Annotated in this window: 205 protein-coding genes and 4 pseudogenes (2 of these 209 cut by a window edge); 94 read left to right on the top strand and 115 right to left on the bottom strand. The window is 37.5% G+C overall.

All coding sequences use genetic code 11. The annotated features are described in order from the left end of the window. The 3 genes in view from ABLC00_RS09600 to ABLC00_RS09590 are tightly spaced (each overlapping or abutting the next) and all read left to right on the top strand, a layout consistent with a single transcriptional unit that may run on beyond the window. Positions 1 to 494 carry the 3' portion of an iron ABC transporter permease gene (locus ABLC00_RS09600; RefSeq protein WP_006581568.1) on the top strand. Its footprint begins 517 nt before the window's first position, so the window shows 494 of its 1,011 coding nt (coding positions 518–1,011); the start codon falls outside the window, past its left edge; it ends in the stop codon at positions 492 to 494. Next, positions 491 to 1,255 (top strand): ABC transporter ATP-binding protein, encoded by a 765-nt coding sequence (locus ABLC00_RS09595; protein ID WP_004887141.1) that lies wholly within the window; start codon positions 491 to 493, stop codon positions 1,253 to 1,255. Before ABLC00_RS09600 ends, ABLC00_RS09595 begins: the two co-directional genes overlap by 4 nt. Next, complete coding sequence (locus ABLC00_RS09590; protein ID WP_004887143.1) at positions 1,252 to 1,743, top strand: GNAT family N-acetyltransferase; 492 nt, start codon at positions 1,252 to 1,254, stop codon at positions 1,741 to 1,743. Before ABLC00_RS09595 ends, ABLC00_RS09590 begins: the two co-directional genes overlap by 4 nt. On the opposite strand, the gene ABLC00_RS09585 is transcribed toward ABLC00_RS09590, so the two are convergent. Beyond that, a complete protein-coding gene (locus ABLC00_RS09585; protein ID WP_004887146.1) occupies positions 1,738 to 2,526 on the bottom strand; it encodes a helix-turn-helix domain-containing protein in 789 nt (262 codons plus the stop codon). The two genes, ABLC00_RS09590 and ABLC00_RS09585, sit on opposite strands and share 6 nt — an antisense overlap. A 98-nt stretch (positions 2,527 to 2,624) precedes the next feature. Between ABLC00_RS09585 and ABLC00_RS09580 the strand changes: the two genes are divergently transcribed. The 16 genes and pseudogenes from ABLC00_RS09580 (at position 2,625) to ABLC00_RS09505 (ending at position 21,917) form a co-directional block, all read left to right on the top strand. Further along, positions 2,625 to 3,434 carry a sulfite exporter TauE/SafE family protein gene (locus tag ABLC00_RS09580; RefSeq protein ID WP_004887148.1) on the top strand — a complete coding sequence of 270 codons (810 nt, stop codon included), beginning with the start codon at positions 2,625 to 2,627 and terminating at the stop codon, positions 3,432 to 3,434. 181 nt (positions 3,435 to 3,615) lie between these two features. Next, positions 3,616 to 4,500: a phosphoribosyltransferase family protein gene (locus ABLC00_RS09575; RefSeq protein WP_006581565.1), complete on the top strand. Its 885-nt coding sequence runs from the start codon at positions 3,616 to 3,618 to the stop codon at positions 4,498 to 4,500. A gap of 11 nt (positions 4,501 to 4,511) precedes the next feature. Beyond that, positions 4,512 to 6,005, top strand: coding sequence for a nicotinate phosphoribosyltransferase (locus ABLC00_RS09570; RefSeq protein ID WP_004887151.1), 1,494 nt, complete (start codon positions 4,512 to 4,514; stop codon positions 6,003 to 6,005). Between the two features lie 60 nt (positions 6,006 to 6,065). Then, positions 6,066 to 6,833, top strand: coding sequence for an NUDIX hydrolase (locus ABLC00_RS09565; protein ID WP_004887153.1), 768 nt, complete (start codon positions 6,066 to 6,068; stop codon positions 6,831 to 6,833). A gap of 72 nt (positions 6,834 to 6,905) precedes the next feature. Then, the gene (locus ABLC00_RS09560; RefSeq protein ID WP_348941150.1) at positions 6,906 to 8,300 is read left to right on the top strand and encodes a methylenetetrahydrofolate reductase C-terminal domain-containing protein; all 1,395 of its coding nucleotides are present in this window, start codon (positions 6,906 to 6,908) and stop codon (positions 8,298 to 8,300) included. Between the two features lie 191 nt (positions 8,301 to 8,491). After that, positions 8,492 to 8,869: a hypothetical protein gene (locus ABLC00_RS09555; RefSeq protein WP_033846578.1), complete on the top strand. Its 378-nt coding sequence runs from the start codon at positions 8,492 to 8,494 to the stop codon at positions 8,867 to 8,869. 600 nt (positions 8,870 to 9,469) lie between these two features. Then, complete coding sequence (locus ABLC00_RS09550) at positions 9,470 to 11,092, top strand: hypothetical protein (protein ID WP_348941152.1); 1,623 nt, start codon at positions 9,470 to 9,472, stop codon at positions 11,090 to 11,092. 266 nt (positions 11,093 to 11,358) lie between these two features. After that, positions 11,359 to 11,700: pseudogene (locus ABLC00_RS09545) on the top strand (amidase family protein); the annotation flags it as partial. 681 nt (positions 11,701 to 12,381) lie between these two features. Continuing rightward, complete coding sequence (locus ABLC00_RS09540) at positions 12,382 to 13,443, top strand: HlyD family secretion protein (protein ID WP_004887160.1); 1,062 nt, start codon at positions 12,382 to 12,384, stop codon at positions 13,441 to 13,443. A gap of 25 nt (positions 13,444 to 13,468) precedes the next feature. After that, positions 13,469 to 15,016 (top strand): DHA2 family efflux MFS transporter permease subunit, encoded by a 1,548-nt coding sequence (locus ABLC00_RS09535; protein WP_004887163.1) that lies wholly within the window; start codon positions 13,469 to 13,471, stop codon positions 15,014 to 15,016. Positions 15,017 to 15,204: 188 nt separating this feature from the next. Further along, positions 15,205 to 15,993, top strand: a complete 789-nt coding sequence (locus ABLC00_RS09530) for a hypothetical protein (RefSeq protein WP_170318192.1) — start codon at positions 15,205 to 15,207, stop codon at positions 15,991 to 15,993. Further along, on the top strand, positions 15,990 to 17,576 hold the full coding sequence (locus ABLC00_RS09525; protein ID WP_004887165.1) for a GH3 auxin-responsive promoter family protein: 1,587 nt from the start codon (positions 15,990 to 15,992) through the stop codon (positions 17,574 to 17,576). Before ABLC00_RS09530 ends, ABLC00_RS09525 begins: the two co-directional genes overlap by 4 nt. Beyond that, entirely contained in the window at positions 17,573 to 18,901 is a 1,329-nt protein-coding gene (locus ABLC00_RS09520; protein ID WP_033854629.1) for a TolC family protein, read from the top strand. The genes ABLC00_RS09525 and ABLC00_RS09520 overlap by 4 nt, the downstream gene beginning before the upstream one ends. Beyond that, a complete protein-coding gene (locus tag ABLC00_RS09515; protein WP_004887169.1) occupies positions 18,894 to 20,057 on the top strand; it encodes a hypothetical protein in 1,164 nt (387 codons plus the stop codon). The genes ABLC00_RS09520 and ABLC00_RS09515 overlap by 8 nt, the downstream gene beginning before the upstream one ends. Before the next feature lie 232 nt (positions 20,058 to 20,289). Then, the gene (gene surE, locus ABLC00_RS09510) at positions 20,290 to 21,261 is read left to right on the top strand and encodes a 5'/3'-nucleotidase SurE (protein WP_079377104.1); all 972 of its coding nucleotides are present in this window, start codon (positions 20,290 to 20,292) and stop codon (positions 21,259 to 21,261) included. A gap of 11 nt (positions 21,262 to 21,272) precedes the next feature. Further along, complete coding sequence (locus ABLC00_RS09505) at positions 21,273 to 21,917, top strand: hypothetical protein (protein ID WP_004887171.1); 645 nt, start codon at positions 21,273 to 21,275, stop codon at positions 21,915 to 21,917. A gap of 35 nt (positions 21,918 to 21,952) precedes the next feature. On the opposite strand, the gene ABLC00_RS09500 is transcribed toward ABLC00_RS09505, so the two are convergent. Then, positions 21,953 to 22,393 carry an HD domain-containing protein gene (locus ABLC00_RS09500; RefSeq protein ID WP_004887174.1) on the bottom strand — a complete coding sequence of 147 codons (441 nt, stop codon included), beginning with the start codon at positions 22,391 to 22,393 and terminating at the stop codon, positions 21,953 to 21,955. Positions 22,394 to 22,688: 295 nt separating this feature from the next. Here ABLC00_RS09500 and ABLC00_RS09495 point away from each other — a divergent pair, with 295 nt between their 5' ends. The 3 genes from ABLC00_RS09495 to ABLC00_RS09485 all read left to right on the top strand — a co-directional run bounded on the left by ABLC00_RS09495 (position 22,689) and on the right by ABLC00_RS09485 (position 25,601). Beyond that, on the top strand, positions 22,689 to 24,020 hold the full coding sequence (locus tag ABLC00_RS09495) for a type II toxin-antitoxin system HipA family toxin (protein ID WP_004887176.1): 1,332 nt from the start codon (positions 22,689 to 22,691) through the stop codon (positions 24,018 to 24,020). Beyond that, on the top strand, positions 24,017 to 24,325 hold the full coding sequence (locus tag ABLC00_RS09490) for a helix-turn-helix domain-containing protein (RefSeq protein WP_004887177.1): 309 nt from the start codon (positions 24,017 to 24,019) through the stop codon (positions 24,323 to 24,325). The genes ABLC00_RS09495 and ABLC00_RS09490 overlap by 4 nt, the downstream gene beginning before the upstream one ends. Positions 24,326 to 25,052: 727 nt before the next feature. Continuing rightward, positions 25,053 to 25,601, top strand: a complete 549-nt coding sequence (locus ABLC00_RS09485; protein ID WP_004887179.1) for a TetR/AcrR family transcriptional regulator — start codon at positions 25,053 to 25,055, stop codon at positions 25,599 to 25,601. A 69-nt stretch (positions 25,602 to 25,670) separates the two neighbouring features. On the opposite strand, the pseudogene ABLC00_RS09480 reads toward ABLC00_RS09485, so the two are convergent. Further along, a pseudogene (locus ABLC00_RS09480) lies at positions 25,671 to 27,610 on the bottom strand (AAA family ATPase). Between the two features lie 186 nt (positions 27,611 to 27,796). On the opposite strand from ABLC00_RS09480, the gene ABLC00_RS09475 reads away from it, so the two are divergent. Beyond that, positions 27,797 to 28,315, top strand: a complete 519-nt coding sequence (locus ABLC00_RS09475) for a GNAT family N-acetyltransferase (protein ID WP_004887184.1) — start codon at positions 27,797 to 27,799, stop codon at positions 28,313 to 28,315. 179 nt (positions 28,316 to 28,494) lie between these two features. Here the strand turns inward: ABLC00_RS09475 and ABLC00_RS09470 are convergent, their stop codons facing one another. The 3 genes from ABLC00_RS09470 to ABLC00_RS09460 all read right to left on the bottom strand — a co-directional run bounded on the left by ABLC00_RS09470 (position 28,495) and on the right by ABLC00_RS09460 (position 31,326). Beyond that, positions 28,495 to 29,535 (bottom strand): NAD(P)-dependent alcohol dehydrogenase, encoded by a 1,041-nt coding sequence (locus ABLC00_RS09470; RefSeq protein ID WP_033846580.1) that lies wholly within the window; start codon positions 29,533 to 29,535, stop codon positions 28,495 to 28,497. 22 nt (positions 29,536 to 29,557) lie between these two features. Beyond that, the gene (locus ABLC00_RS09465) at positions 29,558 to 30,316 is read right to left on the bottom strand and encodes an SDR family oxidoreductase (protein ID WP_033854627.1); all 759 of its coding nucleotides are present in this window, start codon (positions 30,314 to 30,316) and stop codon (positions 29,558 to 29,560) included. Positions 30,317 to 30,402: 86 nt separating this feature from the next. Continuing rightward, complete coding sequence (locus tag ABLC00_RS09460) at positions 30,403 to 31,326, bottom strand: alpha/beta hydrolase (RefSeq protein WP_004887191.1); 924 nt, start codon at positions 31,324 to 31,326, stop codon at positions 30,403 to 30,405. 109 nt (positions 31,327 to 31,435) lie between these two features. Between ABLC00_RS09460 and ABLC00_RS09455 the strand changes: the two genes are divergently transcribed. Continuing rightward, complete coding sequence (locus ABLC00_RS09455; RefSeq protein WP_016654076.1) at positions 31,436 to 32,335, top strand: LysR family transcriptional regulator; 900 nt, start codon at positions 31,436 to 31,438, stop codon at positions 32,333 to 32,335. Between the two features lie 50 nt (positions 32,336 to 32,385). Here the strand turns inward: ABLC00_RS09455 and ABLC00_RS09450 are convergent, their stop codons facing one another. The 3 genes from ABLC00_RS09450 to ABLC00_RS09440 form a co-directional block, all read right to left on the bottom strand. Continuing rightward, a complete protein-coding gene (locus ABLC00_RS09450; protein ID WP_032041252.1) occupies positions 32,386 to 33,465 on the bottom strand; it encodes an HlyD family secretion protein in 1,080 nt (359 codons plus the stop codon). 13 nt (positions 33,466 to 33,478) lie between these two features. Then, complete coding sequence (locus ABLC00_RS09445; RefSeq protein ID WP_033854624.1) at positions 33,479 to 35,113, bottom strand: MFS transporter; 1,635 nt, start codon at positions 35,111 to 35,113, stop codon at positions 33,479 to 33,481. 141 nt (positions 35,114 to 35,254) lie between these two features. After that, positions 35,255 to 35,899: a TetR/AcrR family transcriptional regulator gene (locus ABLC00_RS09440; RefSeq protein WP_004708743.1), complete on the bottom strand. Its 645-nt coding sequence runs from the start codon at positions 35,897 to 35,899 to the stop codon at positions 35,255 to 35,257. Positions 35,900 to 36,102: 203 nt separating this feature from the next. On the opposite strand from ABLC00_RS09440, the gene ABLC00_RS09435 reads away from it, so the two are divergent. Further along, positions 36,103 to 36,513 (top strand): hypothetical protein, encoded by a 411-nt coding sequence (locus ABLC00_RS09435; RefSeq protein WP_033846587.1) that lies wholly within the window; start codon positions 36,103 to 36,105, stop codon positions 36,511 to 36,513. A 40-nt stretch (positions 36,514 to 36,553) separates the two neighbouring features. Here ABLC00_RS09435 and ABLC00_RS09430 read toward each other — a convergent pair whose 3' ends face one another. From ABLC00_RS09430 to adeR, 3 genes are all read right to left on the bottom strand, one after another. Next, positions 36,554 to 37,762: an IS256-like element ISAba26 family transposase gene (locus tag ABLC00_RS09430; RefSeq protein ID WP_004832869.1), complete on the bottom strand. Its 1,209-nt coding sequence runs from the start codon at positions 37,760 to 37,762 to the stop codon at positions 36,554 to 36,556. Positions 37,763 to 37,856: 94 nt separating this feature from the next. Next, the gene (gene adeS, locus ABLC00_RS09425) at positions 37,857 to 38,924 is read right to left on the bottom strand and encodes a two-component sensor histidine kinase AdeS (protein WP_033847062.1); all 1,068 of its coding nucleotides are present in this window, start codon (positions 38,922 to 38,924) and stop codon (positions 37,857 to 37,859) included. Between the two features lie 30 nt (positions 38,925 to 38,954). Then, complete coding sequence (gene adeR / locus ABLC00_RS09420) at positions 38,955 to 39,698, bottom strand: efflux system response regulator transcription factor AdeR (protein ID WP_016805173.1); 744 nt, start codon at positions 39,696 to 39,698, stop codon at positions 38,955 to 38,957. A 145-nt stretch (positions 39,699 to 39,843) separates the two neighbouring features. Between adeR and adeA the strand changes: the two genes are divergently transcribed. The 9 genes from adeA to ABLC00_RS09375 all read left to right on the top strand — a co-directional run bounded on the left by adeA (position 39,844) and on the right by ABLC00_RS09375 (position 53,950). Next, positions 39,844 to 41,034, top strand: a complete 1,191-nt coding sequence (gene adeA, locus ABLC00_RS09415) for a multidrug efflux RND transporter periplasmic adaptor subunit AdeA (protein WP_032010426.1) — start codon at positions 39,844 to 39,846, stop codon at positions 41,032 to 41,034. Then, a complete protein-coding gene (gene adeB / locus ABLC00_RS09410) occupies positions 41,031 to 44,141 on the top strand; it encodes a multidrug efflux RND transporter permease subunit AdeB (RefSeq protein WP_033847063.1) in 3,111 nt (1,036 codons plus the stop codon). Before adeA ends, adeB begins: the two co-directional genes overlap by 4 nt. Before the next feature lie 79 nt (positions 44,142 to 44,220). Then, positions 44,221 to 45,618 carry a multidrug efflux RND transporter AdeABC outer membrane channel subunit AdeC gene (adeC, locus tag ABLC00_RS09405; protein WP_004887206.1) on the top strand — a complete coding sequence of 466 codons (1,398 nt, stop codon included), beginning with the start codon at positions 44,221 to 44,223 and terminating at the stop codon, positions 45,616 to 45,618. A gap of 1,508 nt (positions 45,619 to 47,126) precedes the next feature. Beyond that, the gene (locus tag ABLC00_RS09400; RefSeq protein ID WP_004887207.1) at positions 47,127 to 47,417 is read left to right on the top strand and encodes a hypothetical protein; all 291 of its coding nucleotides are present in this window, start codon (positions 47,127 to 47,129) and stop codon (positions 47,415 to 47,417) included. 486 nt (positions 47,418 to 47,903) lie between these two features. Further along, the gene (locus ABLC00_RS09395) at positions 47,904 to 48,437 is read left to right on the top strand and encodes a fimbrial protein (RefSeq protein WP_004708758.1); all 534 of its coding nucleotides are present in this window, start codon (positions 47,904 to 47,906) and stop codon (positions 48,435 to 48,437) included. 86 nt (positions 48,438 to 48,523) lie between these two features. Beyond that, complete coding sequence (locus ABLC00_RS09390; protein ID WP_000774082.1) at positions 48,524 to 49,258, top strand: molecular chaperone; 735 nt, start codon at positions 48,524 to 48,526, stop codon at positions 49,256 to 49,258. Positions 49,259 to 49,318: 60 nt separating this feature from the next. Continuing rightward, on the top strand, positions 49,319 to 51,877 hold the full coding sequence (locus ABLC00_RS09385; RefSeq protein ID WP_348941268.1) for a fimbria/pilus outer membrane usher protein: 2,559 nt from the start codon (positions 49,319 to 49,321) through the stop codon (positions 51,875 to 51,877). Beyond that, a complete protein-coding gene (locus ABLC00_RS09380) occupies positions 51,874 to 52,884 on the top strand; it encodes a fimbrial protein (RefSeq protein WP_002049906.1) in 1,011 nt (336 codons plus the stop codon). The genes ABLC00_RS09385 and ABLC00_RS09380 overlap by 4 nt, the downstream gene beginning before the upstream one ends. A 109-nt stretch (positions 52,885 to 52,993) precedes the next feature. Next, positions 52,994 to 53,950 (top strand): DUF4882 domain-containing protein, encoded by a 957-nt coding sequence (locus ABLC00_RS09375; RefSeq protein ID WP_004887213.1) that lies wholly within the window; start codon positions 52,994 to 52,996, stop codon positions 53,948 to 53,950. A 55-nt stretch (positions 53,951 to 54,005) separates the two neighbouring features. On the opposite strand, the gene ABLC00_RS09370 is transcribed toward ABLC00_RS09375, so the two are convergent. Next, positions 54,006 to 55,115 (bottom strand): S-(hydroxymethyl)glutathione dehydrogenase/class III alcohol dehydrogenase, encoded by a 1,110-nt coding sequence (locus ABLC00_RS09370; RefSeq protein ID WP_004887215.1) that lies wholly within the window; start codon positions 55,113 to 55,115, stop codon positions 54,006 to 54,008. A 228-nt stretch (positions 55,116 to 55,343) separates the two neighbouring features. After that, on the bottom strand, positions 55,344 to 57,215 hold the full coding sequence (locus tag ABLC00_RS09365; protein ID WP_004887218.1) for a hypothetical protein: 1,872 nt from the start codon (positions 57,213 to 57,215) through the stop codon (positions 55,344 to 55,346). 183 nt (positions 57,216 to 57,398) lie between these two features. On the opposite strand from ABLC00_RS09365, the gene ABLC00_RS09360 reads away from it, so the two are divergent. Next, positions 57,399 to 58,562, top strand: coding sequence for a catalase family protein (locus ABLC00_RS09360; RefSeq protein ID WP_004887221.1), 1,164 nt, complete (start codon positions 57,399 to 57,401; stop codon positions 58,560 to 58,562). A gap of 99 nt (positions 58,563 to 58,661) precedes the next feature. Here ABLC00_RS09360 and ABLC00_RS09355 read toward each other — a convergent pair whose 3' ends face one another. Together ABLC00_RS09355 and ABLC00_RS09350 are read right to left on the bottom strand one after the other, a co-directional pair. Then, positions 58,662 to 59,021 carry a hypothetical protein gene (locus ABLC00_RS09355; RefSeq protein WP_004887222.1) on the bottom strand — a complete coding sequence of 120 codons (360 nt, stop codon included), beginning with the start codon at positions 59,019 to 59,021 and terminating at the stop codon, positions 58,662 to 58,664. A 728-nt stretch (positions 59,022 to 59,749) separates the two neighbouring features. Next, on the bottom strand, positions 59,750 to 60,217 hold the full coding sequence (locus ABLC00_RS09350; protein WP_006580909.1) for a hypothetical protein: 468 nt from the start codon (positions 60,215 to 60,217) through the stop codon (positions 59,750 to 59,752). Between the two features lie 436 nt (positions 60,218 to 60,653). Here ABLC00_RS09350 and ABLC00_RS09345 point away from each other — a divergent pair, with 436 nt between their 5' ends. Further along, positions 60,654 to 62,213, top strand: a complete 1,560-nt coding sequence (locus ABLC00_RS09345; RefSeq protein ID WP_002084057.1) for a phospholipase D family protein — start codon at positions 60,654 to 60,656, stop codon at positions 62,211 to 62,213. A 9-nt stretch (positions 62,214 to 62,222) separates the two neighbouring features. On the opposite strand, the gene ABLC00_RS09340 is transcribed toward ABLC00_RS09345, so the two are convergent. The 10 genes from ABLC00_RS09340 to ppk1 form a co-directional block, all read right to left on the bottom strand. Continuing rightward, positions 62,223 to 62,810, bottom strand: a complete 588-nt coding sequence (locus ABLC00_RS09340) for a uracil-DNA glycosylase family protein (RefSeq protein WP_000582748.1) — start codon at positions 62,808 to 62,810, stop codon at positions 62,223 to 62,225. 163 nt (positions 62,811 to 62,973) lie between these two features. Next, complete coding sequence (locus ABLC00_RS09335; protein ID WP_000044007.1) at positions 62,974 to 63,210, bottom strand: hypothetical protein; 237 nt, start codon at positions 63,208 to 63,210, stop codon at positions 62,974 to 62,976. A gap of 253 nt (positions 63,211 to 63,463) precedes the next feature. Then, on the bottom strand, positions 63,464 to 63,640 hold the full coding sequence (locus tag ABLC00_RS09330; RefSeq protein ID WP_000920232.1) for a hypothetical protein: 177 nt from the start codon (positions 63,638 to 63,640) through the stop codon (positions 63,464 to 63,466). A 579-nt stretch (positions 63,641 to 64,219) separates the two neighbouring features. Continuing rightward, a complete protein-coding gene (locus tag ABLC00_RS09325) occupies positions 64,220 to 65,272 on the bottom strand; it encodes a dipeptidase (RefSeq protein ID WP_004887232.1) in 1,053 nt (350 codons plus the stop codon). Between the two features lie 16 nt (positions 65,273 to 65,288). Next, on the bottom strand, positions 65,289 to 66,443 hold the full coding sequence (pqqE, locus tag ABLC00_RS09320) for a pyrroloquinoline quinone biosynthesis protein PqqE (protein ID WP_004887235.1): 1,155 nt from the start codon (positions 66,441 to 66,443) through the stop codon (positions 65,289 to 65,291). Continuing rightward, complete coding sequence (gene pqqD, locus ABLC00_RS09315; RefSeq protein WP_004887236.1) at positions 66,440 to 66,724, bottom strand: pyrroloquinoline quinone biosynthesis peptide chaperone PqqD; 285 nt, start codon at positions 66,722 to 66,724, stop codon at positions 66,440 to 66,442. The genes pqqE and pqqD overlap by 4 nt, the downstream gene beginning before the upstream one ends. Beyond that, positions 66,721 to 67,479: a pyrroloquinoline-quinone synthase PqqC gene (gene pqqC, locus ABLC00_RS09310; RefSeq protein WP_000195110.1), complete on the bottom strand. Its 759-nt coding sequence runs from the start codon at positions 67,477 to 67,479 to the stop codon at positions 66,721 to 66,723. Before pqqC ends, pqqD begins: the two co-directional genes overlap by 4 nt. 8 nt (positions 67,480 to 67,487) lie before the next feature. Next, on the bottom strand, positions 67,488 to 68,399 hold the full coding sequence (pqqB, locus tag ABLC00_RS09305) for a pyrroloquinoline quinone biosynthesis protein PqqB (protein WP_004887239.1): 912 nt from the start codon (positions 68,397 to 68,399) through the stop codon (positions 67,488 to 67,490). 75 nt (positions 68,400 to 68,474) lie between these two features. Continuing rightward, positions 68,475 to 68,549, bottom strand: a complete 75-nt coding sequence (pqqA, locus tag ABLC00_RS09300; RefSeq protein ID WP_001982218.1) for a pyrroloquinoline quinone precursor peptide PqqA — start codon at positions 68,547 to 68,549, stop codon at positions 68,475 to 68,477. A 223-nt stretch (positions 68,550 to 68,772) separates the two neighbouring features. Continuing rightward, complete coding sequence (gene ppk1, locus ABLC00_RS09295; protein WP_004887241.1) at positions 68,773 to 70,848, bottom strand: polyphosphate kinase 1; 2,076 nt, start codon at positions 70,846 to 70,848, stop codon at positions 68,773 to 68,775. Between the two features lie 307 nt (positions 70,849 to 71,155). Here ppk1 and ABLC00_RS09290 point away from each other — a divergent pair, with 307 nt between their 5' ends. Next, entirely contained in the window at positions 71,156 to 72,937 is a 1,782-nt protein-coding gene (locus ABLC00_RS09290) for a bifunctional UDP-sugar hydrolase/5'-nucleotidase (RefSeq protein ID WP_033847065.1), read from the top strand. Between the two features lie 72 nt (positions 72,938 to 73,009). On the opposite strand, the gene ABLC00_RS09285 is transcribed toward ABLC00_RS09290, so the two are convergent. Together ABLC00_RS09285 and ABLC00_RS09280 are read right to left on the bottom strand one after the other, a co-directional pair. Beyond that, positions 73,010 to 73,411 carry a transcriptional repressor gene (locus ABLC00_RS09285; protein ID WP_032048208.1) on the bottom strand — a complete coding sequence of 134 codons (402 nt, stop codon included), beginning with the start codon at positions 73,409 to 73,411 and terminating at the stop codon, positions 73,010 to 73,012. Between the two features lie 136 nt (positions 73,412 to 73,547). Beyond that, entirely contained in the window at positions 73,548 to 75,509 is a 1,962-nt protein-coding gene (locus ABLC00_RS09280; RefSeq protein ID WP_033847066.1) for a TonB-dependent siderophore receptor, read from the bottom strand. Between the two features lie 217 nt (positions 75,510 to 75,726). Between ABLC00_RS09280 and ABLC00_RS09275 the strand changes: the two genes are divergently transcribed. Further along, positions 75,727 to 78,861 carry a multidrug efflux RND transporter permease subunit gene (locus ABLC00_RS09275; protein ID WP_348941222.1) on the top strand — a complete coding sequence of 1,045 codons (3,135 nt, stop codon included), beginning with the start codon at positions 75,727 to 75,729 and terminating at the stop codon, positions 78,859 to 78,861. A 45-nt stretch (positions 78,862 to 78,906) separates the two neighbouring features. Here the strand turns inward: ABLC00_RS09275 and ABLC00_RS09270 are convergent, their stop codons facing one another. From ABLC00_RS09270 to ABLC00_RS09250, 5 genes and pseudogenes are all read right to left on the bottom strand, one after another. After that, a complete protein-coding gene (locus tag ABLC00_RS09270; protein WP_227501432.1) occupies positions 78,907 to 79,176 on the bottom strand; it encodes a phosphopantetheine-binding protein in 270 nt (89 codons plus the stop codon). After that, positions 79,159 to 79,776 (bottom strand): annotated as a pseudogene (locus tag ABLC00_RS09265) (isochorismatase family protein); the annotation flags it as partial. The pseudogene ABLC00_RS09265 and the gene ABLC00_RS09270, both read right to left, overlap by 18 nt. 20 nt (positions 79,777 to 79,796) lie before the next feature. Then, positions 79,797 to 81,461, bottom strand: coding sequence for a (2,3-dihydroxybenzoyl)adenylate synthase (locus tag ABLC00_RS09260; RefSeq protein WP_033846275.1), 1,665 nt, complete (start codon positions 81,459 to 81,461; stop codon positions 79,797 to 79,799). Positions 81,462 to 81,472: 11 nt separating this feature from the next. Beyond that, positions 81,473 to 82,696: an isochorismate synthase MenF gene (locus tag ABLC00_RS09255; protein WP_032010386.1), complete on the bottom strand. Its 1,224-nt coding sequence runs from the start codon at positions 82,694 to 82,696 to the stop codon at positions 81,473 to 81,475. A gap of 44 nt (positions 82,697 to 82,740) precedes the next feature. Continuing rightward, positions 82,741 to 83,511, bottom strand: a complete 771-nt coding sequence (locus ABLC00_RS09250) for an SDR family oxidoreductase (protein ID WP_032010384.1) — start codon at positions 83,509 to 83,511, stop codon at positions 82,741 to 82,743. Positions 83,512 to 83,776: 265 nt separating this feature from the next. Between ABLC00_RS09250 and fes the strand changes: the two genes are divergently transcribed. The 4 genes from fes to entS are packed head-to-tail and all read left to right on the top strand — an operon-like array spanning position 83,777 to position 93,632. Then, positions 83,777 to 84,976 (top strand): enterochelin esterase, encoded by a 1,200-nt coding sequence (gene fes / locus ABLC00_RS09245; protein WP_033846276.1) that lies wholly within the window; start codon positions 83,777 to 83,779, stop codon positions 84,974 to 84,976. A gap of 29 nt (positions 84,977 to 85,005) precedes the next feature. Further along, complete coding sequence (locus ABLC00_RS09240; RefSeq protein WP_016805231.1) at positions 85,006 to 85,221, top strand: MbtH family protein; 216 nt, start codon at positions 85,006 to 85,008, stop codon at positions 85,219 to 85,221. A 12-nt stretch (positions 85,222 to 85,233) separates the two neighbouring features. After that, positions 85,234 to 92,385, top strand: a complete 7,152-nt coding sequence (locus tag ABLC00_RS09235; RefSeq protein ID WP_033854544.1) for a non-ribosomal peptide synthetase — start codon at positions 85,234 to 85,236, stop codon at positions 92,383 to 92,385. Then, complete coding sequence (entS, locus tag ABLC00_RS09230) at positions 92,382 to 93,632, top strand: enterobactin transporter EntS (protein ID WP_004887256.1); 1,251 nt, start codon at positions 92,382 to 92,384, stop codon at positions 93,630 to 93,632. The genes ABLC00_RS09235 and entS overlap by 4 nt, the downstream gene beginning before the upstream one ends. A gap of 42 nt (positions 93,633 to 93,674) precedes the next feature. On the opposite strand, the gene ABLC00_RS09225 is transcribed toward entS, so the two are convergent. After that, on the bottom strand, positions 93,675 to 94,406 hold the full coding sequence (locus ABLC00_RS09225) for a 4'-phosphopantetheinyl transferase (RefSeq protein WP_004887259.1): 732 nt from the start codon (positions 94,404 to 94,406) through the stop codon (positions 93,675 to 93,677). Positions 94,407 to 94,819: 413 nt separating this feature from the next. Between ABLC00_RS09225 and ABLC00_RS09220 the strand changes: the two genes are divergently transcribed. Together ABLC00_RS09220 and ABLC00_RS09215 are read left to right on the top strand one after the other, a co-directional pair. Then, positions 94,820 to 95,110, top strand: coding sequence for a hypothetical protein (locus ABLC00_RS09220; RefSeq protein WP_004887261.1), 291 nt, complete (start codon positions 94,820 to 94,822; stop codon positions 95,108 to 95,110). A 2-nt stretch (positions 95,111 to 95,112) separates the two neighbouring features. Beyond that, complete coding sequence (locus ABLC00_RS09215) at positions 95,113 to 96,717, top strand: PepSY domain-containing protein (protein ID WP_033846278.1); 1,605 nt, start codon at positions 95,113 to 95,115, stop codon at positions 96,715 to 96,717. A 43-nt stretch (positions 96,718 to 96,760) separates the two neighbouring features. Here the strand turns inward: ABLC00_RS09215 and ABLC00_RS09210 are convergent, their stop codons facing one another. From ABLC00_RS09210 to ABLC00_RS09195, 4 genes are all read right to left on the bottom strand, one after another. Beyond that, on the bottom strand, positions 96,761 to 97,381 hold the full coding sequence (locus ABLC00_RS09210) for an ATP-binding cassette domain-containing protein (protein ID WP_033846279.1): 621 nt from the start codon (positions 97,379 to 97,381) through the stop codon (positions 96,761 to 96,763). Between the two features lie 4 nt (positions 97,382 to 97,385). Beyond that, positions 97,386 to 98,078, bottom strand: coding sequence for a molybdate ABC transporter permease subunit (modB, locus tag ABLC00_RS09205; protein WP_033846280.1), 693 nt, complete (start codon positions 98,076 to 98,078; stop codon positions 97,386 to 97,388). Next, on the bottom strand, positions 98,075 to 98,860 hold the full coding sequence (gene modA, locus ABLC00_RS09200) for a molybdate ABC transporter substrate-binding protein (protein WP_033846281.1): 786 nt from the start codon (positions 98,858 to 98,860) through the stop codon (positions 98,075 to 98,077). Before modA ends, modB begins: the two co-directional genes overlap by 4 nt. Positions 98,861 to 99,051: 191 nt before the next feature. Continuing rightward, positions 99,052 to 99,402 (bottom strand): winged helix-turn-helix domain-containing protein, encoded by a 351-nt coding sequence (locus ABLC00_RS09195; RefSeq protein ID WP_033846283.1) that lies wholly within the window; start codon positions 99,400 to 99,402, stop codon positions 99,052 to 99,054. A 222-nt stretch (positions 99,403 to 99,624) separates the two neighbouring features. Here ABLC00_RS09195 and antA point away from each other — a divergent pair, with 222 nt between their 5' ends. The 4 genes from antA (at position 99,625) to ABLC00_RS09175 (ending at position 104,083) form a co-directional block, all read left to right on the top strand. Further along, complete coding sequence (gene antA, locus ABLC00_RS09190) at positions 99,625 to 101,040, top strand: anthranilate 1,2-dioxygenase large subunit (RefSeq protein ID WP_004887269.1); 1,416 nt, start codon at positions 99,625 to 99,627, stop codon at positions 101,038 to 101,040. Positions 101,041 to 101,042: 2 nt separating this feature from the next. Then, positions 101,043 to 101,534: an anthranilate 1,2-dioxygenase small subunit gene (gene antB, locus ABLC00_RS09185; protein ID WP_000076813.1), complete on the top strand. Its 492-nt coding sequence runs from the start codon at positions 101,043 to 101,045 to the stop codon at positions 101,532 to 101,534. A 5-nt stretch (positions 101,535 to 101,539) separates the two neighbouring features. Beyond that, entirely contained in the window at positions 101,540 to 102,574 is a 1,035-nt protein-coding gene (antC, locus tag ABLC00_RS09180; protein ID WP_079377033.1) for an anthranilate 1,2-dioxygenase electron transfer component AntC, read from the top strand. Between the two features lie 450 nt (positions 102,575 to 103,024). Further along, positions 103,025 to 104,083 carry an AraC family transcriptional regulator gene (locus ABLC00_RS09175; protein ID WP_004887271.1) on the top strand — a complete coding sequence of 353 codons (1,059 nt, stop codon included), beginning with the start codon at positions 103,025 to 103,027 and terminating at the stop codon, positions 104,081 to 104,083. A gap of 56 nt (positions 104,084 to 104,139) precedes the next feature. Here ABLC00_RS09175 and ABLC00_RS09170 read toward each other — a convergent pair whose 3' ends face one another. Genes ABLC00_RS09170 through ABLC00_RS09150 form a run of 5 tightly spaced genes read right to left on the bottom strand, consistent with a single transcriptional unit; the run spans position 104,140 to position 109,030 of the window. Then, positions 104,140 to 105,087: a transporter gene (locus ABLC00_RS09170; RefSeq protein WP_004887272.1), complete on the bottom strand. Its 948-nt coding sequence runs from the start codon at positions 105,085 to 105,087 to the stop codon at positions 104,140 to 104,142. Positions 105,088 to 105,140: 53 nt separating this feature from the next. Next, positions 105,141 to 105,671, bottom strand: coding sequence for a flavin reductase family protein (locus ABLC00_RS09165; RefSeq protein ID WP_000379652.1), 531 nt, complete (start codon positions 105,669 to 105,671; stop codon positions 105,141 to 105,143). A gap of 28 nt (positions 105,672 to 105,699) precedes the next feature. Continuing rightward, on the bottom strand, positions 105,700 to 106,938 hold the full coding sequence (locus ABLC00_RS09160) for a styrene monooxygenase/indole monooxygenase family protein (protein ID WP_033846284.1): 1,239 nt from the start codon (positions 106,936 to 106,938) through the stop codon (positions 105,700 to 105,702). A 43-nt stretch (positions 106,939 to 106,981) separates the two neighbouring features. Then, the gene (locus tag ABLC00_RS09155) at positions 106,982 to 107,767 is read right to left on the bottom strand and encodes an SDR family oxidoreductase (RefSeq protein WP_004887274.1); all 786 of its coding nucleotides are present in this window, start codon (positions 107,765 to 107,767) and stop codon (positions 106,982 to 106,984) included. Between the two features lie 12 nt (positions 107,768 to 107,779). After that, positions 107,780 to 109,030: a dienelactone hydrolase family protein gene (locus tag ABLC00_RS09150; protein WP_004887275.1), complete on the bottom strand. Its 1,251-nt coding sequence runs from the start codon at positions 109,028 to 109,030 to the stop codon at positions 107,780 to 107,782. A gap of 330 nt (positions 109,031 to 109,360) precedes the next feature. Here ABLC00_RS09150 and ABLC00_RS09145 point away from each other — a divergent pair, with 330 nt between their 5' ends. Next, positions 109,361 to 110,704 carry an MFS transporter gene (locus ABLC00_RS09145; RefSeq protein WP_004887277.1) on the top strand — a complete coding sequence of 448 codons (1,344 nt, stop codon included), beginning with the start codon at positions 109,361 to 109,363 and terminating at the stop codon, positions 110,702 to 110,704. Positions 110,705 to 110,774: 70 nt separating this feature from the next. Here the strand turns inward: ABLC00_RS09145 and ABLC00_RS09140 are convergent, their stop codons facing one another. The 3 genes from ABLC00_RS09140 to ABLC00_RS09130 form a co-directional block, all read right to left on the bottom strand. Beyond that, complete coding sequence (locus ABLC00_RS09140; protein ID WP_004887279.1) at positions 110,775 to 111,761, bottom strand: AraC family transcriptional regulator; 987 nt, start codon at positions 111,759 to 111,761, stop codon at positions 110,775 to 110,777. 325 nt (positions 111,762 to 112,086) lie between these two features. Continuing rightward, positions 112,087 to 112,872: a 3-hydroxybutyrate dehydrogenase gene (locus tag ABLC00_RS09135; protein WP_004887282.1), complete on the bottom strand. Its 786-nt coding sequence runs from the start codon at positions 112,870 to 112,872 to the stop codon at positions 112,087 to 112,089. A 33-nt stretch (positions 112,873 to 112,905) separates the two neighbouring features. Then, a complete protein-coding gene (locus tag ABLC00_RS09130; protein WP_004887284.1) occupies positions 112,906 to 114,327 on the bottom strand; it encodes a GntP family permease in 1,422 nt (473 codons plus the stop codon). Between the two features lie 669 nt (positions 114,328 to 114,996). Here ABLC00_RS09130 and bla point away from each other — a divergent pair. Further along, positions 114,997 to 115,851, top strand: a complete 855-nt coding sequence (gene bla, locus ABLC00_RS09125; protein WP_006580921.1) for a putative subclass B3 metallo-beta-lactamase — start codon at positions 114,997 to 114,999, stop codon at positions 115,849 to 115,851. A gap of 136 nt (positions 115,852 to 115,987) precedes the next feature. Here the strand turns inward: bla and ABLC00_RS09120 are convergent, their stop codons facing one another. Beyond that, positions 115,988 to 116,431 carry a BLUF domain-containing protein gene (locus tag ABLC00_RS09120; RefSeq protein ID WP_004708845.1) on the bottom strand — a complete coding sequence of 148 codons (444 nt, stop codon included), beginning with the start codon at positions 116,429 to 116,431 and terminating at the stop codon, positions 115,988 to 115,990. A 230-nt stretch (positions 116,432 to 116,661) separates the two neighbouring features. Between ABLC00_RS09120 and ABLC00_RS09115 the strand changes: the two genes are divergently transcribed. Continuing rightward, positions 116,662 to 116,925, top strand: coding sequence for a hypothetical protein (locus ABLC00_RS09115; protein ID WP_006580922.1), 264 nt, complete (start codon positions 116,662 to 116,664; stop codon positions 116,923 to 116,925). 372 nt (positions 116,926 to 117,297) lie between these two features. On the opposite strand, the gene ABLC00_RS09110 is transcribed toward ABLC00_RS09115, so the two are convergent. Beyond that, positions 117,298 to 117,714, bottom strand: a complete 417-nt coding sequence (locus ABLC00_RS09110; protein ID WP_002050243.1) for a hypothetical protein — start codon at positions 117,712 to 117,714, stop codon at positions 117,298 to 117,300. Positions 117,715 to 117,811: 97 nt separating this feature from the next. Then, positions 117,812 to 118,640 (bottom strand): annotated as a pseudogene (locus tag ABLC00_RS09105) (RsiV family protein). Positions 118,641 to 118,823: 183 nt separating this feature from the next. On the opposite strand from ABLC00_RS09105, the gene ABLC00_RS09100 reads away from it, so the two are divergent. The 6 genes from ABLC00_RS09100 to ABLC00_RS09075 all read left to right on the top strand — a co-directional run bounded on the left by ABLC00_RS09100 (position 118,824) and on the right by ABLC00_RS09075 (position 124,597). Continuing rightward, positions 118,824 to 119,213, top strand: coding sequence for a hypothetical protein (locus ABLC00_RS09100; protein ID WP_004887292.1), 390 nt, complete (start codon positions 118,824 to 118,826; stop codon positions 119,211 to 119,213). Positions 119,214 to 119,360: 147 nt separating this feature from the next. Then, on the top strand, positions 119,361 to 120,242 hold the full coding sequence (locus ABLC00_RS09095) for a LysR family transcriptional regulator (protein ID WP_004887293.1): 882 nt from the start codon (positions 119,361 to 119,363) through the stop codon (positions 120,240 to 120,242). 244 nt (positions 120,243 to 120,486) lie between these two features. After that, the gene (locus ABLC00_RS09090) at positions 120,487 to 121,191 is read left to right on the top strand and encodes a CoA transferase subunit A (RefSeq protein WP_004887294.1); all 705 of its coding nucleotides are present in this window, start codon (positions 120,487 to 120,489) and stop codon (positions 121,189 to 121,191) included. Position 121,192: 1 nt separating this feature from the next. Continuing rightward, positions 121,193 to 121,834 carry a 3-oxoacid CoA-transferase subunit B gene (locus ABLC00_RS09085; protein ID WP_004887295.1) on the top strand — a complete coding sequence of 214 codons (642 nt, stop codon included), beginning with the start codon at positions 121,193 to 121,195 and terminating at the stop codon, positions 121,832 to 121,834. A gap of 115 nt (positions 121,835 to 121,949) precedes the next feature. Next, on the top strand, positions 121,950 to 123,359 hold the full coding sequence (locus ABLC00_RS09080) for a short-chain fatty acid transporter (protein ID WP_006580924.1): 1,410 nt from the start codon (positions 121,950 to 121,952) through the stop codon (positions 123,357 to 123,359). A 65-nt stretch (positions 123,360 to 123,424) separates the two neighbouring features. Further along, positions 123,425 to 124,597, top strand: coding sequence for a thiolase family protein (locus ABLC00_RS09075; protein ID WP_004887297.1), 1,173 nt, complete (start codon positions 123,425 to 123,427; stop codon positions 124,595 to 124,597). 60 nt (positions 124,598 to 124,657) lie between these two features. Here the strand turns inward: ABLC00_RS09075 and ABLC00_RS09070 are convergent, their stop codons facing one another. From ABLC00_RS09070 to ABLC00_RS09055, 4 genes are all read right to left on the bottom strand, one after another. Further along, on the bottom strand, positions 124,658 to 125,554 hold the full coding sequence (locus ABLC00_RS09070; protein ID WP_004887299.1) for a LysR family transcriptional regulator: 897 nt from the start codon (positions 125,552 to 125,554) through the stop codon (positions 124,658 to 124,660). 237 nt (positions 125,555 to 125,791) lie between these two features. After that, positions 125,792 to 126,688, bottom strand: coding sequence for a LysR substrate-binding domain-containing protein (locus ABLC00_RS09065; protein WP_002050172.1), 897 nt, complete (start codon positions 126,686 to 126,688; stop codon positions 125,792 to 125,794). A gap of 773 nt (positions 126,689 to 127,461) precedes the next feature. Then, a complete protein-coding gene (locus ABLC00_RS09060) occupies positions 127,462 to 127,683 on the bottom strand; it encodes a hypothetical protein (protein WP_000668585.1) in 222 nt (73 codons plus the stop codon). Between the two features lie 90 nt (positions 127,684 to 127,773). After that, positions 127,774 to 127,959 carry a hypothetical protein gene (locus ABLC00_RS09055; protein WP_004708863.1) on the bottom strand — a complete coding sequence of 62 codons (186 nt, stop codon included), beginning with the start codon at positions 127,957 to 127,959 and terminating at the stop codon, positions 127,774 to 127,776. A gap of 413 nt (positions 127,960 to 128,372) precedes the next feature. On the opposite strand from ABLC00_RS09055, the gene ABLC00_RS09050 reads away from it, so the two are divergent. Then, on the top strand, positions 128,373 to 129,791 hold the full coding sequence (locus ABLC00_RS09050; RefSeq protein WP_004887303.1) for an aspartate ammonia-lyase: 1,419 nt from the start codon (positions 128,373 to 128,375) through the stop codon (positions 129,789 to 129,791). A gap of 55 nt (positions 129,792 to 129,846) precedes the next feature. Here ABLC00_RS09050 and ABLC00_RS09045 read toward each other — a convergent pair whose 3' ends face one another. Continuing rightward, positions 129,847 to 132,051 (bottom strand): TonB-dependent siderophore receptor, encoded by a 2,205-nt coding sequence (locus ABLC00_RS09045; RefSeq protein ID WP_023188353.1) that lies wholly within the window; start codon positions 132,049 to 132,051, stop codon positions 129,847 to 129,849. A gap of 518 nt (positions 132,052 to 132,569) precedes the next feature. Here ABLC00_RS09045 and ABLC00_RS09040 point away from each other — a divergent pair. Next, positions 132,570 to 133,856, top strand: coding sequence for an MFS transporter (locus ABLC00_RS09040; protein ID WP_000222732.1), 1,287 nt, complete (start codon positions 132,570 to 132,572; stop codon positions 133,854 to 133,856). A 39-nt stretch (positions 133,857 to 133,895) separates the two neighbouring features. Here the strand turns inward: ABLC00_RS09040 and ABLC00_RS09035 are convergent, their stop codons facing one another. From ABLC00_RS09035 to ABLC00_RS09000, 8 genes are read right to left on the bottom strand one after another with little or no spacing between them, the layout of a single operon-like run. Continuing rightward, the gene (locus ABLC00_RS09035; RefSeq protein WP_001167101.1) at positions 133,896 to 134,177 is read right to left on the bottom strand and encodes a gamma-butyrobetaine hydroxylase-like domain-containing protein; all 282 of its coding nucleotides are present in this window, start codon (positions 134,175 to 134,177) and stop codon (positions 133,896 to 133,898) included. Further along, positions 134,161 to 135,159: a HEAT repeat domain-containing protein gene (locus ABLC00_RS09030; protein ID WP_006581651.1), complete on the bottom strand. Its 999-nt coding sequence runs from the start codon at positions 135,157 to 135,159 to the stop codon at positions 134,161 to 134,163. Before ABLC00_RS09030 ends, ABLC00_RS09035 begins: the two co-directional genes overlap by 17 nt. Then, positions 135,156 to 135,995, bottom strand: coding sequence for an ABC transporter ATP-binding protein (locus ABLC00_RS09025; RefSeq protein ID WP_004887310.1), 840 nt, complete (start codon positions 135,993 to 135,995; stop codon positions 135,156 to 135,158). The genes ABLC00_RS09030 and ABLC00_RS09025 overlap by 4 nt, the downstream gene beginning before the upstream one ends. 1 nt (position 135,996) lies before the next feature. Continuing rightward, positions 135,997 to 136,851, bottom strand: coding sequence for an ABC transporter permease (locus tag ABLC00_RS09020; RefSeq protein WP_033846287.1), 855 nt, complete (start codon positions 136,849 to 136,851; stop codon positions 135,997 to 135,999). Between the two features lie 34 nt (positions 136,852 to 136,885). Next, entirely contained in the window at positions 136,886 to 138,316 is a 1,431-nt protein-coding gene (locus ABLC00_RS09015) for an ABC transporter substrate-binding protein (protein ID WP_033846288.1), read from the bottom strand. A gap of 19 nt (positions 138,317 to 138,335) precedes the next feature. Continuing rightward, positions 138,336 to 138,581 (bottom strand): ferredoxin family protein, encoded by a 246-nt coding sequence (locus ABLC00_RS09010; protein WP_004887313.1) that lies wholly within the window; start codon positions 138,579 to 138,581, stop codon positions 138,336 to 138,338. A gap of 20 nt (positions 138,582 to 138,601) precedes the next feature. Beyond that, positions 138,602 to 140,335: a fumarate reductase/succinate dehydrogenase flavoprotein subunit gene (locus ABLC00_RS09005; RefSeq protein ID WP_004887314.1), complete on the bottom strand. Its 1,734-nt coding sequence runs from the start codon at positions 140,333 to 140,335 to the stop codon at positions 138,602 to 138,604. Positions 140,336 to 140,363: 28 nt separating this feature from the next. Further along, a complete protein-coding gene (locus tag ABLC00_RS09000; RefSeq protein WP_004887315.1) occupies positions 140,364 to 141,107 on the bottom strand; it encodes a GntR family transcriptional regulator in 744 nt (247 codons plus the stop codon). A gap of 241 nt (positions 141,108 to 141,348) precedes the next feature. Between ABLC00_RS09000 and chrA the strand changes: the two genes are divergently transcribed. Then, the gene (gene chrA, locus ABLC00_RS08995) at positions 141,349 to 142,698 is read left to right on the top strand and encodes a chromate efflux transporter (protein ID WP_004887316.1); all 1,350 of its coding nucleotides are present in this window, start codon (positions 141,349 to 141,351) and stop codon (positions 142,696 to 142,698) included. Positions 142,699 to 142,716: 18 nt separating this feature from the next. On the opposite strand, the gene ABLC00_RS08990 is transcribed toward chrA, so the two are convergent. Further along, positions 142,717 to 143,571, bottom strand: a complete 855-nt coding sequence (locus tag ABLC00_RS08990; protein ID WP_002050074.1) for a helix-turn-helix domain-containing protein — start codon at positions 143,569 to 143,571, stop codon at positions 142,717 to 142,719. A gap of 166 nt (positions 143,572 to 143,737) precedes the next feature. Here ABLC00_RS08990 and ABLC00_RS08985 point away from each other — a divergent pair, with 166 nt between their 5' ends. Beyond that, positions 143,738 to 144,655: a DMT family transporter gene (locus ABLC00_RS08985; protein WP_004887318.1), complete on the top strand. Its 918-nt coding sequence runs from the start codon at positions 143,738 to 143,740 to the stop codon at positions 144,653 to 144,655. 31 nt (positions 144,656 to 144,686) lie between these two features. Here ABLC00_RS08985 and ABLC00_RS08980 read toward each other — a convergent pair whose 3' ends face one another. The 4 genes from ABLC00_RS08980 to ABLC00_RS08965 form a co-directional block, all read right to left on the bottom strand. Beyond that, positions 144,687 to 145,691, bottom strand: a complete 1,005-nt coding sequence (locus ABLC00_RS08980) for a homoserine dehydrogenase (protein ID WP_033846290.1) — start codon at positions 145,689 to 145,691, stop codon at positions 144,687 to 144,689. A gap of 110 nt (positions 145,692 to 145,801) precedes the next feature. Continuing rightward, the gene (locus ABLC00_RS08975; RefSeq protein WP_004708887.1) at positions 145,802 to 146,593 is read right to left on the bottom strand and encodes a sulfite exporter TauE/SafE family protein; all 792 of its coding nucleotides are present in this window, start codon (positions 146,591 to 146,593) and stop codon (positions 145,802 to 145,804) included. Between the two features lie 251 nt (positions 146,594 to 146,844). Continuing rightward, complete coding sequence (locus ABLC00_RS08970; RefSeq protein WP_033854173.1) at positions 146,845 to 148,500, bottom strand: bifunctional protein tyrosine phosphatase family protein/NAD(P)/FAD-dependent oxidoreductase; 1,656 nt, start codon at positions 148,498 to 148,500, stop codon at positions 146,845 to 146,847. A gap of 12 nt (positions 148,501 to 148,512) precedes the next feature. Beyond that, positions 148,513 to 149,208 carry an MBL fold metallo-hydrolase gene (locus ABLC00_RS08965; RefSeq protein WP_016805533.1) on the bottom strand — a complete coding sequence of 232 codons (696 nt, stop codon included), beginning with the start codon at positions 149,206 to 149,208 and terminating at the stop codon, positions 148,513 to 148,515. A 191-nt stretch (positions 149,209 to 149,399) separates the two neighbouring features. Here ABLC00_RS08965 and ABLC00_RS08960 point away from each other — a divergent pair, with 191 nt between their 5' ends. Next, positions 149,400 to 150,671 carry a sigma-54-dependent Fis family transcriptional regulator gene (locus ABLC00_RS08960; protein ID WP_033854175.1) on the top strand — a complete coding sequence of 424 codons (1,272 nt, stop codon included), beginning with the start codon at positions 149,400 to 149,402 and terminating at the stop codon, positions 150,669 to 150,671. 69 nt (positions 150,672 to 150,740) lie between these two features. Continuing rightward, a complete protein-coding gene (locus tag ABLC00_RS08955) occupies positions 150,741 to 151,652 on the top strand; it encodes a bestrophin family protein (protein ID WP_348941061.1) in 912 nt (303 codons plus the stop codon). A 47-nt stretch (positions 151,653 to 151,699) separates the two neighbouring features. Here ABLC00_RS08955 and ABLC00_RS08950 read toward each other — a convergent pair whose 3' ends face one another. The 6 genes from ABLC00_RS08950 to ABLC00_RS08925 are packed head-to-tail and all read right to left on the bottom strand — an operon-like array spanning position 151,700 to position 158,546. Continuing rightward, positions 151,700 to 152,758, bottom strand: coding sequence for a 2,3-butanediol dehydrogenase (locus ABLC00_RS08950; protein ID WP_033846294.1), 1,059 nt, complete (start codon positions 152,756 to 152,758; stop codon positions 151,700 to 151,702). A 29-nt stretch (positions 152,759 to 152,787) separates the two neighbouring features. Beyond that, positions 152,788 to 153,573 carry an acetoin reductase gene (locus ABLC00_RS08945; RefSeq protein WP_033846295.1) on the bottom strand — a complete coding sequence of 262 codons (786 nt, stop codon included), beginning with the start codon at positions 153,571 to 153,573 and terminating at the stop codon, positions 152,788 to 152,790. A 26-nt stretch (positions 153,574 to 153,599) separates the two neighbouring features. Next, entirely contained in the window at positions 153,600 to 155,003 is a 1,404-nt protein-coding gene (gene lpdA / locus ABLC00_RS08940) for a dihydrolipoyl dehydrogenase (protein WP_033846296.1), read from the bottom strand. Positions 155,004 to 155,013: 10 nt separating this feature from the next. Then, the gene (locus ABLC00_RS08935; RefSeq protein WP_044422260.1) at positions 155,014 to 156,549 is read right to left on the bottom strand and encodes a 2-oxo acid dehydrogenase subunit E2; all 1,536 of its coding nucleotides are present in this window, start codon (positions 156,547 to 156,549) and stop codon (positions 155,014 to 155,016) included. 1 nt (position 156,550) lies between these two features. Beyond that, a complete protein-coding gene (locus ABLC00_RS08930; RefSeq protein ID WP_001133053.1) occupies positions 156,551 to 157,570 on the bottom strand; it encodes an alpha-ketoacid dehydrogenase subunit beta in 1,020 nt (339 codons plus the stop codon). Positions 157,571 to 157,583: 13 nt separating this feature from the next. Further along, positions 157,584 to 158,546 carry a thiamine pyrophosphate-dependent dehydrogenase E1 component subunit alpha gene (locus tag ABLC00_RS08925; protein WP_001177517.1) on the bottom strand — a complete coding sequence of 321 codons (963 nt, stop codon included), beginning with the start codon at positions 158,544 to 158,546 and terminating at the stop codon, positions 157,584 to 157,586. Positions 158,547 to 158,909: 363 nt separating this feature from the next. On the opposite strand from ABLC00_RS08925, the gene lipA reads away from it, so the two are divergent. Both lipA and ABLC00_RS08915 read left to right on the top strand, forming a co-directional pair. Beyond that, positions 158,910 to 159,896 carry a lipoyl synthase gene (gene lipA, locus ABLC00_RS08920; RefSeq protein ID WP_033854177.1) on the top strand — a complete coding sequence of 329 codons (987 nt, stop codon included), beginning with the start codon at positions 158,910 to 158,912 and terminating at the stop codon, positions 159,894 to 159,896. A gap of 157 nt (positions 159,897 to 160,053) precedes the next feature. Then, positions 160,054 to 161,193: a helix-turn-helix domain-containing protein gene (locus ABLC00_RS08915; protein ID WP_033846299.1), complete on the top strand. Its 1,140-nt coding sequence runs from the start codon at positions 160,054 to 160,056 to the stop codon at positions 161,191 to 161,193. 47 nt (positions 161,194 to 161,240) lie between these two features. Here ABLC00_RS08915 and ABLC00_RS08910 read toward each other — a convergent pair whose 3' ends face one another. Then, a complete protein-coding gene (locus ABLC00_RS08910) occupies positions 161,241 to 161,993 on the bottom strand; it encodes a TenA family transcriptional regulator (RefSeq protein ID WP_033846300.1) in 753 nt (250 codons plus the stop codon). Between the two features lie 320 nt (positions 161,994 to 162,313). Between ABLC00_RS08910 and ABLC00_RS08905 the strand changes: the two genes are divergently transcribed. After that, positions 162,314 to 163,543 (top strand): GGDEF domain-containing protein, encoded by a 1,230-nt coding sequence (locus ABLC00_RS08905; protein WP_002050016.1) that lies wholly within the window; start codon positions 162,314 to 162,316, stop codon positions 163,541 to 163,543. A 100-nt stretch (positions 163,544 to 163,643) separates the two neighbouring features. Here ABLC00_RS08905 and aroC read toward each other — a convergent pair whose 3' ends face one another. The 7 genes from aroC to ABLC00_RS08870 form a co-directional block, all read right to left on the bottom strand. Further along, positions 163,644 to 164,735 (bottom strand): chorismate synthase, encoded by a 1,092-nt coding sequence (aroC, locus tag ABLC00_RS08900; RefSeq protein ID WP_033846301.1) that lies wholly within the window; start codon positions 164,733 to 164,735, stop codon positions 163,644 to 163,646. Between the two features lie 12 nt (positions 164,736 to 164,747). Then, positions 164,748 to 165,752 carry a 50S ribosomal protein L3 N(5)-glutamine methyltransferase gene (gene prmB / locus ABLC00_RS08895; protein ID WP_002049811.1) on the bottom strand — a complete coding sequence of 335 codons (1,005 nt, stop codon included), beginning with the start codon at positions 165,750 to 165,752 and terminating at the stop codon, positions 164,748 to 164,750. A 235-nt stretch (positions 165,753 to 165,987) separates the two neighbouring features. Beyond that, positions 165,988 to 167,193: a tryptophan synthase subunit beta gene (trpB, locus tag ABLC00_RS08890; protein WP_033846302.1), complete on the bottom strand. Its 1,206-nt coding sequence runs from the start codon at positions 167,191 to 167,193 to the stop codon at positions 165,988 to 165,990. A gap of 34 nt (positions 167,194 to 167,227) precedes the next feature. Continuing rightward, positions 167,228 to 168,415 (bottom strand): VWA domain-containing protein, encoded by a 1,188-nt coding sequence (locus tag ABLC00_RS08885; protein ID WP_000498059.1) that lies wholly within the window; start codon positions 168,413 to 168,415, stop codon positions 167,228 to 167,230. A 15-nt stretch (positions 168,416 to 168,430) separates the two neighbouring features. Next, entirely contained in the window at positions 168,431 to 169,282 is an 852-nt protein-coding gene (locus tag ABLC00_RS08880; protein ID WP_002049937.1) for a MoxR family ATPase, read from the bottom strand. 29 nt (positions 169,283 to 169,311) lie between these two features. Continuing rightward, positions 169,312 to 169,698, bottom strand: coding sequence for a hypothetical protein (locus tag ABLC00_RS08875; RefSeq protein WP_002050047.1), 387 nt, complete (start codon positions 169,696 to 169,698; stop codon positions 169,312 to 169,314). Further along, positions 169,691 to 169,951, bottom strand: a complete 261-nt coding sequence (locus tag ABLC00_RS08870; RefSeq protein WP_151277154.1) for a YcgL domain-containing protein — start codon at positions 169,949 to 169,951, stop codon at positions 169,691 to 169,693. The genes ABLC00_RS08875 and ABLC00_RS08870 overlap by 8 nt, the downstream gene beginning before the upstream one ends. Before the next feature lie 486 nt (positions 169,952 to 170,437). Here ABLC00_RS08870 and ABLC00_RS08865 point away from each other — a divergent pair, with 486 nt between their 5' ends. Next, positions 170,438 to 170,602 carry a hypothetical protein gene (locus ABLC00_RS08865; RefSeq protein WP_000086293.1) on the top strand — a complete coding sequence of 55 codons (165 nt, stop codon included), beginning with the start codon at positions 170,438 to 170,440 and terminating at the stop codon, positions 170,600 to 170,602. Between the two features lie 73 nt (positions 170,603 to 170,675). Here ABLC00_RS08865 and ABLC00_RS08860 read toward each other — a convergent pair whose 3' ends face one another. The 7 genes from ABLC00_RS08860 to ABLC00_RS08830 form a co-directional block, all read right to left on the bottom strand. Further along, the gene (locus ABLC00_RS08860; RefSeq protein WP_033846303.1) at positions 170,676 to 171,017 is read right to left on the bottom strand and encodes a hypothetical protein; all 342 of its coding nucleotides are present in this window, start codon (positions 171,015 to 171,017) and stop codon (positions 170,676 to 170,678) included. A gap of 129 nt (positions 171,018 to 171,146) precedes the next feature. Continuing rightward, a complete protein-coding gene (locus tag ABLC00_RS08855) occupies positions 171,147 to 171,413 on the bottom strand; it encodes a hypothetical protein (protein WP_004708919.1) in 267 nt (88 codons plus the stop codon). A 497-nt stretch (positions 171,414 to 171,910) separates the two neighbouring features. Continuing rightward, positions 171,911 to 173,035 (bottom strand): HRDC domain-containing protein, encoded by a 1,125-nt coding sequence (locus ABLC00_RS08850; protein ID WP_002049871.1) that lies wholly within the window; start codon positions 173,033 to 173,035, stop codon positions 171,911 to 171,913. Between the two features lie 307 nt (positions 173,036 to 173,342). Next, positions 173,343 to 173,939 carry a recombination mediator RecR gene (gene recR, locus ABLC00_RS08845; RefSeq protein ID WP_000490551.1) on the bottom strand — a complete coding sequence of 199 codons (597 nt, stop codon included), beginning with the start codon at positions 173,937 to 173,939 and terminating at the stop codon, positions 173,343 to 173,345. A 9-nt stretch (positions 173,940 to 173,948) separates the two neighbouring features. Beyond that, positions 173,949 to 174,278 carry a YbaB/EbfC family nucleoid-associated protein gene (locus tag ABLC00_RS08840; RefSeq protein WP_001024697.1) on the bottom strand — a complete coding sequence of 110 codons (330 nt, stop codon included), beginning with the start codon at positions 174,276 to 174,278 and terminating at the stop codon, positions 173,949 to 173,951. A 256-nt stretch (positions 174,279 to 174,534) separates the two neighbouring features. After that, positions 174,535 to 174,771, bottom strand: a complete 237-nt coding sequence (locus ABLC00_RS08835) for a hypothetical protein (RefSeq protein WP_033846304.1) — start codon at positions 174,769 to 174,771, stop codon at positions 174,535 to 174,537. 178 nt (positions 174,772 to 174,949) lie between these two features. After that, complete coding sequence (locus tag ABLC00_RS08830) at positions 174,950 to 176,137, bottom strand: O-succinylhomoserine sulfhydrylase (protein ID WP_004887364.1); 1,188 nt, start codon at positions 176,135 to 176,137, stop codon at positions 174,950 to 174,952. Between the two features lie 134 nt (positions 176,138 to 176,271). Here ABLC00_RS08830 and ABLC00_RS08825 point away from each other — a divergent pair, with 134 nt between their 5' ends. Next, positions 176,272 to 177,357, top strand: a complete 1,086-nt coding sequence (locus tag ABLC00_RS08825; RefSeq protein ID WP_033846305.1) for an alpha/beta fold hydrolase — start codon at positions 176,272 to 176,274, stop codon at positions 177,355 to 177,357. 121 nt (positions 177,358 to 177,478) lie between these two features. Here ABLC00_RS08825 and ABLC00_RS08820 read toward each other — a convergent pair whose 3' ends face one another. From ABLC00_RS08820 to ABLC00_RS08800, 5 genes are all read right to left on the bottom strand, one after another. Next, on the bottom strand, positions 177,479 to 178,246 hold the full coding sequence (locus ABLC00_RS08820; protein ID WP_004708924.1) for a class I SAM-dependent methyltransferase: 768 nt from the start codon (positions 178,244 to 178,246) through the stop codon (positions 177,479 to 177,481). A gap of 241 nt (positions 178,247 to 178,487) precedes the next feature. Beyond that, positions 178,488 to 178,862, bottom strand: a complete 375-nt coding sequence (locus ABLC00_RS08815) for a TonB C-terminal domain-containing protein (protein ID WP_016805590.1) — start codon at positions 178,860 to 178,862, stop codon at positions 178,488 to 178,490. 176 nt (positions 178,863 to 179,038) lie between these two features. Then, a complete protein-coding gene (locus tag ABLC00_RS08810) occupies positions 179,039 to 179,263 on the bottom strand; it encodes a hypothetical protein (protein ID WP_017392812.1) in 225 nt (74 codons plus the stop codon). A gap of 501 nt (positions 179,264 to 179,764) precedes the next feature. Beyond that, positions 179,765 to 179,965, bottom strand: a complete 201-nt coding sequence (locus tag ABLC00_RS08805) for a hypothetical protein (RefSeq protein ID WP_002049802.1) — start codon at positions 179,963 to 179,965, stop codon at positions 179,765 to 179,767. 128 nt (positions 179,966 to 180,093) lie between these two features. Next, positions 180,094 to 180,519 carry a GFA family protein gene (locus tag ABLC00_RS08800; RefSeq protein ID WP_004708928.1) on the bottom strand — a complete coding sequence of 142 codons (426 nt, stop codon included), beginning with the start codon at positions 180,517 to 180,519 and terminating at the stop codon, positions 180,094 to 180,096. A gap of 264 nt (positions 180,520 to 180,783) precedes the next feature. On the opposite strand from ABLC00_RS08800, the gene ABLC00_RS08795 reads away from it, so the two are divergent. From ABLC00_RS08795 to ABLC00_RS08785, 3 genes are all read left to right on the top strand, one after another. Continuing rightward, positions 180,784 to 181,053: a YARHG domain-containing protein gene (locus tag ABLC00_RS08795; protein WP_002049864.1), complete on the top strand. Its 270-nt coding sequence runs from the start codon at positions 180,784 to 180,786 to the stop codon at positions 181,051 to 181,053. Between the two features lie 18 nt (positions 181,054 to 181,071). Next, a complete protein-coding gene (locus ABLC00_RS08790; protein WP_033846306.1) occupies positions 181,072 to 181,485 on the top strand; it encodes an HIT family protein in 414 nt (137 codons plus the stop codon). 253 nt (positions 181,486 to 181,738) lie between these two features. After that, positions 181,739 to 182,800 (top strand): porin, encoded by a 1,062-nt coding sequence (locus tag ABLC00_RS08785; protein WP_002050241.1) that lies wholly within the window; start codon positions 181,739 to 181,741, stop codon positions 182,798 to 182,800. Between the two features lie 105 nt (positions 182,801 to 182,905). Here ABLC00_RS08785 and ABLC00_RS08780 read toward each other — a convergent pair whose 3' ends face one another. Beyond that, positions 182,906 to 183,496, bottom strand: coding sequence for a YidB family protein (locus ABLC00_RS08780; RefSeq protein WP_004708930.1), 591 nt, complete (start codon positions 183,494 to 183,496; stop codon positions 182,906 to 182,908). Positions 183,497 to 183,595: 99 nt separating this feature from the next. Next, positions 183,596 to 184,057, bottom strand: coding sequence for a DUF6231 family protein (locus ABLC00_RS08775; RefSeq protein ID WP_002049924.1), 462 nt, complete (start codon positions 184,055 to 184,057; stop codon positions 183,596 to 183,598). 39 nt (positions 184,058 to 184,096) lie between these two features. On the opposite strand from ABLC00_RS08775, the gene ABLC00_RS08770 reads away from it, so the two are divergent. After that, positions 184,097 to 184,966, top strand: coding sequence for a DUF2797 domain-containing protein (locus ABLC00_RS08770; protein WP_002049907.1), 870 nt, complete (start codon positions 184,097 to 184,099; stop codon positions 184,964 to 184,966). Between the two features lie 46 nt (positions 184,967 to 185,012). Here the strand turns inward: ABLC00_RS08770 and ABLC00_RS08765 are convergent, their stop codons facing one another. Genes ABLC00_RS08765 through ABLC00_RS08750 form a run of 4 tightly spaced genes read right to left on the bottom strand, consistent with a single transcriptional unit; the run spans position 185,013 to position 190,046 of the window. Then, positions 185,013 to 186,131 (bottom strand): ABC transporter permease, encoded by a 1,119-nt coding sequence (locus ABLC00_RS08765; protein WP_044422166.1) that lies wholly within the window; start codon positions 186,129 to 186,131, stop codon positions 185,013 to 185,015. A 4-nt stretch (positions 186,132 to 186,135) separates the two neighbouring features. Next, positions 186,136 to 187,260 (bottom strand): ABC transporter permease, encoded by a 1,125-nt coding sequence (locus tag ABLC00_RS08760; protein ID WP_004708941.1) that lies wholly within the window; start codon positions 187,258 to 187,260, stop codon positions 186,136 to 186,138. A 10-nt stretch (positions 187,261 to 187,270) separates the two neighbouring features. Next, positions 187,271 to 189,034 carry an ATP-binding cassette domain-containing protein gene (locus ABLC00_RS08755; protein WP_033846309.1) on the bottom strand — a complete coding sequence of 588 codons (1,764 nt, stop codon included), beginning with the start codon at positions 189,032 to 189,034 and terminating at the stop codon, positions 187,271 to 187,273. Further along, complete coding sequence (locus ABLC00_RS08750) at positions 189,027 to 190,046, bottom strand: HlyD family efflux transporter periplasmic adaptor subunit (protein ID WP_033846310.1); 1,020 nt, start codon at positions 190,044 to 190,046, stop codon at positions 189,027 to 189,029. Before ABLC00_RS08750 ends, ABLC00_RS08755 begins: the two co-directional genes overlap by 8 nt. Before the next feature lie 116 nt (positions 190,047 to 190,162). On the opposite strand from ABLC00_RS08750, the gene ABLC00_RS08745 reads away from it, so the two are divergent. Beyond that, the gene (locus ABLC00_RS08745; protein WP_016805000.1) at positions 190,163 to 190,804 is read left to right on the top strand and encodes a CerR family C-terminal domain-containing protein; all 642 of its coding nucleotides are present in this window, start codon (positions 190,163 to 190,165) and stop codon (positions 190,802 to 190,804) included. 3 nt (positions 190,805 to 190,807) lie between these two features. Here the strand turns inward: ABLC00_RS08745 and lpxB are convergent, their stop codons facing one another. Next, complete coding sequence (gene lpxB, locus ABLC00_RS08740; RefSeq protein ID WP_033846311.1) at positions 190,808 to 191,983, bottom strand: lipid-A-disaccharide synthase; 1,176 nt, start codon at positions 191,981 to 191,983, stop codon at positions 190,808 to 190,810. A gap of 220 nt (positions 191,984 to 192,203) precedes the next feature. On the opposite strand from lpxB, the gene ABLC00_RS08735 reads away from it, so the two are divergent. The 8 genes from ABLC00_RS08735 to ABLC00_RS08700 all read left to right on the top strand — a co-directional run bounded on the left by ABLC00_RS08735 (position 192,204) and on the right by ABLC00_RS08700 (position 201,585). Continuing rightward, a complete protein-coding gene (locus ABLC00_RS08735; protein WP_033846312.1) occupies positions 192,204 to 194,339 on the top strand; it encodes a TonB-dependent siderophore receptor in 2,136 nt (711 codons plus the stop codon). 60 nt (positions 194,340 to 194,399) lie between these two features. Beyond that, entirely contained in the window at positions 194,400 to 194,699 is a 300-nt protein-coding gene (locus ABLC00_RS08730; protein WP_033846313.1) for a hypothetical protein, read from the top strand. Next, positions 194,692 to 196,248 (top strand): PepSY domain-containing protein, encoded by a 1,557-nt coding sequence (locus ABLC00_RS08725; RefSeq protein WP_033846314.1) that lies wholly within the window; start codon positions 194,692 to 194,694, stop codon positions 196,246 to 196,248. Before ABLC00_RS08730 ends, ABLC00_RS08725 begins: the two co-directional genes overlap by 8 nt. Then, positions 196,245 to 196,541, top strand: coding sequence for a hypothetical protein (locus ABLC00_RS08720; protein ID WP_004709004.1), 297 nt, complete (start codon positions 196,245 to 196,247; stop codon positions 196,539 to 196,541). The genes ABLC00_RS08725 and ABLC00_RS08720 overlap by 4 nt, the downstream gene beginning before the upstream one ends. A 138-nt stretch (positions 196,542 to 196,679) precedes the next feature. Beyond that, positions 196,680 to 197,564, top strand: coding sequence for a sulfite exporter TauE/SafE family protein (locus ABLC00_RS08715; RefSeq protein WP_002049910.1), 885 nt, complete (start codon positions 196,680 to 196,682; stop codon positions 197,562 to 197,564). Between the two features lie 96 nt (positions 197,565 to 197,660). Beyond that, on the top strand, positions 197,661 to 198,770 hold the full coding sequence (locus ABLC00_RS08710) for a 3-deoxy-7-phosphoheptulonate synthase (RefSeq protein WP_016805781.1): 1,110 nt from the start codon (positions 197,661 to 197,663) through the stop codon (positions 198,768 to 198,770). Between the two features lie 136 nt (positions 198,771 to 198,906). After that, complete coding sequence (locus ABLC00_RS08705; protein ID WP_032047546.1) at positions 198,907 to 199,398, top strand: hypothetical protein; 492 nt, start codon at positions 198,907 to 198,909, stop codon at positions 199,396 to 199,398. A 66-nt stretch (positions 199,399 to 199,464) separates the two neighbouring features. Further along, positions 199,465 to 201,585: a TonB-dependent receptor gene (locus ABLC00_RS08700; protein WP_033846315.1), complete on the top strand. Its 2,121-nt coding sequence runs from the start codon at positions 199,465 to 199,467 to the stop codon at positions 201,583 to 201,585. Positions 201,586 to 201,632: 47 nt separating this feature from the next. Here ABLC00_RS08700 and ABLC00_RS08695 read toward each other — a convergent pair whose 3' ends face one another. The 8 genes from ABLC00_RS08695 to ybaK all read right to left on the bottom strand — a co-directional run bounded on the left by ABLC00_RS08695 (position 201,633) and on the right by ybaK (position 210,102). Next, entirely contained in the window at positions 201,633 to 202,373 is a 741-nt protein-coding gene (locus tag ABLC00_RS08695) for an adenosylcobinamide-GDP ribazoletransferase (protein ID WP_033846316.1), read from the bottom strand. A 108-nt stretch (positions 202,374 to 202,481) separates the two neighbouring features. Then, positions 202,482 to 204,050, bottom strand: coding sequence for a histidine-type phosphatase (locus tag ABLC00_RS08690; RefSeq protein WP_033846317.1), 1,569 nt, complete (start codon positions 204,048 to 204,050; stop codon positions 202,482 to 202,484). Positions 204,051 to 204,176: 126 nt separating this feature from the next. Further along, positions 204,177 to 204,776 carry a histidine phosphatase family protein gene (locus tag ABLC00_RS08685; RefSeq protein WP_033854178.1) on the bottom strand — a complete coding sequence of 200 codons (600 nt, stop codon included), beginning with the start codon at positions 204,774 to 204,776 and terminating at the stop codon, positions 204,177 to 204,179. Then, positions 204,769 to 205,824 carry a nicotinate-nucleotide--dimethylbenzimidazole phosphoribosyltransferase gene (gene cobT / locus ABLC00_RS08680; RefSeq protein WP_033846319.1) on the bottom strand — a complete coding sequence of 352 codons (1,056 nt, stop codon included), beginning with the start codon at positions 205,822 to 205,824 and terminating at the stop codon, positions 204,769 to 204,771. The genes ABLC00_RS08685 and cobT overlap by 8 nt, the downstream gene beginning before the upstream one ends. Before the next feature lie 2 nt (positions 205,825 to 205,826). Further along, positions 205,827 to 206,345 (bottom strand): bifunctional adenosylcobinamide kinase/adenosylcobinamide-phosphate guanylyltransferase, encoded by a 519-nt coding sequence (gene cobU, locus ABLC00_RS08675; RefSeq protein WP_033846320.1) that lies wholly within the window; start codon positions 206,343 to 206,345, stop codon positions 205,827 to 205,829. Further along, a complete protein-coding gene (locus tag ABLC00_RS08670; protein ID WP_033846321.1) occupies positions 206,333 to 206,959 on the bottom strand; it encodes a 2'-5' RNA ligase family protein in 627 nt (208 codons plus the stop codon). Before ABLC00_RS08670 ends, cobU begins: the two co-directional genes overlap by 13 nt. Before the next feature lie 113 nt (positions 206,960 to 207,072). Further along, positions 207,073 to 209,211 (bottom strand): bifunctional mannitol-1-phosphate dehydrogenase/phosphatase, encoded by a 2,139-nt coding sequence (gene mtlD / locus ABLC00_RS08665; RefSeq protein WP_033854187.1) that lies wholly within the window; start codon positions 209,209 to 209,211, stop codon positions 207,073 to 207,075. Positions 209,212 to 209,637: 426 nt separating this feature from the next. Further along, positions 209,638 to 210,102 carry a Cys-tRNA(Pro) deacylase gene (gene ybaK / locus ABLC00_RS08660; protein WP_017392831.1) on the bottom strand — a complete coding sequence of 155 codons (465 nt, stop codon included), beginning with the start codon at positions 210,100 to 210,102 and terminating at the stop codon, positions 209,638 to 209,640. A 190-nt stretch (positions 210,103 to 210,292) separates the two neighbouring features. Here ybaK and ABLC00_RS08655 point away from each other — a divergent pair, with 190 nt between their 5' ends. The 4 genes from ABLC00_RS08655 to ABLC00_RS08640 all read left to right on the top strand — a co-directional run bounded on the left by ABLC00_RS08655 (position 210,293) and on the right by ABLC00_RS08640 (position 214,945). Beyond that, positions 210,293 to 210,595, top strand: coding sequence for a hypothetical protein (locus ABLC00_RS08655; RefSeq protein WP_000120631.1), 303 nt, complete (start codon positions 210,293 to 210,295; stop codon positions 210,593 to 210,595). Positions 210,596 to 210,832: 237 nt separating this feature from the next. Beyond that, positions 210,833 to 212,206, top strand: coding sequence for an AarF/ABC1/UbiB kinase family protein (locus tag ABLC00_RS08650; protein WP_033846323.1), 1,374 nt, complete (start codon positions 210,833 to 210,835; stop codon positions 212,204 to 212,206). A 228-nt stretch (positions 212,207 to 212,434) separates the two neighbouring features. Further along, positions 212,435 to 213,718: an acyl-CoA dehydrogenase family protein gene (locus tag ABLC00_RS08645; RefSeq protein WP_170318158.1), complete on the top strand. Its 1,284-nt coding sequence runs from the start codon at positions 212,435 to 212,437 to the stop codon at positions 213,716 to 213,718. Between the two features lie 21 nt (positions 213,719 to 213,739). After that, positions 213,740 to 214,945, top strand: coding sequence for an acyl-CoA dehydrogenase family protein (locus tag ABLC00_RS08640; RefSeq protein WP_033846325.1), 1,206 nt, complete (start codon positions 213,740 to 213,742; stop codon positions 214,943 to 214,945). A gap of 115 nt (positions 214,946 to 215,060) precedes the next feature. Here ABLC00_RS08640 and ABLC00_RS08635 read toward each other — a convergent pair whose 3' ends face one another. Next, on the bottom strand, positions 215,061 to 216,284 hold the full coding sequence (locus tag ABLC00_RS08635) for an alkane 1-monooxygenase (protein WP_033854181.1): 1,224 nt from the start codon (positions 216,282 to 216,284) through the stop codon (positions 215,061 to 215,063). Positions 216,285 to 216,455: 171 nt separating this feature from the next. Here ABLC00_RS08635 and ABLC00_RS08630 point away from each other — a divergent pair, with 171 nt between their 5' ends. After that, on the top strand, positions 216,456 to 217,418 hold the full coding sequence (locus tag ABLC00_RS08630) for an AraC family transcriptional regulator (protein WP_080775593.1): 963 nt from the start codon (positions 216,456 to 216,458) through the stop codon (positions 217,416 to 217,418). 39 nt (positions 217,419 to 217,457) lie between these two features. Here the strand turns inward: ABLC00_RS08630 and ABLC00_RS08625 are convergent, their stop codons facing one another. The 3 genes from ABLC00_RS08625 to ABLC00_RS08615 form a co-directional block, all read right to left on the bottom strand. Next, complete coding sequence (locus ABLC00_RS08625) at positions 217,458 to 219,323, bottom strand: SurA N-terminal domain-containing protein (RefSeq protein WP_004887420.1); 1,866 nt, start codon at positions 219,321 to 219,323, stop codon at positions 217,458 to 217,460. 131 nt (positions 219,324 to 219,454) lie between these two features. After that, positions 219,455 to 219,727 carry an HU family DNA-binding protein gene (locus ABLC00_RS08620; protein ID WP_001043034.1) on the bottom strand — a complete coding sequence of 91 codons (273 nt, stop codon included), beginning with the start codon at positions 219,725 to 219,727 and terminating at the stop codon, positions 219,455 to 219,457. 169 nt (positions 219,728 to 219,896) lie between these two features. Further along, entirely contained in the window at positions 219,897 to 220,352 is a 456-nt protein-coding gene (locus ABLC00_RS08615; RefSeq protein WP_002049921.1) for a phasin family protein, read from the bottom strand. Between the two features lie 210 nt (positions 220,353 to 220,562). Between ABLC00_RS08615 and ABLC00_RS08610 the strand changes: the two genes are divergently transcribed. From ABLC00_RS08610 to fdx, 8 genes are all read left to right on the top strand, one after another. Next, positions 220,563 to 221,210, top strand: coding sequence for a hypothetical protein (locus tag ABLC00_RS08610; RefSeq protein ID WP_002050024.1), 648 nt, complete (start codon positions 220,563 to 220,565; stop codon positions 221,208 to 221,210). A gap of 110 nt (positions 221,211 to 221,320) precedes the next feature. Continuing rightward, the gene (locus ABLC00_RS08605) at positions 221,321 to 221,794 is read left to right on the top strand and encodes an Rrf2 family transcriptional regulator (RefSeq protein WP_002050146.1); all 474 of its coding nucleotides are present in this window, start codon (positions 221,321 to 221,323) and stop codon (positions 221,792 to 221,794) included. A 1-nt stretch (position 221,795) separates the two neighbouring features. Beyond that, positions 221,796 to 223,013, top strand: coding sequence for an IscS subfamily cysteine desulfurase (locus ABLC00_RS08600; protein ID WP_002050229.1), 1,218 nt, complete (start codon positions 221,796 to 221,798; stop codon positions 223,011 to 223,013). A gap of 66 nt (positions 223,014 to 223,079) precedes the next feature. Beyond that, on the top strand, positions 223,080 to 223,466 hold the full coding sequence (gene iscU / locus ABLC00_RS08595; RefSeq protein ID WP_002049835.1) for a Fe-S cluster assembly scaffold IscU: 387 nt from the start codon (positions 223,080 to 223,082) through the stop codon (positions 223,464 to 223,466). A gap of 30 nt (positions 223,467 to 223,496) precedes the next feature. After that, a complete protein-coding gene (gene iscA, locus ABLC00_RS08590; RefSeq protein WP_002050042.1) occupies positions 223,497 to 223,817 on the top strand; it encodes an iron-sulfur cluster assembly protein IscA in 321 nt (106 codons plus the stop codon). A gap of 85 nt (positions 223,818 to 223,902) precedes the next feature. Next, positions 223,903 to 224,421, top strand: a complete 519-nt coding sequence (gene hscB / locus ABLC00_RS08585) for a Fe-S protein assembly co-chaperone HscB (protein WP_004709049.1) — start codon at positions 223,903 to 223,905, stop codon at positions 224,419 to 224,421. 38 nt (positions 224,422 to 224,459) lie between these two features. Further along, positions 224,460 to 226,319: a Fe-S protein assembly chaperone HscA gene (gene hscA, locus ABLC00_RS08580; RefSeq protein ID WP_002050161.1), complete on the top strand. Its 1,860-nt coding sequence runs from the start codon at positions 224,460 to 224,462 to the stop codon at positions 226,317 to 226,319. A gap of 18 nt (positions 226,320 to 226,337) precedes the next feature. Continuing rightward, a complete protein-coding gene (gene fdx / locus ABLC00_RS08575) occupies positions 226,338 to 226,676 on the top strand; it encodes an ISC system 2Fe-2S type ferredoxin (protein WP_002049779.1) in 339 nt (112 codons plus the stop codon). Between the two features lie 50 nt (positions 226,677 to 226,726). Here fdx and ABLC00_RS08570 read toward each other — a convergent pair whose 3' ends face one another. From ABLC00_RS08570 to mfd, 3 genes are all read right to left on the bottom strand, one after another. Continuing rightward, positions 226,727 to 228,196 (bottom strand): adenylate/guanylate cyclase domain-containing protein, encoded by a 1,470-nt coding sequence (locus ABLC00_RS08570; protein ID WP_002050106.1) that lies wholly within the window; start codon positions 228,194 to 228,196, stop codon positions 226,727 to 226,729. 52 nt (positions 228,197 to 228,248) lie between these two features. Continuing rightward, entirely contained in the window at positions 228,249 to 228,683 is a 435-nt protein-coding gene (locus ABLC00_RS08565) for an HIT domain-containing protein (RefSeq protein WP_000492048.1), read from the bottom strand. 201 nt (positions 228,684 to 228,884) lie between these two features. Next, positions 228,885 to 230,686, bottom strand: the 3' portion of a protein-coding gene (gene mfd, locus ABLC00_RS08560; RefSeq protein ID WP_033846329.1) for a transcription-repair coupling factor. It continues 1,660 nt past the right edge of the window; the window shows 1,802 of its 3,462 coding nt (coding positions 1,661–3,462); its start codon lies beyond the right edge, outside the window — the gene reads right to left on this strand; its stop codon occupies positions 228,885 to 228,887.

The following is a 230,686-nucleotide window of genomic DNA, read 5'->3' as shown; positions in this document are numbered from 1 at the left end:
TAAGTGATCCATTTAAACTACAAGCGATTGTGCAATGGACGATGGGCAACTTACATCAGGCGTCTTGGCAAAAAGTTCAATACGCCGTGCTACCAATCTGTATTGGCCTTGCCGGATTATTTGCGATGCGTTGGCGTTTAAACTTAATGGCACTCGGTGCTGAAGAAGCGCAGGCGGTTGGTGTTAATCCAAGATGGGAACAGCTTCTTTTAATTGTACTAGTAACTGTATGTACATCAACGTCTGTGGCTGCTGCTGGCATTATTAGTTTATATGGGCTATTTATGCCGCATATTGTGAGAATGTTGGTTGGACCAGATCACCGCTACAGTATTCCTGCCAATATGGTGCTGGGCGGCAGTTTTCTACTGTTGATTGATAACTTTTCTCGGGTTTTACTGACGTTTGAAATACCAATTGGTATTTTTACCATGTTACTTGGTGCGCCATTTTTCTTATTATTAATGAAAACACAGAGGACTCATTGGGCATGATTCAAATTGATCAGTTAAATTATGCCTATGGGCACAAACAGGTTCTTAAAAATATTCATCTGGAGTTTCCCGAAAATCAGTTTTCAGTGATTTTAGGGCGTAATGGCTGTGGTAAATCGACACTTTTTAAATTGATGGCGGGTCTAGAACCCGTAAAAGATGGCTTGATTCGTTACTCTGGAAAACCATTATCGGACTTTAAAGGAAAAGATCGGGCTGCGTTACTTGGCTTTTTACCGCAGTTTCATAAAACCGTATTTCCATTTTTGGTTAAAGATGTGGTGATTACAGGGCGTGCTGCTTTTAGCAGATATAGACCTTCAAAATCAGACTGGGAACGTGTAAACCAAGCTTTGCTTGATTTAGATATTGAGCATTTACGTGACCGTCCTTATACCGAGTTATCGGGTGGTGAACGGCAATTGGTTATGATTGCCCGTATTTTAGTGCAAGCTCCAAAAGTTATTTTGCTCGATGAGCCAACCAATCATCTCGATGTTTATTACCAGTCTTATTTAATGAAAAAGTTGCGTCAGTTGTCGCGGCAAAATTTTACGGTGATTGCAATTATGCATGATCCCAATTTGGCCTTTTTATTTGCAGATCATCTATTTTTTATGCGCCAACATGAGGTGGTTAAGCCTGAGTCAAAAACTCGAATCACCGATCCGAAGTTTTTAAAAAGTGTCTACGATGTTGAGTTTCATGAAGCCATGATTCAAGACAAAACCATTGTGATTCCTGATCATTCTTGGCTATGAATATGTTGAATTATCAGGTGGTTGGCAAAACAGATTATGAGCCTGCGGTGGAGTTTGCACTTTATACAAGACAGTTGTTATTCCCAGAAATCTATCATGGGCAAATTCCTAAAGATTTACAGAATTTTGAGCAGTCCTATGTTAAAGACCCATTGGGCTGCTTTATTACGGTAAAAGACCAAAACCGTATTATTGGTACCATTGCATATCGGGCGTATGACCATCGTTTTGATTTAAATTTACCGTCCAATACGGTAGAAGTCGTTAAGTTGTTTGTATTGCCTGAATACCGCCGTAAGGGCATCGCGACTCAGCTATGCAACATGTTGTTTAGTCATGCAAAAAACAGAGCAATTACAACTTTGTATTTGCATACCCATCCATTTTTACCTGCGGCTGAAGAGTTTTGGCGGCTCCAAGGCTTTGAGGTTATTCAACGCGAATGGATCGATACCTATGACACTATACACATGAGTAAATCTTTATAGCGATTTATTATGTGCATGAAATCTTTTTTGAAAATGGGTAGGCGGATAACCCATAATTTTACTGAACATTGCGGTAAAAGCTGCCGAATGTTCATAGCCTAAACTAAAAGCAATTTCTGTAATTGAGATATTCTCTTTTAAGGCATTTAAAGCATAAATAATGCAGACTCGATTACGCCAAGCTTGAAAGGACAAGCCAGTTTCAGACTTAAACCAACGATGAAAAGTTCGTTCACTTTTATTGTGGTCATGTGCCCAATCTTTAGGGCTGCTATGAATATCGGGTTGCTCCATAAACTCAGCACACTGTTTAGATAATAATGTGTTGTGAGGCAATGGAATAAATAGAGGTAGGGCTGGTGCAGCTTCTAACTCATATAACAATAAATCGATAAGAGCACCGTCACGGCCTGAGTGCGAGTAATCAATAGATAATTGATTTGCTTGAATGAGCAGTTGATGTAACAAAGGCGAGACTTGTATAACCTCGCAATAGTTTGCTTGTCTTGGGGCATTACTCACTTCTATATACAAACTATAAGTACTGACTTTAGATAACCATACCTGATGTGGTTTGCCTGCCGGTATCCATACACCGCTGTACGGTAACACGAGCCATTGTCCATCTTCAGTTTCAACTTTCATGAGGCCTTCGGGTGCATATAAGAACTGTGCACGGCGATGGCTATGCGTATCTAACAAGGTATCAGCAGGATAGTCCGATCCTAACGCTAGAACCGCTTGCTGTAGATGGTCTACATCGTTAACTGAAATATTACGCATATATTTTTGTCTGAAATAAATAAAAATATGGCTTTTATACGTTAGTTTGCCATAAAGCTATTTTATATCATGCCTCTATAAACGTGAGGAAGATAACGATGCTATATGAGCTATTTTTATTTGGATTGCTTTCAGGCGTTACCACTTGGTTATTTGGTTTTGGTGGCGGATTTGTTGCTGTGCCTTTGCTTTATGCAGTCATTATTCAAAAGTGGAGCAGTGAAAGTAGTGTCGGCATACATGCCATGCAAATCGCCGTTGCTACGTCCGCTTTTGTCATGCTGTGTTCGGCAAGTTTTGCAACCTTTCGACACTATCGGTCTGGACACATAGATTGGCAAAAGATCAATTTTTTATGGGGTGGTATCGCATTTGGGGGAATTGTGGGTGCAGTAATGGCCTCATTGTTTAATGGAAATTGGCTTCGCTGGATATTTATGGGTTATGTATTCATAACCATTCTAGATTGTTATTACCGACCAGGCTTTATGGTTGCATCAAAACAAAAGCAAGACCATGGTCAAAACAGTGAACTGATTAAAGGCGGAATAATTGGTTGGGTTGCGGCACTTTTAGGTGTGGGTGGCAGCGTAATGACAGTTCCGTTGTTGCGGCGGCGGGGTAGTTCTATGGCAGAGGCCGCGGCTATTGCAAATATTCTCACACTGCCTCTGTCTTTAACTGCAACGTTTACTTACTGTGTATTGTCAATTTGGCAATCTACATGGGCACCTAGTGGATTTATCGGACTAATCTGGTTTGAAGCTGCTTTATTCTTGGTTGCTGGAACATGGATCGGACTATATTTTTCAGAAAAATTTATTTCAAAACTACCTGATTTATGGCGGGCAAAGTTATATCCGCTACTTTTAATAATAGTTCTACTCGTCATGCTTTTCGTAAATTAATTTTTTATTTCAAATGTTTGAAGAATAAATTTTCTTAAATAACAAATCTCTAAATGCTCTAAAACTGCAAATTTTATGTTTTAAAGGGCTTTGAAAAAAGTTTGAAAAATAGACTTGAAATATATAGTGGCTTTATGCCACTATATATTCATCGAAGGTCATCAGACAAAAAGAGGATGATATGGCTATCCAGCTTTTAGATGCGGCAAGAAATGAAATTCCAGTGAAATTTACGCAGTTTTCTGGTGGCGAGCGTCATGTTCAAATTGATGAGACAACCTTAGGTTCACTATCTGGCAAGGTATTGGTCCGCGCGCAAATGACCTCAAGTCACGATGTGATGGACTATTTACTACTTGAAAATATATTGCTGACTCAAGGTTTAACCATTGACCTAGAAGTTCCGTATTTTCCATATGCACGTCAGGACCGTATTTGTGCAGTAGGCCAAGCGTTCTCGCTTGATGTGATGACTAAGTTACTCAACATTAATGCAGATAAAAAAGCAGGCAAACAAGGCAAAGTGACTGTTTGGGACTGCCATAGTGAAGTCACTACAGCCTTACTTGCTGCCAATACGTCTTTTAGTGAAGTTGTAAATGTGAGTTCAGTCGACATCATCGAAAAGAGTGAAGCGCTAAGTACATTATTAAAAGATGAAAAAACAGTACTGATTTGCCCAGACAAAGGCGCAAAAGCACGTACACAAATGGTTGCAGATGCTTTTAATTCTGAGCGCAAACAACCAATCAATATTGTTCAGTGCGATAAAAAACGTGATCCAGTGACTGGCAAAATTTTGGGTACACATGTACATACAACTGATTTATCAGGCCTAACAGCGGTCATTACCGATGACATTTGCGACGGCGGTGCAACCTTTATTGGTATTGCCAAAGAACTGCGTCGTCTCAATTGCCATAAGGTCGTTCTATACGTGACCCACGGTATTTTCAGTAAAGGAATAGAGGTTTTTGATGGATTGCTTGACCAACTGTTTACCTCAGACAGCTTTCCTCAACAACCATCAGACAAAATTTCAGTAATTGCTTTTGCAGCAAAATAAAGAGAATAAAGATGACTATTAAACTTAATCCATTAAACGCTATCGATTTTTATAAAGCTGATCACAGACGTCAGTATCCGGCAGGTACAGAGTACGTTTACGCAAACTTTACGCCACGGTCATCTCGACTCGCAAAAATGTTGCCTGACTTTGACGATAAAGTTGTGTTCTTTGGGCTTCAAGGTTTTATTAAACACTTTTTAATGGATACATGGAATGAAGGCTTTTTCAAACAACCTAAAGACAAAGTCGTGGCTGCTTATAAACGCCGTATGGATAGTTCACTAGGTGAAGGTGCTGTACCAGTCGATCACATTGAAGCATTACATGACTTGGGCTATTTACCTTTACGGATTAAAGCTTTGCCGGAAGGTAGCCGCGTCAATATGCGTGTACCTGTGCTTACCGTCATTAATACAGACCCGCGTTTCTTTTGGCTAACCAACTATATTGAAACTGTATTAAGTGCTGAACTTTGGAAAAGCTGCACTACAGCAACGATTGCCTACGAGTACAAACGTTTATTAACGCAATATGCCGTAAAAACTGGCGCACCACTCGATTTTGTACCTGTGCAAGGACACGATTTTAGTAGCCGTGGCATGAGTGGAGTTTATGATGCGGCACAATCGGGTGTGGGGCACTTAACCAGTTTTATTGGAACAGACTCGGTTGCTTCAATTGACTACGCAGAAGAATATTACAATGCCACAGGTGTGATTGGGGTTTCTGTACCAGCGACCGAACACAGTGTGATGTGTATGGGTACAGAAAACAGTGAGCTAGACACATTTAAACGTTTAATTTGCGAGCTTTATCCGTCGGGTGTTGTCAGTATTGTGTCTGATACTTGGGACTTTTGGCGAGTCATTACAGAATTTACGGTGGCTTTAAAATCTGAAATTCTGGCGCGACAACCCAATGCTTTAGGTTTGGCTAAATTGGTTTTCCGTCCAGACTCTGGTGACCCAGTTAAAATTATTTGTGGTGATCCAGACGCGGAAAGTGGCAGCCCAGCTTATAAAGGCGCAGTTGAATGTTTATGGGAAGTGTTTGGCGGTACAACAACTGATCAAGGCTATAAAGTACTCAATGAACGTGTTGGTTTAATTTATGGTGACTCAATTACCCTAGACCGTGCACAGCGTATTTTAGAAGGGCTTGAAGCCAAAGGTTTCGCTTCAAACAACTTGGTGTTTGGTATAGGCAGTTTTACCTATAACTACTTAACTCGCGATACCTTTGGGTTTGCTGTGAAAGCAACTTGGGGACAAGTGAATGGTGTAGGCCGAGAACTATTTAAAGACCCAATTACTGACTCAGGTGTAAAAAAATCTGCGAAAGGTCTGTTACGCATTGAAGAAAGTGAAAATGGTTTTACCTTGTTTGATGAGCAAACAGCCGAACAAGAACAAGGTGGAGCACTAAAAACTGTCTTTGAAAATGGTAAACTTCAATATGAGTGTACTTTGGATCAAATACGTGAGCGTTTATCCATCGCATAACTGAGTTTAGATGAGCCGTTGCATGTGTATCGGCTCATCATTTTCATTGAGAGACTGAACGTGACTATTCAAACTGAACAAGAATTCCTTGCCAGTTATGATCGCCGAGATTATGACGCACCTTTACTCACTGTAGATATGGCTATTTTCTCGGTATTTAATGGTCAGTTACGGGTATTACTCATTAAGCGGCCCAACTTTCCAGCTAAAGACCAATGGGCTTTACCGGGTGGTTTTGCCGATTTAAAGCACGATCAAGATTTGATGGCCACCGCATATCGTAAGCTGGTCGAAAAAACAGGGATTGCTTCACCTTACTTGGAACAAGTTGCCTCTGTGGGCAATGCCAAACGTGACCCGCGTGGTTGGGCAGTGACGATTTTGTATTTTGCTTTAATTGATTTTAATGCTTATCAACATCAAGCCTTAGCTGAGTACAGCGAATGGGTGCCTGTAGCAAAAGCACAAGATTTAGCATTGGCGTTTGATCATAATGAATTGCTCAGATTAGCTTTAGAGCGTTTAACCAATAAAACCCGCTATACCGCTTTGCCAGCGAGTCTCATGCCCGAGTTATTTACACTGACCGAGCTACAGACTATTTATGAAATTATTCTTGGGCAATCCTTAGATAAAAAAGCATTTAGACGCCGTATGATAGAAGCAGGCGCAGTTGAAGAAACCAACCACAGTAAAATTGTAGGCAAACGACCAGCTCAGCTTTACCGCTATGCACTTGATTCTTTCGATTTTATATTTCCTCGCTCACTCGAATTACCTCGAAATAAAGAGGGTGAAGATAAGCAAAACAATGAGCTTTCTGACTAGAGCATCTTGATGCGCTTTGATTTATAATGCCGCGCTTATGATTGATGTCATGTTTTGATAAGCGCTTTGCCTATGTCACACGTTTCTCCCTGCTTCCAGCAAAACCAGTTTTTTGTGTTGGTGGAGTACCTCACTTCACTACATGAAATTTATCCTGTAAGACTTGAGTTTGCAGGATATCCGGCTGCAATAACATTGGCTGATCGCGTACATTCAGATCATGATATTGCGCCGCTTGAAGCCAGCAAAAGCTACCCTGACTCAATAGAGAAAGTTTTACACTTTTCAGGTAAGGCCCGAGACATACAAGACTTTGAACAATTTTTAGAACAAGCTCAAGCAGCCAATATTCAAAACTTGTTATTGCTTACAGGCGATAAACTTAAAGAACACCATAATGGTCGAGATGGACAGCCTCGTAGTCGTTACTTAGAGTCAGTAAACGCCGTAATGGCTGCCAAGCAACATGGCGGGTTTCGTATTGGGGTGGCTTTTAACCCATTTAAATATGTTGAAGCTGAGCGTGATGCACAGTATTTAAAACTACATAAGAAAATTAAAGCAGGCGCTGACTTTATCATTACCCAATTGGGCTATGACATTGAAGCCTTAAAGAAAGCCAAATCATTTTTAACCAAGAACAATTATTCACAGCAAATACTGGCTTGTGTCATGCCACTGACTTTAGGTCGTGCCAACTTCATGGTAAAGCATAAAGTTGCAGGTATTGTAATTACTCCACACATGCTAAAAGTCTTGGCAGATGAAAAACAGGCAGGGCATACAGACCGAGTTTATTTGCGCTGCGCTTTACAAATTTTAATATGTAAACATTTAGGGTTTGCAGGAATCCACTTATCTGCGTGCCATAAGCCAGAAGAACAAATGTTGCTTGAAAGCTACATTGAGCAATACAGACATCTGGAGCTTAACGTTTTAGAAGAGCTTTGGAATTCACTTTGGCAAGTCACTACAGGTAAAGAGTTTTCGCCTGAAATTGCTCGTTTTTCACGTCAGCCAACATCTAAACAATTAATTAAATATCGTCAGCTACATGTTATGCATGAAGCAATATTTGGATCAAAAATTGCCAAAGGATTTGGACGTTTTATTTTCAAAGCATTTTTTTGGGAAAACGCTTTGATCGCTAAACTCTTACTTAAAACAGAAGTGCTGAGTAAACATAGCCTAGTGGGCTGTGAAAGCTGTGGTCAGTGCCGTTTAAGTGACACCTTATATATTTGCCCTGAAACATGTCCAAAAGGTTTAGCCAACGGGCCTTGTGGCGGTACAACTTTAGACCGCTGCGAATTTGGTGACCGTGAATGTATTCATTCCGTTAAAGCAAGACTTGCTAAAGCTGTTAAGCAAACCGAAGTGCTAAAAGAAAAACTGATTCCAACGGTACCACTTGAAACGAGAGGAACCAGTTCTTGGAAAAATTGGTATTTAGGGGCTGAGGCTTAAGTTTTGTATTAACCCTTAAGGACGGCGATAATTCAAATTTTTAATTTTTTTGAATAAACTTAATAAATATGAGAGCTGATTTATAATTTTCATAGAAATTTTTTAAAAGCTAATACTGTAGGTGGCGGATAGATTAATTCCGGAATAAAAGCCCCTTTAAATATAGATTATATACTCACAATTCTCAGATTATGGTTGATATTCAACAAATCATCCCTTTACCGGAAGCAAAGGATTATCAGATTAAGGCACAGAAAAAATCAGAAGAAAGACGAGAAGCCAAGCTTACGAATGCAAGGGATTACTCAAGCTTCATCTTCAATGGTAAAACTCTGAATAAACGTTACCTGGCTCTGGAAATTATTAAATGCCGGTTTGATGAAATCGATAATAAGAATATCGAAGATCTTAGAGCAGAGTTTAATGAATATCCGAATCTGGATAGATTGCTGGTTAAAATTAACCAACTGGATGAACAAAGATATGACCGCTATTTTATTGAGAAGGAACATCATTTACAGATGAGTAATGGAGATATATATTGTTTCCAACCAATGGGGAAAAGGTAATATTTATCAGTTAATAGAAATTGCAGCCAACTTTAACTATGAAATTATTAACACTTCAAAGGATCAGTTGAAACGTTAAGTTGAATATAGTGATTATTTGATAGAGCAATTGGAAGATACTACTATTCTAGTTTATAAAAATGGCGAGAAAGTAACAGTTTACGGGGCTTTGCTGGAATTGGCATCTTCTAAGGGCATAAGCCATTTAAATAGTAAGGGTGGCAAAAACAATACAAGACAGCTTGGGAACGACATAATCAATTCTTAAATCTAATGAATTTTAACCAATTAAAAACGTGATAAATTGTATACAAAACTTGATCCTGTATAGAGTAATATTATTTTTGCATTATAGTAGTTGAAGTCTAAGCGATTTACAGGTATTAAAGCTCATCAATAATAGATGGGCTTTTTATTTTTAATTAATTTTATGAGGTTAATTTGTATATGCGACAATTAATGTCGCTTGTGCTGTAAGTTGCATTGCTTTTGAATTATTTAAAACATATATTAATAATAAGTAAATAATCAATTTATCAAAATAAAACATATATTTGTATTGGTTTTTTGCGCTCTAAAATTTTATATGTGGATAAGGTTATGAGTACAGTTACAACAGTAGAAAGTATTGCAGAACTAACGGCTATTCAAAGTCCAGAAGAAGGACAGACCGTATATGTGAAGTCTTATTATCAAGGATTAAACAAAGGTGGTGGTAAGTTTATTTATGCATCTGGAAAAAAAGCCATAAATGATTATGGATTAACAATTAATGGCTGGGTACGGGAGTTTGATTGTGTACCTAATGTCTTTATGTTTGGGGCAATTGGAGATAACACTAATAATGATACAGATGCATTCCAAAAAGCTGTAGATGCAGTTACTGATCTATATGTACCTAGAGGTGTGTTCCTATGCAATGTGAATCTTAAAAAATCATTCAATATCACTGGTTCTGGGAAAGAGTCTATATTAAAACCTTACGACATTAATAAGCCTATTTTAACTAACATCAATATATCTTCTTTAAGTTGGTCTAACGATTCTGTATCTAATCTAGCTTTAAAATCATCGAATTTCACAGGAGTTGGTTTCAGTTATGGTGTGCTACCTGCAGTTAATGATTATTATGGTGTTGGCCGAGTGGTTATGAATAACGTGTGGTTTAGTGGTTTTATGCACGGTATTCGAAAAGTAAATGGAAACATCGGTAATAAATACTACAATTGTAATTTTGAAAACTGCAAATACGGTGTTTATGCATCAAGTAACCAAGTAGCTATCCCTAACTCACTTGCAATCATGCATTCGGGTTGTGATATGTACTATAGCTGTAATTTTAGTGAGAATGCTATTGCGGGTGCAGCTTATTATGATAAAACCCATGGAACGGGACAGTGGTTATTTAATCACTGTACATTTCAATTCAATAAAGGCTTTGGGTTATTTATGGACTTTGATATCCCAAGTACTTTATTTTCTCCGATTATTATAATGAATTCTTGGTTTGAAGAAAACGGAGGAAACCAAGTAGTTATTGATCGTGTTAATGGTACATCGCAATCTATGAATTCTGAAGCTAGATATATTTCAGGAACGATTGATGTAGTGGTAGTAGGTAGCGAAGATTCTAAAACTCGTCTTGGTATAGGAGTGGATAAACCTAAAAGTACTCTACATATTCATGATAAGAGTCTGCCGATGTTACAACTCACATCTGATTCTACTGGTTCAGAAGATAGAAATAATGGTGGATTGATCTATGTCACTGAATCAGACCTAATGATACAAAACAAAGAAAATGGACGGTTATATCTTGTTAATTCAGCTGGTATGTTGGAACTAGACTTATCAGGTAATTTTCTTTCAAGAAAAGGTAAGATTGGTTATGGTGGAGGAGCAGGATCTTATATTCTGCAGTATAGTTTCAAAGACAGGTCGGTAACTTGTAACTTTCCATCCGGTTGCGTTCGCATGGCCGCAAGTGCGTTGGGAGCTAATTCTTCTGTTGCATTCGTGTTGGAAAACAATTTCATTTATCAGGATGATGTGGTGATTGTAAATGTGAGAAGTATGCCGAGTGGTAATTCTGATTTATATTCAGTTAGAGCTTCAAATATAAAAACGGGCTCATGTCATATTATTCTAAAAAATGAATCAAATACTATTCTCTCTGAATATGTAGAAGTAAATTTTTGTATAGTCTCATGTGGTAATAGCTAGCCTAGCTAAGCAGATTAACATTAGTTTATATTGTGAACCCTCCTTATGGTGGGTTCTTTAACTTCTCAATTAGGGGGCTTTAGATTTAATTTCACCTGAAGTTTTAAGGTGCAAGATTTTTTTTAATTTTTAGTAAAACTGCTAGTGAGATAAAATATTTTATTTCTGTTTATTTTGACAAAATTTAAAACTAAAATTATTTTTTGTTATTAACGTAAACCCTAAACATGGCTAGAGCTGTTATTGATGATCAAGAATTATTTACTTTCTATGAAAAAGCCATCAGTGAAGCTCGTCCACAATTGATTGAACTCTACCAAAACACATTTAAAGCGCATAACTTACATGCTTTATTATTTCCGACATCACCGATTGTTGCACCACTAGCAAACGAAGACGTCTATTCAATTGAAACTTTCCAGACACTCATGCGAAATACAGACCCCGGCAGTAATATTGGAATACCGGGCCTGAGTTTACCTATTGGAAAGGGCGCGAAATCAAAACTGCCAATCGGATTTGAAATAGATGGCTTAGCTCATCAAGATAGTGAATTGCTTGCGATTGGAATAACTTTAGAAGAAATTTTTAAGGTTTTAAATCAATAGACAAAACCGCTTAAATCACTATTTTTAAAGCTTTGTTTGTCTTTTAATAATAGGTCTAAATTTATTTTAAGACTGTTTTTTATCCAAAAAATTATAAGCCATTTTACTTGTTATAATGGCTTATTTATTAAGCAATCATTGCTTGTTAGATTTAATATTTTGTCAGTTTGTTGTTGTTAATTTTATAAAATATAATATTTATAAATCATATATATTCTATTTTTATAAGTATAACAATTTTTATTGTTAACTCATTTTTAAATTACATATTATTTTAATTAATAATACTTAAATATTACATAATAAAATTTATTCTTAATATTTCTGCAATATATTGCTTTTATTAAAGGAGTTTTATTGAAGCTTAAATAAAAATTAAATTGTTTATTAACAATAGCTTGTATTGAATTTTTAGATGGATTAATTACGAGAAATCTACACTAGTTCGAATTACATAATTTTTAAACATAGTTTATATAATATGCTTTATTGACATAAATAGAAAAAATATATGGCAAAGAAGTCAATGATATTTAATTAACTTCAGAACCATAATTTGCACCAAATTTTACGCTGTCACGATTCATTGAATAAAACCAAGTGAAAAGTTACGTAAAAAAGAAACCAATAATTTTATTGGCTTAAATAAAAAATCGAATATTACAAATAAGCGGAATGAATATGGATAACGTAGCTCAGCTAGAAACTGATACTAATTTCCAAAGTCGAAAGAAAATAACTTGGGGTGTTTTTAGTGTCCTGCTGTTATTTTTAGTTGCCGGTATCGTATATTATTTTTTGGTATACCGATTCTATCAATCTACTGATAATGCTTATGTGCAAGCCGATGTGACTTGGGTCATGCCAAAAATTTCAGGCGAAGTGATGGAGTTATTAATTAACGATAATCAGGTGGTAAAAAAAGGGGAAACTTTAGCGGTATTAGACCATCGTGACTATCAAGCTCGTTATGACCAAGCCCGTTCTGTGGTCAGCTTAAAAGAAGCCGCACTGGGCGTACAACAACAAAATGAAAAGTCTGCCAAGTCTTCAATTACCGAAGCAAATAGTGGTGTAGTGGCAGCACAAGCCGACCTATCTCGTTTGAAAAAAGAGTTCGAGCGTTATCAAGACTTATTAAAAGATGGCGTGATTACCCGACAAAATTTTGAAGGGATCCAGTCTCAATATTTAACAGCTCAAGCACAGCTCAGCAAAGCACAAGCCGCCGTAAATGCAGCAGAAGCTCAGTTGGGGAGCTTACAAGCGAGCCGAGCGCAGCTTTTAGCAGATATTCAAAGTGCCAATGCAAATTTAAACTTGTATCAGGTTGATTTAGCTTCTTCAAAAGTGATCAGTCCTGTTTCGGGTAAGATCGGTAGCCTTGCAATTCAAAAAGGTTCACGCGTTTCTCCACAAACCCGCTTAATGGCGATCATTCCTGAAAATAGTTTGTATGTACAAGCGAACTTCAAAGAAACCCAAATTGAAAAAATGCATATCGGTCAAAAAGTGAAGTTAAAACTTGATGCCTATCCGAGCCTCACCTATACCGGAAAAATTGAGAGCTTTTCACCAGCTTCAGGCGCAACTTTTTCACTCATGCCACCAGACAATGCAACGGGTAACTTTAACAAGGTTGTACAGCGTATTCCTGTACGTATTGCCATAGATTCAAGCCCACATATTGATTTGATTAAACCTGGAATGTCGGTGAGTGCCACCGTTGACCTAAGAACTTAATAAAAAAATTTTAGGTAATAAAAAAATGAATAAGCATGTTGAAGCCGAGTGGAGGTTTCCTGCAAAAACTGCATGGGCAATTTTTGCTGCCATGATTTTTGGCAACTTCATGGCGATTCTTGATATTCAGATTGTGGCGAGTTCTCTAAACGAAGTTCAAGCTGGTATGAGTGCAAGTCGTTATGAAGTCACTTGGGTACAAACGGTTTATTTAATTGCCGAAATTATTGCAATTCCAATGTCGAGTATTGTCTCGCGAGTGCTTTCAACACGGGTGTATTACACCATGTGTGCAATTGGGTTTACGGTGAGTTCTTTACTTTGTGCTTTGTCATGGAACTTGGAAAGTTTACTGGTGTTCCGTGGCATTCAAGGCTTTATGGGTGGCGGCATGATTCCGACTTCCATGACGGCGTTGTATTTACTCTTTCCAGAAGCAAAACGCTCATTGCCTTTGGTCATGTTTGGCATGATCAGTACTTTAGGTCCAGCGATTGGTCCAACCATTGGCGGTTGGCTCACCAATAACTTCTCATGGCACTGGATGTTCCTGATCAATATTATTCCAGGCATTATCATTGCTACGGTCATTTACTCAGGCCCAAATATTGACCGTGCCAATTATTCACTCATCAAAAGCATGGACTGGCTCAGTCTGGTCGGTATGGCAATGTTTTTGGGTGGGCTTGAATATTTCCTCGATGAAGGCGCACGACATGACTGGCTTGCAGACACGGGCGTTCGTATTGCTTTTATGATCTGCGTTGTAGGCGGCATGATTTTCTTCTCTAGAAGTTTTACCCAGCCTAAGCCTTTGCTCGATTTATCGGTATTTAAAAATAAAAACTTTACTTTGAGTGCTATTACAACGTTTGTGATTGGCATGGCGCTGTATGGCTTGGGTTACATGATTCCTGTGTTTCTTGGGCAAGTCCGTGAAATGAATAGTAGCCAGATTGGTCACATCATGATGGTGACAGGCATTGTCATGTTCTGCTTTGCACCGTTTCTTGCGTGGCTTATTCCTAACTTCGATACCCGCAAAACCGTATTTGTTGGAATGGTTCTGGCTGGTTTTGGTGTATGGCTCAATTCGCACCTCAGCATTCATAGCGATTATGACTTCATGTTTTGGCCGCAAATTTACCGTGGTATTGGTCTTATGATTTGCCTGATTGTGGTGTCACATTTGGCTATGAGCACCTTGCCACTCAGTAAAGTAGCCGATGCCAGCGGTATTTATAACCTCATGCGCAATATTGGCGGCGCGGTTGGACTGGCACTTATCAACTCATCCTTAGACTGGCTAACAGCCATGCACGTCACCCAGATTAATCAGGCGATGACACCGCAAAACTGGATATTTACAGAACGACTCGACCAACTCACGGCGCAATATCAGGAAGTCGGCGCAAATGCTCAGCAAATCGCGCTAAGTGTGATTTACCGTGACATTCACTTTCAAGCATTAACTTCGAGTTTCAACGATTTATTACGCATGCTCGCAATCATCATGTTTGTGACCGCCTTTTTAACCATCTTTATGGATAGGGGGAAGAAAATGAATATGTAAGGTTTTAGCAGTAGAGGGCAGCTTTTAAAGAATGAAAAACAATAGGGCATATCAAAACGTATCCCTTCATAGAAAAAGAACATTTATACGAGTTTCTAATATCGCCGTATAAGCGATTGGAACTCACAGATCTGAATGTGGGAGATTAAAGTATTATGATTAATACAACATATAAACTGATTTCAAAATTGAACCTGAAAAATGCAACTTATGGGCAATATTTTGAAAAAGAGCAAATTGATACTGATCGACTAAAAGTGATGTATTCCATTTACGAACAGTATTATGAAAATACCAGATTTTCTATTTTTGTAGATGATTTTGAAAATAAAAGCGGTGCGATTTTAATTTTTGACTCTGAAACAGACGAAATAGTCGGTTTCTCGACGGTTGTTGTGCAGCACTTTTATTTAAACGGTAAAGACTACACCGTACTCTTTAGCGGTGATACGGTTATTTTGAAGAAGTTCTGGGGCACGCGTAGTTTACAAAGCACTATGCTTAAACTCATGATTAAGCTCCGAATCAAATATCCTTTTAACGAACTTTATTGGCTCCTTATTTCTAAAGGCTATAAGACCTATCTCTTACTAGCCAATAATTACTATGTGTATTACCCAAACATTAAAGATGAAAACCAACATCTTTCGGAAGTGGTTGAGCACTACTGTGAAAAATTCTTTGGTGAATATTATGACCGTGAAGCAGGCTTGCTTAACTTTGGTGATGACTATCAGCCACTAAAAGGCGAAGTCGCACCGATTACTGCCGAAATGAGAGAAAAGAACCCAAATATTCATTTCTTTGAACAGAAAAATCCAACTTGGAAAGCCGGTACAGAACTGCCGTGTATTGGTCGTCTTGGCTGGAAAGATATTGCCCGTTTCCCCGTAAAGCTGATGACTAAGCCGACCAGTAAAGGAAAGTTTGAAGCCCGTGTAACTCATAAAACAAAACGTAGAGAGGCTATCCAATGAAATCTAATGAATGGCTGACTCTCGGCTCGCATCTTATTTTAAAAAAATGGTGTGATGCATCTGACCGTAATTTCCAAAAGCAGTTTAATGCCCTAGAGACCACACAACGTCAAATTTTGCATTCGATATTACAGACCTCGACCTTTGCCAAAGATAAGAAGGTTCAAAATTATGAGCAGTTTGTAAAAGCATTTCCTGCCACTCGCTATAGCGCTTGGCGAGAAGACATTCAGCGTTACCGTGAACACAAGCTTTCACTCTCAAGCAGTAAATTGGTTCGTTTTCAGCCGACCAGTGGTTCGAGTGAGCAAATCAAGTTTATTCCATACACCAAGCTGTTTTTAGATGAACTTGACCATGCGATTGCACCGTGGATGGCAAGTTTATACCGTAAATGCCCACAGCTGAGTTCGGGTACACACTACTGGTCGGTGTCATGGTTGCCAGAAAGTCAGCGTGAAGTTTTAAAAGATAAAAATCTAAATGATGACAGTGCATTACTCGGTGTGGGTAAACGTATATTGTCCAAGTTTACCCAAGCGGTTCCAAGTAACGTTGCCTTTGCAGCCAATGCAGACGATGCACTGTTTGCCACCATTTGCTATTTGGTCGCAAACCGCAACTTAGCCATGATTTCGGTGTGGAGTCCGACTTTTGCGCTGCAATTACTTGAGCGTTTGGAGTCACTGCAAAAAGAAGTCATTGAAGTTTTGCAAAGTGGTAAATGGGGCAATCGTCAGGATTCATTAAAAGAAGTGACCGCACCGCATAGCCCTGAAAGTGCTCAAGCCTTAATTGCAAGTTCAAACGGCGCACAGATCGATTTTAAAAAGCTCTGGCCAAAGTTAAGTCTGGTTTCGAGTTGGGATACCGCAGGTTCAAAAGCTTGGGCCGAAAAATTAAAAGAGAAATTGCCCAGTGTTCAGTTTGAAGGCAAAGGATTATGGGCGACGGAAGGTGTAGTCACCATTCCCTATAACGACCAATACCCACTCGCATACCAAAGCCACTTCTATGAATTTGAATATTTAGAAGGTGAGAAACAAGGCCAAATTGTTCCTTCATGGCAACTTAAACAAGGTGATGTGGTCAGCCCACTGATTACTTCGGGGAATGGCTTACTGCGTTACTGTCTGGATGACTGTTTACGAGTTACTGGCTTTATAGAGCAAATCCCGTGTTTTGAGTTCCAAGGCCGCCGTTTTGGTGTAGATCTGGTCGGTGAAAAGTTAGCACCTGAAACCGCTCAACAGTTGTTGTCTCAGTTAAACGAAACCGAGTCAAAAGCGATTTCCTTACTGGCGATTGATACGGAGCAACAGGTTAAACCATTTTATTGCGTGCTTTTTGAAGGTGAAATTCATCACAGCATTAACAATGAATATATCGACAGTATTTTGCGTCAAAACTTCCATTATGAACTTGCGCGAAACTTGGGACAGCTTGATGAGCCGCAAATTCGCCAAGCCAATAATGGTTGGAATGCTTATAAAAAACTGGTCATGTTTGATGGCATTATCGAAGGCAATATCAAGCCTGAGCCACTTAAGAAAGTCACCCTCAATAGTTTGGAACAACTATGAAAGGGATGAAGCACTTTAATACTCGTTTTTTAACACTTCGACACGCCTTGTATTTAGGCGTGTTGGTTGTGTCCAATACACATGCCATGACTTTAGACGAGGCGTTGTCTGCCAGTTTAAGACATGAAAGCCAGCTTGAAGTCAGCCGTTTAAGTGTAAACCAGTCTACCGCTATGCTTGAGCAGGCCAAACAGCGTGATGGGCTCAAAGTCAATTTAGTCGGGCAACTTGACTATGAAAGAATAGATACACCGCCAAAAGTCATGTTTCCAACTGAAGGAAACCGTAAAGGACGAAGTTTGCAGTTACAGGCAGATTATCCGATTTATACCTCTGGGCGGCATCGCTTGGGTGTAGATATTGCCGAAAGTCAGCTTTCTGCCCAACACCAAGGCTTGTCAGATCAACGGTCGGAAACCATTTTAAATACCGTGATGGTCTATACCGACGTATTAAAAAAGAAAGCCATTTTAGAACTTAGACAAAAGACCATGGCGAACCTGCAACGGTCTTTATATGAGTCAAAGCGCCGTTTTGATGTTGGTATGATTACCCGTGCAGACTTGGCTCAGGTTTTGGCGCAAGTCGCCCAAGGCCAAGCCGATATTACACAGGCGCAGTCTAACCTGACTGTAAGTGAAGCACAGTTTTACCAAGTGACAGGTACAACACCAGACAACCTTGTTGCAATAAAACAATTACCAGCTATACCGAATGGACTAGATGAGATTTTGGCGCAAACCAAGAACCATCCCGCTTTAATGCGCGCGAAATATGAAATGCAAGCCGCAGAGAAACAATATGCCTTAACTAAACGGGAGCTTTGGCCAACGGTTATGCTGACCAGCCGTGCCGGAAAGCAAGATGAAGCGAGTTATATTGGTTCTGAAAGTAATAACTATATGGTTGGGGTGCAGCTTAATGTACCGCTCTATGACGATGGTTTAAATCGGGCCAATGTTAAAAAAGCACAGGCCGATATCGATTTGGCTCAGCAGAAAATACGAAGTCTTGAACTGGACTTAAATAAGCGTACCCGTACCACCTATGCGCAGCTTCAAACCATCCGACAAAATAAAGACGCACTGGCAAACGCTATAGAGGCAGCGTCTATTGCTTTCGTCTACACACGTAAAGAGTTTGATGTCGGCACCAAAACCACTTTTGATTTGCTCAACACCGAGCAGAAACTACTCGATGCCCAAACCCAAAAAACCGTAAATGACCAAGACGAAGTAGTGTTTGTCTATCAGCTACTCGACCAAATGGGACGTTTAAACAGTTTGGTTCCTATGCATACCGCACAACAGGTGAATAATGAATAAAACAAATACACCACTTGCGAATAACACTCTCATTACCCGTGAAGCGACTTCGGCAGATGACGAGGCTTTGCGAGAGTTAATTGCGGTGCCCATGACCACCAAAGGTATACAAATTAGCTTTCAGCGTGAACCGAGTTATTTTAAGGCGTCCGACATTGTCTATCGGCATAAACTGCATGTAGTAATTGAAGATACCGAAAGCCAAAAGAAAGTGGCTTGTTATAGCAATGGCTATCGTCCTTGTTATGTCGACCGAAATATACAAAACTTACGCTACGCGGGCGATTTACGGGTAGATCATAGCTATCGGGGTAAATCACTGGTGAAGGTATTAGGTAAGCATGTGAAAGATACCATGCACGCACCTAACTTTAGCCAGATGATTATTTTTGATGATAACCATGCCGCACGCGCCGCTATACAAACGGGCAAAACGGGAATGCCCGATTATTATGATGAAGGGCTTATAGAGACACTCAGCCTGACGAGCACTGGCGCAAAAAGAAAAGTCACGGCTTTTTTAAAGCAGACTGCTAAACAGAGTCATCTTCAAGAGATCCGTAGCTGTGTTGCCGAAGCTCAGCATGTACCAGCTATGAACCAGTTTATTCGCGACATGGCAGAACACTATAACTTTATTCCGGCCTATAACTTTGAAGAGCTTGCCCAAGGTCATCAGTATTTTTCAGGGATGAAACTTTCGGACTTTTCACTTTACTTTAAGGGTGAAAAACTGGTGGGTATGTTTGGCTTGTGGGATCAGCATAGTATTAAGCAAACTAAAATTTTAAATTACAGCTCGGCCATAGCTGTGCTTAGACCCGTTTATAACTTATTGACGCCAATAACTAAGGGCATGCGTTTGCCTAAACTTGGCGACTCTATTCAATACCACGTACTGCATACGCTTATGTGCCATCCCGAAGATTTGGCTTTGCATCATAAAATGCTCGAAGATGCCTATAACAAGTCAAAACAGCAGGGTGTTGGCGTGGTGAGTTTTACGCTTTCCCATAAAGACCCGCGTTATCAGTTAAACCAGTTTTATAAAGGTGAGCGTTTAACGGGTATGCATGGCTTTATTAGTTTTGAAGGCGACCCACGACCAAATTTTGATAAAAACCTAATTCCATACTTAGAAGTTGGGCGTATTTAATTTAAAGCCTGAGGTGATACTTTTAATGAAGCCCACGAAAGTGGGTTTTGTCATTCTTAACATGAACAATGAGGCTGATAATTAGTTGATAAAAAGAAATATAGCAATAACTTATAATATAATTATTTAATTTTTAATGGAAAAATATTTGGATTTTTACGAGTGCTTAGTCACTAAACCTACATATAGCCCAACTACTATACAAATCAAAATTTAAGAACATGGTAGTTAAGTGATGAAAAAAAGTTTATTGGGCGGCCTTATTCTGTCTTTGTGTACGACTCAAGCTTTTGCATTAAATATTTTATTGGTTAATGATGACGGTCTAACCAGCAATATCAAAGCACTCTATGATGAATTAAAAGCAAATGGTCATAACGTGCTTGTGTCTGTACCATGTTCACCACAAAGTGGTCGTGGTGGTGCAATTGTCATGTACAGTTCAACAACGATTAACGCAGATAATGATAAGCAAATTACGGCTGAAAACGGTTGTCACAATGGTGCAGCACCGATTGGCGCACCTGCGGCTGGAACCTTTACCAAAGCGGGCTATACCAATGGCGACTGGAATTACACGCATGGTACGCCAGTCATGGCAACCGTTTATGGACTAGACGTGGTTGCACCAAAGCATTGGGGTAAAGCACCAGACTTAGTTTTATCTGGCCCAAATGAAGGCCAAAATGTCGGAAAAGTCGTTGTACACTCTGGCACGATTGGCAATGTACAGTTTTCAGCAGGTCGTGGCATTCCATCTATCGCATTAAGTGCCGATACCAACACGGTAGATGACAAAACTTTAAATAACCCTAACTCTGCGATTGTGGCAAAGCAAACCGTAGTGTTATTAAAAGAATTACAAGCTAAGGCAGGCAAGGGCCAGTTGTTGCCAAAAGGCATTACCCTCAATGTGAATTTCCCTAAAAATTTAACAACCAGTACGCCGTTTGCATTTTCAAAAATTGGGACGTATGACTTATATAAATTAAAGTTCCAAGTGACCAAAGATAGTAAAGGCAACAACCAATTTGGTTTAGGAATAGACGCGGCACCATCGGCACCAACTGCCGCTCAAATGTCGGATGAAAGTGCTGTAATGCAAAGCAAAATTGCTGTGACTGCCATGCAAGTTGCTTATGACCAACGACCAGCAGGTCAAGAATGGCTTAAAATCCGTTTAAAAAGCTTATTTAATAAGTAAGGAGAAAGACCATGAAACGTTGTTTATTGGTTTTACTCCTTGGGTTTGGATTGGCGGCTTGTAATGACAATGATCATGATGACCAAGTCTCGACTGAAAAACCTGCCTTAGCACCAAGCTTAGATGTCGGTACTTATATTATTAGTACCGAAACTGATGAAGAGTTACCTATGGCGGGTAAATACTATTCTGGCGCAGATGGAACTAAATTATTGGTTTTAGATGATGATGAAAACCGTGCCAAGATTGTGATGAGCTACGATGCCAAAAATAAGACTTGGAAGAGCAACCAGTCTAATCAAGCGATGACAGTTGAATTGGCACATTATGAAAAAATTGCTGATCAAAAACTTTTGCTTAATCAATTGGTCGGCACCTACGATTTATCGTTTCCAGATGGAACAACGGTAAATGCCGAGGTGAATGCACAAGGCAAAATTGTCTCGAAAGATCCAAATTGTGTGTTTACGGGTGTGATCACTGAAAGTGCATTAGCCAATACGGCAAACTATCAACTTACCGATAACAAGTGTGATGCGCTAAAAAATAACTCGAAAGGTTATGTTGTGGTAGATGAAGATTTAGAGCCTATGAGTTTTAGACTTGTATCTGACACGGTTGCATCAAAAGACATTTGGGCATTTGCACAATCTTAAAAATAAAAAAGACAACGGATTCATTTCGTTGTCTTTTATTCCAACCTATCTTGCGCCGTTGAAACAGTTAACATGGTTTGAAGGTAATAGTCGACACGTGACTGATTATTTTCTTTATGTGAATTATGCGCATTAAAAGCTGCATCATGAAGTTTTACGACTCGAGCGATCGGGTTCAAACCACAACGAATTAAATATTCTTCGCGTGTTTCATCTTCACGTTTAGTTAATGCATCTACTGCATCACGGACTTCTTTTCCAAATAAGCTTTCGATTTTTTCTAGGGTAAGAGGCGTGTCTTCAACACTATCGTGGAGAAGAGCGGTAATAATATAGACTTCTGAAAATTGATGCTCGATTAATGAATTGACCACACCTTTAATATGGTAATCAAAGTAATCATGAGGACCATACTTTTGACCTCGATGCGATTCTTTTGATAATTTCTCTGCCAATTCAACTTTATTTTGAGTCATTTTTTGCTCTTATTACTTTAAGTATATGACACGGCCTAATGGGCGAGATGGGTAGTTTAAGTCATAATTTTATACTGAATAAGCTACTTTGTTGTGAATACTCTCGTTTGTTTGGTGAATCTCCACAATGTAATATTCAACATATGAAAACGGATAAATAAATTATTGCTATCTATAAATATGAGATGCGCAAAAATTTGCTCACTTTTATCTAAAATAAATCAAATTGAGCAAATATATTCACAAAAACTTATTTTTATAGTATTTTTGAGAAAATAATTGCTCATTTACACGAATGAAAAAATTAACAATACAGGCTTTACTAAATAAAAACTGGATAGATATAGCAGAACTAAAACTGCTGAAACCTAAGTTGGGTTCGGCTAGCGCCAGTGAACTAGAATATGAATTGGATTATGCAATTCAATATTTAGACAGACGAGATGAGCACGCCTGTAGTTTATCACTTCCTGTACAAATTCTTATCAAACACGAATCGGACACATGGTTTGGCTTTTTAGATGATATTGTTCCATCTGGCGCTGCACGCCGTTATTGGGTGAATTATCTAGATTTACAACGCTTAACCTATGCGGAACAAGAAAGTATTCTATTAGAAAAAGGTGGGATGGCACCTGTTGGTAATTTACGAATTAAAGAAGCATTGCCTCCACTAAACCCAGAGTCAACCTTGCACTTACGTTATTTTAGTAAGGAAGATGTGGCTGAGCGTAATATTGATTTTCTGGAATATGCTCAACAAATGGGAGCAATTAGTGGTGGTGCAACTGGTGCAGGCGGTGAAGCTCCCAAGTTGCTTATTCGTGTTTCACCAGAACAAAAAGTCTGGATTGACACCTACCAAGAAAAATTTGATCAGCCAGATCAGCATTATTTAGTTAAATTTCCGCGAAATAAACGTAGCGAGATTGATTGCGATATTCTCAGAGCTGAATATTATTACTATCAAATACTCAATGAGTTAGGTTTCAATACGATAGAGACGACTCAAATGCAGCTCATTGAAGGTACAAAATATCCGTCATTGTGGCTTCCAAGATTCGATACAGAATGGTGTGATCAATATTGGCACCGCTATGGTCTAGAGTCTGTGTATTCGGTACTAAATAAGTCTTCTGGCAGTCATCTTAATCATTTTGAAGTGATTGAAGATCTATGTAGATTACTCACAAGTATTGATTCAGATTTTGATGTACCACAATTTATTTGTGAGTGGTTACAACGAGATTTACTCAATATCATTTTTGGTAACTCAGATAACCATGGGCGTAATACATCATTTCTAAAAAAATCTGGAAAAATTTATCTTTCGCCTATTTATGACTTTGCACCTATGAAAGCCGATCCGGAAGTTGTGACCAGGTCGACGACTTGGGGAAGTCCGTACGAGGAAGGTGGTGAATACCGTTGGGCGCAAATTACACAAAAACTTGCTCCTTGGTGCGATCCCGATTTATCTCTAGCAACATTAAGGACTTTGGCGAATAACCTGCTTGGCTTAAAGCAACGATTAGTTGATAAAGGTGTACCAAAACAAATTATTGAAATGCCAGCGCTGTCATTTGATTACATAGAAGCTAAATTGAAAAGATGGGAACTGCTATGAATGTAAAAAATCAAACCAAAGACCGTCAGCAGATTCTTATAGATTTATATAAACAATATTTGTTGAGTGAGATTACTTTGGGGCAATTGCTATCGTATTTACGCAAAAATGTGTTGGGTTTGTCGCAAGAACAATATGCTAATTTGGTGGGTATAAGCCGTCGGACTTTAACGGACATTGAGCAGGATAAAGGTAAACTCACTCAGTCTGTGTTAGATAAAGTGTTTAAACCACTTGGTTTAAAAGCAGGGCTTGTACCTACGCATGAACATATTGTTAGCAAAATTATAAAGCCAAACGAGTAAGAAACTATTTAAATGTTCACAAGGGAACGCTTGTGAACACTAAAATGATAATTTTTGAACCAATCTAATATATAAATTTTTTCAACTTTAAAATTTAACTTAATGATATAAAAGCAGATTGTAAATATTACTTAAGAATATCCTTAATTATGTAATTAAATGAAAAATAATAATTATTTAAATATTTTCTAGCCAATTTCACATTGACACTTCAAATATTGGAGATTACCATTTGCGGGCTGGCCTACATCGCCAGACGGTTTTAGCAGACCGTTCACTCCGCATCAGAATTTATTCCTTCTGAGGGATAGTTCTATGTGTACCTCTCGTCTCTTTCCCGTAGCGGTAGGACGGGAGAGGGACACCTACGGGTGTGCTAGTTGAGTGACTAGTCTGCTAACCCTCTTTCGTTCTGCCACCATAAATCTTATGCTTTGGCAGAACTCCATATATAAGGAGTTAGCTTTGCGCATCCATCATTTCTTGGCACCCATTGCCAAAAGCTATAACAACACAGCTTAAAACATTTAACACAGCTTGGTCGCCGTAAGGCTTTTTCAGGCTTTAACTCGTTATTACTTAAAACTTTCATCAACAACTAAAACTTGAGATGTGCTAGGCACAGTCTTTACGGCTTTGCTACGCCTTTTTTTCACCTTTAGAAAAGTGGAAGGCTTTTATATCTCATTTATATACAACAAAAAATTTAATTTATAACGGTAAAAATATGCCAAATTTAGTTCTCCCAACACGTGCATTAAAAGTCGTCAATAAATCAATTGAGCTGTTCCATTACAACGGGTTTCATATCGTGGGTGTCGACAGACTTGTGAAAGAGTCAGAAATACCAAAAATGACGTTTTATAACTACTTTCAATCTAAAGAACGCTTTATTGAAATCTGCCTGATGGTGCAAAAAGAACGACTTCAAGAAAAAGTAGTCACTATGCTCGAATACGACCACGACACAAGCGCAGCCGATAAACTCAAAAAGCTCTATAACTTACACGCAGACATAGACGGGCTGTATTACCTATTATTTAAAGCCATTTTTGAAACGAAAAATAACTACCCAAACGCCTATACAACCGCCGTGAGATATAGAACATGGCTCACCAACGAAATATATAGCCAGCTTAGAGCACTTAACCCCGATGCTTCTTTTACCGATGCCAAACTATTTTTATATATGATCGAAGGCGCTGTCATTCAGCGTTTAAGCTCAGATGAAGTTGATGAAAGGGGGTTGGAGGTGTTTTTGAGGGGGATGGGGTGAGGGTATTATTATAGCTATTTTATAATACCCTTTTAAAAATGTAAGTTTAGGTGCTTTTCTGAGAAGAAATTAAGTATTGCAGGCTTCAATATGTTTAAAGATCTTTTCGCAAAGTTCTTTTGCAGGTTCGGTAAGCACCCAATCTTCGTAAGTCATTAAAATTTTGCATATTTCACAAAAACTGACTTTGTCATCAATTGTACCAGAAGCATCTGAAAATAAGCGAGGTGGATTTGATTGAAGTAATAAGTTCTTATCTTTGATAATAATCTCATCAATAATTTTTCCGATACCTTCACTACTTATAAAATTAGTAGAAGAATTCAATTGATCGATATCAAAATTAGAAGTATCTTTAGTAAATCCTCTATGATTTAGATTGATAATGGTTTCATCGTTTAATGTGATTTGATCCTTTGTTTTATTTATTCCTTGAAACTTTATCAAACATGCCTTATGAATTATCGATGAATCCAATGTATTTTCTATTTCTTTACAAGGTAGAATATATACATTCTCTGGTTTTAATTCAGATTCCCATTCTTGTAATCTTTTTGCTTTTCCTTCATTATCCCCGTCCGCTAATAATAATATATTTTTAGAAATAGCTTTGGCAGTCAGGCCTTTGCTATTTTCAAGAAATTTTAGTGCCTCTTCTTTTGATGGATAATCATCAATAAAACTCCAATGTGTTATGTTTCCACCAGCATATTCAATAAAAGTATAATGGAAGTTAGGCATAAAGCTTTTGTATTTTTTATACTTTTCAGGTTTTGAAAATTCGATTTCCTTTAAATATTTATCCATTAATTTAGATAAATACATTCTGTCAGTAACGCCTTCAACCCAAATTGTACAATTAGCTAGATAAACAGATGAGGGGCGAACTCCTAAAGATGTTAATAATTCATGGTCTTTGTCACAATTATAAATTTTGAAAGAAAACGTCTTATCATCATCTAATACTTTGATAATTTTTTGAATTGTGACTTGATCTGATTCATCTACCATATCTAACAAGTGGTTAGAATGTGTGGTAAAAAAATAGTAATGCTGTGTTTCATTTAAGTAGAAATTCATTAACTGACGCACCATTCCTGCGTGCATGTGTAGTTCAGGTTCTTCTATAAAAAAAGCATGAGTCTTATCTTTTTTAATAAAAGCCTCATAGGTCATAATGATAGCTTGTTGTAAACCATCTCCTAATTTATAAATTGGAAATTGTTCTTCATCACCAATTTTAATATGGACTACGTCATTTTCATTTCCATTCTCATCTTTACCAAACATCGGAATTAATGTAACTACATCATTATCAAAAAAATATTGACTCAATTTTTCTTCATATTTTTTGATAAGTTCACGTTGTTCAGGTTTACCAAGTAAGTGAATTTTTAATTCATAGTATAAACATTCACCGGTAATTATATTTTCAGCATTAAACCTAGACTTATCTTGAAAGTAATCCTTTTGGGCACGTTCCAGATAAGGTTGTTTATTATTTATATCTGTTACAGGTCGCATACCTCTTAAAGTAGGGATATAAAATTTATCTTGAAAAAGATCATTTATCTTTTCTATATCATCTTGACTAAAATTAATATCTTGATAATTGGCTTCCGAGCGATAATTCGTTGGTAATCTGGAAAACATTTGATCTATTTTTGAAATATAATATATAAGTTGGTTGAAATTACCTATTTTAGAGTTTGTGAAAAAAGCATCATAATATCCTTTCATTTCTATTAATTTTTCACGATGTTGAGAAAAATCGTTAATTAACATAAAATTTTCAATCTTTTGATATTTTTTAAAATTTCAATATGTCTAAAAAAATTGCTAGGATAATCGGAAATAAATAAATTTCTAAGAAAACGGCTTTTTCCAGAATTATTTTTACCGATAAAAAAATTTAGACGCTTTATTTCAATAATTTCGCCATAGTCTTCCACATTGTCAGAAGAATATTGATCTAAATCATGCCCCCAATAGTATAATTTTTTGTTCATTTGAAAACTCTGAAATTTATAGGCTAAGTTAATTAATCATATAAATTTAGTATATAAAACTATGAAAATATTAACAATGATGAGAAAATTGCTTAATTGAAAGTTGTCTTTTCTACACATGCTAAATCTAATTAAGGATTGCGAACCATCCTAATAAATTTTTTTCAAATAACTTTGAGAAGAAATATGAAAAATATTGAAATTTTAGAAATAAATGAAATTGGCGATTATGAAGAAGGCTTATCGCTACTGTTAGAAGATTCTATTAATAGCGGAGCTTCAATCGGTTTCTTAGCTCCCGTAGAAAAGGACGATGTTTTAAATTATTGGGGTGAGGTCAACCATAAATTAGCACAAGGTAGTAGCCGTCTATGGATTGCCATTCAACAAGGAAAAATCGTAGGTAGTGTCCAATTATCCTTAGTAAGTAAAAAGAACGGCGTTCATAGAGCCGAAGTTGAAAAACTCATGGTGCTCACATCTACAAGAAAACAAGGGATAGCAACATTACTAATGAATGAACTAGAAAATTTTGCACGAGAAAAGGGCTTGCGATTACTTGTTTTAGATACACGTGAAGGCGATGTGTCCGAACTTTTATATAGCAAAATTGGATTTGTTCGTGTAGGTGTAATTCCAAGTTTCGCATTAAGCTCAAACGGGAACTATGACGGCACAGCCATTTATTATAAGCAGCTTGTTTAGTTGCTATAAGTATCTATAGAGCAACTCATTGATCACTTAATTTTTATATTCAAAGTCTTTTCAAATAAATATTCAGTTAAAAATTTCTAGCTGAGAGGGGTATTATCTTCAATCTTTTGCGCTGATTTTAGAAAGGAAACAACTCTCAACTAGAAAATTTAGTCAGAAACTATCTGAGTTTATAAAGTGCTCATATCAATGACAAAACGATACCGCACGTCAGAACGTTCTAGGCGCTCAAATGCCTCATTAATTTGATCCATACGAATCATTTCACAGTCAGGTAAAATATTTTGACGGGCGCAGAAATTCAACATTTCCTGAGTTTCAGCGATACCGCCAATCATAGAGCCTGCAATTCGACGGCGGCCCATAATCATTGGAACGGTAAACGGCTCTTCAAGTAACCCTAATTGCCCAACCACTACAAAAGTTCCATCAATATCTAATAATGGAATATAAGGGTTAATATCATGTTTTACCGGCACTGTATCCAAAATCACATCAAAGCCATTCAATGCTTGTTGCATGGCAGCCTCATCTGAAGTATCTAACAAATGATGGGCACCCAATTGCAAAGCATCCGCTTCTTTATTTTTTGAACGGCTAAGTACCGTGACATCTGCACCTAGGCCTACAGCAAGTTTTACTGCCATATGACCCAAACCACCAAGCCCGATAATACCTACACGAGTACCGGGGCCAACATTCCAAGTACGTAGAGGAGAATAGGTAGTAATGCCTGCACATAGTAAAGGTGCTGCACGCGAAATATCTAAACGGTCCGGAATGCTTAAAACAAAATGCTCCTTCACGACAATATGTTTGGCGTATCCACCATAGGTATTTTCACCTGTGACACGATCCTGACCATTATAGGTTTCGGTCAGGATTTCACGGCACATGTGCTCTTCACCTTTTTGACATTGATCGCACGCCATACAACTATCAATAAAAGTTCCCACGGCGACATGATCACCAATTTTGAACTTGGTCACATCTCGACCAATGGCAATTACTTTGCCAACAATTTCATGACCGGGAACCAACGGGTAGACCGCGCGTCCCCAGTCGTTTTTTGCCATATGTAAATCTGAGTGGCAGACGCCTGAATATAAAATCTCGATTGTCACGTCATCGCCATTTGAGTTGCGACGTTCAAATGTAAAAGGTACAAGGGACGTACCTTGCTCTACAGCCGCATAGCCATAAGTTTTCATCTTTAAATCTCAACTTTTGAATTTATGAGCCAAGAACTACTCGAGGGTAAATAAGATCTTTGAGATCGAAGCCATTTTGCTCATTGACAATGCCAACCACTTTGTCGCTTTGATACAGTTGATAGGCATAATCCGCTAATTGTTCGGCGCTAATAAATGCTTCTGGACTAAACAGGTGGTCGCCATCTATGCCTCCATTAACAGAAGCTTGGCCTACAAATTCGGTTGCCGTTGCACCCGGTGCCAAGACTTTAACTCGCATTTTTTTGCCTTGAGATTGCATAGCTAAAGCTAGACCTTCGGTAAACGAGGCAACATAAAACTTGGTGGCGCAATAGGTGACTGCAATATCAAATTGGGCGTATCCACCAATGGAAGCGGTATTGATTAAGGTTGAATCTTTGTCTGCATAATCTTTTACATACAGCAAAGATAAATCCGTCAAAGCCTTAATATTCAGGTTAATCATATCGTTGGCTTTCTCAAGGTTAACATCCCATGGGAAACCATAATCGCCAAAGCCTGCATTATTAATAAGAACATCAATCTGGAAAGAATTTAGCTTTTCATAAAGTTGTTTGGCGCTACCGTCTTTACTTAAGTCGGCAGTTTCAACATAAACTTTAATGGCAGGATATTTTGATTCAATGTCTTGTTTGATTTGCTCAAGTACCTCAACGCGGCGGGCAACAATAATTAAATTAAAACCTTCAGCCGCAAATTTATAGCTCAGCGCTTTACCGATACCCGAGCTGGCACCAGTGATAAGAACAGTTTTCATATATATTCAGCTTATAAAGAGAGGGTGAAACACGAGGTGAAGGGAGTGGAAAGTTTCCCTGCTTGAGAAACTTTCCAATTTATGAATTAAAGATGTTTTTGAAAAAATGGAATAATTTTTTCTAAGGCTTGAGCAACAGGTTCAGGTTGATCATATAAGTCATAATGACTTGCATCTTTAACCACAAAGAGGTTTTTATCTTTAGAAGCCGCTTTGCTATATAGCTCATAACCGTCACGATATGAACCGAAGCCTCCCGGAACTCCACCAATCACAATTTGTAAGGGTTGGGTGAGTAGGTGATCTGCCAAATGAAACGCATCAAAGCCAACAGCAGCCGCTAAGCCTGAAAAGCGAAGTTTATTTGGTGAACCTTCTGCCTGACCGCGCGGGGTTTTGTAGTAATCTACAGCTTCTTTAATATCAATATCATGAATGCCAGCTTGCTCACGCTCTTGTTGTGAGTTTGGAATGTACTGGGTAATAAATGGTTCGGCACCACGAGCTTCCGCAGTACGCTGTGCTGCAATGGCTTCTAAAGTTTTAATCGCAGCTTCAGGTGTTTGGTCGCCTTCACGCATTAAACGACCATAGTTTGCTGCAACCACAGTTGCGACTGCTTTAAAACGGCGTTCAGTCATAGCAGCATTAACAGCATAACCACCGCCACCACATACGCCTAATACACCAATACGGTTTTCATCGACATAAGCCAGCGTTGTTAAATAGTCGGCTGCACAGCGGAAATCTTCTACACGTGTTGCAGGGTCTTCAAGGAAACGTGGTTCGCCACCGCTAGCACCTTGATACGATGCATCAAATGCTAAAGTAATAAACCCAGCTTCAGTAAGTTTTTCACCATAGATTGCGCCGGCAGTTTGTTCTTTACAGCTACTAATTGGGTGGGCGCATACAATCGCTGCATATTTTTTGTTTTCATCAAAATCTTTTGGAAAACGTATAGTTGCAGAAACATCAATATCTTTATTTTTAAAAGTTACAGTTTTCATCATTTTTCTCCAAGAGAAGAACTATCTTGATGAAACCAATATACCCCTAGTGATTCATTATGATAATCCACTATAATGAGATAGCACTTATATTGAATACTTATAAATAATGAAAGAAAATTTGAATGATTTGCATACATTTATTGTGGTTGCACAGGAGCGAAGCTTCACTCGTGCGGCTGCAAAACTTAGAACTTCACAATCAGCGATTAGCCAAACACTCCGTAATTTAGAGGATCGAATTGGTATAAAGCTATTATCAAGAACCACCAGAAGTGTCGCACCGACAGAAGCAGGTGAATATCTGCTTAGCTTGATTCAACCTGCCATCGAAGAAATAGAACATGGCATGAATCAGCTTAGTGCTTTAAAAAATGATCCGGCAGGAACATTACGTATTAGTGCCGATGAATATGGCATCCAGACTGTTTTATGGCCCGCCGTTGAAAAAGTCATACAACAATTTCCAAAAATCTCAGTCGAAATTACCTCTGATTATGGTCTGGTCGATATTGTAGATGGTCGTTTTGATGCAGGGCTTCGAAGAGGCGGTTTGGTTTCTAAAGATATGATCGCTTTACAAATTAGTGATCCTATACAAATGCTGACAGTGGCGACCAAAGAATATTTAGAACGTTACGGCCATCCTAAGCAACCAAAAGATTTAGTTGAACATCAATGTATCAATTTAAGGTTACCCACACATGGTGAACTTTATCGTTGGCAATTTACCAAAGGAAATAAAACGCAGAGTGTTAACGTTAACGCTAAAATTGTTTTTACAACCTTATCTCCCGTGCTTCAAGCAGTAAGAAGTGGAGTAGGAATCGCTTATCTACCTATTGATATGGTTCAGCCTTATATTGAAAGTGGTGAACTGGAAGAAACATTAAAAGATTGGCGACATAGCTATGAACCGTATCACCTGTATTATCCGCATAGACGGGAGCAAGCGCCTTTATTAAATATCTTAATCAATGCATTAAAAGAAAATTTTAATAAGGCATAGCGCTTAATCAGATTGATCTTCTTAAGCGCACTCATTGGAAATAATCAGTGTTAATTCACTACTGTGGTAATCACGGACATTCCCGGACTTAAGCGATTTAAATCTTTTTGATTTGGATCAATCGCAATTCGCACCGCAATACGCTGTACCACCTTGGTAAAGTTTCCTGTCGCATTATCCGGTTTAATGACACTAAATTCAGAGCCGGCAGCAGGTGAAATTTCTTCTACATGACCTGTGAATTTTTGATGGCCTAACGCATCGACCGTAAAAGTAGCTTTTTGACCAATACGCATATTTTTCATTTGGGTTTCTTTAAAATTGGCAATCACCCAAGTCTTTTGGGGAATTAAAAAAAGCAATTGAGAACCCACTGATACATATTGTCCAACACGTGGATTGACTTCACCCAACTGTCCATCCATAGGTGCATAAATCACACTATAATTTTTAGTTGTTTTTGCCTGATCCAGTTGAGCTTGGGCATTATTAACCTCGGCCTGTAAACCGACTTTAGCCACTTGCGCCGTTTTTAAAGCCTCTTTTGCAACCGACAAATTTGCTAAAGCTTGTTTAAGAAGTGCCAAATTATTTCTTTCATTGGCAAAAGCTTTATCTTGTTCGGATTGTGAAGCAGCACCAGAGCTTCCTAATTGCGAATAACGTTTTGACTCAGCTACAGAAAGATCATATTCAGCTTGAATCTGATCTACTTTTGCTTGTGCTGAGGCAATATCGGCCTGACGCTGTGCAATAGTCTGTTGTTGATTGGCCAAATTATTTTTTGCTTGTTCAACCATTGATTGTGCCTGAACTACTTTTTGATCATAGGTTTGGGCATCAATAATCAGGAGCGGTTGACCTTTTTTGACATGATCAAAATCTTTCACTAAAACACGTTTTACATAACCATTGATTTGTGAAGATAAAATCGTGGTTTGACCTTTAATATAGCTGTTATCGGTTTGTTCACTGTTTAGAGCAAATGGCGGTAAGTGCCAAGCCCTGAAAATAAACAGTACTCCGACCAATAGTACAATTGCCATAATAATAAGGGTCGATTTCTTCGGTTTAATTAATTTGGAACTAAACTGAGCTGAAGAACCCAGTGTTTGTGCTTGTTCAGCCATTTTAATTACTCACTCATGCTTGTTTGCGTGCGCTATAACGCGTCCATAACAATGAAGTCACGCCAAAGATAAATACGAGGGTTGCCAGTAGCGCATTGATTTTGATCACGTCATTAAATGCGAGAACTTGAGCTTCACGGGTAACAACTTGATTTAAAGATTTTTGTGCATAATTCTGCTGAAAATTGGGATCGGTACTGTTTTGTCGAGCCTGACTGCTATATAGCTGAAGTCGAGACTCTACCGTAGCATTGGTTGTATCTAGATTTGTGTAGATCGCATTTTGATGTAGACGAGTTTGATGTTGTTGATAGGTTGAAAAGAAAGACGTACCGATTAACCCACCTAAGTTTTGAGTAACTCCCAATAACACCGCAAAAGTCACCACACTCCATTGGCTGTGTTGTAGTACACGGAAGTAGCCAATCAATACGAGTGGTCCCATAAAAATGCCGCCTGCACAGCCAATCAAAAACTGCGAAAGGTAGAGATTATGAGGTCGAATATCATGCGTAAGACCAAGATCTAAACCGCAACCGATCAGAATAAGCAGTTCTGCAACCAGTAATTGCTGCATTAATAAGTGTTGTTTAAACGTTAAGATACTTGCAACGCTTCCAACGAGAACACCCAGCCCAATCATGCCGTAGAGTCCTACTAATTGTTCGGGTAATAAGCCCATCGCTTGTAAAAAATGTCCGACCGCATAGTTTTGTTCTGACATGAGAATGCGAATTGAAAAGGCTCCGATCATAAACGTAAGCGTCGATTTCATGACAAGCCATTGGGTCACGATGAGCGGATGTTGGCGATGATGTTCAATCACAAGACCAATGATTAAGAGGACAAAGCCCAAAGCAAGGGCATAAGCAATCCAAGTGTTGTTAAACCACCAAACAATAGGGCCTTGAACAAGTACTGCACTGAATAAGGCTATGGCAGGAAAGATAAAAAGAAGTGGAAAAATATCGGCTTTTTCTAATACGGCAGCTCGGATACTACGCGGTAATTTGAGGCTAACCACCATTGCTAAACAGCATAGATAAAGACCAAGTTCAAAATAGGCTAAATCTGTCCATCCTTCACCATGAGTAATACCGGGTGAAATCATCCATGCCAAAGGTAAACCAAACTGTTGTAAACCTAAAATGACATAAATACCTTTCAGTGCTGACGGTTTTTTAAAGGACTGGATAACATAATGTGCGCTCATCGAAGTCAGAGGAGCTGCGACAATACCTGCGAAAAATCGAACCGCTAAAGCCATTTCATAGCTATTTACAAGTAAATGTAAACCAATACAGATACAGCATAGAACCAAACTGATTTCAGCAAACAAACGAAGTCCGAACTGTTGCCTAATTTTAATGACATATAAATTTGCAGCAGTATTTCCAATAACGAAAGCTGCGGGAAGCCAAGCTGCTTCACTTGGGGTAAGACTAAATTCACCTTGGAAGAGCAAAGCATTGGAAATAATTAAACCATTTCCTAGACTTGCCGAGAGTGCGATAAATACACCAATAAATAAGTAAGCCACTCTCAGGTGATTCGGATGCTCAATTGAGGCAGGTGAGCCAATCAATGCCGGACGTTCTGTTTCCGTCCAGTTAGGCATAGGCTCTAAATATTTTGGCGTTCTTTGCATAACTGAAGCCTCTGCTTCACAAATTTAAGGCGTAAAAATCTACCGATGCATTTAAAATGCAATCGTTTAGATAAGTGAGAACGTAAAAAAGAACGAGAGCTGGGTACGCTTCGTTCTTAAGAAATGAGCATATTTCTATGCTTATTCGAGCTTATGAAAATTTGTATGAAATAGCGCATATAAATTTGTACGGAAAAGATTATTGATATTGATTGTCTCAATATTTTGTAGCATGCCGTTATATAAGACACCCATCCATGTGGGTGCAATGAGTAATAGTGAAAACTCTTTTGTATTTACAGGTGCAATTTCTTTACGATCTATAGCAATTTGGATTAATTTTTCAAATTCAACCAAATATGGGGAAAGGATGCGTCGAAAGTAAATTTCCTTAATATTTGGAAAATTTTCACCTTCTTTTAAGACCAATCGTGAAATGCCATCTCGGCCAGATTTTTCAACAGTACCCACAATTTTATCTAGATGTTCTAGCAAAAAAGAATAAACAGTTTGATTTTCCTGTAAATCTGTAGCCCGAATTAAACGAAGATCTTGTTGTAGGATGTCTTCAATCACACCTTCAAATAGTTCTTCTTTGGTTTTGAAATAAGAATAAATCGTACCATTGGCAATGTTTGCTTTCTTCGCAATATCGCTAACTTTGGCTTTAGCAAAACCTACCTCTGCAAAATGGATACGGGCAGCTTGAAGAATAGCTTCTTTGGTGGCTTGTGTTTTTTCGAGGCTAGGGCTGCGTTTACGTTTTACAAGCTGAGGCTCAGTCATAGTTAATAAAAGTGATTATTTATTCATTTTTATTGTATTTAAAAATGAATATTAAGTCAATTTTATAAATTTATAGCGCTTAATGGTGTTTGGCTTATGCAAACCGAAGTTTTTCGAACAGCCACAGAACACAAAACCTCTTACTTAATAAAGAAAAAAATGTATAACATTAAATGTTAAAAGACTTATTACACATCGCATCTATGAAGAAAAATACAAAACTTGATCAAGATAAGTTGTTTATTAAATTACTATTTAAGTCCTCGTCGGAAGTAACCGAAGATGAGGTTGAGTACTACCGAAAATATCCCGATCAAATTGATCAAGTCACAGCGCCTATAAACATCCATAAAGTATTTTTGTGGACGGGTGCTTTCTTAGGGATTGTTGTGGTTGCTATAGCGAAATTCCTCAAATTTTCTGGCACATTAGATTTTTTGTCTGAAGGCGTGCTCGAGTTTGTGATAGATATTATTTATGAAACCGGCATTGCCTTAATTGGGGCAGCAGTCACCGCTTATGTGTTAGGTGTACTCTTAAATAAACAACAGGAAAACGCCACAAAGTGGCGAGAAGAAATTCGTAGAAAAATAAATGAGAGTGAAGAGTTGTAACGCTAAGAGCCTGTAAATTATTTTGTGTAAGTTCCATTTTTTATAAATGATCTTTTAATCGATCATCGAACTGAATCGTAAACCAATTCATTGCTAAACGCCAATTTTGAATTGGCATCGTCCATTTCTTCGCAGCATTTGATGTTGCTAAGTAAATGACCTTCTTTACTGAGTCATCAGATGAAAAGATTTTCCTTTTCTTCGTTGAATGGCGTATTACGCTATTCAACGACTCAATCGCATTTGTTGTATAAATTGCATGACGTATTTCGGCTGGATAGCTAAAGATCGTTCGGATATTTTCCCAATTGGCCCGCCAGGATTCTCCAATTTTGGGATACTGGTGATTCCATTGATCACAGAAGATGTCTAGGGATTTTAAAGCATTTTCCTCTGTACTTGCCTGATAAATCGCTTTCAGACCCGACGTAACAGCTTTGTAGTCTTTCCAGCTTACAAATCTCAGGCTATTGCGTACAACATGCACGATACACAGTTGAATATCAGTATGAGGGTAAACAGAGGTTATCGCGTCAGGGAAGCCTTTTAATCCATCTACACAGGCAACAAGAATGTCCTGTACTCCTCGATTTTTTAGCTCTGTCATGACTGACAGCCAGAATTTGGCACCTTCTGTCTGAGCAATCCACATACCCAGTAATTCTTTTTGCCCATCCATATTGATGCCTAAAGCAAGGTATACGGACTTGTTAATCACATTGGAGTGCTGACGGACTTTGACAACAATACAGTCAAGATAGACAACAGGATAAAGGCTATCTAAGGCTCTATTTTGCCACTCAGTCACTTGCTCAATCACAGCATCGGTAACTTTGCTGATGAGAGATGCTGACACATCGGCATCGTACATTTCTTTGAAGAAGGCTACAATTTCCCTATTAGTCATTCCTTTTGCATACAGTGAGAGGATTTGGTCATCCATACTGGTGATGCGTGTTTGGTGCTTTTTTATAATTTGTGGCTCAAATGAACCTTCTCGATCACGGGGAATATCTAAAGCCAGTTGTCCATCTTGAGTTGTAATGGTTTTAGAACTAAACCCATTACGGCTATTTGAGCCTTTCTTGGGCTGATGCTTTTCATAACCGAGATGGTCTGAAAGTTCAGTATTGAGTGCAGTTTCAATCATGAATTTTTTAAAGACTGCTGTCATTTGGTTTAAGTCTTCTGGTGTTTTTAGACCTTTAGCCAATTCGGCAGCCATACTTTTGATTGTTGCTTCATCCATGTGAAGTACCTTTTGTAATTATCCTCTGAAGGATAAATGAAAATTAAGTACTTACACAAAATTTAGAACAGTCCCAACGCTAAGGTTTTTCTCGCTAACCCATAGAAATTTTTATGGTAAAAATACTTTTTGGACCCTGACTACTGTATTCAATAGTACCTTTCATTGCCACAATAATTGCGTGTACAACAGCAAGTCCTAAGCCTGTACCACCAAACTCTTTATTTCTTGATTCTTCTAATCTAAAGAAAGGTTTAAACAAATCATTTCGGAACTCGGTTGCAATTCCGGGGCCTTCATCTTCAATTTTCAATGTCCAGTTTTGTGAATCAACTACTGAGGAAATTTTAAGTTTACCTGCATTTGAATAACGAATAGCATTGTCAATTAAAGCAATTAAAACTTGCTCTATACGACGGCGGTCACTAAAAACAGGAGTCGTTGTCAGATCTAGTTCTGGCACTAGCTTCGCTTGTTGCAAGCGATCTTCAAATGCATTGAGAACCTTTTCAAGTACCGACTTAAAGTCAAACAATTCATAATTTAACCTGAGTTGCTGGTTTTCGACCAAACTTAAAGTCCGTAGGTCTTCGACTAAGTGTGATAATCCTTCAACTTGGTTTAAAAGGCTTTTAAAAAGAACTTCATCAGGTTTAAAAACACCATCAATAATTCCCTGTAATCGACCTTGTAAAATGGTTATGGGAGTTCTTAGCTCATGGGCTATGGCAGCATTCCAAACTTGTGCATTTTTAACAGAAACTTCTAGCTTTTGAGCCATATTATTAAAGTTATATAAAAGTTCTGACATTTCAGCAGAATGAACTCGATTATCATAAGCTCTAGCAGAGAGATCGCCTTGACTAATTTTTTTGGCTGCTTCTGCTAAGAAATTAATCGGTATAATGAAACGCTTCGCAAGATGCATACCGATCACTAAGGAAATCATACTGCCACAGAAGATTACGGTACATAACCAGATCCAATCTACAAGGTGGAAGCTTGTCCAGTCTTCTTGAATTGAGCTTAAAGTAATCCAGCCTTTTTCAAGCGCATAATTATAAACCAGATACCCCATTAAAATAGAAAATAGGGTAACACTTAAGTTAACGATACTTAGTGCGATAAAAAGCTGTTTGCTAATTCCTAACTTATATTTCATGAATATTCCCTAGCTATATTTTTATATTATTTAGACATCATCTTTCACAGCTAGTGGATTATCTAGTCTATATCCCACACCACGTACATTAATGAACATTTGAAGGATTCCTTGTTCTTCTAATTTTTTTCTAAGTTTACTGACATGGCTATCTACGGTTCGTTCTAGTGCATCGCTATCATTCATACAATGATTCATGAGTTCACCACGTGTAAAGACTTTATGTGGCTGATCAATCATAAATGAAATAATTTTATATTCGGTCAGCGTTAAATTAAGCAAGATTTTCTTATTCTCAGAGTGTATATAAACACTATGAGTGTCAGTATCAATTTCAATATTTTTATAGATCTTGTTTTTATTCGTTGCCTTGTTTGCAAATTGAGTTCTTCTTAATACGGCCTGAACTCTAGCGACCACTTCATTTGGGTTAAATGGCTTAACCACAAAGTCATCTGCACCTATGCGTAGTGCCATTACCTTATCAATATCTTGATCGAGCGCCGTTAGCATAATCACGGGAGTTTGAGCTTTTTGGCGTATTTTATTTAATACTTCCCAGCCGTTTAGCTCGGGTAATTTAATATCAAGTAAAATTAAATCGATAGGTTGGCTAGCGTGCAATTCAATGGCCTGTTTTCCATTCATGGCACGAATCACGCTCATTCCTTCACGTCTTAAATAATTTTCAATAATGTCGCCAATATCGTAGTCGTCTTCTACCACAAGAATAACTTTATCTTGGCAATCAAAAGAAAAAGAATGATCGAACATAGAAAATCTATCTATTAAAGCACTTCAATCCATCATACGCTAAATTATCCGTGTTTCTCCACACTTCCTCCACACTTTAGCGATTATCCCTACACACTCATCAAAAATAATACGACCATCAAAAAACTCCCTAGGTTCGGACAGTATGCAAAAGCATCTTTTACTTCCTTTATTTTTATCTATTGGGCTTATATTACAGGGGTGTGATTCAAAAGAAGCAACTCAACCTGAGCCACCGCCGGCTAAAGTTAGTGTGTTAAGTATTCAACCGCAATCGGTAAACTTTAGTGAAAATCTTCCTGCACGGGTACATGCGTTCCGTACGGCTGAGATCCGTCCACAAGTGGGAGGTATCATTGAAAAGGTTTTATTTAAACAGGGTAGTGAAGTTAGAGCAGGGCAAGCTTTATATAAAATTAATTCAGAAACTTTTGAGGCAGATGTAAATAGTAATCGGGCTTCGCTAAATAAGGCTGAAGCAGAGGTTGCGAGGCTCAAAGTTCAGCTAGAACGTTATGAGCAGCTGTTACCAAGTAATGCAATTAGTAAGCAAGAAGTAAGTAATGCCCAAGCTCAATATCGCCAAGCTTTAGCTGATGTCGCACAAATGAAAGCAGCACTGACTCGACAAAACTTGAACCTGCAATATGCAACAGTTCGAGCGCCTATTTCCGGCCGGATTGGACAATCTTTTGTTACTGAAGGTGCATTGGTTGGTCAAGGTGATACCAATACAATGGCAACCATCCAGCAAATTGATAAAGTCTATGTTGATGTAAAACAATCAATTAGTGAATATGAGCGTTTGCAAGCAGCTTTGCAAAGCGGTGAGCTATCAGCAAATAGTGACAAAACCGTTCGTATTACTAACAGTCATGGACAGCCTTATAACGTAACAGCAAAGATATTATTTGAAGATATTAATGTTGATCCTGAAACGGGCGATGTTACGTTCCGTATAGAGGTAAATAATACTGAACGAAAATTACTTCCTGGCATGTATGTGCGTGTCAATATTGATCGTGCTTCTATTCCTCAAGCGTTATTGGTTCCGGCACAAGCGATCCAACGTAATATTAATGGTGAGCCGCAGGTATATGTCATCAATGCCAAAGGCACAGCGGAAATTCGTCCTATCGAAATTGGACAACAATATGAGCAATATTACATCGCCAACAAAGGCTTGAAAATTGGCGATAAAGTTGTTGTTGAAGGCATTGAACGCATTAAGCCAAATCAGAAATTGGCAATGGCTGCATGGAAAGCCCCAGCCGTTGTAAATGACGCTCCAAGTATAGAAAAGAAAGCTTCTACAACTGAAGGAGCTCAATCATGATGTCACAATTTTTTATTCGTCGTCCTGTTTTTGCATGGGTTATCGCGATCTTTATTATTATATTTGGATTGCTAAGTATTCCTAAATTACCAATTGCGCGCTTTCCAAGTGTAGCTCCGCCACAAGTAAATATTAGTGCGGTTTATCCGGGTGCTACAGCTAAAACCATTAACGATAGTGTCGTCACCTTAATTGAGCGTGAATTATCGGGTGTAAAAAATCTACTCTACTATAGTGCGACGACAGATACCTCCGGTACAGCAGAGATTACTGCTACGTTTAAACCGGGCACAGATGTCGAGATGGCTCAGGTCGACGTTCAAAATAAAATCAAGGCTGTAGAAGCTCGTTTACCGCAGATTGTGCGTCAGCAAGGTTTACAGGTGGAAGCTTCATCGTCCGGATTTTTAATGCTGGTCGGGATTAACTCTCCAAATAATCAATATTCAGAAGTTGATTTAAGTGATTACCTTGTTCGTAATGTTGTAGAAGAGCTAAAACGTGTCGAAGGTGTAGGGAAGGTTCAATCTTTTGGTGCCGAGAAAGCTATGCGTATTTGGGTCGACCCAAATAAGTTAGTTTCTTACGGTTTATCAATTAGTGATGTGAATAATGCAATTCGAGAAAACAACGTCGAAATTGCACCCGGTCGACTTGGTGATTTACCCGCTGAGAAAGGGCAACTCATTACTATTCCACTGTCTGCACAAGGGCAATTGTCTAGTGTCGAGCAATTTAAAAATATCAGTTTAAAAAGTAAAACTAACGGTAGCGTTATCAAGTTATCTGATGTTGCAAATGTTGAAATCGGTTCCCAAGCCTACAACTTTGCCATTTTGGAAAATGGTAAACCTGCGACTGCGGCAGCAATTCAGTTAAGCCCCGGTGCGAATGCCGTGAAAACTGCCGAAGGTGTTCGAGCAAAAATTGAAGAGTTAAAGTTAAATTTACCGGAAGGCATGGAGTTTAGTATTCCTTACGACACCGCGCCGTTTGTTAAAATTTCAATTGAGAAAGTAATTCATACATTACTTGAAGCCATGGTTCTGGTTTTCATTGTGATGTATCTATTTTTGCACAATGTCCGCTATACGCTTATTCCAGCAATTGTGGCACCTATTGCCTTACTCGGTACTTTTACCGTAATGCTACTTGCCGGTTTTTCAATTAACGTACTCACCATGTTCGGTATGGTGCTTGCCATCGGGATTATCGTCGACGATGCGATTGTTGTGGTTGAAAACGTAGAAAGGATTATGGCGACTGAGGGATTAAATCCTAAAGAAGCAACATCTAAAGCAATGAAAGAGATTACCAGCCCAATTATTGGTATTACGCTGGTATTGGCAGCAGTATTTTTACCAATGGCATTTGCGAGTGGTTCTGTAGGGGTAATCTATAAACAGTTTACCTTGACCATGTCGGTGTCTATTTTATTCTCAGCGCTATTGGCACTCATTTTAACACCGGCACTTTGCGCTACGATTTTAAAACCAATTGATGGGCATCATCAGAAGAAAGGCTTCTTTGCATGGTTTGACCGCAGCTTCGATAAAGTGACTAAAAAGTATGAATTGATGCTGCTTAAAATCATCAAGCATACTATGCCAATGATGGTGATCTTTTTAGTGATTACCGGTATTACCTTTGCCGGAATGAAATATTGGCCAACTGCATTTATGCCAGAGGAAGATCAGGGCTGGTTCATGACTTCATTTCAATTACCTTCAGATGCAACTACGGAGCGTACCCGAAATGTAGTCAATCAATTTGAACATAATTTGAAAGATAACCCCGATGTAAAAAGTAATACCACTATTTTAGGTTGGGGCTTTAGTGGTGCAGGACAAAACGTAGCGGTGGCTTTTACTACCCTTAAAGACTTCAAGGAACGAACTGGTACGGCATCCGAAATGACAAACGCCGTGAATACCTCAATGGCGAATAGCACAGAAGGTGAAACCATGGCTGTATTGCCACCTGCTATTGATGAGTTAGGTACTTTTTCTGGTTTCAGTTTACGTTTACAAGACCGTGCTAACTTAGGTATGCCAGCTTTATTGGCTGCTCAAGATGAACTTATGGCAATGGCAGCCAAGAATAAAAAGTTCTATATGGTTTGGAATGAGGGGTTGCCACAAGGTGACAATATTTCTTTAAAAATTGACCGTGAAAAGCTGAGTGCACTTGGTGTTAAGTTTTCTGATGTTTCAGACATCATTTCTACATCAATGGGTTCAATGTATATCAATGACTTTCCTAATCAAGGACGCATGCAACAAGTCATTGTACAAGTTGAGGCCAAATCACGTATGCAATTGAAAGATATATTGAATCTGAAAGTCATGGGTTCAAGCGGTCAATTAGTATCTTTATCTGAAGTTGTGACGCCACAATGGAATAAAGCACCGCAACAATATAACCGTTACAACGGACGTCCATCTTTGAGTATTGCCGGTATTCCGAACTTCGATACTTCATCGGGTGAGGCAATGCGTGAAATGGAACAATTGATTGCGAAATTACCGAAAGGTATTGGTTATGAATGGACGGGTATTTCTTTACAGGAAAAACAGTCTGAATCTCAAATGGCCTTTTTACTTGGTTTATCCATGTTAGTTGTTTTCCTTGTATTGGCTGCACTCTATGAGAGCTGGGCAATTCCACTTTCTGTGATGCTGGTTGTGCCACTCGGTATTTTCGGCGCAATTATTGCCATTATGTCTAGAGGCTTAATGAATGATGTGTTCTTCAAAATTGGACTCATTACCATTATTGGTTTATCGGCAAAAAATGCAATTTTGATTGTTGAATTTGCAAAAATGCTGAAAGAAGAAGGCATGAGTTTGATTGAAGCCACTGTTGCAGCAGCTAAACTTCGATTACGTCCAATTTTGATGACTTCTCTTGCGTTTACCTGTGGTGTAATTCCTTTGGTGATTGCTTCTGGTGCAAGTTCGGAAACTCAACATGCTTTGGGTACAGGAGTTTTTGGCGGCATGATTTCAGCAACCATTCTGGCTATTTTCTTTGTTCCCGTATTCTTTATCTTCATTCTGGGTGCAGTAGAAAAGCTATTTTCCTCTAAGAAAAAAATCTCTTCCTAAATTCAATGCATCAGAGGGAATACTAAATTTCCTCTGATCTACACAGCTACTCAACTCATTTTGTTATTTGGAGAATACTATGTCGAAATCGGCAACTGTATCTCGTGGACTCGTTATTTCTACACTCTCAATTGCACTCGTTGCATGTGTCAATATGCAAGCTCCACAACCTGCAATTACATCTCATATTCCACACAACTTTTCTCAAAATACTTCTGGAAAAACGATTGCTGAACAAAGTTATAAAGAGTTTATTTCTAATCCGAAATTAGCACAGGTTATTGAAATAACTTTAAATAACAACCGTGATTTACGTACTGCCACATTCAATATTGAACGTGTACAGCAAGAATACCAAATCACAAAAAATAGCCAGTTACCCACCATTGGTGTAATGGGAGGTGCAGCAAGACAAGTTGATCCGTCTATTAATCCTAATAACCCAGCTTCTACATTTCAGGTTGGTTTAGGAATGACCGCATATGAACTAGACTTTTGGGGACGTGTGCAAAATTTAAAAGATGCGGCATTAAATAATTATCTAGCAACACAAAGTGCTAAAGAAGCAGTTCAAATTAGTTTAATCAGCAATGTCACGCAAGCTTGGTTAAACTATGCTTTTGCTCAAGCTAATTTAAATCTTGCAGAGCAGACTCTAAAAACACAACTCGATTCTTATCATCTTAATAAAAAGCGTTTTGAAGTTGGTATTGATAGTGAAGTTCCGTTAAAACAGGCACAAATTTCGGTTGAAACAGCACGAAATGATGTGGCCACGTATAAGACTCAGATTCAACAGGCAAAAAATTTACTGGATTTGCTAGCAGGTCATCCTGTTCCGCAAAATTTACTTCCTGATCATACAATTCAAAATATTACCTTTGAGAAAACCTTTGCAGCCGGTTTACCAAGTGATTTATTAAATCATCGTCCAGATCTTAAAGCTGCCGAATATGAGTTACGTGCTGCCGGAGCGAATATTGGTGCTGCCAAGGCACGCATGTTCCCGACCATCAGCCTGACAGGTTCGACGGGTTATGCATCGTCTGAACTGAAAGATTTATTTAAAACAGGCAATTTTGCATGGTCGATTGGACCTAGTGTTGATCTACCAATTTTTGATTGGGGAACACGAAAAGCTAATATTAAAATTGCAGAAACTGACCAGAAAATTGCATTGGCTAAATATGAAAAAGCTATTCAATCGGCATTCCGTGAAGTCAATGATGCTTTGGCTACGCATGCACATATCGGAGAAAGGTTAGATGCACAACGTCGCTTAGTCTCTGCGACTGATGCAACCTATAAACTCTCCATGGCACGTTATAGAGCAGGCGTTGATAGCTATTTTACGGTTTTAGATGCGCAGCGTTCTGCCTATGCAGCACAACAAGGCTTACTTGCGCTTGAACAGATGAAATTCAATAACCAAATCGAAATATATAAAGCTTTAGGAGGAGGAATATCTAAAAGCTAACTAGTTGTGGTCTAAAAAATAAGCTGATATAGAGATTCCTGATCAGCTTATTTTTACTTTAGATGATTAAATTTTGCTATGACATCATATATTCAGCGCTTAAGTTCATATGAACTATTAGGTTAAATTTAAGCAATAGCTGTACACACGTACTATATCAGTTTTTCCAGGCGTGTAAAGAGATTTTTAAAAATTTATTATTAAATTTCAATGTAGTACAAAGATTTAGTATTTTAAGCTTTAGCGTGGGCAGGCTAAGAATTTTGAGACTAAAAGGTGATTTAGAAAAAGAAATTTGTATAGCAGCCAGTAGCCATAATACGGCTCGTAAATTTAGAATTTAGTAAGGTAGCTCGGCTCACTAGGGTAAATATAAAAGTGTAATTACATTTTGTAGAAAGCTGCCAGAACTATTTTGGCTAAGATTAGAAATAGGGTTAGCCAGTTTAAGTCTTTAAGAGTGGCACGGCTTGGTAAGTTGCTTGAGCAACAGATACCAAGCTAAAAATTTACTGTAGTAAAGAATAAACGGCGTAGCAGTAATGTAGAGTAGCCAGAGTCATATATATGGTAGGTTTTCAGATATTCTATTTAACATAATATACATTATACGAACTGTTGTGTAATTTACACCTAGGTCTTTGATCCTCCTTATTTTTATACACTGGTGCTGTGCTTTGCTTAGCCAACAATGAAATTTTTGGCTAAAGTCTGATAAAAATATTATGTCTTATCTTTCACGCTCCATTTTAGCTATTGCACTACATCCTAGAAAGCATGGCATTTTTATAAATTATTTCTTTACTTTTTTAAGCTTCATTGTGCATTAACGCCAAAACTGTGATTTAACTAAAAATTCAAAATTTGAATTAAATTACAGATATGAAACTTAATTGTTAATTGAATAACCAAATTTAGGCAGCTTTCTTCTCTACAACTGTAAAATAATTTTCTTATATCTAAATGCTACTTATTTAAAATTAAATTACCTAGATTTCAGCAAAGTTACAACTTGCCTCATACAATGAGAGTTTATTTAATTGTGCTAAACAACTCTACTTACTGTTTAAAATGTATTCAATATTGTTCTTATTAACTTAAAGCTTTTATATTTTAATTTATATAAATCACCACAAATTAGAGTTAAAGATCTAATTACATAATTGTTTTTTAGTAAAATATATTATTTTATTAAATAATATAAATTTTTAAATCATCGAGTTTTTTAATTTTTTTAAAAAAATAAGAATATTTTAAATTAAAGCATTCATTATCAGTAATTTAATTTTATACAAACTAAGATTCATTATTTGTTTAAAATGTGATTTTATTATCATTTTTAGCAAAATAGCTATAAAGCAATAACTATTTATATAAATAAAATAATTAGTGAGATATGCGTCACATGTTATTTATTATTTTTTTATTAAAATGAATTTTCATATTGTTTTTAAATAAAAATTATTGTATCTCTTATATTAACTATTTAATAAATAGGTATATATAAAATGAAAAATAATATATTTAAAATTGTAGTTTTGGCGGTACTTTCCACTTCCCCACTATTTTGTTATGCGAATAACACAATAATGATTAAAGGAAATATTGTTGAAGATACTTGTTCTACAGTAAATATTGAAAAAGAATGCGCTCAAATCAATTCTTTGAATACAACTATTGATACTCAATATTTAAACAAAGATAATGTATTCAACTTAGCGCGACATACTGAAAAAATGGATACGAGTATTGAAACTATAAGTGCTAATAAAAAAGTAGTGCTTGTTAACTATCATTGAAATGAACGAGCTTTCAACATCAACTCAGTCTTAACTCTTTACGGTTACTTGAGTATGAATGGCCTTATAAGAGTGAATTTTTGACTTTATAGTGCAATACTTAGCTAGAGTTAACAATTCGCTCTTATTTGCTTAATAAATGATAAATTTTTCACGTTTTTTCATGCATAAAGATAAATTGTTCTATATAATTACTTCATTAAATTTTTCTTAAAATAATTTTCTTTAATTGTATTTTTCTTTTGCAATTATTCTTAATAGAACTTCTATCAAATATTTCATATTTAAAAACAAAATCTTAACTCAAAAAGAGCATTTGTCATGTTTACTCTAAATTCATGGTATTTTTTCTTATTCTTTAAAAAATATGTGATCTAGTTTGCATTTTGTTTAAAAAATGTTAGTATCGCCGCATTACTTTTCAAGATGTCAACCTCTGGAAAAGTAACAGATTAAACTTTTATCCAGACTTTTTGAGAAAACACTATGAAAAAACTTGCTTTGATCGCTGCTCTTTCAGTTGTAGGGATTGCGAACGCTCAAGCTGCTGATGGTACAATTACAATTAATGGTTTAGTTACAGACAAAACTTGTGACATCGTTACACCTGCTGGTAAAGATTTCACAGTTACTCTTCCAACTGTTTCTAAACAAACTTTAGCAGCTGCTGGTAACGTTGCTGGTCGTACTCCTTTCCAGATCAAATTAGCTAACTGTTCAGAAGGTAAAGTTGCGACTTACTTCGAACCAGGTGCAACGGTTGACTTCAATACTGGTCGTTTACTTAACCAAGACGCTACTGGTGCTAAAAACGTTAACGTTCAACTTTTAGGTAGCAACAACCAAGTAATTCCAGTTCTTGCTGCTGGTGCAAATGGCGCTCAAGCAAACTCTCAATGGGTTGACGTTGCAGCAGCTGGTAGTGCAGACCTTAACTACTATGCTGAATACTATGCAACTGGCGCTTCTACTGCTGGTAAAGTCAACACTTCTGTTCAATACACAATTATCTATCAATAATTGATGGATGATAGGGTTTCTATATCCGTATAGAAGCCCTATTTTGTGTAACGCTTTCCCGAACTTCCTTGGCTGAGAATCCTGAAATGAAATTGAACAGTTATAATTTTTTGTTAGGTTTGGCATTTGCTTCAGCGGTAGCCGCACCTGCCTCTCATGCAGAAATTGTAATTCATGGCACTCGTGTAATTTATCCATCAGATGCCCGAGAAGTTACGCTACAAGTTAGCAATAACGGTTCAAAACCAGCACTTGTCCAAGCTTGGATTGATGAAGGCGACCCAAAAAGTACTCCGGATCAATCAAAAGTTCCTTTTATGATTGCTCCTCCAATTTCTCGTGTTGAAGCAACAAAAAGTCAGACTTTTCGTATTACTGCTCTACCCACTGCTTCTCAGTTAAATCAGAAGCAAGAAACTGTCTTATGGTTAAATGTTTTGGATATTCCTCCAAGACCTACCTCAAAGGGCTCAGATGCGACACCTGATAATTTTCTGCAATTAGCAATTCGTTCACGTATTAAATTCTTCTATCGTCCAGCTTCGATTAAAGATGATGCGAACTTAGCGGCAGATAAGCTTCAATGGGTTAAATCTGGTCAAAACTTAACGGTAAAAAATCCAACACCTTTTCATATCACCATGACTTCTGTTTATCAGAAAGTCGGCGATAAAAAAGTAGATTTATTACCTGAAGGGCTAATGGTTAAGCCTTTTTCTGATGCATCCATTCAGCTTAAGAATGGCAATCTTCAGGATATGAGTTTTATTAATGTGAATGACTACGGTGGCCGAGTCGAACACTCAATAAAACTTCAATAATCAGATTTATATTTTTTAATAAATTTTAAGCACCTATTATGTGAGTAGGCGGACTTAGCTATGCCAAAAAAACGGCAAGAATCTTATAAATTATTAAAACGCCATATTTGTTATTACTTGGCTTCCGGTGTTGTTACCATGACAATGCCTGTATTCGTGCACGCTGAAGAAACAGCTGCGAGTGCTCCTGTCGAAGCTGAGTTTGATTCTGCTTTCTTAATTGGCGATGCAAAAAAAGTTGATATTTCTCGCTTTAAATATGGCAACCCTGTTTTACCTGGCGAATATAACGTTGACGTATATGTAAATGGTCAATGGTTTGGTAAACGTCGTATGGTGTTTAAGGCGGTAGACCCAACACAAAATGCGGTCACTTGCTTTACAGGAATGAATCTTCTTGAATACGGCGTAAAACAAGAGGTTTTGTCTAAGCATGCTCCCCTTCAAAAAGAAAATAATAGTTGCTACAAAATAGAAGAATGGGTTGAAAATGCATTTTACGAGTTTGATAACTCTCGTTTACGTGTCGATATTTCAATCCCTCAAGTCGCATTACAAAAAAATGCGCAAGGTTATGTCGATCCGAGCGTATGGGATCGCGGTATTAATGCAGGCTTTTTATCTTATAACGGTAGTGCTTATAAAACGTTCACTCAATCGAATGATAGAAGTGAAACCTCAAATGCGTTTATGGGTATCACAGCCGGACTAAATTTAGGTGGTTGGCAGCTACGTCACAATGGTCAGTGGCAATGGCAAGATACACCTGCTGAAAATCAATCTAAGTCAAGTTACGAAGAAACAAGTACTTATTTACAGCGAGCATTCCCGAAATATCGTGGTGTTTTAACACTTGGTGATAGTTTTACAAACGGCGAAGTATTTGACTCTTATGGCTATCGTGGTATTGATTTCTCAAGTGACGATCGAATGCTGCCGAATAGTATGCTTGGTTATGCCCCACGTATTCGTGGTAATGCTAAAACTAATGCAAAAATTGAAGTACGTCAGCAAGGCCAACTTATCTATCAAACAACGGTAGCACCGGGTAACTTCGAAATTAATGACCTGTACCCTACTGGATTTGGTGGCGAGATTGAAGTTACCGTTATTGAGGCGAATGGGGAAATACAAAAATTTTCTGTGCCTTATGCATCTGTTGTTCAGATGTTACGTCCGGGTGTAAACCGTTACTCACTCACTGTAGGTCAATTCCGTGATCGTGATATTGATCTTAATCCTTGGGTGGTTCAGGGTAAATATCAACAAGGTATTAATAACTATTTAACGGGTTATACCGGAATTCAGGCTTCTGAAAATTATACAGCTTTATTGCTGGGTGCTGCTTTTGCAACACCTATTGGTGCTGTTGCATTTGACGTTACGCATTCTGAGGCGGACTTTGAAAAACAAGCTTCGCAGTCTGGTCAAAGTTTCCGTTTAAGCTACAGTAAATTAATTTCACCAACCAATACGAACTTAACACTTGCAGCTTATCGTTATTCAACAGAAAACTTCTATAAATTGCGTGATGCCCTTCTTATTCGTGATTTAGAAGAAAAAGGTATCAATACTTACGCTGCGGGTCGCCAACGTAGTGAATTCCAGATTACCTTGAACCAAGGACTCCCTGAGGGTTGGGGTAACTTCTATATGGTAGGTTCATGGGTCGATTATTGGAACCGTAGTGAAACAACTAAACAGTATCAGATTGGTTATAGCAATAATTACCATGGCTTAACTTATGGTTTGTCTGCGATCAATCGTAAAGTTGAATACGGCGCAAGTAACCAATCACGTGATACTGAATACTTAATGACATTGTCTTTCCCAATGAACTTCAAGAAGAACTCAGTTAATGTCAACATTACTGCATCTGAAGATAGTCGTACAGTGGGTGCAAGTGGAATGGTGGGTGATCGCTTTAGTTATGGTGCTTCTATGTCGCATCAGGAATATGCAAACCCAACATTTAACGTAAATGGTCGTTATCGTACTAACTATACAACTGTTGGCGGTTCTTATAGTGTGGCTGATTCTTATCAACAAGCTATGGTGAGCTTAAGCGGTAGTATCGTTGCTCACTCAAAAGGTGTGTTATTTGGACCTGAACAAGGTCAAACAATGGTACTTGTACATGCACCTGATGCAGCTGGCGCAAAAGTAAGTAATACCGTTGGTCTAAGCATTAATAAAGCAGGTTATGCCGTAGTTCCATATGTTACTCCATACCGTCTTAATGACATTACCCTTGACCCTCAAGAAATGTCTAGCAAAGTAGAACTTGAAGAAACAAGTCAACGTATTGCACCGTTTGCTGGTGCAATTGCTAAAGTAGATTTTGCGACTAAGACAGGTTATGCAGTTTATATTAATAGTAAGACTGCAGATGGCAACAGCTTACCTTTTGCAGCACAAGTCTTTAATCAAAAAGACGAAGCTGTAGGTATTGTTGCACAAGGTAGTATGATTTACTTACGTACCCCACTTGCTCAAGATCGTCTGTATGTAAAATGGGGAGACGAAAGCAATGAGCGTTGTTCGGTTGAGTACAATGTTGGTAATCAGTTGCAAAACAAGCAACAAAGCGTGGTAATGACGGAGGCTGTCTGCAAATGAAAAGAATATTATTAACGGGTGCTCTATTTACCGCGGGCTTAGGTGTGTATGGTGAAGCTAATGCTGCATGCTATATAGTCAATTATGAAGCAAATGATGTTCTTATGGCGGTGGGACGTGTTGTCGTACGTCCTAGTGATCAAGTAGGTGCGATTTTAAGAAAAGCGACTTTTCCTATTACCCGGACTAGAACACAAGCAAATAATTGTGATAGCCGCGATGTTGCCGTTGCGGAATTAACACAGGCTTATCCGTTAAGCTCCTTAGGCAATAGCATCTATACAACCAATATTCCTGGTATTGGTATTCGCCTATACCGTGAAGCAGATAATAATACCAATTTTTCTGGTTATTACCCTTATCAACGTGGTGGAATCTCAGGTAATCGTTACTTAGCAGATGGCTATTTTGTTGTGGAAATAATTAAAATTGCCTCACAAACAGGTTCTGGGACTTTAGTTCCTGGTAGATATAGTAGTTATTATATCCGTGGTTTTCCAGATAAGCCTTTCTTAACAAGTACTGTTAATGCCAATGCGATTACCATTGCATCTTCTTCATGTGAAATTCAAGGTAATATCAATAAAGTTGTACAACTACCAACAGTTACTAAAGCTGGCTTTAAAGGTGTTGGTTCAACTCAAGGTGAACAAACTTTTGATATGAACATCCTATGTAATGGTGGTATTAACCCTACTGGCTATGAAGAGAAAAATCTTATTAGTTTGACCTATGACTTTACTCAAGATGGTACAAACAATCAGGTTTTAGCGAATACAGCTGCAGCTTCTGAAAAAGCAAACGGTGTAGGCGTTCAGTTACTTTGGAATTATCAAAATAAAAATCAGGTTATCAAAAAAGGTGACAAGCTGGCTTTAGGTACATTGTCTTCTAACCAGACACTTCAATATAACGTACCGATGACTGCCCGCTACTATCAAACAGCAACGAATGTTACACCGGGTAAAGTTCGTGCTATGGCAACTGTAACTATTGAATATGATTAATCATATTCAATAGTTTTTAAATTTAACAATATCAAATATTTAAGAATTAATAATAACTTTTTCTTTATCCATACTTTCTAAGAATTTACTTAACTTTATAGGAACATCTATGAAAAAAATAGGCATAGTTGCTGTTAGTGCAATTACCTTATGCTGGGCCATGTATGAGGTATCATCTGATAATACCAATACAGCATTACGTAATGAATCTAACCAAAAAGTCGCATCTAAAAGAATTTCATCAACTACAAAGAATGAAAAATTGGCATCTCAACCCCTTTTGACTCAAATGAATTCCCCTAATTCTTCTACCCCAATCTGCCAATATCATTTTGATGCAACTCAAGAAGATTATGACCTATGGAATAATGAACATCCTGATTATTTTCCTATGAAAATATTTCCAATAATAAGTGGGCAAAAATTTAGCCTTAAAGTAGATCCTATACTAGAAAATGAATATGGCAATATAGATTATATAGCGAGAAGTAAAGCAGGTCTCAACTCGACTAATGATATTGGCGATTTCTCTATACCTAATAAGGGCATTATTGCCTTTGAAATGGAACTAAAAATTCCAACTGTAGCCGTTGGTAACTCTTCTTATATCTCTAATATTGATTTTACTGGCGTAACAAATAATGGATATACCGTTAGATCAAACTACGGGTTTCATACAGGGACTTATGACCCAGATTTTGGCGAGAATCCTCCAACTTTAAATTACTCTTTAGCATATCGAGTTAGTGATAATAGCGGACCTGATCATCCTTACTTCAAAAGTCAAAATATGACAAATAATATGAATGGATACCAACGCTTGGGTATATATATTAATCAGAACACGAAGCAAGTAGGCTTTATTTTAAATGGAGTTGATCAGGGGTATCAATCTAATTTGCCAGCTCCGCTTGCGAATATACGTTTTTCTATTATGAATGGTATAGCAATATATTCTGAACAATTATTTGGACAAGAGTTATCTAGTGAACTTATAACTGATCGAGATGATCTTCAATTTATTTACCCACCAGATACAACTGATATTTGTGGTAATACCATTTAAAATATAAAACTATGAAGCGTAAAAAAGGGCTAAATCATAGCCCTTTTTATTTCCTTTAAAAATGAATGACAGTACGAATTGATTTACCTTCATGCATTAAATCAAAAGCAGTATTAATGTCTTGTAAAGGCATGGTATGAGTAACAAAAGGTTCAAGTTGAATATCACCTTTCATAGCATCTTCGACCATTTTAGGAAGTTGTGAGCGCCCTTTCACACCACCAAATGCTGTACCCAACCATTTACGGCCAGTAACTAACTGGAACGGACGAGTTGAAATTTCTTGGCCTGCACCCGCTACACCAATAATGACAGATTGTCCCCAACCACGATGTGCACACTCTAGAGCTGAGCGCATAACATTGACGTTTCCAATACATTCAAATGAATGATCTACGCCCCAGCCTGTCATTTCTACAATGACTTGCTGAATAGGTTGGTCATAATCTTTAGGATTTAAGAAATCTGTAGCGCCAAACTGTTTTGCCAGCTCAAATTTATCTGGATTTGTATCTACGACAATAATGCGCCCTGCTTTTGCTTGACGTGCTCCTTGTACAACGGCTAAACCGATACCACCTAAGCCAAATACAGCAACAGAGTCGCCCTCTTGTACTTTCGCTGTGTTATGCACGGCACCAATACCTGTAGTTACCCCACAACCTAATAAACATACTTGCTCGTGATTCGCCTCAGGATTAATCTTAGCTAAAGATACTTCGGCTACTACCGTATATTCACTAAAGGTTGAACAGCCCATGTAGTGGTAAATTGGTTCGCCCTTATATGAAAAACGTGTAGTACCATCTGGCATAACGCCTTTACCTTGAGTTGCACGTACAGCAACACAAAGATTGGTTTTTCCAGATTTACAAAATAAGCATTCTTTACATTCTGCCGTATAAAGCGGAATAACATGATCACCCGGCTGAACGCTTGTTACCCCCTCACCAACTTCAATTACTACCCCCGCGCCTTCATGACCTAAGATTGCCGGGAAAACACCTTCCGGATCATCGCCAGATAAGGTAAATGCATCGGTGTGACATACTCCAGTATGGGTAATCTTGATTAAAACCTCTCCCGCTTTGGGTGGTGCAACATCAATTTCAACAATTTCTAAAGGTTTTCCTGGAGCAAAGGCGACAGCTGCACGAGATTTCATCTTTGGGTTTCCTTTATATCATTCGGTATTTATAGTCGAGCAAAATAGATAATGTAATGCTAATACAAGAGCTTAATTTTGCTTAAATCAAAATTGGCTTTCATAGCAATCCATTACAGCATAGCCAGTCACATACGTCTAAGCAAGCCTACATTTAAAAAACGAGAAAACCCCTTACTTGAAGAGGTTTCTTATCAAATCATTATCTTGTAACCAGCTTATTTTTACTTATAGGTAAATATCCGGTGGGTATGGCGTGTTATCACTAATAGGTGTATAGAGCGTATTTTCAACAAAGAAGCCATTTGGAGCTTGAGTAGTATCGATTGTAATCGAGTCAAACATAACTTGTGGATATGCCCAGATAAATTGCTTCATAAGCCCTAGAGATACATTATTTTGCATATCTCCAAAAATACGTTGCCAGATAGGTGTTCGATATGGTTTGTTTTTGTCGAATCCATAGATATAAGCAATAGATGCATCTGGTACAAACCCTGATAAATAAGCAACTTTACTGGCAGGATAGCCTAAATCTTGAGTTGGTATTTGTGAAACAGCTTGATGGGCTAAATCTAATTTCGCTTCTAAAAGCCAATCATAGGCTTCAGTCATAATGTAATCAAAATGAGGGTATGAATAATGCTCACTTGGATAATTAATATAAGTTGCTAGGGTTTGTATTGGTGAGCGAATAGATGGGAAAAAGATTAATGGGCACACTTGGGCATTTGCATATTTTGTTTTAATTGCTGTTCTAATATCTTGGCAGGTCTGCCCTAACTTATTTCTTAACCATGTTTTAAATTCATCATACGGCGTTCCTGTTTTATTCATCGCCTCATAAATTGTTCCTAAGTCTGGTGCATATAAACCTGTATCTGCATTAAAAGCTAACTTGGTTGGATAGTCATAGACACATGGTAAGTTCGTATCTGTGTTATACCACCACCAAGGCTCACCAATTTGCATGTTGACATCACACCCACCCGTCACCATGGTATCTGCAAACTCAATAAAAACTTTATGTAAATATGCCAAAGCATTTTGATCACTTAAACTGAAGAAATAACTTGGTGGCTGGTAGCCTGTTTTACCCAAATTACTATTCCAGTCTCGCTGTGCCCAAAATTCATTTGCGCCTAGCGAGTACATTTCAAAACTTACCCCAAAAACGGGTTGCATATTTGCATTATGCAGAGCTTGGGCATATTTCTCATGCCATTTACGGGTACATGGGTTAATAACATCCTGTCCTGTAACGAGTGTGTCAGGAATCTGGAATCTATTAATATCACTTCTCCAGATTATTTCAGGATAATGTGACATACCACAGTAATGATTAATGAAACCGTGATAACCCAAAGCAGCCATGTTATCTACTATACGCTGCGGGTTCAGGTCGTAATGATCGTCATAGCTGGTACATAAGCCATAGTTATGCTGTGGTACAACCACTCGGCTTAGATTTAGTTTTGCATTTGCACCTGTCACGACTGAATTAGTAATGCGAATATAACCATCTTCAGCCTGACTTAAGGGCAATGATGAGTGTGGGTTATAACTACTTGTAAAAGCCGAAAATGTAATTTGCTGAATATTGGTAACTGGAAAACTGTCTGTAGCTGAAAAACCTGCTTTGACCGTATCCCAGTTGATATGAATATGGGCAGACCTTGAAGATGGAGTATTTGCATAGTTGAACAAGACGATATATGCAATTTTATCTACTCCATTGTCGTTATAATAAACCGTTAAAGTTGGAGTTAGCGACTCATTATTTAGAACTGGCATAGATGGTGATAGTTCAATATCAAAGTCCCATACCACACCTGAATAGCTATATTTAGTTTCATAAGCTAAAAATTTATGGTCTTTAGAGTCGTAAGAGTCCCAACTAATACCAGCCAAGTCTGTAGTCATGCGTGAGCGGAAAGACGCCTCAAAACCGTTGCCATAATTGGTAATCGCAAAAGACATGGTTTGTGGACCATCTATTCTCCAATAAGTTGGGTTGAACCTATCAATAAGTATATTTTGAGTAATGGGTTGAGGTGAAACAGTCGAATTATTTTGTACATTTTCTGAATTATTTATCATGTCATATTGCTCTTAATAGTTTTAAGAAGCTTTATATTAAATAATAATTTTATTTATATTGTTCAGATAAGTAACAATTTAGTCTAATCTATTAACAGTAGATAATGGTTGGAATCATTAAAATAATGTAAAGCTAACATATTATTTTAATTCTAAAGTGGACTTTGCAATAAGGAGCAATGAATGCCAAACTTTTCTCATTTAAGCCACTTTAGACTACTCGTTATTTTTACTCCAGTTCTTTCATTATTAAGTGGCTGTAGTGATCCAATATTTTATAAAAATACTAAAGCTTCTGCTATTTCTACTTCTACCTATACAACTAATTATCCAATCCCTGATGAATATTTAAATGAAAAGCTCCAACCAAATGAAAAAAAACTGGCTCAAGAAATCTCTACCGTTATTGAAGAATCAATACGTAAAGAGTATGCACCTGGTAAAGCCTTAAGAGATGCACATCCTAAAGCACATGGATGTGTGCGTGCCGAGTTCCATGTACTTAAAAATATTCCAACTCAACTTGCAAAAGGTATATTTGTTCCTGATAAGAGCTATCAAGCCTGGATTCGATTTTCGAATGCATCTAACGATGCATCTCAAGCAGACATTGAAAAAGATGCTCGCGGCATAGCCATAAAAGTCTTAGGCGTACCGGGTCAGAAAATTTTAGAAAGTGAAAAAGAAGCGACAACTCAAGATTTTATTATGATCAATCATCCTGTCTTTTTCGTAAATGATGGGCAAAGATATCTTTCTTTTATGCAGGATGTTAACAGCAAAAGTACTCTCAGAAAGCTTCATATTCCGTTTGCTTTAGGGCTTAAAGGAACAATCAATGCTTTAGGAGCGCATAATTCTAAAATTTCTAATCCATTATATGTACGTTACTGGTCTATGGTGCCCTATCAATTAGGATTAGATAATGACCGTCAAGCTGTTAAGTACTCCGTAAGAAATTGTTCTAAGGTGTCTACATCTCTACCTGACCATCCAAACCATAATTTTTTAAGAGCTGCACTACAAGATACGCTGCAAAAACAAGACGCTTGTATGGAGTTTCTTATACAGCCAAGAACTTCAACCCAAATGCAAGTTGAAGATGCAATGACAGAATGGAAAGAAGCAGAAGCACCTTTTTATCAGGTTGCAACTATTCGTATTCCAAAGCAAAGCTTTGATACACCGGAACAGAATCAATTTTGTGAAAATCTCTCCTTTACGCCGTGGCATGCTTTACCTGAGCACAAACCTTTAGGTGCAATAAACAGATTACGTAAAATTATTTATGAAAATATAAGTAAAGTGAGACACGATATGAACTCGGCCCCTCGACAAGAGCCTTAAAAATGAGTTCGTCATACTTTACATATAAAAGAACTACCGATAAAAAAGATAGTTCTATATCAATGGACCTTTAAAAAAATGGCTATACTAAGCTAAAGCCTATAGATCAATTTTCTCAACAATAGAGTGTAGGATGGCTAACTTCTTTTTTATTGAATAATCTCCTTTACTTGTGTCGATAGTGATTCGATCAATGAAATCTGCTAACCAAAAAATAAAGTCTTCTTCACTTTTATAGATGGGAATCAAGCTAATATCTAACTTGAAAGGTAACTCATCCTGAAGATTAAGAAGTGTGCCTCCGAAATCAAAAAAATTATATAAAAACTTTAATTCTGTACCATTAATTGCTTTTTTGATTTCCATAATTAAATTATTTAGGTTTTTTAGATGATTATTGGTATGTTCTTTTTTTATATTTTTTGAAATTTTTTCTGCTAATAGTAAATATTTTGGCATTTCTATCTCCTTATTAATTTATTGTAAAATATAAGTATAAGATTAAAGTTATAAATTTAAGTTTTTAGTTTTTATTGAAGTGTTATTTGTTTTTTAAATTTAATATAAATTTATGTAAATTGAAACCTTTTATAATTTAAAAATGTGATCTAATTTGAATTATATTCTGAGTAAATTAATAGGTTTTTTATTATTCATAAATAAGCCCAATACTTTTAAATTATTGGGCTTATTTTGTTAATATGCTTAAAATCACTTTCTTTAATCTTAAGTCATTTTATGGGAACTCTTCACTTTATGAATTTTCCCACATTTTCTACATTCTCTTATCTCATCATGAGAAATATCAAAATCATATTCCCAGATGTGCATGCAGAAAAACTGTCTAAAATTATGGAGCATAGACACCTCCTTTAAAAAACTAACAAACATGAAAGTTCTTTATAGATTCAGAATACATCTAGACTAAATTGTCTACAAGGAAGCAATTTAACTCTCTTTTAAAATTTCTATATCTCCTTAAATCATGAAGATAATAAAAAGCTAACATTGATTTCTGTATCCATTTTTATAGCGAACAAGTGAGTTATGTTCATAGTGAAAACTTATGTGAAGACATCAACATAACAAGGAATTTTGCTAATTCCATAAAAAAACCGCCCCAGAAGGCGGTCGCTGAATTTTGACAGCGATATAGAAGTGTGGTGGAAACACTTCTATTCTTTAAATTATTTTTCTTCTTTTATAATTTTCATGAAGGGCTCTGATTTAAAGTAATTAATGATAAGTTCCCCCTCATCATGTCTCTGTACTTCTACTGGCTGAGTATGACCACTATCAAATTCACAGTTAAATTTAAAGTCTGGTGGAATAAATTTTGAAATAGGAGGAAGATGAGTCTCCCCACCTGTCGTCATTCTTTCTATAAATCCCGCTAACCATAAAATATATTCGTCTTTATTTTTATGGCTTGGCATTAGGCTAATATCAATCTTAACGGCGCATTCATCCAGTGGCTTTGTTAAACATTCTTCAAAGTCAATAAAGTTATATTTAAGCTTAAATTTTGTACCTTTAATCTCTTTACGGATTACGCCTATCAAGTTATTCAAATGTTCAGTCGGAGTATCAGAAAAAAGATTATTTTCTTCAATTTTTTTATATACCTTTTCAGCAATCATTAAATATTGTGGCATTTCCTATCTCCTTCCTTCTACCTTCCATTGTTTGGTAGGTTGCTTATGCAGCTTTTTAAGGAAGTATGATAGAAATCATGTGTTTTAATGTAGTAGTTAGTGTCCTCATTGTAAGTAATGTGAACTTGTGAAATTAGGGCGCATGTTAAAACACAACTTATAAAAATAAGGAGTAATATGTCACAGTTTTATAAGTGAAATTCATAAATTATCGAAATAATTTCTTGCAGTAAAATACAGCTCACACAATCAAAATGATTATTTAACACGCCGCTAGTAAAATTTTAATCTCTACTAATACATTGTTTTCATTATATTTTAATTTTATAGTTTTTTAGAGTACAACAAAATCATACAGTTATTGAGGTTTTTGACATATAAATTGAATATAAGAATGCTCTGATAGATCTAACTTGGATGCAAATTAAATGCTTACATGATCAATCAGCTATATGAGCAGTATAGTACTATGGCCTTAAGTGCTTGGGGTTTTACTGATTTACCTTCTTATACAGATACATACGATCCTAATGAGAAAGATATAGTGATAAAGACAAATAATTGGTTGAATGATGAGGCAGCAGAAGAAAAAACACGTCAGGGTCTTACCGCTTTTGTAGCCCTCGATGATGCATTTATGAGTATCGCTTCACGTATTTATTTAATTAGAAATGCCAAAGAAACCATAGATCTACAATATTACATTTGGACTAATGATTTTGTGGGTAATCTGATCTTGCATGAATTACTGAAGGCGGCAGATCGAGGCATAAAAGTCAGACTGTTAATTGATGATCAAAACGGTATAAAACTCGATGGCATATTAAGAAGCCTTTTACAGCATTCCAATTTTGAAATTAGGTTATTTAATCCTTATAAATTTAGATATTTAAGAATATTCGACTATATTTTTCGCTTCAAAAAAGTGAATCACCGTATGCATAACAAGCTCATAATTGCAGATGCTTCAATTGCAGTAACCGGTGGTAGGAATATCAGTAGTGAATATTTTGAAGCAAGCAGTAAGTTTCAATTTACAGATTTAGATATTTTGTTTTATGGAGATGCTGTACGGCATGCCCAAGCTGTATTTGCTGACTTTTGGGAAAGTACCTTAAGTGTAGACGCGACTAAAGTGATTGGTACTTGTGCTGAGCATCATTTAAAAGCACTAAGAGAGCATTACGAACAATTACACCATGAAAACCATAGTCTGACTGAAGATAAACTTTATGATGCTCAGTCTTATCTAAAAGAGCTTTTAGAGCACAACCCTATACAATGGTCTAAAGCACACTTTGTAGCAGACTCTCCCAAGAAAATTTTAGGTACCGCAGCTGAACATGAAATGCTGTATGGGCAAGTCATGTCTATTATGGGTAAACCCAAGCAGCACTTAGAATTAGCTTCTGCTTATTTTGTACCCACTCAACAAGGTACGTATTATTTGAAACAACTGCGAGTTGAAGGAATTAAAGTTCGTGCTTTAACTAACTCTTTTGCTGCGAATGATGTTGCGATCGTACATGCTTTTTATAGTCAATACCGTGTAGAAATGCTTAAAAATGGTATTGAGCTTTATGAGTTTAAACCTGTTTTAGAACGGCGACGTAGAACTTGGTACGAAATCGTAACGGGTAGCGTTATACCGGCAAAAGGTAAAAATAAATCAAGTTTGCATGCGAAATTTTTTGATGTAGATGGCAAAGTATTTATTGGTTCTTTTAATTTTGACCCTCGCTCTACTTATTTAAATACCGAAGTAGGTTTAGTCATTGAATCTAGCCAATTACAAACTCAGATTTCCGTTATGTTAGATCAACATTTACCTCAAGTGGCCTATCAGTTAAAACTAAATAGCCAAGGTGAAATTACTTGGCTAGATTACCAGTCGAATGGGCAAGTCATTGAATACGATAAAGACCCGGGAACCAGCCGTTTTCAACGAACAATGATTAAAGCTGTTTCTTACCTGCCTATTGAGTGGATGATGTAAGTTTGAATATTACAAGAAACCTATTTCATTAAAGAATTTTTGATAGGCTTCTGCTTTCTTCTCAAGCGCTAGTGGATATGCTCTAGAAGATGACGGTAACCGATATAAATGAATATTGCGGTCGGCAAAATAAGTTGTTGTCGATGTTCCAATTAAAGGTTTTTCAGTGTTCTCAGGTAAAACTGAAATTAAGGTATCAGTTGCTTTGTCCCCTGTAGTCATAATAGTTTGGCATAAAGGGATTTTTTGAAGCAAAGCCGCCAAGTCTGTGGGTGTGACAATTTCCAGAAATTTGTCGGAAGCATTACCTTTGAGGCGTTTAATTTGATAAGCCGTATCGAAAATGGCAATACCTGTTTCAGTTAAGAAGTTTCGGATACGTTCTTCATTAAATGTTTTCTGATTTTCGCTTAAAAAATAGGTCTTGTCTTGGAAAAAGATTAAGCCAAAAATTCTCCACATGTCATTTTGAAAGTTTGGATAATAAAAGTCCATCTTCCATTTATTACGAGGAGGTGGGAAACTCCCTAGCATTAATAAACGGGCATTTTCAGGTAAAAATGGTTGTAGTGGATGGGTTTCTATCTCAATTATCATAAAAAATCAGTATTTACTTCAAAAATTATAAGTAACTTAACGCATTTTTAGGTTAATCACGAGTCAAGAAATGCAAATTCACTTAATTAAATGCATTGAGGCGAAACATTTTGTTGTTTCGCCTCAATCATTTCGTTTATATGCATGTTAGTAACCAAACTGCTTAAGAGTTTAAAATTTTAAAGACTTTACCTGTTCTTGGATGGGCAAAGGTATTGTCTTGATCTAAATTGATAACTTTGTCTGAAATGACAATCTTCGAAAGTGGTAACCAGTTTTGCTCTACTTCGGTTGAAGCTAAATTTTTTTCCAACGCATTTTCAAAAATTTGCTCTACCACAATTTCCATACCACACATACTTTTTGCATTAACTTCTTTTAAAATATGACGTTTAGACATTTTAGTCTCCATTTTTTATTCTTAACGTTAAAGATAATAAAGGGAGTTTTGCTACAACATGTAAAATTTAGCATTTGAAGTGTTTTTTTTGTTTTAAACATATTTATTTAATAATTAAATGAATAGTGAAATAATTATTTAAAATAAAAATTAATATTAGATGAACTTGTAAAAAAAGTTTATTATTTTAAATAAATTTAATTTATAGAAAATAATATTTAAAGGGCCCACGTATGAACCCCTTTATTTACTTTTAAACCTGTACAGCATTATCTAGAGAACTATCATCTTTGTTTTTATTATTATCTTTACTAATCAATGTGTCAGTATCGCTATCGGTACTAAAACTCTTACTATTTTTTTGCTTCTTCTTGTATACGCACATGCCAATGGCAATACCTGTTCCTAGTACTAAAATTGATTTTAACATTTTGCACCTCTTCAGTTGACGGAGAAACTTTTGAGAAATTAACTTAAATTAATAGCACATTATTTGTTATTTAAGGGCTTTGATTTGAGTCGCTTTTGTAAGGTATTTAATTTTTATGTTAATTGAAGAGTATAGTAGTTTCAAAAATAAATTTTGATACAAAGCAAAAAGCCTATTCTAAAAATGGAATAGGCTTTTTACTGTATTTCAGGATTAAGCAGTATTATTAATTGCTTTAAGCAATCTTATTTATCTTTAAATACAGTTCCAATGTATTTAATGCTGAACTTTTAGTCAAGATGGGAAAGGGACCATTTGCAATTAATTGGTCATTCTTGTGATGAAATTCTCATTTTTAAAATAAGCAATAAAAAACGCCCATTTCTACTTCTCAAAAAGAAATGGGCGCATGTGAAAACCACTAAAGACCTGAAATACCAAATGTTCTTACATTCAGTAATATTGATTCTAATTAATTTACCGAATGGTTGACAATTAAACCATTTGTACTTTTTTTAGTCATTTCGGCCAATAAAAAATGCAAAATAATTCGCTATTTTCAATATGTTTAGCAATAAATTATTTATCTAGAATGCGATTGAGTACGGTTAACCAGTTAGAAAAACAAATTTTTTCTATACTTTCATTGGAATAATGTCGCTTTTGCATTGCTTCAATAAGTAGGTGTAGTCCCCTTACATCTTCAATTTCATCGCTAATAAGTGCTCCATCAAAGTCGGAACCAAAACCGACATAATCTTCTCCCATTTGATCTATTAAATATTCAAGATGCTCTAAAAGTACATCAATAGATGTGTTGGCATCGCGCTGCCCGTCTTTACGTAAAAATGCAACGTCAAAATTTACCCCGACTATGCCTTTAGAGTCCCTGATCGCCCTAAGTTGGTCATCTGTTAGATTTCTGGCTTGTGGACATAAGGCATGTACATTCGAATGGGTCGCGACTATGGGCTGTTGAAGAATGTTAGCGGTATCCCAAAAAGCTCGTTCATTCATATGGGAAACATCAATCACCATTTTTTTATCAGTACAGCGTTTTATAAATGCTTTCCCCTCGTGTGTAAGGCCGGCTCCCGTATCTGGTGAATGGGGAAACTTAGCATTTAAACCATGTCCAAAACGACTGGGTCTATTCCAAAGCGGCCCAATGCTACGAAGCCCTGCATCATAAAATACATCGAGTAAATCTGGATTGTGCTGTAGTGCTTCGGCGCCTTCCATATGCAATACAATGGCTAACTTTTGTTTTGCTAAACAGTGCTGAATATGCTGAACAGTTGTGCAAATTTGAATATCGTTAGAATACTCGGCAAGTTGTTTTGCTAAATCGAGTTGTGCCAGACAAATTTGCTCAATTTGCTGTTGGGTAAAGTCAGACGCGTTTTGGTCAAATAGTTTGTTGGGATGATGCTGCTTAACATAATGAAAAGGCGGCAAGAAAATAGCAAACATCCCACCGACAAAACCCGCTTCTTGACAGCGTTTTAAATCGAGATGCCCTGCTAAACGTTCCTGAATAAAAGCCTGAGCAGGATTGCTATGATCACTTAACCACAAACGGGTTAATATATCATTATGGCCATCAAAAACAGGCAATATGCCATGGTTCATATCGGTTTTCTCATAGCTAATCATCTACAATATTTTGAACCGGAATGTTTTGTTGAACCGTAAATTGCTTTGAATTTTTAGTGTTACGGAATACCAGTTTTTCTAGAGTTGCATCGAATTCGCTCTCGGCACGTGCCTGTTCAATGAGCTGATGATACGGCGATTTACTACAAACAGGATCTGCATTACTTGCATCGCCTGTTAACATATAAGCTTGACAACGACAGCCACCAAAGTCGCGGTCTTTATCTGGACAACTACGGCATCCTGCTGGCATCCATGCATCACCACGGAAGTGGTTAAAACCGGTAGACTCATACCAGATTTTTGATAGGCTTTGTTCACGAACATTTGGGAAAGAAATCGGTAATTGTCTTGCTGCGTGACAAGGCAGAGCCATACCATCTGGAGCAACTGTAAAGAAAATTTTACCCCAGCCATTCATACAGGCTTTTGGTCTTTCTTCATAATAATCAGGCACTACAAAAATAAGTTTGCAAGGATGATTTTGCGCTTTTAACTTTTCCCGATATTCATTGGTAATACGTTCAGCACGTATGAGTTGTTCTTGTGTCGGTAATAAACCCTGACGGTTTAAAAATGCCCAACCATAAAACTGACAAATTGCTAGTTCGACTGTATCTGCATTGAGTTCAAGGCAAAGCTCAATAATTTTATCGATCTGGTCAATGTTATGCCGATGAATTACAAAATTGAGGACCATCGGATAATCATATTTCTTAACAAGTCGGCACATTTCATACTTTTGTTCAAAAGCATGTTTCGACCCAGCTAAAGCATCATTAACGACCGGATCACTCGCTTGAAAGCTGATTTGAATATGGTCTAGGCCAGCTTGCTTTAAATGCGAAATACGCTGTTCGGTAAGTCCCATGCCTGAGGTAATCAGGTTGGTGTAGAAGCCTAGTTGGTGTGCATGCGCCACAAGCTGTTCCAGATCTTGACGCACCAAAGGTTCGCCACCGGAAAAACCGAGTTGTACTGCCCCCATTTGACGCGCTTGATCAAAAACATCAAACCACTCTTGTGTGGTCAGTTCATTTTTATGCTGCGCGTAGTCTAAAGGGTTTGAGCAATATGGACATTGTAGCGGGCAACGATAAGTTAACTCCGCTAATAACCATAAAGGTAGGCCAACACCTTCTGTCATACTAAATCAATCCAGTGTTGTTGCTGGGCAACTAACATGTAATCAATAACATCGTTGTCAATTTCGGCTATATCGCCAAATTGTTGCTTGAGCTGGAAAATAATGGCAGAGACATTATTTTTCCCATCAATATACTGTCCAATGGCCCCTGCACTTTCATTTAATTTAATCATGCCTTCAGGATATAAAATGACAAAACTATTTTGAGCAGGCTCAAATTGAAAGCGATAACCTTGTCGCCATGTAGGCACAAGATTTACATCAAATTGTTCTTTATTCATTTAAATAGTCCTTTGTGCCATACCCGTTCTTGAGTCACGCTATGATATGGTGCTTCATTGTGTACGTATGCCAGTGTTAAGGCATCTAAAATGCTCCATAAAATATCCAGTTTAAACTGCAATATTTCCAGCATTCTTTGTTGTTGCTCATGAGTGGTAAATGAATCAAGCGTAATTGTTAAACCATGTTCAACATCACGGCGTGCTTGACTTAAACGAGAGCGGAAATATTCATAGCCCTTGTCATCAATCCAAGGGTAATGTTGTGGCCATGATTCAAGGCGAGATTGATGAATCTGCGGTGCAAATAATTCAGTTAAAGAGCTGCTTGCGGCTTCACGCCATGATGCACGACGTGCAAAATTTACATAGGCATCTACAGCAAAGCGAACACCCGGCAAAACCAATTCTTCGGAAATCACTTGTTCACGACTCAAACCTACAGCTTCGGCTAATCGTAACCATGCTTCTCGTCCACCACCGTCAGGATATTCACCATCTTGGTCAATCATGCGCTGAATCCATTCCTGACGTACGCGTTGGTCTGGGCAATTTGCCATGATCGCGGCATCTTTGAGTGGAATATTGATTTGATAATAATAGCGATTTGCAACCCAAGCCTGAATTTGTTGTTGAGTGGCTTTACCTTCATACATCATCACATGAAATGGATGATAGATATGATAATACTGACCTTTATCAATAATGGCCTGTTTAAATTGTTCGGTTGTTAAAGCTTCAGGTGTTTGAGTCATGTTTCACCTTAGAGTTCGATCTGCATGCCATCATAGGCAACTTCTACACCATGTGCTTTTAGTTCAGCAAATTGAGCAGAGTCTTCATTTAAAATCGGATTGGTATTGTTAATATGAATCAGCACTTTTTTGGGTGTATTGAGTTGGTTCAAATAAGACAGTGAACCGCCTTCCCCACTAATATATAAATGTCCCATTTCACGGCCAGTTTTTTTACCTACACCCGTTTGCTGCATTTCATCATCGGTCCAGAGTGTGCCATCAATCATGACGCAGTCAGAATTTTGCATAATCTGCATGATTTGATCATCAATCTTTCCAAGCCCTGGTGCATAAAACAACTGTTTTTGTGTTTTACGATCTTTGATGATTAAGGCAATATTGTCGCCCTCATGCGGGTCATGGCGATGTGGTGAATATGGCGGTGCCGCGCTTTGAATAATTAAAGGTAAAAATTCTAAATTTTCAAAACCATCAATTTTAAAAGCTTGTTTAGGATTAATTTCATTGTATTGAAGACCGCCATTCCAGTGCTTCAACATATTAAAGACTGGAAAACCTGTGGTCAGGTCTTGATAGACCATTTCTGTACACCACACATTCATTGGACAGCCTTCACGTAAAGTTAACAGTCCAGTGGTATGGTCAAGTTGGCTATCCATCAAAATAACGTTGGTAATGCCCGTGTCACGTAATTTACGTGCAGGTTGAGCTGTTTTAAAGTCAAATAATTGCTGACGGATATCTGGTGATGCGTTTAATAAAATCCAGTCTACGCCGTTTTCTGAAACCGCAATTGAAGATTGAGTTCGTACTTTGGCATTAATTTTACCTGTACGAACACCATGACAATTAGGACAATTACAGTTCCACTGAGGGAAGCCGCCTCCAGCCGCTGAACCTAAAATATAAATATACATAAAATTAATATCTTATTAGAAAGACATAAGCCCTAGAACAAAACTAGGGCTTATGTCAGATTTGAATAGAAATAATTAACGTGCTTCAAAGTACATTGTTACTTCAAAACCAATACGTAAATCAGTGAAAGCTGGTTTTGTCCATTGCATAAATTTTTCTCCAGTCAGGATTAATCTTGCGAAATGAATCACTTGATTAAATCTTATAAAGCAATTAAAAATTTATTCTAATTAAAAATGCCACGTTTGTAGATAAGGTTGATACAAGATATTGTTCGATAATTGTGTTTTTTGTCCAAATTTTAATAACTCCTTATCAATCAAAGGTGATTAAAAGGTCATAACAGACAAATATTCTGCTATGACCGAACTTTTACACGGCTAAGTTCATTAAGTATTGCTGTGCAATATAAAGATCTTGCTCTGGTTTAGGCTGACATTGCACCCAAGTTCCATCGGCTTGTAGTTCCCATGCTTGACGATTATCTTTTAGATAATTGTTTAGCCCATCTTCAATCACTTGTTTCTTTAATTTTTTACTTTCGATTGGGAAGCAGGTTTCGATACGAGAGAACAAATTACGTTCCATCCAGTCTGCACTAGCGCAAAACACTTTTGTATCACCATCATTATAAAAATAGTAAACTCGAGTATGTTCTAAATAGCGTCCAACAATTGAACGTACTCGAATATTATCGGACAACCCTGTAACTTGTGGTATTAAACAGCAAATTGAGCGAATAATTAAATCAATTTGTACACCCGCTTGAGAAGCTTTATAAAGCGCGCTGATGAGCTGTGGTTCAGTAAGCGCATTCACTTTAATGATGATGTGTGCTTTTTTGCCAGCAAGGCTATTTTTAATTTCTTGTTCAATAAGCTCTAGCAACTGAGAGTGCAAGGTAAAAGGTGCATGAAAAAGTTTCTTAAGCTTTGCCATTTTGCCCATACCGGTCAGTTCTTGGAAAATCTTATGTACGTCTTCACAAATTTCAGCATCACTCGTAAGCAGGCCAAAATCGGTATAAATTTTGGCATTCACCGCATGATAGTTGCCTGTACCTAAGTGGACATATCTTTTAATTTTGTCTTGTTCACGGCGAACAACTAAAATCATTTTAGCGTGAGTTTTATAGCCAACAATGCCATAAACGACAACTGCACCTGCTTCTTGCAATACGTTAGCTACTTCAATATTGGACTCTTCGTCAAAACGTGCTCGTAACTCAATAACAGCAGTGACCTCTTTACCGTTACGCGCCGCTTCTGCAAGAAGTTGAACGATTTCCGAGTTGGCACCACTACGGTATAAGGTTTGTTTAATTGCCAAGACATTTGGGTCTTGAGCAGCTTCCCGAAGAAACTTAATAACGGGTGCAAAAGAATCAAATGGATGATGAAGTAAAACATCCCCTGCTTTTAACACATCAAAAATTGGCTTTTTGCTATAGAGAAGTTTTGGTAAAACCTGTTGATACGGTTTATAGCGCAACTCTGGCAAATCAAAGTTGGAAATAAAACGGGCTAAATTGACAGGACCATCGACGTAATAAAGATGTTCTGCATCTAAATCAAATTGCTCTAATAAATAGTTCGCAATTTCTTCAGGACATTTTTTTGCTACTTCCAAACGAACTGCTTGACCAAAACGGCGTGAAGATAATTCACCTTTTAAAGCTGCCGCCAAGTCTTCTACATCTTCAGAAACGGTTAAATCAGCATTTCGGGTCACACGAAATTGATGACAGCCTGTCGCTTTCATACCCGGAAATAAATCCGAAATATGCTGGTGAATAATGGCAGAGAGCAGAATGTAATGTTCTGCACCACCGGAAATATGCTCCGGAATTTTAACAAGTCTTGGTAAAGAACGCGGTGCCGGCACAATAGCTAAATCAATCTGACGTCCGAAAGCATCTTTGCCTTCCAAAGTCACAATGAAGTTAAGACTTTTATTAACTAACCGTGGAAATGGGTGTGCAGGATCAAGACTAATTGGTGTAACTACAGGTTGTACTTCTTTAAAAAAGTACTCTTTAATCCATTCTTTATGTTTTTCTAATATATCGCCGTGCTGAATAAAGTGGACGCCATAGCCTTGCAACTGTGGCAACAACGTATAATTTAAAATCTTATATTGCTCTTCAACGGCTTCATGAGCATTTTTCGAAATTTGCTTTAATACTTCTGGTAATGGCAGACCTTCTGGTCCAGTCGCTTGTGTCATTAGGCTAATTTTCTGGATTAAACTTGCCACACGAATTTCAAAAAATTCATCCAGATTACGTGAAAAAATAATTAAAAAATTTAAACGTTCAAGTAATGGGTGTTCAATATCTTTGGCCTGAGCGAGCACACGCTTATGAAACTCTAATAAAGAGAGTTCTCTATTGATATATGTCTCTAAATTATGCTGGTTTGAGCTAGATAATGTAGGTAATGATGTCATTCTTGACTCTTATAATGGATAAAAAGTGAACATGAATAAAAAAGATTAATTTAAAAATATATAACCGATTTTATTCACTGAACATTTTGTAACTGTTTTATTGCAAATTCATGAATTTTTTATGAAAAACTTAAAAATTAAGATCTATTTATGTGTCTTAAATATTTCCTTTTATTAGCTTATCTCTAATATTATCTTAGCATTAATTTTTTAAAGATCATCTGATTTTGATTAAGATTTAGTTTTCATCAAATATTCACACAGTATGCGTATTTTTTATGCATCTTAATTCACCAATTGATAAAAAATGACAACTTTAAATATATTATTTAAGACAACATCTTTATGTCTGGCGATGGCTTTATTAGCCGGTTGTAATGATAACAATGACAGTGATTCAAATACATCTGCGCCCCGAAGTAACCAGATTGTCGATATTTTAGCTTTTAATGACTTTCACGGAAATCTAGAGCCACCTAAACGCTACGTTGATGCCGCTAACCCTAATGACGCGTCTCAAACAGTTCGTATTCCAGTTGGTGGTGTGAGTTACCTTGCAGACGCAATTAAAAAACTTAGAGCTCAAAATCCAAATAATGCTGTTGTTTCAGCGGGTGATTTAATTAGTGCTTCGCCACTCACTTCTTCATTATTTTTAGATGAGCCAACCATTGACGTCATGAATGATATTCAAATTGACTTTAATGCAGTCGGTAACCATGAGTTTGACCGAGGTACAGATGAGTTACGCCGTTTGCAAAATGGTGGATGTCAACAATATACAAGTACAGCACCCTGCCAAATTAATAAAAACTTTAGTGGGGCGAAATTTAATTTCCTTGCAGCTAACGTCGCAATGAAAAACGATGCAAGTAAAACTATTTTTCCAGCTTATAAAGTCAAAATGTATGGCGGAATTCCAGTAGCATTTATTGGTTTAACACTTAAAGCGACTCCAAGTATTGTTTCTGCAGCCGGCATTAAAGATGTTGAATTTCGCGATGAAGCGGATACGGTCAATGCGCTAATTCCTGAACTACAAAAACAAGGAATTCAGGCAATTGTTGTGGTTGTTCACGAAGGTGCTGCACCAAGTACTAAACTTAATGAAAAAACTTGTGATGGCTTAAGTGGACCTATTTTAGGTATTTTAGATCGCTTAAATCCGGCAGTTGATATTGTTGTTTCAGGGCATACGCATCAATCTTATATTTGTGACTATGCAACTAAAAATCCAGCTAAGCCATTCTTACTTACTTCAGCTGGCCAATACGGCACACTTATTACCGATATTAAGATTGAGCTAGACGGTAAAACTGGCGATATCATTAAAAAAGATGCTAAACAAATTCCGATTCAAAGTGAGGCCTATACTTCAGGCACAACGACCGTAAGCCTTACAGATCTTTATCAAAAATTTAGTAAGACACCAAGTATTGAAGCGATTTTAGATAAATACCGTCAGGCGGTAACAACCATTTCTGGACGCGTAGTTGGAACTTCTACTGCCGTTGTGAGCCGTACTCAAGTCGAAAGTGGTGAAAGTCCGTTAGGTGATATGATTGCCGATGCACAACAAGCCTCTGCTCTTAAAGCAAGCGACCAAGGTTCAGACTTTACACTCATGAACCCAGGTGGTGTACGTGCCGACCTCTTAATTAATAACAATAACCAAATTACTTTTGGTGATATTTTTGCGGTTCAGCCTTTTGGTAACTCTATTGTGACATTGAGTTTAACTGGTAAACAAATTCGAGATGTGCTTGAGCAACAATGGTCTGGTGGAAATGCAAGTTCTCCTAAAATTTTACAGCCGTCTAAAGAGTTAAGTTATCAATATTCAGCAAATACAACTATTTCACCGAGAGCAAGCAATATTATGGTGGCAGGCTCTCCATTAGTTGACACCAAGGTGTACCGTGTAACGGTAAATAGTTTCTTAGCAGATGGTGGTGACAACTTCACTGTATTAAAAGATGGCCAGAACCGCGTTGGTGGTGGTCAAGATATTGATGCCTTTGAAAGCTATGTTGCTAAAAATTCTCCACTCATTATTCCGTCTACAACTCGAATTAAAGTCATCAAATAATTTCATTTAATGACGTATAAAGGACAGTACTAAGCTGTCCTTTATTTTTATATGAAAATTTAAACTAAATTTTTATTCAGTATAGAGGTTAAGTTCTACACTGCTGATGTCAGCTCCAGTATTTGCAAAAATAATATCCATAACTTCGTATAATAGTTCATTCACTTTTTCATGCTCAAAGCTTGAAGTTTCAGCAGTTTTTAGAGAAATCAGGTTACAGCTCATTTTATCTTTTCTGAGTTTATAAATACTTTTACTTTTTCCCAAGAACACTCTTTTAACAAGTTTTCGATTTTCAAACTCAGATAAAATTCGGTAAATGGTCCCTAGCGTTATTTTATGTTCATTTTTAATTTGTGCATAAATACTATCTGCACTTAAGCCGTGTGGATTCTGATTTAAAATTTCAAAAACCTGTATTCTCGATTTTTTTATCGGTAGTCCATTTAATAAGGATTTTGATATTGTCGTCATGTTAATTAACCTGAATGTTTAGAAATATAGGAATTTTTAAAAATTATTTTGTCTATATTTACTTGAAATCATGGGTGTTTTACTAAAAAACTCAAAGCCTATTCCCCTATGAATAAGCTTTGAGACTAGATTTAGCTTAGAAACTATAAGTCGCTTTTAAGAAGTAATTGCGGCCATAAAGTTTGGTATTAAAGGTTTTGTTTTTATCCTCCAAATCAACATCTGTCAGGTTTTTTACACCATAGTCCAGTGTTAAACGTGGCGTAATAGGAGAAGTAAATGTCACGTCATAGGTGGTATATGCTGGCAACTCCTTAGTTGCAGAGTACATTTGTTTGCCTACATAACTCACGCCTGCATTGACACGAAAGTCTTGAACTGGCGCCCAGGAAATAGAGCCATTGGCAAGCCATTCTGGACGTTCGGTTAAGTCTTTACCTGTGGTTTTATTTTTTGCGTCGAGATAAGTTGCGTTTGCCTTAACACCTAAATTGTCAGTGAAATCATATCCACCTGTAAGCTCAACACCTTTCAGTTTTGCGCGGCTCACATTGGTCCAGATTTTTCTAAAATCACCTACTAAACGCGGGTCACCATCACTCAAGGTAATTGCTTCAATCAAGTTCTTCACATCGTTTTGGAAAACTGTAACGCCAGCATTCCAGTTTGGACGGGTCACAATTAAGGATGCTTCATAGTTTGTACTTTCTTCGGGTGCTAAATTTGGATTACCTCGAATATGACAGCTACCACCACATGAAATCATCGAGTAGTTAATGTCTAACTGAGCAGGAGCCGGAACTTTATAAGCTTGTCCCACGCCACCTTTAAGTATGACTCCTTCAGCGAGTTGATATGCTAAATAGGCTTTACCTGTGGTTTTACCATCAAAGTCATCAAAATCGTCGTAACGACCACCTAATGTTAAGGTAAGTGCGTCATTAATATGGGTATCGTTTTGAACAAATATACCGTAGCTCTTTTGCTGATTCTTTCCAGTGCCGATATAACTTACGACATCTGTAATTTTCTGATCTTTATAATCAAAACCACTGGTCGTATTATTCATGAGCCAGTCAAAGTTGGCAAAAGCACGGCCAATTAAATTTTCTTGTTTATAGTGACGGCTTTGAGGCGCATCGTATTCACTGTCATAGTCATAAATTTTGGCGGTTTCTTTACCGATATAAGCTTCTGTTTTACCCCAAGCCCATTTACCACGGTGAGCAATCCCCACATTGGTACGTTTCATTTCTGATTCTTGAATGGAGGTAGCTGCATCTTGAGTTAGCGGGCGTTTATCGTTGTTATAGCCCAAATCTAGATCTAAGGTTTGCTGGTCATTAATATTCCAGCTTAAAGTACCATTTACGTTTTTGGTATCTTTTTCTACAAAATATGCACCATCTGGATCTGGCTGGCCCTTTCTATACCATGCATCGCGGTTATAAGCATCACCTGCCAGAGTGAAACTTAAATTATCGGTTAAACCACCGTATAGGTTAAACCCGTAACGGTACTGGTTTTTACCATCACCACGGTCTGCTCGGTTATATTGACCAAAAATAGAACCGTGTAATTGTCCATCTTCTGCTTTTTTTGTAATGATGTTAATGACACCGCCCATCGCATCTGCACCATAGAGAGATGACATTGGCCCACGAATCACCTCAACACGCTCAATACTATTTAAAGGAATCGCACTCCAGTCAAAGTCATTGCCTCGCCACATGGCACCATTAGATGACATGCGTTTACCGTTTAAAAGAATTAAGGTGTAGTTCCCTGAGGTATTCAGCATTCCCCGTATAACGATTTTATCTTGGCCACTGTTATAGTTATAAACCCCAGCTTGTTTTTGTAAAACATCGGCAAGGCTGAGTGCCGCGCTACGTTCAATATCTTCACTTGTGATTACACTAATCGATGCAGGTGCTTTATCTACATCTTGTTCTTTTAAAGCAGCAGAAACCACAATAGTTTTAAGTTTTTGAACAGGTTCATTTGTGTCCTGTTGGTCAATATCGGTATTTGCTTGGACTGCAAATGGAAGCAGTGTTGAGAGGGCGACCACCAGCGCCTTTTTTGTTAACGTCATTTCTCGGTCCTTATACTTTATAACGATTACCATATGATAATTGTTATCATTTATGATGTGCCGAGCATGATAGCCCCATGACTTTTATTGTTCAAGATAAAAGTAATTATTATTTATATAATGATAATCATTATTGTTTGTTTAGTTTAAAAAAGTTAATATTACAATTTGGTGTGCCTAAAAACCTATTGAAAACAAGCTTAAAGTAGACATAACAATGCTCTCTCGATTTTTTATTTATCACCCTATTTTTGTATCTGTCATTGCCATCACTATTCTTATTTTTGGTTTTTTTTCTATTCGTGCAATGCCGGTTGAGCGTTATCCAAACTTAGCTCCTCCAAGTGTCACAGTGATTGCTAATTACCGAGGTGCATCTGCTGAAACTGTTGAAGAAAGCGTAATTCAGGTTTTAGAACAACAAATTAAAGGACTAGATAACTTACTTTATTTCACATCAAATAGTGAATCGTCAGGAACGGCCAGTATTGATATTCATTTTAAAATTGGTACAGATATCGATAAGGCACAATTACAAGTACAAAATCGCATTAACAGTGCATTAAACCGTCTACCTGAACAGGTCCAACGACAAGGGGTAAATATTTGGAAAACCACAGGTGATATGCTGTTAATTGTGGGGCTATACGATGAAACAGGAAAAGCCAGCAATATCGAATTATCGGACTATATGGTTAATCACTTTGAACAACCACTCTCACAATTGCAAGGAATTGGTGAAGTGGATGTGTTTGGTTCAAGTTATGCGATGCGTATTTGGCTAAATCCAAATCAACTTAGAAATTATCAACTTATGCCGAGTGATATTGAACAGGCACTTGAAGATTACAATACTCAAATTGCTGCTGGCTCAATTGGTGCCATGCCTTCTGCTTCTGATCAGAATATTTATGCCAAAGTTACTGCTGGTTCTCGATTAAAAACAGTCGATGATTTTAAATCGGTTGTCGTTAAAGCTAATGTAGATGGCAGTCTGGTTTATTTAAAAGATGTGGCGAGAGTTGAATTAGGCGCCGAAAACTATGAAAGTATCAATACGCTAAACGGCTACCCTTCCGCTGGTTTAGGTATTTCACTCAGTCCTGATGCGAACGCGATTGAAACCTCTGGTCTAATTAAAGCAAAAATTGAACAGCTCAAGGAGCATCTACCTACTGGATATAAAATTGTTTATCCACGTGACAATACACCGTTTATTGAAGAGTCCATTAAACAAGTCATCATTACTCTGCTTGAAGCTGTGGTGTTGGTCGTCATTGTCATGTATCTCTTTTTACAAAATTGGCGCGCTACACTTATTCCAACCATTACTGTACCTATTGTGATTTGCGGTACCTTTGTTGTGTTGTATTTGTCTGGAATGAGCATTAACACCCTTACCCTGTTTGCACTGGTTTTAGCGATTGGATTATTAGTTGATGACACGATTGTAGTGGTTGAAAATGTTGAACGGCTTATGCATGAACAACATTTAAGTGTTCGGGATGCATGCTTAGCATCGATGCAGGAAATTACTGGTGCATTGATTGGTATTACCTTGGTACTAACAGCCGTATTTATCCCGATGGCTTTTTTTAGTGGTTCAACGGGTATGATTTACCGCCAGTTTTCAATCACCCTAGCGGCTGCGATGTTGTTATCTTTATTGGTAGCCATGTTTATTACGCCAGCTTTGTGTGCTGTCTTATTAAAAAAACAAACTCAAAAACCTAAATGGGGACAAAAACTTGAGACTTTGCTTGAAAAAGTTAAAGTTGGTTTTAGTTTTTTAGCAACAAGTTTAATCAAATTTAAAGCACTTTCATGTCTTGTCGTGTTAGCTTTAGTTGCTGTTTTAATTGTGATTTACCGTAGTTTGCCGACGAGCTTTATTCCAAATGAAGATCAAGGTTTGTTGGCTGTGCCTTATAGTTTGCATAACAGTGCTTCTATGAGCCAAACACAAGAAGTAGGTAAACTGGTCAATAACTATTTCTTTGAACATGAAGCTAAAAATATTAATACCGTACTAGTAGTTAATGGACAAAACTTTTCAGGAAGTGGTCCAAATTTAGGCATGGCCTTTGTTTCCTTAAAGCATTGGAATAAACGTAAAGGTGAAGCTAATACTGCAAGTGCTATTCGTGAACGTGCGCAAAATTACTTGCAAAAAAACTTACCAGCTAAAGTTATGGTGGGTATGCCTGCAAGTGTTTCTGGTTTGGGCCAATCTGATGCTCTAGAACTTTGGCTCAGAGATGTAAATGGTCAAGGACGCAATGAACTCATTAAACAATATAAAGCTTTAGAAAATGAATCTCGCAATTATCCTGCTTTTGAAAATTTAAGCCCGCTTGTAAGTGAGAATAAGGCTGAGGTTTTCATTCAGCTCGATCAGAATAAAGCCAAAATATTAGGGATTGATCAACAAGCGATTCGCTCAACCCTATCAACTGCTTGGGGTGGAAACTATGTGGGTGATTTTGTTGAAAGAGGCAAAATTAAACGAATTATTATGCAAGGTGATGCTGAATTTCGTTCTAAACCTGAAGATTTAGCTTATTGGCACGTCCGTAATAATACAGGTGGAATGCTTTCTCCTGCACATTTTGGTCGAAGCGAATGGATTGGTGGCCCAGAGACCTTAACGCGATTTATGGGGCTTGCTGCCATACAACTTGAAGCAAATGTCAGTTCTGGCTTTAGTTCAGGTCAGGCGATGCAACAGTTAAGTGATATGGTGAGCAAACAGTCTGGTGTAGATGTCGCATGGAGTGGCCTCTCTTTACAAGAGCAGCAATCGAGCCAACAAGCCTTATTTTTATACATTATCTCTATTTTATTTATTTTTTTATGTTTAGCCGCTTTATATGAAAGCTGGAAAGTACCTCTTATTATTTTACTAGGACTTCCACTAGGAATTACTGGAACTCTTGTATTTGCTCAAATCTTTAGCTTACCAAACGATGTGTATTTCCAAATCGCGTTACTAACGGGTATTGGTTTGTCTTGTAAAAATGCGATTTTAATTGTAGAGTTCGCAACTAAAGCCATAAAACAAGGTAAAGGCTATGTTACTGCTGCGTGTGAGGCTTTAGCTTTACGCTTACGTCCAATTTTAATGACGTCTTTAGCTTTTGGTGCAGGTGTTATTCCCCTTGTCGTTGCTACAGGTGCTGGTGCCGTGAGTCGCCATGAAATTGGTATGAGTGTATTTGGCAGTGTAGTTATAGGAACTTTACTGGTGCCTGTATTTACGGTCTTTTTCTTTGTTTTGGTACATAGTTTACCGGTTTTAAAATGGTCGCTTGGCCGTGTATTTAGATATAGAAAAGACCATTCATCTTTATAAAATAAAAAAAGCAGATCAATGATCTGCTTTTTTTATCATTTGAATTTAAGCGACTAGTTTCTCAATCCATACTTCTAATGTAGGTTGTTCTGCCAAATCTTCAAAGCTTACCTGAGCACCATAAGCCTGCCATTTACCCACTAAAGTCATTAAGCGAACTGAATCAAGCCCAAGCATGAGTAAATCATCATTTAACTGAATGTCTGAAGCTGGAATTTGTAATTGTTCACTTACCGCGAGAACAATTCCTTCTGGGGTTAATGGCGAGGTTGCTTGTTCGAGTTCCCAAGCACGAGTCACTTGTTGAGTTGTCATCACCTGAGCACAACGTGTACTCGCATATTTTAATGCCATATCGTGCTCTTCGCGACTAAAGTCAGCGAGTGCATCTCCACATAAAAATGGTTGTATGTTTAGCATAAATGCTTCTGCGGCACTCATGAGACAGCCAATATGGGCATAAACACCACAAATAATAAGTTGATCACGGCCCGACTCACGCATGAGTTGTTCAAGTGGGGAAAACTTAAATGCGCTATAACGCCATTTTGTTAAAACAGTATCATTTTTCTGAGGCGAGATTTCCGGCAAAATCTGAGTAATATACGGATCATCTTTTAACCCGGTTCCCCAAAAATCGGTCAATAGTTGGCGATGTTCAGGTGTCTGATTACCGGGCTGTGCAGTATAAACCACTGGAATATTAAATTTACGTGCGGTTTCAATCAGTTCTTTGGTATTTCTAATGAGCTCGGGAATAGGTGCTTGAGTTTGGTCATAAAAATCTAAAAAATACTGCTGCATGTCATGGACCAGTAACACGGCGCGATTGGTATGTAACTGCCAATGGGTTTTATTGGGCGTAAACTCATGGGCTTGAGGCATACTGTAGCTAGCAATTTTGGGAATACTCATTAAATTTTCCTTTTTTATCTTTAGGCAAGAACATTGGTTTTAGTTTCAAGTTGTTGACGTAATCTTTTTTTGTCGATTTTTCCAAAAGCTGTATATGGAAACTGCTCGATAAATTCGACGCGATCAGGAATTTTGTAGGTAGCAAGCCCATAGTCTTTCAGATGTTGTCGAACTGACATCGCAAGGCGAATTGGATTTGGATCATCGGGTTGTGATTGCCATGCCACGAAAGCACAACTTTTTTCACCCATAACTTCATCGGGCATAGCAACCAGCGCTGCCAAGCGGATTTGTGGATGAGTTAATAACGCTTGTTCCACTTCTTCAGTCGCAATTTTTTCACCAGCACGATTAATTTGTTCTTTTGAACGCCCTTCCACAACAATGCAGCCATCTTCACGGATACGGACTAAATCGCCTGTGCGATAAAAACCGTCTGGTGTAAAAGAACGAGCATTATGCTCCGGTGCTTGGTAATAGCCGCGAATGGTATAGGGGCCACGAGTGAGCAAATGCCCTACTTGTCCAGCTTCTACGGGTTGGTCATAATCATCTAGTACTAAAATTTCATCATCTGGCGAGATTTTTAAACCTTGGGTATGAATAATTTGTTCTTTTGACATGCCAAAACGGGTGTAGTTCACAAGCCCTTCAGCCATTCCAAAGACTTGTTGCAAACTAACCTTAAACTCATCAATTAAACGTAAGGCAACAGCATTGGGTAAGCGTGCTCCACCGACTTGCAAGCAGCGTAGAGTTGATAATATTGGATCTTGATCTTTGGCTGCTTTGTCCATCCACGGTCGAACCAATGCAGGAACTAAACAAGCATCTGTCACACCGTGTTTTTTAATAAGTGGGAATGCAGTTTCAGGGCTTGGATCTGTACCTAAAACCACCGCGCCGCCAGCATAAAAAATGCCTAAAGAACCAGCCGAGCTCATTGAAAAGTTATGTGCCGCAGGTAAAACCATCAATAAACGTGAAGTCTGATTGAGTTCGCAAATTTTGGCACTTTCACGCACACTGTATAGATAATCATCATGAGTACGTGGAATCAGTTTTGGAACACCTGTGCTACCCCCCGAAAGCTGTAAAAAAGCCACTTGATCTGCTGTAGTTGGCGAGATTGCTTCCGCTAGAATTTCTGTTTCTTTTAATAGATTTTCGATAGCAACAAAATTGCCAGCATCTCCAAGTACAAATACATACTCTAAGCAAACTGCTGTTTGCTGAAGCTTTCCGGCAAGCTCTCGGTAGTCAAATTTTTGTGCACCAAAATCAGAACAGAAATAAGCTTTTGCTTGCGTTTGTTTAAAAAAGCTACTGAGTTCAGCATATCGATGGGCAGGCAATGACATGATAGGTAAAGCACCTAATCGAATCAGGGCGAAAAATAGAACACAGAACTGATAGTGGTTTGGCATTTGTACGACGGCTTTATCACCCGCGCGTAAGCCATATTGATATAAATGGCTTGCACAACAGTCAACTAAGTTGTCAAATTTTTCATAGCTAACAGCTTTATCTCCATCATAAATTGCAATATTTTTCGCATACTTTTGAGCACTTTCCCGTAAAAAGTCACTCAGATTTTGCCCAATCCAATAGCCTTTTTTACGGTAAGCCATGGCAAATTCTTCTGGATATGGTACAGCGCCCTCTAAATACTTTATTGTTGTCATCTGTATATTCCTTATCGTGGTAATTGGTCTGGTGAAATGTGCAGGCCATCAAGTACAGTACGGAACTTTGCAGCAGTTTCAGCATGTTCAGCTTGTGGACGTGAGGCTTCCACAATTCCTGCACCGGCAAATAAACGGGCAATATTTTGATAAATACGAGCACAGCGCACGGTCACAGACCATTCACCATTACCTTCGGCGTCGGCCCAACCCATGGTTCCAGCGAATAGTTCACGATTAAATGGTTCAAGTTGCTGAATTAAATTTTTTGCTACGGAGCTTGGCTCACCACAAATTGCAGGTGTTGGATGTAGACGTTCAATTAAGTCAAAAACATGAGTATCGGCTTGCTTAAGCTCGCCCGTAATGTGTGAGGCCAAGTGCCAAAGACGTTTGGTGCGAATAAGTGAAGGTTGTTTGGGCACATGTAGTTGCTTGCAGAAAGGAGTGAGTTCATCGGCAATCATTTCGATGACAAGAGCATGCTCATGTTGATCTTTTTGTGAAGCCAGTAAAGCTCTTGCATTATTTTGGTCAACAATTGGATCATCATCGCGTGCTAATGTGCCCGCAACAGGTTTACTCCAGATTTTATTATTTTGCTTTGCAATTAATAGTTCAGGACTTGCACCAACAAACCAACCTTCGCTTTGAGGGTGTCTTGCAACTGCATAGTTATATCCTTCAGGATTATGCTTGGCCAAGTTATAAAATACATCTGAGACTGGAAGATTCTCTTCAAATTCAAGTTGTAAAATACGAGCAAGTACTGCTTTATCTAGCTTTTGTGCCCGCATTTGTTGTACTAAATATTCAACCTGTTGTTTATAGTGTTCACCTGAAGGTAAATAATCGGCCTGCTTTAAGATTAAGTCATCAAGATTAATATCAGTTTGTGAAAATAAAGCTTTCTGGTAAACCTTGGCATCTTGCATTAGCATTAAATTGACATCTGCCGATGAACTAAATGGCAACCCACCCATAACCTTGGCATCGCTATAACCATCTGCAATTGCTTGTTGTAATTGTAGACGGGCTTCGTTTAGCCACTCTTTTAGCTGAGTGTCTTTTGTAACCTCAATATCTTTAAGTTTTTGATGACTCGATATGATGTATTCAGGAGTCGTAAATATAAAACCAGCGTTATCAGTGCAATTTAAAACTTCTTTTGCGAGTGTAATTCTGCTTTCAGTAAAATTTTCTCGTTGGATAAAATACGGATGCTGTACCGACATCTCGCAACTCCTTATAAAATTATTTTGTTGTGATGAATTAATATTTAAACGCCTAATGTGGCTCCCCCATCGACCACAATTTCTTGCATAGTAATTTGTGCTGCTTGGTCTGAAAGTAAAAAGCTAACGGTATTAGCGATATCTTCAGGCTGGGCAAGTTTTCTAAGTGGAATGCCAGTGCGGTACTGGTTTAAGTCGCCATCAATAACAGCAGGTGGAGGCGAATTCTCTGTCCAAAGCTGTTGTTGCATTTGCGTTAAAGTAGAACCTGGCGAAACGATATTGAGTCTGACTTGATGAGGTGCGATTTCAAGTGCAAGATTACGGCAGTAATGACTCAGTGCCGCTTTACTCGTTGCATACATGCCGAGCTGCATACGTGGCATACGTGCACTATTTGAGCTAATAGTGACAATACTTCCCTGTTTTTTTTCACAAAAGTGCTTGGCAAGTTGTTGACTAATTGCGATGGGTGCCATGACATTCACCGCAAAAAGTGTTTGCCAATCTTCCGGTTTTGCTTCAAGCATAGAACGCATAATTAATACGCCCGCTGCATTTACTAAGCCTGTAATGTTGTGCTTTTCCAAAAGCTCTGCAATCAAATTTTGAGTAGTTTGTTGCTGTGTAATGTCTTGTGAAATTCCTTGCCAACGTGATATTTCACGGTTTTCTAGCTTTTGAATGATTTCCCATTGTTCTGGGTTTTCCTGTTGATCAATACCGATCACTTGATGCCCTTGCTGCAATAATTTTTTTGCAATAGCGGCTCCAATACCTCTTGCAGCACCTGTGACCACGATGGTAGAGCTCATATTTAACTCCTGTTTGAAGCGATATTAAATTGCGCAACATAATTGCAAATAATTATCATTATTATCAAGTGCAATAAATATCAAACATATGATTACAATCTAAATCAAGCTATTTATTAACCATAATTTCAAATTAAGTTATTGTTTTTAATTAATATTATAAAATTAAGCATTTCTTTATTGATTATAATGATAATTGTTTTCATTTACTAATGATAATCATTTTGATAATTTTACCGCGCTTTCTTGTCGAGATGGACTCAAAATGAAGCCATTTTCTCATCCTTTACATCCCCTATTTCAACAACTCAATGTTGGGAGTGAAGTCTGGTGGAATACCATTAAAAAAGTAGGTAGCCCACTCGTTAACCTACAAAAAAATAAAGCGCTATGTACCTTTGTTTGGCGTAGTGCTGAGTCTAAAGAAAGTATCGGTGTTTACATCGATATCTATTCACAGAGCCCTTCTATCTATGAAAAGTGGAATCGTTTTAGCCATATAGCTGGAACGGATGTGTACTTTTTTGAAATAGAACTTCCTCTAGACTGGTCTGGGAGTTACGTTCTAGTTGTCACGAAAGATGAAGCTCCAAACTCAACCTGTACTACTACTCGACGTCAGTGGTGGCAAACACAACTAAAGGAAAACGCTCAAATTGATCCTTTAAGCCACCAAGCAGTTTATACAGGACATTTAGCGCGTTATATCAATCAGATTCAACTCAAAAACACAAAATCTTTAATAGACGATTGCCGAATTACTAAGACATTTAAATGGTCAAGTCGCTTATGCCAACAAGATTACTTGGTTGATATTTTTATTAGCGGTGAATTAGCAGAAGAAAATCTGCCATTAATTATTTTGCTTGATGGCCAAATCTGGAGTCGAGAGCTTTCTCTTCTTCCTGAAATTCAACATTTAACTGTTTCATATAAGATTCGACCAGCAGTTTATGTTTTTGTTCATAGTTTAAATAGCCAACAACGTCAGCGAGATTACGGATGTCATGATCTGTTTTGTCAGGCACTTTTAAATGAGTTAATTGAACAACTTATTCAAAAATACACCTTTATTTCACATCAAAACATCACATTGTGTGGGCAAAGCCTAGGCGGGTTATGTGCACTTTATAGCGCTCTGCTTTATCCAGATATTTTTCAGCGGCTAATTTTGCAATCCGGATCTTATTGGTGGTCAGATTTTTCAAAAAGTGCTTTAGCCAAAGAACACATAGGTAACCTTTTAGAATTCGTTAAAAAATCTCCAAATGCTTTATCTCAAAAAGCACAGATTTATATCAGTGCAGGCATCTATGAAACCGATATGCAAGAAGATGCACTTCAACTTTACCAACAATTGCAAGCATTTAATGACGTGAGTTTCCACTGTTTTTCAGGAGGCCATGATCCTGTGAACTGGCGCCCAGACTTACTTAAAGCATTGCAAGTTTTTCTTTCACTATAACCATTTGTTTCATCAAGGATAACAATACTATGAGTAACTTACAGGAAAATTATATCAATCCATTTGATAACGAAAGTTTGTCTTTTCAAGTTCTAAAAAATCAGCAAGGTGAATTTAGTTTATGGCCTGCGCAGCATCCCATTCCGTCTGGATGGGATGTGCAGTATGGTCCTGACACACGGTCTTCATGCATTGCTTATGTAGAAAAGCATTGGTTAACCATTAATCCTTTTCAGCAAGCGTAATGGAGAGCAGCTATGAATCAAGCATTACATAATGAGTTTACCCAAGATATTTCTGGTCCAACACGTTTTGAGCTGGCTTCTACACAATTGGGGATATTTCTAGCCGATCATTTAAGTTCTATTAACGATCTATATACCATTGCACACTGTCTTGAACTGCCTAAATCAGTTGATCTTTCATTATTTAAACAAGCCATTCAAATCGGTTTAAATGAGGCTGATACGGTTATTGCTTCATATTCATCTGACCCGTCAAAACCTTTTATTGAGCTTAATCATCAGGTCCAAATACAAATAGAGGAGTTTGATTTTTGTCATTTAACACCTAAAAAAGCTCAGCAACGCTTATGGGATTGGATGCCAACCGATCGGTTATGCGCAAAATCACTCAAAGAAACCGATAATCACTTATATCGTCAGGTGTTATTTATTACTCATAATAAAGTGTATTGGTATCAGCGTTATCACCACATCATGCTGGATGGTTTTAGTATGATTAACCTGACAAAACGTATTGTTGATTTGTACCAGCAATTGCAAGCAGGAAAAGCTCTTAACCCTTCGCCTTTTATTGATGTTAAACAGGTTATTCAAGAACGTCAAGCTTATGAAAATAGTCATCAATTTAAGCAAGATCAAAATTTCTGGAAGACATATTGCCAAGATTTACCAAGTCCTGTCACTTTAAGTACTCATCATTTAGCATCAAAAACTACTGCACAATTTGTTAAACATCATCTTCGTTTTTCTTCAGGAATTTTAGGCCTGATACAACAGATTGCTTCAAATCTCAAAGTTGGTTTGAATGACATGATGATGTCATTGTCATTACAATATATTTACAAAATGACCGATAAAGCAGAATTGGTTGTCGGTATTCCATTTATGCGCCGTTTAGGTTCAAAAGCAATTCGCTCGACTTTACCCGCGGTAAATGTCTTACCGGTAAAGTTCAGTGTGAGTGAAAAAGACAGTTGGGCGAGCTTAGCGCTGCATGTGCAGGCACAACTGCAACAGATACGTCCACATCAAAAATATGATGCTGAACAAATTTTAAGAGATTTAAATAGTATCGACATTCATGAACGAATGTATGGCCCTATTTTAAACTATAAAGCTTTTGACCAAGATCTAGTGTTGGATGGTGAAAAAGTAAAAACACACCACATTTCTACAGGTCCAATTGATGATTTTGAGTTTTCTTTTATTGTTCAAGATCAAGAACTCATTATAGAACTGCGTGCAGATGCAGAGCGCTATACACAAGATGAGCTCTTTATGCATGGGCAACGTTTAACTCTATTGCTTGAACAAGCGCTGATTCGACCAGAACAACAATGGAATAGTTTTAATATTACACCACAGCAGGAACTTGCTGCCCTGACTCAAAGTGGTATTGGTCCGCGTGTTAGTCATCCTGAACAATATAATAATATTCTAGATATTTTTTATGAACAAGTTAAAAAGTATCCCGAACGTACGGCAATCGTGAGTGGCGAACGTCCAAATCTTGAGCATCTTAGTTTTGCTGAGCTTGCAGTACGCGTGAATCAATTGACTCGTTTTTTACAAGAAAATGGCGCTAAAAAGCAAAAGGTTATTGCTGGGGCTATTCCTCGTTCGATTGACTCAGTTGTGGTGATGTTATCTGTACTAAACTCTGGTGCGAGTTTCTTGCCTCTAGATTTAGATTATCCAATCGATCGTATGCAAATGATGTGTGAAGATGCCAACCCATTATTTGTATTAACCACTCAAGCACTTGCACAAAAGCTACCGCAAAATATTCAGCAGTTATATCTTGATCATGAAGATGTTCAAACACAAATCCGGAAACAAGATGCGAGTGATATTCCTGCCGAAAATCGTAAATTTAATTTCCAAGACGTCGCTTATGTAATTTTTACCTCGGGAAGTACGGGCCGTCCTAAAGGTGTAATGAATACACATGGTTCTTTACTTAACCTTATTTTGTCTCATAAACCAACTATTTATTGGCCTGTAATAGAAGCTGTAAATCAGCGTTTCCCTAACCGTCCACTACGTGCAGCGCATACACACTCTTTCTCGTTTGACTCATCTTGGTTGCAAGTTTTCTGGATGTTATGGGGCCAAGAGCTACATATTTTTGATGAAAATATGCGGCGTGATGCATTTGGTTTAGTGCAAGAGATTCAGCAACGACAAATCGATACACTTGATTTACCGCCATCTTTTTGTGCGCAAATGATGACGAATGGCTTATTTGCTGAAAACCAGCATCAACCAACGCTTATTTTAATTGGTGGTGAAGCTGCACCGTTAGCTTTATGGCAACAACTTAATGCTCAGCCTGAACTTTTTGCTCATAACTTATATGGCCCAACGGAATATACGGTTGATACTTTCCGAGCAGAATTAAAACAGACAGCTCGCCCTGTTATTGGTAACCCTATTGGTAATACACAAGCCTATGTACTCGATCGTCATTTACAACGATGCCCGACTGGCGTTATTGGTGAGCTTTATATTTCTGGTTTTGGGATTGCCAACGGTTATTTAGGTCGCGCGGACTTAAGTGCTGCCCGCTTTGTAGCAAATCCATTTGAACATGGACAGCGTATGTACCGTACAGGTGATTTAGTTCGCTGGAATAACGTGGGTAAACTTGAATTTATGGGACGCTGTGATGACCAGATTAAAATTCGTGGTTATCGTGTGGAGATTGGTGAAGTTGAAAATGCGCTTTCGATTTTAGCCAATGTTGAAAGTGCTGTCGTGATTGCAGAACCAATTAATAATAGTCATCGTTTACTCGGTTATTGTGTAGTCAAAAACATTGAACTTAATGAAAAAACCAGTGAGCAATTAAGTCAGCAATATCTGAGTCAGTTACGTCAAAACTTACCTGAGTACATGGTGCCTTCTGCCCTAACGGTTATGTCCGAATTTCCACGAAATGTAAGCGGCAAAGTCGATAAAAAGGCGCTACCACGTCCTCAAATTCGTACCCATAGCCGAATGCCCGAAACACCTGAACAGCAACTTCTATGTCAAATTATTGCATCTGTTCTTAAGCTTGATGCTATTGGAATTGATGACGACTTCTTTATGACAGGTGGCGATAGTATTTCTGCGATTATGCTTTGTACTCAATTGCGCCAACGTGGGTACGGCTTAAGACCAAGTGATGTATTCCAATTTAAAACAGTCGCCGCTATAGCACAGCAACTCACCCGACTAGATGAGCAACAAGCAGCCATTTCAAAACCGTTATTTTCAGCTGAACTAGAACAAAAGGTTCAAGAAAAATATGGTAAAAACAGCACCATTTTACCTTTGCTTCCTTTGCAAAAAGGCATGCTGTTCTTGTCTCAAGTTGAAAAACAATCGAATTATAATGCCTTTACTCGTCTTAGCTTAAATGGAGACATTGATCCGGTACGTTTGCAACAAGCATTAATTACTGTATTAAAACGTCATCCTCAACTAGGTGGACATTTTGATAGCGAATTAGCTGAAGAACCTGTTTTTATTTATTCATTACACCCTACTCAAGCTTGGCCAGTTCAGTTTTGTTCAGTCACTCCCGATCTGCTTGAGCAAAGCATTCAAGAAGTCTTACAGCAGCCGATTCACCTTGACCAACCTTATGGCCTGATTCGGGCGACTTTAATTCAACATGCTCCTGAACAGTCAGAACTATTGATTATGGTGCATCATCTGTTAACAGATGGCTGGTCAACTCCACTATTTTTACAAGATTTTATTAAGGCCTATCAGCAAGTTAACCAGCCATTGCCTGCACTTGAACATAGTTATGAAAAGGTCATTAAAGCCTTATCTGTACGTGACCATGAAATATCAAAAGTGATATGGCAACGTGATTTAGCTGATTTGCAGCCACTTATTTTATTTAATCAACCACAGAAAACTGTACAGGAAACTTCATATCGTTTAAGTGCTGAGTTGGGTGCAAAACTTCAGCACAAATTACGCCAGCAAGGCATCACGCTTAATGTCTTCATGCAAATGATTTGGGCAATAACCTTAAATATTTATGCTCATCGTGAAGATATTGTATTTGGTACACCTGTTTCTGGGCGTTCAGCACCTATTAATGGTTTAGAACAGCAAATCGGATTGTTTTTAAATACAATTCCAGTGCGTGTGAAGCTCAACATGCAGCAATCACTTTGGGAGCAATTACCTCATTTACAGCAATTGCATGTTGAACATTTAGAACATGATGGTTTAGGCCTACACGGTATTCAACAGTTAATAGCTCAAGGCAATCTTTTTGATAGTTTGCTAGTTGTAGAAAACTACCCAGATAGCCAATATTTACAGCAAAAACTTGGTAATGCTGCAATTTCAAAGCTCACAAATCGCGGTTATAGTCACTATCCACTTGCGTTACTGGTCATCCCTGATCATCAAATTGAGCTGTTGCTCGAACAGCGTGGTGTAATTGATCAGCCTGAGCATTTTCTTGAGCGAATGGTTCAATTAATTGAAATCGCATTAAATGAACCGGAGACTTGTCTAGGTCACTATTGCTTACAACTTGCTGGGGAGCGTGATTTAATCCAGAAAGTTAATCAAACTCAACATGAAGTTCCTCCAACAACCTTACAGCAATTACTCAGAGAACAAGCTCGAAATACTCCCGACAAAACAGCGTTATGTGATGAACATCATCAGCTCAGTTTTAGTGACGTACGTTTTCAAGTTTGTGCTTTAGCTCAGCAATTACAAAAAATGGGCGTGCAGGCTGGAGACATAGTTGCCGTTGCCCTGCCAAGATCAATCAAACTCAGTATTGCTATTTTAGCGGTGATTGAAGCAGGTGCAGCTTATTTACCTATTGATTTACAACATCCGTCTGAGCGCATCAAATTTATGTTGCAGGATGCCAAATCTAAACTTGTGATTGGTGAACAAAAAGATCTAGCTGCTATTGCCCATCCATCAATAGCTACCTTTGCTTTTAATGATTTATTTGATGAAACAAAGGTTGATTTAAGTAGTTATAAAACGACAGTTATTACCCCACAACATCCAGCATATTTAATCTATACATCGGGTACAACAGGCCAACCCAAAGGTGTCATGGTTTCTCACCACGCCATTGTGAACCGTATTTTATGGATGCAATCAGAATATCCACTGTCAGCCAACGATACGATTTTGCAAAAAACGCCATGCACTTTTGATGTCTCTGTATGGGAATTTTTCTGGTCGTACTTAGTTGGTGCACGATTGGTTATGGCACCTGTAGATGCACACCGTGATCCATTGGCATTATTAAGCCTTATTCAAAAATATCAGATAACGACATTACATTTTGTACCTTCAATGCTGGCTGTTTTTGAAAATGCTGCCACCGAAATTTTGTCATCTGCTCAGCTCCAAAGTTTGCCAATCCGCCGAGTATTCTGTAGTGGTGAGGCATTACCAACGGCTTTAGCAAAATCATTTACCGAGCACTTTAGCTGTGAGTTGCATAACTTATATGGCCCAACAGAAGCTGCGGTAGATGTGAGTTATATGGATGCAACACTGGGATTACACCCAGAAGAAAGTAGCGTTGCAATTGGCTATCCAGTCTGGAATACCCAGCTTTATATCTTGGATCAATACTTACGCCCTGTTCCTGTTGGAGTAGATGGTGAGCTTTATCTGGCAGGCCACCAACTGGCTATGGGTTATTTACATCGAGCGGACTTAACAGCAACACGTTTTGTGGCAAACCCATTTGCAGCAGGTCAACGCATGTACCGCACTGGTGATATTGCCCGTTGGCATGCAGACGGCAGTATTCAATATGTGGGCCGTGCTGACGACCAGTTAAAAATACGTGGGCAGCGTATTGAACTGGGTGAAATTGAACAGCAATTGTGCTTAATCAGCAGCCTTGATGTAGTTGTACATCCTATTTCTTCTGAACAAAATAAAGCTGATGTTCAGTTGGTTGCTTACTTGCAAACAACAGCACCTGTGGATATTGAGAAGTTAAAGAAACAATTAGCGAAACAGCTTCCAGCTTATATGGTGCCTACACACTATGTGCTAGTTGAGAAATTCCCATTAAGTCATAATGGGAAGCTAGATCGTAAAGCACTGCCGCAACCAAAAATTAATCCTACAAATACAGAAAAACAGTACGCCACCACTGCTTTTGAACACGAACTGACACGTATTTTCCAGCAAGTTTTAAATACGGATCAAAATATTGGTGTGAATGAAGATTTCTTTGCCCTTGGTGGACATTCTATTTTAGTAATGAAGCTTGCAATTGAAATCCGAAAGGTATTTAAGCGGACCATTCCAATAGGTCAGTTGATGAGTCATGTCACAATTCAACGTTTGGCGGCTTTACTTCTTACACAAGAACGTTTGGCAGAAGTCGAACAAACTGGCATGCAACCCATTTTACCGATCCGTTCTGGCTCTGCGCATCCATTGTTCTGTTTTTACCCAGGTTCTGGTTCCGCATGGCAATATACGGTATTGAACCGTTATCTACATCCTGATTTACCAATTATTGGGTTGCAGTCACCTCGCCCAGATGGCTTATTGGCAAATAGTACAGATATGGATGAGCTGGTTGAAAAACAACTTGAGATTATTCGCAAGCAACAACCAACAGGCCCATATACTTTATTAGGTTATTCACTTGGCGGTACGGTGGCTTATGCGGTTGCAGCGAAGTTAATTGAACAAGGTGAAAAAGTTGATTATCTCGGCTTATTAGACACTTACCCTGCTGAAATTCATCAGTGGTTAGATTTGTCAGTAGAGGAAATGAATGCTGAAGCTGAACAAGAGCAGCTTCAATTCTTTAATGATATTTTAGCCGATGCAGATACGGCATTAAGTGAAGAAACACGGCGTTTACAAGAGGATATTTTCGCAAACTATCGCGATGCCGTCCGTTTATTAAAACCTTATAAAATGCCACATTTTGATGGTGAACTACATTTAGTTGTCGCTGAAAAAGACTTGCTACCCTATATCCAACCAGAACAACAATGGTCACCCTTAGTTAAAAAACTCAATATTGTTCGACTAAGCGAAGCAGACCATACTGATATATTGTCACCGCAGCAGCTTGAAACACTTGGCCCGATTTTAAACCGCATGATCTGTCAGGCACGCGGTTTAGAGGAGCACACGCCATGAGCTTCAAATCTATATTGACCGATTTTACTCTTTTAAAACGTAATGCTCATTTCCGACATGTATTTATTGCCCGCACATTGTCATTGTTAACCATTGGCATGTTGGTCGTGGCTATTCCAAAACAAGTCTATGAAATTACGGGTAGTTCGTTAAATGTTGCAGTTGCTATGGCTTTTGAAGGCATCGCCATGTTTATTGGTATATTACTTGGTGGCTTACTTTCAGACCGCAAAGATCGAAAATGGCTGATTCTATTAGCACGTGGTGTGTGTGGTTTAGGTTTTGCTGGTCTCGCCATCAATGCCATGTTTGAGCACCCTTCACTCTATGCCATTTATTTTCTATCCGCATGGGATGGTTTCTTTGGTGCACTGGGTGTAACTGCAATGATGGCAATCATGCCTGTGATTGTAGGGCGTGAAAATATCGTACAAGCTCGTGCGATTAGTATGGTATCCGTACGTCTTGCAACCGTGATTTCACCAGCAATCGGCGGTATTTTAATTGCTGCTAGTGGTGTCGCAACTGTGTATTGGGTCTCAACGGTTGGTACTTTACTTACTGTATTTTTATTGATGGGATTGCCTGCACTTAAACCGCAACATACATCAAATGGTGAAAGTCCTCTTCGACAATTAGCTCAAGGGTTCAAGTTTGTTTTTAAAAATAAAGTGGTCGGTAGCACCATTTTAATTGGAACATTGCTTAGTTTTAGCAGTGCTATTCGAATTATTTTTCCACAAATGGCAGATGAAATTTTCCACGGCGGTGCATTTGAACTCGGACTTATGTATTCAGCTGTTCCTTTAGGTTCAACCTTGGGTGCCTTACTCAGTGGATGGACAACACGTTTACTCAGACCCGGCTTAGTCATGCTCTATACCTGCTTAGGTGTTTTTGGTTGTATGATTATGATTGGGCTCTCTCCTTGGTTACTGGTGACCTTGCCCATTTTATGTTTGTTCGGATATTTGATGTCGATTGCGAACTTGCTTCAATACAGCATTGTGCAAGGACATACACCTGATGAATATTTAGGACGCATTAATGCTATCTGGCTTGCACAAGATGCTTTAGGGGATTCAATTGCCACAACAACTTTAGGCCTTTTAACTCGGTTTTTACCAATATCAGGAAGTATTCTCTTCTTTGGGATAGTAAGTTTTGCGGTAGGATTTATGTTCTTATTCCATTCTCAAGATATGCGTGAAACCGGATTTCAAGATCCTAAACTACAAGAAAATTAAAATCTAAATAAAAAAGAAGGCAATGCGTTGCCTTCTTTTTCTTTAAACAGAATAGCTTGCTTGATAAACCCAAGTCATAACACAGTCTTGTTCTACAACCCATCCCCCTTGATATTGTTCTAAAAGTTGATAACGCTGTTGAGTTTCTAATGTAAAAGCTAACGTTAATGTTTGATTGTCAAAATTAATATCAACAATAGATGCCTCTAGGAAATCAATATATTGCTTTGCTGTGGAATAAACTGCTTTATATAGGCTTTCTTTTACAGAGAAAATTAAGCTTACGTATCGGGAAAAATCAAAAAACTTAGTCGCCTTACAGCTCCATAAATCAAGCTCAGATGGCGCTAAAATAAGGTGTGCACTTTCTTTTGCAAATTCTGAAGTTACCCAGTGCTCGATATCAACTCCCAAATAAATCGCGTTATTTGATAGCCCAACAATTAACTTATTTTGTGAATGACTAATACTACCCAAAATATGATTTGGCCAAATGGGCAAATGTTCATACATAGAAGTTATTGGCTGATTCAAACTGAAATGATGATTTAAAACAGCCTGTGCTAAGACCCTACCACATAAGTACTCATTTTTACGCTCGATACGCGCTTGAGCAATTTTTAGGGGATGCTCTAACTGTTGATCTATATGCAAATGCTGTGTTTTTGATAAGTCTACCCCATAACAGAATAGCCCCGATGTGAAAAAAATAGAGCTCGAAATTTCATAAATTGATTTGCTGAGTTGTTCAGGAATATATAGATAATGACTCACTGTATTTGGCTTCAAAATAAATACTTTTAATATGTTCTCTCTTATCTTAACTTACGAGCCGCAATTTAATAAATAATTATACTTATCATTTGATAATAATTATTATTTACTTATACTGTTGGGTAAATTTTGACTTTAATTTACTTATAAACATCGATTATGAAACTTATAGGACTTTTTTTGACCCTGTTAGGAGCGGTCAGTATCTATTGTAGTCATAGCAATCAAAATCTGTTGTCTCACCATCTTCCAGCTCTATTTAAGTATTTGGGTCTAGTACTGTTGAGTGTTGGATTGATTGCACTCTTTGCGAGCTTACCAAAAGTTGTTGCTGCTTTCTGCTGGTTCATGCTCATCATTTTTGCATGGTCGTTTCTTCCCTTTATAGCGCTTTTTAAACGGAAATTGGTTTCATGAAAGCTAAAATTCAGTCTCCTATCCAGCCAGACTGGTGGAGTAAAACTTTTGCTGGCGGGGTTTTAGGACTAAGTCTTTCCATCGCGGTTGGCAATTTAGTAGTTCTATTAGGTCGTCCTTATGTTGCCATGGATTTATTAGTGCAATTGGGAATGTGGAGTGTGCCTTGGGTTTGGATGCCTATTATGTTTGCCAGTTATTTTTTTACGACCGGACAAAAAGCACTGATCTATTTATCCATTGCGAATGCCCTAGCGTATAGCTGTATTTTCGTATTGCGGGGTTAAACATGAAAGTACGTTCAGACATTATGAAATTAGCAAAAAGCATGCATACTTGGGTGGGTGTATGTGCAGGGATTTTGCTTTTTATCTGTTTCTTTGCTGGTGGGCTTAGCATGTTTCAGCACCACATTAGTAAGTGGGCTACGCCAACGCAGCAAGTTTTACCTAAAGTTTCACCTAACCAATATAATGAGCTTATTCAAAAAGTTCAGGCTACCTATCCTGCTGCACAAAAGAACTTCACACTAAACTTAGCGTCCAATGAATTTCACTACGCACCTATTACGTGGAGTGAGCATGAACGTGGAGATGGCTTTAATACTGCTCAGTCTACGTGGATGGCAAGCTTAGACGATAAAGGTCAGTTAATCGTTGCTCAGGAAAACTTATCTAAAGCAGGCTGGCTAATCGAACAGTTGCATGAAACAGCAGGCATACCTGGCATGGCAGGTCATCACGGATTAGGACTTTACGTGATGGGCGTGGTTTCGATTTTATATTTTCTTGCTTTACTTTCAGGAGTGATTATTCTTTTACCAACTTTGGTGAAGGATTACTTTGTCATCCGTCCTGGTAAAAATAAAAAGCGTTTTTGGTTAGATGCGCATAACGTGATTGGAATTACGAGCTTACCTTTTCACATCATTATTAGCATTAGCGTTATTGTCTTTGCTTTTCATGACTTTTTTTACGATGCGATTGGTCAGCTGGCACTCAAAGGACAGCCAGTTTTTCAGCGTTCTCCCCCTGCGCTTATTCAACCTAAACAAACACAAATAGATGTGCAGCAAATATTAGCTCAAACAAAAAAAGTAGCACCTGAATATTCAGTTGACTATATCCAGTTCAGTAACCTTGATAAACCTGAAAAAGCCAATGCACGTATAGCCTTGTATAGCCCCGATCAGATGTTACGTGGCGCAAATCAAGACTTTATGCGCATGAACCCCTATGCAGTTGAGCACTTTAATCATAAAGGTATTAATACTCAGACTGATGGAGGTAATAAGTTAATCAACGCCATGTTTAGCCTACATTTTGGAAGTTTTGGGGGTACGGGCGTACGTTGGATTTATTTTGTGTTAGGTGTCGGTGGCGCTTTCCTATTTTACACAGGGAACATTCTTTGGGTTGAAACTCGTGCACGTAAACAAAAGCGTGCTGAAGACTCTGTTCCTGTTCAACGTAAAGATGTGGTGTTCCTCGCGAACTTAACTATAGGTGCATGTTTAGGGTGTGTTCTAGCTGTCGTAGGCACAATGTTAGCTAGTCGTTGGCTTTTCGCTACACTCAACATTGAAAGTATAAATCACGTCTTCATGTATGGTTATTATGCGATTTTCCTACTGACTTTGATTTATACCTTTGTGATTGGCTACGCAAAAGCTTTACCACAACTGCTGTTAACCTTGGTTTTTGTGTTATTTGCGATTCCACTTACATCTCTTTTAGCCTACTTCATTCCCCAAAGTGGCTTATGGGTACATGGCGGAGAAATCTTAGTAGTTGATTTATTAGCTGTCATTTTTGCTTTCGCTTTCTGGCGTTTTTATCAACAAGCCCAAGATCGCCGAAAATCTGCTCCAACAGGTAGTTTATGGGCTAGTTAACGCTATAAATCAATGACTGAAATAATGTGTGAAATATGAAAAATTATAAAATCCACATTGTTTCGGTCAGTTGTTTAATTTCTTGAATATCATGACTCACATAAATCATCGGAATTTTTATTTCCTGTTTTACTTTCTGAAAAAAAGGAATAATTTCAGCTTTATGATTAGCATCTAGTGCGGATAAAGGTTCATCAAGTAGTAACAGCTTAGGTGAATATAGCAATGCTCGACCCAGTGCCACGCGCTGTTTTTCCCCTCCTGAGAGTTTGATAGGCATACGTTGTAATAAGTGGTCTAACTTTAATAACTCAATAATGTAATCTGCTTCAAAGTGACGTTCTTGTTGGGAAAGATGCTTAAGACCAAATAATAAATTTTGCTTTACCGTTTTATGCGGAAAAAGCTGAGCATCTTGAAAAACCAATCCAACATGCCGCTTTTGCGTGCTCAAGTTAATTTTTTGATCTGAATCAAACCATGTTTGGTCCTGTATTTTAATGACTCCACTACGCGGAGTGTTCAGCCCTGCAATAGCATGTAAAATGGACGTTTTACCTGAACCGGATGCACCAAATAGCCCAATAACAGAAGCATCGGACTGGAAACTAGGCTCAATATGAAATTGCCCCATGTGTAGCTGGAAACGGCAATCAATCAACATAATCTTACCGCCCTAAGCGCTTCTTTTGATAACGATGAAACCACTGTGCAAACCATAGCGCTAAAAAAGCCACGCTTAACGATAAAACAATAAGTCGTTGAATAGCGGCCTCGGTATCGGGTTGTTGCATTAAGCTATACATGGCCAAAGGCAAAGTACGTGTTTCATTTGAAATATTACCAACAAAAGTAATAGTGGCTCCAAACTCACCTAGACTCCGGCAAAAGCACAAAATGGCACCAATTAAAATACCACTGCTGGCAAGTGGCAATGTGACATGGAAAAATGCCCCTAAAGATGAGGCACCTAATGTCTTTGCTGCCATTTCTAAACGCTGATCGACCAGTTCAATTGCTAGTCGAATAGATTGTACCAACAGCGGAAAACCCATTACTGCGGAAGCAAGAACGGCGCCTTTCCAGTTAAATGCAAAATCAATTCCGAGTGGAGCTAAATATTGCCCAAGAACGCCGCGACTTCCAAAAACTTGTAAAAGCAAATAACCAGGCACCACTGGCGGTAATACCAAAGGTAAAAACACCAATGTTTCAATGAATGACTTACCCCAAAAGTCTCTACGTGCTAGAAACCATCCCACACAAATTGCAGGAATAATACTGACAACAAGACAACTTGCTGCAACCTTACAAGAAAGTTGCAGCACGCTGAGTTCTTCTGGGGTTAAAGAGAACATCATGGTTTAACTGGAGCTAGCACACTAAAGCCATATTTTTTAAAGACAGCTTTGGCTTGGTTGCTTTGTAAAAATTGATAGAACTTTGTTGAATTTGGAGTCTTTTTAACTATCCCTATAGGGTAAGTAATTGGCGAATGCGTATTTTCTGGAAATACGCCAGCTACACTCACATCTTTGCTAATCGCTGCATCGGTTGCATAGACAATCCCAACCTGACATTCACCACGCGCAACAAAATTTAATGCCGCTCGAACATCTTCTGTTTCAACTAACTTAGGCTCAATACGGTTCCACCAACCTAAATTGATAAAAGCTTGTTTAGCGTATTTGCCTACAGGCACACTTTTGGTATCTCCTGTACAAATCTTTCCAGTAAAGACTTTATTGGGATCAGTGGTTTTATCTAATTTTATATTTAATGGTCTTCCTTTAGGTGTAATTAAAACCAAACGGTTACCTAATAAATTTATACGGTCATTTGCTGCAACTTGTTTTTTGTTTTGTAGATAATCCATCCACTGTGTATCTGCTGAAATAAAAATATCTGCGGGCGCACCTGCTTCAATTTGCTTAGCTAAGGTCGATGAGCCTGCATATGAAGTCTTAATTTCTACTTTATTCTGTTTTTCGTAAATTTTTTCTAAATCTGCAATCGCATTCGTTAAGCTCGCTGCTGCATAAACGGTAACTGATTCAGCCTTGGCTGAAATATTAAAGATCACTCCTATGCTGAGGATTGAACAAGCTAAAGCTAATTTTTTTATCTTTGTATTACTTACCATTATGTTTTACCTTTTTTGTCGTTTTTTGCAGCGATATATACCCAAGAATATAGCGCTACATAAAGATTATGAAAAGCATAATTCGTTAACTATTGATGACTGGAATGTATTAGTGCTTTTGCAGCATGCACGTGATATTAAGCAAAAGCTATACCAAATTAAAAGATTTCATCGTTATGCAATTTTTTATCTTAACCTTTTAAATAACTACTCATGATTTGATAATCACGCTCTAAGGCTTGTCGAGCATTGATTTCCATTTGGCGGTAATGCTCTAAGACTTTGTGGCCTAAAGCTGTGACGGCTGCCCCACCACCATGTGTTCCACCCGTTTGTGTTTCCACTAAAGCTGTTTGAAAGCATTGATTCATGGTGTCGACCAACTGCCATGCACGGCGGTAGCTCATGTTCATAGATTTTGCTGCCTGTGAGATTGACCCCGTTTTCTCAATTGCTTCAAGTAAGTCTGCCTTACCCGGACCAAATGCAATATTTTGCTCTAAAAGAATTCTAATTTGTAATTTTAAATTTTTTTCTTTCATAGACTTAGTTCACAAAGTTTCATTTTTATGCTGCTTAACATTATAGGGAACTTTAATAGGTTAAAACACATACAAATTTAAATCTCTACTCTTTCTTCAAAAGAATTCGATTAAAGAATCAAAACTGCACAAAGTGGATAAAGATCTGGAAAAAACGGATAGAGAGCAACGCTTAATCGCGGTTCAATCAGTTAAAAGCTGATTGATTGGAGGATTGAGTAAATGACCTCATCTAATTTAAAACAATGGAATGATTTTATAGATGGATGTATCGACTTCCGTCCTAACGATGGTGTGTTTCGTATTGCACGCGACATGTTTACCGAGCCAGAACTATTTGACTTGGAAATGGAGTTTATTTTTGAAAAAGTTTGGATTTACGCATGTCACGAAAGTGAAATTCCAAACAATCATGATTTCCTAACCGTTCAAATTGGCCGCCAACCGATTATTGTAAGCCGTGATGGTAAAGGCGAACTACATGCCATGGTCAATGCTTGTGAACACCGCGGTGCGACCTTAACACGCGTTGCTAAAGGCAATCAATCTACATTTACCTGCCCATTCCATGCATGGTGTTATAAGTCAGATGGTCGCTTGGTTAAGGTAAAAGCGCCTAGTGAGTACTGTGAAGATTTTGATAAATCAAGCCGTGGTTTAAAACAAGGCCGTATTGCCAGCTATCGTGGATTTGTATTTGTCAGTCTTGATACTCAAGCAACAGATTCACTAGAAGACTTTTTGGGCGATGCAAAACTGTTCCTTGATTTAATGGTTAACCAGTCCCCAACAGGTGAACTCGAAGTATTACAAGGTAAGTCATCTTATACCTTTGCAGGTAACTGGAAGCTACAAAATGAAAATGGCTTAGATGGCTACCATGTCAGCACTGTTCACTATAACTATGTCTCTACAGTCCAACACCGTCAGCAAGTCAATGCATCAAAAGGTGCGGAACTCGACACGCTCGACTATAGCAAGTTGGGTGCGGGTGACTCAGAAACTGACGATGGCTGGTTTAGTTTCAAAAATGGTCATAGTGTTTTATTTAGTGACATGCCAAACCCAACAGTTCGTCCGGGCTACAGCACGGTTATGCCATATATGGTCGAAAAATATGGCGAAAAATATGCTGAATGGGCAATGCATCGTTTAAGAAACTTGAACTTGTACCCTAGTCTATTTTTTATGGACCAGATTAGCTCACAACTTCGTATTGTTCGTCCTGTGGCATGGAATAAAACCGAAGTCATTAGTCAATGTATTGGGGTTAAAGGTGAATCTGCAGAAGCACGCCGTAACCGTATTCGCCAGTTTGAAGATTTCTTTAATGTATCGGGCCTTGGTACACCAGACGATTTAGTTGAATTCCGTGAGCAACAAAAAGGTTTCCAAGCACGACTTGAACGTTGGAGCGATATTTCACGTGGTTGTCAGTCTTGGGAATATGGTACGACCAAAAACTCACAAGATTTAGGCATTCAACCCGTTATTACTGGCCGTGAATTTACCCATGAAGGACTCTATGTAAATCAACATGGACACTGGCAACGTCTCATGCTGGACGGCTTAAATAAAAAAGCCTTGAAAATGCAGGATATTACTTTTGAAAATAATGCCGTAATGGATGAGGTGTAACCATGTCACAAGAACTACATTTTGCTGTATCTCAGTTTTTGTACAAAAAGGCAGAGCTTTGTGATGCTTATGACTGGGATGCCTACCTAGAGCTTTACGATGAAGATAGTGAATATCATATTCCACAGTGGATTGATGACCATAACTATGTTCAAGATCCAAATCAGGGCTTGTCTTATATCTATTATGCGGACCGTACAGGCCTTGAAGACCGTGTATTCCGTATTCGTACCGGAAAAGCAGCATCTGCAACACCGTTACCACGTACTTTGCACAGCATAAACAATATTCGAGTTAAAACACTGGAAGATGGTCTTATCGAAGCAAAAGTTGCATGGCAAACGCTTTATAACCGTCAAGGTTTAGAAGGCTGTTTTTACGGACATGCCACTTATCTTTTACGTCAAACCGCTGATGGTTTCCGTATTCGTCGTCAGCACAGCATTTTGCTGAATGACAAAATTGATTCCGTTTTAGACTTTTATCACGTTTAAGGGGAATGAAAATGGGACATTCAGTTGCACTTAACTTTGCCGATGGCAAAACCTTTTTTATTTCGGTAAATAAAGACGAATTGTTGCTTGATGCAGCAGTTCGTCAGGGAATTAACCTGCCGTTAGACTGCCGTGAAGGTGTTTGTGGTACCTGTCAGGGACAGTGTGAAACTGGTATTTATGAACAAGAATATGTCGATGAAGATGCATTAAGTGAACGTGATTTGGCCGAGCGAAAAATGTTAGCTTGCCAGACCCGTGTAAAATCCGATGCAGCTTTTTATTTCGATCATGATTCTGCTATCTGTAACGCTGGTGATACCTTAAAAATTGAAACCAAAGTGACTGCGGTTGAGCTGGTTTCTGAAACGACAGCAATCTTACATCTTGATGCGAGCAGTCATGCTGAACAACTTCAGTTTTTGCCAGGTCAATACGCTCGTTTGCAAATTCCAGATACTGAAGATTGGCGCTCTTATTCTTTTGCAAACAGACCAAACGCAACCAATCAATTGCAATTTCTCATTCGTCTGTTGCCAGACGGTGTGATGAGTAATTACTTACGTGACCGTTGTCAGGTTGGACAGACCCTACTCATCGAAGCGCCACTTGGTAGTTTCTATTTACGTGAAGTACAGCGACCACTTGTTTTTGTGGCGGGTGGAACAGGTTTATCAGCTTTCTTGGGAATGCTTGATAACTTGGTTGAGCAACCTAACTCACCTGCCGTTCAGTTGTACTACGGCGTAAATAGTGAAACCGACTTGTGTGAACAACAGCGTTTACATGCCTATGCTGAACAGCTACCCAACTTTAGTTATCACCCGATTGTGACTAAGGCAACGGAAACTTGGCAAGGTAAAGCAGGCTATATCCATGAGCACTTAAATAAAGATCAACTGGCCGAGCAGGCTTTTGATATGTATTTATGTGGCCCACCACCAATGATTGAAGCCGTTAAAAATTGGTTAGATGAGCAATCTTTGCAAAACTACCGTATTTACAGCGAGAAATTTTTACAGAGCAATACATCACGTTAAAGTATAAATAATTTAAAAACCACTGAAACCTGAAATGATTCAATATACTCTGCAAGGGGTATATTGAATTTTTGCATTTAAACTAAAAATTCCTATATATCAACAATATAAAATAATGAATTCCGACAAAATAAATTGACCAGTTCGCTCGGATTTGCTATAAATTTTGATAGATCTTAAGGAATAAGATCATGATGAGATTAAGTTAAAGTACCTTTTATATCCCCCTATTCTATTTCTCGAATATATTAAATTGATGGATAAAATTCGACTTAAAAATTTGAGAAAATCATATTAATTAGCGGTTAAATTGGTCTGTATTTTGCTTATATCTCATTGTATTTTACGCGTAACTTAATTTTTTTAAGTGCCGTATTTACTTGATGTAAAGCGAAGTTTTAAAGCTTTTGTAACACAGGTAAATACAGGAGTGAGCCAAAAGGGATATATATGAACCAAGCCAACTCCCATGAACTCAATGGACGTCATTTTCAAAATGAGTCTATCTTTACTGATCATAATTTGGTGTTCGATCACCACGATTTAAGCGAAACCTGCCGAAATGTAGGCCAAATTTTTAAACCGCATGATCTTAAAGTCTCTCATCAGAAGCGAGATTTTAGTGCAACTATGCACCATGTTAAAACAGGCGCATTGTCTATTAGCCGCTTGGAATATGGCGCAGATGTCATTATTGAACCAGATCATCTGGATAACTTTTACTTAATTCAAATTCCAACTCAAGGCTACGCAGAAATCGAGTTTGGTTCGCAAAAGTTTATTTCTTATTCTCAAGTTGCTTCTCTTATTTCACCTCAGCAATCTTTGCGTATGCGCTGGCATGCGAACTCACCCCAGCTCATTCTAAAAGTTTCAAAGGATGATTTTACTTACCATTGCCGACAACATATTGCCGATTCAGAAAATAACTTACTTATTTTTGACCCAAAATTAGATTTTTCTACCCAAGGTGGAGCCTATTTTTTGCAACTTGTTAGAACCTTAATGGATGCTTTAGCATGTGATCAGCACCCGCTTCATCATCCATTAGCCTTTAAACAGTTTGAGTCAAATTTATTTAATGCGCTCATTTATGGTCAGCCCAACAATGCATTACATAAGCTTGATCATTATAAAGAAAAAACCGTTTCTCCTTATTTCGTGAAACGTACAGAAGCCTACATTAAAGAACATTTGCATGAGCCGCTCAATGTCGAGATTTTAGCTGAACATGCAGGCGTGAGTGTAAGAACCCTATTTACTGGTTTTAAAAACTATTTGGGGACCACCCCAATGTCTTATTTAAAAGAATTACGCTTTGAACAAGCTCATTTAGAACTCATGCATAATGAAAATCTATCGGTTACTGACGTTGCATTTAAATGGGGATTTACTCACTTGGGTCGTTTTTCTCAAGAATATAAACGCCGTTATGGTGAGTTACCTTCGTCTACTCGCCGTTCTGGTCACAGTGAAGGTTCAGGCTTAATTACTTCAATTTTTTCTTAAACTAAAATAGATAAAAGCCTTTTATATTTGTTGATATAAAAGGCTTTTTTTATGATTTAAAAATGATGGACATAACGAACTTGTAGTCGCGTACCTTCTGGTCGGTTTTCAGCATCTTGCTCAAAATATGCATTTGCAACCAAGTGATCATTTTTAGAAAAACTATACATCGCACCGGGACCAATTGCCCAAACTTGTTCACGTCGACCTTTGACTTTTTCACCATCGACTTCGGTATCTGTAACTTGTTTTAGCCAATAGCCATTGAGCCCTAAACGGAACTGTTCGGTAATGGCATAGTCTGTTGCGAAGTTTGCATGAATTGCTTGCCCTGCCTGCATATCATTTGCTCCAGCAAACGCATAGCTTGGGTCATCATTTTTAAAGTTATAGAGATAATGGATACGTGTTGAAGCTGTCCATTTTGGATTAAACCAATATGTGGCAGCCCAATAAGGGTCAAATGAAACAGCGTTATTACCTGGATTAATATCTTTTTGCTGGTCGTATTCGCCAGTAGGTAAATTCACCTGAAACTCAAAACGATGTACAAACTTCGGTCCTTGTGCGCCCATGACTGGATCGAACTGAATAAAAGGCCCAATCATAATGTCCCCAAAGCCACTTTGGGCTTTAATTGCCGCATTATTCAAGCCATCATCCATGTCCATTTTACTGACAAAAGGAATCAGAAAATTTATGCCTAGACTGGCTTTATCTTTTACTCGGATATTCGATAAATAACTAATCTGCTCAACCAGTACTTGATAATTTAAATCTGTTTTAGGTAAACCGAGTTTTTGTCCATTGGCATCGACCAGTTTATTGCTATCGTAATTTTGAAAATAGGTTTGAGCATACCAACCGGGTCCTGCGGGTAATCCACCATCGAGAAAGCTGGTCATACCTAAGTTTACGGTCGGTAAATCATAGGCATGTGCAGCCAAAGGCACACCCAACAATGTCCCTGCTAAAAAGCCATGTTTAATTAAAGTGCTTTTCATCTTCTTATTTCCTATAAAAAAATCACGACCGGATTGATCGTGATTGTGGTGAATTAATGGGCTAATTCTGGATGCTCAGCAGCAATCCGATACTTTCCTGCGTGAAATACCAATGGTTCACCTTGGCGTTGTTGGTATTGTTCAATTTGACCAATAAAAATCAGGTGATCTCCGCCTTCATACTGATTTACATTGCGACAAACCAAGGTTGCGAGTGCATCAGTCAAAATTGGAACGCCAGCATTGCATTGTTGATGAGCAATGCCTGCAAATTTGTCTTCGGCACCTCGAGCAAAATGCCCCGAAAGCTGATGATGCTCTTGTGCCAACATGTGAATGGCAAAATATTCAGCTTCAACAAAATCAGGCAAACTTGGCGCCGTTTTTGAAAGGCTCCACAAAATTAATGGTGGGTCTAAAGACAGTGAGGAAAATGAATTGGCGGTCATACCTATTTTCCGGCCATCTTTGCCACGAGTTGTAATCACGGTAACACCAGTTGCAAACTGACCAAGCAAATTACGAATTTCTCTTGGGTTTTCGGCATTAATCGCTTGTAAAGCTAAAGTTTCAATTGTGTCCATTTTTAAATCTCCCTTTGATATTTTGACCTTAAGCGACTTTTGCTGCGGTTTTTGAGGCCAAGAATGCCTGAGCCTGATCTGCATCAAACCACCACGGGGCAAAAGAGCGCGGGTCATCAAAGTTATTGGCCATAATTGAAGCAATGCTCTGGTTTTGGCTTGCAGCTGCTAGGAGTTCAACGACATGAGGCTCTGGTGGTAATAACAAGCTATTGGTCCAAGCCACGACTTTTTCTGCATAAGCCCAATAGCGTTCAAAAGTTTGAAGCATCCATTGTTCGCTAAAGCTTTGATTATCATTGGCTAAAATGGCATCAAAATAGATCTTGCTACACTTAGCCGCATTGTTTGAGCCTTGACCGGTAATTGGATCATTGACCACTAAGGCATCTGCCATACCAAAAATCTTTTTGCCAGTCGGTAAGGTTAAAACGGGCTTACGTACCGTCGGCGGGAAACGCCCTGCCAAATAACCGCCAGCATCAGTTAATTCAACATTTGCGCAGCGTTCATATTCCCAAGGCACAAATTTCTTGAGTAAGTTCAGACTACATTGCAGGTGCTGTTCTGGTGTTTTCACATCTTGCCAACAGTCCATTGGCCCATTTGGAATACCTTCAAATACCATAATGTCGCAAGGCCCATTGATGGTTAGTGCCGGAAATGAAAAGTACTCACCGACTTCGGGAATAATGTTAAAAGTCACACGTGAATAAGGTGAAATTGGCTTCATGTTTTTGACGTAGGTCAATGCCAAAGCGCGCTGCGGTTTATCGAAAACACTTCGTGCATCATCACGCTCAAACTGTTTAACAACTTCACCTTTACCAGCCGCGAGTAATACAAGCTCGTAGTCGTTTGCGAGTTGTTCTAACTCTTGTATTCCAACATCCTGAATCACCAATTGACCGCCACGGCGTTCAAATTCTTCCATCCAATATGGCATTTTGACGCGTTGATCGACCGATTGAGCGTAGCGCTCAAGACGAGCACTCCATTCAAATGCTTTACCACCATTTTCAGGATTAACTAAAGCTAGCCCAATGCCTTCTACGGCTGGACATTGTTCTTCCCAAAAATTTAAACCTAAATCACGTTCAGTTTGTAAAGCAGTATGAAACATACATTGGCTTGACATGACTTTACCTTGACGGATTTCATCGGCAGTTCGGTTGGTGATCATGGTTACATCGTAACCTGTATCTAATAACCCCAAACCAAGCTGTAAACCAGACTGTCCTGCTCCAACAATTGCAATACGGCGCATAATCTTCTCCATAATTTTCTAAATGTGCTTTTAAAACGCTGTGCTATTCGGCTAAACGCGGAATAGCGGGCTGTGATCCTTCAGGGCCCATTACTGAATAGCCACCGTCGACTGCGTAATCTGCTCCGGTCACAAAGCTCGCAGCGGGTGACAATAAAAACAAAACAACATTGGCGACTTCTTCGGGATGACCCAATCGGCCTAGCAAGTGATAATCGGCTGCAACGCTATCGGCTTTTTCACGGTTATTGCCGCTGACTTCTGCAATGACTCGTGACCATGTCCAACCCGGAGAAACTGAATTGACGCGAATACCATCGGCAGCAAAATCCATTGCCATACTTTGTGTGAGTTGACGTATCGCGGCCTTAGAAACCGGATATAACCAGCGTCCTGTTTGTGCCACTTTGGCCGAAATGGAAGTAAAGTTAACGATTGAACCTTGCTGTTCTTTTAGGTCATTGTATAAAGCACGGCTCAGCTCAACTGTAGAGATCAAATTAATATCGAGTGCTTGTAACCAGTCCTGACGTGAAGATTTAAAACCATCATCTAAGTAGGTACATGCTAAATTCACCAAGTAACTCACTTCACCTAAATGTTGATGAATATCTGCCACAGCTTGTTGAATAGCCGCATCACTAGTTAAATCGGTTTGAATAAACATCACATCATGGTTAAAGCTTTCGGCAATCGCCTTACCTTTTGCATCAATATCTAAAATAGCGACATGAGCACCTGCACTGACTAAGGCTTGCACAACAGCTTTACCAATGAGTGTTGCACCGCCACTCACCACAGCGACTTTTCCTATTAAATTTATATTCATTGCAGATCCTCCTTAATTGACTAGCTTGCCTTCACTACTTGACCAAGATGGCATCAAAGTATTGGACGGAAGATCTTCATCAAGAAGTTTTCGTGCTGTCTCGACACCTGCAACGGGTAAGCCTGTTGGGTCTAATAAACCAATTTGAACAAGTACAGATGCTTGGTCCCAGTAAATATGCTCATGACACAGCTTTGAACCTCTGAACTGAATTACACCTAACATTGGTATTTCGACATATTTACCAGTTGGTTTTACACCCGGTAATAACCAGTCAATTTCAGCGTCGTGGGTAAAGCTCATAATGAATTCGTCTACCACTTGCGTTGAGCCAACCGTACGAGAGATTGAAGTAATCTTCATATCTTTTGGGTTTTGATGAACAAAGTGATATTGATAAAAACGAGCAAGCTGGCTTTGGCCTACACCGCCAGTCAAGGTTGGGATATGGTTGACATAAGGTTCTGCAACCATTGTTGCCATGGTTGCTGGGACGTCACGCGTATCGAACTCATGACGAATATGCTCTTCCCATAGTGCAACTAGGTCATATTTCGGCCCAATTATTTCATGTAGAGCTGTTACTGTACGCTCGTGAGCGAAGCGTGCTGAAGGTTTGTGGTAATGGTTGCTTTTTGGTCGTGCAAAGGCATGATCAACGCCTTCGTAAACATAAGCTTGTACATTTGAATATTGGTTAGCTGCATCGACAATCGCTTGTCTCACATCTGGCGGTGTAAATTGGTCCAGTTCTGCAATATGTAAAACCAAACGTCCTTTTACGTTAGCTAACTCATCTAACGCTTTTTCAATGCCTACACCGTAATAACCTACGGCACATGCCACATCAGAAAGTCTGCAGCCTGCCAAATAAGCTAGCTTTCCACCTAAACAATAGCCCACTACGCCGAGACCTGTAGAGATATCACATTCTGGTCGTGTCTTTAGAAAAGCTAAGCTGTCTTGAATATCTTCAACACCAAGGTTTTCGTCATATTGTTGATAAAGTTCAAAAGCTTTTTGAAAATCATCTGGTGTATAACCGAGTTCAATATTAGGTGATATACGCCAAAATAGATCAGGAACCAAAACGGTATAGCCTTCTTCTGCAAGAAAATCTGCCTTTTCCCGCATTGCTGCATTCACCCCAAAGATTTCCTGACAAAGCACCACACCAGGTCCTTTTCCTGTTTCTGGTGTCGCTAGATATGCACTGAACTGCTTTCCAGATGCAGTTTGAATTTGAATGGTTTGACCAGCCATAGTGTCAACTCCTGACATTGTTATGGCTTTATCTTCTATCTGAAAATTTTTTTAGACTGTCCAAAAGCTGCAAGCATTATCCAATCTCTGCGCAATTATCAAAATCAAACAAACTGGATAGAAAAATTAAAAATAAGAAACACCTATATTTCAAATGATTAAATTAAAAAATGAAATGAATGCTTTTTATCTCATTTGGAAAAAATGGATGAATATTCGGACTTATTGGATAGTGAATATTGGTTAAAAATAATTCAATTAAAGACTCAGGTTTTGTAACGAATACATTGAATTACTCAGGGAATTAAATAATTTTAAGAAGGAATACATATGAAAACGATAGATGCAAACACGATTATCAATCGCGAAAAACTGTCTCCACTACAGTGGATAGTTTTTATCCTAGGCTTTTGTGTCTTTTTCTGTGATGGTCTAGATACAGGAATTATTGGTTTTGTTGCACCGGCATTATTGGATGATTGGGGAATTACCAAGCCTCAACTTGCTCCCGTTTTAAGTGCTGCTTTAGTCGGTATGTCAATTGGTGCAATCATTTCTGGCCCCTTAGCCGATAAATTTGGCCGTAAAGGTGTTATTGTTTTTACAAGCCTTTTGTTCTCAATATTTACGATTTTGTGTGGCTTTGCTAATTCAACTCAAGACTTAATGATTTATCGCTTTATTACTGGCGTAGGTTTAGGCGCAGCTATGCCAAACATTAGTACCATTGTCTCAGAATATATGCCTGTAAAACGTAAAGCATTTCTCACAGGGCTTGCTGGCTGTGGATTTATGCTGGGTATTTCTTGTGGCGGTGTGTTATCAGCTTATCTGTTAGAAAGCTATGGCTGGGCCAAAGTGATTATTATTGGCGGAAGTATTCCCCTAATTTTAGTGGTTGCTTTATTACTTAAATTACCTGAATCAACTCAATACTTAATTACACGTCATCAACAAGATAAAGCACAGCGTATTTTAGAAAATATTCAAGGCCATTCCTTCCAAGAGCCAGTAAAACTTATTTTAGCTCAAGCAGAAAATCCTTCAGATGAAAATCCGGTTAAAGTGGTTTTAGGAAAATACCTGTGGAGTTCAAGCATGCTTTGGATCTGCTGTTTTACCAGTCTTTTGGTGTTCTATCTTTTAACAAGCTGGATGCCAACAATTTTAAAAACAGCAGGTTTCAATACCCAACAGTTTAGTTTAATTGCTGCGATTTTCCCTTTTGGTGGTGTAATTGGCGCAACCATTATGGGATGGTACATGGATAAACTGAACCCAACTACAGTGATTAAATATTCATATCTCATCGCTTTCAGCCTATTTATTGTTGCTGGTCTAGTGAGCTCAAATATTTTCTTATTAGGCCTTACTATCTTCTTAATTGGTGCATTACTGGCTGGTGCACAGTCTTCATTACTGCCACTTGCAGCTATGTTCTACCCAGCGGTATGCCGCGCGGTTGGTGTTTCATGGATGCATGGTATTGGTCGTATTGGTGCAATTTTAGGTGCTTTCTTTGGCTCACTCATTTTCACCTTTAACTTAAGTTTAAGCGGTATTTTCTTTATTCTCGCTTTACCAACTTTCATCTCATTTATTGCACTTAGCTTGAAAGTAATTTATGAGAAATCTAAACACAAACAGGTGTTAAAGCTCGAAGAAAGTCTATAAACATTAATCGATAAATAAAAAAAACTGATTTAATTACTTAAATCAGTTTTTTTATTGTGAAAGTTAAATATCAGAAAATTTTGCCTTTAGTCTCACTTGGATTTTCGCCAAACTCTTCACGATATTCTTGAGAAAAACGACTTAAATGATTAAAGCCCCAGTCATAGGCAAGCTTTGAAATAGAAACCTTTTTATCTGCTCCTGTAGTGCTCAAGATTTTGTAAATTTGTTGGAGTCGATATTTTTTCAAATACGACATTGGGCTGGTGCCGTAGTACTGTTGAAATTCGTCATACAATTTTGATTTTGAAACCCCAGCCAACCGTTGCAAGTCTTCTGCACAGATTTCTTCGTGAGCATGTTCAATAATAAAATTACGAACCTTACGAATATAAGCTGGCTCATCTTGATATGAAAGTGACTTTAAAGCTTCAGAGTAGTTGTTTTCTTGAGATAATAGTAAGGCTTTAATTACAAAATTTTCATAGTCTTCAGATAACATCTGCAAACCATAAAAATTGCTATATTTCGATTTTAGCTGTAAAAAATTCTGAATATTCTTCCACCATGCGCCAATCAGTTGCTCAGAGTCTAAGTGCATTTCAGGGTTAAAAATGATAGGCGTTTCTATAGGTTTATTCAGTAAATCTGCAAGGACAATCTGCATACTTCGCTCAGGAATAACCACCTGAAATTTTCTACAGTCTTTATCGATAATCAGATCTTGTTGATCATTATTTGAAACAATTAGGCCTCTGTTTTCATCAGATTGATAATGTGCACCACGAATGTTGAGAGCTTGTCGCCCCTGTATAGGTAAACTAATGCTATACGCTTTTAAATTTGAGATGTTAATAGCGACATTTGCACCATAACTGATTGTGCCGATTGCCATTTTTTTATTAGGCAAACGCATTCCGTCATAATGGAAATCGAGATTGTCTTTATAAATCGTGTCTAGACGGTGTTCACCACAAATTGTGGACATCAGATTCTGCGCAAATTCAGCTTTGCGTGAATAATGATTGAGTTCCATCTGTTGGCTGAGTGATATCATATCCTTTTCACCTAGCTAAAACTTATTGCTAAAAAAGCAACTTGTATGCCAATTAATACCCTTTAATTGACGAGTTTTCCTGAAAGTATCTAATCAGGACATGCGTAAATATTACTTTCTCATACTCTATTAAATTTTAAAAATGGAAATAAGTTAAATACCTTTAAAGTATAAATTTATACCTTAACGAACTTATTTTATTCGTTTTTTTTATAACAAGTTATAGTAGAGATAAAACATTATTTTGAACAGTAGACGATCGTAAATTTTTAATGAATAAAAAAACCGCTTATATAAAATAAGCGGTTTTTATAAAACAATTAAATTATTGGGCCGTATAACCGCCATCCATCACGACAGCTTGGCCTGTTACCCCACCTGCTTTTTCGCTTGCGAGGAAAATTGCATAGTCAGCGATTTCTTCAACAGATAGCAAACGCTTTTGAGGAACCATTGCCAAAATTACATCTTCAAGTGCACTGTCTAAACTTACATTACGGGTTTTAGCCAAATCTGCAATTTGCCCACGAACCAATGGTGTATCTACATACCCCGGACATAAAGCATTTACTGTAATACCGTCACGTGCACATTCTAATGCGGCAACTTTTGTTAGACCAATTACGCCGTGTTTAGCACTGTTATAGCCTGCCTTTCCAGCGAAACCAATCAAGCCATTAATTGAAGCCATATTAATAATACGACCATATTTTTGAGCTTTCATGATTGGGAAAACATGTTTAATACCAATAAATGCCCCTGTTAACATAACCTGAACTAACTTTTGAAAAACGGCCGTTGGAAACTCTTCAATAGGCGCAACATGTTGGAAACCAGCATTATTAATTAAGATATCAACCGTACCAAAGGTCTTTTGAGTCAGCTCAATTGCTTGTTTATAAGCGTCTTCATCAGTTACATCACATGGTGCAGATAAGGCATCAAAACCTTGCTCTTTAAGTGAGTTCGCCGTTTCTTGGCATTTTTCGGCATTCATATCAGAAATGACAACTTTGGCACCTTCTTGAGCAAATTTCTTAGCAATCTCTAGACCGATACCACTTGCAGAACCTGTAATAAAAGCAACTTTACCGTCTAAAAGTTTAGTCATCTATTTACTCCTTAATACTTATAACGTGCTGATTTAAACAATACCCGTTACGGTAAAGACCGTAATCACCACAAATACTGCTAATGTTTTAATTACCGTAACTGCAAATATATCTTTATACGATTGTTTATGGGTTAAACCTGTAACAGCGAGTAAAGTAATGACAGCACCATTGTGCGGTAAGGTATCCATACCACCTGACGCCATCGCAACTACACGGTGCATAACTTCTGGTGGAATACCCACAGCTAAAATCGCGGCGTTATAATGTTCAGCCATCGCACTTAAAGCGATACTCATACCACCAGAAGCTGAACCGGTAATACCTGCTAAAACAGTTGTCGTCACCGCCCCATTTACTAAAGGATTTGTAAAAGTACTGCTCATTGCATGACTAATCATGGCAAAGCCCGGTAATGACGCAATAATGGCACCGAAACCGTACTCAGAAGCCGTATTCATCACGGCTAAAAGTGAGCCGCCGATACTCGCATTAATACCTTCTTTAAAGTTCGTTACTACACGTTGGTAATCAAACAAAATTGCAGTAATAATCCCTACAATGAGCGCAAGTCCAACCGCCCATATCGCACCAGTTTTCGCAACATCTACGGTGTAATCAGCTAGACCAACTGAGGCAAAATCAAAGCCATTTGGATACCATTCTTTGATTGCTTTAGATAAATATTTGTTCATTACTGCAACAAGAATGAGCGGTACAAATGCTAGAAACTGACGAGCCGAACTTCCATTATTTTGCAAGTTCATATCAGCTTCAACTTCTTGAGACGGTGTATTGTCTATACCAAAACCAGAGAATCCTTCCCCCGCTTTTGCAGCAGCGCGGCGACGCCATTCTAAGTAACTTAAACCCATGCATAGAACAAAAATAGCACCAATAATTCCTAGAAATGGTGCGGCATAAATATTGGTACCAAAAAAAGTGGTTGGAATTACGTTCTGGATTTGTGGCGTACCTGGCAATGCATCCATAGTGAATGTAAATGCACCCAGCGCGATGGTCCCCGGAATTAAACGTTTTGGAATATTCGCTTGTCTAAATAACTGATTGGCAAAAGGATAAATGGCAAATACAGCAACAAATAAACTAACACCGCTGTATGTTAAAATTGCACCTAGTAATACAACCGTTAAAATTGCTTTTTTTGCGCCAATCCATCTCACAATGGTTCGAGCGATAGACTCAGCAATCCCTGACATTTCAACGACTTTACCAAAAATTGCCCCGAGCAAAAACACAAGAAAGTAATCTTTAATAAAGTTCACCATTTTGGGCATAAAGACACCCGAATAAAACGGTAAAACATTGGCTGGGTTAATGAGTAAAACTGCAAGTAAGGCACAAATTGGTGCCATGAGAATGACAGAAAAGCCCTTGTAAGCTGTATACATTAACAGCCCAAGCGAAAGTAGAATTACAAATAATTCCCACATATATTCTTTCTCCCTAAAGAATAGATATTAGGTTCAATAAAATTACCAAAAGATATTTAGGTTATCCCAAACCTAAAATGATAAAAATCACAATATCCACGATTGGTAATAGATAAATGAGCTTAAAAATAAAATATCACTAAAATATTTAAAAACAATGTAATTTATTTAAATTTTAAAATATCAATAAAATACAGGTACTTATATAAATCTTCTAGTAAAACAAATTATTTAAAAGCCATTATTAATTTATAAAACTTATTAATTATTGAGTAAATTAAATTAATAATTTCATATTATTTAGTAAAGACAATTAAATAATATATTTTTTAAAATAATTTAGTAGATTTTCATAATTTAATCTTAAGAAAATAGTGAGAAAGCTGTATCTTAAACATCAAATCGCTATCCTCCCTACATTAAAAACTAGTCTTTACTAATTTATTAATTTGAATTTTTTGAGAGCTATTTATAGATTGAGCCAAAGGCTTTTTAAAGAGACTGGTTCTGAAATGACTTATCAGTAAGAATGAATGAAAAACAAACATAAACACATAAAAATTTAATGAATGGTCATATTTTTTTATGAATAAATTAGGGTCTAATTATAGCAAAGGCGTTAAAATATAAAACTTTAATTACTGCGACCAACCTACGAGTCCAATAAAGATGAAGAAAAAGATATTGTTTACAGGAAGTATATTGCTGACTTCTCTATCTGCCTCAGCTACACCATTAAAGTTACCTGATGACTGGACGCAAAATACTCAGCCATTCCAAATTACTGAAAATATATACTATGTAGGTACTCACGGTCTTGGAACCTATTTATTGACCTCTGATCATCAAGCTTTATTGATAGATACAGGTCTTCCGGAAAATACAGAGCAAATAGAGCAGAATATTAAAAAATTGGGTTTTAAGTTATCAGATGTAAAAATTATGGTTACAAGCCATGCTCATTGGGACCATGTAGGTGCACTTGCCCGCATTAAACAAGACACTGGCGCCAAATTAATTGCTATGCAGCAGGATGTTAAGGCTTTAGAAATAGGAAAACCAATAGGTGAAAACACCTTCCAAAGTATTCCTTTTACTCCAGTTAAAGTTGATAAAGTCATTCACGATGGAGAAGTAGTTAAACTAGGGAAATTAAAACTAAAAGCTACTCTTACCCCAGGCCATACTCCGGGTTGTACAACTTGGTCAACTGAAGTTAAATCTAATGGTAAGAATCTAAATGTTGTTTTCCCTTGCAGTCTCTCTGTTGCTGGCAATGTTTTACAAAATAATCATCAATATCCAAATATTGTAGAAGATTATCGTCAGAGTTTTAAGCGTTTAAAAAATATGAAGGCAGACATTGTGCTTACTAGCCATCCAGAAGTTGCAGATGTTATGGGAAATAAAGCGCGCAAAGATGCAGGTCAAGTTAATGCATTTATTCAACCAGAAAAACTTTCTGCTATTGTAAAAGATGCAGAAATGGCATTTGAAAAATCATTAGTTAGTAGTAAGCCGTAAATGTAAAATAGTACTATTTAGATTTAATATAAATTTAAAAGCCCTGATTGTGCAGGGCTTTTTTAGAAACTTTAATATCATCACCCTTCAACATTTTCTTTTTGGATCTATATCCAATCAAAAAATATATTTTTGGTTAAACTTGATATTGATCCGCTTTCAAATTGGGTTGATCTACAAGTAATTCAATAAAAGATGGGATTGAATTAGTGTTAAGTAAATACGGATTAAACTCATCAACATGATGATGAAAAAAGAAATCTTTTATTTTGGTATTTATAGGCGCAAATTTCATACTCCAATGTTTAAATAACCGCTGTTCGGACGGTTCCAAAAAGATGATTTCGCAGTTTTGATGTCTCGAATCTTTCAAAATTGATTTATAAAATAGCGTCTCAACTTGTTCTTTCTCCCCTTCTAAGTATTGTAAGAAGTATCCATTACCATAGTAAAGCACACCAGTAATGTCATTTTGAGAGTTGAATTTGACTGCTTCTGTGAGGATATCAATTAAATCTTGTTTTATTTGACTATGTTCACTATTGGTTTTACTTGCATACATAAAGCCTATTAAACTCATAGCGATAACTCGAAGATAAATGTCAACGTGCATTCTGACACTTAGATATAAGCCTTACAATGCAACCTACTTAAAACCTTGTATTTCAAGAGTAAAGATTATTATCATTTTGAAAATGACAAACTTTAACAAGTAGAAATGTTTTGTAAATGAATGCCAACCTAACCAATTAACCAGAAAATCTTATTTCAAGTACACTTAAAACCTGTTTTTTAATTTGTGGCGGTCTAATGGAGAACCATGAAATTATTCTTCAAGACGAACACCATAAACAGCTTAAGATTGTCAAAGTTCAAGATGTTCGTTTTGATACTCATACACTGAACCATAGCTACCAATGGTTATGGGTATTTGATCATAGCTCAGAGTTTTTTCCATTTGAGCTGTGGGATCAACTCGACAGTGCAACCGTCCATCAAAAACTAAAGCTGAATAATCAGGTCTTTAAGATTATTAAGATTTTGACAAAGAAAACCAAATTAAGATATTCGTGATCAAAACTTTCTTTAACTAATTTTAATTAATAGAGAAGCTCCCGAAAGTGAGCTTTTCAAAACATTGTCTAGTGTAAAATTATTAATTTAGCGTACGTAATTAGGGTGTAACCATTAAGCCAGTGAGAGCTCCTTCTGGACTTAAAAAACCATTAACTGATTGTCCCTACAGCACACAGCTGCTTAATCAGACGATAAAGAAAATTTTATTTATAGGAATTTTCATCAAAAATATTCCGTAATAATAATTTTAAAGCAGTTAATGATTCTTAGTTCAATTAAGAAAAAACCCACTTAATAATGAGTGGGTTTAATCAAAACTTAATGAATATTAACTTTAATTAACTCATTGGCGTAGAGATTTTTAATCTCTTATTTCATTCGAGTTAGTCTTAAGTTAAAGTCAGATGGAAGTAAGATTCGATATTCGATCTCTGCCCCAGGTTTGACTTCTGTTTCTTGAGAAGTTGCAATATTAGGACACATCCCTGCACCAGTTTCTAATCTAAAAATATAATATTTAGGCTCAAGATAAATTGTAGCTATTTCATTTGAGCGAATTGAAAATACCTTTTCATTATTAACATAAATATCATGAGTACAGCCAGAACCCAAAAAACCTTTATCTCTTAAGAACGTAACTTTTGCTTGTTCAGGAGTGTGTTTCTTTAAATAATTCTGATTATACACTCTCTCATTAGGTATTGGTTTCGCTGTATTTGAAACAACAGGACTTGTTGAACACCCAATTAAACTCAAAACTAATCCTAAAAAAATAATCTTTTTCATGATATTATCCACTTTAATAATGAGTTAAATTTAACAGTTAAGAATAATAAAAACCACCCGAAGGTGGTTTAATCAATTTACAAACTATTATGAATCTCTACAGTTCAGTTTTTAAAGTAGGCATTGGCGGTAAAAAATCTGATTTTATCAGTTGATCTGTATCATAGAGTTCTAAACTCACAGGACCTGCGGCATATGGAGCCAATTCGTAAAGCTGAAAATCAAATGTAATCCCGCCTGATTGATTAATATAGAAATTTTCACTTACTTTAAAGTCTTCTTTACTAATATAAGGCTGCATATCTTTTTCTTGACACCAATATCCGTATTGTTTCCACAATTCTTCTTTAAGCGCATTCATCTTTCCATTGATAACAATATCTTTTAATTCAATGCGTTTTTTGACTTTTTAAGTCAAAAATATAATCTTCAAAAGTTGCTATACCATGAGCCCCGCCAGAATATTCTGAACTTACTTTCGAAATTTGCACATATTGACCAAACTGTCCATTAAAGCGATAAACCACATTCTGTGACCAGTTATTAAACCCTTCAGCTTGGGTTTGATTTAGTTGCTTTTGCTTTTCTGAAGGAGGTATAAGAGCATCTGCATAATCTTTACGGATTTCCTTATCGATTACTTGATCAATCCATTCAATATTACTTTTAAGTGCAATCGCTTCTTTAGAGGTACATACAATTCCATCAACATCTGGATTTGGAGCACAAATTTTGGGTTGTTGAAACTTCACAAGAAAATTACGTACTAGCATAGCAGGAATTATATTTTCTTCTTTTGGTGGCTGTTCAGTTGCTTTTATAGTAGAGGTTTTTTCCATTTTTTCTGTTGGTTTTTCCTCTGCTTTTTTTATACATCCACTCAATACAAGTGGTACTACCATTAAGCCAAGAATAGTTTTATTCATCAATTATACCCTTACATAATTTATTTATCTTTTAAATTAAATTTTAAAGAATTTAAAAATTCATAGATATATTAATTGAAATTAGAATGACTTTATATGTTGATATTTTTTGAAAATAAATTTTGAAAAAATAATATTTATTTAATACAATAGTGAAGTAAGATATTGATAAGAAAACAAAATATGATGTGGATTAAATTTATATTGTATCCTTTGGGGATGTTTGTACTGTGGCAAACTATTTTCCTAATTGAACAAGTTTCCTTAGAAAGCTTAAATGCACCAAAATTACTTATGACTATAATTACACTTATTATAAATTGGGGAATGCAAATTTTGATTGGATATAAAATTGCTCAATTAGCACCAAAACATAAATTGATAGTAAGTACGACCTATATTATCTTTTTTACGTTTATGATCACTATCTATTCTATAACTATATTATTAGAGGGTTTGAAAGTTGCCCCTCAAAAAATTTGGATGTGTTATTTATTTTTTCATCTAATTGGCATGTTCATATATTTTGCAAATAATAAGGATGAATTTTGCTGGAACGACTTACTAAAGTAGCTAGTATTTTTAATAGTTATTGCTTATTCCATATTAAGTAAGAATTTGATCATTCTTTTTCATAATTTTTTGTCAAAAAACATCATTTTAGGCAAATTTTCGTATAAATTACTCTTCTAGGTAAGTTGAGTAATTTAAAGGAAAGAAATGACGCTTAAACAACTAAAAGCTTTTTTAGCCCTTGCACGTACACTCAACTATGCCAATGCTTCTTTAGAGTTACATTTAAGCCAATCAGCTTTAAGTCTCACCATCAAAAGTTTAGAAGAAGAGTTAGGCGGTAAACTGTTTAACCGTAATACACGCCGTGTTGAGCTTACCCAAGAAGGCAAATCCCTCATTCCGTATGCAAAAAAATTACTCGCCAATTGGGATGAAATGGAAAATGATGTCAAACAACGCTTTAAGCTTAATCGGGGAACTTTAAGTATTGCATCTATGCCTTTTGTGACTCACGCAATTTTGCCTGAAGTAATTCACCAGTTTTTAGCACTTCACCCCAATCTTAATTTTTCAATTCACGATATTCCAAATGAGACCATTATAGAAAAAGTTCAGGATGGTATTTTTGAGCTTGGTATTTGTTTTGAACCAGATCTCACCGAAGGTTTAGAGTTTAAACCCCTATTTGAAGAAGATTTCTTGGCTCTATTGCCAAAGACTCATCCACTTGCTCAATCATCTTCTATTACATGGCATGAGCTTTGTTCAAACCCATTTGTGACCTTACAGAAACCTTCAATTGTTCGATATTTAGTGGAGCAAAATTGTTTGCGAAATAATATAACGCTCGATTTAAAAGTGGAATGTCATCAAATTTCATCACTCTCAAGTTTTGTGGCTTACGGTATTGGAGTAAGTGCAATTCCAAGACATTTTGCCAAACACGTTGATAAGGAACATAACGTACTGATTGATTTAAAAGATGAAGCCATTCATAAAACAGTAGGAATTGTTTATAAAAAGAACTTTGAAATTTCAAATATTTCTGCTCAATTTATTGAAGCACTGGTTCAATATAAATTTTAAAAAATTAAAGACTGTCTTTTAAGATGAATTAAGCACACGTTTAAAATAAATTTATTAATTATTATATTTTTCAGTATATTGCAATCAGTTTTTAACATTTTTTGCTCAGTGTAAAACTTTTTTTTTGTTGAGAGTTTGATACCATTCATTGATTATACTTATTAATCCTTTAAAAAAATTAACTTCTATAACGCAAAATGTGATGCTAAAACTAAATTACTAAGGGATATAGGAAAACAACAGAATGAATAAAGTTTATGCCAATGCAGAGGCAGCACTGAAAGATGTTATTGCAGATAATCAAACACTTGCTGTAGGCGGTTTTGGTTTATGCGGAATTCCTGAAAAACTGATTATTGCAGTTAAGCAAAGTGGCGTGACTGGTCTCACATGTATTTCTAATAATGCAGGTGTAGATGATTTTGGTTTAGGTATTTTGCTTCAAACCAAACAGATCAAAAAAATGATCTCTTCTTATGTTGGTGAAAATAAAGAATTTGAGCGCCAGTATTTAAATGGTGAACTAGAAGTTGAACTAACTCCACAAGGTACCTTAGCTGAAAAGTTACGTGCAGGAGGCGCTGGAATTCCTGCATTTTACACACAAACTGGCGTAGGTACACTCATTGCCGAAGGTAAAGAAGAACGTACTTTTCATGGCAAGAACTACATTCTAGAAGAGTCGTTAACAGCAGATGTGGCTCTTGTTAAAGCATATAAGGCAGACAAGGCAGGTAATTTAGTTTTTCGTAAAACTGCTCAAAATTTTAACCCTGAATGTGCAATGGCTGGAAAAATTACAATTGCGGAAGTTGAACAGGTGGTTGAAATTGGTGAATTGGATCCAGATGAAATCCACTTGCCAGGTATCTATGTAAACCGCATCGTATTAAATGCATCACCTGAAAAACGTATTGAGCATAAAACTTTAAGCACGGAGGCAGTATAAAATGGCTTGGTCACGTAATGAAATGGCACAACGTGCTGCAAAAGAACTTGAAGATGGTTTTTATGTCAATTTAGGTATTGGCTTACCTACTCTTGTTGCCAATTATATTCCTGAAAATATTAATGTTTGGCTTCAATCTGAAAATGGCTTATTAGGTATTGGTGAGTTTCCAACCGAAGAAACTGTTGATGCAGATTTAATTAATGCCGGGAAACAGACGGTTACTGCTCGTCCTGGTGCAGCCTTTTTCTCAAGCTCAGAATCTTTTGCCATGATTCGTGGTGGCCATGTCAACATTGCAATTTTAGGTGCGATGGAAGTTTCTGAAAAAGGTGACTTAGCGAACTGGATGATTCCGGGTAAGAAAGTCAAAGGTATGGGCGGTGCAATGGACTTGGTTGTTGGTGTCCAAAAAGTTGTGGTTCTAATGGAACACTGTGCAAAAGACGGTACACCAAAAATCGTGAAAAGCTGTAGTTTGCCTTTAACAGGTAAAGGTGTTGTTCATCGCGTGATTACAGACTTAGGTGTAATGGATATTACGCCACAAGGTGTAGAGCTCATTGAACTAGCTAAAGATGTTACGCTCGAACAAATTCAAGCTGCTACAGGTGTTGAGTTTTATAAAACCTTAGTTGCGTAAATTCTAAGATTTAGTTAGCTGTACAAGACTCAAGTTAGTAAGTGAGCTTGGGTCTTAACCCTTTTAAGCACCGGATGTGCTGTTTATAAATAAGAACGAGAAGGATTTTTCAGTTATGGAAAAACAGCAAGGAATTTTTGAAAGATTTGCGCTTCGGATTAGTGAATGGTCTGAAAAATGGTTTCCTGATTCATATATTTTTGCTCTGCTTGGCGTCATTATTGTCTCTGTCGCTGCTTTAGCTATTGGCGCCCCAATCCACGATGTGGCCACTTCATTTGGTAATGGCTTCTGGAGTCTTATTCCCTTTACCCTGCAAATGACGATGCTCATTATTGTAGGTTATGTCGTTTCTGTATCTAAGCCCGTAAAATTCCTGATCCAAAAAATGGCACGTATTCCAAATTCTGGTCGTGGTGCTATTGTTTTAGTAGCAACTGTAAGCTTATTAATTTCTCTGGTGAATTGGGCTGTTAGTACAATTCTTACTGCACTTTTAGTAATTGCATTAGCAAAACGTAAAGAGCTGAATATGGATTATCGTGCTGCTGCGGCAGCCGCAATCATTGGTATGGGAGCAACTTGGGCGCTTGGAATTAGTTCATCAGCAGCACAGCTTCAAGCCAATAAAACCAGTTTACCTGAGTCAATTTATAACCTGACTGGTGTTATTCCATTTACCGAAACTATTTTCCTTTGGCAATCAATTGCTATGACCATTATTTTGGTGATTGTTTCAATTGCAATTGCTTACTGGTCAGCTCCAAAAGGTAATAATGTTAAAACAATTGATAGTTTTGATGTGCAGTTTGAAGAAGACAAACCACATGAGGAAAAATCGACACGCCCAGGCGACTGGTTAGAAAACTCACCTATTTTAACGATTATTGTGGTGGCTTTAGGCTTAATCTGGATGTTTTTTGAATTTTCAAAAAGTAATCCAATTATTGCGATTTCAAGCTTAAATACATACAACTTTGTGTTTTTAATGCTTGGTTTAGCTTTACATGGCACACCACGAAACTTCTTAAATGCTGTCGCAAAAGCAGTTCCAGCCGTATCAGGAATTTTAATTCAGTTTCCACTTTACGGAAGTATTGCATTTATTATGACCCAAGCTTTAAATAGCCAAGACTTATCGCTGTCACATTATATTGCCGAGTTTTTCGTTTCAATCGCATCAAAAGAAACCTTTGCGATTGTAATGGGAGTTTACTCTGCGGTACTTGGATTCTTTGTACCGTCAGGTGGTGGAAAATGGATTATTGAAGCCCCATATGTTATGCAAGCAGCAAATGATTTAAAGGTTCATTTGGGCTGGTCTGTACAAATTTATAATGCAGCCGAAGCTTTACCAAACTTAATCAATCCATTTTTTATGCTTCCAATGTTAGGCATTTTAAAACTAAAAGCAAAAGATGTGATTGGTTTTACAGTGACTCAGCTCGTTGTGCATTTTCCTTTAGTTTTATTCTTGCTGTGGTTCTTTGGTAGAACGCTCAGCTATACCCCTCCAACTTTTTAATTTAGTGGCGCCTTTAGTTTAGGCTAAAGGCAAATTTAGCAAATAAACCAATAAGAGATATTAAGATGAGTTCAATTGTTATAGTTTCAGGTAGCCGTACTGCAATGGGTGGTTTTCAGGGTAGTTTATCTTCTCTAACTGCTCCAGAACTTGGCGCTGCTGTCATCCGTGAATCGATCCAACGTGCAGGTGTTAAACCTGAACAAGTAGATGAAGTGATTTTCGGTTGCGTACTTAGTGCTGGTATTGGTCAAGGTCCTGCTCGTCAAGCCATGCGTAAAGCTGGTGTGCCTGATCATGTCGGAGCTGTGACCATTAATAAACTTTGCGGCTCTGCAATGAAAGCGGTGTTAATGGCATCAGATACCTTAAAAGCAGGCAGTGCCAATATTATTGTGGCTGGCGGCATGGAATCTATGACAAATGCACCTTATATTTTGCCTAAAGCTCGCGGTGGTTATCGTATGGGACACGGTGAAATTAAGGACCATATGTTTTTAGATGGCCTTGAAGATGCAGAAACAGGTCGTTTAATGGGTTCTTTTGCGCAAGACATGGCAAACACCAAAGGCTTTACCCGTGAGCAAATGGATGACTTTGCAATTTCTTCACTTAAAAAAGCGCAAACTGCGATTACGGAAGGTTATTTCAAAGAAGAGATTGTTCCTGTTGAAGTAAAAACCCGCAAAGGTGTTGAAGTTGTTGATCAAGATGAGCAACCATTAAAAGCAAATCTTGAGAAAATTCCAACTTTACGCCCTGCTTTTAGCAAGGACGGTACAATTACAGCCGCTAACTCAAGCTCGATTTCTGATGGTGCTGCTGCATTAGTACTAACCACTGAAGAATATGCTCAAAGCCATGGGTTAAATACCTTAGCAAAAATTGTGGCAACTTCGACGCACTCTCAGCATCCAAGCGAATTCACAATTGCTCCAATTAGTGCAATTCAGAAAGTACTTGAGCGTGCTGGTTGGTCTGTTGATGAAGTAGATGCTTGGGAAATTAATGAAGCTTTTGCAATGGTGGCAATGGCACCAATTCATGAACTAGGTATTGATGAAGCTAAAGTGAACATCCATGGTGGTGCATGTGCATTAGGCCATCCAATTGGCGCTACGGGTTCAAGAATTATCCTTTCTCTTATTTATGCACTAAAACGCTTAGGTAAAAAGAAAGGCGTTGCGGCTCTATGTATTGGTGGTGGTGAAGCAACGGCCGTTGCGATTGAAATTTAATTCAAAATTATAAGAAGGTGTAAGGATTTTCTTACATCTTCTTTTTTATAAGTAAAATTCCTAAGCTGTTTTAAATAGCTCATAACAAGTTTGACGGAACCATTTATGGCTACTCTTATGGTGACAAGACATATGCCAATGTTGCTTAACGTCATAAGTTGGAAAATCAAGCGGTGCAGGTAAAATTTGTAAGTTCTCTCTAACCAATAAAACTTGGCTTAAATAATATGGAACAGTGGCAATCGCATCTGTTTCCTGAACGACTAGACCTACACCTAAGTAACTTGGTAAACGAATTAAAATATTTCGATCCAACCCTTTATTTTGTAGTTCATTTTTAATGTGATAATGCCCGATACCTGCATCAATATCGATATGATATTCGCGCATATAATCTTCTAAAGTAAAATTATTTGGATCTAAACGCGGATGGCTTTTTGAGCTAATCACAACATAGTGTTGACGAAAAAACTTCTGCTGATAAAAACCTTCTTCTAATTGTGGTAAGAAACCTATCGCCAAATCAATTTCACCATTTGCCATTTGATAGCTGGTTTCTGGCGTAATAGGTCTAATATTTAAACGGATGAGAGGTGCTTTTTCTTTTAAATAGTTGGTTAACTGAGGCAGTAAAACCAAATGTGACACATCAGTCATTGCAATCGTAAACAGCTGGTCTGATGTCAATGGATCAAAGTTCACATTAAAGTTATTAATACTTTCAACTTTATCAATAACTTCACTAATCAGAGGAAAAATCTGCTTTGCCAGTTCGGTCGGAATCATTTCATTGCCGACTCGAATAAACAAAGGATCATTAAAATGTTGACGAATTTTGTTTAGACCGTTACTTACACTCGGCTGTGTTAGACCAATAGCATCTGCAGCCATTGAAACACTTTTGAACCGATAAATATGATAAAAAATATTTAATAATCTACTGTCTAGATCAAACAAAATTGTCTCCGCTTGGACTTAATAATCCATTGAAATAAGTTCAAAAGCAGTTATAAATGATAGAAAAATTCTTCTACCCTACTTTTGACTTATTGAATTTTACTCTAAATTAGCAAAGAATTCAGACGAGGGGCAATGCTTTATCATGCCTTTCATCATAAAGACCCAAGCATAATCTACTTATTTGCTTAATTTATATATAAATATCGTGTACTTCACCCTTTGAATGAGTATGCGTTATAGTTCTTGCTGGGCTTTAAAACCATTCCATATTTGTTGTACCGATTTATTATCACTCAAATTATTTTTGAAAATATAAATATCTTGAGCAAGGCAATATTCTTGCTGATCTAAAATAACCAATTTCCCAGCTGCAAGGTCTTCTTCAACATTAATTTTCGGAATCCAAGCAACCCCTAGACCTTGTAAAACCAGCTCTTTTAAATTGGTGGCATTATCAGTTTCATATAACGTTTTATATACGAGCTTACCTTCAATAAGTTGGTCCACTAATTTTCTTAAGTATGCGTGTTTACTATACGCTAGTAGAGCAAAGTTACTTTGTATTGTATGTTTTGGGCTATGGTCGGGTTCAGTTGCAGAAACCGGTACAATGACCGTTTCAGCAATTTTAATACCACTTAAAATATCATCTCCAACTTTTCTAATATTGCTTTTATCTGCATAGCAAATCATGAAATCACAGGCGCCTTCTTTTAACAAAGATAGGCCTTCTCCACTATTCGTTGCGACAATTTCAATTTTTAAATCACGAATAAGAGTAGGAAATTTCTTTAAAAATGTTGTTAAAAAACCTGAAGCTAATGAGTGAACCACACAGAAACGAATGGTAGATTCAGTCTCATTCTTAATATTTTTAATAAGTTTTGCGGTCTCCTCTACCTGTTTTTCAATATTCTTAGACATCACTAATAAAATTCGGCCAATATCTGTAAATTCGATGTTGTTTTTGTTGTTCCTAATAATGACTTCAGCACCAATCATTTCTTCAATTTGTTGAATTCTTCGAGTAAATGCAGACTGGCTAATAAATCTTTTCTCGGCTGCTTTCGAAATCGAACGTTCACGTTCTAATGTGAGGAGATCCTCTACCCAACGGACTTCTAAATTCATCTTATCTATTCCCTTTTAGATTTGTAATTTTATTAATTGATATTTTTGGGAAGAAGCATAAATAAATTTAGGGATGAGAAAGAATGATAAAACATAGGGAGTACCTGCAAAAATGCGAGAAGTGAAAGGACAAAGCCAATCTATAAAATTAAGTATTTAATAATTTTGACATAGAAAAGAAGATAAGAAAATAATAGGTTTTGTTTTCACAAGACAAGAGATGAACATAAGTACAGTTCAGCTAAAAAAATTATTTAAATCAATTGATAAAAACCCATCATAAAATTAAATAAGTGATCTTAACAAGATAACTTTTAGAAATAAGCACGAAATTCTATTCGTACATTTTAATGATAAAAAAAGTCCGCACCTTGGGGAAGAATGCGGACTGTAAACTGTTTCAATAACCAATCTCTAAGTTATTGATTGAATTTTAAGAATCTTAAATTAATACACTATTCCACTATAAAAAGTATCTAAAAATCTAGTTTTAGACTCTTTCTCACTTCATCTAATCATCAAAAAAGAGAATTATTATTTACTCTTACTATAATTTGGTAAGGTAATAATTGATAAGTAAATGATTACCTTACCTCATTTCAGGATTTAAGCAGTATTAATAATTAATTGTATTTCATACAATATTTAAGGTAAGTATAAATTAATAAGATAATCCCGACTATTATACTAAAGTATCTATAGACTGACAGGGAGTGCATTAATTCATCAGTAAGAGCGATAATTCATCCACATAATGATCTATAGAAAATGAACTAATATTCACCAATTAAGTAGTATAACTTTCTTGAAATTTCAACCATCATGTTTGAGGTATATTGGCTGATTTCAAATATCTGTTTTTTCTGTGGGTTAAATACCATATTGTCTTTTTCATCACTAAAAAAAACATAAGTTGTGTATTTATCCATGTGATGAATATGCTCTTTCAAGCTTAGTTTTTCACCAGAGTTAGGGTCATATGCAATAAACTTCATTCTCATGCATTTGTCTCTTTACAGCGCTGACATCTTAATAAAATTTCAGTCAAAAGATTATTTAATAGACAATAATCTTCATTACCTCAATTACTTATACGATGCAGTAGGGATATTTTGTTTTGCTTTTTGAATAGATAACTCAGCATTCTTAATCGATTGCTCAGCTTCTTTAAGCATGTGTGAACTTTTGGTTTCAGTTTTTTCTTCATTTCCTATAAGGAGATAGCAAGTAAAACTTCCCAATATTAGTAAGGCACCAATTACTTTTAACATAAACTTAATAAATCAAAATTTTCTGTATTATAAGTATTTTTATGTGAAATGCATCACAATTTTATTAAAATTTATTAAACAAAACTCATTATTTCTTTATATAAATTAATTTTCACATGAAAATTCAAATAATTTAATAACGTTCCTGAATAAAAAACATTATTTAGTTCGCTTCAAATTTTTTAATTTACTTAATTCTTGTTGAGCAACTCACTCTAAAGAAATTATACAAGCAATTGAATATATTAAATTTTGTAAGATATATAGCTTCCAAGGCTCATCAACTATTCAATATTCATTTTATCGTAATTCAGTTTTTGATATGCAAAAAATGCATAATTACTTTAATAAATGCATTAGAAGTGAAGCATTTCGAATTCTAAGATGAATCATCTTTAATGAATCGAAGTTTAATGATGAACGCAGATATTACTACCCGTATTGAGAAGGATCTTATTGGTCATAGAGAAATCAACAATGATCATTATTACGGAGTTCAAACATTACGTGCTTTAGAAAATTTCAACTTAACAAATAGCAAAGTTGGAAATTTCCCTAACTTAATTAAAGCATTAGCTATGGTTAAACTTGCCTGTGCTGAAGCAAACTATAATCTTAAAAACTTAGATCAAACTAAATTTGAAGCGATCGAATATAGCTGTAATCAGCTTATTCGTGGAAACTTCCATGACCAGTTCCCAATCGACATGATGCAAGGCGGTGCTGGTACTTCAACCAATATGAATGCAAATGAAGTATTGGCAAACGTTGCTTTAGAATATATGGGACATTCTAAAGGTCAATATCAGTACTTACATCCAAATAACGACATTAACATGTCACAGTCAACAAATGACGTATACCCTACTGCAATCCGTTTAGGTTTGTTACTTAGCCTAGATGAGTTAAATCTTCCATTTAACAATTTGATTCTTAGCTTCCTAAATAAGTCTCAAGAGTTTGCACACATTTTAAAAATGGGACGTACTCAGTTACAAGATGCCGTGCCTATGACATTAGGTCAAGAGTTTGGTGCTTTTGCGGTAACTCTACAAAAAGACCTTGAGCAAATTAATACGCTTATTCCAAATGTTTTAGCTTATATGAACCTTGGCGGTACAGCGATTGGTACAGGAATTACCACTGAATATAGTTACCGTGAACTCGCGATTCAAGCACTTGGAAAAATTTCTGGTAAGAAAATTAAGTCAGCTCCAGATCTAATCGAAGCAACTTCAGACATGGGTGACTTTGTTCTTTTATCTGGTTTATTAAAACGTACTGCAACTAAACTTTCAAAAATTGCCAATGACTTGCGTTTACTTTCAAGTGGTCCACGCACCGGCATTAATGAAATTAACTTAGAAGCACGTCAACCGGGTAGCTCGATTATGCCGGGTAAAGTAAACCCAGTTATTCCAGAAGCAATGAACCTTACTTGCTTCCAGATTATTGCAAATGATTTGGCTGTAACTTTAGCTGCTGAAGCTGGTCAATTACAGTTAAATGCAATGGAACCACTTATTGCATTCAAACTATTTGAATCGATGGACTTACTTGGTAAAGCAATGGCAATGTTCCAAAGTAAATGTATTGATACGATTACGGCCAACCCTGAGCACTGTAAAGCTTTAGTTGAAAACTCAATTGGTATTGTGACTGCACTTAACCCATACCTAGGTTATGAAACTACAACTCGTATTGCTAAAACAGCAAATGAAACTGGGCAAAGTGTATTGGCTCTAGTTCAGAATGAAGGTTTATTATCAGCACAAGTGCTTGATGATATCTTGTCGATTAATAATATGGTTAAACCAAAAATGTCGGCTTAATTCTTAAAATAAAAAAGGAGCTTTTAAAGCTCCTTTTTTATTTGTCCTGTAACTTTTAAAAGCTAAAAGTTGTAGAAAATTGAGCTGTGCGAGGATTACCTAAGAACAGATAGTCATCCCCCATAAATGCCCCTACATCACGCCAATATTTCTTGTTAAATAAGTTATCAATATTGAATCTAAAAGTTGTGTCATGCCCAGCAAAATTTGTTTTATAGGCAGCACCAATATTAAAGACACTATATCCGCCTACTTTTGCAGTTCCCTCTTTGTTTGCATATTTACTGCTACTATATTGCATACCACTGAGTAATCTTAATCCTTCAACTGACGGTACTTTATAAGATAACTGTGCAGTTGCGCGTACCTTTGGTACATTTTGAGTTTGATGACCTTTGTAGCTGTCAGTATCAATATCAACAAGACGAGATTTGGTAAAGGTAATGCCAGAGCTTACATCAAGTGTATCGGTTAAGGCGCCTGTTAAACCTAACTCAATACCTTGATTGTGTTGTTCGCCTTGCTCAACAAAATCAAAAGTTCCATCTACATTCACTTGGCTATATTGATTGTCTTGTTTTAAATCAAAAATAGCTGCTGTTAATAAGAAGTTGCGTATTTGTTGCTTAACACCAAATTCATATTGTTCAGAATTTTTCGGTGATAGAACTTCTAGAGCATTATTAGCAAACCAAGGAGCTTCGCCACCATCTGATAAACCTTTAGCATATGAAGCATAAAGATTAGTCGTAGCAGTTGGACTATACATGAGTGCTAATTGTGGCAAAAACTTATTTAAATAGGTATCTCGGCTTTGCTGCCCATCTGAATTATAAGCTTGCTCATCAAGGTGAATAAGTTTTCCACCAAGTAGGGTTGACCATTGATCATTAAATTGAACTCGGTCAGAGATTGTAAATGCAGTTTGATCACTCTCTAGAGCTTTGTAACGATCGCCTGGACTTTCCAATGAAGGATTGTAGTCGACCGTATCTTCATAAATATTGCCTGTTCCTACTGCTACATTCAGTGGTGTATGGTGTTTTAAGGTTTTATATGTACGTTGTAATTCGAAAGCGATTTGATGCTGAATATTGCCAGTATTGAATTGGCCATTTAACCCAGCAGCAAATTGATTAGTTATACGTGTGTCATCTGGGCTGCGGAAGTCATAAATATCATAATTTCCGTGTTTATCAAAAGTATTGCCCAAGCCCGTAACTTCACAAATGCTGCTATAACAGCCCCATGGGAAAGCACTATTGTCATCAATCACAACACGGCTTTGTGATGCACTTAAGCTACCATTCCATTGATCGTTAAATGCATATTGATATTTCAAGCTCGCATTTACACTATTATTTACAACAGGTTTACTCCAAGACTGATAACCCAATAAACGGTCTTGATCTACATTTGTTGGTACTTCTTGCCCATCAAGCAGTTGATAGCCGGGTACAGAACGTTGACTTTGATGCTGGGCTTCAATGTCAAACAGTAGTTTAGAACGATCATTAATTTTCCAGTCTAAAGCTACTGAACCAAACTCACGCTTACCATTTGCATGATCAACATTTGGATGAATACTTTCATGTGCTAGATTGATTCGATAACCGAAATTATCATTAATAAAGCCGCCGACATCCGTTGCCAGTGTATAGCCGCCTTCTGAATTTGCATCGACCGTAATATTTTTAACATCGGCAGGTCTTTTGGTTACATAGTTAACAACACCACCTGGCGTCGACATACCACTTTGAATTGCAGAAATGCCTTTTAAGATTTCAACTTGTTCTTTATTTTCTAAAGCTACATTTTGCTCGCCACGTATGGTATGGCCATTAATGAGATAACTTGAACCTAAATCGAGTGCAAAACCCCGTGCTACAAAGTTTGGATAGTAGCCAATAGCAGCGTAGCCATCGCCTAAGGATGAATCATTTTTAATAACATCGGTGAGTGTTTTTGCGTGTTGATCTGCTATGCGTTCAGATGTAATGGTAGTAATAGATGCAGGAACTTTTTTTACTTCACCAGTTTGAAAGCAAGATAAATTAACTTTTCTAGACGTATATAGTGCATCAATATTTTGTGTAGCGTTCACAGTAATGGTTGGAAGCTGCGAAACCTCCACTTCATTTGCATAAACGACAGATGTTATGAGTGCAATAGATGAAGCTAATGCTGTTTTAGAGCATGTTATGAAGTGAAGATTTAACGAACGTCTTTCCATTGAATAGTTACCTGCTATTGCGAGCATAATTTATAAGGCTAAAAATGGTTATCTCCCTATTTTCAGCCACGCAAGAATACAGGCACACATATTGAGAAACAACACATTCTGTATTTTTTCGATTAAGTGAATTTTGTCCGAATTTTTGAACTTATCATTATATAAATTTTATTTATTTTCTTGAGAATTGAGACTATAACTTTTTAAGTATTATCAAATATTCAAATTACACTTAAGCTCAAAATGGAACCTAAAAAGGAGAAAGAGAATAGAAAAAATACTGGTATTAAATTAGCTCAATGATTTTAAATATAATTCATTATCAAATTGAGCGTAAGGAAATGTTCGATCATTGGTTAAAATATCTTTAAATCGAACAAAAGGACGTAATCTCACTAGAAACGAATTTTAAAATTAGAAAAAATGAATGGTTAGGAATTTTAAGGACGTGCTCAGGGCTGAGTGATTTTTAATATTTTATTCTCTTTTCTGTTTAGCATACCTAAAAAATTCCTAGTTTTTGTCTACAAAACGATGGATGTAATATGACATATACTCAGGAAGAAAAACGTAGTCGAATACGTGGGATTGTAGGCGCAGCCTCTGGTAATTTAGTCGAATGGTTTGATTTTTATATTTATGCAGTATTTGCTGCTTACTTTACTCAAGCTTTAACCGCACCTGATATGGATAGTACGACCAAGTCTATTTATGTTTGGGGGGTATTTGCAGCAAGCTTCTTTATGCGTCCGATTGGAAGCTGGCTATTTGGTCGTATTGCAGATCGACATGGCCGAAAGAAGTCGATGATCATATCAATTTGTCTTATGGCTTTAAGCTCCTTTTTATTTGCAGCTTTGCCTACTTATGATCAAGTCGGTTTATTTGCCCCTTTTCTGTTACTGCTTGTTCGTTTACTTCAAGGCTTATCAGTGGGTGGTGAATATGGCGCCGTTGCCACTTATATGAGTGAATTAGGCTTAAAAGGTCAGCGTGGTTTTTACTCGTCTTTCCAATATGTCACCCTCTCTGGTGGTCAATTGCTTGCAAGCTTACTGGGCGTTATTTTGTTGACGTTCTTAAGTGAACAACAATTACATGATGGCGGCTGGCGTATTCCGTTTGTTATTGGTGGTATCGCAGCAATTTTATCTTTGCTTGCACGTAGTCGTTTAGAAGAAACGCTTTCTCATCAAGACAGCGAACGAAAAGAGTCTGGCAGCTTAAGAGAACTCTTTAAAAAACACTGGAAAACCTTTTTATTGGTGGTTGGATACACTTCTGCCGGTTCATTAACGTTTTATGTAGAGACCGTTTATTCAAAAACCTATTTAACCAACTTAGGGATGGATGGAAAAACTGTTGGTTATATCATGACCTTCGCGCTATTTGTTTATATGTGTGCTCAACCTGTATTTGGAGCAATTTCGGACCGTATTGGGCGACGCTCTTCAATGTTGGCATTTAGCTTATTGTCCGCCATTTTTATTTATCCAGTCATGGTGATCGGGATGCGTGCCTATATAGATTCTCCGATCATCATTACATTGCTACTCATCTTTATGATGATGTTACTCAGCTTCTATACTTCCATTAGTGGTTTGGTAAAAGCTGAAATGTTCCCACCTCATGTGCGGGCTTTAGGTGTAGGTTTCTCGTATGCAGTAGGTAATGCGCTGTTTGGTGGTTCTGCACCTTCAGTTGCCTTACAGTTTAAAGCTGCCGGAATTGAAAATACCTTCTTTATATATGTGATAGTCATGCTGATTATCTGTTTCTTATGTAGCCTTGCGCTTCCGAAAAAACCAGATTATTTAGAACATGATCATTAATTAAATAAAATGCCTTCTGTCCCAAGCAGAAGGCATCTTTTATCCCTTAGCAAATTCTTTTAAAAAAGCCCACGGAAAAATCCCTTTATCATGCCCATCACTAAAGCAAATTTGGGCCCCATAACCTTGATCAAACATAGCTGTCACTTCAACATTTTGATGCTCTATTTTAATTTGTTTAATCCGCTTCGCTCGGCAAAAGCCACATGGGCAAATTTCCCTTAAACTTTGATGACTCAAACATACGCTTGAGCCATCGGTCCATATAAAGTGAACCTGCTTATTTATAGTGTCGACACGGATATCAGGTCTGATTTGCATACTTCACCTCACCAATTTGATTTAATCCAATACGAATCGCTTTTCGTACTTCAGGATCTGGATCATTTTGATGTTGTTCCAATAACGTCTGAGCTTCTGATGTGCCGATTTCGCCGAGTGCTAAAGCGACTTCTTTACGCAAGTTACTAATTTCATGCTTAAAGTTATCAGACAAATGAGCTACTGCTAGATGCGATTTGAGTAGTCCCAAGCTTCGTACTGCTGCAATACGTACTTGCCAATACAAGTCTGATACAGTATGAATTAAAGGAGCTTCGAGCTGAACAATACGTAATTTTCCAATCGTGAGCGCAGCTTCCACTCTTAGTTGCCAACTTTCCGAAGTTAAAGAATGTTGAAGTGCTTGGATGACCTCAGTTGATATACTCTGACTATAAGCCAAACCACCTGTTGCAATACGGCGGACCTCATCATCTGTATCTGTTTCTGCAATTTTTGCCAATATCGTAATCGCTTGGTCTTGTTGTAACCAACTTAATGCACTGACTGCCTCACGGCGCACAAATGCATTTTTATGGTGTACTAAAGCAGATATCTCATCAAATAATTGCTGTGGTCGTAAAGGTTTTAAAGCACGCAGAATTGCACTAAGAGCAAAAGTATCCGTATGCTTTAAATAAGGCGCAAGGATTGGGGCTGATGCCGCATTTTTCACTTCACTTAAACTTTGACTGGCAGTTTGTTTCACATTCACATCTGTATCAAATAAAGCTTGAGCCAATACTTGTAAACTGGTTGGATCTTCCCAACTTTCTAACTTTTTTGCTGCCTCTTGACGAACTAAAGCTGAAGAATCGTGTTGCAATGCTGCATGCAACCAAGGGAGTAAATCCGGATTTTCTTCATCGCCAATATTCATTAAAGCGACAAAGCGAATCTTTTCATCTGGGTCATTGAGCTGCGCAAGAAATTCCTGATTATATTCATCGAGGTCATCTAAAGCTTGATAATAAAAACTCATTCGTATTCCTTAATTTGTGATTTCTTTCCAAGCCCTAATGGATTTAAACGTCTTAACTCTTCTTGTTGAGTAGCTTCTTTTAAAGTCTGGATGCAATGTTTTTTAATGGCTGTAAATTCACTACTTGTTACAAGCTCAACATCTCGTGGACGTTCAAACTTAAGTGGAATTTCTTCAATAATTCGTCCTGGGCGATGGCTCATAATCAACACTCGATCGGCTAAAAAAAGTGCCTCATCAATATCGTGGGTAATAAATAAAACCGACGTTTGGATTTCTTGCCAAATTTCGAGTAATAGCATTTGCATTTTTAAACGAGTTTGAGCATCTAAGGCACCAAAAGGCTCATCCATTAATAAAATGCGAGGTTGATTAATCAGTACTCTCGCAATTTCAACTCGTTGCTGCATACCACCAGAAAGTTCGGCTGGAAATTTATGTTCAAAGCCTTTAAGTCCGACCAGATCAATCATTTTCTGAGCTTGTTCAATACGCTTTTGCTTAGCAATGCCCTTCATTTTCAAACCAAAAGCAATATTTTCAAGCACGCTTTTCCATGGAAATAAGGTATGTTGCTGGAACACCAAACCTCTGTCTGGATGCGGTTCAAATATCGATTCATCATCGACCGTTAAAGACCCAGAACTAATTGGTAAGTGCCCTGCCAAAGCACCTAATAATGTTGATTTACCGCAACCCGATGGGCCAAGTAAACAAATAAATTCGCCCGGTTGTATTTCGAAATTAATCCGATCTAGTGCCTGAAAACGATTTTTAGCTTGCCCTAAATGTAGCGATAGATTTTGAATACGAACATGGCCTTGTGTAATTGACATTTTAAGACTTCCTCAATTGATACCATGGAGTAAATCGGTTTCCAATCACACGCACCAATGTACTGCTAAACATACCTAACGCTCCGATCAGCACCATGCCAACCACGATATTGCTATAGTTTTGCAAGGTGAAAGATTCCCATGTGAAATATCCAATTCCATGTTGCCCAGAAATCATTTCGGCAGTCACTAAACAGAACCAACAAGTACCCATTCCAATAGATAAACCAGTAATAATGTTCGGTAATGCACCTGGAATAATGACTTCATGAATGATGGCAAGATCAGAAGCGCCTAGACTTTTTGCAGATGCAACGAGTCTTGGGTCAACTGCACCAACACCATGTACGGTGTTTAATAAAATTGGAAATAAAGCCCCAATAAACGTAATAAAAATCATGGAAGCTTCTGATGAGGGAAAAATCAGAATTGCTAAAGGAATCCATGCAACTGCTGGTATTGGACGTAATACTTCTAATGGTGGCATTAGAAAGGCAGCCAGTTTTTGGTAACATCCTGCCAACAAACCAATACCTACACCAATTAGAGCCGCAAGCACAAAACCAATCACTACACGAAACACACTAGATTCAACATGTTCAAATGCAGCGCTGAGTTGAAAAAAAGCCCATAGCGCATGAATGACATCTAAAGGTGTCGGGACATTGCTAAAGTTCACAAAGCCTAAATTTACTTTAAACTGAGCAAGTCCTTGCCAAATTGCTATCCAAAAAGCTATAGATGTGAAAGCAATGACATAGCTTTTCAAACGCGCTGGATATGATCTCAACTGCCGAAAAAATTTAATCAAAAATGTAATTTGGTTATTAGGTTTTGTCTGGGCTAAACTACTCATTTGTTACCTCCTGCTCATTAGGTAAGACAACACATCAGCTCTGTGTTACAAGCTGAATAGCTTTAAAGTCATATACTTTTCCGCCCTGTTGTTTAGCCCATTTTTCAGCATCATCTTTTAATAAAAAGGCTTGAATTTTTCCTGCTTTGTCTGTGGCATACCATGCCAAATTAGCAAGTAACTTAATGTCGGACTGATGATCTTGGCTATAAACCACACGTACCGTTTTTCCATTGGCTTGTATTTTCTTTAAATCAGAAAAAGCATGCTCAGGCGTTTCATAGCTACGCACTTTTTCTTCACCCTTTACCCAAATTTGAGTCACCCGATCAAATGTCTTGATGGGTTGGCCCGTTAATGCGTCATTGGCAACCAAAGGTGATTTTGCATAGTCGGCCAGTTGCTGGCTGTAATTAAGTCCGGATGCCTGAAATGCATCCTTAATATATTGATTATCAATAAATTTATTTACATCAAGCGTACCGTCGTTTTTGCCTAAAACTTTTAAGGTGTCTATCGCGATTTGAGTTGCTTTTCGATATTCAGGTTTCCACGTTAAGTCACGAGTTTGCAGACCTAAAGGGCCATGAAATAGATAAACAACTTCAGCAGGAATACCGGTTTTTTCAGCAATCAGTTCACTATATTTTTCAGGTTGCTCGCGAATCAAACGATTCGCTTCAATGGCTGCTTGTAAATAAGCCTTTATAACTTCTGGATGCTGCTGTGCATAATCTTTGCTGGCAAGCGAACCATGAAATGTCGGTGATTTTGCTTGTGAACCATCATAGATTTTTTTGGCAAAACCTTGGTAAGCAAATAACTCGCCAAATGGTACGAAGTCAGCATGCGCAGCAATCTTATGACTTTTTAAGGCAGGCCCTGCTACTTCTGGCGCCTGAGCAATCACTTTAATATCTTTATCAAGTTGCCAGCCTTCTGCCTGAATCGCTCGTAGCAACAGTCCATGAGCAGTTGAGGCAAAAGGTACAGAAATGGTTTGTCCTTTTAGTTCTTTAAGCGATGTTACTTTTGAGTCAATTGGAACAACAATCGCATTGCCGCTACCATTAATACTGCCTGACAAAGGGGCTAAAAATATGCTTTCTTTGCCAGCTTTTTTAAATGCCGCTAAATTATTCACAGCAGGAAAGTCAGCCATTGCTCCCAAATCTAGACGCCCAGCTACCATTTCACTGGTAAGTGGTGCACCAGAGGTAAAGTTTTTCCATTGAATGTCATATTTAACGTGTTTATATTTACCATCTTTAGGCAAATATTTTGGTAATAAATTCAATTCACGAATGAGCAGCCCACCTGTTGCACAGTTAATGGTCGTGTCTTGTGTACCAATGGCGACACGTACAGTTTCTGTTTTACTGCCGCACCCCAAAGTGCCGAGTACCATGGCACCAATTAAACTACTGAGTAATAGTTTTTTATTGATCAATTTATTTTGTCTCATGTTGCGTATTCCAAATTAATTATTTGAGTAGGTATGGGATATTTACTTTGACTGCATCTGTTGGGCAGTCCTTTTCGCAAGGCATGCAATACCAACATTCATCAAATTGCATATAAGCTTTTTGGGTTGTTGGGTCGATTGCTAATAAGTCCATTGGACAAACATCTACACAGACAGTGCATCCTTTATCAGCAATACATTTATCCTCATCGATAATGACGGGTGCGACAGTACGGTGCTGTACTTCTTTAAAAATAAAAGTCATGATTTGAATTCCTGATTTATTTAGTCTGCTAGAGCAACATCTTTTTGAATGCGTAAACGGTCATACGACACAGCTTCATCTTGATTAATCGGAACCACATAAGGCTCGATTGGCCTTTTGAAACTGACCATGTTGCCCTGTTCATCTTTTTTCAAATGCGCATGACAGAACCAATCCGAGTTATTTTTTTGAGGGAAATCTGCTCTATAGTGGTACAGTCCCCAGCGGCTTTCTTCTCTAAACAGTGAAGCTCTTGCTGCCATTTCCGCGCAATCTCGAATAAAAGAAACTTCAGCGGCACGCATCAGCTCATGCGGGTTCCTTGCAGAAATTCGCTTAATATCTTGTTTAATTTCTTCAAAACGCTTGAGCCCAATTTCCATTTTTTGGCGAGTTTTAGGGGGCTGCAAATAGTCATTTACAAAACGGCGCAGCTTATATTCCACTTGTTCTGGAGGTAAACCTTCTGAGCAATTCAGTGGCGCAAATATTCGAGCTTTTTCTACTTCTATTTCACTTTGGTTTAATTTGCTATCTTGAACTGCACTCACGTATTGCGCGGCATTTACACCTGCAAACCAACCGTAAGTAAATGCACCAAGCATATAGTTATGAGGTACGGCCGCCATATCGCCAGCACTGTATAATCCCTTAACTGAAGTCTCAGCTTTTTCATTGACCCATACGCCAGAAGCACTGTGTCCGCTACAGAAACCAATTTCTGAAATATGCATTTCCACCATATCTTGACGATAATTGGTTCCTCGGCCCTCGTGGAAACGTCCACGGCTTGGGCGCTCATTGGTATGTAGAATCTCTTCAATGGTTTGAATGGTTTCTTCGGCCAGATGATCTACTTTTAAATAAACAGGGCCATTACCACTTTCCAGTTCTTGGTAAAACTCCCACATCATTTGACCACTCCAGTAGTCACATTCAATGAAACGTTCACCTTTACTGTTAGCGGTATAACCTCCTAAAGGACCAGTCACATAGGCACAAGCTGGACCGTTATAGTCTTTAATCAACGGATTAATCTGGAAGCACTCTAAATTGGCTAGCTCAGCACCGGCATGATATGCCATTGCATAGCCGTCACCTGCATTGGTTGGATTTTCATAAGTACCCATTAAGTAGCCGGAAGCTGGCAAACCTAAACGCCCTGCGGCACCACAACATAAAATGGCAGCTTTCGTTTTAATGACATAAAAGTCACCACTACGACAGTCAAAACCGAGTACACCATTGATTGCACCTTGCTCATTTTTTAAAAGCTTTGTGGTGACAATCCGATTATTAATTTTGACTTGAGCACGCTTTAATTGACGATATAAAACTTTTTTAACATCATGTCCTTCGGGCATTGGTAAAACATATGCCCCCATGTGATGTACTTTTTTTACTGCAAATTCACCTGTCTCATCTTTTTCAAACTTAATGCCCCATTGATCGAGCTGTTGAATGGTTGTGAAACTATGCTTCGCATATGCATATACAGTGCTTTGGTTAACTACCCCATCATTGGCAATGGTAATTTCTTTGGTGTATTGCTCAGGTGTCGCATATCCCGGAATAACAGCATTATTCAGCCCATCCATTCCCATTGAAATTGCCCCACTGCGTTTTACATTCGCTTTTTCAATGAGCAAGACTTTTAAATTGGGGTTTTCTTGTTTTGCTTTAATCGCAGCCATTGGCCCTGCAGTTCCACCACCAATCACTACAATATCAAACTCAAGATATTTAGTTTCCATTGTAAAATCCTTATTTTTATTTGAGTTATTAACGATGAATACGTAAACGGTACTGGAAGGTATCGCCTGAGAAATAGAGATATTCATAGTCAATCGGTTGACCATTTGCATCGTGAGTCAAACGTTCGACCCGTAATACCGGAGTTCCGATTTCGACTTGCAACAAGGCCGCTAATTCCTCATCCGCTACAGTGGCATCAATACTTAAATCTGCATGCCCTAAAGGAATGTCACATTCTTGTTCTAATGCTTTGAAAATATCGGTTGTGCGTAAATCAATCGCTTTTTCTTTAAGTTTCAAACCAATATGTTCTGGCAAATAAGTCAACTCATACGATACTGGCTGACGGTTGAGTAAACGAACACGCTGAATTTCATACACATTGGCTTTAACAGGTAACTTTAATTTCGGTACTACATGCATCGGGACCTGCCTAAGCTCGGCCGAGATGACACGGTTTAAAATTTCGTGACCAGCAGATGACATTGCTTCTGCAAAACCTTGCAAACTTGAAATGTTCTGGAACGTTTTTGGCTTGCTTACAAAGGTCCCTTTACCTGGCACCTTAAAAATATAGCCTTCCAACTGTAATTGGTTGAGTGCTTGGCGAACTGTGATTCGGCTTACACCGAACTGTTCAGCAAACTCGTTTTCAGATGGAATTTGACTCAGTACGGCGTATTCGCCATTTACAATTTTGTTAAGGATGAGTTCCCTTAACTGATCGTAAAGAGGCTTATGATTTTTAGCATCTGGGGGTAGCTGGCTCACGGCTTACAACCTGTTATAACAACTTGAGCAAATAATGTTTAAAATGTTTCAGCTTTGGAAATAATTTAAAGCGATAACTTTAGTTAAAAAAATAATTTCAATGAATATCAATAAATTAATTAATAGCTATCTATAAAAGTTAAATGGTTATCATAAAAAATACATTTGTGTTTGTTATGCTATAAAACATACTCCGTTGTGCCATAAACGTAAAAATTACTATTATTTTTTAGGGGATAATATGCAACAAAAACAATTAAATACCCCTGATGATTCAGTGGAACAAGTCACCTTCTGGCAATCCTTCTTATTTTGGCTCAAGCTTGGTTTTATTAGCTTTGGGGGGCCTGCTGGACAAATCGCTGTGATGCATCAGGAATTGGTTGAACAAAAGCGCTGGATATCAGAAAAAAGATTTTTACATGCACTGAACTATTGCATGTTGTTACCTGGACCTGAAGCGCAGCAATTAGCAACTTACATTGGTTGGCTTATGCACAGAACTGCGGGAGGTTTGGTTGCCGGTATTTTATTTGTATTACCCTCTTTATTTATTTTAATTGGGCTGTCTTGGGTTTATATAAAATTTGGAGATGTTCCTGTTATTGCGGGTATTTTTTACGGGATAAAGCCTGCCGTCACCGCAATTGTTTTCCATGCGACATACCGTATAGGTAGTCGTTCGCTTAAAAATAAGTTTTTATGGGTCGTCGCAATTGCGGCGTTCTTTGCCATCTTTGTCTTAAAGCTTCCTTTCCCGCTTATCGTTTTAACCGCTGGTATTGCAGGTTATTTAGTTAGTAAAAAGTACCCTGAGCTACTTTCCTCAACTGCTGGTCATAAAGCTAGTCAAAAAGATTATGGCCCAGCATTTATTGATGATGAGACTCCGACACCAGAACACGCTAAATTCCACTGGTCACGGTTAGCCAGACTTATTTTTATAGCAATCATTTTATGGTTATTACCCATTTTAGCTTTAGGCGTATATTTCGGATGGCATCACTCTTATACCCAAATGGCATGGTTCTTCACTAAAGCTGCGCTGCTTACGTTTGGGGGCGCTTACGCAGTTTTACCTTATGTCTATCAAGGCGCTGTCAATCATTTTGGATGGCTTTCACCTACACAAATGATTGATGGTTTGGCACTTGGTGAAACTACTCCTGGTCCACTGATTATGGTCGTTGCCTTTGTTGGTTTTTTAGGAGGTGTTAATCATTCACTACTTGGTTCTGAGCATCTATTTTTTGCTGGAGCACTCGGTGCAGTTATTGTGACTTGGTTTACCTTTCTATTTTCATTTGTCTTTATTTTTGCGGGTGCGCCGATTATTGAGTCTACACATAACGAAATTAAATTTACTGCACCACTCACTGCAATTACCGCGGCTGTGGTCGGCGTCATTTTAAATTTAGCACTATTTTTTAGTTATCATGTGTTATGGCCACAAGGCTTTACAGGGCATTTTGACATTGTTGCAGCCCTCATTACTCTTGCTGCATTTATTGCTTTATTCCGATTTAACATTAATGTGCTGTATGTCATTTTTGCTTCGGCACTGATTGGTTTAGGGGTTTATCTTTTATAGAAATTAGTCATGAGTTCTTTAACGTAATTGTGAAGGACTCATGCCATAAAACTGTTTAAAACGATGGCTTAAATGACTTGCTGAACTAAAACCACATACTAGGGCAATGTCTTGTAAAGAAAGCTGAGATGACTGAATGAGTCCTTTTGCCTTAGTTAAACGTCTTTGCATGACATACTGGTGAGGCGCCATATTCATGGACTGTTTAAACATATGAGCAAAATGGTATTCGCTTAAATTCACAACATTTGCCAAATCAGACAAAGTGAGAGCCTGATCTAGATGATCTTCAATCCATTCCTGAATATATTTGAGCTTATGAGGTGCCAACCCACCTTTAATAATAGGCTGTTGCCATTGAACACTGCTGTATCTTCTAATTAAATGATTTAGCAATAAACTTGCTGTTGTACTCATTTGCAAATGATTTGAAGAATCTTGCCAATCGCAATCTAGCAAGAAGAACTGATAAAGTGCTCGAATCCGTTCATCGTCATTAAAGACAACTTCGTTTAACTCAATTTGATTAGGTTCTTTGTCCCATATTTTTTCGGCAACATCACGTAAATGTTGGTCTGTATAATACAAGTGAACAAATTTAAGCCCACCTCGTATATCCCAAGTCGACTCTTGATGCTCAGGCAACAAACAAAAACGCCCTGGCCCGCCACCATTTTTCCAGCCTGCAGGTGTTTTTTGATAACTTTCATAACCATCTTGGATATAGAGACTCAAAGTATGGTGGTCGCTACAGACACTTACACGATCTTGCTGATTAGACCAAAATGCAAGTTGCATATTTTCATCAAGCACCACAGTTTCGTGAAGCTTGGCTTTAGATTGCTGTAGCTGTTCTAAAGTTTGATAGGCCATGCAAAATTAAAACGAATATCATTGAGCTTAAGTTAACCATATTCAGTAAAATTCAGCTAGTTCAGACATATAAAAAACGCAAGATCTTGCATGTACTACACAAGAATATATACGTGAAAAATGAAGCATTCCTAGATACTTAAGCTTGGTAATCGAGGATGAAGTTATGAATATTTTACTCTATGTTGCGGTGGTGTTGATTTGGGGAACAACATGGATTGGAATTGCCGTTCAGAGCTATTATGCAACACCCGTCGTTGCAATTTTATGGCGTTTTGCCATTTCAGCCTTATTACTTTGGGTTGTTTTACTATTTTCAGGAAAATTACAGCGAATTGCTTTAAAAGATCATTTGTTCTGTATGCTGCAGGGTCTTTGTGTTTTTGGCCTAAACTTTATTTGTTTTTATACCGCTGTTAAATATGTAAATAGCGGTTTAGAGTCCGTCATTTTTTCAATGGCCGTTTTCTTTAATGCCATTAATGCACTTATCTTTTTTAAGCAGAAACCTTCTCCAAACTTTGCGCCAGCTGCACTTTTGGGTCTAAGTGGTATTGTTTTACTGTTTTGGCATGACCTGATTAATAGTCAGTTTAATGCACAGTTATTAATGGGTATTGGGCTATGTGCAATAGGCACTTACGGTTTTTCTTTAGGGAATATGATTAGTGTTAGACACCAAAAACGTGGCCTAAATATTTTTTCAACAAATTGTTATGCCATGACTTATGGGGCATTGGTGATGCTAAGTCTAGCTTTATTTACTGGACAAGATTTAATGCCGCCGATGAATTTCCCATTTTTAAGCTCGGTACTATACTTAGCTGTATTTGGCACAGTTATTGGGTTCTCTGCTTATTTTTCTTTAGTTGGACGAATTGGCGCAGCCAAAGCAGCGTATAGCACATTGCTATTCCCTTTAGTTGCTTTAACAGTTTCTACTTTCTTTGAAGGATATGAGTGGACTTTAAATGCTGTATTTGGAATTTTGCTAATCTTGCTTGGTAATTACTTAATGTTTAGTAAGTTTGAAATTGGAAAGAAGTTATTTAACACTCAAAAAAATTGTGAGAAGCAGGCTTAAAGCCTGCTTTTTTTATAAATCATAATTAATTTTAGTAGCCCGTTTTTAACATCAGCTCAAAATCTTTTAAAGCTGCGGCTGCTGTGGCTAAAGGCGCAGATGCCCCTCCACTTACAACAAGCTCACCCATTTCTTGTGTTAACACCCGAATGCATTTTTGAGAACCTTGCAGATGAGCAAACGCATGATTTGCTGTAACTAGTCTTAATTCAACACCTGTTTGAATTTGCTGCTTTTTAACATGAATAAAACCGACCAGACGAGGAATTACATTTTCTTTCTTCCAGTCACGAATATGATCGGCAGTCACGTGACTGATTCCTTGTCTTGGAATATCTTGAATTTTTATATCAGCCCCCAAAACAGTGTTGGCTAATATGGTAATTTTAGCCGCGGTATCCCATCCCTCTACATCGAATGAACTGTCAGGTTCTGCAATACCTTTTGTTTGAGCTTTTTCAAGAGATTCTGTAAATGCACATTCGTGTTGCAACATATCATTCAAAATAAAATTTGTGGTGCCTGTAAACACACCTTCTATTTCTAAAATTTGGCAACCAGCCAAGTTATATTCAAACAAATCAACAGTTGGTAAGGCGGCAGCCGTCGCACCGCTAAAAAATAGTTTTTTATTGTGCTGATGTGCCAAGTTAATTAGTTTTTTACCTTCTACGACTAAAGCACCTTTAGATACCGCAATCGCATGCATGTTATGTGTTAAAGCATAATTTAAATAAAATAGGCCTTTCCCACCTGTCACATAATCACTTGGTCCGGTCTCAATAATGACATCTGCTTGAACCTGTTCTAAAAACTTTTGCTCTGTTAGGCCTACTTGATATTGTGTTTTATCTAGCCACTTTGAAGCCTGCAAACCCTCTTGATCAATTAAACCTGATGATGAGTTGCAGACACCCACTAAATGGGCATCAATTTGATATTTTTGTTTATAGTACGTCGCTCGATTTAAAAGGAGCTCTGCAATTTGTTGTCCAATCCGTCCAAAACCACAAATTGCCACGTTAACTCGCTTCATATCGCTTTCTCAAAAAATTTAAATGTTTTAAATGAAATTTCCAAAGATAATTTAAACATCTTATCTCTGGAAATTTAGTATTCATAAGGATGGTTAAAATACTATATCTCTTAGATATTTGTTAGATTAACAATCTTAATAACCATATAAATTGCGACAGCAAAAACCATTAAAGCAAAGACTTTTTGTACAATTGACGCTGGAATAAAACGAATAGCTCGGCGCCCTAATAACATACCTGCCATACATGCAAGTGCAAATGCGCTGGTAATGGCAACTGGATAGTGAAAACCCTCTGCAATATGCATCACAATACTTATACCACTGATGAGAAAAATAATCATAAGTGAGGTTGCAACAATGCTATGCATATCCAAATTGGTGACTTTTCTAAGCGCTGGCACAATTACAAATCCACCACCAACCCCTAACATACCAGTTAAAAGCCCAGCAATAATCCCGATGCTGGCAAGCACGCCACCAGTTTTAAAATTCCAGATAAAACGCCCTGTACTTGGGTTGACCTGACACGGCGGGTTATGAAAATCCGAAACTCGGTTACTGATAAGTCGATAGCCCACTGTAAACATGACCAAGCTAAACATTAACATGAGCCAAACAGGTGAAATCGTGTTAGCTATTAAAATGCCGATATGTGCCATAGGGGCACCAATTAAGGCAATCCAGATTGCAGCACGATAACGAACTATTTTTTTAAATAAACCTTCAATAGTTCCAATGAGTGTAGATAGCGCAACAGCCAATAACCCTATCGGTGCGGCTTGAGCCACGCTCCAGCCTTGACTGGTCATAAGTGCGGGTACGGCAAGAATGCCACCACCCGCACCAGTAAGACCAAGTAAAAAGCCAATCACAATGCCTTCAACGACAAGTAATAACATATTAAAAGCCTAAAATTGCATATACATTGTTTGCAGTAGACTGCTGGTTAATGAGTAAGTGGATTTTCGTCTTCTTGCGAAGCTTTAGTCGCTTCTCAGGATAAAGATTGCTTTGTTTATCCTCTTAACTCGAGCACAGCTTTCGTCTTCTTGCGAAGCTTTAGTCGCTTCTCAGGATAAAGATTGCTTTGTTTATCCTCTTCCGCTCAAGCACAGCTTTCGCCTTGCGCTCGGACAAAGCGTTGCTTTGTTTATCCTCGCTCAGGTTTGACCATCCACTCGCGACCTTTGAGCATGCCTTGCCAATAAATTGGCGGTAAAATCTGCTCTTTAAGTAACCATGCCAAACGAGATGGCTTTTGCCCATCAATCACCCATTTTGGGAAACTAGGAAGCAATTTGCCGCCATAACCAAACTCAGCTAGAACGATTTTTCCACGCTCTACGGTAAGTGGACATGAGCCATAGCCGTTGTATTCACAGAAGTTCTGCTTCCCCTTGAGCTGCGCTATCACATTTACAGCAACGATTGGGGCTTGGGCTCGCGCCGCAGCAGCAGTTTTGGCATTAGGTGCATTCATCACATCGCCTAAAGCAAAAATATTGGCATGTTGTGTGTGTTGTAAGGTTTGAGGATTCACACTCACCCAGCCTGCTTCATCAGTAAGAGTACTTGCACGAATAAAATCAGGTGCTTGTTGTGGTGGAACAACATGCAACATGTCGAAATCTGTTTCGACCAATGCTGCATTTTCATCATTCACCACCTTAAACCATGCTTTTTTTGCAGGCCCATCTACTTTGACCAGTTGATGATTAAAGTGAAGTTCAGAGCCATATTTTTCAACGTATTGCATGAGTGCAGGCACATATTCCTTCACACCAAATAAAACACCGCCTGAGTTATAAAAATGAATAGAAATATCTTTAAGTTTGCCTTGCTTTAACCAGTAGTCGGCTGAAAGGTACATCGCTTTTTGAGGAGCACCCGCACACTTAATCGGCATAGGTGGTTGAGTGAAAATTGCCTTTCCACCGTTTAGTTGTTGCACAAGTTCCCATGTATAGGGCGCTAAATCATAACGATAGTTAGACGTCACCCCATTTTTACCTAAGGTTTCGACTAAACCTTCAATGCCATGCCAATTCAGTTTTAAACCAGGACAGACAACCAATGCTTTATATTGGATGGTCTGGCATCCTTCCAAAATAACTTGATTATGTTCAGGGTCGAATCCGGCAACCGCAGCTTTCATCCATTTCACTTTTGAAGGAATTACACTTGCCATTGACCGTGCGGTTAATTGTGGCTTAAAAATACCGCCACCGACCATGGTCCAACCTGGTTGATAATAATGTGTGTCTGCCGGATCAATAATGACAATATCTAAATGAGGTTCGCGAGACAGTAAGCTCGAAGCTACAGAAATTCCTGCTGCTCCAGCGCCCACAATCACAACACTATAACAAGGAATTGTCGCTGGTTCATAATCATGTTTTAAAATACGTGGCACTAAGCCTTTTAAGTTAAAACCAAGTTTGTTAGCCGATTCAACTAGCAGTGCTGCATCTTGTGGAGCAACTTCAGCCAAAGCCCACAAACTGATTGCACGCATACCAGAACGGCAATACGCTAAAACGGGCTTTTGGGCATTCTGATAAAGCTGCTTAAACTCGGTAACTTGTTGATCGGTAATTTTGCCACTGGTAACAGGTTGATAAATTACCTTTAGACTATGTCGCTGAGCTGCTTCTTCAATTTCAATTACATTGGGTTGATCTGCACCTTCTCCATCTGGACGGTTACATATCAGAGTTTTTATTCCTTGGTCTGCAATTTTTGCAATATCGTCGACTGTAATCTGGCCAGCAACATAAAAATCTTGATTAACTCGTTTAAGTTCCATATTGCTACCTTCTTATGATTGTGAAATTGAGCCGCAAGCCTGATTGGCAGGAAGTGCTTTATCGATTTGTTTTGGATATGGAAGATTTAAATTATTCATTAATTTAATAAAATCTTCACGCGAGCGATTTTGACCTAGACGTGAGTTATTTAAGCGTTCATAACCAATCGTTGAAGATAGACGACCTTTGTAATCGTGTCCCGGATACACAATAGTCTCGTCAGGCAAGCTGAAAAGTTGTTTATGAATACTGTCATAAAGTGTGCCTGCATTACCTTGCTGGAAGTCAGTGCGACCACAGCCATCAATTAATAATGCATCACCAGTGAAAACCATATTTCCAACTAGGTAACTCGTACAAGCATTGGTATGACCTGGTGTATAACGCGCTTCAATACTGAGGTTGCCGACTTTAAGCATGCAACCATCTGTAATTAAAATATCTCCGCAATTTACATCTGAGTTTCGGTGTAAAACCGATTTGCAATGAAAGCGTTCACGAAGTAAATTTGCGGCCGTAATATGATCTGCATGAACATGAGTATCTAAGGTGTAAATGAGCGTAAATTGATGCTGTTCTAATTCTTTTGTGTAAACCTCTATATCTGATGCAACTGGGTCAATTAAAACAGCCTCTCGTGTTTCTTCACATCCAAGCATATATGTATAAGTCGAACTTTCCTGCTCAAAAAACTGCTTAAAGAACATGATTTATACCCTAATAATTTATTTCTTTCCTATATTTTGCAAATAAGATGCCAATTATTTAAAATTAAATAATAAATATAAAAATTAAATACTTATAACATTTAATAAAATTAAAGATAGAAAAAGGAATCAACTTGATGTTCCTATGAAACTCAAGTATGTTTCAATGAAACGATTGTGAAACAAATAAAATGGCAAAGCTAAATTTTGAGTCAGAACAGGATTTTTATATTTTATTTGAGCAGCTTAAGGCTCTCTTTCCAAATGCGAGCCTGTTTTTAGCAGACACATCAACTAAAGCAATTCATTATAAGTTTAATACAGATGACATTTCTGTTGAGAGCATGGCAGCGCTTACTCAAGACCACCACAATCAATATCTTGAGATCAATACTCCTAAAATGAGACAGCGATTTATCTATCAAGAACATGATATTTATATTGCCGAGCATCGCATTATCGGGAAGCTACATATTTTACAGCCTATTAACATAGAGAATGATATTGCTAATCAAGTAGAGCTAACAGAACAGTTGCAAGACTTGTCCAAGGTTTTTAATAGCTGCTCGCCAGAAATGACCCGTATGTTTTCAATTATTCAAAGAGTGGCAATTACTGAATTTCCAGTGCTTGTTCGCGGCGAATCTGGTAGTGGCAAAGAGCTTGTGGCAAAAGCAATTCATGATTATAGCCAACGTAAAAATAAAATTTTTGTAGCGATTAATTGTGCTGCTCTCAATGCCAATATTTTAGAAAGTGAACTATTTGGGCATGTGAAAGGTGCTTTTACAGGAGCAATTCGTGACCATAAAGGCGTGTTTGAACGTGCTGCTGGCGGAACGTTGTTTCTAGATGAAATTGCCGAGATTCCTTTAGAGCTTCAGGCTAAATTACTACGGGTTTTAGAAACAGGGGAATTTACTCCTGTCGGTGGTGAAAAACCGATTCAGGCCAATGTCCGAATTATTACCGCAACACATAAAGCTTTGCGCGAAGAGGCAAAAGCTGGGCGTTTCCGCCATGATCTACTCTACCGTTTGCGTGTAATTCCAATTTTTATACCGCCGCTCAGAGAACGAAAAGTCGATATTCCACTGATTGTCGATCAAATTTTAAAAGAAAGCTCAGCCCAACTCGAATCGATGCCTCGCCATATTAATCAAAAAGCCATGCAAGTTTTATTGAACTATGACTGGCCGGGAAATGTTCGTGAACTAAAAAACACTCTGCTTTATGCATTAACCATGGCAAATGGTAAGGTTGAAATTGAAGTCGAAGACTTACCAAATGAGCTTTTGAATGCTGAGGATTACGTTAAATTACCCGAGACAAATACAGAGCTGAGTCCAGAAAATGTGCAAGCCGCTTTAGAAAAATATAACCATAACTTAAATATGGTCGCGAATATTTTTGGAATTAGCCGCACTACTCTTTGGCGATACAGACAAAAGCACAAGCTTTAGCTAGGTATTTAACTCATCTAAGGCGTATCATATTGCAGTTGGTTAGGTCCGTTAGTTCAAAGGCTTTCTATGATTGTTCGCGATAAAAGCAGCGTTTTTAAACTCTTATTTGCATGGAAAGGAACTGTTCTACCCAAGGTTTTGCCAGCACTAAGTTTTGTTGTACTTATTTCAGCATGTGTGGTCTGGCTCTCTTATTATCACTGGATTCAAATTCCTACTGTACCCGCGATTGGATTTACTATCTTTGGCGTGATTCTTTCCATTTGTACGGGTTTTCGAAATAATGCCTGTTATGAACGATGGTGGGAAGGTCGCAAACTTTGGGGTGCTTTAATTGCCAATGCCAGACATATTGTTAGAGACAGCCATGTTTTATCCAATGAACAACGTGAACATTTAATTCATCAGGTCTTAATTTTTAGCAATTTATTGCGTGATCGCTTACGCCAACAAACCGCTGAACCAACCAAATTTCTTGAACATGCCTATTTAAACAACTCCTCACTTGATTATTTAAATGAGCATATTAATGCACCACAATTTGTACTCGAAAATATTCAAAAAGATTTAGTCAAGGCTCTAAAAGACGGCGAAATTAGTGACATTATCTATAGCACTCTGACGCGTCATATTGTTGAGTTAGGCAATATTCAAGCGGGTTGTGACCGTATTGCCGGTACACCTTTACCCTACTCATATTCAGTACTTTTACATCGTGCTGTTTACTGTTTTTGTTTCATATTACCTTTTAGCCTTGAAGCAGCTTTAGGTATTTGGACACCGCTTATTGTGGGTTTAATTGCTTATATGTTTTTAGGGCTAGATGCTTTAAGTGCTCAAATTGAAGAACCTTTTGGTTTACAAGAAAATGATTTACCGCTCGATTCAATTGTTCGCTTAATTGAGCGAGAGTCTTTAAGCTCTTTAGGACAGCCATTACCTCCTATTATTGAAGCCAAAAACAATAATTTACTTTAATAAAAAAGAGCGATGATTCGCTCTTTTTTATAGGCTTAAGTACTTATTTATGGATGTACGATAATCTTAACTGCCGATTCATTGTTATGAATTAAGGTTTCAAAACCTTGTGAAATCAAATCATCAAGTTGAATACGCTGAGTAATAAAAGGTTCCAGATTTATTTTACCTTCTTCAACCAGTTTAATAGTCTCCTGATGGTCATTTACATAGGCAATCGTGCCTCTTACATCAAGCTCTTTCATTACCACACTATGCACATTAATTGATGCTGGATGGCTCCAAATCGAAACAATAACAATAACGCCTGTTGGTTTCATTGCCGCAACCAAAGTATCTAATACCTTGTTAACGCTACTACATTCAAACGCGACATCGACACCATCGCCATTTGTGATTTTCATGACCTCAGAAACAACATCAACTTCTGATGGGTCTAAAATATAATCTGCAACTCCCGACTCTTTGGCTTTTTCTTTACGTTTTGCACTTAGCTCAGTAATGATAACCTTCAGTCCTTTCGCTTTTAAAATTGCCGAAAGTAATAAACCAATTGGGCCAGCTCCACCAACCAGTGCAATATCACCAGCCTTTGCACCACTACGTACGAAAGCATGATGCCCAACCGATAACGGTTCAATTAAGGCTGCCTGATCCAGTGGAATTTTATTGGAAATCGGATGTACCCAACGGCGTTTAACTGCAATTTTCTCCGACAAACCACCACCACGGCCGCCTAAACCAATAAAGTTCATATTTTTAGAAAGATGATAATTATCGCCCGGTCCAGTTGGTACATCATCAGCCACAATATAAGGCTCTACAACGACATGCTGACCAATTTCAATATCATCAACACCTTCACCTACGGCATAGACCACCCCTGAAAATTCATGTCCCATGGTAATCGGCGCAGATTCGCCTGAAATAGGATGCGAATGTCCACACGGTGGAATAAAAATCGGCCCTTCCATAAATTCGTGCAAATCTGTACCACAAATTCCACACCAAGCCACCTTGATACCTACAGTGCCGGGAGTGACGTCTGGTTCAGGGATATCTTCAATGCGAATATCGCCTCTGTCATAAAAACGCGCTGCTTTCATTATTATCTCCCTCAAATCAGGATGTTGTTTTAGCGATAGACAATTCCGCCGTCCGTTAAAATGGATTGACCCGTAATATAGTCCGAATCTTCACTTGCCAGAAAAGCAACTAATGCAGCTACATCGTCTGGTGTTTGGGCTCTACCTAAAGCAATGCCGTCTACATACTTTTTATAAGTTTCACCAATTGCTGCGCCCGTAATTTCAGCAAAACGCTTATCAATTTCAACCCACATGTCAGTTCCGACAATTCCGGGGCAATATCCATTTACCGTAATACCGTGACTGGCATATTCTTTTGCTGCAGCTTGAGTAAGAGCACGTACTGCAAATTTGGTTGCTGAGTAAATACCGAGTAAAGCAAACCCGTCGTGGCCAGCAATTGAGCAAGCATTAATGATTTTACCTTTATGTTGCCGCTGCTTAAATTTTGCAGCAGCAGCCTGTATTCCCCACAGCACTCCACCAATATTAATATCAACAATTTTTTGAAATTCGTCGGGTGTGATATCGGCAATCGCTTGAACTTGGGCAATTCCAGCGTTATTAATCATGACATCAAACCCACCAAGGGTCTGCTCAGCATGATTTATAGCGGCATACACTTGCTCGCGGTCACTTACATCAGCAATAAAAGTGCTCGCATTTACACCTAAAGCCTGAATTTCCTGCTGCACATCGTTTAGTCGATCTTGTTTAATATCCACTAATGCAATATGTGCCCCTTCTTGCGCCAAGCGCAGGGCAATCCCACGGCCAATGCCTTGAGCTGCCCCAGTCACTAAAACGACTTTATTTTTTAATCCCTTAACCATGTTCAACTCCTGTAAATGTAGAATTTCTACATATGAATCGCTCGTTGCATTGAAGCCAAAATGGATTCATTCATGGCTTCTGATAATGTTGGATGCGGGAAAATCACTTGAGCTAAACTTTCATCAGTTGCTTCTAGATATTTCGCAATGGCAAATCCTTGGATATGTTCGGTCACTTCATGGCCGACCATATGTGCACCAAGTAATTCACCCGTCTCTGCATGTATCACTGTTTTAACGAAACCTGACGCATCTCCAATTGCCAAAGCTTTACCATTTGCAGTTAAAGAAAACTTACCAATACGTATAGGTAGATTCTTAGCTTTTGCTACATTTTCAGTTAAACCAATACTCGCCACTTGTGGATGAGTAAAAATACAACCCGGAATCTGGTTACGATCGAGTGAATGGACGTTTGCTACACCAGCAATTTTCTCGACACATATTATGGCTTCATGACTTGCTTTATGGGCAAGACACGGTGCACCAGCCACATCACCAATGGCATAAAGTCCTGCTACGTTGGTTTTACAATAGTCATCAATTGCCACAAAACCTTGTGGATTGAGTTCTACACCTAAACGTTCTAGTCCTAGCCCTGTGGTATTCGGCTGTACACCAATTGCCGAAAGCACGCGATCAAAAACAAGCGTTTGAACATCATTTGCCGTTTCAACCACACAGTGGACTTGCTCATTTTCAATCTGAATACTTTGAACGACAGCATCGGTTAAGACTTTCATACCTTTTTGTTCAAATTGTTTTCTGACAAATTGGGCAACTTCCGCATCTTCAGTTGGTAAAATCTGCTTGGCTAAATCAATAAGCGTCACCTGACAACCCAAATCTTGATAAAGGCTAGCAAACTCACTACCAATTGCACCTGAACCTACAACCAGTAAACTTTTCGGTAACTGCTCTGGAACAAGCGCTTCTTTATAGCTCCAGACATATGTTCCATCGACAGGAAGCTGAGGAACATGTCGAGCTTTAGCTCCAGTTGCCAAAATGATATGTGGTGCACTCAAATCCTGACTATTACCTTGAGCATCTGTCACTTCAATTTTTTCTTTAGCTGTAAGCTGAGCACGACCATTAAACACGGTCACCTGATTCTTTTTAAGCAAGTAATCGATGCCTTGTACTAATTGAGCTGACACTTGTCGGCTATGTTGCACAAGCTTTTGAATATCAAAATCGAGTTGGGATACCTGAAAACCAAACTGTCCGGCATGTTTAAACTGGGTTGCGAGCTCTGCCCCTGCAAGCAAAGCTTTGGTTGGAATACAGCCCCAATTTAGACAAATTCCGCCTAAATGTTGCTCTTCTACAATTGCGGTTTTTAACCCGAGCTGGGCTGCACGAATTGCAGCCACATACCCACCCGGTCCCGCGCCAATCACAATTAAATCAAATTGAGTTTCTGACATGCGGGTTCTCCTACACCAAAATTAAAGCAGGGTTTTCAACAAACTGCTTAAAGCTGGCCAAGAATCTCGCCCCAACTGCGCCATCAATGACTCTGTGATCGCATGACAACGTCGCTGTGACAATCTCACGAACCACTACATTGCCATTTTCAACAACAGCACGTGATTCAGAAGCACCTAATGCCATAATTGCACCTTGCGGTGGGTTGATAATGGCATCGAACTGTTTAATGCCTAACATTCCTAAATTTGAAATGCTAAAGCTGCCTCCCTGAAACTCATCAGGTTGTAACTTGCCAGTCTTGGCACGCATTGCCAAATCACGCATGTCATCAGAAATCTGTGCTAAAGACTTCTGATTCGCAGCTTTCACAATTGGTGTAATTAAACCGTTTGGAATCGCTACGGCCACCGAAATATCCGCTTGAGAGAACTGTAAAATTGATTGAGTCGCCTCATCAAATTGAACATTCACCTCAGGTACTTTAATCAGTGCCGCCGCCGCTGCCTTAATTAGCATGTCATTAATCGAAAGTTTCACTTGTGGAACAGTCTCATTAATCTGCTTACGTAGTTTTTGCAAAGCCTCTACATTAAGATCGACCACTAAGCGGAAATGCGGTGCGTTACGTTTTGCAGCCTGTAACCGTGAAGCAATCGCTTTACGCATCCCATTCATCGCCACAGTTGTAATTGTCGATTGTGGTTGAGCTGCACATTGCACAGGTTGTTCATTTACCGATGTTGGGTTATTACGATAGTAAACTGCCTCAACATCTTCTTTACAAACACGGCCACGAGTACCTGAAACACGGCAATCATTTAGGTTAATGCCCCATTGTTTTGCTAAACGGCGTGCTACAGGCGTCGCTAAAACTTGGCTATCATCGGCAGTAGATTTAACCACTTTAGCTTGAGTTTGCTGCTTAACATCAGGCCATTGACCACCAGCAGCTTGTACAGCCTTCTGGATGTCTTGAACACTAATACGTCCTTCACGACCAGAACCTGTGATTTTTGCTAAGTTTACATTGTGTTTTTCTGCAAGCTTCAAGGCATGCGGCGTTGCAAACAACTCATTAGATGTTTGATAACCTTGTAATGACTCTGGTACAGCGTAGTCATCTTTCGCTACCTTTGCAGGAGCTGAAGCACTAGCTGCTACAGTCTGTGGTTGTTCTGCTTTTTCAGCAACAGGTGCAGTTGTTTCCGCTTTACTTTGCTCCGAAGATGCTTCGGGTGCTTGAGCTGCTGAACCATCTAGTGATGCGATAAACTTTTCAATTTCTGCATCAGAAACTTCACTATCAGCACATACGGCAATAAGGCCACCAACAGGTAAAGTATCACCATCTTTCGCTAAAATTTTACGGAGCGTCCCAGTAAAAGGCGCTTCTAACACATTGACGATTTTTGTGGTTTCAATTTCACAAATTTCATCACCCTTATTAAAGCTATCACCCTCTTTAATCAACCATTGGGCGATCGTGCCTTCTTCCATGGATAATCCCCATTTCGGGATCTCCAGCGTTTTAATTTCGCTCATCCTAAGCCTCCAATGTTTTTCGCACAGCTTGCTCAATACGCTCTACACTTGGAATCCATTCTTTTTCTAAAACTGGAGAGAATGGAACAGGCGTATGTGGTGGCGTTACGAGTTCAACAGGTGCTTTCAAATAGTGGAAACCTTTTTGCGCGATCAGTGCAGCAACGTCATGCCCAAAACCACAGCGTGCTGCTGATTCATCCACAATAACCACACGCCCAGTCGATGCAACAGACTCTAAAATTCCTTCTTCATCCAGAGGTGAAATCGTACGAGGGTCTACCACTTCAACCGAAATACCATCTTTTGCCAGTTTGTCTGCTACTTCATTAGCACGGTGTACCATCAGGCCTAAAGCAATAATGGTCACGTCTGTCCCTTCACGGGTGTAATTTGCCACACCAAAAGGAATGGTATAGGCATCATCTGGAACTTCGCCTTTAATGTCATAGAGCATTTTATGTTCACAGAACACTACAGGGTCGTCATCACGAATAGCCTGAATTAACAGCCCTTTCACATCATATGGGCTAGATGGAACTACAACTTTTAAGCCCGGAACCGCAGCAAATACGTTATACGGTGACTGAGAATGCTGAGCTGCTGCAGAAAAACCTGCACCGATCATGCCACGTACAACCATGGGTGCTTTTGCTTTTCCACCAAACATATAACGGAATTTAGCGGCTTGGTTATAGAGCATGTCATGACACACACCATAGAAATCCATAAACATTAAATCGGCAACAGGACGTAAACCTGTTGCTGCAGCACCAGCAGCCATACCGATAATTGCAGACTCGGTAATTGGCGTATCAATAACACGTTCCGAACCAAATTCTGTCCATAAGCCTTTGGTTACGCCCAATACACCACCGAAACCTTCTAACTGGTTTTCTTCAGTATTTTTACCGCCGTGTCCACCGCGAACATCTTCACCAACAACAAATACGGTTGGATCACGACGCATTTCTGATTCAATGGCTTCTTTAATTGCATTACGAAAACTTTTATTTGGCATCTTTACTATTCCTTTAGTAAGAGACATAGACGTCAGTAAGGAGTTGTTCTGGTTTCGGATATGCCGCAGCACGAGCTTTTGCAACGGCATCATCAACATTTGCCTTTGAAGCTGCGTCAATCTCGTCTAGTTTGGCTTCATCAATTTTGCCTTTGACTTTCTCACGGAAAATTTTCAAAGGATCTTTATTTTCTTTAATGAACTCGACTTCTTCTTTAGAACGAATCAAGCCAGGGTCACCTTCGAAGTGGCCATAAAAACGGTTTGTGATGGTTTCAATCACGCTTGGACCTTCACCACGGCGCGCGCGTTCAATGGCAGTTTGTGCGGCTTCATAGACAGCAAAGAAGTCTGTACCGTCAACTTTAACTGCCGGTAAACCAAAGCCTGCTGCACGGCCAGCAATGTCTTTGCTTCCTACTGCGTAATCATGACCAGTACCTTCACCAAAACCGTTATTTTCAAAAACGAAAATTACTGGAAGTTTAAGAACAACAGCCATGTTCATCGCTTCAAAAGTAAGGCCTTGGTTTGAGCCACCGTCACCTGTAAAAGACAGTCCGACGCCACCAGTCTTTAAGGTTTTTGCTGTCAAAGCTGCACCAATTGCTAAAGGAGGTCCACCACCCACAATCCCGTTGGCACCGAGCATACCTTTATCTAAGTCGGCAATATGCATAGAACCGCCTTTTCCACGGCACAGCCCGTCATCTTTACCGAAAATTTCCAGCATCATGGCGTGAATGTCACAGCCTTTTGCAATACAGTGTCCATGTCCACGATGTGTTGAAGTGATATAGTCTTTGTCGGTTAAGTTCTCGCAAATCCCGACTGCTACAGCTTCTTCTCCGCTATATAAGTGAATAAAGCCTGGAATATCACCATTGGTATTTTCTTCATGAAGTCGATCTTCAAATTCACGAATATCACGCATGCGTTTATATGCTGCGAGTAATTGCTCTTCCGTTAATTGCATATCCTTTTCCTTTATTATCTTGATTATTTAAAATCAACCAAGTTTCAGCGAGAGTTATATATTTCGCTATAAATAATAAAGCTCAATTTAATTTAATATGCTATTAGACTAAAAAGTTTTAAATGATTTTTGTAGCTATTATTTTTTATTTTTCACAAACTTAACTAGCGAAAATAAAATTAAAAAATTTTAATTCATTTCATGTGTTTATAAAACAAACCTTTAACCAACCTTTATTAATTTATAATGTTTGCTGTGCACTATACGCATTAATAAATTCTTTATTTTTTGTTTATATAAATAAGGTTTTTATTATAAACAGTCTGGTTGCAAATTAATTTAATATAAAATGGAATTTTATATATGGACTTAAAAAGGCAAATAGAAACAGGTATTAAATTAAGAGGAATAGATAAAGTTTCTCGTATTCCTATTAAAATTTTACCTACCGAAGAATTACCTAAAAAACCTGAATGGATTCGAGCAAAAATAACTGATTTCGAAGAAATTCAACGTATCAAAAATTTATTACGCCAACAAAAACTACATAGTGTTTGCGAAGAAGCCGCATGTCCAAATCTACCTGAATGTTTTGGTGGTGGTACGGCAACATTTATGATTATGGGAGATATTTGTACAAGACGTTGTCCTTTCTGCGATGTAGCACATGGTCGTCCAATGCCTTTAGATGAAAATGAACCTAAACATCTAGCTGAGACGGTCGCTAATCTAAACTTAAAATATGTAGTCATTACCTCTGTAGATCGTGATGATCTACACGATGGTGGCGCAGCACATTTTGTGAAGTGTATTGAAGAAATCAGAAATCGTTGTCCAGACACGCTAATTGAAATTTTAGTTCCAGACTTTCGTGGCCGTTTAGAAACAGCACTCTCTACATTAAGCTTATCACCACCCGATGTGTTTAATCATAATATTGAGACAGTGCCACGTTTATATAAAGCGATGCGTCCCGGTTCGGACTATGAGCATTCGTTAAATTTATTAAAATGTTATAAAAAATACTGTCCTGATATCAAAACTAAATGCGGCCTAATGGTAGGGTTAGGAGAAATTGAAGCTGAGGTTATTGCTCTACTCAACGATTTAAAAGATCATGATGTAGATTTAGTGACAATTGGACAATATTTACAGCCTTCTAAATCACATGCACCTATTCACCGGTTTGTGAATTTACAAGAATTTGAAAGATACACACAGCATGGCAAGCGTTTAGGCTTTAAAAATATCTGGAGTGCACCAATGGTCCGTTCTAGCTATTTTGCCGATCGGCAATATTTCGGTGAACCTGCACCAAAGCCATTTTCAAGAGAGGACGTTTTGTCATAGGACGAGGCGAAATAACAAAACTTACCCAATAGGATAATAGTCAAACTGTTTAAAATTATTTAAGGTAAATGAAATAACGAGGAAATAGTCACAATAAGAAAGCTAAACCTGTTGAGCGGCCACGGATACGCCATTTCAACGATAAAGGAACTTCGATATGGATATGTCAAAACAATTATTATTGCCTTCTACAGACAACCTTCCGTCTTTCTTTAGACCGGAAACAATCTCGGAAATACCTTGTTTAGGAAAAAAGCCGTCACTCGATCTAGATGCGGCTCCTATATTTGATCTAGATCAGGAATGGCAACATTCCTTATTTGGTCGTTCAATCCAAGAGTGCCATAGAAATTTGATGCATATTGCTGAAGATGCAGATATGGCAATTGGGGTAACTGACCCCCATGGTACTTTACTCTGGACATGGAGTAGTACACCTATGCGTTCATCTGCTGAACAAGTCCATTTTGTTGAAGGTGGACAATGGTCAACTCAAGCAGTTGGTCAAAATGCAATTGGTCTTGCCCTGAATACACATTCAGCAAGCTGTGTTTATTCACATGAAAACCAGATGAACAGTGTTAGAGACTGGGTATGTTATGCAGCTCCGATCACCGATGCAAACACAGGCCAGTTTTATGGCATTATGAACTTATCAACTAAGTATCAAAAGCATAATTCACTGGGAATTTTAGCGGTTGAACGCTGTGCCGATATTGTAAAACAAGCCATTCAACTTCATCAAAAGAACATTTTATATATTAAAGCGCTAGGCACACCTAAAATTCAATATAACCAACATGGTTTAACACTCACGCAGCGCCAAATCGAAATTTTATGTATCCTTGCTTTATGCCCGGAAGGCATAAACCTAGAAGAGCTTCACTATGCTTTATATGGCGATCGGCCAGTGAGTACCACTACACTAAAAGCTGAACTTTCACAGCTTCGAAACCTGATTCCCGATGTTATCGAGTCACGACCATATAGACTTAACTGTGAAATTCAATGTGACTTTCTTATGGCTGAGCAAGCATTAAACTTAGGTTTTACTGCCACCACTTTAACACTGTATAGAGGTAGTTTTTTAGCCAAATCAGAAAGCCCATTTTTGTGTGCTTGGAGAGATTGCTTTGATGCCCGCTTGAGTCATGTTATCTATCAAATTGATGATGTAGACCAACTATTACGTGTGGTTAGCCGCGTTCCTGACCGTGTAGATGCCGTTGAACGCTTACTTGAGCTTCTGCCTGAAGAAACGCCTTATCGGACAAAACTCTTAAAATTGCTTGAATAAAATAAAAGGGAGAATATCTAACAATATTCTCCCTCTTTTAAATGAAATTAAGCGGAGGCTTGAAGCTGTACCCTATAGCAATCATCTAAAGCTAGTTCATAATAACGTAACCCTTCTTCAGCAGCATGAAATGCTTTTTGCTGCCAATCAGGACGTTCATTGCACAAACGTTTAATCAGCTCCATGGCTTCATAAGGATGTAAATCATCATAATGAGCATGAGCACGTAACCATGCTAAAGAGCGTTTATCAATAGTGACCTCAGGATGATCTGTATAAGCGTGAATACCTTTATAAACTTGAATAGACCAATCACCTGTCGCCCATTCAATTGCCAAATTGGCCGCAGCCAAACATTCAGCCAAGTTACCGCGATGACTCATATTCCATAAAAAGTGATTCACAGCATTCATTGCAGCTGGGGGGCGCACGCTATCAAGCTGTTCTACAGTTAATCCAAAACCTTTAGCCCAATCACGATACCACTGTAAATGGCGCTCTTCGACCTTAATATTTTGAATTAACCAGTCTCGTGTTTCTGTTACACCTGGTTCTGCAAAAGCAGTTGCTTTAGCTAACGCACCAGCCATATATGACGGGAAATGCGCTACCAATGGATAGAAATTAAGTAAAGCATAACGGAAACTTTCTAGGCTCAATCCCCCATTGGCCATTTCAGTAAAAAACGGATGTTTACTCACCCGTTCCTTAACTGGTAAAAGATCCTCCCAAAACCGCTGAGACCATCCATTATGCGGCGTAATTTCTAAACTCATTCCATATTGATTTAGAGCAGTCATTGCTAATTTTCCTATTTATATGACAGCAATCATCTGTACTTCACGGCTATAAGTCTATCCGAAAATGATAAAGATACAATCTTTAATCGACCATTTGTAATTTTTTCTCAAAGGTTTTGAATCTTTAGATAATTGTGACGCTAATCATTGAAATGTCGTGATTTTTATCACAATAAGGGCCTATAAAAATCATTACTTTTTTAAAAAATCTGTATTATTATTTTGAATAAACCCCACATTATATAACCAATACTTTTAGATGGAACTTTAATAAAACAAGTCGCATTTTATGCCAACTTCCAATATAGAGAGCATTAATTATGAAGTTGCAAGGTTCCAATATATTGGGACAGGAACAAATAGATTTACTAACCACACGCGGATTGAATTTCGTATGGTTTCCAAAGCAACTTGAAACGATCTATCGTTTTCAATATCAAAATGGTGCAGCCTATGAGTTTCGCTATAGAGCACCTATTATTTTAATATTATATTTATTTTTAAGCTTTGGTATATACCAAGTTTTACCAACCGACCAAGTTTTATCCTGGTTAAGCTATTATTCTTGGGTAGGCATAATTGTTTTAATCGCATGGATTTTATCATTTATTAAAAAATTAAATCAGTGGTTTGATTATTATGTCGGAATTGGATCTGCTGCTGCAGTTGCCATAACATTTATTTTAATTAACGTTTTAGAAAATGGCCAAGATAATGTTCTTTTTCATGCAGCAATGATGTATGCCATTGTGATTATCTACGGCGCGGTAGGTATGCGCTTTTATACTGCAATCATTGCAGGATGGGTCGGTGGCCTTGTTGGTATTTTAGTCAGTACTTATGTAAAAGGCGATATAGATTGGACGTTTTTGAACCGCACATATACGTTTAGTAGTTTCTTAGGAATGACGCTTGCCTACGCTACAGACCGTCAACACCGGGAAAACTATTTACAAAACTGTATGATTGAACTCAACCGTATTGAACTCATGCAACAAGCGCAGCAGTTGTCTTTGCTTTCACAACAAGATGCTTTAACCGGACTTGCTAACCGACGTTATCTTGATGAAACACTTGATAATGAGTGGCGTCGTGCACTGCGCCATGAAACACCACTTACTATTATGATGGTTGATATCGACTTCTTTAAACCCTATAACGATACCTTAGGACATCTTAAAGGCGATCAGTGTTTAAAAGATATTGCGACTGCGATTTCTTCAATTGCTGCTCGTAGTGGAGATTTAGTTGCTCGCTATGGCGGCGAAGAGTTCTTGCTGCTCTTCCCTATGACGAATGCACAACAAGCTCAAATTCAAGTCGAAAGATTAATGAATGCAATTAAAAAAATCGCCATTGTTCACCCATGTAGCAGTGTTTCACCATACGTAACCATTAGTGCGGGTGTGGCAACAACAATTCCACGTTTAAATGATTCAATTTCTGCTTTTGTTAGTCGTGCTGATCATGCGCTCTATCAGGCAAAAACAAATGGCCGTAATCAGTATCAAATTGCTGTAAATCAAGAACAAATCGTAGATTTAACCTAATAATTAGTTAAAAGATATATATTTAATTAAAAAATTGCTCTCAATAAAAAAGCCACATACTTTAAATTATGTGGCTTTTTTTACTTAACGAGAGCTAGAACTATGGTTCAATTGGTGCAAATGGAGGAACAACATCCGCGTTTTGAGCACGATGACGTAAAAAATGATCCATTAGCACAATTGCTAACATTGCTTCCGCAATTGGAGTTGCTCGAACACCCACGCACGGATCATGACGGCCCTTAGTCAACACATCGGTATCTTCACGGTTTAAATTAATGGTTTTACCTGGAGTTGTGATACTTGCAGTCGGTTTTAGTGCAATTGCTACACGAATGGTTTGACCACTTGAAATACCACCTAAAATACCACCAGCATGATTCGCTAGAAAGCCATGACTAGTCAATTCGTCACGTGTTTCATGTCCGAACTGTCCCGCTACAGCAAAACCATCGCCGATTTCAACGCCTTTAACTGCATTAATACTCATCATTGCATGTGCAATATCAGCGTCTAAACGGTCAAAAACAGGCTCGCCCCAACCTACAGGAACTTTCTCAGCTAAAATTTCTAACTTGGCGCCACAGCTTGTACCTTGTTCACGTAAAGACGTAACCAATGCTTCAAAACGAGGAACAGCATCTACATCGCCACAGAAAAAAGGATTATTTGGAACTTCATTCCAATCTAACTTTTCAGCAACTTCATTACCAATTTGAGTCACATGACCACGAATCGAGACACCAAATTTTTCTGCTAAATATTTCTTCGCAATAGCGCCCGCTGCAACACGCATAGCAGTTTCACGAGCACTTGAACGACCACCACCACGATAATCACGGAACCCATACTTTTGTGTATAAGTATAATCCGCATGACCTGGTCTAAAGGTTTGCGCAATATTTCCATAATCTTTCGATTTTTGGTCAGTATTACGAATAAGCAAACCAATTGGAGTACCAGTCGTCTTACCTTCAAATACACCTGAAATGATTTCAACCTGATCAGGCTCTTTACGCTGAGTCGCAAATTTTGATGTACCCGGCTTACGACGGTCCAAATCTATTTGCAGATCTTCTTCGGTTAATGCAAGACCTGGCGGCACGCCATCAACAATTGCCATTAAACCAACCCCATGCGATTCACCGCATGTAGTCACACGAAAGAGTTGTCCAATAGTGTTCCCTGCCATACGTACAACTCCTTAAGCTTGTTCTGCAAATAGTTTTCTATAACGACGACATTGTTCAGCAGTCAACGCAAAAATACCTGAACCACCTTTTTGGAAAGTCAGCCAGTTAAACTCAACTGTATTGAAGTTTTGACGCATTGCCCATTCAGAGTTGCCCACTTCAATTACAATTAAACCATCTTCTGTTAAATAATCTGCCGCTTGAGCTAACATTTTACGAACCAAGTCTAAACCATCTTGACCTGCTGCTAATGCAAGTTCAGGCTCATGTAAAAACTCTTCCGGTAAATCAGCCATATCTTCGGCATCAACATATGGAGGGTTACTTACAATTAAATCATACTGATTTTCAGCTGGAATTTTGGCAAACAAGTCAGATTCAAGTAACGCAACTTGATATTGTTTATTGTGATGTTCAACGTTAATCGATGCTACTTCTAAAGCTTCTTTAGAAATGTCGGTTGCATCGACTTCTGCATCTGGATAAGCATAAGCTAAAGCTACTGCAATACAACCAGAACCCGTACACATGTCTAAAATACGTTGCGGTGTCTTAGGCTTGCTATTTTCTGGTAAGTTGTTAAGTGCTTCACGCATTTGACCATTTTCATCTAAGCAATATGGTGCAAAACGTTGCTCAATTAATTCTGCAATTGGTGAACGAGGAATAAGCACACGCTCATCGACATAAAATGGCTTATTGAAGAAGTAAGCTAAATTTAACAAATAAGAAGTTGGAATACGCTCATTAATACGACGCTCCAACAAGCTTAAGAATTCTGCTTTTTCACTTGGTAAAAGTTTAGCATCTAAAATCTCTGAATCTGCTGACCATTCAAGAGATAAGGTTTGTAAAACTAATGCAGAACTTTCTGCAAAATAATCTTCAGTGCCTTGTCCTAAATGTGCATCATGTTGACGTAATGCTGATACCCCAAAACGAATAAAATCTCGAATTGTTGATAAATTTTCAGCAGCTTCCTGTAAATGTTCAGGGCTAATCGTCGGTCGCTCCACTTAGGCGTCTCCAAAGGCAAATTTTGCAAAGTGACTATTCTACTGAGTGAGACAAAGCAACGCAACGCTTTGCCTTGTGAACCAGTGTTTTACATCTCAATCTGTAACAATCGCAGCTTAAAATTAGAATACTTTGTTTTAGTTAAGAAATAATGAAGTTTATAAGTAGCAGTATTGTAGTCTCTAAAACAAAAAAGCGGCCATTATGATTGACCGCTTTTCTTGTTTAGTTGACTTAAAGCTTAAGCTTTTCTGCCACATAGTCTGAATCTTTATCACCACGACCCGACAGATTAACCACAATCATGGTTTCTTTCAGCAGCTTTGGCGCTTCACGTATTGCCCATGCCACAGCATGTGAGCTTTCGAGTGCAGGAACAATACCTTCAACTCGTGATAGGGTCATAAACGCATCTAAACATTCTTGATCTGTTGCAGTGCTATATTCCACACGTCCTAAATCTTTTAAGAAACTATGTTGTGGCCCAACACCAGGATAGTCCAATCCTGAAGCGATAGAATGCACCGGCAAAGGTTCACTAGCCTCATTTTCAAGTACATAACACGCCATACCATGAATTTGACTTGGTTTACCTAAGGTTAGGGTTGCGGAATGCATCTTTGTATCTAGCCCATGTCCAGCGGGTTCAACTCCAACAAGTTTTACATCTGGATCATTTAAAAATGCCGTAAATGCACCGATTGCATTTGAACCACCACCAACACATGCCACCACATAATCTGGACTTTTACCAAAGCGCTGATGCGTCTGTTCTTTAATTTCATTACCGATAATTGATTGAAAATCACGAACCATTTTTGGAAATGGATGTGGCCCAACCACAGAACCAATGGCATAAATAAAGTTTTTAGGGTCTTTTAAATATTCTTCAAATGCGCTATCTACAGCATCTTTTAAGGTTGCTGTACCACGAGTTACCGATACCAAATGAGCGCCCAAAATTTTCATTTTGACCACATTTGGATGTTCTTTTTCAATATCGACTTGACCCATGTGGATTTCACATGGAATACCCACTAAAGCACATGCTGTTGCCAAAGCAACCCCATGCTGACCCGCACCCGTCTCGGCAATCACTTTCTTTTTGCCCATATACTTAGCAAGTAGAGCCTCACCTAAACAGTGATTAATTTTATGAGCACCCGTATGGTTTAAGTCTTCACGCTTTAAATAAATTTGTGCACCACCTAACTGTTCTGAAAGGCGTTTTGCATGAAATAAAGGACTTGGACGACCTACATAATTTGCAAAGAGATCTGATAATTCATTTTGAAACTCTGGTGTATGGCGGATTTCTTCATAAGCAACATTAATTTCATCCATTGCTTCTTTTAAATGTGGAGGAATAAATTGCCCTCCATACTCACCAAAAAATCCTTGCTCATTTGGTAAAGCAATACCATTAATTTGATGTTGCATATCATCCCTCTTTAAATTATTAAAGTTATCAAGTTTATCGAGAAAGGTAACGCGTTAAATCTTCAATGCCTTTTAGAGTCATTGGGTACATGTGGTTTTCAAAAATCTCTTTAATCCAACCAATTGTTTGGGTGTAATGCCAATACCCTTCTGTTTCAGGGTTTAACCATGCTGTTTTATCAAAATGCTGACGCAGACGACGTAACCAAACTTCACCTGCTTCATCATTCATATACTCAACCGAGCCACCTACCGATTTCAGCTCATACGGTGCCATACTGGCATCACCTACGACAATTACACGATAGTCACGTCCATAGGTATGAAACAAGTCCCATGTGTTCATGCGAGTCGCTGTTCTTCGGTAGTTATCTTTCCAAACATAGTCATAAAGACAGTTATGAAAATAAAAGTATTCAAGTGTTTTAAATTCAGTTTTAGCCGCGCTAAACAACTTTTCACATTGAGCTATATGAGCATCCATTGAACCGCCCACATCAAACAACATCAGTACTTTAATTCGATTACGACGCTCTGGCACCATTTGAACATCAAGAATACCTTGCTTGGCTGTTTCCCGAATTGTTCCATCAACGTCTAGCTCTTCGGCAGCGCCTTGGCGGGCAAATTTGCGTAAACGCCGTAAAGCAATTTGCATTTGGCGAGTACCAAGAACTTGGTCATCATCTAGATTTTGGTATTTACGCTGTTCCCAAACTTTAACCGCGGAACGTTTACGGCCCGGCCCACCAATTCTGACGCCTTCCGGATGGTCACCAAAAGCCCCAAAAGGTGAAGTTCCACCTGTGCCAACCATACGGTTACCACCTTGGTGTTTTTTATGCTGTTCACGTAAACGCTCTTCTAGCATTTTCATCAGTTCTTCTAAAGAACCCGCTTTTTGAAGCTCAGCTCTTTGCTCTGGTGTTAAATGCTTTTCTAAAAGCTCTAAATCGAACCAGTCTTTTGGTAGTTTATGGACTTGCTTGAGTAATTCATCGATATCAAAGGTTTCTATGCCATCAAAGTAATCTTTCATGGCACGATCGAACTTATCAAAAAAGCGTTCATCTTTAACTAAAATTGTTTTAGCAAGTTGATAGAACTCTTCTTGATCGGCAAAAACTAAACCTTCACTCACCGCACGATTTAAGTCAATCAATTCACGGGTCGTGACTGGAACACCATATTTTCGTAAGGTGTAAAATAACCGCACAAACATGGGTTATTCCCTCCTTTAACGTCGCGACATGAAAGCCAAACGTTCAAGCAGTTGCACATCTTGTTCGTTTTTAATGAGTGCGCCATACAAAGGTGGAATAGCTTTTGATGTATCTCGATTACGTAGTACATCTTCTGGCATATCATCTGCCATAAGCAGACTCAACCAATCGATCAGTTCAGATGTAGATGGGGGTTTCTTCAAGTTAGGAATTTCGCGGAGTTTGAAGAAAACTTGCAGAGCTTCATTTACCAAAGTCGCAGAGATATTTGGGAAATGTACCGAGATAATTTCGCGCATCGTTGCTTCATCTGGAAACTCAATATAGTGGAAGAAGCAGCGACGCAAGAACGCATCTGGTAATTCTTTTTCGTTATTTGAAGTAATAATTACGATTGGACGTTGAGTAGCAGTAATTGTTTCGCCTGTTTCATAAACATAAAAAGACATCTTATCAAGTTCATGTAACAAGTCATTTGGAAACTCAATATCTGCCTTATCAATTTCATCAATTAAAAGCACACATCGCTCTTCACTGGTGAAAGCTTCCCACAATTTACCGGGCTTAATATAGTTCTTAATATCGTAAACACGATCATCACCAAGTTGGCTGTCACGCAAACGAGACACAGCATCGTATTCGTATAAGCCTTGCTGTGCCTTAGTTGTTGACTTGATATGCCAAGTAATGAGTTTTAAACCAAGGCTTTGTGCCACTTGCTCAGCAAGTAAAGTTTTACCTGTACCCGGCTCACCTTTAACCAATAAAGGCTTTTGCAAAGCGCGGGCTGCTTTTACAGCAAGTTTAAGACTATCAGTCGCGATATATTGATCTGTACCGGTAAAATGTTGGGTATCAGCAGACATGTAGAGACCTTATTTTTCTATTTCAATGGTTAGATGGAACGCATGCTTTTGTTTGTTGTATATTTTGACCAACAATAGCCAATAAGCAAACCTAGACCGATTACAAACAGAATTAAGGATAAATTTGACCAGATTAAAGGACTGTCTTTAGTTAACACACCAAACAATAGCCCAAAAATAGCTGGAGCTACAGATGCATTAGGACCTTCCGAAACGGTTGGTGTCACCAAAATGGCAAAAACAACTAACCAGCTTATTGCGCCAAAAGTAGCAGGTAGGCGGCGCATTAAACGCCACCAACACCACAAAGCAATAATAGCGCCAACGCCATAAGCTGTTAAAGCAATGATCTCCTCAGGAACTGCATCGAGAGAAGAAAGTAATTGATTTAGAACTCCAGCTTGATCTTCACGCACCACGTAAGCCCTCTGGTTCAACTGCATTTGGGTTAATTAACCCTTCTGGCGGCATCTGAATAAAGAAACCTTTTGTTTGTAATGAGTCTAGAACATGTAAAACATTTACACGCGCTAATTTACGTGTTGGAGCCAATTCTAAATGCATGACAAACGTTGCACGACCAAATGCTTGTAAAACAGCTTCTGGAACTTTTTCAAACGGATCAGCTTGCTCCGCATCATCAGGATAGTTTGGACGAGCAATATAAATGTACATTTCATCTTTTTTGCTCGATCTATAAATATCACAGTGCATTTCAAATCAACTCTTGAACTAAGGACAGCATACATGAAAAAAAACAACAGACACACGCAGGTTTGTTTACGCATCAGTCGTTTTTTCTTTTCTCGCGAAATATTAACCCAGAACAATCATTAAGGTCGATAAATAACTTTTAATTTTCTAAAGTTTTAAATTTTCCAACCTTTATTAACGTATTAATTTTACATAAAAAAGCTTTTTATCAACTTTTATAAAATGAAAAAATTACATTTTGAAAACAATAAACTTAGTCTTAAACAAATTAAAATTATCTTAAAGAATTGAAAATAATAAATTTATTTTCAATAAAAGTTAAAATAAGATTTAAAAAAGATTCAAAGTATGCATACACGATAAGACATTATTTAACCGATTTTAAATTCGAATGTGTTTCAATAATAAAAGATCTTAAAAGAAAATATGGAGGTCTTTGCTATGTCTCGTGGCGACAAATCATCTTACACAGCAAAACAAAAGCGTCAGGCTAAACATATTGTTGAGAGTGAAGTAGATAGAGGTCATTCTCAAGAAGAAGCTGAACGTATCGCATGGTCTACTGTCAATAAACAAGATGGTGGCGGCAAGAAAAAATCACATTAAAATTATTACTGGATACTTCTTTAGTTAAGTTAAGGACTAAAGAAGTATCTTATCGATAAGTTAATCAAAAGTTTTAAAAGACTCTTGAGCCCTGCATATAGTCATTACTCACCTGATTTAAGGCACACAAAATTTTGCTGTGGTTTTCAGTAAGTAAGGCTTCATTTAAATGATTCATGTAATTCATTAATGTTTCTTTAGAAGCTTGTGCAAACTCGGTAGTTACCGCTTCATCTTCATATAAAATGACATAACTACGAGCAAACCCATAAATAAGATAAGCTGCGGCTTTTTCATTTAAATTTGAAGATTGCTTAAGATACTGCTCACACGCATTTTTTAAGTTTTTAAATGCATCTGTACCAGTCGATTGATTTTTGAAAGATGAAAGTATTGTTTGGAAGTTCATATCCATATTCCACTCAAAAAGTAAAGCTACAGAAGAAGCATAAACCTGTCAAACAATATATTGATTTTTATAAATTTAGATTGTAAAAAATTATAAGAAACGCCCTAATCTATGGGCGTTTGAATAGTTTAAAGCTTAGAAACTGACTTCAATATTGACGGTTGTACCAGACTGATCAATATTGGTTGAAACGTTGAAACCTCGTGTCTTTAGCTCTTCCTCTACCTGCGTAATGTGTTCAGGATGCAAAGCATCTATTGGAAATTGAAACACTGCTCGACGTTTACCTTCTTTCGAGACTTCTTCAGTTCCAGATAAGATTTTTTCCAACAATATTGCTTGATCTATTTTGACATCTTTAGCATTTTTTCTTGCCTGTTCAGCATTAAAATTATTAGTCATGTTTATCTCTCTAGTTATTAGTAACTTTCATTTATAGCATAAAAAATTAATCTCAATATTAACTTATTATTGATTTTAAAAACTTTTTAAGACTTTGTATATAAAATTAGAGGCCTCCTCTCCCCGAGAAGGCCTCTATATTTCTGCACCGAAACAAACTTATAGTTATATATTGTTTATTTTGAAATTGTTTTTCTTGTTGCTAAGAATATACAGACCTGTATATATACGCAATTGAATTTTTCTCACGCATAAAGTTAATTTAATTCAGCATAATCATATAAAATTAAGATGAACTCATATTTATAGTATTTAAACTTCAAAAACAACCTAAATATATAAAGTATAACTAAACAAAAATTTAAGTTTATAAAGATAGCCTTATAAAAAGGCTTATTTTTAAAGCAAGATTAAATACAAGAAGTTGAATAAATATTAATCAAATAAAATATTTTCTAAATACAAAGTGCATTTAAACTAAAAACACCTATTTAAATTTAAAATAAGAGACTTGCTTTCTCTTCTGTAAATAGCTCAATAAGAGGTTTAGTGAGTAATTCATAGCGCCAACCTAACAAATAGTCAGGTAAGTCTTGTTCATCACCTTTAGAAAGTACATGTTGATGAATTGCATTTAACCATTTCTTACGAAGTAAAACTTCTTTCGGAATGGAAGTCTGCTCTATTGCGTTTGCAATTAATGCATCCATTTTATCTAATGTTTCTTTTGATGTAATTTTAAAAGGTTTAGCAATTTTAGCTGGCCATTGCCCTTCTACTGGTAAATCCTTCAAAAGATCCAGAATAATTTTGCCATATTCACGAACAACATTGGGACGGATATCTCTTACTTGTGATAACTGGAAATTATTACGTGGATTTTTTTCAACCAAATCAATCATTGTAGAATTTCTAAGGATAAAACTACGTGGTTGATTGGTTGCTTTAACTATATGTTCACGCCATTCACTTAAATTTTGCAATTGCATTAATTGACGGCGTGAGTGTCGATAATTACCTACATCTGTATAGAGTAATGGTGTTGGTGTTTCACTAATAATTTCTTTGGTTAAACTGCGGCAGTCTTCAAGAACACACTCATAAAGACCTTTTTGCTTAAGCTGGTCCTTAATATGGTTTGCTAACTGCATAAGGTATAGGACATCATTTGCAGCATAACATAACTGTTGAGGTGACAAAGGTCTTGCTAACCAATCTGATCGAGTTTGGTCTTTTTCAATGTCGATTTCTAAACAAAGCTTTAAAGCACCTTGATAACTGACTTGTAAACCATGCCCTAAAAAAGAAAGTCCAACTTGGGTATCAAAAACATTTAATAGATTTTGTTCATCAGCATAGTGATAGATTAAATCAATATCCTCACCGCATGCATGAAAAATATTTTGTTGAGCAACAAAGATTTTTTTCCAAAAATCTCTTAAGTCTAACGACACGCCATCCAGCAAATATACATTTCCGTTAACATTAACTTGACATACTCCAAGTTTAGGCCAAAGGGTATCAACCTTAATAAATTCTGTATCAAGTCCGTACGTTGAACATTGATCCATTTGTTGAAGGACATCAACCAATTCGGTTTGCTGTTGGATAAACTGAAACATGCTTTCTCAAGTAACTGCAAAGAGTGCTTTAAACTCTGGTATATATAACATAGCAATAGAAAAATGCTACTGAATCCATGATGAATAATCTATTTTTGAACAATTTTCCAAAAAAGAGATAATTTTTTGATCATTATTTTAAATTTTTCAATTTAAGATCCTTATAAAAATTTATTTTTACTAACGGCTTTTTTTAATTTATATATTCACTCAGTAATTTTTTAAAAATATGTTTTTGTCTTTTAAAAAGATTTTTTAATAATACAATTTTTATTTTAAAAAATCTTTGAAATAAGCACCGAAGTACTTATTTCATACGCATACGGTTATGCACCGCTTGACTTAATGTATGACTATCAACATATTCAAGCTCACCACCTTGAGGTACACCTTGAGCAATACGTGTCATGTGAATAGGCAAATGTTTCGTCGCTTCAACCAAATAGTGCGCTGTCGCCTGACCTTCTACAGTGGCGTTAGTCGCCAAAATGACTTCTTCGATAGTGCCTTGGCTTAAGCGTTGAATTAGGTAAGGAATACCTATTTCCTCTGGCCCAATCCCATCTAATGGAGAAAGATGCCCACCCAATACATGGTATTTACCACGGAAACTACCACTTTGTTCAATTGCCATAACATCTGCCGGAGATTCAACCACACATAGCAGTTGATCATCTCTTTCTGTTGAAGCGCAAATATCACAAATTTCGTGCTCAGTTAAAGAGTGGCAAACACTACATTCATGAATATAACTTGATGCTTCATGTAGAGCATGCGCTAAAGCAAATGCACCTTCACGATTTTTCATCAAAAGATGTAAAGCCATACGTTGAGCCGACTTCGGTCCAACGCTAGGCAAAATACGTAAAGCTTGAACGAGTTGTTCAAATCTATCACTAAACACTGAATTTCCTTAGAACATGCCCGCTAAACCAGGAGGTAAACCCATACCAGAGTTAGCTTTTTGCATTTTTTCTTCAGAAACTACTTCGGCTTGACGCACAGCATCATTCACCGCAGCTGCGATTAAGTCTTCAATCATGTCTGGTTCATCTTGAAGCAATTCTGGATTAATTTCGATACGTTTTACGATATAACGACCAGTCATGGTTACTTTAACCAAACCACCACCCGCTTCAGCGTGTACTTCAGTTTGAGCAAGCTCTTCTTTGGCCTTTTTTATATTTGATTCCATATCTTTTTGCATGCGCTGCGCTTGCTGCATGAGCATATTGATATTCATAAACCTAACTCCGAATCTCTATCAAATATAATTGATAGTCACATAACACTTCAGAACTTAAACTCTTTTAGTCACTCAACTCATCACAAAGATCATTGAGGTCATTACGTTTAAATCAAAATTAATCTGTAATTCTGACACAATAAATTAATGTTTTCTATTGCTATCTATGAAACTATTTTCGCTAACTTATCTGTTTAAAGTTTTCTGTGTAAAACTTTTTACGCTTAGAGCCAGTTCTAAAATTTAAGTGAAACTATTGTGAAGCTTGAAGGTTTTTATTGTCCGGTTTGTATTCATTTAAAGGTATTTTTTGAAAAGAGGCATTTGCCTTTTCTATGGAATGATCTGCATCTTCAACTGATTTGTTCGCATCATTAATTAACAATACAGTTTCGCTAATCTGAGTCGGTTCGTCCTTTTGGGCAAATACTCTGTATCCAACCAAACCAATTGCCCCTATAGCGACTAATATAATTATAGGTTTAAGCATGGTTAAAAAACTCACTTTGTTATTTTTATTAAATTTAGAACTTTTATACGTTGTGATTTTAGAGTCATTTATAACAAAATGTAGTCTTTTTATTTCATTCGTTATATGTAAGTAACAACGCTATGAATAAAAAACCACACTAAAATAAGTGTGGCTTAGTCTTAAATATATAAATTAATTAGATTAAATCTAATCCACGTGAGATATCACCAATAATATCGTTAATATCTTCTAAACCAACCGAAACACGGATTAGACCTTCTTGAATACCTGCTGCTTGTTTTGCTTCAGCAGAAAGTTTGCCGTGCGTTGTGGTCGCAGGATGGGTAATCGTTGATTTCACATCACCTAAATTACCGGTAATAGAAATAAATTTGGTGTTATCAATTACTTTCCAAGCGCCTTCACGCTCACCTTTAACTACGAAAGAAACAATCCCCCCAAAACCTTTTTGCTGTTTTGCAGCAAGTTCATGTCCTTCATGAGCTGAAAGGCCTGCATAGTAAACTTTTTCTATTTTTTCATGAGTAGATAACCATTCTGCAAGAATTTGAGCACTTTCACAGTGTGCTTTCATACGTAAGCGTAAAGTTTCTAGACCTTTTAGAAACACCCACGCATTAAACGGACTCATTGAAGGTCCAAGTGTACGAACAACACCAAAAACTTCTTCTAGCAATTGATGATTACCGACAACAGCCCCACCTAATGCGCGCCCTTGTCCATCTAAATATTTAGTTGCAGAGTAAATCACAAGGTCTGCACCAAATTTTAATGGTTGCTGTAAAACCGGCGTACAAAAACTATTATCAACTGCAAGTAAGGCACCATGCGCATGGGCAATATCTGCAAGTGCTTGAATATCCGCAATCTCAGCTAATGGATTCGATGGCGACTCAACAAATAAAAGTTTAGTTTCTGGACGTACTGCATTTTTCCATGCATCCAAATCACATAAATCAACAAATGTAATATCTACACCAAACTTGGCAATATATTTTTCAAACAAGGCAACGACTGAACCAAATACTGCTCTTGAGCAAATAACATGATCACCCGCTTTTAAATATGCCATTGCAACTGACAAAATCGCGCCCATTCCAGAACTTGTTGCAACCGCTCGCTCAGCCCCGTCTAAAGCTGCTAGGCGTTTTTCAAACATTGATACAGTCGGATTGGTAAAACGAGAATAGATATTTCCTTGAACTTGACCAGAAAATTTTGCAGCTGCTTCAGCAGCGTTTTCATATACAAAAGATGAAGTCAAAAAAATTGGTTCGCCATGCTCACCTTCAAAACTACGAGTATGTCCGGTACGAATGGCTAAAGTATCAAGTTGGTATTCTAAATCATCAGACTGGTTCATTAAATGTGCGCCTTTACTGGTCATGTACTAAAAAACTATCATCATTTTGAGTGTCTAAGGTATTTAAGGTCAAGGTAAACCTGAAAATTTTCGCTTAGACTTCAATCAATCTTTAGTATAGTTGGTAAAACAAGATGAAACGCTTAAAGTCCCTTGTCCCAGAACAAAGTCAAATCAAGCACCTCTCTACCCGACTATTTCGTCCTCAAACATTAGTATTGTCACAAAGCACTCCGTTTGAAGTAATTGGTGAATTCAATCAAACCCGTGTTCGTTACTATGCGGCTACCCAGAAGCGTTTTAAAGAACCATTAGTGTTTGTTGCTCCCCTAGCAATTAATATGGCGATCTATGATTTATATCCTTATCGTTCGCTTGTAAAATATTTTCAAAATGCAGGTTTTGACGTATATCTAGTCGATTGGGGACGTTTGGGCTTTAAAGATAGACATCTTAACTTTTTATCATTTATAGAGGATTTTATTCCTAAAGCTATAGAACTTGTTCGCACCCATTCAGGCAGTGACCAAATTTCTCTACACGGATGGAGCATGGCAGGTATATTCGTTACTTTATATACAGCGCATAATCAACCAAACTATGTCAAAAACCTTATAGTATTAGGTAGTCCAATTGATAGTTATGCTTCTGGTTATATTGGAAAACTCTACCGAACCATAAATAACACTATTGCTCGCAATAAGAAGCTACAGGAACGTATCTACTCAGGTTTACCGAAGCGTTTGATTCATACACCTGGTATTTTAAATTCTCTAGGATTTAAAATTCTTGACCCTAAAGGTTGGCTCGATGGTCATGTTCAATTACTGAAAAACCTTGATGACCTTCAGTTTGTACAAGAACATGCCACTTTAAGTAATTTTTTAAATAATATGATTGATTATCCAGGAGGGATTAATCAGGACATGTTATTCAATGTTTGGCTACAAAATCCGTTGAAGCAAGGTTCTATTTTATTAAAAGATAAAAAAATTGAGTTAAAAAATATCGACTGTTCTCTCTTGGTTGGTGCAGGTCGTAGCGATCAATTGGTTACGGCGGATGCAGCTCAACCATTAAGCCATTTAACCAGTAGCCAAGATGTTACATTTACTCTTATTCCAGGTGGTCATTTGGGACTAATTTCCAGTCAAGCAAGTTCTCAAGAGTTTTGGCCAAAGTTAGAAGCATGGCTAAGTGAACGTTCAACAAAAATTTGAGCTTTAAAAAGGAAAAAGCCCTTACATAAAGGGCTTTTTTATACTTAGTTTTAAAACACAAGTATAAGTTTGATTGGTTTTGAAGTTTTCTAATGTTTTAAACATTGACCCTAAAAGCAGACTAGAAAGATATTTTTTTAAATACGAAGTACCCTACTTTGCTTTCAAAACTCCCGTCTTTTTGAATATTAAAATATTTTTTGACCACATCTGATACATTCTCTTGTAGATACTTAAGTGTTTTTATTTGGTCTTCAGGAGTTTTCATACGCTGCACCCAGCTATCAAAATCTAGCATGAGTGACTGTTTATCTAAGGTAGTTAACTCAAAACCAGCATCTTCTATAAAGTAAACCCATTCTTTAATACTATAGTTTCTTACATGACTTGGGTCTCGAATAACCTCTATAGTCTGTAAAAACGTATCTAAAATGGGAAAACTTGAGCTGATAATATCAACAAAAATAACGGTACCATTAGGTTTTAAAACACGATTTATTTCTTTCATCGCCGTTGGTACATGTTGCCAGTGATGGGCAGAATAGCGGCTAATCACTACATCAAACTGTTCATCAGTAAACGGCATATCTTCGGCTATGCCTTGTTGTACAAAAATATTTTTTATTTTTCGATCATTGGCAGCTTTTGAGACAGTATCAAGCATTTCATGAGATAAGTCGTAAGCAAAAACTAAATCGGCATGATTAGCAACGTTATAAGCCACATGGCCACCACCACAACCTAAATCTAAAACGACAGCATTTGAATATTTCTCAATCTCTTTAATAAACTTATCGAACTCAATCCCTTCAGAGTGAGCTGTGCTGTTCAAATAACTTAAAGATTTATTTTGATACTGTTTTAAATTTATCTCATGTTGATTCAACATGGCTCATTCCTCTTCTTTGATGAATTAACCATAAAAGAAAAAGTGGATAAAAAATAATGATTAGTTTTTAAATAATTAATAAAATAAAGTTATAAATTTATCTTTTAAAGAATATGAGGATACAGTAATTAAAGTGAGGATGATTAATAGTTATCTTGTTTATAATTTTACATCCCAAATATAGAAAACCACCAATTGGTGGTTTTCAATAAATAAAAAGTCAAATTTGTGTTTTTAAAATTTACTTTGCCACAAACTTGATGTTGAACTTTCTTACCTGTTTTCTTACCTCAGGATTAGAAGGCAAAACAAATGGACTTGCACGCCATATTGCCTTTTCAATACTTGATTTGAACTTTGGATCTTCTTTATCTAGAAAAATAATTTGCTCAATCTCACCACTATCACTTAAAAACACTTTAACGCTAGCGCTCATACCTACAGAAGATGGTGGGACATCCCAAATTTTAAATATCTTTTTTTGATATTGTTGCTTATATTTTTCAGCCTCTACAATAGTTTTATCATCACCGTTTTTCACTGGCGATAATGATTTAGAGTTAATAGCACACCCAGTTAATAACAATATTGAAGTTAAAATAATGATATTTTTCATTTATAAAACCAATTTTTTCAATGATTAAAACTTAACATTTTATCTTTTTAAAAACTACCAAGCTGATAGTTTATATTGAATAGTCATTATTAAATACAATCTTAGTAAACTTTATATTTCAGCTAATTTACTCGATTGTTTAGCCTAACTATTCAATTTTATTTTTAAGTAGTGATTTAAAATGATATTTTGTAACGTGAATTGATATTTGAATGCTCAGGCATATCAGCAATATCCTGCTCAGTAAAAATTCCATGCTCAAGTACTTTTGTCCCATTAAATGCAGTATTAACCGGCGTAATGGGAGACTTGGTAATATAATTTTCATCAGCTTTTTGCGTCAATGATGTGCAACCTTCTAGCCCAAATCCAGCAATAAGGACAAATAAAAATTTCTTCATCTGGCTCACCTGTTATAATAAAAATCAAACAATCTAACAAATTATCTATTAATTGTCACATTTTCAAAACGATTAAGTCTCAATCAAAGCTTTAACAAAACTTAATGATATGTAAACTAATTTGCATAAAATGTTAAATTGTGTAAAATACCTAAATAATTTAACGATATGTTTCAACTCATGATCTTTCTACTTTTTTTATTTTTATTATTTACGTTTGTGCTTCTTTTAAATGCTCATTACAAACAATAGGAGCATTGATTAATCATTCATCAAAGATATCTAAATATTTTTTAAAATAATAAGCTTTTACAGCACCCATAGATCAAGTTTAGTCATCTAAAATTTTATAAAAATAAAAAAGCCCGCTTTGTAAGCAGGCTTTACCCTTTTGATTTTTTGCGCTGATCATTCAGGACTTTTTTGCTGTTTGTGACAGCGCTCGGATATTACACTTATACTTAAAGATTAAAAAGACTAATCTTTTTTAAACTGATGCACTTATTCATCAAGTTCTATCGGATCACCATCTTCTGGACGAATATGTCGTGTGCCGTCATCAGCAGGATCAACACTAGATCCATCCTTAGTGATCGAGTTATACATTTCATCCTCTTTTTTATCATCTGTGAATTCTTCATCTTCAAAATCAAGAGGCTCGTCATCATCTTCAAAATTTAAAGGCTTTTCTTCATCTATCATGTGATTCATCCTTTGTTAAGTTATATCACTTCATGCTTAATTAAATGACAGATATATTCAACAGTGAACACACAGCATTTATGTAAAGAACACTTAATAAGCATTAAAGATATAAAAACTAAAGGCTGTTATTCAAAGTATTTTAAGAACTCTTCAAGAACAGGTAAATGGACAAAACTTTTATGAGCATCTTCTAGCACGACCCATTCATGTTTTGACTCTATACAAAAATTAAGCTTTAAGTCTGGATTAAATGAGTGTTCCAAAAGCCCTAATGGTATCCATATATAATTTGTACCATTAATTTTATTGGGTACGGGTGAACCACATTTATTACAAAACGATGAGGTAAAACCAGTCTCTTTTTTATAGGTAGAAACATGTTCACTTCCAAATAGCCAGTTAAATTGGCTTTCTTTGACCAAAGTAGCCGCATTCGCTCCTGTACCCGTTTGTTTTCGGCATAAACTGCAATGACAGTAATAAACCGTTTTTATTTCACGAGTTATAGAGAATTTTACTTGATTACATAAACAAGAACCAATGTTACTCATATAATGTATTTAATTCATCACTATGAAATTTTCATAATGACTTTAAATATTGATTATGTACATATTTTTATTGTTTAATTTAAAATAAAACCTAACCAATTGATTTAAAATAAATTTAAAAAAAGATATTGATATTTAAAGCTTTTTTGTATTATAAGATCAAATGTGATTTTTAATAACACTTGAGTAATTAATAGTCATTGAAATATTGGGAATAAACCTTATATTGAGTACAGGTTCATACCTTTAACTGAGGAAAAGCTCATGAATAAATTATTGGTTGCAGTATTCACTGGAATGGTAACCCTTGCCGGTTTCAGTGCTCAAGCTGCAACACCTGAGCAAGAATGTCAAAAATTGCAAGACGATTACAATTTAATTTATGCATCAAAAGGTTTTTGTTTTAAAGACCAAGATGCTAAAGAAAAATATGGTAATGAAAATTGTCATACGACTAAGCCAAAATTCTCTGATAAAGAGCAGCAACGTCTAGATGCAATTAAAGAACGTCAAAAAGAATTGAAGTGTAAATAGTATTTAAAGGAATAATACATGGCATATGATGATCAAAATATCTTCGCAAAAATTTTACGTGGAGAACTTCCAGCGATAAAACTCTATGAAGATGATCAAGTTCTAGCTTTTATGGATATTATGCCCCAAGCCGATGGTCATGCATTAGTTATTCCAAAAACTCCTGCAGTAACTTTACTTGATTTACCACCTGAAGCGGCAGCTTATACCATTCAGATCGTGCAAAAAATTGCGAAAGCAATGGAAACAGCATTAAATCTTGATGGAATTGTTCTTATGCAATTATCTGGCGCCGCTGCTGGACAAACCGTCCCTCATGTTCATTTTCACCTAATTCCAACAAATGTTCACCAACTTGGTAAACATGCTGCGCAATTGGGAAATCAAGATAAAATCAAGGCCTTAGCTGAAAAAATTAAAGCAGCTCTTTGATTTGAAGAGATAAAAGCGGAGCTTAGGCTCCGCTTTTTTATTTAAAAAGTGTAATAAAATCAAAAGGAAATAAAGTATTTCTAATTTTTATTTGTCATAAAACTGTCATTTCTTCTTCACTCCACTGTCACAAAGTTTACAGATACTTCTTAGCAAGTTGGTGAGCTTCTGTAACTTTTTGTACATAAGCCAACTAAAAAATAAAAGTTAGCTAGGCATACGCCATTTAAAAATACCTTTTGGAGAAATCTCAATGAAGAAATTGCTTCTCGCTGCCGCAGTTGCAACTCTAAGCGTAAACGCGGTGCAAGCAGCGCCAACTTTGTACGGTAAACTCAATGTTACCATTGACCAAGTTGACAACAAAAATTTCGATGGTAAAAGTGACGTTACCGAAGTTAACTCTAACGCGTCTCGTATTGGGGTAAAAGGCGAAGAGAAATTGACTGATAATTTATCAGCAGTTTATTTAGCTGAATGGCAAATTAATGCTGATGGTGATGGTACAGATCTTGGTCAACGTAACCGTTATATCGGTATCAAATCAAATAATGTTGGTACATTAAAAGTTGGTAAATTTGACTCTTACTTTAAAAATGCTGCTGGCAACTACCAAGACATCTATAACGACCACACTATTTTAGATATTACCAACACAATGTATGGTGAAGAACGTCTAAATAACGTTATTGGTTTTGAATCTGATCCTAAACTTCTTGCTGGTGTAACATTCAATGTAATGTTCCAACAAGGTGAAACTCCTGCTGATCCAACACCTGGTACATCTGGTAACGATGACAAACGTAACGGTTTTGGTGACTCAGTTTCAGGTTCTATCGGCTACGAAAACAAAGATATTGGTTTAGCATTAGCTGCTGCTGCTAACTACAGCGTACAAGGTAAATATAATGCCTATGGCCTTAGCAATATTTTCTCTGATGCTTACCGTGTAACTGGTTCTTACGATTTTAGTAAACTTGGCGCAACTGGACTTGTATTAGGTGGTTTATGGCAACATGCTGAACCAACTGATGAGCTAACTAAATATAAAGGCTTACAAGAAGATGCATGGGTTGGTGCTGTAACTTACAGAATTGGTGAAACACCTTTTGTAGTAAAAGGCCAATACCAATCATCTAAAGCTTCTGTAGATGGTCAACAAGATCGTAAAATTGATCAATACGGTGTGGGCTTAGACTACAAAATTAATAAACAAGCACGTTTCTACGGTATTGTTGCTCAACAAAAACGTGACTGGCTTGCTCAAGATGACAAACGTACTGTTGTAGGTGCTGGTATGGAATATAACTTCTAAGTTATTAACCATCTTGCATAAAATAAAAGGGCTTATGCCCTTTTATTTTTATTGTACTAACAAAAAAGCCGATAATTTTTATATCGGCTTTTTTTAATCTCAATCTTATTTTAAGAAACTGCTCACAAGATTCATCACGTTTTGAATGTCTTGATTCGCTTCTTGATGATCTGTACTTTCACCCTGTGGTGTTAAAGAATCAATAACCTGAGGTAACACAGACGCGATCGCCCCGTAAACTTGCTCTTTTGGCGCTTGAGTCTGTTGGGCAACTTGTTCAACATCTGCAGGGTTAAATAAGCTTTGCAGTTGCTGAGTTGGAACTTCACTATTACTTTGATTTGGATCAACCCAACTTTGAACTTGACTACCTAAACCGGCACCTTTTAACTTTTCTAAAGCAGCCTGTAAACCACCTTGTTGTTGAACCCAGCCTAAGATTAAAGGTACTACAGCAATTAATAAACTTTGTACACCGCCACCAGCTTGAGGTGTATTGTTATTTCCAGTCACTTGGCCTAATACCGAACCCAATACTCCACCTAGACCACCTTGAGTACCAGAAGAAGTATTACCACCCATTTGTCCCAATACAGAACCTAAAATTCCACCTAAACCACCTTGACTTGATGCTTGCTGGTTCCCACCTAAAGCTTGCTGAGCCAAAACTTCTACAATATTGCTTAAATTTGTCATGAGTAACTCTTATGTATGGTTTATACACGAGCATACGCGTTTTTTTGTTAAGACAGCAAAAGCGAAATTGTTAAATTTTGAAAGAGATTAAATAGCCTTTTACCAGCGGAATTTATTCCAGTTTTCCGGGTTTGCCCAAAATTTTGAATTAAACCAGTCTGGAACATGTTTATAGGTCAAGATATTAAATTGCCATAAAGCGAAATCACTATCATGTGAAGTTTTATCGATGAGTTGCGTGAACCCTAAAGAACGTAATAGCTGTTCATCACTGCGTTTGCTTACCACAACAATTCGTTTTGCTAATAAATCTCTTAACTTCACTAATAATTGTGATTTATGTACATCGCTAACGCTTTGCATTTCATCTGTATCAAACAATACAAAACCTAAATCATAACGCTGAGTAAAAGGCAGACTTAAAAGCTCAGTTACGGTAAAATAGTGCCATTGAATTGCGTTATTCTGGTCAATTTTCTGGCCAATACAAAGTGCAGTATGAATGGGCTGTTCGTTTGATAAATCGTCTAGCATAGAAGTGATGACATTTTGTTCAGCCATAACTGCAACCCTTAATTGAAAGATGTGAGTTTAAACTTTATGGAACTACAAGGCATTTGCCATAAAATGCATGCAGGCCTAAAAGATGCTAGTGTAACTGATCAACAGACAACCAAGGCAAATGTTGAATACAAATTTGTATTAGACCGTTCAGAAATTGATCTTCCTTTTAATTTAGGACAAGAACTAGAAATCGAATGGACAGGTAATATTTATTGCACATCTTGTGGCGCCAAAACACCGAAGTCCTATTCTCAAGGTCACTGTTTTAAATGTTTTAAAACGAAAGCTGAGTGTGATCTTTGCATTATGAAACCTGAAACATGTCACTATCATTTAGGTACATGTCGTGAAGATGACTTTGCCCACAGTGTATGCTTCCAACCACATATTGTGTATTTGGCAAATTCAAGTGCTTTAAAAGTAGGAATTACCCGTGTTAGCCATATGCCAGGTCGCTGGCTAGATCAGGGAGCAACTCAGGCTTTACCTATTTTAAAAGTTGGATCACGTCGTTTATCTGGTCAACTTGAAACCATGTTTGGTTCCCTAATTGCTGATAAAACTGACTGGCGTAAACTTCTTAAGGGTGAAGCTGAACCTCTAAATATGGTTGAACAACGTGATCAATTAATTGAAGAGTTTGCACCTAAAATTCAAACTATACGTGAAGAGTTTAGCCAAAATCTTGAATTTAACGAGACAGTTGAATTACTAGAAAATGAGTTACCGCGTGAGTTTGTTTACCCAGTTGAACAATATCCTGAAAAAATTAAGTCTCTAAACCTAGATAAAACACCAAAAATTCGTGGTGTATTACAAGGTATTAAAGGCCAATATTTAATTTTTGATATTGGTGTTATCAACATTCGTAAATATACGGGTTACGAACTGATCGTACGTGCATAAGTAGATTTAAAAAGCCCCTAAAAATGGGGCTTTTTCATTAATACGATTAAGATAATCTATTTCTAAATAGCCAAGCTGCTAAAGGTAAAGTGATCAGTCCAAGTATGATCATTGGAATAAAATTAAATTGAACTTGTGTAAAGTTTGCACCTTCCAAATACACCCGTTGTACCAAATTAATTCCAAACCTTAAAGGATTTACGTAAGTTGCTATTTCAAGTGCTTTTGGCATATTTTCTACAGGTGTCAGTAAGCCTGAAAGCAACATCAAAGGCATAATTAGTAGAAACGTAAATAGCATGGCTTGTTGCATATTTAATGATAATGCAGAAATTGATAAGCCCACTCCAACTATAGCCACGTTAAAACTCAATAAACCAAAATAAAGCAGCCCAATAGAGCCATTCATGGGAATTTTAAACCAGAACAAAATAATCAATAAAATAATAGTTGACTGCATCAGCCCTACAAAAATTGGCGGCAAGGCTTTACCAATCATAATTTGTAATGGCGTATACGGTGTTACTAATAACTGATCAAATGTTCCCTGCTCACGTTCACGTGCGACTGACAAAGCAGATAAAAGTAGTGTCTGCATCATACTTAATGCCGCAATTAATGAAGGCATTAAGCTCCATCGAGACTCTTGATTTGGGTTATACCATGTTCTTGTTTCAAGGCTAATAGGTAAAGCTGAGTTAAATTTTTGCTGATTAAACTGTCCAACTATTTTGTTTAGATATGAACCTGCCACAACTGCCGTTGATGAATTCCTGCCGTCAACAATCACCTGTATAGGAGAGTTTTGGTTATTATTTAATTTACTCTCGAAGTCTGACGGAATCGTGATTACAAGCAATACCTGACGGCTATCAATCACCTGTTTGATTTGTTCGGTATATTGAAGTGTTGCAACACGCTTAAAAATACCAGAGCCATCTAATTTTGAGATGAGTTCATGTGAGACTTGGCCATTGCTCTGATCTAGAATTGCATAATCCACACGGTTAACATCATAAGTTGCGGCGTAACCAAACAAAAGTGCTTGCATCAGTGCTGGTACAAATAGAATGACTCTATTTGCAGGGTCACTAAAAATAGTTAAGAATTCTTTTTTGACTAAAAAACTTAAGTGCTTCAGCCACGTGATTAATTTTTGCCACATAACTTTATCTCAACCGTTTTTTTAGTGAAAAGTTCACGGCACATATCAAAACAATAATATACCCCAGTAAAAAACCGCATTCTTTAAGCCATAACTTCCAGTCATCACCTCCCATAAATAAGGTTTTAATTAAAATCATAAAATGTGTAGCTGGTAGTAACTGGCTAATAATTTGCACCACTAAAGGTAAGTTACGTGTATCGAAAACAAATCCTGAAAGCATAAGTGCGGGCATAAAACTTGCCAATAAAGCAATTTGACTTGCCTGAAACTGACTTTGAGCAAAACCCGATATGGTTAAACCAAGTAATAAAGAAACAACTAAATAGAGAAATGAAGCCGATAAGACTGAGAATAATGAACCGCGCATGGGTACTTCAAAAATAAAATAGGCAGCAATAATACAGATCACGATATCAATCATACCGACAACAATATAAGGAATGAGCTTTGCTAATACAATTTCAAATGGCCTTACAGGTGTGACAAATAAGGCCTCTAGTGTTCCCCGCTCCCTTTCACGAGCAATAAGTAAACCTGTTAAAAATGCACCGATTAAAGTTAAAATTAATACCATTAAGCCAGGAACTAAAAACCAAGTACTATTAGCAGATTCGTTAAACCATATTCGTTGTTCAACATTAATGGCACTTGACGTTGCTAATATTTGACCACGATCAACTTGTATAGACGCCGCTGTAGCCAAAGCCCCTGTAATATAGCCCTCCAAAGCTGTTGCTATGGTGGTGGATGTACCATTTAATAGTAGTTGAGCCTTTGCATTACCTTGTTGTGTCTGACTCGTAAAATCTGAAGGAAAGTGCAAAATGGCATCAATTTCTCCATCTCGAATGGCCTGTTCTGCTTTAGGTAAACTAGGAAACTCTTGACTTGCTAAATATCGCGAACCCTTTAAACCCGCTAAAATCTGATTGATCTGTGGTGAGGACTGATCAACTACGACACCAACTCGTGCCTGATTTAAGTCAAAGGAAAGTCCATAACCAAACAATAAAATTAAAATAACAGGCAAAACCAGACCAATCCCGAGGCTGCTTTTGTCACGAATGAGCTGCTTAGTTTCTTTCCTTACTAACGCTGTCAATCGATTCCAAAATCCAAAGCTCATTGTAGACCTCCTAAACAGCATGCCTTAAAGCTCGGGCTTGCTCTACAATTGCTATAAAAGCCTCATTCATATCACCAATATGCTTATCTCGACTGGCTAAATCGCGTACTTGTTGGGGGGAGCCTAAGGCCAATAACTTTCCAGCATCTTGTATGGCGATGCGGTCACAATATTCCGCCTCCTCCATAAAATGAGTCGTAATAATGATGGTAATTCCCTGATTTGCTAGCTCGCCAATGCTGTACCAAAATGAACGCCGTGCAAGAGGATCAATCCCGCTCGTAGGTTCATCTAAAAATAAAATTTCTGGTTCATGCAATAGTGCTGCAGCCATAGATAGTCGTTGTTTATAACCACCGGGTAAATCACCACTTTTAATATGAGGTTTTAAATCGTATTGCTCTAATGCATTATCAATTTGTTGATTTAGTTTTTTGCCTGTTAGACCATAGGCCCCACCAAAAAACTTCAAATTTTCTAAAACAGTTAAATTGCTATACAGTGCAAATTTCTGAGAGACATACCCAACTTTGCCTCGTGCCTCAGCACGAGCTGTGCGTAAGTTTTTACCAGCAACTTCTAGATAACCACTACTTGCTGGTAACAATCCACATAACATCCGAAATGTTGTGGTTTTACCCGCACCATTTGGGCCAAGTAATCCAAATATTTCGCCTCGCTTTACATCAAATGATGTATTGGCAACGGCAGTAAAATCGCCAAAGGTTCTGACTAAATCTTTAACAACAATGACGGGTTGTTGTGATTTTAAATTATTGTTTTGTTCTAATTGAAAATTCTGCTCAGGAACAGATACATGTTTTGTTTGCTTTTGAGTCTGCTGCAACAACATCATAAACGCATCTTCAAGTTCGGCTGATCGCCTATGAGCGACTAGCCCCTGAGGTAAAATATCTGTTGATAATTCTTTTTGGCGACTGATAAAGTTTACTTGTTCACCCTTTGGAACAGCATCAATAATGTCAACAGAATTTCCAAGCAATTGGGCTTGTAAAGTCCGTGCCTTAATTTGCTCTGAAAGTTTTACTTTCCATGTTTGTCCATGTGCTATTTCTTTTAATTGCTCAGGTGAGCCTTGCTTTAAAATTTTGCCCTCATACATGATATATACATAGTCACACTTTTCTGCTTCATCCATATAAGCAGTACTTATAATAACGCTTAAATTTTCTTCTTGAACAAGCTGTTCAATAATAGTCCATAAATCTCTTCTTGATAAAGGATCTACTCCAACACTAGGCTCATCAAGCAATAGTAATTCTGGGGAACGAACTAACGTACATGCCAGTCCTAGCTTTTGTTTCATTCCACCAGAAAGTTTCCCTGCTGGGCGTTGAATGAATTGAGTAAGATCCGTTATTTCTAATAACCGTTTAAATCTTTGACTGCGTACATCTTTGGGAACGCCATGTAAATCAGCATATAAATTTAAATTTTCTTGTACACTTAAGTCTTCATATAGACCGAAACGTTGTGGCATATAACTAATACGGTCTTGCACAGCTTGAGGATGTTTATCGATATCAAACCCAAGCACATTCAGAGAACCTGAAGTAGCTTTATATAGTCCAGCAACTAATCTTAATAAAGTTGTTTTTCCTGCGCCATCTGGGCCAACTAAAGCAGTAAGTTCTCCTTTATTGATTTGCATATCCAAATCATCAATTGCCTTAGTATCTGTTAACTTTTTATTTTCACCTTTAAAAATCATCGATAAATGATGGGCTTGAACCACTACATTATTATCAGTCATGAGCTTCCTCACCTGAAACAAGTGGTACTTTTACAGTCACTGGTTGACCCATTTTCAATTGATCATTCGGGTCATTTACATAAACCCGAACTTCATAAACTAGAGTTGTTCTTATCTCATCAGTCTGTACAGTTTTAGGTGTGAACTCAGACACAGAAGATATATAGCCAATTTTTCCATTGATAGATTGATTCGGATCAGCATCTCGAATGACCTGTGCCGTACCACCCATATGAATGGAACTCAAATCTTTTTCATTTGCATATACACGAACCCATTTTGGATCGGTCAAGGCCAATGTATAAACTGCCTTTTGCGCAGTGGTCATATCTCCAACTTCTTGTAGTCGCGCTCTCACAACTGCACTTACAGGAGACTTTAGTACAGCTTGAGTAAGGTTATAGTTGATTAGATCTAAATTCGCTTTGGTTGCGTCATATTGTGCTTTGGTTGCTTCTCGATCCTCTTGTCTAGCGCCTTTAATGACCAATTCTAAATTAGCTTGTCTTTCACGGACCGCTGCTTCAGCACTATGTTGATTACTTTTGGCATAGTCGAGTTCTTGTTGGCTAATTGCCCGACCATCCGTACTACTCACCAATATTTGTAACCTTTGCAGGTTTTTACTGGCTTTATCTAAATCAGCTTGAGCAGAAGCGAGTTGTGCTTTTGCTTGACTAATTTCTTCTGGCCGAGCTCCGACTTGTTGTTTAACGATAGCTTCTTGTTGAGCTTTGAGTTGTGCTTGGGCTTGCTTTGCCTGAATTTGTAATGCATTAGTATTCAGAGTTGCTAATACTTGACCGGCTTTAACTTTATCGCCCTCTTGAACTAAGAGTTTTTCAATACGGCCCGACTGTTCAAATGCAAGTGAAACTTGGCGTATATCCACGTTTCCATATAGAGTCAAATTACTATCTTCTTGATTCTTAGTCTTATATCCCCACACCCAAAAACCGATGACAACCAGAGCTATAATAACTAGGACTATGGCAATCACTTTTTTATTCATCTTATTATCCTTTATTAAATTCAAATTTTCTTAGTTTAAATTCAATTTAAATTTAAATTACTCCAATCTTTGAATAAAAGATATACTTTTATGGGGAATGAAAATTAGGTTTAAACATGTCCAGATCTAGACGAAGTGATGGTGACTTAACAAAGACTAAAATTATTGAGGCAGCAGGACCATTAATTGCCCAGTATGGTTTTGCAAAAACAGCGAACAAAACAATTGCTAATGCTGCTAATGTCGATTTAGCTGCAATTAACTATCACTTTGATGGTCGAGATGGTTTATATCAAGCAGTTTTGGTGGAAGCGCATGCCCACTATCTAGATGAACAATACTTACTAGAACTTGTCGAAAGCACTTACTCTCCTGAAGAAAAATTGAGTTTACTACTTGAAACTTTATTGCATAAATTGACAGAAAAAGACGTCTGGCATGGCAAAGTTTTTATTCGTGAACTGTTTTCACCTTCTGAGCATTTATTAAGTTTTATTGAACTTACAGGTATGAGAAAATTTTTTCTTATTCGTAAGTTAATTAGTCAAGTTGCTGGTTTAGAGGAAAATGATCCAGCGGTTTTACCATGTATTTTAAGCGTGATGACACCTTGCATGATGCTCATTATTGCTGGACCAAATGCTCAAGCACCTGAGCCTCTTAAAAATATTGCTCAGATGCCATTGCATGATTTAATTGAACATTTCAAAAAATTTTCATTAGCAGGATTAAAAGCAATTAGCCAATCAAAATCCTAAAGATTAGCTATTCAGACATTTCAAAATAGCCTGAACAGGATCTTCCGTATTTCCAGAAATAAGCTGTTTATGCATGGTTAAATGTTGCATTACTTGAATTTGCGCCGTTTCAACATTCATTAGTTTTTCTATTTCAGCGGCTAAATTTTCCGGTGTTGCATCGGCCTGAATCAGCTCTTCAATAACTTTTTTACCCGCAATAATATTCGGCAAAGAATAGTAAGGAATTTTCACCAAAAGCTTAGCAATTAAATAAGTTAGCCAATGCAATTTATAAAAAGTGACCATCGGTCTATGCATAAGCATTGCTTCTAATGTCGCAGTCCCAGAAGCTAAAGCAATAATATCACTTGCATTCATGACCATACGGCCAATTTTCGATTCGCTATCTGTATTTTCTAAAATATTAATGCAAGCCTTTAAATGGGGCGCTAATTGTTGAACACCCTGCTCAATCTGTTGCTTACGGGCATCATTAATGGCCGGAATCAAGAATTGGATATCTGGATATTTGGTATGCAAAATATTAGCAGCACCCAGCAACATAGGAAGAAGTCGCTCTACTTCACCTTTTCGGCTACCTGGTAATAAAGCAATATACTTCTGATTTTCATTAAGGCCCAATTGCTGTTTAGCAATTTGAATTGGATTTTCGAGTGGTAATTGTTTTGCTAGTGGATGACCTACAAAGGCCGCTGGAACGTCATAGCGCTCATAAAAGACTTTTTCAAACGGAAATAAACAAAGTACTAAATCTATGCTCTGTTTAATGCCATGTACACGCCCTTGGCGCCACGCCCAAACAGATGGACTCACGTATTGAACTGTTTTGATCGGAAGATTCTTTTCTTTAATACTTTTAGAAAGTCTGAGGTTAAAATCGGGTGCATCAATACCAATAAAAATATCAACCGGTTGCTGAGTCCATTGGTTAATTAAACCATCTCGCACGGCAAAGAGTTTTTTTAGATCTTTTAATACCTCAACAATCCCCATTACAGATAAAGTTTCCATTGGATAATAACTGTTAAAACCCTCAGCAATCATTTGGGGTCCACCGATTCCTTCAAACTCAGCATCGATTCCTTGTTCACGGAAACTACGCATAAGTTTCACACCCAGTGTATCTCCAGAAACTTCCCCAACTACAATGCCTATTTTAAGTTTTCGATTTGCCAAGGCGATTTACCCAAAAATTTCAAATAATGCATTCTAGCATAGAGGCTTATTAATCTTGAACTTGCTAAATATATATGGCTAAAGCCAGCAGAAGCACACCACAATCTAAAATTACACTCATGCACTATCTTTTAATCAAAATTAACAATGTGATTTGAATTGTAGCTTACATTTACAAACAATAAAATAAATGAGAATTATTTACATTATTTTTACTATTATGACCATCCCACCTCGACCATTTAAACTTTCTGTAATCGCCTGCGCGATTTGTTATGCAAATCTCACGTATGCTCAAGATGCAGATATACAAGCTTTGCAGACGATTCAAGTTAAAGCTACAAGTACAGAGCAGTCTTCTGAACAAACCAAAACCTATAATGTTAAGAACTCTAGCAGTGCAACTAAGCTTAACATTGAGGCTAAAGAAACACCTCAAACTATTAATGTCGTTACTCGTCAACAAATTGAAGATTTTGGGCTTACTAGCACCCGAGATGTTCTAAACAATACACCCGGAGTCACAGTAACCAATCAGGAAACTGAGCGAACTACTTATATGGCTCGTGGTTTTGAAATTTCAAATATTTTAACTGACGGCGTAGGTTTTCCCCTCTCAGGTTATAACTATAACAATACTAATCCTGATACTTATTTTTATGATCGTGTAGAAGTCGTTAAAGGTGCTGATTCTTTAACGAATGCATTTGGTGACCCAAGTGCAACCATCAATAATATTCGAAAACGCCCAACCCAAGAATTTCAAGCAAGCGGAGGTATAAGTTACGGGTCTTGGGATACTCAGCGTTATGAGGCTGACGTATCTGGCTCAATTCTACCAAGTGGAAAAGTCCGTGGTCGTGTTATGGGCTATGAGCAAACTGGTGACTCATACCTTGACCGATATTCTTCAGAAAAAAATGGTTTCGCTGGTATTGTTGAAGCTGATTTAACAGATACAACATTACTTACCGTAGGTTATAGCCAAGAAAAAAATAAACCGAATGCAAACAACTGGGGTGCTCTACCCTTGCTTGATGCCAACGGCAAACAAATTTCTTATGATCGCTCCTATAACCCAAACCCTGACTGGGCGCATTGGGATAATGAAACACAGAATGCTTTTGTTGAATTAAAACAGAAAATTAATGATCAATGGTCAGCTAAGCTGACTTATAACTATCTTGATAACAAGCATAACAGTCGCCTCCTTTACTATTATGGTTATCCAAAAGCTGATGGTTCAGGAGTGTCTTTGACACCATGGGGTGGCCAAGAGCATCAAGAACAACATGCTGTAGATTTTAACCTTGAGGGAACTTATAAGCTCTTTAACCAAGAGCATGAAGCAACGTTAGGTTATAACTATGTACGTAGTCGTCAACACGATAAACAATCTACGGGAACAATTAACGATAGTAATGTTATCAATTCGACCACTACAAACTGGGCAAGTTGGACACCTCAATCTATAACGTGGTCAGATTTCTCTGAAGCAGCGAACTATACGCAAAATATAGATTCAATTTATGCAGCTACACGTTTACATCTCAATGAAGATTTAAAACTCTTGCTTGGCGCAAACTATGTGAAAGCCGAGAGTAAAGGCGAAAGCTATGGTTCGCCTATGGAATATAGTGAAAGTAAAGTTTCACCGTATGCGGGCTTAACTTATAACTTCACACCTGAATATACAGGTTATATGAGCTATACCTCAATTTTCCGTCCACAAACTGGTATTGATCAAGATACCAATCAAGCTTTAAAACCAATTGAAGGTAAAAGCTATGAAATGGGTGTAAAAAGCTCATGGCTAGATGACCGTTTAACTGGGACGCTTTCAGTATTCAAAACCGAACAAAACAATTACCCACTACGTAACTCGGACGGAAATCCACTTAATCGAAAAGTGCCAACCAGTGATTTAGAATCACAAGGTGTCGAAGTCGGGTTATCTGGTCAAATCACTGATAACGTCAATCTTGCTTTTGGCTATGCTCAATTTAGTATTAAAGATATAAAAAATGGTGGCGAAGCGAGAACGTATAATCCGAACCAAACCCTTAATTTGCTGACTACCTATACACCATCAGTTTTACCTAAACTGAAAGTTGGCGCAGGGCTACAATGGCAGGATGGCGTGAAGCTATACGACTCAACAGCAAACAGCACCATCAAGCAAGATGCTTATGCCTTAGTAAATTTAATGGCGAGCTATGAAGTGAATGATCACATTACGCTCCAAGCCAATGGAAATAATATTTTCGATAAGAAATATTTGTATAGTTTCCCTAATGGTCAAGGCTTTTATGGACCCTCAGCCAACTATACGGTTGCTGTAAAGTTTAAATATTAAACGCGTAGCCAACTCCACTTTAGGTGTTGGCTTTTTTTTATTTTTTATGTGCCAGTAAAGATGTCCAAAACATTAAATCTCCCTATGTCATATCGTATAAAAGTTTTCTATCGATTTTTAGTCGTTTTCGGTATGGGTTATGCCTGTATGGCTTATTTAAGTCTTGGGCTTACTGGTATCTTTCATTTGACTCTAGATAAACCTGAAGCCATTTATTTGGCAGCCTTTATCTCTATTTTGTTTTATGTATTTTTTGTGATGATTGGTTTTTGCATTCAATCATTATGGAAAGTGACTGGGCTATCAATCGTGCTATTTACCCTTTTCTTTATTGTGACACGGATGGTGAGTTATGCATAAAGGTATACGCCAATCTATGGCATGGCTGCATTCATGGACTGGATTAATTTTTGGATGGCTCGTATTTACTATTTTTTTAATGGGGAGTTTGTCGTATTACCGCCATGAAATTAATTTATGGATGCAACCAGCACTTGCACATTACGAAATAAAACAAGATGTGGCAATTAAAACAGCATATCAGTACTTACAAAAAAACGCTCCAGATGCCAAATCTTGGTATTTAACTGTTGCTACCGCAGAAAGTCCTGCTAACACTATGTATTGGGAAAAACCAGACGGTGGTTATGGAAATGCAACACTTGATGCAAATACTGGTCAAGAACTAAAACTTTCAGCAACTGAAGGTGGTGACTTCTTCTATCGTTTTCACTATCAACTTTTTGGTATTCCGATATTAATTGGACGGCTCGTTGTATCTTTAGCGGCTTTTATTATGTTAATTGCCTTAATCTCAGGCATTATTACCCATAAAAAAATCTTTAGCGACTTTTTTACTTTACGGACCTTTAAGTCTCAGCGTTCATGGTTAGATTTTCATAATGTTTCATCTGTTCTTGCACTGCCCTTCTTTTTGACTATTACTTTTACAGGCTTGGCTATTTTCTTCTATTTATATCTTCCTTGGGGAATGCAAAAATTCTATCCAGAGAATCCATATCAATATTTTACCGAAATTCGTACAAAAACAGTCACAGAAAGTACAGCGCCGCATCCTGCACAGAATTTACCAGTTGAAAAGTTATTAGCTCAACTAGAACAACGTTGGGGAAATCAAACTTTAGCAACTATTAGTGTTAAAAACCCAAATACGAATCAGGCTCAAATTACGTTTATTCAGCAAGAAGACCATTCTATTACCCGTAATCAAGCACAAATCACATTAGATGCTACAACCGCTAAAGTCTTGGGTGATACACGTAATCATAGTCCTATTGCTACACTTTATGCTGGAGTATATGGCTTACACATGGCAACTTTTGCTCAGCCTTTACTTCGCTTAGGGTTGTTTTTCTCTGGTATTTTAGGATGTGTAATGATTGCATCTGGCTTGTTACTTTGGAGCCTAAAACGCCAACTTCAAAAGAAAAATAGTAAGTTTCATTTTGGGCATTATTTAGTTGATCGTTTAAATGTTGCTACATTTATAGGTTTGCCTTGTGCAACACTTGCTTATTTATATGCAAATCGATTGTTTACAGTCACGACAACTACTATCAATTATGAAATTTATAGCTTCTTCTTGGTGTGGCTAATAAGCTTGATTATTGCACTCATCACTAAAAAACAATATTTGTGGCGAACTCAACTTGGCATCTTCATTTTGCTTTGTATAGCACTTCCTCTCTTGAATATAAGTTATTTGCTAAAAAATCATTATGTCCAAAACTTTAATGCTTATTGGGATTTTGCACGCATAGACATTTTTTTCTGGTTATTTGCAGCCTTAGCCCTTTTCATATTTTTTAAAATTAAACCGATTCAACATAAAGCCATAGAAAAAATTCAAAAAAAGCTGAATAAGTTAAATATTGAGGTGAATTCATGATGTTCTTTGTGTTTATCCTGACTTTACTAGGCATGTATTTACTATTCATATCGACTGAAAAATATCGCTCACCTAAATCAACTGGTCATTTCAAATCTTTAGCTCAAAAATATTATTCATTGTTGAGGATATTGGCCTTTTTACTATTTGCGTTAAGCGGGTTTATTCTCATCAAAAAATATGGTTTTTCAATTGGTTTTGTCAGCTGGTGGATCTTTGCAACACCTCTTACCTTTTTACTCATACTTTGGCTTAACCCATTGAGAGCTTTCAAATCATCATCCAAGTCATGAAATTGAATAAAATTCCATCAAAATAGGCATATTTTTGATTGCTTAGCGTTTTTTTGCATAAGTAAATCATTATTCATGACAACTGTTTATCTCTAAAAGGAATAAGATATCTGCGTTTCGTGATAAGTGGCGATAAAGATGTCTGGTGCTTTTGAATTTATCTTAGCGGGTATGTTAGTTGGCTTCTGTGTAGGTATTACAGGAGTTGGTGGTGGGTCATTAATGACACCAATTTTAATTGGTCTTTTTAGAATTGAACCGCATATCGCAATTGGTACCGATTTACTTTATGCCGCAATTTCAAAGTTTTGTGGATCAATGGTTCACGCAAAAAAACTCAATATCGTGTGGCCTATCGTTTTATGGCTAGCAGTGGGTAGTATTCCTGCGTCTTTCGGTACTGCTTGGGTATTGGAACATTATTTAAGTCAGTCAACACACTATAAAGCTGTTTTAACAATGGTATTAGGCTTTATGCTGACCTTGACTGGTGTTTCTATTATTTTCCGTACTCGTATTGAAAAGTTCTTTAATAAATTCCGAAATAAAGAGAATACCCAAACTGAAAATGAGCAATTAGCTGTTCAAAATAAACGCACCTATATTGTGATTATGGGCATTATTCTAGGTGTATTCGTAACATTATCATCTGTTGGTGCTGGTGCCTTTGGAATTATGGCACTCGTGATTATGTTTCCGAACTTACCAATGATTCGAATTATTGGATCAGATGTCGTACATGCAGTATTACTAACCTTAGTTGCCGGTCTTGGACATATGAGTGCCGGTAACGTCGACTTTATGCTACTTATGTGGTTGTTGGTAGGTTCTATTCCGGCAATTATTATTGGCACATTAATTAGCTCACGTATGCCGGAACGTTTAATCCGTAAAATTTTGGGTATTACTCTATTTGCTCTTGGTGTTAACTTTATGGTCCACCCAGTCAAAGCCAAACCAAAAGCAGCTGTGGTACAACAAGCAGTAGTTGCTGAAAAAACAGGCAACTCGACTGAAAGATAGTAAAATCAATAGGATTTTTCCAAACTGAATTGCCATGAGATGTAGTATTTTCATAATTATTTCATGGTATATTCAGTACACAAAACAACCTTTAGTATGATCGAACCAGTGACAGCAATGACTACACATTCAAATTCCGTTTCAAAGCCAGATATCGACGACGTTAACATTAAAAGTATCCAAACTCTTGTAACACCCGCTGAGCTTAAGTCAGAACTTCCATTATCTGATGTTGCTTCCCAAACTGTTCTAAAAGGCCGCGAAACTATTCGTAATATTTTAGATGGCTCAGATAAACGTTTATTTGTCGTTATTGGTCCTTGCTCTATCCATGATCCAAAAGCTGCTCACGAATATGCTGACCGCTTAAAAGCATTAAGCGAAAAGGTTAAAGATACTCTATATCTAGTTATGCGTGTTTATTTTGAAAAACCACGTACAACAATTGGCTGGAAAGGCTTAATTAACGATCCAGATATGAATGACTCATTTAACATTGAGAAAGGTCTACGTATTGGTCGTAAACTTTTACTTGAGTTAAATGAAAAAGGTTTACCTTGTGCAACTGAAGCACTTGACCCTAACTCTCCACAGTACTACCAAGATTTAATTTCATGGTCTGCTATTGGTGCACGTACAACCGAGAGCCAAACTCACCGTGAAATGTCTTCTGGCTTATCATCACCAGTAGGTTTTAAAAATGGTACAGACGGTGGTTTAACTGTCGCAACCAATGCCATGCAGTCTGTTAAATATGGCCATAGTTTCTTAGGCTTAAATGAAGACGGTCAGGTTTCAATTATTAATACAAATGGTAATCCTTATGCACACGTAGTATTACGTGGCGGTAATGGTAAGCCAAACTACGATGCTGGCTCTGTTGCAGAAGCAGAAAATGCTTTAGCAAAAGCAAAAGTTAGCAACAAAATCATGATCGATGCGAGCCACGCAAACTCAAATAAAGACCCGTACTTACAACCGCTCGTTCTTAAAAATATTACTGAACAAATTTTAGATGGTAATAAGTCTATCGTAGGTATTATGGTCGAAAGCCATTTAAAAGGCGGCCGTCAAGATATTCCTGAAAATCTTTGCGACCTTGAATATGGTAAATCAGTCACTGATGGTTGTATTGATTGGGAAACTACCGAAAAGACATTGCTTGAAATGCATGAAGCTTTAAAAGATGTTTTACCTAACCGTTAATTCATCTTTTAAAGATTGAAGATTAAACCCTCATTTTTGAGGGTTTTTTTTATTTTGTTTGGTCGGAATTCAGCTATGACAGCTATTCGTTTTTGATTATACTTCGACGAGTTTTTCCACTACGACCGCCTAAAATATGGTGCTGAGTTTCCGTCAACATTTGCTGAAGTGGCGCACGCTTTTAAGTGCTATCACTTTGCTGTGTTTACTATGGCACATTTTTTTGCCTACTCTTGTGCAAATTGGCATCGTACCTGAGTTGTATACTATGCCTAGTCACTGCCAACCAGTTGTATTAGAGCATTCAGCCCACCAACAAAATTTTAATATGGAGCAGCATCACGCTTCACATGCTCATCATCATATGGAATCTGTTCAAGATAAATTTCATAGTTCGCATGCTCAAGAAGTCTTTGCTCTAGCTACTCAAATCATGAAGCATTGCCCGTTATGTACGCATGGCCTAGATGCAGCAATTTTAATTCCACTCATTGCTTTGATTTTTGTTTTAATTTTACGTTGGTTTAGCCGTGTACGATGTCTGTGTCATACGTGGACCATACAACTAGAACGCCCCCTTACTTTCTATATTTTACCGATTAAACACGCCCCACCAACTGCTCTATAAAACCATAACTTTTCTCATCCCTATTTTCAGGGATTCAAAATTTATTGCTTTTTATAGGGTCATTCTATGTCATCCCTCAAATTTCGCTTATCTGTTTTAAGCGCAGCATGCTTATCTGCTTCAACTAGCTCTCTAGTTTTTGCTGAAGACTTAACACCAGCAAACAATGACACAAAAATCTTAGCAACGATTGTGGTCACGGCAAGTCGCGAAGGTGAAATACTGAATAAAACTCCAGCTGCAATTAGCCAAATCAATAGTGAGCAAATAGAAAATAAACATGCCACTTTTATTGGACAACTTGTAAACCAAACACCAGGAGTCTTGATGAATGATCTTGGTAATGAACAGCACATGATGTCTATACGCCAACCCATGACTACTGCTGCTGTTTATCAATATCTAGAAGATGGCATTTCAATTCGACCTGTAGGTGTGTTTAACCATAATGCCCTGTATGAGATGAATATGGCGGGTGTAGACAATATTGAAATTTTACGTGGACCAGCAAGTAGTGTTTATGGAAGTAATGCAATTGGCGGAACCCTCAACTTTTTAACCAAGGCGCCGAGTGCCACACCAACAGCAGATATTGATCTGAGCGCAAGTAGTGAAGGTTATCGCCGTGTTGACGTGGGAGCTTCTGATACCTTTGATACTCGTACTGGCACCCATGGGTTAAGAGTTTCTGCCTATGCCAGTGATCGTGGTGATAGCTGGCAAGATCATGCCGAAGCGGATAAACAAAGCATTACAGTACGTCATGACTGGCAAATTTCTGATTCAACTAAACTGAAAAATATATTTACCTATAACCACTTATATGCAGATATGACAGGTAGCTTAAATACTGAAGATTATAGTAAACGGCCTGGTTATAGCTATCAAACATTTACTTACCGGGAAGTAGATGCAACACGTATATCCTCCCAACTAAGTCATGACTGGAATGATCAACAGCAAAGTCAAATCACTTTATATTATCGGGATAATACAACCGAGCAAAATCCAAGCTATAACATAAAAACTGACAAGAAAGATGGAGTTGCAACAGGAACTTACAGCGGGCAAACCACTTATAATAGTTTTCAGTCCTATGGAGTCAACCTACAACACTCAGCAACTTTAGGCCAATTCAAGTTAGTCGTGGGTAGTATGGCTGAGCACTCACCGACTCAGGGCAGAACTAATGATATTGAAGTTTTTCGAGATCCTGTTACACGTATTTATACGAGTTTTAAACAGCGAAAGCTTTTACGTGATTTTGATGTCGACGTTAATAATAAAGCGATCTATGCTCAAGTGAATTGGCAAGCTTTGCCTAACTTAAACTTAGTCGGCGGCACACGTTATGATTGGATTCGTTATGACTATCAGAATAATCTAACCCCTTCTAATGTTACTGGCGCTCCAGATGAAACAAGAAATTTTCATAAGGCTAGTCCAAAATTAGGAGCAATTTGGAATATTACTCCTCAAATCGACTTCTATACAAACTGGTCACAAGGCTTTGTTCCACCAGAGGTCAGTAGCCTTTACGGCGCAAATTTAGTTACGCCGAATTTAACTGAAGCAACTTTTACCAATATTGATGCAGGTGTCCGTTTTAAAACATTCAATGACCGATTAGATGGTGAAATTACGCTTTATCGTTTAAATGGTGAAGATGAAGTAATTAGTTATACTAAACCCGATAATATCCGTGAACCACGTAATGCAGGTAAAACTCTTCATGAAGGTATTGAAGTCGGTGGAACTTGGCAAATTTCCGATCAGCTTGACCAAAAATTGAAAATTTCAGGTAGCTGGGCTCGTCATCGTTATGAACAATTCCAGCCGTCAGCTACTATTGATTACAGTGGAAATGATATGCCGAGCGCACCAAAAACTTTTGGTACGCTTGAATATCAAATTAAGCCAATCCCCGAATTATTACTTTCAGCAGAAGGTGTATATGTAGGTTCATATTGGATTAATGACGCTAATACTCAAAAATATGATGGTCATATGGTACTCAACCTGCGTGCAAACTATCGTAAAAAGGCCTATGAAATATATGGTCAGATTTTAAATGTGGCAGATACACATTATGCTGAAAGCACTTCTTTTAGTAATAATGAAGTGAGCTATACACCGGCAGCTCCACGTACATATTTAATAGGTCTACGCTATCATTTTGGTAATTAAGTAAATTTAAGTTTGTGGTCACAACTGGCCACAAACGCTTAATTTAACTATAAATAAAAACAACTTAAGACAAAAGTAAAAAGCAGAACGGTTTCACTAATTTCAATCGTAGCGCCCACGGTATCGCCCGTAATGCCATCAATTCGTTTTATAAACAGATATCTTAAATAAATCAGGCTTATTAAAAAACCAATTACAGCTATCAGCCCTTGCCATTCCCAATACAAAGGTAACAGTAAAATTAATGCAGCTATTATCCATGAAACAGTTTTAGGCAAATGGTCTGTCAAAGAACGACCTAAGCCTTTTTCGCGAACATATGGTGTAGTTAAAAACAAAATAGATGGCACCACACGTCCAAGTGCAGGAACAAATACTAAGAATAGCGTTTGATGTTGTTCAATCAATACAAAGACCAAAGCAAACTTGAGCAAACAAATGATAACTAAGCTCAGCACTCCAATTGGGCCGCAGCTCGGATCTTTCATGATTTGTAAAGTACGTTGTTTATCCCCAAAGCCACCTACCCAAGCGTCAGCTGTGTCGGCCAGTCCATCTAGATGCAATCCCCCAGTCAGCCAAATCCATAAAGTAAGTATAATTGCGGCAAGTAAAACAACGGGTAATTTGGCTAAAAGACAGACAACAAGAAAAAGTATGCCACCAATAATCATCCCAACCAGTGGATAAAACAAAATAGCCCGACCATTTTGTTGCGCCGTTGGTATAGTCTTTAACTCAATAGGTAGAACAGTTAAAAATTGCAATGCAATCCAAAAAGGTGTCATATCCCACTCTCTAACTGATCTATATATAAAAACAAACTGAATTATGAGGAAATAAAAATGGGAATAGCAATCCCTATTCCCATTAAACACTTCAAAAACTGTGAAAAACTACTGTATTTGATAGCACTGCTTTAATTTGATGTAGTCATAGTAAAAACTAGTTGGTGTGTAACGCGCATAGTTACACGCAGATTTAAATAAAGTCTCTTTTTCGTTATAAAGCATCTTCACTAAAGTCGAGCCTTGACTATTTTGGTAAACATCCCACTGTACGTTGGCTGCCATAGGTGAAACTACTTCACCACGCCATGTACTTGTTGAATAGTTATAAGTCTGGCGTAGTGGTAACGGCTGCATCATATTATGCAAATCCAAGCTAGTTGCCAGAGGAATAATAATTTCAGCATGGGCAAAACGTAAAACTGCTTTATATGGTTGAGCTTTATTTACAACAGCATCAACTTGTTGGAATAAATCTTGTTTGAGTCCTTGAGCAATTTCACTTGTAACTTGGTTCGACTCTGTGAAACTTGGACCTTTTTCATAAAAATCATTGGCATCATTAAATTCAGCATAAAATTTTGCGGCTTCCAAAGGCATATATTTATCAAAATCAACACCTTTTAACTCATCTTTCATACCACCAGAAATTGAATAAAGCTCATAAACATAAGCCGCAGCATCTACTGCACTAGCAATGGTATTTTTACCCTTACCTTTTTCTGTAATTTGCTCACCTTTTGGTGAAGTTACTGTAAAAGACCCATTATTGCTAAAACTATAACCTGTCGTACCAAGTTTTTTAATAAAGTCTGCTTTAAAAATCGGAGTGAGTACGGACTGGGCAATTTTTTCTGCTTGAGTATTCTTCGATAACTCACTCAACTTTTGGGCTAAATCTTTATTGTTTGCTTCGAAATCTTGATAGGCCTGACTAGCATCATAAATTTTTTGTTGGCTAGCACTAAGTGGTTGAGTTAAATCTTCAGTCGCATTTAGACTATGAAAATAAAGTTTAAAACGATCAACACCCCCGTCTACAAGACTAGGAACACTTGAACTCGATAAATTGGTATAAGACACAGGAACAATTTTATCTTTCAGCTGGGGCTGTTGTTTTATCAGTTCAGCAGTGAAGAATTTAGCACTATCCACCGCACGATCTACCCCAGAACTTTGTACCAATATAGATGCTTGAGAGTTTACAAGTGTTGGCAAGCGCTGTAATAGGCGATCGGCAATCCCGCGGTGTTCTAAAATACCGGTCATGGTTTCATTTCCATAACCGTATTGGCGAATACCTTCAACCCCATAGCCCAATAAAATATTGGCTTTCATCATGGCTTCCAAGTCAGCACCTAATTGCTCACCTAGTGGTGTTAAGGCATTTTCAGCTTTTGCCTGTTTCCATAAATTATAAAGCGCTAAATCATATTTCAGACTTGATAAACCTCTCGAACCGTGACGTGCCACTAACTCTGTAAAAACTGGCTGGAACCCCGTCGGCGCTTGTTCATAGCTTTTTAAGTCTTGTTGAGGTTGGTAAGGTGTTTTCGTTTGATAATATTTTGATGGGTTTGTGGATGGTGCAGTTTGAGCCTCTTGATCATCATTGTTATTACAAGCCGCGAGCAATAATGATGCTGCAAGCAAAGTTGTTTTAAATAAAATATTCATAAGCCAGATATGTGATTAATAAGAAATGCCAATAGCTTAGATACTAGCAATGACAGTTCTATTACACAGACTAAAATAACATTTTAAAAATAATAACTTACAAGTGTATAAAAATATAAAATTCAACTATCTCAACATAAAAGTTAATTGACCATCTGCTTCAGAAAATTCAAGAGAATATAATTTCCCAAGTTCTGCCGACATTTTAAGTAAGTCATCTAAAGGTTGCTGCTCGGCTAAACAAGCCAATAGCTTAATCACACCCCCATGAGTAACAACTAACGCATGTTGTAAATTATGTTTTTGCATATGCGTAAGTAAATCCTGCAAGCCTTTCAGAATCCTTTTTTGAAACTGGTTTAATGTTTCAGCGCGAGGTGGACAATATTGACTTGGTTTTTGCCAAAAGTTTGCAAGTAATTCAGGTGAAGTTTCATAAATTTGCTGAGTTGAGATACCTTCCCACTCCCCAAAATACATTTCTTTTAAGTCATGATTTATAAGTAAAGGGAGTTCTGCTGTTTTGGAAAGTTCCTCAGCAAAACAAGCACATCGTTTTAATGAGGAACTTACAATAACATCCCATGTCTGGTCTGTGACTTGCTCAATGGTTGACTGCATTTGCTGCCAACCTTTTGCTGTTAACTCATCATCTAAATGCCCACGTAAAGTATGGCTATACTGACTTTCACCATGTCTGAGCAAATCGATCCTAAATTTACCCAATTTTATCCCCGCTTACAGCAGCTTGAGCAAAAGTAGCCATTTGGTTATGTAAGACACATGCCATATTAACTAATGCCAAGGCAGTACCAGCCCCACTACCTTCGCCTAAACGCAAGTTCATCTTTAAAATCGGGTCAGCATTAAGTTCTTGTAAAATACGTAGGTGTCCATACTCAGCCGATTGATGACCAAATAACATCCAGTCACGTACTTTAGGGTTCATTCGTACCGCACATAAAGCGGCTACAGAACTAATAAAACCATCCACAATCACAGGTAAACCCACTTGCGCACAGCGAATATAAGCACCTGTAATTGCCGCAATTTCCAAACCACCTACAGCACATAGTGTTTTAAAGACATCACCAATGACATGTTTATGGTGAAGTTCAATTGCCTTTTCAATTACTTCAATTTTATGTCTTAACTGATCGGCACCAATTCCTGTACCAACTCCCGTTAATTGCTCAGCCGTATCATTTAGTAAAAGACAGGCTAACGCAGAAGCTGAACAGGTATTTCCAATACCCATTTCACCCGCAATATAAATATCTGCGCCATTCGCTTTAGCAGTATCTACACTTTTTTTCCCTAACTCTAAGGCAGCACGGCATTCGTCAGTACTCATTGCAGCTTGTTTGGCAAAATTTGCAGTGCCAGCACGAATAAAGTGACGTTCAACACCTGCGTACTGGTATGGTTCACCTACTGTGCCACAGTCAATGACTTGTAAATGAGCTTGATGATATTTAGCAATGACACTAATTGCCGCACCGCCAGTTGTGAAGTTTTGCAACATTTGACGGGTAACAGCTTGAGGGTATGCAGAGATATTTTCTTCAACTACACCATGATCACCTGCAAAAATTGTAATCCATGGATGGTTAACTTGTGGATGTGCATTTGACTGTAAACTGGCAAGTGTAATTGCAATCTGCTCTAAATCACCTAAGGCACCTGTAGGTTTGGTAAGCTGGAGTTGATGTTGCTCCGCTTGTTGTTTTGCGTCCAGATTAGCTTTCTGTATAGATTCTAACCACCAGTTCATTTTTATTTCTCACCTTTTAAAATCATTGGAAAACCCGCCACACAAAACACAACCTTATCTGCAATTTGCCCTAAGGCTTGATGTAGCCTTCCTGCTTCGTCGACAAAACGGCGGCTTATCTCACCGAGTGGCACAACGCCTAAACCCGTTTCATTACTTACTAAAATGATTTCTGACTGGAGTATAGGTAAAACTTTTAACAGCTGTTCACACTCAAATTGTTGAACGTTTTTATCTTCTAAAAGTAACAAATTGGTTAGCCAAAGTGTTAAACAATCCACCAGAATAATTTGGTTAGGTCTATCAATTTCTTGCAGAGTTTTTGCTAAAAATAATGGTTCTTCAACCAAAGACCAGTGAGCAGGACGATGATTTTGATGATGGGCAATCCGGCTTTGCATTTCTGCATCTAGCGCTTGCGCCGTCGCCACATAAGTGACAGCTAATTGCATAGATATGGCCGTTTGTTCAGCCAGTCGGCTTTTACCAGAACGAGCACCACCTAAAATCAATTGCAACATGGCTCACCTAAAAACAAATGCTGATACGGATACAGCTGCCCTTGTAAAATTTGAGCCTCATAATAACCAAAGGTTAAATGCTCAAATTTAAGATCAAATTCAGCCTGATCGTATTGTACAGGTAATTGAGAAATTTTTTGTAAAATCAAATCACTACTATAGTCTTTTTTATACAAACCCAATGTAATGTGCGGATAGTAATCTAAAGCGGCAATTTCATTAGAAATTGAGCCTAATTTTTGACGCATGAGAGATAAAATATTTTCTTTATCCTGAATTTCTACAAATAAAGCACTACTAAAGCTATCAACCGAACCAATTTTTAATTGAAATGGTGCAATATTTTCTTTTCTTAAAATTTCCCTTTGCTGCACAAATTCACTAAAATAAAAGTCATCATCATGAACTTTAGTCCCATGAGTCAAGAAACCGCATATAAACAGCGTGACATGATATTGACGGTGATTAGGCTCTACTAGAAATTCTGAAAAATGCGCACGCAATTGATCTAGATAATGAACTAATTTCAGATCATTAATTTCTAGGTACCATAAAGCGTAATTTTGACGCCCAAGGTGCCATTCAGGATAATCCCGCATAGACGTCGGCACCATGAGTGTGGAGGGTTTTAACAGCACAGTTTTAATTCAAAATCATTTAAATTTCGTATTAAAACATGTTCGCCTTTCAATTGTTGAGGTTAATTCATTAAGCACTTTTAAACATATTAAGTGAGTGTAGTTTTGGCATTGTTCAACTTAATGTCCAAAGGTTGTTTACCTTGTTCAGAAAACAAATATTGAATAAGTTGAACCAACTCAACTTCAAGCTGTCTTCTTTGATTTGTACTCAATTCTAAGTTCTGAATTTGCTGTTGCAGATGTTCAACTGCTTTAGTCTCTTGAATTTCTAAAAATTGAATCGCATAGGCATAACCTAAAGCAGCACCTTTTAATAAATTTTTATAAGGCAAATCATGACGAATATTCACTGCAATTGATGCCATAACACGTTCATTGTGATTGAGTTTACGTAGTGGATCTCTAGCTACGCGTTGACAAGGATCTTTAAATGCATATTCACATGAGTCTAGAAAACTTTGTGCCATTCGATTTAGATCTTTTGCATAGTTAGGTAATACAATTGCAAGTCCCTGCTTCACTTCTGCAATTAAGTTTTCTGCAAATGCTTTAACTGAATGATCACCCATGGCAACACCAATAGATTCATAACCCATTAAAGATGCATACCAAGCAAGCATCGCATGTACACCATTCCATAAACGGTTTTTAATGAGTTGAATGTCAGTAATTTGGTCAACCAACACCATCTGACGCAACTTTTCAAGTAAAGGGCTGCCTTTCTCTACATAAATTGGCATATCTGTTTCACTATGGAACAAGATTAAATCCATGCTTTGTAAGATATGTCCCGGCTGAAAATTACGGCGCATATTATCAACATAGATAGATGCCTGATTTTGCTGATCTTGAGTCAGTTTATTACAGTCTTCAATTTCGATTTGGTCTTCTTGTTCAATATCTTCTAAATGCTGTTCAAGAAAATTATGCTTAATACGAAGTTGACGATATAAATTCTGATTAGAAAGTTTTGAAACCATACGATTAACTACGGTATCGCAAAAATAATGCTCTTTTAAAATATGCTCGGTGACATCTTCATCGTTAGTTAACTCGAGTAGAGCTTCTTTAAGATGCTTCATCACCAAATATTTCGCACCCACCTTATTTAAAATAATTAGAAAGGTTAAGGGTTCTATACATGTTTCAAGTTGTGAATTAAAACGTGCATATAACCCTTTTGCAATTATCTTTGCTTCAGTTTCAATTGCTTGCTCGGGCAAACATAATGCAATCAAACTTGAATGAGTGTACATCTCTAACATTTGTTGTTCATTATCAGAGTCAACAATGGTCATATTCTCAATACGTTCATCATAAGAAAATTGCCCATAGCGAATACTATAGGTACCAAACGCATTTACAGCTTCGCGGAAAAGACTATTTCGTGTTGACGCAATAATACGTTTTGGTTTCGTATAACCATCCCAATGCGACAAGATCTGCGCTATATAACCACCGCCAATAGCACCGAAACCATGTATTCCAACAGTAAGCTGATTCAGACTTTGCGGAAAAGGTTCCTGTATCTCTGGCATATCCATAACAGGAATAAATTGGTCGAGGTCAGTTAAAAAATCATACATCTGGTCATAATAAAAATGCGCTTTTTCCAGCATTTCGTCATTAGGTTCTTTAATATCTTTTAATAAAATTGTTAGTCCTTTCGATGTATGAGCTGAAGTTAAACCATTTTCCGAATCTTCAAACATTAAACATTGGTTAGCGTCTAAATGAAGTTGACTAGCCGCTTTGAGAAAAATTTCTGGATGTGGCTTCCCTTGTTCTACTTCATCTCCACAAGTAAGGACATCAAAAAATTTATAAACATTCGCATTAATTAAATATTCTTCGGCAATTGCTCTACGGCTTGAGGTGGCCACAGCCATTCTTAGACCAGATTTTCTTAAACGCTCTAGAACTTGAACCAGACCTTTTTTAATAGGCACACCGTGTTTTCGAATATGTTCTAGTTCCATCTCATCGGCACGTTTTCGAATTTCCTTATATGGAACATCTACTCCGTATAAACGTTGTGCAAGCTTTTCCGCCGTTGTCGCGCTTAACCCCAAACATTGCATTAAATATTCGTGTGAAAACTCCTGTCCAATGAGTTCTTGAGATGCCTGTTGCAATGTTTGAAACCGTAACCGTTCAGTATCAAACATTGTCCCATCCATATCAAAGATAGCTCCATGAACAGGTTTTCCATGAAAAATAAGCACGTTTTTACCTCTTTTTTTGATCATGTTTTATTCAGGGTATACAAAAAATTGCTTAAAAAGGCAGGATGATAATAAATGAAACATTAGTGGTTATTTTTTAATCATAAATATAAGAAATCTGTTACTGAGAAGAGTTAAATACTCAAAAAGGTTGAACAATATAGATAATTCTGAAACTGAGTTTAAGTACAAAGGTAGCAAGCCTTCCTCGCTTGCTACCTTTGCTTCTTCTTTTTATGCGCTGATCATGTTTGTTTTTCTTAGGTCCATTTACTGCTAACAAACCTGCATTTTTTATTATGTCTTGCAGGTCTACCAATACCAGAAACTCATATAATTTTTGTTATTTTCTGGTAGAACCAAACAATACATAATAATGATAATCATTTTCATTTAGTGTGTCAACTTGCTATGCCCTTTTTTTAATCAATCAAGTACATCTACAAATTGCGCCGTTAATATGTGTGCCAAGTCTTTAGGATTTAAACCAATATCTAATCCTCTTTTACCACCACTTACATAAATTTTGCTTAACTCTTGTGCAGAGGCATCAATCACTGTCTTTAAGCGTTTCTTTTGACCTAATGGACTAATTCCACCCACTAAGTACCCTGTTAAACGTTCGGCATCTTTAGGATTTGCCATCTGTAATTTTTTACAGCCCATTGCCGTAGCTACTTTTTTTAAATTGAGTTGATGGTTAACTGGTATAACCGCAACAAAATAATTTTTCTCATCGGTAACAAGAAGTGTTTTAAACACCTCGTTTACATCAAGGTTTAACTTTTCTGCGGCTTCCAAACCAAAACTTTTAGCATTTGCATCATGTTCATATTCATGAATGGAAAATTCGATTTTGTTACTTTTTAACAATCTACATGCAGGAGTCATACGATTTTAGATTTTAATGAAATGAGCTTGATTATATTTATTTTAAAAAAAGTTTAAAATTTGCTTAGGCTATTTACATCCTTTACATGAAAAATCAAACGAACACCGAACAAAAAACAATCTAAACTTGATATTGGGTAGATGACTCCAATATATTTAGTTGAGATTTAAAGTCTGAACTGGCGAATTTATGAGTTACAAACACAATAATCTGATGGCAATGCGTCACCGTTTTTGGGATGAGTCTTCAGATCATGTATTAAATGAAAAGCAATTTTTACAGCAGACCTTAATCGAACAAGGCATTTTTAATAATGCGACTTTTGATGATGTTAAGTACTTTTTCTATACACTGCCTAGCATCGTTATTGTAAAGGCTCATGCACTTGGTTTTATGCATGATTCCGTCAAGCAAATGGTTATTCAGCATATTCAAGCTAATCGTATGCACTTAATGCAAAAGGCTGAATTGAAAATTCAGTTTAAAATGTAATTTGCCGGTTAGTATCTGATACGGCGTTTTATAGTAGTTTATTTTTTCTGAATGGCGGATATTTTGATTTTCTTATTAATGCTTAGGCTATTTTTAGAAAATTAAAATCCCAAATGAGACTTTCAACTCACCATTCAGTCTGAGGGAACTATTTTAATACGTTCAAAACATGTAATATTCGTTACAATTTTAGATCACCAGCGTTTGGCTGCATGATGCGCATAGGATTCTATTTTCATGTCAAATCAGAACGATAAGCTTAAGAGTTTAAAAACTTCTTCCATGGATCGACGCTTATCAATCGCGAAAGCTTCTTTACTGGCAGGAACACGTTGGGCTACTGCAAGTGCCTCTTCCCTCTTTTCTAGTGAAGAAGAAAAAGAGAAGAAACGTAAAAAGGCAATGAGCGAACAAGCTAATTATCTTGTTTCTGAAATTGGCAAACTTAAAGGTTCTATTGTCAAGATTGGCCAAATGATGGCACTTTATGGTGAACATTTTTTACCAGAAGAAATCACTCAAGCTTTAAATACCCTAAATAACCAAACTGTTGCTTTAGACTGGCCAGCAATTAAGCCTCATTTGCAAGAACAATTAGGTTCTAAATTAAATGATCTAACAATTGATCATGAGCCTATCGGTACAGCCTCTCTGGCACAAGTTCATCGCGCAACACGTAAATCAGACGGTTTAGAATTAGTTTTAAAAATTCAATACCCTGGTGTTGCGAGTGCAATTGACTCCGATATGAGCCTATTTAAAAACATGCTTAAGCTTACACGCATGGTTCCTCAAACACGTGAGTTTGATCAGTGGTTTGATGAAGTACGTGAAATGATGCATCGTGAAGTCAATTATCACGTAGAGGCAGCCACAACACGTCGCTTTGCTGAGCGTTTAAAAGATGATGAACGCTACATTGTCCCTACGATTGTAGACGAATACTGTACCGATCAGGTCTTATGTATGACGTTTGAACGTGGCGTACCTATTAATAGTCCAGTCATGCTCTCACTTCCTCAAGAACGTCGCAATCAGCTCGGTGAAGCTTCACTAGAAATTGCAGTTCGTGAAATTTTTGAATGGGGCGAAATGCAAACTGACCCTAACTTTGGTAACTACCTTGTTCGTTTAGGTAATGGCCAAGATATTCAGGATAAAATCGTACTATTAGACTTCGGTGCGATCCGTCAGTTCGATGAACATTTACTCTCAGTCGCACGTAATCTTATACAAGCGGGATATCAGCATGATAAAGATGCAATGGTCCAAGCTATGACAGGTTATGAGTTTTTCGATGCAATGCCTGAAAGTATTAAACCCGGCATGGCCGATGTCTTTTTACTTGCGACAGAAGCATTCAGTACCCCTGCAAATAATCCAGATATGCCAGTGGGCCTAATGGATGAACATGAACGTTATGACTGGAAAAAGAGCCAGTTACATAGTCGTGTTATGCAGCAAGCAAGCAAATCAATGGCGTCTCGATATTTCTCGGTTCCTCCAAAAGAATTTATGTTTATTAGCCGTAAGTTTATTGGTGCATATACATTTATGACTGTTATTGATGCCAAAACAAATGTACGTCGTATGATTCGTAACTTTACTTAATTTATCAAGACTAGAATGGCTCTATGTCATTCTAGTCAATTCAAACAAAATGATTCTTTTTAAAAATTAATTTTTCCTTATAAAATCAAATATATAAAATCAAGTCTATTTTACTCTTACCATTTATCTGCTCATTTTTTGAATGTCAGCAACGACATAGTTTTTTCTTATACAGCGTGTCAGCATAAAACAATAACAATGTGTTAGGACACCACTATCATGAAAAATATGATCAATAAAGCCCAAGGGTTGGGTTTATCGCTGATCACGAAATTAGCTGGAAGCGATGTACTTGATCAACTCAAACTACGTAAATTTTTTGAAAAGTCTCTTTATCAAGGTTCAAAAGCTGGATTTAGAGCATTAAGTCAGACTCAGAAAGCATTTAAACCTAAGCAAATCCCCCAACAGCGTCTACCTCAACAGAAGAAAAACCTATTTGACTTAAGCCTCACTGAAGAACAACAAATGACTTCTGATGCAATGTCTCAATTTGCTCAAGAGGTTTTATTAGGATTAGCTCATGATGCTGATCAGGCAGGTCAATTTCCAGAAAGCCTTTGGCAATATGTAGAAGATTTAGGACTAAATTATTATGCTCTTCCAGAAACACTAGGTGGTGTCGCCGCTGAACAAAATATTGTAAGTAACTTATTGATTGCTGAAAAACTAGCTGAAGGTGATTTTAGTCTTACAGCAGGACTTTTAAGTACGTTTAGCGTTATTAATGCGATTACACGTTGGGGTTCTACTGAAGTTCAGTCAATGTATTTACCTTGCTTTGCAGAAGACTCAGACATTACCGCCACCTTCGCTGTACAAGAAGCTACTCCGGCATTTAACCCATATATCTTAAAAACAAAAGCTTCTCTTGAAAATAATCAATATTTTATAGAAGGTGAAAAAACCTTAGTCATTTTAGGTGATTTAGCTGATGTGTTCTTGGTGAGTGCAGATTTTAATGGCAAGCCGGATGTGTTTGTAGTTCAAGCGGGCGATACCATTTCCATTAAAAGTACCCCTGCTATGGGTCTCAAAGCAACAGAGACAGCTACTTTAAAATTCAGCCATACACCTGCTCTACGATTAGGCACAACAGATTTTGATTACACCGCCTTTCTAGATTTAGGCAATCTTATGTGGTGTGCAATGGCTGTAGGAACATGTGAAGCGGTAAAAGCCTATTGTATTAAATATGCCAATGAGCGAACTGCTTTCGGAGAACCAATTTCACATCGTCAAAGTGTCGCATTCATGATTGCAGATATGGCAATTGAAATTGATGCTATGCGCATGCTGATTCTAAATGCCGCAAGCCTTGCCGAAGCAGGTAAGCCATTCCACCGTGAAGCATATTTAGCTCGTATTCTTTGCGCAGAAAAATCAATGAAAATAGGAACAGATGGCGTACAAATTTTAGGTGGTCATGGTTTCACAAAAGAACACCCTGTTGAACGTTGGTATCGTGATTTACGTGCAACCGCAATTTTACATTCTGGCTTACATGCTTAAGATCAATCAGAGGATATTTTCATGAATTTACAAAATCCAAAAAAATTCAAAATGATGATTGATCAAGCACATGATGTTGCGATCAATGTATTACGCCCTATTTCCCGTAAATACGATAAAGCAGAACATGCTTATCCGAAAGAACTCGATATGCTCGCTTCACTCATTGATGGCATGAATGAAGGTGGTGAAGGAATTAATGCAGGTGCTGCCGGTGCAGGAAAACGTGGTGAATCTGATAATGAAGGTGTCCGTAACGGAACTAACATGTCAACAGCGTTAGGCATCATTGAAATGTGCTATGGCGATACTGGGCTATTACTCAGTATGCCACGTCAAGGTTTAGGAAACTCTGCAATTGCTGCGGTCGCAAATGATGAGCAACTAGAACGTTTTAAAGGAACATGGGCAGCTATGGCGATTACTGAACCAGGCTGTGGTTCTGATTCTGCTGCGATCCGTACTACGGCAACTAAAGATGGCAATGACTATATTTTAAATGGTGAAAAGATTTTCGTAACTTCTGGTGAGCGTGCAGACTCTGTGGTTGTATGGGCTACACTTGACCGAAAACTTGGACGTGCAGCAATCAAATCATTTGTGGTGCCTAAGGGCACACCCGGAATGAAGGTTGAACGACTTGAACATAAGTTAGGCATCAAAGCTTCTGATACAGCCGTTATTAGTTTTACTGACTGTCGTGTTCCGGCTGAAAACTTGCTCGGTAACCCTGAAATTGATGTTGCAAAAGGTTTTGCCGGTGTAATGGAAACCTTTGATAATACACGACCATTAGTTGCCGCAATGGCAATCGGCTGTGCCAAAGCTTCTTTAGAACGTATTAAAGAAATTTTTAAAGACCAGTTAGAGCCCAATTACTCGACTCCATATTTGCAAACTTCCAACCTTGCCGCACAAATTTATCGCATGGAAGCCGAATGGGAAGCTGCACGGTTACTTATGTTGAAAGCCACATGGATGGCAGACAACAAAAAACCAAACTCCAAAGAAGCTTCCATCGCTAAAGCAAAAGCAGGTCGTGTAGGCAATGAAATCACTTTGAAGTGTGTCGAATTAGCAGCAAGTGTTGGCTATAACGAAGATGAACTACTTGAAAAGTGGGCACGTGATTCAAAAATTCTTGATATTTTTGAAGGTACTCAACAAATCCAGCAACTTATTATTGCTCGACGTGAGCTTGGTAAATCTTCAAGTGAGCTAAAATAAAAATATTGCAAGGAGGTTTAACCTCCTTGCTCCTTAGCATTATAACTTATGGGTAAAATAAAACCCTCTAATCACATGAGTAGAGGGTTCGGTATTTCAGGAATATATTTTTTATTTATTCAGCTTGTGCAGTTTCTAATGCCCTATCGACTACACCAAATTTTTTGAAGATTTTTGCACGACGTTTTGGTGAAATATTCGCTTTATTTAAATCGCCTTTATAGTGATCAAATACACGCTTATCCATCATTTTAAACCATAATGAAGGAATTAATGCTGGTAGCAACATACTTGCATAACCACTTGGTAGCTCGGGTGCTTCATCAAAATGACGCAACGCTTGGAATGGACGAGTTGGATAAGCATGATGATCTGAGTGACGCTGTAACTGATATAAGAACAAGTTGGTCACTACATTGTTATTATTCCAGCTATGCTCTGGCATTGTACGTTCATATTGACCATTTTCTTTTTTCTGGCGCAATAAGCCATAATGTTCAATATAATTAATAATTTCGAATAGACTAATCCCGTAAAATGCTTGTGTTGCTAAATAAGGAATCGTACCTTTACCAAAAATTCCTACCATAGAAGCATGGAAAGCAGCACTCATACCCCAGCCTTGCAGCAATTCGTTATCGAGTGACCAAAACTCTTTACCTTTACGTTTTAAACGATTTTTTTCAATTTCAATTGCTGATTTAAAAGAACCAATAACTGTACGTGGCCAAAATTCATAGAATGTTTCACCCATACGTGAAGATGCCGGATCTTCAGGCGTAGCTGCACGCTTATGATGGCCATATGGATGCTCAATACGGAAATGGTTATAACCAGTAGGTACTAAAGCAAGATGAGATAAAATATGGTCGATACGATCATGTTTATGGCTTAGTTCATGGGCTGTATTAATTGCAATACCATTAATGGCACCCATCGAAATACCAAGCAAAATTTTGTCAATAAATGAAGTATCTTTACGGCTTGTTAAATAACATGCATAAATATTTGCCGCATATTGCAATGGAATAAAGCTTTTCACTAAACGCGAATAATATGGATCTTTCTCAAGAAGTTTAATTTCTTCATCAGTTGGATTACGCGCATCTTTACCAATAATTGTATCAATTGCAGGAATCACAACATGTAATAAAAGTGGACCACCTAAAGCGAATACTTTCTTTAATGGGCGTGGACCAAAATGGTATCCAGCTAAAATACCTAAACCAATTACAGGTAGAGCCGGACTAATCATCCATAAATAGCGCTTACGATCTATCTCACGCATAGACGCTGGCACTGGCATAAGTTCTTGCTGAACATTCACTGGTGCATTCATAGCCATATTTCCTTTTTCTATATATCTATATAGTTAAAGAAATACTATTTGCTTAACAGTTGTAACCGTCCAAAAAACCTATTTCAAAGTCTTTGGCATTTTCTTCCACTTTTTTGTCCTAAAAACACATGTTGATCTATTCTTATAGCTCACTATAATTTTATTAAAATAATGATTGATCATATAAACATGGATGCACTAAGTAAATTTTTTGATGATATCCACCTAAATAAGTCTGAATATATTTATATAAAAGCACAAGGTGAATGGGCTTTTAAAACACAAGATCAATCTGCTTTACTGGCTTACATCGTTTTAACGGGTTCTGTATATATTCAAATAAATACTGTCGAAAAAATAATTGCAAAAGCTGGAGATATTATTTTAATTCCTTCTGGAAAAGCTCATCAAGCTACAGATTCAAAAGCGACTGGAAGCAAACTGGTAGATTCTGTCGATATTACTCCCTTATTTAATGGGCATCGTCATGATCCAATTGAATTAGGTTCATCAGCACCTGAAAATACATTATTGCTCTGTCTACGCTGTCAAGTTGATACGTATATGGCGGGACCACTGATTAATGCATTACCTTCTATTATGCTTATTCAACACGAAAACCAGACAACTCCTCCTGAATGGTTGCAAATAGGGCTTTATTTTTTAGCGGTCGAAACACAAAAAATTCAACCTGGTCATGACAAAATTATTGATCACTTAGTCAGTATTCTTTTAATCGAATGTATTCGTGATCATATTCAACAAATGTCAGACCAACAAAACTGGTTAGGAGCATTAACACATCCTGAGTTAAGTAATGCTCTATCTGCAATCCATAGCCAACCTGAGGCTAGCTGGACTGTTGAATCATTAGCTGAACAATGCTGCATGTCGCGTTCTAAGTTTGCCAATCTCTTTAATAATATTATTGGTGAACCACCTCTTACTTATTTGCAGCATTATCGCTTTCGCTTAGCGAGCCAATATCTACGGACAAGTAATTTATCAGTTCAACAAATTTCAAATAAAGTCGGCTATTCATCAGAAACTGCATTTAGTCAGGCATTTAAGAGAGTATTTGATTTATCGCCTAAACAATATAGACAAAATTATATAGGTAGTAGAGATCAGTAATAAAAAAAGCGCCGAAGCGCTTTTTTTATTACATAAGTTTTATTTGATTTTAGCGTGTGACTTTAAGTATTCGCTGTAATCTTCGAGTATTTGCTGACCACGAGATTGGCGATAAAGCTGTTGTAATTGCTTTAACTGATCCGCTGGCATAGCATTTACCGCAGCTGAATTTACATTAGAAACGGCAACAACAACCAATTCATTAGGTAGGTTCGCTGTTGTAACAGACCACATACCAGGTTTCGGTGCAGGAACACTAAATGCTGCACGCTCAATTGCACGTTTTAAACCTTGTGAACGAGTAAACACACCTGCAGATTCAAAAGGTACTTTATTTTTCGCAACAACTTGTTCAGCCGGCTGAGTTTTGAATTCAGTCAACATGGTAGCAATTTTCGCTTGAGCTGCTTTGCGTGCTTTCTCATCAATTACTTTAGCTTTTGCTTCGTTCATTGCTTGAGCAAGTGGTTTAACGCCAGCAGCATGATAATCACGCACCTTAACCCAAACAGTATCACCATTCGCTAATTGAATATTTGATGAAGCGTTACGATCGCCATTTTTCACATCATCATTAAACAATTTAATTTTTACGTTTGGATCGCTTAGTTGTGGATTTTGAGTAGCTAAAGTTACACCATTTAATGATTCAATTTTTGTACCTTTAACTTGCTGTACAACTGCATCTAAAGAATCATTACCTACAATTGTTTCATTCAAACTATTTACTGTATCTGAATAAACAGTAGCAACCTTATTCTTTTCAACTTCGGCAGTTAAACGCGCCTTCTCAGCTTCAAACGAAGGAATTTGATTCGCTGGAGTCTCTGCTTCAATAATATGGTAACCATATTGTGTTTTTACTGGCTGCGAAACTTGACCATTTTTCAGACTTGAAACAGTTTTATCAAATGCATCAGAGAAAACACCAGGTGCATACGCCTCTACTAAACCACCTTTCGTTTTTGAAGTTGGATCTTCTGAGAACTGAGCTGCTGCTTGAGCAAATGAAAGACCGCCTTGAATTTTTGCATATACCTCATTAGCAAGCTTTTGAGCTGCCGCATCATCACGAGCATCTGTGGTAATAAGAATATGCTTCACAACACGTTTAGCATTTTTTTGCTGAGTTTCTACAAATTTAGCATAGGCTTGTTTGAGTTCAGCATCTGTTGCTGGTGCAGGTTTCGCCATTAAGGACGGAGATAAAACAACATAATCTACATCAACAGAAGCAGGCTGTTTAAACTCGTTTTGATGTTTATTGTAGTAGTCAGTCGCTTCTTGATTAGATGCTGTTAAACCCGTTTTATAGGTATCTAACTTAATACTAGCTAAATGTAATGTACGCTGTTCAGTTTGCAAATTCGCAATTTGCATTACATCAACTTTACTCACTAAAGCATAATCAGAAAAAGTTGAAGTCAACATTTTCAAAGCGTGATCTTGACGCAAGCTCGCAATTAAGGCTTGACTTGTCATACCAATTGAACGCAAATAATTTTCATATAATTTTTGTGAAAACTGACCATTTTCTTGCAAGCTTGGCTGCTGAGCTAACATTTGCTCGATTTGAGCATCGCTCAAAGAAATACCCAATTTTTCAGCTTGCTGAATGAGTAAATTACGAGATACCAATATATCGAGAGCTTTTGCTTGAATAACCGGTAAATTAAGTAAACTTTCATCACCTTTTACAGCAGCTAAATATTGTTCTTTATACCTTTGCGTTAAAGTTTCAAGGTCTTTTTTTGATATGTCCTGTCCATTTACAGTTTTTGCGACATCTGCCTTGTTTCCCCTATTAAAATATCCATTAATACCTACAAGCGCTAAAGGGGTCAAAAACAAAATTAAAAGGACTTTGCCGAGCCAACCCTTAATGACTGTACGAAACGATTCCATAAGTATTCCAATATTTTATTTCGAGGAGAATTTTAACTGAAAAACCACAATGAATGAATGAGCAATATTGGTCAATTCAGATTTTTAATAAAAAACGCGCCTATATCGGCGCGTTTAATCATCTTAAAAGATTAAGCAACTGAATCTTTAAGACCTTTACCAGCTTTAAAGCTAGGTACTTTTGTTGCTTTAATTTGAAGCTCTTCACCAGTTTTAGGGTTACGACCAGTACGTGCAGCACGCTCTTTAACACTGAAAGTACCAAAACCAACTAAAGTTACTGTGTCACCTTTTTTAAGTGCTTCAGTAATTGACGCAATTGTCGCATCGAGTGCCTTGCCTGCATCAGTCTTAGATACTCCCCCTTTTTCAGCAATTGCATCGATTAATTCTGATTTATTCATGAATAAAACATCCTCTTAATATCGTTTGTTTAAGGTCCAAGGCTATAGTTTAAAAGGCCATGACGCCTTTATAGCAATGCTTTGGGGGAAAACGCAATACTAGAGCAGAGCTTTTAGCAAAAATAAATGCTAAAAAACTGTTATATATTTGCTAAATCCCTACATTTTTTTACTTTTCATTCAATTTTGCCTTCAATTTTTGATTTTCTTCAATAAGAGCATCAACCTTTATATGCAATTGAACTAACAGTTGTTCAATGTGCTGTAAGTCCTTCGGAGTAACTAAACCAATTCGATTTAAAGAATGATTTACACTGGTATCTAAAATTTTTTCGACCTTGTCTTTTGTATCAGACACTGACTCTTTCGCCTTTTCGGTTACTTTGCCAACAGTTGTATCGGCTAAATCACCAGTTTTAGACTCAAGTTCTTCCCCTACTTTGACTAGTGAGTCAAATAGTTTATTGCCTTCTTCTTCTGCACGAGAGAAAGCACCTAAACCAGCTAACCATATTTGCTTGGTATACTTTCTAAAATCCAATGCAGACTTTCTAGAACTTTTTGATTTTAATTTGTTTTTATCTCCTTGCTCTTCTGATTGTGTTTCTATATTTGCATTATCCATTGACCTAAGCTCCTGATCGGATGAGACAGATGAAGTCTTATTTAACCACAAAATATTCTTATAATAACAAAGTCAAGACTTGATACATTTATGAAACTGTTCTACAAAACAATCATGTCATGTAAATATATTTAACAGGACAATGTGTTAAGTTTGAGATAGGATGTCTCATTCTCTTAATTAATCTCTAATATTTAAGGATAAACTTTTATGAGTGAAACGCAACAAAGACAAAAACACCCACGTCTGTTGCTGAACATTGTTCTAATTATTTTAGAAACTTTTTTCTCATTTATTCTCACCCACGATGGTGTTCTTCGCTTGCAGGCGAAAAAGTTTATCGCAAATAAAATCACAATCCGTATTAATAGCTACTTGCCATTTTTCAACTTCTATGTGCAATTTACGGAAAAAGGTTTGTTATTTGATATTCATTCTTATGATCGTCGTATTGACTTAGAAATTAATAGTACTCTCATCGACCTTATCAAAATTTTTGCTTTTTCAAATCAACGTAGTTTAAACAATATGCGGATTGATGGAGATGCAGAAACTAAAAAAGAACTCATCGATTTAATTTCACATCTCACTTTACCTAAGCTCCTAGCTGACTGGAAGCAATGGTTCAATACTCCAGATGATGAAGCCGAAGCACTTGCTTCACGTAAAAAAATTGCCCCCTTACTTGAAAAAATTGATCAACAGCGTTCAGAGATAAATTCTTTGAATGTCGAAATTAAGCAGTATCAAAATCGAATTTCACGTTTACAGCAGCGCCAACGCAACATTAACTTGTGCTTTGGTATAATTAGCCTAATATTTATTGCTTATTTCATATATAATTTGTGGGTAGCTTAACTTATTTTTTCTATCTTGATCCTGCACTTGAATTAAAAATAAAAAAACTTGACTATTTTAGTCGGGATTCATAAAATCCTATTATCTAGTCTTAACATGTGTATCGAATCATGCGCCTTACAACTCGCGGTCGCTACGCAGTGACTGCTCTACTTGATTTAGCTTTGCAGCCAACTGAACAAACGATCACGCTCGCCGAAATTGCCGCACGTCAATCTATTTCAGTTGCTTATTTAGAGCAGTTGTTCGCAAAACTTAAGCGTCATGGGTTAGTTTCTAGTGTTCGCGGTGCAAATGGTGGTTACCATTTGGCTCGAAACGCTGATGAAATTACTGTGTTAGAAATTATTGAAGCCGTAAATGAAACTGTTGATGCAACACGTTGTGACCATAAAGGTAACTGCCAAAATGGTGCAATGTGTCTTACTCACGATTTATGGCAAGAACTCTCTCATCATATTGCCGACTATTTAGCTAAAATCACTCTTGCCGACCTCATTAGCCGAGACAACGTTCAAACTGTTGCATTACGCCAAAATGTGACTGGCACAGATTCAGCTCTTTTATCGGGTACAGGTATTTGATATGAAACGTCCAATTTATCTTGATTACGCAGCAACCACTCCAGTAGATCCGCAAGTTGCAGAACGTATGATGGAGTGTTTAACTTTCGACGGTACCTTTGGTAATGCTGCATCTCGTTCGCACGCTTATGGCTGGCAGGCAGAAGAAAAAGTTGAATATGCACGTGAGCAAGTCGCAAATTTAATTAAAGCCGACCCACGTGAAATTGTTTGGACTTCTGGTGCAACTGAGTCAGATAACCTTGCTCTTAAAGGTGTTGCTCAATTCTATGCATCTAAAGGCAAACATATCATTACAAGTAAAATTGAACACAAAGCTGTTCTAGATCCTTGTCGTGAATTAGAAGAGCAAGGTTTTGAAATTACTTACTTAGAGCCAGAGCCACAAACAGGTTTAATTACTCCTGAGATGGTTAAAGCTGCCCTTCGCCCAGATACTATTCTTGTTTCTCTTATGATGGTAAACAACGAAATTGGTACGGTTACAGATGTAGCGGCGATTGGTGAATTAACACGTGCCAACAAAACATTTTTCCATGTAGATGCAGCACAAGCAGCTGGTAAAGTTGATATCGACTTATCTACTATGAAAATTGATCTTATGAGTTTCTCTGCTCATAAAATTTATGGTCCAAAAGGTATCGGCGCATTATATGTACGTCGTAGCCCACGTGTTCGCTTAAAAGCACAAATTCATGGTGGTGGTCATGAGCGCGGTATGCGTTCTGGTACTTTGGCAACTCACCAAATCGTTGGTATGGGTGAAGCTTTTGAAATTGCAGGCAAAACAATGCATGCTGAACAAGAGCGTATTCGTAAACTTCGTGACAAACTTTGGAACGGTTTACAAGACCTTGAACAAGTGTTCTTAAACGGTCACCCGACTCAAAACGTTGCTAATTATTTAAATGTCAGCTTCAACTTTGTTGAAGGTGAGTCTTTAATGATGTCGCTTAAAGATGCTGCTGTATCAAGTGGTTCTGCTTGTACGTCTGCAACTTTAGAGCCTTCATATGTTCTTCGCGCATTAGGTTTATCTGATGAGCTAGCACACAGCTCAATTCGCTTTAGTTTTGGTAAATACACGACTGAAGAAGATATTGACCACGTGCTTACAATTACCAAAGCCGCTGTTGAGAAATTACGTGAACTTTCTCCGCTTTGGGATATGTACAAAGAAGGTATCGATCTTTCTACAGTTGAATGGGCAGAACACTAATTATTGAAATTAGTGTTTTAACCCTCATATTAATATTAGGCTGACCCCGAGGTTTGGAGAAGCAAAATGGCTTATAGCGAAAAGGTAATTGATCATTACGAAAATCCACGTAATGTTGGTGTTTTAGATAAAAACTCTGAAAATGTTGGTACAGGCATGGTGGGTGCACCTGCATGTGGCGACGTGATGCGTTTACAGATTCAAGTAAATGACAGTGGCGTAATCGAAGAAGCACGCTTTAAAACTTACGGTTGTGGTTCTGCAATTGCATCAAGTTCACTTGTAACTGAATGGTTAAAAGGTAAAACACTTGATGAAGCTCAAGCAATCAAAAATATTGATATTGCGACTGAGTTAGCTCTTCCACCAGTAAAAGTTCACTGCTCTGTTTTAGCTGAAGACGCGATTAAAGCTGCGATTGAAGATTATCGTAGTAAAAAGTCAAAAGCTTAATTTGTTACCATTATAAACGTTGGAGTTTTCATGATTCATTTAACTGAAAATGCTGCGACTCATATTAGCAATTACCTTAAAAACCGAGGTAAGGGTGAAGGCATTCGCGTTGGTGTGAAAACTTCTGGTTGTTCTGGGTTGGCTTATGTTCTCGAATTTGTAGACGATATCGATGAACATGATCAAGTTTTCGAACAATTCGGTGTTAAGGTTTTTGTAGATCCTAAAAGCTTAGTTTACTTAGAAGGCTTAGAAATGGACTATGTTAAAAATGGCCTTAACGAAGGGTTCGAATTTAACAATCCTAATAAAAAGGGTGAATGTGGTTGTGGTGAGTCTTTCACTGTTTAATCCTCTCCTTTCCTTTTTCTCATTAAAACAGTGTCTTTCAACAGCACTGTTTTAATGTATTTAATTAACGTGGATCCCATTTCTAATGAATCATTTTGAGTTGTTCAATTTACCTGTGGCACTCGATATCGATTTGGCAAGCTTAAAATCAAATTTCTTGAGTTTGCAACAACAATATCATCCAGATAAAGCCGCAGATAAAGATCAAGCATTAATCAAATCAAGTGAAATCAATCAAGCTTTTAAAACGCTTTCACAAGTTGATAGCCGCGCTGCCTACCTTTTAGCTCTAAAAAAGCAAGATCATCATCTTGACCAATCTATTAGTGATTTTGAATTTCTACAATCTGCATTAGAACTTCGTGAACAACTTGATGAAGCGACATCACCTGAACATTTACGTACGTTAAGATTGGAAGTACAACAATGGATTGATGGCTTGGTGCGTGAATTCAAAATTGATTACAACGAAGAAGATTGGGCTGAAGCACGTGATACCGTACGTAAGTTGCGTTTCTTTCAACGTGTTTTAAACGATATTGATAAAGCAGAAGATCAACTGTTAGATGAAGAAGACAGCTTTGATTTAGACGATGATTTTTAATTTTGCTTTCTCTACTTTATTTTCAAGGGATTTAACTCATGGCACTTTTGCAAATTGCTGAACCGGGTCAATCCAGTGCCCCACACCAACATCGCATTGCGATTGGTATTGACCTAGGAACAACACACTCATTAGTTGCGACAGTGTTATCAGGCAAACCTAAAGTACTCAATGATGTTCAAAATAGAAGATTACTTCCTTCTATCGTTCATTATGGGGACAATACAACTCATTATGGTGAAGAAGCTAAACCATTTATCATTGCAGATCCCAAAAATACGATTGTATCTGTTAAAAGATTTATGGGACGCTCAAAAGCAGATATTAAGTTTCAGCATCCTTATGAATTAGTAGGCTCAGAAAATGAAATGCCTGCTTTTGAAACACGTGCCGGGCGCAAAACACCAGTAGAAATTTCAGCCGAAATTTTAAAACAATTAAAAGATCGTGCTGAAGACAGCTTACAAAATCCCGTTAATGGTGCTGTGATTACAGTTCCTGCTTATTTTGACGAAGCTCAGCGTCAAGCAACTCGCGATGCAGCTCAACTTGCAGGCTTAAACGTATTACGTTTATTAAATGAACCTACAGCTGCCGCAGTAGCTTATGGATTAGATCAAGAAAGTAATTTAGAGACCGACCGTAATTATGTAATTTACGATTTGGGCGGTGGTACTTTTGATGTATCAATCTTACGTTTTTCACAAGGCGTATTTGAAGTTTTAGCGACCGGCGGTCATACCGCTTTAGGTGGTGATGACTTAGACCGCCTAATTGTGAAATGGGCAAAAAAGCAGCTTAATATTGATGTATTAAGTAATGAAGACTATGCAGTATTTATAGTTGCAGCACGTCAAGCTAAAGAGCAATTATCTACTCAAGATTCAGTTGAATTAAAACTGCTTGATAGAACTCTTACACTAGACCGACCTACATTTGAAAGTATTATTCAAGTTGCTTTAGATAAAACCATCAGTGTTTGTAAGCGTGTATTGCGTGATGCAAAGCTTGATTTGACTGACATTCAAAATGTAGTTTTAGTGGGTGGCTCTACCCGCTCTTATGCAGTTCAAAAAGCTGTACGTGAAGTTTTTGATCAAGAACCTCTTTGCACAATTAACCCAGATGAAGTTGTAGCAATCGGTGCTTCAATTACAGCAAACCAGTTAATTGGTAATAGCCAAGATGGCTCACTTCTTCTAGATGTCACTCCTCTTTCTCTTGGTTTAGAAACAATGGGAGGACTAGTTGAACGTCTGATCTCTCGTAATACAGCTATTCCTGTTGCACGTCGTCAAGAGTTCACAACCTATCAAGATGGCCAAACTGCCATGTTAATTCATGTGGTTCAAGGTGAACGTGATTTAGTTGAACATTGCCGCTCATTAGGTAGATTTGTACTCCATGGCATTCCGCCAATGACTGCAGGTCAAGCCCGTATTGAAGTCACTTTCCAAGTTGATGCTGATGGCTTACTTACTGTTTCTGCTCGTGAAGCAACTTCTGGTGTACAAGCTCATATCGATATCAAACCATCGTATGGTTTATCTGAGGCAGATACAGAACGCTTATTAATTGAAGGTTTCCAGCATGCCGAAGAAGACAAAAATCTTCGTCACTTAAAAGAAACCAAAGTTGAAGCAGAGCGTGAACTTGAAGCTCTAGAGCAAGCCTTAAAAGTAGATGCTGATTTACTTGATGAAAAGCAACTTGCAGAACTCAATTCCTCAAAAGAATCATTAAAAGTTCAGCTCGAAGGTAGTGATATTCAAGCAATTGAACATGCTGTTCAACAGCTTAAAGTACATAGTGACGCTTTTGCAGCATTACGAATGAACCGACATATTGACCATGCCTTAAAAGGCACAAAGCTCGACGATTGGTCAAAATCAAACTAAAAGGTATAGGTGATCAATATGCCACGTATTAAAGTACTTCCTCATGCTCAGATTTGCCCTGAAGGTGCAGAATTTGAGGTTGAACAAAATGCAAATCTTTGCCAAAGTTTGCTCAATAAAGGTATCAAAATTGAACACGCTTGTGATATGTCTTGTGCATGTACAACTTGCCACGTGATTGTTCGCAAAGGTTTTGATAGCTTAGAAGAGATGAACGATGTTGAAGCCGATCTTTTAGATCGTGCTTGGGGATTAGAACCTGACTCTCGTCTTTCATGTCAGGTTAAAATTGTAGATGAAGATCTTGAAATTGAGATTCCGAAATACACAATTAATCATGCTTCAGAAAATCATTAAGATTTAATGGTAAAAAAAGCTGCTTAAGCAGCTTTTTTTATTTATATAATTTATACCTGATCTTGCTCTTGATCAATATTTATTGGTTTAACTTCATCCTCAAGTCTAAGCTGAGCAACACCTTGAGTATTAATTAAAGTTTGTTGAACTTTAATACGTTGAATCATCTTTTCAAGCACTTCAACCAATTCCGGATATTCGTAGTTTTGTACTTCTTCTAAGTTCAATACTAAATGGAAACCTTTATATTCATAATCAAACCATTGCTGATGATCTGATTTATTTCCTGTGTATTTTTCCATGACTTGCCATGTTTTTACTGCACCTTGAATTCCCTTTAAATAGATTGGGGTTTTCGGTGCACATAGAAAATCACTTTTAATGAGTTGATAAGTATCATCAGAAATGAGTATTTCATCAATTTCAGCAGCATACTGTAAACGCGCCGCCAAATTTACATCACGACCTACAATTGTATAAGCCATACGATGTGTTGCCCCATAATTCCCAACGTGGCAATAACCCGTACTAATACCCATACGGATATGCAAGGCTGAATATCCCATCTTTTTCCAACGCTCACGCAGCAACTTCATTTGCTGACGCATAGCAATTGCCATTTCTACACAAGATTTGGCATCTTGTTCAACACCTTGTGAATTTGGATCTCCAAAAAAGATGAGGATTGCATCTCCCATAAATTTATCGACAGTCGCCTCATATTGCTTCGCAATTTCAGTCATATGACTTAAATAGTCATTAAGCAAGAAGGCCAAGTCATCTGGAATTAAGGTTTCTGACAATTCAGTAAAACCTTGAATATCAGAAAAGAATACGGTCATTTTTTTACGTTTATATTCGATTTTTGCTTCAGCTTCACCACGCATAATCGACTGCCATAATTGCAATGGAGCATAGCGGCTTAACTGATTAGCAAAAGCGATATAACGCGTCATTTGGTCATAATAATGCTGGCGTTGCTGACTAATTTTTTTTACCCAGCGATGTTGGTAGTAATTTCCAATAGTGATAAACATCACTAAACCAAGTAGGGTAATTACCGTTAATTCTTGGCTTGTGGCTTCAAAATATGGATGAAAACCAAATAGAAAAAAAGTACTTAAATAAAAAATAATCGCACCAAGCAGACTCGTTAAACAAATCACTGCAAACGAAATACGACTATTAATTGCTGAGTAAAATAATGCAAAAAGTGCAATAAATGTAGGAACAAGATTGAGGTGTACGCCTGCTAGAGTAACCGCCACCACAATTGCATCTATCGCAAAGAAAACACTTTTTTGGGTTTTCTTATCAAATTGGTACTGTAACCAGTGCTCTAATTTAGAACTAACAAAAAGTAAAAAAAGAAAGAAAGGAGGAATATAGATCTGATAATTAGTATTTGGTGAGGTAAAGGCATAGATCACTAAAATCAATGACAGAATGGAATACCCCATCAAACGATGAAAATATGCAAACTGCTTAGGTTCCCGATCTATAAACCTCTCTAATTGCACCCTATCCTCCACATTTCAATGTAGCCACACTCACATGTGGCATGACATTGATTTAATCCATGCGCCAATCAAAAGGCATATCACCCTGACCACGTAAAGCAAGCATAAGGGTCTGACGCATGTGAGCTAAAACATCACTTGTGTATGGTACAGCTGGTGTACCCCACACTGGTTTAGGCCAAGCTACGTCATTTTGATAGCGGACAACATGGTGGAAATGTAATTGAGGTACCATATTACCTAAAGCTGCAACATTCATTTTGTCAGCACGAAAAACGCGAGATAACTGGCTAGATAACCAGCTTGATTCACGTAAAAACTGTTCTTGGTCAGCTTGACTTAATTCGTATAATTCCGTGATTCCTGGTACACGAGGTACTAAAATCAACCAAGGAAATTGCATATCATTCATTAAACGACATGTTGAAAGCGGGAAATCGCCTACAAAAAAAGTATCTTGAGCAAGTTGTGGATGCAAACTAAACATATCTTTTATAAATGACAATAAACAATAATGGCTAATACTATCACATCAGTTTTGATGTGAATATTATTAGTAGTCCGTTTACTTACAAATAACAATGATTTTATGCACTTATTCATATCTCAAGGTATAAAAAAGTACATAAAATCCAATCACAACAAGACAAATGCCCTGATCAGTTATGGCTTATTCAAAAAACTGGACTCAGGCATGTAATTCACTCATCAATTTTTGTAGTAAATCATTGATAAATTGAATTCGTTTTTCATAGTCTTCAAGCTGCACCATCACTTTCAAGCGCTGTCCACCTTCCATACGATAATAGGTCGGGTTCTTTTGCATGAGTTGAATAATACTAATCGCCTGAACTGGAGTATCTGGTGAAAATTCAATGTTGCCGCCTTGAGTATTAATATCAATTTTTGTAATACCCAAATGCTCCGCTTTTAAGCGGATCTGATGCACGCTAAACAAGTGTTTAACTGATTGCGGTGGAACACCAAAACGGTCAATAAGCTCCATGCGAATATTATCCAGTTTTTCTTGAGTATCTGTATTACTAATACGTTTATAGAATAATAAACGTTGATGAACATCACCTAAGTAATCATCCGGAATAAGTGCGGGAATATGTAAGTTAATTTCTGCAGTTAACGACAATGGTGCATCGAAATTCGGTGTTTTACCCTGTTGAATTGCTTTAGTCGCTTTCTCAAGCATTTCCATATACAAGCTATATCCGATCGCCTGCATTGAACCGCTTTGTTGCTCACCCAACAATTCACCAGCACCACGAATTTCTAAATCTTCCGTAGCGAGCATAAAGCCTGCGCCTAATGTAGAAGCTCGTTGAATTGCATCAAGACGTTTTTCAGCATCACCTTTCAAGTGCTTGATTGAAGGCACCAATAAGTAAGCATAAGCTTGGTGATGTGAACGACCTACACGTCCACGCAACTGGTGCAATTGTGCTAAACCAAGCTTATCTGCACGTTCAATTAAAATTGTATTGGCATTTGGAACATCAATACCCGTTTCAATAATGGTTGAACACACCAGCACATTATATTCTTTGTGGTAGAACTGCTGCATAACTTGCTCAAGTTCACGTTCGCGCATTTGTCCATGTGCTACCGCCACGCGTGCTTCTGGCACAAGCATACGAATATTTTCAGCCGCTCGCTCAATGGTATCTACTTCATTATGTAAGAAGTAAACTTGTCCACCACGTAATAACTCACGCAAAATCGCCTCTTTGATTGAAGCATCTGTATGTTCTTGAACAAACGTTTTTACTGCTAAACGACGTGCTGGTGGAGTGGCAATGATCGATAAATCACGCATTCCCGAAAAAGCCATATTAAGCGTACGAGGAATTGGAGTTGCGGTAAGGGTCAACATATCAACATCAGCACGCAAAGCCTTAATTCGCTCTTTGTCACGTACGCCAAAGCGATGTTCCTCATCCACGACCATTAAGCCTAGATCTTTAAACTGAACATTCTCTTGTAATAACTTGTGTGTGCCTACCACAATATCGACTTTACCATCCGCCAAGTCTTCAATATTTTTTAAATGAGTTTTGTTCGAACCAAATCGTGATAACACTTCAATACGAACAGGCCAATCAGCAAAACGATCTTTAAAAGACTCATAATGCTGTTGGGCAAGTAACGTGGTAGGAACTAAAACTGCAACTTGTTTACCATTTTGTACTGCAACAAATGCTGCTCGCATGGCCACTTCGGTTTTACCAAAACCCACATCACCACATACCAATCTATCCATTGGTTTTGCTTGCTGCATATCATACAACGTAGCTTCAATTGCATTGGCCTGATCAAGTGTTTCTTCATACGCAAAGCCACTTGCAAATTGCATATAAAGCGACTGATCCAATTCAAAAGCAAAACCAGGTTTTGACTGACGACGTGCCTGAATATGCAAAAGCTCGGCTGCAACATCATGAATTTGCTCTAATGCTTTACGTTTTGCTTTACTCCAAG

The sequence above is a fragment of the Acinetobacter nosocomialis genome (genome assembly GCF_041021905.1).
GTDB classification, from domain to species: domain Bacteria; phylum Pseudomonadota; class Gammaproteobacteria; order Pseudomonadales; family Moraxellaceae; genus Acinetobacter; species Acinetobacter nosocomialis.
The sequence above is the reverse complement of the archived record's forward strand: the minus strand, read 5'-3'. Positions and strand labels throughout refer to the sequence as shown.

Excerpts from the sequence above, each read along its gene's own strand:
- antC (WP_079377033.1), top strand. The coding sequence starts at position 101,540 with ATGAAAATGGGACATTCAGTTGCACTTAACTTTGCCGATGGCAAAACC.
- ABLC00_RS09360 (WP_004887221.1), top strand. The coding sequence starts at position 57,399 with ATGCCAAACTTTTCTCATTTAAGCCACTTTAGACTACTCGTTATTTTT.
- ABLC00_RS09080 (WP_006580924.1), top strand. The coding sequence starts at position 121,950 with ATGGAAAAACAGCAAGGAATTTTTGAAAGATTTGCGCTTCGGATTAGT.
- ABLC00_RS08770 (WP_002049907.1), top strand. The coding sequence starts at position 184,097 with ATGGAACTACAAGGCATTTGCCATAAAATGCATGCAGGCCTAAAAGAT.
- ABLC00_RS09095 (WP_004887293.1), top strand. The coding sequence starts at position 119,361 with ATGACGCTTAAACAACTAAAAGCTTTTTTAGCCCTTGCACGTACACTC.
- ABLC00_RS09020 (WP_033846287.1), bottom strand. The coding sequence starts at position 136,851 with ATGAGTAGTTTAGCCCAGACAAAACCTAATAACCAAATTACATTTTTG.
- trpB (WP_033846302.1), bottom strand. The coding sequence starts at position 167,193 with ATGCAACATCAAATTAATGGTATTGCTTTACCAAATGAGCAAGGATTT.
- ABLC00_RS08880 (WP_002049937.1), bottom strand. The coding sequence starts at position 169,282 with ATGTCTGCTGATACCCAACATTTTACCGGTACAGATCAATATATCGCG.
- ABLC00_RS08600 (WP_002050229.1), top strand. The coding sequence starts at position 221,796 with ATGAAACGTCCAATTTATCTTGATTACGCAGCAACCACTCCAGTAGAT.
- ABLC00_RS09255 (WP_032010386.1), bottom strand. The coding sequence starts at position 82,696 with ATGTCGGTACAGCATCCGTATTTTATCCAACGAGAAAATTTTACTGAA.
- ABLC00_RS09040 (WP_000222732.1), top strand. The coding sequence starts at position 132,570 with ATGACATATACTCAGGAAGAAAAACGTAGTCGAATACGTGGGATTGTA.
- ABLC00_RS08615 (WP_002049921.1), bottom strand. The coding sequence starts at position 220,352 with ATGGATAATGCAAATATAGAAACACAATCAGAAGAGCAAGGAGATAAA.
- ABLC00_RS09520 (WP_033854629.1), top strand. The coding sequence starts at position 17,573 with ATGAAAGGGATGAAGCACTTTAATACTCGTTTTTTAACACTTCGACAC.
- ABLC00_RS09260 (WP_033846275.1), bottom strand. The coding sequence starts at position 81,461 with ATGACAACAATAAAGTATTTAGAGGGCGCTGTACCATATCCAGAAGAA.
- ABLC00_RS08955 (WP_348941061.1), top strand. The coding sequence starts at position 150,741 with ATGATTGTTCGCGATAAAAGCAGCGTTTTTAAACTCTTATTTGCATGG.
- ABLC00_RS09500 (WP_004887174.1), bottom strand. The coding sequence starts at position 22,393 with ATGACTCAAAATAAAGTTGAATTGGCAGAGAAATTATCAAAAGAATCG.
- ABLC00_RS09060 (WP_000668585.1), bottom strand. The coding sequence starts at position 127,683 with ATGAAGTTTATTGCATATGACCCTAACTCTGGTGAAAAACTAAGCTTG.
- ABLC00_RS09120 (WP_004708845.1), bottom strand. The coding sequence starts at position 116,431 with ATGAGTTTAATAGGCTTTATGTATGCAAGTAAAACCAATAGTGAACAT.
- ABLC00_RS09290 (WP_033847065.1), top strand. The coding sequence starts at position 71,156 with ATGACAACTTTAAATATATTATTTAAGACAACATCTTTATGTCTGGCG.
- ABLC00_RS09175 (WP_004887271.1), top strand. The coding sequence starts at position 103,025 with ATGAACCAAGCCAACTCCCATGAACTCAATGGACGTCATTTTCAAAAT.
- adeR (WP_016805173.1), bottom strand. The coding sequence starts at position 39,698 with ATGTTCGATCATTCTTTTTCTTTTGATTGCCAAGATAAAGTTATTCTT.
- ABLC00_RS08790 (WP_033846306.1), top strand. The coding sequence starts at position 181,072 with ATGGCATATGATGATCAAAATATCTTCGCAAAAATTTTACGTGGAGAA.
- ABLC00_RS09540 (WP_004887160.1), top strand. The coding sequence starts at position 12,382 with ATGGATAACGTAGCTCAGCTAGAAACTGATACTAATTTCCAAAGTCGA.
- ABLC00_RS08605 (WP_002050146.1), top strand. The coding sequence starts at position 221,321 with ATGCGCCTTACAACTCGCGGTCGCTACGCAGTGACTGCTCTACTTGAT.
- ABLC00_RS08700 (WP_033846315.1), top strand. The coding sequence starts at position 199,465 with ATGTCATCCCTCAAATTTCGCTTATCTGTTTTAAGCGCAGCATGCTTA.
- ABLC00_RS09075 (WP_004887297.1), top strand. The coding sequence starts at position 123,425 with ATGAGTTCAATTGTTATAGTTTCAGGTAGCCGTACTGCAATGGGTGGT.
- ABLC00_RS09045 (WP_023188353.1), bottom strand. The coding sequence starts at position 132,051 with ATGCTCGCAATAGCAGGTAACTATTCAATGGAAAGACGTTCGTTAAAT.
- ABLC00_RS08710 (WP_016805781.1), top strand. The coding sequence starts at position 197,661 with ATGATCGAACCAGTGACAGCAATGACTACACATTCAAATTCCGTTTCA.
- ABLC00_RS08735 (WP_033846312.1), top strand. The coding sequence starts at position 192,204 with ATGACCATCCCACCTCGACCATTTAAACTTTCTGTAATCGCCTGCGCG.
- ABLC00_RS08910 (WP_033846300.1), bottom strand. The coding sequence starts at position 161,993 with ATGACTGCTCTAAATCAATATGGAATGAGTTTAGAAATTACGCCGCAT.
- ABLC00_RS09470 (WP_033846580.1), bottom strand. The coding sequence starts at position 29,535 with ATGAAAACTTATGGCTATGCGGCTGTAGAGCAAGGTACGTCCCTTGTA.
- ABLC00_RS09250 (WP_032010384.1), bottom strand. The coding sequence starts at position 83,511 with ATGAGCTCTACCATCGTGGTCACAGGTGCTGCAAGAGGTATTGGAGCC.
- ABLC00_RS08820 (WP_004708924.1), bottom strand. The coding sequence starts at position 178,246 with ATGTTGAATCAACATGAGATAAATTTAAAACAGTATCAAAATAAATCT.
- ABLC00_RS09005 (WP_004887314.1), bottom strand. The coding sequence starts at position 140,335 with ATGGAAACTAAATATCTTGAGTTTGATATTGTAGTGATTGGTGGTGGA.
- antB (WP_000076813.1), top strand. The coding sequence starts at position 101,043 with ATGTCACAAGAACTACATTTTGCTGTATCTCAGTTTTTGTACAAAAAG.
- ABLC00_RS09150 (WP_004887275.1), bottom strand. The coding sequence starts at position 109,030 with ATGGCTGGTCAAACCATTCAAATTCAAACTGCATCTGGAAAGCAGTTC.
- ABLC00_RS09460 (WP_004887191.1), bottom strand. The coding sequence starts at position 31,326 with ATGAAAACTGTAACTTTTAAAAATAAAGATATTGATGTTTCTGCAACT.
- ABLC00_RS09505 (WP_004887171.1), top strand. The coding sequence starts at position 21,273 with ATGAAACGTTGTTTATTGGTTTTACTCCTTGGGTTTGGATTGGCGGCT.
- ABLC00_RS09365 (WP_004887218.1), bottom strand. The coding sequence starts at position 57,215 with ATGATAAATAATTCAGAAAATGTACAAAATAATTCGACTGTTTCACCT.
- ABLC00_RS09455 (WP_016654076.1), top strand. The coding sequence starts at position 31,436 with ATGAAAGAAAATTTGAATGATTTGCATACATTTATTGTGGTTGCACAG.
- ABLC00_RS09270 (WP_227501432.1), bottom strand. The coding sequence starts at position 79,176 with ATGACAACTCAACAAGTGACTCGTGCTTGGGAACTCGAACAAGCAACC.
- ABLC00_RS09160 (WP_033846284.1), bottom strand. The coding sequence starts at position 106,938 with ATGCGCCGTATTGCAATTGTTGGAGCAGGACAGTCTGGTTTACAGCTT.
- ABLC00_RS08970 (WP_033854173.1), bottom strand. The coding sequence starts at position 148,500 with ATGGAACTTAAACGAGTTAATCAAGATTTTTATGTTGCTGGCCAGATT.
- ABLC00_RS08670 (WP_033846321.1), bottom strand. The coding sequence starts at position 206,959 with ATGGTGCCGACGTCTATGCGGGATTATCCTGAATGGCACCTTGGGCGT.
- ABLC00_RS08720 (WP_004709004.1), top strand. The coding sequence starts at position 196,245 with ATGATGTTCTTTGTGTTTATCCTGACTTTACTAGGCATGTATTTACTA.
- ABLC00_RS09575 (WP_006581565.1), top strand. The coding sequence starts at position 3,616 with ATGGCTATCCAGCTTTTAGATGCGGCAAGAAATGAAATTCCAGTGAAA.
- ABLC00_RS08620 (WP_001043034.1), bottom strand. The coding sequence starts at position 219,727 with ATGAATAAATCAGAATTAATCGATGCAATTGCTGAAAAAGGGGGAGTA.
- ABLC00_RS09435 (WP_033846587.1), top strand. The coding sequence starts at position 36,103 with ATGAAGAAAAATACAAAACTTGATCAAGATAAGTTGTTTATTAAATTA.
- ABLC00_RS09355 (WP_004887222.1), bottom strand. The coding sequence starts at position 59,021 with ATGCCAAAATATTTACTATTAGCAGAAAAAATTTCAAAAAATATAAAA.
- ABLC00_RS09400 (WP_004887207.1), top strand. The coding sequence starts at position 47,127 with ATGAAAAATAATATATTTAAAATTGTAGTTTTGGCGGTACTTTCCACT.
- ABLC00_RS09100 (WP_004887292.1), top strand. The coding sequence starts at position 118,824 with ATGATGTGGATTAAATTTATATTGTATCCTTTGGGGATGTTTGTACTG.
- ABLC00_RS08780 (WP_004708930.1), bottom strand. The coding sequence starts at position 183,496 with ATGACAAATTTAAGCAATATTGTAGAAGTTTTGGCTCAGCAAGCTTTA.
- ABLC00_RS08625 (WP_004887420.1), bottom strand. The coding sequence starts at position 219,323 with ATGGAATCGTTTCGTACAGTCATTAAGGGTTGGCTCGGCAAAGTCCTT.
- ABLC00_RS09550 (WP_348941152.1), top strand. The coding sequence starts at position 9,470 with ATGAGTACAGTTACAACAGTAGAAAGTATTGCAGAACTAACGGCTATT.
- ABLC00_RS08810 (WP_017392812.1), bottom strand. The coding sequence starts at position 179,263 with ATGAAGAAATTTTTATTTGTCCTTATTGCTGGATTTGGGCTAGAAGGT.
- bla (WP_006580921.1), top strand. The coding sequence starts at position 114,997 with ATGAAGAAAAAGATATTGTTTACAGGAAGTATATTGCTGACTTCTCTA.
- ABLC00_RS08950 (WP_033846294.1), bottom strand. The coding sequence starts at position 152,758 with ATGAAAGCAGCGCGTTTTTATGACAGAGGCGATATTCGCATTGAAGAT.
- modA (WP_033846281.1), bottom strand. The coding sequence starts at position 98,860 with ATGGTAAGTAATACAAAGATAAAAAAATTAGCTTTAGCTTGTTCAATC.
- ABLC00_RS09145 (WP_004887277.1), top strand. The coding sequence starts at position 109,361 with ATGAAAACGATAGATGCAAACACGATTATCAATCGCGAAAAACTGTCT.
- ABLC00_RS09595 (WP_004887141.1), top strand. The coding sequence starts at position 491 with ATGATTCAAATTGATCAGTTAAATTATGCCTATGGGCACAAACAGGTT.
- ABLC00_RS08715 (WP_002049910.1), top strand. The coding sequence starts at position 196,680 with ATGTCTGGTGCTTTTGAATTTATCTTAGCGGGTATGTTAGTTGGCTTC.
- ABLC00_RS09220 (WP_004887261.1), top strand. The coding sequence starts at position 94,820 with ATGAAAGCTAAAATTCAGTCTCCTATCCAGCCAGACTGGTGGAGTAAA.
- aroC (WP_033846301.1), bottom strand. The coding sequence starts at position 164,735 with ATGGCAGGGAACACTATTGGACAACTCTTTCGTGTGACTACATGCGGT.
- ABLC00_RS08645 (WP_170318158.1), top strand. The coding sequence starts at position 212,435 with ATGATCAATAAAGCCCAAGGGTTGGGTTTATCGCTGATCACGAAATTA.
- ABLC00_RS08635 (WP_033854181.1), bottom strand. The coding sequence starts at position 216,284 with ATGAATGCACCAGTGAATGTTCAGCAAGAACTTATGCCAGTGCCAGCG.
- ABLC00_RS08860 (WP_033846303.1), bottom strand. The coding sequence starts at position 171,017 with ATGGATATGAACTTCCAAACAATACTTTCATCTTTCAAAAATCAATCG.
- ABLC00_RS08960 (WP_033854175.1), top strand. The coding sequence starts at position 149,400 with ATGGCAAAGCTAAATTTTGAGTCAGAACAGGATTTTTATATTTTATTT.
- fdx (WP_002049779.1), top strand. The coding sequence starts at position 226,338 with ATGCCACGTATTAAAGTACTTCCTCATGCTCAGATTTGCCCTGAAGGT.
- ABLC00_RS09380 (WP_002049906.1), top strand. The coding sequence starts at position 51,874 with ATGAAAAGAATATTATTAACGGGTGCTCTATTTACCGCGGGCTTAGGT.
- ABLC00_RS09485 (WP_004887179.1), top strand. The coding sequence starts at position 25,053 with ATGCCAAATTTAGTTCTCCCAACACGTGCATTAAAAGTCGTCAATAAA.
- ABLC00_RS09140 (WP_004887279.1), bottom strand. The coding sequence starts at position 111,761 with ATGATATCACTCAGCCAACAGATGGAACTCAATCATTATTCACGCAAA.
- ABLC00_RS09390 (WP_000774082.1), top strand. The coding sequence starts at position 48,524 with ATGAAATTGAACAGTTATAATTTTTTGTTAGGTTTGGCATTTGCTTCA.
- ABLC00_RS08755 (WP_033846309.1), bottom strand. The coding sequence starts at position 189,034 with ATGACTGATAATAATGTAGTGGTTCAAGCCCATCATTTATCGATGATT.
- ABLC00_RS08915 (WP_033846299.1), top strand. The coding sequence starts at position 160,054 with ATGGATATGTCAAAACAATTATTATTGCCTTCTACAGACAACCTTCCG.
- adeS (WP_033847062.1), bottom strand. The coding sequence starts at position 38,924 with ATGAAATATAAGTTAGGAATTAGCAAACAGCTTTTTATCGCACTAAGT.
- adeB (WP_033847063.1), top strand. The coding sequence starts at position 41,031 with ATGATGTCACAATTTTTTATTCGTCGTCCTGTTTTTGCATGGGTTATC.
- ABLC00_RS09240 (WP_016805231.1), top strand. The coding sequence starts at position 85,006 with ATGAGTAACTTACAGGAAAATTATATCAATCCATTTGATAACGAAAGT.
- ABLC00_RS09135 (WP_004887282.1), bottom strand. The coding sequence starts at position 112,872 with ATGACTAAACTTTTAGACGGTAAAGTTGCTTTTATTACAGGTTCTGCA.
- ABLC00_RS09535 (WP_004887163.1), top strand. The coding sequence starts at position 13,469 with ATGAATAAGCATGTTGAAGCCGAGTGGAGGTTTCCTGCAAAAACTGCA.
- ABLC00_RS09115 (WP_006580922.1), top strand. The coding sequence starts at position 116,662 with ATGGAGAACCATGAAATTATTCTTCAAGACGAACACCATAAACAGCTT.
- ppk1 (WP_004887241.1), bottom strand. The coding sequence starts at position 70,848 with ATGACATCATTACCTACATTATCTAGCTCAAACCAGCATAATTTAGAG.
- ABLC00_RS08830 (WP_004887364.1), bottom strand. The coding sequence starts at position 176,137 with ATGAACCAGTCTGATGATTTAGAATACCAACTTGATACTTTAGCCATT.
- ABLC00_RS08850 (WP_002049871.1), bottom strand. The coding sequence starts at position 173,035 with ATGTTTCAGTTTATCCAACAGCAAACCGAATTGGTTGATGTCCTTCAA.
- ABLC00_RS09555 (WP_033846578.1), top strand. The coding sequence starts at position 8,492 with ATGGTTGATATTCAACAAATCATCCCTTTACCGGAAGCAAAGGATTAT.
- ABLC00_RS09015 (WP_033846288.1), bottom strand. The coding sequence starts at position 138,316 with ATGAGACAAAATAAATTGATCAATAAAAAACTATTACTCAGTAGTTTA.
- ABLC00_RS08705 (WP_032047546.1), top strand. The coding sequence starts at position 198,907 with ATGGTGCTGAGTTTCCGTCAACATTTGCTGAAGTGGCGCACGCTTTTA.
- pqqB (WP_004887239.1), bottom strand. The coding sequence starts at position 68,399 with ATGTATATTTATATTTTAGGTTCAGCGGCTGGAGGCGGCTTCCCTCAG.
- ABLC00_RS08730 (WP_033846313.1), top strand. The coding sequence starts at position 194,400 with ATGTCCAAAACATTAAATCTCCCTATGTCATATCGTATAAAAGTTTTC.
- ABLC00_RS08655 (WP_000120631.1), top strand. The coding sequence starts at position 210,293 with ATGAGTTACAAACACAATAATCTGATGGCAATGCGTCACCGTTTTTGG.
- ABLC00_RS08725 (WP_033846314.1), top strand. The coding sequence starts at position 194,692 with ATGCATAAAGGTATACGCCAATCTATGGCATGGCTGCATTCATGGACT.
- ABLC00_RS08965 (WP_016805533.1), bottom strand. The coding sequence starts at position 149,208 with ATGTTCTTTAAGCAGTTTTTTGAGCAGGAAAGTTCGACTTATACATAT.
- ABLC00_RS09490 (WP_004887177.1), top strand. The coding sequence starts at position 24,017 with ATGAATGTAAAAAATCAAACCAAAGACCGTCAGCAGATTCTTATAGAT.
- ABLC00_RS09280 (WP_033847066.1), bottom strand. The coding sequence starts at position 75,509 with ATGACGTTAACAAAAAAGGCGCTGGTGGTCGCCCTCTCAACACTGCTT.
- pqqC (WP_000195110.1), bottom strand. The coding sequence starts at position 67,479 with ATGACTCAAACACCTGAAGCTTTAACAACCGAACAATTTAAACAGGCC.
- ABLC00_RS08610 (WP_002050024.1), top strand. The coding sequence starts at position 220,563 with ATGAGTGAAACGCAACAAAGACAAAAACACCCACGTCTGTTGCTGAAC.
- ABLC00_RS08990 (WP_002050074.1), bottom strand. The coding sequence starts at position 143,571 with ATGGCCTATCAAACTTTAGAACAGCTACAGCAATCTAAAGCCAAGCTT.
- ABLC00_RS09450 (WP_032041252.1), bottom strand. The coding sequence starts at position 33,465 with ATGGCTGAACAAGCACAAACACTGGGTTCTTCAGCTCAGTTTAGTTCC.
- iscA (WP_002050042.1), top strand. The coding sequence starts at position 223,497 with ATGATTCATTTAACTGAAAATGCTGCGACTCATATTAGCAATTACCTT.
- ABLC00_RS08930 (WP_001133053.1), bottom strand. The coding sequence starts at position 157,570 with ATGCCAAATAAAAGTTTTCGTAATGCAATTAAAGAAGCCATTGAATCA.
- ABLC00_RS09475 (WP_004887184.1), top strand. The coding sequence starts at position 27,797 with ATGAAAAATATTGAAATTTTAGAAATAAATGAAATTGGCGATTATGAA.
- ABLC00_RS09570 (WP_004887151.1), top strand. The coding sequence starts at position 4,512 with ATGACTATTAAACTTAATCCATTAAACGCTATCGATTTTTATAAAGCT.
- ABLC00_RS09025 (WP_004887310.1), bottom strand. The coding sequence starts at position 135,995 with ATGTCAATTACACAAGGCCATGTTCGTATTCAAAATCTATCGCTACAT.
- ABLC00_RS09195 (WP_033846283.1), bottom strand. The coding sequence starts at position 99,402 with ATGAAAGAAAAAAATTTAAAATTACAAATTAGAATTCTTTTAGAGCAA.
- ybaK (WP_017392831.1), bottom strand. The coding sequence starts at position 210,102 with ATGACTCCTGCATGTAGATTGTTAAAAAGTAACAAAATCGAATTTTCC.
- ABLC00_RS08650 (WP_033846323.1), top strand. The coding sequence starts at position 210,833 with ATGTCAAATCAGAACGATAAGCTTAAGAGTTTAAAAACTTCTTCCATG.
- ABLC00_RS09130 (WP_004887284.1), bottom strand. The coding sequence starts at position 114,327 with ATGTGGGAATTATTTGTAATTCTACTTTCGCTTGGGCTGTTAATGTAT.
- ABLC00_RS08985 (WP_004887318.1), top strand. The coding sequence starts at position 143,738 with ATGAATATTTTACTCTATGTTGCGGTGGTGTTGATTTGGGGAACAACA.
- ABLC00_RS09340 (WP_000582748.1), bottom strand. The coding sequence starts at position 62,810 with ATGATAATTGAGATAGAAACCCATCCACTACAACCATTTTTACCTGAA.
- ABLC00_RS09210 (WP_033846279.1), bottom strand. The coding sequence starts at position 97,381 with ATGTTGATTGATTGCCGTTTCCAGCTACACATGGGGCAATTTCATATT.
- ABLC00_RS09055 (WP_004708863.1), bottom strand. The coding sequence starts at position 127,959 with ATGTTAAAAGTAATTGGTGCCTTACTAATATTGGGAAGTTTTACTTGC.
- adeC (WP_004887206.1), top strand. The coding sequence starts at position 44,221 with ATGTCGAAATCGGCAACTGTATCTCGTGGACTCGTTATTTCTACACTC.
- ABLC00_RS08695 (WP_033846316.1), bottom strand. The coding sequence starts at position 202,373 with ATGACACCTTTTTGGATTGCATTGCAATTTTTAACTGTTCTACCTATT.
- ABLC00_RS09335 (WP_000044007.1), bottom strand. The coding sequence starts at position 63,210 with ATGTCTAAACGTCATATTTTAAAAGAAGTTAATGCAAAAAGTATGTGT.
- ABLC00_RS09155 (WP_004887274.1), bottom strand. The coding sequence starts at position 107,767 with ATGAATATAAATTTAATAGGAAAAGTCGCTGTGGTGAGTGGCGGTGCA.
- ABLC00_RS09440 (WP_004708743.1), bottom strand. The coding sequence starts at position 35,899 with ATGACTGAGCCTCAGCTTGTAAAACGTAAACGCAGCCCTAGCCTCGAA.
- modB (WP_033846280.1), bottom strand. The coding sequence starts at position 98,078 with ATGATGTTCTCTTTAACCCCAGAAGAACTCAGCGTGCTGCAACTTTCT.
- ABLC00_RS08835 (WP_033846304.1), bottom strand. The coding sequence starts at position 174,771 with ATGCTTAAACCTATAATTATATTAGTCGCTATAGGGGCAATTGGTTTG.
- chrA (WP_004887316.1), top strand. The coding sequence starts at position 141,349 with ATGCAACAAAAACAATTAAATACCCCTGATGATTCAGTGGAACAAGTC.
- ABLC00_RS08945 (WP_033846295.1), bottom strand. The coding sequence starts at position 153,573 with ATGGTTAAGGGATTAAAAAATAAAGTCGTTTTAGTGACTGGGGCAGCT.
- ABLC00_RS09050 (WP_004887303.1), top strand. The coding sequence starts at position 128,373 with ATGATGAACGCAGATATTACTACCCGTATTGAGAAGGATCTTATTGGT.
- ABLC00_RS08775 (WP_002049924.1), bottom strand. The coding sequence starts at position 184,057 with ATGGCTGAACAAAATGTCATCACTTCTATGCTAGACGATTTATCAAAC.
- ABLC00_RS09385 (WP_348941268.1), top strand. The coding sequence starts at position 49,319 with ATGCCAAAAAAACGGCAAGAATCTTATAAATTATTAAAACGCCATATT.
- ABLC00_RS08925 (WP_001177517.1), bottom strand. The coding sequence starts at position 158,546 with ATGCAATTAACGGAAGAGCAATTACTCGCAGCATATAAACGCATGCGT.
- ABLC00_RS09235 (WP_033854544.1), top strand. The coding sequence starts at position 85,234 with ATGAATCAAGCATTACATAATGAGTTTACCCAAGATATTTCTGGTCCA.
- ABLC00_RS09035 (WP_001167101.1), bottom strand. The coding sequence starts at position 134,177 with ATGCAAATCAGACCTGATATCCGTGTCGACACTATAAATAAGCAGGTT.
- iscU (WP_002049835.1), top strand. The coding sequence starts at position 223,080 with ATGGCTTATAGCGAAAAGGTAATTGATCATTACGAAAATCCACGTAAT.
- ABLC00_RS08935 (WP_044422260.1), bottom strand. The coding sequence starts at position 156,549 with ATGAGCGAAATTAAAACGCTGGAGATCCCGAAATGGGGATTATCCATG.
- hscB (WP_004709049.1), top strand. The coding sequence starts at position 223,903 with ATGAATCATTTTGAGTTGTTCAATTTACCTGTGGCACTCGATATCGAT.
- ABLC00_RS09090 (WP_004887294.1), top strand. The coding sequence starts at position 120,487 with ATGAATAAAGTTTATGCCAATGCAGAGGCAGCACTGAAAGATGTTATT.
- ABLC00_RS09330 (WP_000920232.1), bottom strand. The coding sequence starts at position 63,640 with ATGTTAAAATCAATTTTAGTACTAGGAACAGGTATTGCCATTGGCATG.
- ABLC00_RS08855 (WP_004708919.1), bottom strand. The coding sequence starts at position 171,413 with ATGACTAATAATTTTAATGCTGAACAGGCAAGAAAAAATGCTAAAGAT.
- ABLC00_RS09065 (WP_002050172.1), bottom strand. The coding sequence starts at position 126,688 with ATGAATTTAGAAGTCCGTTGGGTAGAGGATCTCCTCACATTAGAACGT.
- ABLC00_RS08630 (WP_080775593.1), top strand. The coding sequence starts at position 216,456 with ATGATTGATCATATAAACATGGATGCACTAAGTAAATTTTTTGATGAT.
- ABLC00_RS09465 (WP_033854627.1), bottom strand. The coding sequence starts at position 30,316 with ATGAAAACTGTTCTTATCACTGGTGCCAGCTCGGGTATCGGTAAAGCG.
- lpdA (WP_033846296.1), bottom strand. The coding sequence starts at position 155,003 with ATGTCAGAAACTCAATTTGATTTAATTGTGATTGGCGCGGGACCGGGT.
- ABLC00_RS09010 (WP_004887313.1), bottom strand. The coding sequence starts at position 138,581 with ATGACTTTTATTTTTAAAGAAGTACAGCACCGTACTGTCGCACCCGTC.
- ABLC00_RS08840 (WP_001024697.1), bottom strand. The coding sequence starts at position 174,278 with ATGAATATCAATATGCTCATGCAGCAAGCGCAGCGCATGCAAAAAGAT.
- ABLC00_RS09430 (WP_004832869.1), bottom strand. The coding sequence starts at position 37,762 with ATGGATGAAGCAACAATCAAAAGTATGGCTGCCGAATTGGCTAAAGGT.
- ABLC00_RS09395 (WP_004708758.1), top strand. The coding sequence starts at position 47,904 with ATGAAAAAACTTGCTTTGATCGCTGCTCTTTCAGTTGTAGGGATTGCG.
- ABLC00_RS09350 (WP_006580909.1), bottom strand. The coding sequence starts at position 60,217 with ATGCCACAATATTTAATGATTGCTGAAAAGGTATATAAAAAAATTGAA.
- cobU (WP_033846320.1), bottom strand. The coding sequence starts at position 206,345 with ATGTTGCAATTGATTTTAGGTGGTGCTCGTTCTGGTAAAAGCCGACTG.
- ABLC00_RS08905 (WP_002050016.1), top strand. The coding sequence starts at position 162,314 with ATGAAGTTGCAAGGTTCCAATATATTGGGACAGGAACAAATAGATTTA.
- ABLC00_RS08865 (WP_000086293.1), top strand. The coding sequence starts at position 170,438 with ATGTCTCGTGGCGACAAATCATCTTACACAGCAAAACAAAAGCGTCAG.
- ABLC00_RS09030 (WP_006581651.1), bottom strand. The coding sequence starts at position 135,159 with ATGAGTTTTTATTATCAAGCTTTAGATGACCTCGATGAATATAATCAG.
- ABLC00_RS09525 (WP_004887165.1), top strand. The coding sequence starts at position 15,990 with ATGAAATCTAATGAATGGCTGACTCTCGGCTCGCATCTTATTTTAAAA.
- ABLC00_RS08565 (WP_000492048.1), bottom strand. The coding sequence starts at position 228,683 with ATGTTTAGTTTGCATCCACAACTTGCTCAAGATACTTTTTTTGTAGGC.
- ABLC00_RS09110 (WP_002050243.1), bottom strand. The coding sequence starts at position 117,714 with ATGAAAAAGATTATTTTTTTAGGATTAGTTTTGAGTTTAATTGGGTGT.
- ABLC00_RS08640 (WP_033846325.1), top strand. The coding sequence starts at position 213,740 with ATGAATTTACAAAATCCAAAAAAATTCAAAATGATGATTGATCAAGCA.
- ABLC00_RS09325 (WP_004887232.1), bottom strand. The coding sequence starts at position 65,272 with ATGAACCATGGCATATTGCCTGTTTTTGATGGCCATAATGATATATTA.
- cobT (WP_033846319.1), bottom strand. The coding sequence starts at position 205,824 with ATGAACTGGTGGTTAGAATCTATACAGAAAGCTAATCTGGACGCAAAA.
- ABLC00_RS08745 (WP_016805000.1), top strand. The coding sequence starts at position 190,163 with ATGTCCAGATCTAGACGAAGTGATGGTGACTTAACAAAGACTAAAATT.
- ABLC00_RS09170 (WP_004887272.1), bottom strand. The coding sequence starts at position 105,087 with ATGAAAAGCACTTTAATTAAACATGGCTTTTTAGCAGGGACATTGTTG.
- ABLC00_RS08795 (WP_002049864.1), top strand. The coding sequence starts at position 180,784 with ATGAATAAATTATTGGTTGCAGTATTCACTGGAATGGTAACCCTTGCC.
- ABLC00_RS09215 (WP_033846278.1), top strand. The coding sequence starts at position 95,113 with ATGAAAGTACGTTCAGACATTATGAAATTAGCAAAAAGCATGCATACT.
- ABLC00_RS09370 (WP_004887215.1), bottom strand. The coding sequence starts at position 55,115 with ATGAAATCTCGTGCAGCTGTCGCCTTTGCTCCAGGAAAACCTTTAGAA.
- ABLC00_RS08800 (WP_004708928.1), bottom strand. The coding sequence starts at position 180,519 with ATGAGTAACATTGGTTCTTGTTTATGTAATCAAGTAAAATTCTCTATA.
- adeA (WP_032010426.1), top strand. The coding sequence starts at position 39,844 with ATGCAAAAGCATCTTTTACTTCCTTTATTTTTATCTATTGGGCTTATA.
- ABLC00_RS09560 (WP_348941150.1), top strand. The coding sequence starts at position 6,906 with ATGTCACACGTTTCTCCCTGCTTCCAGCAAAACCAGTTTTTTGTGTTG.
- ABLC00_RS09585 (WP_004887146.1), bottom strand. The coding sequence starts at position 2,526 with ATGCGTAATATTTCAGTTAACGATGTAGACCATCTACAGCAAGCGGTT.
- ABLC00_RS08885 (WP_000498059.1), bottom strand. The coding sequence starts at position 168,415 with ATGTTTGTGCGGTTATTTTACACCTTACGAAAATATGGTGTTCCAGTC.
- lipA (WP_033854177.1), top strand. The coding sequence starts at position 158,910 with ATGGACTTAAAAAGGCAAATAGAAACAGGTATTAAATTAAGAGGAATA.
- ABLC00_RS08975 (WP_004708887.1), bottom strand. The coding sequence starts at position 146,593 with ATGTTATTACTTGTCGTTGAAGGCATTGTGATTGGCTTTTTACTTGGT.
- ABLC00_RS08760 (WP_004708941.1), bottom strand. The coding sequence starts at position 187,260 with ATGAGCTTTGGATTTTGGAATCGATTGACAGCGTTAGTAAGGAAAGAA.
- pqqD (WP_004887236.1), bottom strand. The coding sequence starts at position 66,724 with ATGAATAAAGAACAATTTGATGTAAATCTTGTGCCTACATGGCGACAA.
- pqqE (WP_004887235.1), bottom strand. The coding sequence starts at position 66,443 with ATGACAGAAGGTGTTGGCCTACCTTTATGGTTATTAGCGGAGTTAACT.
- entS (WP_004887256.1), top strand. The coding sequence starts at position 92,382 with ATGAGCTTCAAATCTATATTGACCGATTTTACTCTTTTAAAACGTAAT.
- ABLC00_RS08750 (WP_033846310.1), bottom strand. The coding sequence starts at position 190,046 with ATGAATAAAAAAGTGATTGCCATAGTCCTAGTTATTATAGCTCTGGTT.
- ABLC00_RS09495 (WP_004887176.1), top strand. The coding sequence starts at position 22,689 with ATGAAAAAATTAACAATACAGGCTTTACTAAATAAAAACTGGATAGAT.
- ABLC00_RS09275 (WP_348941222.1), top strand. The coding sequence starts at position 75,727 with ATGCTCTCTCGATTTTTTATTTATCACCCTATTTTTGTATCTGTCATT.
- ABLC00_RS09375 (WP_004887213.1), top strand. The coding sequence starts at position 52,994 with ATGAAAAAAATAGGCATAGTTGCTGTTAGTGCAATTACCTTATGCTGG.
- ABLC00_RS08805 (WP_002049802.1), bottom strand. The coding sequence starts at position 179,965 with ATGATAGATGAAGAAAAGCCTTTAAATTTTGAAGATGATGACGAGCCT.
- ABLC00_RS08785 (WP_002050241.1), top strand. The coding sequence starts at position 181,739 with ATGAAGAAATTGCTTCTCGCTGCCGCAGTTGCAACTCTAAGCGTAAAC.
- antA (WP_004887269.1), top strand. The coding sequence starts at position 99,625 with ATGACCTCATCTAATTTAAAACAATGGAATGATTTTATAGATGGATGT.
- ABLC00_RS09515 (WP_004887169.1), top strand. The coding sequence starts at position 18,894 with ATGAATAAAACAAATACACCACTTGCGAATAACACTCTCATTACCCGT.
- ABLC00_RS09165 (WP_000379652.1), bottom strand. The coding sequence starts at position 105,671 with ATGGACACAATTGAAACTTTAGCTTTACAAGCGATTAATGCCGAAAAC.
- ABLC00_RS09445 (WP_033854624.1), bottom strand. The coding sequence starts at position 35,113 with ATGCAAAGAACGCCAAAATATTTAGAGCCTATGCCTAACTGGACGGAA.
- ABLC00_RS09345 (WP_002084057.1), top strand. The coding sequence starts at position 60,654 with ATGATCAATCAGCTATATGAGCAGTATAGTACTATGGCCTTAAGTGCT.
- ABLC00_RS09590 (WP_004887143.1), top strand. The coding sequence starts at position 1,252 with ATGAATATGTTGAATTATCAGGTGGTTGGCAAAACAGATTATGAGCCT.
- hscA (WP_002050161.1), top strand. The coding sequence starts at position 224,460 with ATGGCACTTTTGCAAATTGCTGAACCGGGTCAATCCAGTGCCCCACAC.
- ABLC00_RS09085 (WP_004887295.1), top strand. The coding sequence starts at position 121,193 with ATGGCTTGGTCACGTAATGAAATGGCACAACGTGCTGCAAAAGAACTT.
- ABLC00_RS08825 (WP_033846305.1), top strand. The coding sequence starts at position 176,272 with ATGAAACGCTTAAAGTCCCTTGTCCCAGAACAAAGTCAAATCAAGCAC.
- ABLC00_RS08690 (WP_033846317.1), bottom strand. The coding sequence starts at position 204,050 with ATGAATATTTTATTTAAAACAACTTTGCTTGCAGCATCATTATTGCTC.
- ABLC00_RS08765 (WP_044422166.1), bottom strand. The coding sequence starts at position 186,131 with ATGTGGCAAAAATTAATCACGTGGCTGAAGCACTTAAGTTTTTTAGTC.
- fes (WP_033846276.1), top strand. The coding sequence starts at position 83,777 with ATGAAGCCATTTTCTCATCCTTTACATCCCCTATTTCAACAACTCAAT.
- ABLC00_RS09285 (WP_032048208.1), bottom strand. The coding sequence starts at position 73,411 with ATGACGACAATATCAAAATCCTTATTAAATGGACTACCGATAAAAAAA.
- ABLC00_RS08980 (WP_033846290.1), bottom strand. The coding sequence starts at position 145,691 with ATGAAGCGAGTTAACGTGGCAATTTGTGGTTTTGGACGGATTGGACAA.
- ABLC00_RS09580 (WP_004887148.1), top strand. The coding sequence starts at position 2,625 with ATGCTATATGAGCTATTTTTATTTGGATTGCTTTCAGGCGTTACCACT.
- ABLC00_RS08815 (WP_016805590.1), bottom strand. The coding sequence starts at position 178,862 with ATGAAAAATATCATTATTTTAACTTCAATATTGTTATTAACTGGGTGT.